A 230,686-nucleotide genomic window follows, 5' to 3' on the forward strand; every position below is an offset into this window, starting at 1 on the left:
TATGTGTTGCCATTACAGACTGTTTCCTGATCACTTTTTTCCATTTCATGCCTGTATAGTGCCATTTCAATATTGCTGCGCAGGTCATTGGCTTTGAAAGGCTTGACTATATACCCGTAAGGCTTTGTTTTCTTTGCTTTCTCAAGGATTTCATCATCCGAATATGCAGTGAGATAAACTATCGGGATGTCAAAGTCTTTGCGTATCTCTTCAGCCGTCCGGATTCCGTCCATTTCGCCTTTTAATCTGACATCCATAAGGATAAGATCCGGAAAAGTTATCTCCGCCATTTTGATGGCCTCTTCGCCTGTGGTAGCAAGAGCTGGTACGGTATATCCGAAGCTCTTCAGCTTCTTTTTTATGTTTAAGGCAATGATGCTTTCATCTTCAACGACAAGTATTTTTATATCTTTCGTGTCTTCCACAATATCACCTGTTCTGCTTTAGTTTAGTTTAATTTAGTTTAATTTAGTTTTATCCTGAATTTAGTACCTTCACTGGTATCAAGTTCAATGGTTCCGTTTATCTGGGCTGTTAATGTAGTTACAAGTTGGAGCCCAAGGGACTCTGTCCGGGTATAATCGAGATCTTCGGGGAAACCACGCCCGTTATCACCGATTGTCAGTGTCAGTTTTCCATCTGCAAGATCCAGTTTTACAAATATTTCTCCTTCCTGGTCCGGTTCAAATGCATGTTTAAGTGAATTTGAAATAATCTCGTTAACTATCATTCCCAGTGGTATGGCAGTATCCATTTCAACAAAGACAATATCAAGATCCAGTTTTATCTCGATATTTTTCTTTTCCACCATGTATGAATAGGATAGCTCATTTACAAGTTTCATGAGATAATCAGAAAAATCAATGCTTTCCATATCCTGTGACCTGTAAAGCTCTTCGTGCACAAGGGCCATGGATATTACACGGTTCTGACTTTCCCTGAATGCCTCGACAACTTCTTCGTTTTCGAATTTGTCAGACTCAAGGTCAAGCAGGCTTGAAATAACCTGAAGATTGTTCTTAATACGATGATGAATCTCCTTCTTGCGTATCTCTTCAACTTTTTTGCGCTCATCCATCATACTTGACAACGTTTCCCTCGTTTGTTCGATTCCTTCGGTAAGTATGAGGAAATCACCTTCACCGTATACCCGGACGTTTCTTGAGAAGTCGTTATTTTGTACCGCAGTAAGTACCTTATTTGAATCTTTTATGATAGTATCCAGCAGCTCCGCAAAAACATCCAGTGTGTCTGTGAGCTGTCTGAATTCCCCGTGGACATTCAAATGGGTTCTTTCATTGAGTTTTCCTGTTGCGAGCTCATTTGTAAGTCTTATGGCATCATGGATAGGGGTTATTACTGCATCCAGAATCTCATTGAGACCCATGGGTATCTCCCTGAAATCAATCTCCACGTTCGTTTCAGCTCTTGAGTCGAGTTTTCCCATTACCGCATCTTTCGATATATTCTTAAAATCAGTAACTATCTCCTTAATGGGTCTTGTAAAGGACAGGGCTATGAAGTATGAGATTGCGGCCATGAAAATTACGGCTGCAAAGGAAATATGGAGAAGTTTATTACTCAGGCTGTTCACACCTGCAAGCATCTCATCTTTTGGAATTACAAGAACAAATGAAAAGTTGCCGGTTTCTATAGGTTCATAGAACATTACAACTTCTTTACCAGTGGTAGGGTCGATGGTTTCAATATGACCGCTCCTGCCATTAATAATATCGTCTGCAGCTATTGAGGATTCTTCTATACCAAGGTCATAGAGTTTCCTTTCCCCAATCCAGTCCTTCTTTGCAGGATGGGACACAAGGATGCCGGTATTGCCAGTCAGGAAAGCATAGCCGGAATCAAATGCTTTTATTTCACTGGTTATTTCGTCCAGATAATTAAGTGAAACATCTACCCCACCGATTCCAATAAATTCATCATCTTTTACTATCGGGAAAACATAGCTTACAATGAAAACCCCTTCATAGTAATAGGGTTCGGTTATTACTTCGTTTCCTGTGCTTTTTGGCACCTGATAATAATCCAGTGTCTCATAATTCAGAAGAGGATCGAGTGTAATAGGCCCGGTTATCTTGTTCCAGTAGGGAATAAACCTTCCAGTGGAATCGTGTCCTGGAGTGTTAACATACAGACTGTCATCCCCGTCAAAGGCGTTGGGTTCATAGGCAACATACGTGCCGAGTAAGTGAGGATGTTCAGCAAGCAGGTTGTACAACATTCTGTTTGCTTCCTCCCTGCTCATAGAGTCATAGCTTCCCATGCTCACTGCTATGGTTTCAGCAATGGCCCGGTTTGTTTCCATATCTCCGTTGAACTCATTTGCGTATGTCTTGGCCATTTCGATGGATTGCTTATAGGCAAGTTCCTCTTCCTGATTTGTCACAGTGGAAATGGTCATTGCAGTGCTGGCTGCAAGCACAAGTAAAGTACCCACTACTATGTAAAGAATTAGTTTGAACTTAAGTGAGGTGCTTTTCCATTTCATTTTCAGAGCCTGCATTGACAGCGTTGTATAATTCTGAATGCCTTAGTTGCAATACTTACAGTATTAACTGTAATCTTTAACTTTATAATAGACTCTTATTAAGATTATAACAGCATTATAATCATAAAGTGCTATTATAATCATTGAAATAGGGCCAATGTTTTTTAAAACTTAATAAATTCAGAATCAGTAAGCATTTTTCTCTGATTTTATTCTTCACTGACAGGCAATTATGAAAATGAACTTCCTGAAGGCATTAAGGGACAGTTACAGAAGGTTTTTGGTGCAGGAGTAGGTCTGTTTGTATCAGGCTGTGGTATTGTCAGCAAGACGCCTATAGAGAACCTCCAGGCAATGGTAGAAATGGCAAAGAACCACAAATTATAAATATTGTTCTCTCCCGGTCAAATCCTTCTTTTGGGCAATCTGAATTTTTATTCCCGGCAATATTACTTTTTAATTTGTTCCTGGCTTTGCTTCTAAGGCTTTGCTTGTATATGCTTAAAAACAGGTTCAATAGAAGTTATTTTTTGAAATTATCCTAACATTATGGTAGTTCTTACCTAAAATTATATTATTGTATTTTTATGTCATTGTCTTATTTTCTCTCTTTTTTAAGGGAAATTTATAAATATTAGTGGCACGGTACAAGATTACCGTATTCTTATGGTTTGCCATAATGGCTGCAAATCATCATGAATGACATCGGAACAAGGCTCATCACAATGATTTGAGCTACAATTCACTTTCGAGGCAAAAATATGTCAAATCAGGAAATGTTAGATACACTCAGAGACACAGTCGTTACACAGAACATCAACGGTTGTGCAGAAGCTACCCAGGCAGCTCTTGATGCAGGGCTCAGTGCAGTTGAAATTATAAACGATGGTCTTTCCCCGGGAATGAAGATTGTCGGAGACAAGTTCGAAGCAGCAGAAATCTACCTCCCACAAATTATGATGTCTGCAAAGGCAATGAACGCAGCAATGGAACTTCTTTTACCAGTACTTGAAGAGGAGAAGGGAGACACCGAAGGAGTAGGAACAGCAATCACCTACGTGCAGGAAGGAGACATTCACGATATCGGTCACCGTCTTGTAACAACCATGCTTGAAGCAAATGGTTTCAAGATCGTTGACATGGGCGTAGATGTACCAAATGAAAAGGTTGCAGAAACAGTTGCACAAAACAAGGACAAGAAACTCTTACTCGTTGGTTCAGCACTTATGACAACCTCAATGCTCGGACAGAAGGACACTGTGGCTATGCTGGCAGAAGAAGGTCTTAGAGATTCTGTTAAGATTATGTTCGGTGGAGCACCAGTATCCGATGCATGGATTGCAGAAATCGGAGCAGACGCAACAGCAGAAAACGCAGCAGATGCAGCAAGAGTTGCACTCAGTCTTATGCAGTAAAAGAGGTATTAATAATGACATTCGCAAGATCACTTGATTGTTTTGAGTTCTACGAGAGGGCAAAGAAGGGCGAGAAGACCACCCAGGATGACTGGGATCTTATGACAATCCCAATGAAGGCAATGGAACTCAAGCAGAAATACAACCTTGACTTCAAGAACGAATTTGTACCAACTGACAAGGACATGATGGAAAACCTATTCAAAGCAGGTTTTGAGATGCTTCTTGAGTGCGGTATTTTCTGTACCGACACAAGCCGTGTAGTAAAATACACAGAAGATGAGATCTGGGATGCAATCAACAACGTCCAGAAGGAATTCGTGCTCGGTACCGGCAGGGATGCTGTAAGAGTACAGAAGAGAAGTGTTGGCGACAAGAGAAAGCCAATCGTCCAGGGTGGTCCTACCGGTTCCCCAATTTCCGAAGACATGTTCATGCCAGTTCACATGAGCTATGCTCTTGAGAAAGAAGTCGACACAATTGTTAACGGTGTGATGATGACAGTCCGTGGCAAGCCACCAATTCCAAAGAGTCCTTATGAGGTCCTTGCAGCAAAGACCGAAACCAGACTCATTAAGGCAGCAGCAGCAATGGCCGGAAGGCCAGGTATGGGCATATAGGGACCAGAGACTTCCCTGTCCGCTCAGGGAAATATATCTGCTGACTGTGCCGGTGGTATGGTTTGCAGTGACAGTCACGAAGTATCACAGCTCAACGAGCTTAAGATCGACCTTGACGCTATCAGTGTAATGGCTCACTATCAGGGTAACAGTGACATCATCATGGATGAACAGATGCCTATCTTTGGTGGATATGCCGGTGGCATAGAAGAAACCACAATAGTCAACATCGCAACACACATCAACGCTTTTGTAATGAGCAATGCAAGCTGGCACCTTGACGGTCCGGTTCACATCCGCTGGGGTTCAACCAACACAAGGGAAACTCTCATGATCGCTGGATGGGCATGTGCTACAATCTCCGAATTCACTGACATGCTTTCCGGTAACCAGTATTACCCATGTGCAGGTCCATGTACCGAGATGTGCCTTTTGGAAGCATCCGCTCAGTCTATCACTGACACAGCTTCAGGTCGTGAGATCCTCTCCGGTGTAGCATCTGCAAAGGGTGTCGTTCAGGATAAGACAACCGGTATGGAAGCAAGGATGATGGGAGAAGTTGCAAGGGCAACAGCAGGAATGGACATCGAAGATGTCAACAAGGTTCTTGATCTCCTTGTAAGCTCCTACGAGGGCAATTATGCAAATGCACCACAGGGTAAGACCTTCCAGGAATGTTACGATATCGCTACCGTAACACCAACTGACGAGTACATGAAGGTCTACGACGGTGCACGCAAGAAGCTCGAAGAGTTCGGACTAACATTCTAAGACCAATCGATAAAATCAAACCCTCCTTCAATTCCATTTAGATGGCTGGCTTCTTCCATTTACCAGTCATCTTTTTGGTTGATATGTTGAATTAACTTATTATTTTCTAATATACAGTGGCTACTGAAGTATAATTGGAATGCTTGGTTTTGTAGCGAATCTCACTTTTTTATGTTCCGGGCACACGCTCTTATTGAGAATCTCTTATTTACTATTGTGCCAGTACTAAAGAAAAGAGATTCTGTCACAAGTGATAATATGGATACTTCAAAGGATTATACCAGTGGGTTTTTTAACTTTATGAAAAAGGCGACAACACCTGTTCAGACTGTAGATACTATAATAGAACGTCTGGATGCTGAAGGCTTCTCAAAACTGGATCTGAATGAGCAGTGGAACTTTTCAGCATCAGGGAAATACTGGCTGTCACCTTATCCTTCTATGATTATCGCTTTTACCATTGGAAAAAGTGATTCTCTCACAAAAAGTATGAGAATCATTGCGGCTCACACAGATAACCCTGCATTCAGAATAAAACCGAATCCGGAAGTGAGCAGTGAAGGAATGCTGACACTTAATGTGGAACGCTATGGAGGTCCAATTCTTAACACATGGTTTGATCGTCCTTTATCCATTGCAGGGAGAATTGCTGTAAAGTCCGATGAAGTGCTGAAGCCAAAAGTAATTCATCTTGATTTTCAGAGACCAATACTTACTCTGCCAAACCTTGCCATTCATATGAATCCGGGACCCAACCAGAGTACAGAGATCAAAGTGCAAAAAGAAATGCAGCCTCTTTTGACCCGGTTGATGGAAGATGAGGTCAAAGATAATTATCTGCTTGACCTTGTTGCAAAGGAAATCGGTGTAAATGCTGAAGAAATTCTGGATATGGATCTGAACGTTTATTGTTGTGAGGAAGGGATGCTGGTTGGCTTAAAAGAAGAATTCGTATCCTGTCCAAGAATCGATGATCTTTCCATGGTTTATGCTGCAATGGAAGCACTTGTGGCTTCAGATAACAATTCCGGTATTAACATTGCTGCATTCATGGATAATGAAGAGGTTGGTTCCATGACAAAACAGGGTGCAGATTCTGTACTTTTAAGCAGCATCCTGGAAAAGATTCATGCAGGAATTGAGGGAATAGATCAGAGATCGGAATGTCAGGTAAAGGATTATTTTGTCATCTCTGCTGATGGTGCACATGGTTTGCATCCTAATTATGCTGAAAAGAACGATATTACTAACAAGCCCGTGATGAACAAAGGCATAACAATTAAGATAAGCGGTAGCCGTTCATATGCTTCAGAAGTTGAGACAATTGCAGCTTTTCAACAGCTTTGTAATAAAGCCGGTGTAAAGTACCAGAAATTTGTGAATCATTCTGATCAAAGGGGTGGAACAACTCTTGGTCCTCTTCTCAGCAAATATCTACCTGTTCATGTTGTTGATGTCGGAGTTCCAATGCTTGCGATGCATTCAACAAGAGAACTTATGGGCAAACAGGATTTCCTTGATTCCATAGAGGTTTTCAGGACATTTTTCCAGTTAGAGTGATAAATAAAAGCTACCAGCTCAAGCGCGCAAATAATTAGGAAAAATATTTGAAAAATTTGAAAAAAGATTTTGTCATTATGTGACTCTGGTCACACAATGAAACGCATATGGCGGAAACCTCGGGAATTTAACCCGACTGAACGGATTTAGAGTCCATTCGATCAACCTGATCTGATTTCCATGATGATTGGTTGAATCTATTTCTTCCTTGGAATTAATAGTATTTATATCTATCTAGATCTATCTCTTCTCCATATACTGTTGGTGTCTATGCATGCTGTTTTCTTATAGTATTATCTTTTTAGCCCACAATATTGATATAGGATGTGTTTCAGGCAGAACATTTCTTCTTCTCTGTTTGTTTGGATTTCACTTTGCTTCTCTTCTTTGCCTGCATGAACAGGGAATTTCTCATAATTTTATCATTATTTATCATGAACCATAAGAAGGTTTATAAACTTCTATTCAAATGTAGTATTAGTTCTTACTTGATGATTGTTCCTACATGATAATAATTATTATCTAAGATAAAACATCATCAATGAGTTGTCATCATTATGCAAGTAATTGCGAATTCCGGTTGTTCCCGGAATTGACAAAAGCAAACAAAATAAAAGTAATACAAAGGGGACTAAAGAATGTTAGATTTGCTATATTTAAGCCGTCTGCAGTTTGCAATAACTGTAGCATTCCACTTCCTGTTCGTTCCACTTACACTGGGACTTGCATTGTTAGTGGCTTATATGGAAACAGTCTATTACAAGACCAAGGATGAAACCTGGCGTAAAATGGCTGATTTCTGGGGAAGGATATTCAAAATAAACTTTGCAATAGGCCTTGTTACGGGTCTTGCAATGACATTCCAGTTCGGTACTAATTGGGGTCCATATTCAGAATTTATGGGTGACGTATTCGGATCACCACTGGCCGTAGAAGCACTAATGGCTTTCTTCCTTGAAGGAACTTTCTTTGGTGCATGGATCTTCCTTGACCGCAACAGACAGAAGCTCAAGGCTTTCTCCATGTGGATGGTTGCTCTTGGAACAAACATCTCTGCACTGTGGATCATCACAGCCAACGGTTTCATGCAGAACCCGGTAGGATACGAGCTGCTACCTGACGGAAGCAAGGTCATAATGACTGATTTTCTTGCGCTTGTAACTAATAGTTATGTATGGTACATGCTGGTTCACACACTTCTTTCAGCTTACCTGCTAACAGCTTTCGTAATTCTTGGAATATGTGCCTATCAGTTCCTTAAGAGAAATGACAGCGAAGTATTCAGAAAGTCATTCAGGATGGCAATTGTCATTGCACTCGCAACATCAATATTGCTTCCTGTTCTCGGACATGGTTATGCGCAATATGTTACAGAGATCCAGCCGGCAAAGGGCGCTGCAATGGATGCAATCTGGGAAACCGGTTCATCGGTTCCGATGTATCTCATACAGGTTCCGGATTCAAGTACAGGTTCTAACAGCGTAGAACTACTTGGAATCCCGGGTCTTGCCAGCTTCCTGTATACCGGAAGTTTCAGTGGTACGATCACCGGCCTGAACCAGATGCCAGCCGATGAGATTCCACCTGTTGGAATGGTATTCTGGAACTTCAAGCTCATGACAGTCTTAGGTTTCGTTTTCATAGCAGAGGCACTCGCAGGTCTATATCTTCAGAAGACCGGAAAGCTGTACAGGTCTGATCTGTATCTCAAGTTGATGCAGTGGTCCATTCCGCTTCCATTCATTGCCATAATAGCCGGATGGAATGTTGCAGAAATTGGAAGGCAGCCATGGATAGTTTACGGACTGCTTAAGACACCTGATGGAATCTCAATGGTTCCAACATCAGAAGTCATGTTGAGTGTTATACTTATAACCGGATTCTATGCGATCCTGTGGGTCTTTGAGTATTACCTGATCAAGAAGACTGTTGTCAATGCAATAGGAGCTGAGTAAAATGCTGGAATTCTTAACACATGATTTACTTGCTAATATCTGGTTCTTCCTCTGGTGCGTAATTTGGGGAATCTACTTCATAGTAGATTCATTCTCACTTGGAGCAGGTCTTATCACACCATTCATTGCATCAGATAAGACACAGAGAATTCAGATCCAGAAGTCAGTAGGTCCTTTCTGGGGTGGAAATGAAGTCTGGCTCATACTGGCTGCAGGTGGAACATTTGCCGCTTTTCCACTGGTATTCTCAAAGATGTTCACATTCCTCTATCTTCCAATGATGCTCCTTCTTATTGGACTTATAATGAGAGGAATCTCAGTTGAGTATCTCCACAAGGATGAAAGTCCCAAGATACAGAACATTCTCATGTGGGGATGGTTTACAGGAAGCCTTGTAATCTCACTTGTACTCGGAGTCGCATTTGCAAACTTCTTCAAGGGACTAGCAATCGCTGACGGATGGGTTTACCAGGGTACGCTTCTTGGACTTTTCAGTCCTTATGCATTGATTGGAGGAATACTCTTTGTGCTTATCAGTGCAACATCAGGTGCCCTGTGGATCAAGATTAAGACAGAAGGTCCAATTGCTACAAAGGCAGAAGATTTCGCAAATAAGAGCAGTATAGCAGTACTTGTACTCACCCTTGTGTACCTGGTATATTCCTTTGCAGGAATTGCAAATTTCACAGTTAATTACGCTGCAACACCTGTATTCTATGTGCTGCCGGCAATTGCAGTTCTGACTGCTATCCTTGCAGTTGTTTTTGCAATGAAGGGAAAGGCCTTCCTTGCTTTCTGCTGCAATCTTGGAGTAATACTCTTTATTGTACAAAGCGGTCTTGCAAGTATATATCCGTACATGCTCAAGTCATCCATTGCGCTTGAATATGGTATTGATATATATCAGGGAGCTTCAAGCCAGCTTACTCTGACAGTAATGCTTCTGGGAGCACTTGTGTTTGTGCCACTGGTTATCATTTACCAGCTATGGGCTTACACATTGTTCAAGGAAAAAATAAGAGAAACAGAAACGGTTGATTACTAACCGTTTCAACATTTTGTTTTTTGTATCATTTCAATTTATTTAAATTTTAAACATATACCTGACTTTCATTTCAGTTTTCTTTTTCAGGAATTCCGGTACCAAGGAAAATAAGTTTAGTTTCTATCGGAGTACCATCATCACCATCAGTCATTGTGATATCTTCTCTTTGGATGTCAATATTCACATTTTCAGGTTTCAGGTCAGATTCCTGCATGTATTCAAGTATCAGTTTTTTCCCGTGCTCGTTTGCATATTCCAGAGCATCTGAATAAGTTGGGAACTCCTTTCTTTCCACTGGAGAAAACACCAGAATGCTTCTTTCAGTCTTCTTGTAAAATGATTTTACAAGTATCTCAATGCTTTTTACTCCTTTACCCACAAGAGCCCCGACAGCATTTCCAACATCGGCATGTTCAGGAACTACAATATCGGCAATAATAAGCCTGTTAAGTTCTTCAACATAGCAACTGACAGGTCCACCAAGAAGCACCACCGGAACATTCACTTTAAACTGTGAGAGGAAATCCCCGCGTATCATTTTTTCTATCTCAGGCTTTGAAATTCCTTTATACATAAAGCTCATGAGATCAAGTGCCATATTGATTGCGACTTCCTTTTTAATATGCATACAAAGTTCGGTCTCATCCATTGGTGTGAGCCTTGCAAGGATCTTTGCTCCGGTATGTGAGGCTTCAGTGTCCCATTTTGTGTATTCTCCAAGCACATGTAGGGCATCTGTCGGAGTAAAACCGATTGCCTGGACAAGTCTTTTTTGTATCAGTGAATCAACACTATCCGGAGATATTGGTTTTCCGATCTTCCAGAATATATCGTTCAGTGAGACAGGTTCAAACTGAATTATTTCCATGAGTTCTTTTTCAAATGGACTAAGGTTTGTGGCGTCTTTTCCCGTCCTGACGAAAAACTTAGTTGGTTGCACATTTTCTGCAAGATGCACCCTTGAAGGTGTCCTGCCAGATTTTAACTGCTCCATGAAACCGGGATATTTAATAGCAGCAAGGCAGAGTGGAACAACCCTGCGTGGTCCGATATTGACATTGCGGTTTTTGATCCATACATGACTGTCACCGCCCATGGCAGATGTTTCCATACGTATGGCCTTCACTTTTGTATGCCATCCTCCGACCACGGCTCCTGTGTCCACAAGTTCCGGGAAACCACTGTAATTCAGTGAAACATCGGTACTTGTTCCTCCGACATCGATAACTGCACAAGTATCATTTCCTGAAAGGAAGGAAGCACCCATAAGACTTGCAGCAGGTCCTGAAAATATAGACTCGATAGGTTTTTCCATGGCCTCGTGTATGCCTATTACAGAGCCGTCACATTTCAGCATCATGAGTTTTGCATCTATGCCACGTTTTTTAATATCGGTTAGAATTGCGTGGATGAATTGGTCTGCAATCGGAAGTAGTTGTGCGTTAAGATAAGCTGTAACACCTCTTTCATATGCTCCAAGATCCTGTGACAGTTCGTGTCCACAAACAATTGGAAGTCCGGTTAGCTCTGAAAGCATATCCCTCACTTTTATTTCATGATCAGGATTACGGATACTGAAATATGAGGAGACAGCAAAAGCGGAAACCCTTTCTTTGACTTTAAGAGCATATTCCCTTATGGCTTCCATATCAAGAATATCGTCTTCAAGCCCGGCTACGTTGTGTCCACCTTTTACTACAATGAAATCGGCTATTGGTGTATTTGCAGGGAGTGTGTGTTTTCCTATGAGTATAAGAGCAACCGGGTAGCCGGTTTTTTCAAGTATGGTGTTGGTTGCAAGGGTTGTTGAAACTGAAACAAGTTTGACATCAGACAGATACTTGCCGTCAAGTCCATCGATTGCATTCTCTATTCCTGTTAAAAGGTCAGGATATGTCGTAAGGGCTTTATTGGAATCAATAACCTTTCTGTCAGAATCCCTTACAATTACTGCATCGGTGTACGTCCCACCGGCATCTATTCCAAGACTGTACTGCATTTATTCTACCTCCATTTTCCTTCCTTTTCCGGCTTCTCCAATACCTGAAAAGGCGAGTCGTGTTTCTACAGGAAGCCCTCCTTCGTGTGTAATAATATCACTTCGATGCATATCGATGCTAACATCAGCAGTGTTCAGGCCGGCATCACTCATGTAGTTCATTATGAGCTTGCTGCCAATTTCTTCACCGAATTCCAGAGCTTCGTGATATGATGCGAATTCCTCCCTGCCTCCCGGGAAGAATACAACAAAAGATGATGTTTTGAGATTGTATTTTGATTCCGTGTAGCTGGCTTTTATCAGAACCTCAAGTTTCTTTGCACCTTTTCCTGCAACTGCACCAACGGCGTTTCCGACGCTGCAGTATTCGGGAAGGATAATCTGTGCATCTATGAAATCTGCAAGTCCCTTCTCATAAGCTTTTACAGGTCCGCCAAGAAGAACCACGGGGAGATAGACTTTGAATCCGGCAAAGAACTTTCCCCTGAGCACTTTTTCTATCTCTTCCCTGCTTACACCTTCAAGCAGGAATGAAATAAGGTTCTGTGCCATGTTTATGGCAACATCTTCCTTTATTCGGAGACAAAACTCCTCTTCATCGGTTCCTGAAAGGGCAGCCAGAATACCGGCTCCCAGAACTGAAGCTTCCTTGTTCCACTGGGTGTATTCCCCAAGAACATGGAGAGCGTCTGTGGGTGTAAATCCAATTGTTTTTATGAGCCTTTTCTGTATGAGCAGGTCAAGTGTAGCTGGGCTCGGAAGCCTGTTCTCATTCCAGTAAATCTCACTGACAGTAAGTGGTTTGTCTCCTATTCTTGAAAGTAAGTCATCTTCTGCAGAACTGATGTCCGGTAATTCCAGTCCTGATCTGATAAAGAATTTTGTTGGTTGCAGGTTCTCACCTATTTGATTGCGGAGAATAACCTGATTTTGTTTGAGCTTTTCAATTATTTCGGGGTGTTCACTGGCAGCAAGACAAAGTGGAATTACCCTTCTTGGTCCAATATTTGTCACATGGTTTCTGACCCATACATGACTGTCTCCTCCCATTGCGGATGTTTCCATTCTTATGGCTTTGACCTTTGTCTGCCATCCACCTACCAGAGCACCGGAATCACTGAGTTCGGGAATACCGTTGTGTATAACTGAAACATCGGTACTGGTTCCTCCAACATCGATGACAACACAGTCCTCAGTTCCTGAAAGATATGATGCTCCAACTAAACTTGCAGCAGGTCCTGAGAATACAGATTCTATCGGTTTTTTCGGGGCTTCAGAGATACCTACAACTGAACCGTCACATTTGAGCATCATGAGTTTTGCGTCAATATTTCTTCTTTCTATTTCAGAACTGACAGCTTTCATAAAATGACTTGATATTGGTATGAGTCTGGCGTTCAGGTATGCAGTGATACCTCTTTCATATGCACCAAGATCCTGTGAAAGTTCATGTCCGCAAACAACCGGAAGTCCGCTGAGTTCAGTGATAAGTTCTTTTATTTTTAATTCGTGATCCGGGTTCCGTACACTGAAATAGGATGAAACTGCAAATGCAGAGACTTTATCTTTTACTCTGAGTACAAATTCCCTTACAGATTCCAGGTCAACAGGACAAACTTCGTTCCCTGCACTGTTATGTCCTCCTTTTACAAGGCTGAAATGTTCGATTTTTGATCTGTTGGGTACATCCGCATCATTTGCAAGAATAAGAGCTACAGGGTAGCCTGTTTTTTCAAGTACACTATTGGTTGCAAGGGTTGTAGAAACAGATACATAACCGACCTTTTCAAGGTGATGCTGATCAAGCCCGTCCAGAGTATTCCTGATGCCTTTTAAAAGGTCAGGATATGTAGTCAATGACTTGTTTGAATCTATTATGCTGCCATCAGAGTCCCTGATCAGGACAGCGTCAGTATAGGTGCCTCCGGCATCTATTCCTAGGCTGTAATCCATCAAAGTACCTCCTAGGTACTGTCAGAGCTCAATTTTTTTTTTTCAAAAAGAATATTCTGGTTTTGGAAAGGAAAGACAGATAAAATCAATCTTCCACTAATCATTCTTTTAAGCATATTTCTACCTCAAAAATAAAAATAATAGGAAATTCCTGCCCCTTTATAGTTTTAGTGGAGTTAAAACCCAGGAGCAAATGAAGGAGGTAGAATTTCCAAAGGATTTGTAGACCCAATTACTAATCAAGGTGACTTGTAAAATCCCAAACACTACTATGAACAATCTAGTATTTATATTTTATGATACCTCTCTCCTTAATTTCACTGTAAAATACAGTAATATCACGCTAATGCTAGTGTTTTTGGTATTTTTTCTTCAAAACCTATTTGAAATCCTTATGCACAAGATATTTATATTGATTCTTTTTCTCGTTTTTACGTTGGGAGAAATTACATATTATTAAAGTTTTACTTACCTCTCTAAACTCTCTTTCTTCGTCCAGAAAACGATAGTTTAAAACTATCTATATATATTTTGTGCAGGGTCATTTTTTTATTGTTGTTTGCTCATATTCTATTACTAGCATTTTAAAGAGCATGCAAGGGCATGCATATATATTGTTGCATAAAATTTATATATGATTACCGGAAGACTCCAATCGTTAATAATATATACTGAAATGCTACTTCCAGTGTCAAAGTAAAAAAACACATTTAAATTTGAGACTCATGTAAGTTTTGAGCTTCTATCCACCGTAGCAGCATGAAAATGAATGAATGCAATTTTGGGCGTGGTATACATATCAGATACAAAAATTTCCGAAAACAGTAGTGTTCAGAAAGGAAATGTTCCTGACACTGTTTTAGTCGACAAAAAACTCGAAGCAGTTTACAACAGCAGTCCAGTCATCTCTTTTATTTGGAAAGCTGAAGGTAACTGGCCTGTTGAATATGTTTCCGGGAATATTACTCAGCTTGGATACTCGCCAGATGAATTCCTTTCAGGAAAGCTGGCATATGGGGATATTGTTTTCCCTGATGATCTTGACAGGATTCTTCTTGAAGTCAAAAAACATTCTGAGAAAAAGAACACATCCTATTTCTCTCTGAATTATCGAATTCTGACCAGTTCTGACGAAGTACGTTGGGTTACTGAAAGATCTTTTATCAAAAGGGATGAAAATGGGAACATTACTCATTTTCAGGGGATTATTATAGATAATACTGAACTGGAAAAAACGGAAAGGGAGCTACTGGAAACCGGTAAAAAATACAAGATAATATTTGAGAGGTCTCCGGTAGGGATTCTTTATTTTGATGAAAATGGAATAATCACTCACTGTAACAAAAGTTGTTCCAGCATAATTGGTGCTCCGGTAAAGAAAATAGTCGGTTTCAGCGTTCTTTCCTCTCTTAAAGATGAAAGGCTTAAAAATGCAGTGGATGTTGTTTTCCTTGGGAATCCGGGTTTTTATGAAGGTACATTTGTCTCCAGTATAAGTGGAAAACAAATAGCATTAAAAGCCAGTTTTACTCCTGTAATGGATGATGATGGTTCTTTACTTGGTGGTATCGGAATACTTGAAGATATATCAGTCAGTAAAGATGCAAAAGAAAAACTGGCTCTCAACGAGATGCGACTTGAAGCCCTGCTGAAATTGTACCAGATGCAGGATTTTCCGATGAGTGAAATTGCAGAATACGCAATTCAGAAAGCTGCCGAACTAACCACCAGCACTACAGGTTATTTGGAATTCCTGAATGAAGATGAGAACGTTCTGGAAACATATCACTGGCCCGTGGATGTTGAACCAGGTCTGTCAGGTAGTGAAGAGCCCTTTGTGCATCCTCTCAAATTAACCGGTTTCTGGGGAGAGGCCATACGTGAAAGAAAACCCGTAATAGTCAATACTCCATATGCTTCGGATAATCTTGATGAGATCTACCCCGGCAAAAAAGAACGCATGCTAAATCATATAACAGTCCCCGTATTTGATAATGAGCAGATAGTAGCAGTTGCAAGCGTTGCTAATAAGTCAAAGAACTATGACGAGTCCGATGTACGCCAACTGACACTTCTTATGGAAGGTATGTGGAAACTTGTCCAGTACAAGAACACAAACGAAGTTTTGTATGAAGCTCTAAGGATGCGCAGGATGCTTGAATCTATCATGAGTTCAAGTCCTGCTATTGTTTTCCTATGGAAACCTGAACAGGACTGGCCTGTTGAATTTGTTTCTGAAAATATTAAGCAGTTTGGCTACAATGTGAATGATTTCATCTCAGGAAAAATAATTTATGGTGACATAATTCATCCATCTGATCTCCATAGGGTAAGGAGTGAAGTTGAAAGAGCATCAAGGGAAGGTTTCTCTGATTTTAGTCAGGAATACAGGATACTTACAAAATCCGGAGATGTAAGGTGGGTAGATGAAAGGACACTGCTACACTATAATGAAAGAGGTATGGTGGATTATCTTCAGGGTATAATTGTTGATATAACTGAACGCAAGCAGGCTAATAATTTCCTGCGTATTGAGTGTGATCTTGATAATGTGCTTGGTGAAACAGGAGGACTTGAAGAAACCTTTGAGAAATTGCTTGATTTTACCCTTGAAGCTAAGGCTATTGATTCCGGTATAATGTATGTTGTGGACGAGCTGACAGGAGGATTTGAAGCCATTTCCTATCGTGGCCTGTCCGAAAATTTTGTCTCTTCATTGGCTAATTTCGGTCCGAACACACTTATGGCACGTCTTTTTACAACAGGTTTCCCCGTGTATAAGTATTTCTCAGAGATCAATATGATGATGCCTGCTGTAAATCTTGATTTTGAAGGCTTACAGGCAATGGCCTTTATACCTGTAAAATTCAATGAAAAGCTGGTGGCTGCTATTGTGCTTGGTTCTCATACAGAGCTGGAGATTCCTGCAAACTCAAGGAACCTAGTAGAAACCATAGCCAATCAAGTTGGTATCATCATATCCAGGATGAAAAAAGATTCCGGTGTCCAGAAAAGTAAGAACAATATGAATTCTCTGCTTGATGCACTTGATGAGGTTGTTTTTATAATGGATATGGAAGGCAAGATTCTTCATATTAATAAAACTCTTATTGAAATTCTTAACTATTCATCAAGGGACCTTGAAATGAAGGATTTCCTGATGCTATATCCGCAAGACTGGGAAGACGATGTTCTGTCCACACTGGACGAGATTATGGCAGGAAAACTTTCTACTTGTGATATTCCACTTGTAAGCAAAGAAGGTATTCTTGTGCCTGTGAAGTCAAAATTTACAATTGGTGACTGGGGCGGACAGGATGTTCTTATATCCATATCTTCCCCGATAAAAGAGCCTGGAACTTAACAGTATTCCAGGCTGTCGTCTCTGTTTCCTACTCCAAGGACTACAAGTTTAGTTTCCATGGGAGTTTTCCAGCCCACAGGGATGACTTCTTCTTTTTTAATATCTATCTTTATGTGGCTAGGGTCAAGTCCTGCTTCTTTCATATAGCTGAGCACGGTGGTTTCACCAAGGTTTACAGCATAGTCCAGAGCTTCCTGATATTCATAGAAGTTGTTCTTTCCATGTTCTGAGAAAACAAGGAATTCCCAATCAGGAGCAGCCATGGATGCAGGTCTTATAAGTACTTCAAATCTGCGTATGCCTTTTGCAGCCAGCGCCCCGGCAGCATTTCCAACACTTGAATATTCAGGAAGGATTATTCTGGCATCCAGTATTTCCTGCATTTCTTTTACGAATGCGGATACAGGTCCTCCTATTAATACTATAGGTACCTCTATCTTAAACTTTGCAGGTGACTGGATATCGAACATTTTTCTTATCTCAGATTTTTCAACTCCGTCAAAGAAGAATGATACAAGGTCACATGCCATGTTCTTTGAAAATTCTTTTTTGATATGTTGGGCAAATTCATGCCTGTTCATTCCTACAAGGGAACCAAGCATGTCCGCACCCACATTTGCAGCTTCAACATTCCTTTCAGTGTATTCACCGAGTACGTGAAGGGCATCTGTAAGTGTGAAACCAATTGGTTGCAACAATCTTTTTTGTATGAGGCTGTCAAATACCTTGCTTGCAGGGAATTTTTTTATGCGGTTAAAGATTTCTGTTGTGGATGTTGGTTCCTTTTTAACAGCTTCAAGAACTTCCTGTTCCTCCTGACTTGCTTCCAATGCTTCATAATCTGTCCTTAGATAGAATTTAGTTGGCTGGTAATTCACTCCAATTTTCAGTTTTGATGGCATTGGATTTGCTCTGAGTTGTTCAAGGAAATCCGGGTAAAGTACAGCAGCCCTGCAGAGGGGAATAACTCTTCTTGGGCCTATATTGATATTTGCTCCTTTTACCCATACATGACTATCGCCTCCCATAGCTGATGTTTCCATTTTAATGGCTTTAACTCTCGTTTTCCATCCGCCTACAACTGCGCCTGCATCGCTCATTTCAGGAACACCTTTATAGATTACAGATATATCCGTGCTGGTTCCTCCTACATCTATTACGGCACATGTTTCTTCATTTGCGAGGAATGAGGCACCTACAAGACTCCCCGCAGGTCCTGAGAATATAGATTCTATAGGTTTTTTAAGAGCACTCTGTATTCCAATTACTGAACCATCACATTTGAGCATGAATACTTTTGCATCAATTCCTCTGGATTTAATTTCAGCTTCTACTGTCGTCATAAATCTTTCAGTTACAGGTATTAATTGTGCGTTCAAAAATGCTGTAACAGCTCTTTCAAATGCACCGAGATCCTGAGAAAGTTCATAACTGCAGACGACTGGAAGGCCGGTGTGTTCCATAATAATATCTTTTGCGCGGAGTTCATGTTCATGATTTCTTACACTAAAATAAGATGAGATTGCAAAGGCTGAAACTTTGTCTTTGACACTAAGGGCAAATTCCCTGATTGCTTCTTCCTCAAGAGTATCGGTTTCTATACCGTTGTGGTCGTGCCCTCCTTTTACTTTTATGAAATGTTTTGTAGGGAGTTCCTGCTTGATATCATAATTTCCTATGAGTATCAGGGCTACCGGTGAACCCGTTCCTTCAAGTATACTGTTTGTGGAAAGTGTTGTGGATACTGACACTACTTTTACATCTCTGAGACATTCGGGATCCAATCCATCTATGGCTTTTGTTATCCCTTCCAGAGGGTCTGGATAACTTGTCAGTGCTTTGTTTGACTGGATTATTGTGTTATCATCATCTTTCAAAAGAACCGCATCAGTATACGTCCCTCCTGCATCAATACCTAGGCTATAACTCATTTATGTGAACTCCATTATTTTTGTCTGTTTAATTGCCTGAATGTTCCAAAATTATGGTATATATATTTTTTGTAAAACCTTTCACACTGTTAACTCAAAAAACATACTCAACAGGCTTTTTTTCAAAAATTACTTTTTTGTCTTCTAATGGCAGGTAGAAACAATTATATGGTATAATTGTGGTAGATTTTTTAATATGTGAATTGGTAACTAAGAGTCGTGACAGTCTCTGCGGGTTTGAATATACTAATTTTCGACTAGAATATGATAAAATATCTTTTTAGACGATGTATTTATATATGAGTTTTTGGCACTCTATTTGAGTAAAGTATAAATATTAGTTCTTACTAAGAAATAATTAGTAATCTTGGGCTTCTTCCTATAAAAATAAGTAAATGCAATCTATGTCTGTGTTTTTGTTTTTTTGTCATCTTTTGTATTGCGTTATCTTTATATATGGCATTCAAAACCGCTCAAATAGGAAAATATATATAGTAGATTAGTAGGGAATCTTTATATACTTGAATATGATACCTATTTGTGAGGAATAACAATGCTCTAAGCATGTTTCACTCCTTCGGAATATTTTACATGTATTCCGATTAAAATTTAAATTGGAGGTTAAGAAATGGTAAAACAATATTACCCAGGTAGAAGTCCATTAGAAGGCGTAACTCTGGAACTTTTTTCTGAAGATGATCTCAGATCCCTTCACTATGCTACAATGGATGTCTTCATTAACACTGGTATTCAGGTATCAGATGCTGAAGCAAGAGCTATCTTTAAAGAAGGTGGCTGTTTAGTCGACGAAAAAACACATATCGTCAAGATTCCTGAGTTTGTAGTAAACAGAGCACTTCGTGACTGCCCATCCAAGTTCGTCCTTTGGGGACGTGACAAGCAGCACAACGTCAAGCAGGAGCACAAAGGAAAGGTACACTGGACCTGTTTCGGTACCGGTGTCAAGATGTGCAACTACCAGGCACCTGGTAAGTACGTGACTGTTGACTCAACAGACAAGGATCTTGCAGACACAGCAAAACTCTGTGACTGGGCAGAGAATATCAACTACTTCTCACTTTCAGTTTCCGCAAGGGACTGGGCAGGAAAGGGTGCACAGGATGTCCACGAGACACTGACACCATTGATGAACACAACAAAACACTTCCACCACATTGATCCTGTGGGCGAGAACGTTGAGTACTACCAGCAGCTTGCTACTGCATACTATGGCGGAGATGACGAGGAAGCACGCAAGAAGCCTATCTTCTCAACATTGCTCTGTCCAACAAGCCCACTGGAGCTTGGTGACAATGCATGTCAGGTTATCATAAAGGGTGCAAGATTCGGTACACCAGTTAACGTACTCAGTATGGCAATGGCTGGCGGTTCATCACCAGTACACCTTGCAGGTACACTCGTAACACACAACGCTGAGGTACTTTCCGGTATCGTACTCGCACAGCTTGTCAAGCCAGGTGCACCAGTATGGTATGGTAGTTCTACCACAACATTCGACCTGAAGAAGGGTACTGCTCCTGTGGGTTCCCCTGAACTTGGTCTTATCAGTGCAGCTGTAGCAAAACTCGGTCAGTACTATGGTCTTCCTACATTTGTAGCAGGATCGTAGGCAGATGCCAAGATACCTGATGGCCAGGCTGGCCATGAGAAAACAATGACTACTCTTTTCCCCGCATTGTCTGGTGCAAACACCCTTTACGGTGCAGGTATGCTTGAGCTCGGTATGACATTCTCACTTGAACAGCTTGTTCTTGACAATGACATGATCTCCATGACAAAGAAGGCAATGCAGGGAATCCCTGTAACAGAGGAGACCATGGCAGTTGAATCCATCGACCAGGTTGGTATTGGAAACAACTTCCTTGCACACAAGACAACAAGACAGAACATCAACCTCCCATCCAGCCCAATGCTCATTGACAGGCTTATGTTCGGAGACTGGGAAATGGCAGGTTCAAAGGACATCGCTACAGTGGCTCATGAAAAAGTCGTTGACATCATGAAGAACCACGAAGTTGAGCCAATAGACGCAGATCTGCTCAAGGATATGCAGGCAGTCGTTGAGAAGGCTGACAAGGCATTCAGGGACAGCAGATAAACAAGGAGGTTTAAAAAATGGCAACAAAAGAAGAGATTATTGCAAAAGCAAAAGCAGCAATTTTAGACTTTGATGAGGATGCAGCAGCAGAAGCAGCTCAGGAAGGTCTTGACGCAGATGTAGATCCTGTTGACCTTATTCAGGATGGATTCACTGCAGCTATGAATGAAGTTGGTGACCAGTTTGAAGCAGGTACAGTATTCCTTCCACACGTCATTGCAGCATCAGAAGCAATGAGCGCAGGAGTAGCAATACTTACACCAGCTCTTGAAGCAAAAGGTTCAGAAACAGCAAGTAAGGGTACAATAGTTATCGGTACAATTGAGGGAGATATTCACTCAATCGGTAAGGACATTGTAGCAACAATGCTCAAGATCGCTGGTTTCAAGGTTGTAGACCTTGGAAGAGATGTAGCTATCGGTAAGTATGTCGAGGCTGTAAAAGCAAACAAGGCTGATGTAGTAGCTTCATCTGCTCTTATGACCACCACAATGGTCAGCCAGATCCAGGTCGAAGAACAGCTCAAGGAAGCAGGAGTTCGCGATTCCGTTAAGACAATGGTCGGTGGAGCACCTGTAACCCAGGACTGGGCAACAAAGATCGGCGCAGACATCTACGGAGAAAACGCAACAGACGTTGTAACAAAACTGAATGCACTCTTCTGAGAGGGCAAATTAAGTTGAGAGGATGTTTAGGCATCCTCACAACCGGAAGACAATAATTTCGTATTTATTGTTTCCTGGTAATTGGTGCTAGGGGGAATAGGAGTATTCCTTCGTAGTGCCCTCAAGAAAAAATGATTGCTTTCAACTTGATCGGCGTTGTAGCTTTCTATTTTTTTGAGTATTCTTTTCCGGTACAACCGGAATCAAATGGTCAGAAATGGCCGCTATGTTCATGAAGGTTTGAAATTGGAGGTATTGACTATGGATTTAAAAGCTTTAAAAAAGCAAGAACACCAGAAGAGGGTCAAGTATGGTTACATGTGGGCTCTCTTCTGTGCAGTTCTCTGGGGTATGTGGTATATTCCCGGTACTACTGTATGGGTACTTAACCCATTCGATGAAATGTATGGTGAAATCGCTGCAGGAAGCGGCGATGGTATGGCACTTGTAATCGTGGCTGTATTGATCACAGCATTTAATGCATTAACAGTTATTCTGGCTCTTACCGTCTGGAATGGCGTTCTAGGTAAGTTCGGTGAAATGAAGAGGACAGTGAAGGAATTCCATCCTTGTTCAAAATGGTTCTTCCTGGCATCTATTTTTGGTGGTCCAATGGCCATTCTTGGTTCTTTTATCGCAATGGGATTTGTTGGCGGTGCTTTTGCAGCGGTTGCAGCTCTTATGTATCCTGTTGTAGGTTCTATCCTTGCTCAGAAGTGGTATGGTGAAAAGATCTCAAAGAGGGCTTATCTTGGTATTGCTTTCATTATTGCAGGTGGTATCACCATATTCGGTGGTGGACTACTTACTGAGCTTGGAAGCGGAAACGTTGCCTGGATTGGTTATCTCGGTGGCCTTATGGCAGCAGCCGGATGGGGTATTGAAGGTGCTATAGCAGGTAAAGGTCTTGATATCGCAGAACCTGATGTTGGTCTGACACTGAGATTCCTCGGTGAAAACATCATCTGGTGGATTATCATTGTCCCAATACTGGCTATTGTTGGTTTCCCAATGTTTAAGTATGCACTTATGGCATTTGAACCACTCACACTTCTGGTACTTGTCTTTGCAGGAATTACATTTGGTTTCTGTTACGTTACATGGTACAAGTCTTTCCCACTTATTGGTGTTGGAAGGGGTCAGGGTATCGGTAACCTGTACGGTCTGTTCGCTGTAATATTCATCTTCCTTTTCTTCGGAGATGTCCCTTCATGGACTATCCTTCTGGGAGGTGCACTCTGTCTTGGAGGTAGCTCAATCATGTTCTCTGAAGACACCGGTGAAATGGAATCTCTGAGAGGTGACTAAAATGGCAGGACGACGTCCTATTAAATTCAGGATACTTGAGCTTTGTAACGGCGGCAAATGGAACTATGAAATTGTCCAGCAAATACAGAAAGAGTATGGGTTGAAAGGCAATTTCCAGAGGGATTCCATAAACTTCGATATCATTGAACTCGCATCAGGCGGAATGCTGAAAGATGTAGAGGTTAAGGTTGACGAAGAAGGAATCTACAAGAAAGGTTTCCTCTTGCACAAGTACGAACTGACAGACTTTGGAAAAATAAGGGCTGCAGATGCCTGTTTAATGTATGTATAAGGAGTGATTCAAAATGGTACAGACACAAGCTGCAATGGAAGCTTATAATGCTTACTGGGTGAATTCACCCCTGCCCGCTGCTGATGTTCTGTGGATGGTTGCCATCCTCATAGTAGCATTAGTAGCACTCTGGCAAGCAAGAACATTTGTTTCCCAATTCTGAGGAGATGCTAAAAAAGAATCTTTAAGATTCGTTGAGTAGATGGACACAGTGAAGTTGCAGGATTCTTATCCCATGGTCATTCCTGTGACGAAACTGTGTCTATTCATATTTATTTAGTCAACTGCCTCGGAGGTTACGTAAGTCAATATAATAGAAAAATATAAATACAAGATACTATCAAAATGCATGAGTAATATTTATATAGTGTACTTAAAGGTAACATATATATCTATCGTATGACTATGCAGATTAACCTCCGGGTTATACCCCCAACTTCAAACCAGAACATAATAAGAATCGTCTAAAATTATTAAAAATCAATGAGGTGTACAAATGAGCAATGAAGAAATGTTCAAAGAACTCGCAGATGCTGTCGTCACATGCAAGAAAGATGTTGTCACAGCAGCTGTAGAGAAGGCAAAGGGCGAGGGCATTCCTGCACCCGAGATCATCGAGAAGGGTCTTGCGTCCGGAATGAACGAAGTCGGTGTCCTTTTCGAAAGAGGAAAGTTATTCCTTCCTCACGTAATGATGGCTGCAGGCGCGATGGAAGAAGGTGTCAAGCTTCTTGAAGCAGACATGCCAAAGGACGCTGTCAGCAAGAAACTCGGTGTAATTGTCAACGGTACTGTCGAAGGTGACGTTCACGACATAGGAAAGGCAATTGTATCCACTATGCTTCAGTCAGCTGGCTTTGAAGTTCACGACATTGGAAGAGATGTTCCACTCCAGAATTTCATCGACAAGATAAAAGAGACAAATGCAGACATGGTAGGTCTTTCAGCACTTATGACCACCACTCTCCAGGGACAGAAAGATGTCATCGAGATGCTCAAAGAAAATGGTATGAGGGATGGCGTAAAGGTCATGGTCGGCGGTGCTCCTGCAACCCAGGCATGGGCTGACAAGATCGGTGCAGACTGCTATGCAGAAAATGCAAGTGAAGCTGTTGTAAAAGCTAAGGAACTTCTACTTTAATTGAGGTTTTATCATGACAACAGAATATAAATTGAGAATGGGAGACGGAAAGCGTATTTTCATGACAAAGGAGCAGATCGTCGCTGACCTTAAAGAAGGTATGGCAGATGCTGCAGACCTTGGAAGCATTCCAGATCTCAGTGCAGATGAGATAGATAAGCTCGTAGACATTATCACCATGCCTTCAAGGATGGTTGGTGTTGAGCAGGGAATGGAAGTTCCAGTAACCCACGATATCGGAACCATAAGAATTGATGGTGACCAGGGTAACAGTGGTGTAGGAATCCCATCCAGCAGACTTGTCGGTGCAATGATGCACGAGCGTGCATTTGGTGCTGACACAATGGAACTCGGTCACATTGACTACAGTTACAAGCCAGCAAAGCCTGTAATTGCACAGGAAATGCAGACAATGGAAATCTGCCAGCAGAACATGATCGTTCCTCTTCTGTACGGTGCAATGCCAAACATGGGTCTTTATTACACACCAGACGGTCCATTTGAGAACCCTGGAGATCTTATGAAAGCATTCAAGATCGAAGAAGCAAGACAATCCATGGAACACTCTGCAGAACACCTCACAAGGGATATTGTTTGGATCATGCAGAGGATGATGGCATCTGGTTCTGACGGTGTCAACTTCGATACTATCGGTGCTGCAGGTGACGGTGATATGTATGCATCACTTCATGCAATCGAAGCACTCAGAAAGCAGTTCCCTGATATCTACATTGAAGCAGGTATGGCAGGAGAACTTATGCTTGGAATGCACGGCGAGCTTGAGTACGATGGTACAACTCTTGCAGGTCTCTGGCCACATGAGCAGGCTCCACTTGTTGCAAAGGCAGGAGCAAACGTATTCGGTCCAGTAGTTAACACAAACACCAGTAAGAGTGCAGCATGGAACCTTGGAAGAGCTGTTACATTCATTAAAGCAGCTGTTGAAGCTTCAACACTACCATGCCATGTGAACATGGGAATGGGTGTTGGTGGTATTCCAATGCTTGAAACCCCTACAATTGATGCTGTATCAAGAGCCAGCAAGGCGATGGTTGAAATTGCTGGCGTGGATGGTATATAGATAGGGGTCGGCGACCCGATGGGTATGCCGATCTCCCACATAATGACCTCCGGTATGAGCGGAATAAGAGCAGCTGGTGACCTTGTTGCAAGAATGGAATTTGCAAAGGGAATGAGAATTGGAGAAGCAAAGGATTACGTTGCAAAGAAACTTGACGTAACCACAGATGACCTCAGTGACGAATATGTAATGAGAGAACTGAGAGAAGAACTTGGTATAGGTGTCATCACTTCAGTAGCAGGTGCTCCAAAGGGAATTGCAGCTAAGATGAACATCGAGAAACTTCTCGATCTTAAGATCAACAGCTGTGAGAAATTCAGAGGCCAGTTGAAGTAAATATCTCAGGTAATCAGTTTTGAGTTTCACTGTTAGTGAAACTCATTTCCTTTTTGATTACCTTTTTTTCATAAATAAAAAACGGAAATAGATTTTGGAGGCTAATATATGTCAAATCAGGAAATGTTAGACAAACTTAGGGACACAATTGTCACTCAGAATATTAATGGCTGTGCCGAAGCTACCCAGGAAGCCCTGGACTCCGGTATGACAGCAGTTGAGATCATCAACGATGGTCTTTCAGTAGGTATGAAGATCATCGGAGACAAATTCGAGGCGGCAGAAGTCTATCTCCCACAGATCATGATGTCTGCAAAGGCAATGAATGCGGCAATGGAGATCCTTGTGCCTATCCTTGCAGAAGAAAAAGGTGCAGATGATGAAGGAGTCGGTCTTGCTGTTACTTACGTGCAGGAAGGCGATATTCACGATATCGGCCACCGCCTTGTAACCACCATGCTTGAAGCAAATGGTTTCAGAATAATTGACATGGGCGTAGATGTACCAAACGACAACATTGTTGAAGAAATTGCAAAACACAAGGGCAAGAAAGTACTGCTCGTGGGTTCCGCACTTATGACAACCTCAATGCTCGGACAGAAGGACACTGTATCCATGCTTGCAGAAGAGGGTCTTAGAGATTCTGTCAAGATAATGTTCGGTGGAGCACCAGTATCTGACGCATGGATCGCAGAGATCGGAGCAGATGCAACAGCAGAAAATGCAGCAGATGCAGCTCGTGTAGCACTTGAGATCATGCAGTAAGGGGGCATAAAATATGACATTTTCAAGATCAATGGATTGTTTTGAGTTCTATGAGAGAGCAAAGAAGGGAGAGAAGATGACCCAGGATGACTGGGACCTCATGACAATCCCAATGAAGGCAATGGAGCTCAAACAGAAATACAACCTTGATTTCAAGAACGAGTTCGTTCCAACTGACAAGGACATGATGGAGAATCTCTTCAAAGCAGGTTTCGATATGCTTCTTGAGTGCGGTATCTTCTGTACCGACACAAGCCGTGTGGTAAAATACACTGAAGCTGAAATCCTTGACGCTCTTAATAATGTCCAGAAGGAATTCACACTCGGTACTGGCAGAGACGCTGTAAGGGTTCAGAAGAGAAGTGTTGGCGACAAGAGAAAGCCAATCGTACAGGGTGGTCCTACCGGTTCCCCTATTTCCGAGGACATGTTCATGCCAGTTCACATGAGCTACGCTCTTGAGAAAGAAGTCGACACAATTGTCAACGGTGTCATGATGACAGTCCGTGGCAAGCCACCAATTCCAAAGAGTCCGTATGAGGTTCTTGCAGCAAAGACCGAGACAAGGCTCATTAAGAATGCAGCCGCAATGGCCGGAAGGCCAGGCATGGGCATATAGGGACCAGAGACTTCCCTGTCCGCTCAGGGAAATATCGCTTCAGACTGCGTCGGTGGCCAGGTCTGTAGTGACAGTCACGAAGTATCACAGCTCAATGAGCTTAAGATAGACCTTGATGCTATCAGTGTAATGGCACACTATCAGGGTAACAGTGACATTATAATGGACGAACAGATGCCTATCTTTGGTGGCTATGCCGGTGGCATAGAAGAAACTGCTATCGTTGATATCGCAACTCACATCAACGCTTTTGTAATGAGCAATGCAAGCTGGCACCTTGACGGTCCAGTCCACATCCGCTGGGGATCCACAAACACCCGTGAGACTCTCATGATTGCAGGATGGACATGTGCAACTATCTCCGAGTTCACAGACATTATCTCCGGTAACCAGTACTATCCATGTGCAGGTCCATGTACAGAAATGTGTCTCCTTGAAGCATCCGCTCAGTCTATAACTGACACAGCATCAGGCCGTGAGATCCTCTCCGGTGTTGCAGCTGCAAAGGGTGTTGTCCAGGACAAGACCACAGGTATGGAAGCAAGGATGATGGGAGAAGTTGCAAGGGCAACCTCCGGAATGGATATTTCTGAGGTTAACAAGATCCTTGACGCTCTTGTCAGCTCATACGAAGGCAACTATGCAACTGCACCAGAGGGTAAGACTTTCCAGGAATGTTACGATGTTGCAACCGTAACACCAACCGACGAATACGTCAAGGTCTACGAAGGTGCACGCAAGAAGCTCGAAGAGTTCGGACTTTCATTCTGAAATCAATGAATCCCTGTGATAACGTAGTTTATCACTTCCCTAACGAGCCAGCGATTTATCACCGCTGGCTCACCTTTGTTTTTTGACATTTGTATTTTTTTGTTTATCTTTGATAATTTGATATTCATTAAGATATTTCTTAAATAAAAAAGACAATTATTTTAATAATTAAAAGGAGTATAGTAACCCTGATGAATTTCAGATTTAAAGATACTCTCACCGAAATACCCTGGGAAGCCTCAATTCTTTTCATTGGATGGATATGGTTAGGGTGGTCGGTTTTTGGAATGACTTTAGTTAATATGATTTACCCTAGCTTGTATATTTATCATTTTTTTGTGGCAGGCATTTACCTTTTACCTGTGGTCATCATTGGCTTTAAAATTTTAAATTACAGAAATGTCAGTGGAATACCTTTATTTTCAGCTTCAGGATTTATAGGATTATGGACTATTCTAATTCATTTGAAGATGAATCTGGGACTTAATATTGGTGTTTATACAGTAAGAAATATTGAGTTTTTCACAACACTGGTATTAGTGGTAATTTTACCTGTGAGTTTCTATATTTACGCCCGATCAATCGGATGTAAGAAAAATATAAAATTGCAGTTTTTTCCTGGCTTTGCAGCAACTGCATTATTAATTTTACTGGTTAGCAAATTATTAGATTTTTATTATCAAGCAACATTCTCGTTTTTTGGATATTATGCGTTGCTTTCCTCATTACTTTTTTATTTCCTGTTTTTTATCGGGCCTGTATTAGGTGGCGTGTACATAAAGGAGATAATGTCAAAAGAAAGTTGATTTTAAGATTCAAACAGGTTCTCCAGGCATATCACCCATTATCTCATAAGAGATCTTCCTGTAGAGCGCCAGATATTCCTCGGTGGGCTCCATATCGTATTCTGAGCGGATGTTGTAACATTTTTCGAAAGGTTTACCTTCTGGTGGATTATTCAGGCGGTTAGCATATTTGGAATAAATTTTCGATACCAGATTATTTGCTTCAGTAAGATTCAACTGCGTAGCAAGCTGCGCCATTTCTCCCATGAACCTCGATTCAAGCCCTGAGGAGTGATCAGGAGCACTTCCACGTCTTCCGCTTGGACCAAGCAGCATATTTCTTCCGCAAACGGTATCTCCGATTGCTTGGGCAGCAGTCTCGTAGAACATCATATCGGTGCAAATGCCTGCAGTATTCCAGTAGTAACGTGCAGTATAGTAGTTCATATTTCTGGAAATACCAAGTGATGCCAAATTGGATGCCCACATAATCTCCTTTGCAGATGATGAACCCGTGTTAGCGTGTACAGCACCGCATGCATGTATACTTGAATGGGCCAGAACCTTTGATTGTAGTGTCTCTGCAACATCCATAATCGCCAGTCCTTCAGGTGAACCTATACAAGGTCCTCCGAAAACAGGTACCTGTCCTGTTATATAGTGGTTACCATGCTCCTGGTGGTAGATACATTTTGAAAGGGTTTCGTAGTCTACCTTAAGATCGTCCATGTAGACTTCCTGAGGGTCACAGGTTGAATAAAGCTCATCTGATGAGACTAGCAGAGATGATGTTGTAAGCGTAGAGGTGCTTGGGCCCATAAGTGCCAGTCCTTCTCTGCCACCTATTTTTGTAGCCAGTCTCTCATTCCTGGAAGCCTTGAGGACTGCAAGCATTTCCAGAGGACTTCGGGGTTGTATGTATTCTCCTCCAAACTGGTTCATTGCTCCACTGTATATGCCTTGTACAACATTTTCCTGCACAGAACTCAGGTTGATATAGAGAAAATTCTGTTCAGAAACACTTCCACCTGTAGGCCCACCGATAATTACCGGTGGGAATGATATCATAGGGTACCGATGTGGTACAACCACTTTTTCTTTGAGCCGACCTATTTCAAGGGGATTAGTGGTGTTAAGTGCTTTAAGTATGTCCTCTTCATCGATGTTGATAACTCTTTGAGTGCTTCTGCAGAAAATTCCTACTGAGTGCAGAAGTTCAATGCCTGCTTCAAAAACAGCATCTCCCATTTCAAGGTCATCGGGTACAAAAACTTTAGGGTCATACTCTATTCCATATTTCAGAGCAAGTTCTTCTGATTTCTTGAACACCATGATGTCATGCTCTCTTTCTGTGCGTTTTTCCCCTCCAATAGCATATTTGAGGTACTTGTAGATGTTTTGCATGACTAATCTCCTTAAAATATAAGTTTTCAGTATAGGTCGTATTAGGTTTTTGTATTTATATTACAAATAGAATTGCTCCAATTACTTATATTTTTCTATATTTTACTGTTTTATTAATATGTTAAATTTATATACTGTCAATTGATGTTGATTTTTAATCAATAATTACTTTCACAAAACAAATAATAGTAATTCTTATATGTAACTAATATTGCAGCAGACAATGTTCTTGTATAACATGCAGTTCTATAAGGGTTACTTTTATGTGTGTTTTTTTGTCTTCAACTTGCCCGCTCAAAATAACTTGTATTTATATTTTTTTGTATATGGCGAATTGTGATAATTGTGATTCCTATTATCAAGAGTGTGAATTTGATATCAATATTTTTCTACTTTTTTATGTTTGCAAATTGATCTTCTATATGTGTAAATCAATATCAATCGGCTTATTTTATGTCCTTGTTTTATGTTGTGTTATAATATTTCGATATCCTTCATTATCTTCTATTTATCTCTTTCCCATCCTTCCTTCTAATCCCTTGTATATAACTTTGTCCATATTGAATAGTAAAATATATATGCTAGCGAGGAGAATTTGAAGATAATCACAATAAGGAGATTGAATTTATGGCAGAATACACCCCTAAAGAAAGATTAGCACGCGCATTAACAGGCCAGCCTGTAGACAGGATGCCTGCAGTCTCAGTAACCCAGACCGGAACAGTTGGGCAGATGGAAGCCTGTGGAGCTTTCTGGCCAGAAGCAAACTATGATGCTGAAAAGATGGCAACACTTGCCGAAGCAGGGCACACTGTAATTGGCTTTGAAGCAGTACGTGTTCCTTTCGACATCACTGCTGAAGCTGAATTCTTTGGCTGTGAGATCAAGGATGGTACACAGGAACAGCAGCCATCCGTAATTGGTCATGTCGTATCCAGCATGGAAGATATCGAAAATCTTAAAGGCTACGATCTTAGCAACGGCAGGATCAATGTTGTATGTGACGCAATTAAGATCCTTGCAGACAAGTATGGAGACGAACTCCCTATCATGGGCAGTATGATTGGTCCTTTCTCCCTTGCTCAGCACATCAATGGTGACGAATGGTTCATGGCTATCATGACAAATGAGGAATTCGGTCTTGCACTAATGGAGTTCACAACAGAATTTAATGTTGCTTATGCAAAGAAGATGGTTGAGAACGGTGCCGACACAATGGTAATCATTGATCCAACAGCAAGTGCTCAACTTATCGGTAATGAATTCTACGAGAAATTTGTGGTACCTTACCATAAGAAGATCTGCGATGCAATGCATGAACTCAATGTACCAGTAGTACTTCACGTATGTGGTGACACAACTCTTGGTCTCTCACTCATGGAAACCTGTGGTGTAGACGGTATAAGTGTTGACCAGAATGTGGACGCTGCAACAGCTGTAGGAAATGTAAAGAATGCAGTCATCGTCGGTAACCTTGATCCTGTAAACATGCTCTGGAACCAGACAACTGAGGCAATAAAGGAACAGTCACAGAAGGTACTGGATGCAGGAATCGGTCTGCTGGCACCTGGATGTGGTATTGTGAGCAAGACTCCTACCGAGAACCTCCAGGCAATGGTAGAGATGGCTAAAAGCCACAAATACTAGATGTACTAGATGTGTAATTTTTGTTGAAATGAGTTAACACCTTGTTTCCCCTCCGTAGCACCGGTCTGCTTTTATATTCTTAGGCCGGTGTCTGCTACCCTTTCCTTTCAGGTAATTCCTGATAATATTCTTCTTTTCCACAGATTTATATATGCTGAACTTCTACTAGACCCAGAGATGCCTCGCAAAAGAAAAAATAAAAATAAGGATTCCATTGATGACGAATCAGGAATCACAGATTTTAAGAGCCTGTTAAGAAAACAGGGCTATAGCCTTGCAGGCAAACATAGCGCTGTCAAGACTTGCATGTGGCTTCGCAGGTCTATGAAAGATGAAGGCGAATGCTACAAGTCCGTATTCTATGGAATCACATCTCACCGATGCCTTCAGATGACCCCTACTCTTATGTGTAACCAGAAGTGCCTGCACTGCTGGAGACCTACCGAAGTAGATGTACCCATGCCCGTTGGATGGGACTCTCCAGTGGAAATAGTGGGGTCTTCAATTGAGTCACAGAGAAAGCTCATATCTGGTTTTGGAGGTTCTGCACCCCTTGAACGCTGGAAAGAAGGCAACGATCCAAAGCATGTTGCTATTTCTCTCTCAGGAGAGCCTACTCTCTTCCCTCATCTTGACAAACTTATCGATGAGTTTAAAGCGCAGGATTTTACCACTTTTGTTGTGAGCAACGGTACTGTTCCTGAAATGATGGCAAAGATAAATCCTGCTCAGTTATATATGAGTCTGGATGCTCCTGACAGGGAAACCTACGAAAAGGTTTGCCTTCCGAAATCTCCTGTACTCTGGGACAATATTCTCAAATCCCTGGAAATACTTAAGAGTAAGGAAACAAGAACAGTTATCCGCATTACACTTATAAAAGGCGTCAATATGTTTGATTCGGAAGGTTATGCTAAACTCATAAAAATAGCAGAACCTGATTACATCGAGGTCAAAGCCTATATGCATCTTGGTTTTTCACGTAAGAGACTTCCACGTGAAGCAATGCCTCAACATGATGAAGTAATTGATTTTTCAGAAAAACTGGCACAGCATCTTGGTTACAAAGTAGCCGATGACGTTGAGGTCAGCAGAGTAGTTTTATTGTCAAAAGACGGGTCAGTTACCCATCTTCTTTGACAAATTCTTTTTTTCAGAATGGAGTCCATGACCATGTTTAATACATTATATTACTCTGCATCTAATCATTTAGCCAACAATTTTGTTGTAGTTGTTGTCAAAATCTGTTACGATACCTGTCACAATCTATATTTATAGCAACGGCATAGATATGCAACCAAAATAATCGAAGATATAGATAATCACTTTATTTAATGGAGTATTCACACAATGTCAGAACAATCTGCTCATTCAAAATATGAATTTAAAAAATCACTGGAGGAGCTCCGTACCAAAAAAGGACGTGGTACCGAACTTATCTCTCTGTATATCCCCCCCACAAAGCAAATATCAGATGTCACATCCCAGCTCAGAACCGAGCACGGCCAGGCTGCTAATATTAAGTCCAAAGTTACACGTGATAATGTGCAAGGTGCGCTTGAATCCCTGCTTTCAAGGCTCAGGTATGTGGAAGTTCCTGAAAACGGTATTGTTTTCTTCACAGGTGCTGTTGACATCGGTGCTAATAAGACCAACATGGAAACGCGTATAATTGAGCCGCCACAGCCAATTGTAACATACAGGTATCATTGTGATTCCGCATTCTTCCTCGAACCGCTTGAGGAAATGCTCAAAGATGCAAAGACATACGGTCTTCTTGTACTTGACAGAAGGGAAGCAACAGTCGGTCTTCTTGTAGGAAAGCGTATAGAATCTCACAGAAATCTGACTTCAACTGTTCCGGGAAAACAGAGAAAAGGAGGTCAGAGTGCTCACAGGTTCCAGCAGCTCAGGCTTATTGCAATTCATGATTTCTACAAACGTATTGGAGACGCTGCAAGTGATGTTTTCCTTACAATTGACCACAAGGACTTCGAAGGTGTACTGATAGGTGGTCCTTCCCCTACAAAGGAAGAATTTGAGTCCGGAGAGTTCCTGCACCACGAAATACAGAAAAAAGTGCTTGGTCTCTTTGATGTAGCATACACCGATGAATCAGGTCTTTCTGAACTAGTGAACGCTGCCAGTGAAAGGCTTTCAGATCTGGACCTTATGGTTGAGAAAAAGCTCATGCAGCGTTTCTTTGCAGAACTGGTTTCCGACTCCGGCAAGGCAGCATATGGAGAGGCACAGGTACGTGAAAATCTGAATATCGGTGCAGTAGAGATCCTTATGATATCAGAGGGTCTCAGGGCCGAAAGACTCACTCTTAAATGTCCTAACGGGGATTACGAGGGTGGAATAACCCGTAACTTCAAACCCGGAGAGGAAGATACTTCTAATATTCCTTGTCCTGTGTGCGGTTCAAATGTAGAATTACTAGAAAGAGTGGATATTGTTGATGAACTTTCAGAACTTGCTGACCAGATGGCAACACAGGTGGAATTCATATCAACTGATTTCGATGAAGGTTCCCAGCTTCTGAATGCATTCGGTGGAATTGTAGCAATCCTAAGATTCAGTACTGGTGTCTGATCTAATAATAATGTAGGTGTTATTTTGTTTCTTGAATTTAAAAAACAGGTTGAAGAAGCTCTGAACCATGCCCTTGCTTCAATTGGATATGAAGCAGATGATCTAGGACTTGAGCCTTCACAGCATGCAGATATTGCTTCAAAGGTAGCTTTCAAGCTGGCTGCACAGGCAAAGTGCAATCCAAAAGAACTTGCTGATAAAATAGTCGCTGCAGTTGAATTACCTGAAGGTTCCCTGATAGGGGATATCAATCCTATTGGTCCTTATATCAACATAAACGCAAGCCGCAGTTACATTGACAATACTGTAAAATCTATCCTTGAAGAAAAGGAAGCTTTTGGTGGTAATTTCTGCGAAGGTAAGATTCTTCTTGAACACACTTCTGCTAATCCAAATGGTCCACTTCACGTTGGTCACATACGCAACTCAATTATTGGTGACACACTTGTCAGGATTCTCAAAAAAGCAGGCTATGAAGTTGAGACCCAGTACTATGTCAATGACATGGGTCGCCAGATTGCAATAGTTTCATGGGCATTCTCTCTTTTTGAGTTTGACACATCCAGAAAGCCTGACCATGCGATAGCAGATATTTACATCAAGGCTAATGCATTGCTAAATGAAGAACCTGACAAGGTTGCAGAAATTGACAAACGCATGCAGCTTGTGGAAAGCGGTGATGAGGAAACCATTAAGAGCTTTGATGAAGCTGTGGAATTTGCAGTAACAGGCATCAAGCAGACTCTCCTGAAAATGAACGTCAGTCATGACAGTTTCCCTCATGAGTCTAGTTTTATCCGTTCCGGTGCAGTTTCCAGAATCGTTGAGGAAATCAAGAACACAGGAAGAACCGCAGATGACAACGGTGCTCTTGTAGTTGACCTTGAAGATTATGGTTTTGAAAAGACTCTTGTTATCCAGCGTAGTGACGGAACTTCCCTTTACACAACACGTGACCTTGCCTATCATGAATGGAAAGGCGAGCGTGCAGACAGGATGATCGATGTTCTGGGTGCAGACCACAAACTCATATCAGGACAGCTTAAAGCAACCCTTAATGCAATAGGCAAGAAAGAGCCTGAAATTGTTATTTTTGAATTCGTTTCACTTCCGGAAGGTTCCATGAGCACCCGCCGTGGAAAATTCATCTCAGCAGATGACCTGCTTGAGCAGGTAGAACAGCAGGCTTATGCAGAAGTTGATAAACGCAGACCTGAAATGGAAGATGAGTTCAAAAAGGAAGTTGCCAGCATGGTTGGTATCGGTGCTGTAAGGTATGATATTGTGAAAGTCTCACCTGAGAAGTCCACTGTTTTCAACTGGGAAGAAGCACTTGACTTTGAGAAACAGGGAGCACCTTTCATTCAGTATTCACATGCAAGGGCATGTAATATCCTCAAAAAGGCAGAAGAGGAAGGCAAGTGGAATCCTGCAGAGGAAATTGACCCCTCACTTCTTACCGAGGATACCGAGATTGACCTTATCAAGAAGATGGCAGCTTTTGACAGCATAATTGATGTCTGTGCAAAAGATTTGAAACCACACACAATTGCAATCTATGCCAGAGAACTTGCAGATGCATTCAATCAGTTTTACAGGTTCGTACCTGTTGTAAGTGCTGAAGAGGATGACATCAGGGCAAGCAGGCTGGCTCTTGTGAACTGTGCAAGGATAGTCATTGCAAATGCTCTTGATACTCTTGGTATCGGGGCACCTGAATCAATGTGAGAAAGTGAGTCTTTCTCATATCATTTCTTTTTTTGAAAATAGAATCAAGTTTTTAACTCTCATTTTTTAAGGTCAAATACCCATCTGCTTATTCCAGGTGCTACATTTCCACATCTTCGGTAGAAAAGAACCTCAACTCCCATATCCTCATATTTCTCAATGAGTTCTGGAATCTCCTCTTTTGGTTTGAAGGTGTAGAAATGAATAAATCCTCCATCTTTTACTAGCGGAGAAATCGTTTCAAGAAAATGATCCATACCATAAGGTGTCGGGATTATTGCCCTGTCAAACTCGGTTTTTAGCAAATTTGGTATGCTGTTGGCATCAGCATTGATAATATGTATCTTATCTTCAAGTTTATTGAGTCTGCAGTTCTTTGTAAAAGATTTGCAGGCAGCCCCGTTCATTTCCACTGCAACAATACTGTCAGCAGACGCAGCAGCAGGTATGGCAAAAGGTCCGACTCCGCTGAAAGGGATAAGTACTCTTTCTCCAGGTTTCACCATTGAAGCTACTCGTTTTCTCTCGTAAGAGAGTCTCCCGTTAAAAAAAGATTGTCTCAGGTCTATTTTATAAGAGAACCCAAACTCTTTGTGGATGGTTTCTGTGCTTTTTCCTGCAATAATCTCAAAATGTGCAACTCTCCTGTTGCCTTCAAGTTTCGAGACCTTATTCAGTACATTTTTGATATTCTGCATTTTTCCCATGATAGTTCTGGCTATATCTTCTTTGTAATTAGCCAGTTCTTCCGGGATAGATACAACGGCAATATCACCTACAATATCAAAACGGTTGGGTAATTTTTCAAGCTCTTTTTCAGGGATAATCCCTTTCAAATCATCCTTAAGACTCATTTTTCTGTCATTTTGCCCTAACGCAATTAAGGATTAAAAGTATTGGCTTAATAACTGGTTTTATTCACCGGAATGACCGGGAGTTACTTTCTTTTCAAGCATTGTAAAAGATACATCTATCAGAATTGCAAGCATGATGGCAGGTATTGCGCCTGCCAGAAGAGTGCTTGTATTGTATCCTATTAGTCCCTGGAATATGATCTCCCCTAGACCACCACTGCCGATGAAAGCTGTGAGCACTGCAATACTATTGGCAAGGATTCCTGCAAACTTGATTCCTGCAAACATGGCAGGATATGCATTTGGGAGTCTTATGTGCCTGTGTATCTGCCACTGGCTCAGACCCACACCTTCTGCATAATCTATCAATGCGGGGTCTACGTTGCTCAGTCCAATGTAGGTATTTTTGATTATTGGAAGCAGGGCCCGCAACATTATTGCAACAAGCGCGGGGGTAAAACCGATTCCAAGGAACGGGACCATTATAGCAACAACAGCAAAACTTGGAACTGCCTGAACAAGGTTTGCAAATTTCATTATAACAAATTCCAGTTTCCTGCTGTAAAGTGCTCCAAAGGCAAGTGGTACTGAAACTACTATACTTACAAAAAGAGTGGTGTAGACAAGGACTATGTGTTCCCATGTAGCATCAAGCACAGTTTCAAGGACTACCATGTTCCGTACCTCTCATGGAGTTTTTTCTCGATTAAACCCGCAAAACCGTCCAGTAAAACGGCAAGTAGTCCAGTCCATAGTCCTGCAACAAGAATTGCATCTTTCTGGTAAAGCTGGATGCCATTCTGCAACACGGTTCCAAGTCCACCTGCTGCAACAAGCCCTCCAAGAGTCACAACACCCATGCAGAACACAAGTGCAATCCTGATCCCCCCTGCAATAAGTGGAAGTGACATGGGAATTCTCACTTTCAGCAATGCCTCCCTGGGAGAAAGTCCGATTGCCTGAGCAACATATGTGTATTGGTCATCTACATTTTTCAGTCCTGTGTAGGTATTTCTCGCAATTGGCAGTATGGAATAGAGTACACATGCAGCAATAGTAGGGCCCGCTCCAAGTTTTAGTATTGGGAGAAGAAGTACGATGAGTGCCAGGTCCGGAATTGTTTCAACAATGTTGAGGAAATTAATTACAGGATTTGCAGTTTTAGGTTTCATATAGATGAAAACACCAACTGAGACTCCAATTATTATTGAGAGGAGCAGGGCTATGCTGAACATATGCAGATGCTCAATTGTTCGCATAGTCATAAGATGCCTGTTCCAGACATCTGCTATAACCTGTATTGACAACATAGTCTGTTCTCCATTTTCACTTCATCAGATAAGTTTCAGCAAAACCTCATCGGATACAAGGATACCTACCGGATATTTTGAATTCATAACAATTGCAAGGTATTCTCCACTGTTTTTCATCTCAGATAGTGCAAAAGCGACAGAATCCATTGGTTTGAAAGTTTTGACAGGTTTTGCAAGTTCACTCAGTTTTTCTTCCCTGTCTCTGCATTTCATAAGTTCTACAATTTCCACCTGTCCCAGAAGTTCATTCCCGGCAAATACAAAAGCAGTTTCAAGCTCTCTTTTTGTCATTTCATCAACAGCGTTACAGGCTTCAGTTTTAGAATCAAGCACATATTTCTCCTCAAAAGGAGACATAAGATCTTTGACTTTGAGGGTATCCATATGCTTGAATTTACGCTGGTTGTCAACGATATCAGAAACAAGCTCGTTTGCAGGATTGAATATAAGTTCTTCAGGAGGACCTACCTGCACAAGTTCTCCCTGATCCATTATTGCAATCCTGTCTCCTAGCACCAGAGCCTCCTCGATATCATGGGTCACAAAAACGATTGTACGGTTAATCTCATTTTTTATTTTTAAAAACTCTTTCTGGAGCTGCTTTCTTAATATAGGATCCAGTGCACCAAAGGGTTCATCCATCAAAAAAAGAGGTGGATCCATTGCCATAGCTCTTGCAAGTCCTACTCGCTGCTGTTGTCCGCCACTAAGCTGCTTCGGATAGCGGTTCATGAACATATCAGGAGGGAGTGATACAAAGTCAAGCAGTGTCCTCACACGTTCTTCTATATCTTTTTTGCTTTGTTTTTCAAGTTTGGGAACAAGCCCAATGTTCTCTCCGATCGTCATATGGGGAAACAGGCCGATATTCTGTATCACATAGCCAATATTACGGCGAAGCCGTACAGGATCAACATCTTTTGTATCAATTCCGTTGATAGTAACCGAACCTTCATCCTGTTCTATCATGCGGTTTATCATACGCAGGGTTGTAGTTTTTCCTGAACCACTTGGTCCGATAAGTATCAGGAGTTCCCCGCCGATTATTTCCAGATCAAGGTCTTTTACCGCGAATCCTTCACCATATTTTTTGGTTATTCCTTTGAACTGGATAGACTCAATCCTGTCAAACAGTCTTTCTGTTTGCATGTCAATACCCGGAGATTAGATAATGATATCAAAAAAGTGAGGGATTTATTCTCCCTCAATAATTCCTTCATCGACAAGGAACTGGTATGCAATGTCCCTGGGTTCCTTTTGTTCAATGTCGAACTGATAGTTCAGCTGCCTCATTGTGTCGGTGTCAATTGCACCGTCAAGTTTCCTCATTGCAGTAATTGCATCAGGATTCTCATCTGCAAACTCCTCTGTAACAATAAGAATTGCATCATAAGGTGGCAGTGCATTCTTATCATCTTCAAGTACCCGAAGTTCAAACACCTCATTTCTGGTATCTGTAGTGTAAGCAGAGATTGCATTGACTTCGTCATTTTTGATGGCTTCATACATTACAGTAGCAACAGCCTGTTTATAGTCCATGAATTCAAAGCCGTATACCTCAGTGATACGTGGCAATCCGTCTTCACGTGTAGCAAACTCAGGATCCGTGCCGATAGTCATTTCAGCGGCATATGGTTCAAGGTCACTTATTTTTGTAACATTGTTTTCAGCAGCCCAGTCTTCTTTTACTGCAATGGCATATGCATCCTCAAAACCAAGGTTGCTTACTATCATTACTCCGTCCTGCTCCATGAGACCTTCTTCGGTCATGTTGTAAACGACCTGCTTGTCCCAGTCATCAAGTTGTTCAAGACTGAGTATCTGGCTGTAAGCAGTACCTGTGTATTCGGCATATGTGTGTATCTGGCCTGCCTTCAGAGCTTCATAGTTTACAAAAGTGCCACCAAGTCCCTGTTTTACATCAGTTTCATATCCTGCGTCTTCAAGCACAATAGCAGTCATATGAGCAAGAATATAGGATTCCTGGAAAAGTTTTGAGCCTATCACAATGGTGCCTTTTTCCATCTGGGAATCAGCTCCGTCATCCATGCCTGTGTCTTCCTGCATTTCTTCTGCCTCTTCAGCGCAGCCGGCTGCAAAGAGAGCCATAATTACAACTAAAAGTATTAAAATAGTCTTCTTCACGTTTAACACCCCGAAAATCGCTTGTTATCCATAACTGTAATTTGATAACGACTTCCCAATAAGAAAGATGAAGTGGATTTTTTATAAATGTATCTGATTTTCAGGGAGTTGACTTTAGGTGTCTTTAATTTTGAAACTTAAAGCTTAAAACTTAAAATTGAAAGTTTAAATCTCACAGAAATTGTTCTTTAATTTCTCCGTAAGCTTGATATTTTCTGAGTAATCCACAGGAACATCCAGCAGCCAGACACCACCTGCTTCCAGAGCCTCGGCAAGCTTTGGTTTTAACTCTTCAGCTTTTTCAAGTCTCACACCTTTTGCACCAAAACTCTCTGCCAGTTTAACAAAATCGGGATTTGTGAAATCAATTCCCATGGTTTCGTTGAAAGCCTTTCTCTCGTGCCATTCGATGAGTCCGTATTTTGAATCATCAAAAATTACAACAACAAAATTGCATCCAAGTCTTACAGCAGTTTCAAGGTCCTGCAAGTTCATAAGGAAACCACCGTCTCCTGCAATTGCAACAACCTTCTTTTCAGGTTTAATCATGCTGGCTGCAATAGCACCTGGAAGTGCAAATCCCATGGTTGCAAGTCCGTTGGAAATGAAAACAGTATTCGGTTCGTATGCAGGGAAGAGCCTTCCAATCCATAATTTATGGGCACCTACGTCACTGATGAGTATATCTCCACGGTCCATTGTTTCCCTAACATCTGAGAGTATCTTTTGTGGTTTCATTGGGAAAGACATGTCTTCAGCATAATCTTCAATTTCGGCTTTCATTCTGCTGCGGACTTTCTGGAACCTTTCATGCATTTCCTTTTCAAAATCACATTGTTGTCTGAGGTTGAAAAGTGTCTGCCTGATGCTTCCAACTAGTAGTATATCAGGAATATATGTTTCATCAATTTCTGGATGGTCTGTATGGATGTGAATTATCTTCTTTGATTTTTCAGGGTTCCAGAATTTAGGTGTGTATTCGACATAGTCAAAGCCAACACATATTACAAGGTCAGCCATTTCAAAACCACACATTATGTGGTCATGGTCCTTGATTCCCATTGAACCCAGATAATGGCAATCATCGGCAGGGATTGCACCTTTTCCCATGAAAGTGGTAGCAACAGGAAGTCCTGAGAATTGAACAAGTCTTCTAAGCTCAGCAGCTGCATCTTCTCTGAAAACTCCATTGCCTGCAAGGATTATTGGCATTGAGCTTTCCTTTATCATCTTTGCAGCTTTCTTAAGCTCACTTTCATCGAGAAGACTCACATGTGGATAGTTCTTTTTTAATATCGGTTCTTTAGATGTTTCTTCTTTGGCAACATCTTCCGGAAGCTCAATATGTGTGGCTCCCGGTCTGTCTGCTGCAATATCAAAAGCTTTGTGGACTATTTCGGGAATAAAATCAGGTCTTGTGATTTTTGAATTCCAGGTTGTGAATTGCTTGAAAGCTGTTACAATATCGATATACTGATGCGATTCCTTGTGAGTTTTTTCAAGGGCAGACTGTCCCGTGATTGCTACCAGTGGTGCCCTGTCAAGCTGGGCATCTGCAATTCCTGTTATAAGATTTGTGGCTCCCGGTCCAAGTGTTGCAAGACAAACACCTGGTTTGTGTGTGAGCCTTCCATACATGTCTGCCATAAAAGCAGCACTCTGCTCATGTCTTGTCGGGATGAATTTTATCTTTGATTTTCGGAGTGATTCGGTAAGGTCAATCGTTTCCTCTCCCGGAACTCCGAATATGTATTCTACTCCCTCGTTTTCAAGACATTTCACAAAAAGATCGCTTGCTTTCATTTTAGTACACCTTCATGGATTTCACGTTCATAAATTCCAGCATCCCATGGCGGTACATCTCCCTGCCTATTCCGCTTTTTTTCATTCCTCCAAAGGGAAGTCTGGGATCAGATGACACGATGTTATTGACAGTTATAACTCCGGCTTCGATGTGTTTTGTCATCCTCATGGCTCTGTTTTTATCCCTGCTCCAGATGCTGGCTCCAAGTCCAAATTCTGTATTATTTGCTATTTTAATAGCTTCTTCCTCATTATTGAAAGTTATTATAGGTGCAACAGGACCAAACGTTTCTTCCATAACAACAGGGGCATTTTCGTTGATATTGCTGAGGATAACCGGTTTGTAAAAATATCCTCTTTCATCTGTTCTGCCTCCTTCAAGAATTGTTTGTGCACCCGATTTCATACTTTGTTTAATCTGCTCTTCCAGACAATCGATTTGAATTCTACTCGCCATTGGTCCCATATCAGTAGCAGGGTCCATAGGATCTCCAATTTTGAGATTTTGCACATGCGTTGTGAATTTCTCCGTGAAAACGTCAGCAATTTTCTCATCAATCAGTAAACGTTTGGCTGCAATACAGCTTTGTCCGCAGTTCTGGAATCTGGCCATGACTGCTGCTTTAGCAACTTTATCGATATCTGCATCTTCTAGAACTATCAAAGGATCGCTTCCTCCAAGTTCAAGGATGAACTTCTTGATGTATTTTCCTGCGGCTTCTGCTACCTTTTCTCCAGCAGGACGACTTCCTGCAAAAGAAACAGCATTTATTTCCTCCCTTGAAATCAGTGAGGATGCAGTGTTGCCATCTATTAGAAGTGTCTGGAAAATTCCTTCTGAAAAACCAGCTTCAATGAAAATATTCTCAATTTCAAGGGCACACATGGGAACGTTACTGGCATGTTTCAGCAGTACAGTATTTCCGCCGGCAACAGACGGAATACCAAATCTCAGTGCCTGCCAGAATGGAAAATCCCATGGCATTATACTGAGTATAACACCTGCCGGTTCGTAAACATACCCGGAGGTTTCAGCATCTGTTTCCACAAACTCTGATGCCAGAAAGCTTTCAGCATTCTTGGCAAAGTAATCACATGTCCATGCACACTTTTCAATTTCTGACAGTGCCTCCCTTATAGGTTTGCCCATTTCTTTTGTGATAAGCTCTGCAAGCTCTTCTTTTCTGCTCCTCAGAACTTCACCCACACATTCTATGGAAAATGTTCTTTCACAGAGAGGTTCGTTTTTCCATTGAGCAAATGCTTTTCGGGAATCTCCTATCTTTTGATTAACAACCTGCTGGGAATTAAGATTGAATTCCCCGTTTAATTCTCCTGTTGCAGGATTAATAGACTTTATTTTCCCCAATTGGAACTCCTCTCTCTTATTATTGGAATAAAGGCTTTAAACAGCCAGATTCTTTCTTTTATATAATAGTTGGCATGATATATAATTGCTTAGAAAGCTACTCTTTAAATATGAAATCTAAATCTGAACTTTACAGGAATTGTTTTAAAAAATAAGTTTTATAGAATTATCATGGAAATCTCAGAAAATGCTTTTCTCATTGCACCATGTGGCATTAATTGCAGTGTTTGTATGGCATATCTGCGTGAAAAGAATAAATGCCCCGGATGCAGGGGGCCTGATGATAAAAAATCTATAAGCAGAATCAAATGCAAGATAAAGAGATGTGGGACTTTTCAGGACAGTGAATCTCATTTTTGTTTTGAATGTGACAGCTTTCCATGTGCGAGGTTAAAACGTCTGGATAAAAGATACCGGGACAAATATTATACCAGCCTTGTTGGAAACCTGAAAACTATCCAGGAATCAGGTATTGAGCTGTTTTTGCAGAATGAAAAGAGTAAATGGATATGTTCTAAATGTGGCGGTACAATTTGCATGCATGAAGGTTATTGTTATAGTTGCAAGGAACCATATGAAAAATAGGTGTTCTCATTATGAAAAGATAAAGACTATAGAACCTGATAAAGCAACCTATATTATTTGCCTGAACTCATAGATTTGTAGAAGCTATTTAAAATCAGAATACATACTAATTGTAGAATCGAAATTGATTTTTTATGAAATAGTTCTTTGACATTATGGGGAGTAAATCATGAAATTAACCAAACTGACACCGAATTTTGCTGTAAAGGATATAAGAAAGACAGTTTCATATTATCAGGACATTCTGGGATTTACGGTTTTGATGGCTGTTCCGGAAGACAAGAGTGGAATTGATAACGAGCTTGATGGAAATAATACTTATATCTATGCTATGATGGACAGGGATGGAGTTGATTTACAATTCCAGCGTTCAGATAGCATTGGAGAAGATATTCCACCCCTTAAGGATGTAGAACAGGGTGCATCTGTATCTTTTTATATGGGAGTTGAGGGCATTGATGAATTTTATCAAAATATAAGATCGAAAGTCGATGTTGTAGTAGATCTGAAAACAACATGGTACGGGATGAAGGAATTTTACATAAGAGACTGCAATGGATACATTTTAGCATTTGCAGAGAACAGCAATGAGTAAGTAAATTTCTCTTTGAACCAGAGAATTTAGTTTATCAGGAATCTAATGTCATCTATAGATATCATTGAGACAAGGACTTTAAAAGATTAGCACAATCCCAGAGGGTGTGAGTAAATCTTTGTTTCTTTCATTTTTCTTTTTTATTTTTCAATTACGAAAACATGAATATGATCTTTTGGAAAGATATATCACAACCTTGCCAAATGGTTCTAATGAGGTATTTTGGTAGGGCTAAGTAGAGATGGGAATATGAGTGATATTGAAGTTATAGACCTGAATCCGGATAATATTTCAGAATATGGTGTGTGCGGTTACAAAGACATAAAGAAGCATCTTGAACTCAGAAAAAAGATAGACTGGTTCAATGAATATTATCTGAAAGGTCTGAGGATTAAAGCTCTGCTCTCTGAAAATGGACTGTACCAGGGAATGCTTGAGTATATTCCAGGTGAGTATGCACACAGGCCTGTAGATACTGATGGCTACATGTTTATCCAGTGTATTTTTGTAGGATTCAGAAATGAGTTCAAGGGCAAAGGTTACGCTTCCCTGATGATAGATGAATGCATCTCAGAGGCAAAAAATGAGGGTATGAACGGAGTTTCTGTTGTAACCAGAAAAGGCTCATTCATGGCTAAAAAGGATATTTTCATCAAGAAAGGGTTTGTTGAAGTTGACAACGCCAAACCCGATTTTGAATTGCTGGTTCTGAAATTCAACGAGGATGCACCAAATCCTAAATTCAAGAACATGGAGCAACAACTGGAAAAATACAAAGAAGGACTTTATGTTTTACGTTCAGCCCAGTGTCCTTATACTGAAAAGAATGTGAATGCCATCATTGAGTCTGCAAAAGAGGAATTCCGGATTGATGTCACCCTAATTGATCTTGAAGGACACAAAGATGTTCAAAATTCTCCATGTGCTTTCGGGACTTTTTGTATAATCTATGATGGAGAAATCATCAGTCATCATCCGATTAGCAATAAGCGATTTATGAATATCATGAACAAGAAAATGAAAAAATGAGAGTTCTCAGTTGTTTTCGTTATACATTTCACGTAGGAAATAAATTCCATTTTCAGCATATCTATTACAAATCTTATTTGCTATCTCTTTTTCTTCTTTCTGGTATAATGTGCTGATAATAAAAAGGATATTCTCTTTTTCGTAGTCGTCTAAATATTCTCTATCTTTAATCAACACCCAGAACAATTCGCCACATTTTCTAGGCTCTTCATTCATAAATCTTGTTAAATTCTCAATAAATGAATATGAATCCCAATATGGCCCAACATAAGGAGCTCCTTCTTCCAGCCAGTGGAATAAATTATCGTCTAATTCGTCAAAAATTACTAACCAAGCTGTGAGTTTTCCTATAGTTTTCTTATTTGAGTCTTTATTAATTTCAAATAGAATTTGCCAGAGATTTTTAATTTTAGATTTATACTTTTCTTTAAAGTTTTTGGAATTATTCTCAAAGAAATGTATAATCATTTCATGTGTTTGCTTCTTTTTTAAGAGGATACTAATTAGACTATCATCTACTTCAACAGATTCCCATCCTTCTGCATATGCTAGACAAATGTGAATAATAATTTTGTCATTTATTCTCTTGGAATTTTCATCCCATTTTTGCAATATGTTAGAATAAATTTCTACATTCTTAAGTAGATGATATAGGTTATTGTACACTGTAGAACTTAAAAAGTATCCATCTAATGCTGCTAAAAAGTGTTTCGGTTTTTCTTGTGGAAAGATGAGTAAAATGTTATCTTTTATCCATTCCTCATCTAGATATAAACAATTTCCAATATATTGCCCCAATATTGTGTGCACTTCTAAAGATTGCTTATCTTTTAATTCATAACAAAAAACCGCCTTAATGTCATTGTCCCATTCCTTCTTATTCTCCACTCTTGCCACTCTTAGCGAATAGTTTATCATTGCTTCAAGTAGCTGGCCTTTGGTGCTATTAAGAACAAATGTAACGTAATCATCAACAGTAAATTCGTGAGAACCTACGTTCGTTTTCATCAAGAGAAGTATTTCTTTTGCTAAAGGCAAGAATTTTTCATCAAATGCATGTTTGTCTGATTTCGTCCCATCTTTAATAAGCCTGCATGCCTGCCCAATAAACCACTCATAGTAATTGAACTCTTCTTTGTTGTCTATTAGTTTTATATCGTTCTTTAGAGTATATTGAATATATTCCAAGACATTGTTCCAGTCAAATGATTTCCCGTCTTTCCATGCTTGAGAAAAGCCTTGTAGAAGAAAATAACGGTATATCATTGGAACTTCTTTATATACATCAAGTTCGTCACTAAATCGATGTGGATTTTCTATGACTATTTTTTTAAATGTATCGGCTAATCCCATTATAGTAGGAGCCCTAAAATTATTTTTTTGTTCTTCAAAGCTCTCCAAGTATTCAGATATTTCTTTACTTGTCATCTGGTTCATTTCTACTTCTTGCAATGGGCTCTCTTCACCCCAAAGAGCTTCTGTATAAGTAATAAAACCAGGATGTTCAATTGTTTTTGGACTCAATTCGTTGTATACCTTATATTTTTCGAGGACATTTTCATTTTCAGAGTCAAGTAAAGTCAAATACCACTCTTTCTTTAGACGAGCTTCATACACTTTGTCACTTTCGTCCAAGTATTCAACTTTTATTTCCTCTATCCATTCAACAACTTTGTTTATCTGTTCTTGATTGAATTCTGTTGCGTGATTACTTAATAAATCGTAAAGTTCATGCTTGCATGCAAGATTTTTAATTGGATTTTCTATACACCAAAACAAATCATTATAGTCAGTATATCTTTTGTTTATTACGAATAATGCCATTCTTTTTAGGATTGCTAAGTCATCATCTATCCATTCTTCTACAAATAATCTAAGTTTAGCAGAATCTAATTGAAAAATCGATTCTTTTAAAAAACGTATAATAATTGCTTCATATTGATGTTTTAATATATTCTGATCAGAGTCTTCAATTGTTTCAACAATAAATGAATGCTCATTAACTTTGCATAAATCCCTAATTTTGCCAAGAAGTAATCGGACAATGTCTATCCCTAATATGTTGGTAATTACTTCACAGTTTTTACTAACAAGGTCCTCAAGCCAATAATCTTCAATTTTAGAATTAACTATACAAACGAACTCTTTTTTATCAATATTGAATTCTGTTACTACTTCAAGAAGACTTAATAATATCTCTTTATTTTTATCAGCCACCAGCTTTGGTATAAGAATTTTATTAATATCTGAAGCAATAGGAGAGTTAAAAATGCCAGAAATTAAAATATCCTTTATAAATCCAATGTGCTCTTCTATTATTTTTTCAGAAGGTAAAGCACATATGATTTTAAATACTTGATAATCTGTTTTTGAATTAATAATTATATCTTTCTTCTCTTCACGATGGTCTATAATTTTTTTGATGATATCAATTATTAAATCGATATTTTCCTCTTCTGAAGCCAGCACTATCCTTTCTAGATAGTTTAATTCACTCCAAAATGGAAAGCTGTATCCATTTCCATCTGAACTGAGTATGGGTTCAGGATTATTTGTTGGGTCAAAAAATCCTGCTTCTCTTAATGGTTTAAGCCAGCTTTGATGATTTAATTTCGTAAAAAAATAATGTTCTCTTGCCCCGGTTTGCAATAAATTTGGCAAAGCATTTATTATATCCTTTGAAGGCTCCTCTTTTTCAAGCAAGTCATCAATTCGATCTAAAAATCGATAATAGCTCCCAATTAGTTTGAATAATATGTTCTCGTACCTAGACCAGATATCTTGGAACATTTCGAGTGGTCTTGGACTTTTATAGGCTCCATGTCTATGTGCAAATTTATGAAATTGGGAACTGCAAATAATCCACTCTCTCAAAAGATTAGAATTCGAATCTATACTTAAAGCATTGCAAACAGATATTACATGATTACTGATATTATCAATCTTGTCTATTCCTTTAGCTTCTAGTTCTGAATTTATTTCAGCTTTCAAAACTTTAATTTCATCCTTAGAGATAGTCTTATTTTTGTCAAGAATTTCTTTGCTTGCAAGTATATCTCTCAGACCACCATCAATCTCCCGTGCAATATGTGCCAATAAGTTTGATTTTGTCTGAATCTGTTCATCATTAAGAATTCTAATTCCATCCAAGTAAAAAGCGGCAATTTCATCTCCTATTTCTCTTAATCGCCTGTATATTTCTTCTTGTTTTGGATTAAGTGAATCCAGACTAATCTCTGCTTTTTCCGTAGTTTCCACCTTCAAAAAACTCAGTTATCTTTCACATCAGCTTCACAGCTTTAATGTTCATAAATTCAAGAAAACCATGTCTTGAAAGCTCTCGACCCATTCCGCTTTTCTTAACTCCACCAAATGGCAGGCATGCCTGCGGTGTGCAGAATGAGTTCACCCCGACCATTCCGGTTTCCAGTTCTGATGCAACTCTCATAGCCCTGTCACGTTCCTGGCTCCAGACACTGGCACCAAGTCCGAATTCGGAATCGTTTGCAAGTTCGATGGCTTCATCCTCTGTTTTTACAGTAATAATCGGTGCCACAGGTCCGAAAGTTTCCTCTGTCATGACTTTCATGTCTCTTGTAACTCCGCTGAGAACGGTTGGAGAATACATGAATCCCTGACTTGCCATTCTTCCACCCGGGATAAGAGGGTTTGCACCTTTTGATATTGCATCTTTAACCTGATCTTCAAGCACAAGCATTTGCTCATTCCTAACCATTGGTCCGATGTCTGTTTCAGGGTCCATTGGGTCGCCGATTTTCAGGTTGAGAGTTCCCTCTGCAAACTTTTCTGTGAACTTCTCGGCTACTTCTTCCATGACTATAAAACGCTTGGCTGCAATGCAAGTTTGTCCGGTATTGATGAAACGGCTTGGAACAGCAACTTTTGCAGCCATCTCGACATTTGCATCATCAAGGACTATGAACGGGTCACTTCCACCAAGTTCCAGCACGAATTTCTTCATGTTATGGGCAGCGAGTTCGGCAACCTTCTGTCCCGCATCGTGCCCTCCTGTGAATGATACGGCTTTCACTTCATCTCTTGAAATAAGTGAGGATGCAGTCTTTCCATCAACTATCATTGTCTGGAAGACACCTTCAGGAAATCCAGCTTCAAGGAAAATGTTCTCAATCTCAAGAGCACACAGGGGAACATAGCTTGAATGCTTGAGCAGCATTACATTTCCGCCAGCCAGCACATGTGCTGCTGCACTTAAAACCTGCCAGAACGGGAAATTCCAGGGTTTGATTGCAAGAACCGCTCCCATTGGTTCATAGTGGATCATCTGGTCGCATGCACCTTCTTCCGCAGGCTCAGGTTCAAGCATTTTCTCGGCATTATCAGCAAAATAATCAAACATGGAGGCACACTTTGCAACCTCAGGAACAGCCTGCTTCATGACTTTTCCCATCTCAGTGGTGATGAGTTTTCCATACTCTTCCTTATTTTTCCGCAAAAGCTCAGCAAAGTTCTTCAGAAGCTCATTACGCTCAGAAACATCAGTCCTTTTCCATTCCTCAAACGTTTGGGCAGATTTTTTGAGCATCCGGCTCACCTGTTCATTGGTGTGCATTTCAACTTCACTGATAACTGTACTCGTTGTAGGGTTGATGGATGAGATTGTGGTCATGATATTCCTCTGATGCTATAATGATTGGAATCTTACATATTTGCTATTGTTGAGTCTGTGATTAAAAAGTGAGAGCTACTTTTTATATTGTTCATTATGGAAAAAATCCTTTACATAATGTATCAATATCTATTCTTTTAGACAACTTTATCAGACACAATCCTCTGAATTTATTTGCAATATTTGTATGATGATTCCAGAGAATGTTAATTACATCTAAACGGTTAAAATGTCTGCGAAGATATTAAAAAAGTTGCCTTATGTGGAAAAAGTTGGTTGTTACAGGTATCGGAGGACAATACGTTTCTCCACCACAAGGCAGTAATAAACGATGGCAGCGATAAGTGAAATGCCTGATAGAGGGTGGTGTAGATCACAGATGGTTGGTTGGTATTATCCGTGTAATAATCCCTCTATCAAACTAAATTGAAGCATATTAATCATATGATCCCGTACCACCTGGTTTTGTTATATGATTAATATACGTTAAACCCATTCCCCATGCGTTTAATCCCATACTCCATTTCCTTCATATGTTTAGCAAGTTATATCAAGTAACTCCATTTTTATTCATAATGGCATATGAAATAATAAAGGCATAATTTTATTTAACGGCGTTAACATGTAATCTGAAAAACACTCTATAAATTCTCTTGTTAATCTTACATCATAGCTATCTGGACAACACTCAGATACTTCTTCATAATCGTATAAGCTATGGACTTTCCAATCCATAATTTCCCCTGCTGCATCCTTCTCATTTTACTCATTTCTCCTAAAATTTGTAAAGCTTCAAGAGCCACGGGGTCATTGATATAACAACTGTCAGGAACCCTATTATCTGAAAAAAAGATGATGGGTATCTTTAGTTTTCTATGCAGGTCAGTTGGTAGTTTACTTCCCAGTTCTTCCAGTATATCCTTATCAAAGACATGTTCCTCTCCTGATTTTGTTCTGGATACAGGTCTTTCTTCTGTTAGTAGTTGGGCAAGGCTTTTACGTTCAGAAACAAGTCCATCGTTTAGTTTTCCTACTTCAATTCTCATCCAACGCATAAGGATGGAGTCATCAGAAACTGGAATTCTGCCGGACATAATATTCAATTATTCTATGTGACTTTTAATTGAAATTGGTTTTGAGTATTTTTATTTGCATATGCAGTCGGGAAATAATTTAAAGCTGTAGTTTCTAAAGAATATAATAATCTTATTTACAAATTCATAATAGGAATCAAAATGCCTGAAAGATCACAAGTATTTGAAACATCAATACAAAAAGTCAAAGCGGCTGTCCTTCAGGCTTTTGAAAATGAAGATGTTAAAATATTCCTCTTTGGTTCAAGGGCAAAGGGAACTGCTCACAGCACATCCGATATTGATATTGGAATCCTGTCGTCGGGTTGTTTTGACAGAAAAAAGATAACTGCCTTGAGAGCAGAATTAGAAGAGATGAACATCCCCTATACTGTGGACCTTGTAGACCTTTCCACAGTTTCTGAGGATTTCAGGCAGCAGGTGCTTAATGAGGGAGAAGTATGGAAAGGGAAAGGCAGTGTAAACTCGGAATGAAAGCAAAGGTTGCAAAAAGAGCCCTTGAAACTCTTCAGGAAATAATTGATGAACCATACTCCGTTATAATCAGGGATGCAGCTATACAGCGTTTTGAATACACTTTTGAAGCTATCTGGAAACTTGTAAAAGAGTATCTGATTGAAAGAGAAGGTGTGATATGCAATTCCCCAAAATCATGTTTCCGTGAAGCTTTCAAAATGCATCTCATAAATGAGGATGAGAGCATGCAGGCTTTGTACATGACCGATGACAGGAACATGACAACTCACACATATCACGAGGATGTTGCAGAAGATATATACAAGGAACTTTCAGGATATTACGCCCTCATGAATAAGATTTACACAAGCATAGTTACAGAATGCCTATAATCGCCCCATCATTTTCTCTCTAATTGTCTGTTTAATCAGATAGCAATCATATTAGTTCGTCAAGATGGTCAAACCTGAGTTTATAGTAGGTTCCCCTTCCGGTTCTTCCAACCTGAACGAAAATCTTTTTCTGAACAAGATCCTGAAGATCACGTTTTGAGGTTGAAACACTCAGATTACATAATTTCTGGTGTTCTTTATTAGTTATCTTTCCCATCTCACGTGCAAACTTAATAGCTTCCAGCTGGCGATCTTTCAGTCCTGTCTGGATGTATTTTCCAATGGTTCCGTAATCACGACTGATGTTAAGCACTGCGTTTTCAACCCTTGATACTTTAAGAGCAAGTCCGTAGAGATAATATTCCAGCCATTCATTTATATCTGGCTTACTGTTTCCTCTTCCTTCAAGTTTTTCAAAATAGTCCCTCTTTCTCTGGTTAAAGAACTCTTCAACGGTAAACAGCTTTTTTGCTTCCCTGAAATTCTGGGAAAGCATATAGGATGAAATACTTGTGGCAATGGTGCAGCTTCCTTTTTCAAAAGGATGCATCCTGTAAAGCTCAAAAAGAACAATGCCTGCTTTCAGTGTTGGGAGTATATTTTCCGATTCCTCACCGTATGCCCATTCCAGCAGGTCCCGGATGCAATATCTCACTCTCTCCGGTTCCATAAAACCTTCTGCAATGGTAGTGCGGTATTTTCCTAACTCATCATCAGGAACAATATCTTTCATGGCTATTTTGTGGAGTGTGAATATCGTATCCTCAGTAATTTCATCATAATCCATATCCTGCAGGTATTGATTCATTTCCAGGAAGTTCAGTACCTGTTTCTTGTCGGTCTCATCCCCAAAAATATCCTGACCGTTCACGAGTTTTGTAACCTGCCTGATGGAAAGTCCGTTTTCTTCAAGACTTGTAGCATGGTATGTAAGTCTGAAAACATTGTTGATCTGCAATCTCCTTTCCCACGCTGGTGGTACATGTGTGTTGAGAATTATCTCTCTTGCTGCATGTATTCGTGCAAGTAGTCGCACTATTCTGTCGTTATACTGGAAATCAGGCTGGTACATGCTTAATGTCTCCGTTTTTGACCATTGATTGACTGGCCGAATATAGGCTAAATATAAATTCTTTGACTACGACTTATAAGTATGGATGCCATGGACGACCTGAATACTACAGCAGAGAAGATAAAGACGATGGAGATAAGAGGTGCCGGAAGAATTGCAGTTGCAGCTTCTGCAGCACTCAGGGACTATGCAATGACACTGAAATCATTGCCAATGAGCGAGTTCAATGTCAAACTGGAAGAAGCCGCTAAGATACTTGTGGACACAAGACCAACAGCAGTCTCACTTCCTAATGCAGTTGCTCTTACAAAAAGGCACAGCGCCACAAACGTCTATGACGCTATCGATGAGATAAAGGCAAATGCTGAAAAGTTCATAACAAATGCGGAGCAGGCACTTGGTAAGATGGGAAAGATAGGTGCTGAACGTATTCATGACGGTGATGTCATCATGACACACTGTAATTCCCACGCAGCACTTTCTATTATTAAAACTGCTTTTGATCAGGGCAAGGATATTTCAGTCATTGCCACAGAATCCAGACCCCGAAGACAGGGTTTTATCACAATCAGAGAACTGAATGATTATGGAATTCCTACAACTCTTATCGTAGATTCAGCTGTGAGACTGACCATGAAGGAGGTTGACCTCGTAGTAGTCGGTGCAGATTCAATTTCCATAAACGGAGCACTCATAAACAAAATAGGTACTTCCCAGCTTGCAATGGCAGCTCAGGAAGCCCGCAGGAATCTGATTGTTGCTGCAGAGACCTATAAATTCAGCCCTCGCACTCTCCTTGGTGAAATGGTGGAAATTGAGGACCGCTCCAGTGATGAAGTAATAGATGCTGAGATTCTCAAAGAGCTTCCAAACGTAAAAGTCAGGAATCCTGCTTTCGATGTAACTCCGGCAGAGTATATTGACCTGATTATCACAGAAGTAGGCGCTTTCCCGCCTGCAATGGCTTTCACAATTCTCAGGGATTATCTGGGTCTTGATATTGAAGTTTGAGTATCATAAATGGGCTATGTAGAAATCCTGTTTCAGGATTAACACAACTGTTGATTTATTTTATTTCCACATAAACAACTGGCAATCTAAATACAAAGTAACCACCCGCCGAAGGCGGCACATTCCAATCCCTGCACAGAGAAAATTGCATTCATGCCTGAGAATTCTACAGAAGGCACGCAAAGAAAGTATTCCACTGCAACATGTCAATTATTTGTACGACATGATGGGAAAACGCCGGCTTCGCCGGACCCTTCGGGTTAATTCTAATTTTCATAAAGGTTTTGCCTTTCAATTTTAATGTCAGGATTTATACAGAGTCCAAAAATAGAATTTATAGATTGTTTTCTGGAAAATCTCAGTCTTTCCAGTTCCACCATTTTAGAAGTTCAGGATCATGCTCATCATTAGATGCAAAATAAACTGCACATCTAAAAACATAAAGCATGCATCGATCTACATGCATCCCCTGAAAATCGCACAATTGCCGGTAGAGATTTTCAGGGTCTCTGTTTTTAAGTTCAGAAACACCGCGGATTCCAAGATTCCAGAGGTCATCAGCAATCTTTTTCCCAACACCGGGGATTATCATGAGTTCTTTAGTAACGGTTTTATAGTTCTCATTTTCAGTGTTGGAAGTTTCATTCTTTTTTGTATTCATCATGACTTCCTCAAATCTCACTTTTTTCCCACGGTTGCAACATAAATAACAAACTCGTTCTCACCATCAATTCCCATTGCAGGATTAATCTCTTCATCAAGGAATGCTGCAATTGCACAAACACCACAGCCCACGGATTCCGCACTGAGATAGAGGTTCTGGCATACGTGACCGGCATCAAGATGCAGGTATCTGTAACCTCTCTGGCTGTACCTCCATGTCATTCTATAGGGAATTGCTGTCCAGATGAAAGTTGCAGCACAGCTGGTTACAAAAGGCTGGTCCAGACACCCACGTTTGATATTTGTTCCGATGTCCTTTTCAGTGTTTATTTCCACAAGCTTGTGTTCAATTGGAAGAAACCTGTAGAGGCCATTTTCAAGTTCTTTGACATTGTTTGCGAGAATATATGTTTCCAGAGCATGTCTTGCTCCTGCTGACGGTACTGTCCTGAAAGTAGCTGCATTCCTGACAACTTCCTTCACTCCCTGAGTGCACCAGAGCAGGTAGGAGAGCTCTTCAAGAGAAAGTGGCTCAAAACTGTAATTCCTGACACTTGTTCTCTTTTCTATTGCTTTTCTGAGGTCGATGTTCTCAACTTTTATATTCTGTGGCAAAGGCAGGTCAATTATCCTGTCATTCTCTTCTGCACTAAGTTCCAGATCAGGATTAGGGTAGCCCATAGACTGGTCTGACATGTCCAGATATCGATACTGCGTCTTTTCCATGAATTCTTTGCCTGTCCCACTCATAAGTAAACATCAAAGGAAGAAAATATAAAGCATTTGATTGCCCAATTCCTAATATGAAAATACGTTGCCAATGGGCTGAAGCAAACGAACATGAAATTGAGTATCATGACACAGAGTGGGGAGTTCCTGAACATGATGACAGGAAGCTATTCGAGTTTCTGGTACTCGAAGGAGCACAGGCAGGACTTAGCTGGGACACTATCCTGAAAAGAAGGGAGAATTACAGGAAAGCCTTTGATGGTTTTGATTTCGAGAAAGTAGCTGCTTATGATGACAAAAAAATTGCCGAACTTTTGCAGGACTGCGGAATTATCAGGAACAAACTGAAAGTGCGTTCTGCTGTCAATAATGCAAAAGTGTACATAATAATCAGAAATGAGTTCGGCTCGTTTGATGCTTATCTCAAAACATTCCTGCCTGATGGGAAATCAATACAGAATTCATGGAAATCCATGCAGGATATTCCTGGAAAAACTGAGCTTTCTGAAAAGATAAGCAAGGACATGAAAAAAAGAGGATTCAATTTTGTGGGTCCAACGATAATCTATGCTTTCATGCAGGCAGTGGGAATGGTAAATGATCATGTAGTGGATTGCTTCAGGTATGAAGAATGCAGGAAAATGAAGTGAGCTTAATCCTCATTTTACATCATAGTTTAATCTGCCATCATTCCGTCCTTCAGAGTAATAACTCTGTCAACGTAATCCAGATGCCACTCTTCATGAGTGACCATGACGATGGTCTGCTCATTCTTTTTGTTGAAATCACTGAATAGTTCAAGCACCTGTCTGGAAGCCGTACTGTCAAGATTGGCACATGGTTCATCGGCAAAAATAATCTTTGGTTCGTGCACAAGCGCCCTTGCAATTGAAACTCTTTGCTGTTGCCCTCCGCTCATTTCTGATGGAAGGTGATGCATTCTCTCAGAAAGACCAACGGCTTCAAGTATATTTGTTGCCTTTTCCTCCAGCTCTTTTTGAGGATATCCCTGCATCATCAATGGAAGGTACACATTTTCATGTGCTGTTAAAGTGGGGATTAGTGCATAGTCCTGAAACACATATCCAAGGTTATTCAGCCTGAATCTGATCTTCTCCCTGTCACTAAGTTCCGATACATTTGTAGAGTCAATAATTATCTGTCCTGATGATGGTGTATCAAGAATTCCAAGCTGGTTGAGCATGGTGGTTTTTCCACTTCCACTTGAACCGACAATGGCAACAAATTCTCCCTTCTCAATGTTGAGACTGACACCTTTAAGAGCCTGCACCTCAACTTTTCCCATCAGGAAAGTCCTCTTGATATCTTTAGCCTCAATCATCAGTTAGAACCCCATATAAGGTCAAGAAGACTTCTTTTCGTCATCTTGTAGGATGGTATAAGTGACCCGAGCACCGCTGCCATGAATAGCATCATAGCACGGATTACAGCCTCTGAGTTGCTAAGATCCAGACTGACATTGCCTATTGGAGCGCTGATTGGATGTGCCTGGGTATACCCGGTTATGACGAACTGCATCAGGGAATAACCAATTACCATTGCAATGAAAGCATAGAACATCGCCTGCAGCACAAAAGATGCAATAATCACTTCCTCTTCAATTCCAATGGCTTTCTGGACACCGATTTGTCTTTTCTGACTTACGATGTTGACAAAGATTACCACAAAAATGATAACAAAAGCAACAATAAGTCCGACTGCCGTGAAGATGTTTCTTACCATTGACAGCGTGCCCTCTATTATCTGCAGGATGCCGGCAAATTCAGTCCATGAGCGAACTTCTTCCTGTATTCCGAGAGACAGGATTTCATTCATCACAACGTCTTCATCTGATCCATCCTGAAGTTTAATGGCAATTTCCTGAGCTTTATTATCGGCATTAAGAGCGTCTTCAAGGTCTGCAATGTTAACAAAGGCGGAAGAATCAGACATGAAGAACAAGGTGCTGTAAATTCCCTTGACCCTGAAATCCATTTCCTGCCCGTTTATCAGGACAGTTACGATATCGCCTACTTCCACATCTTCAAGGGATCTTGTCTGCATTACCGCTCCGTATCCTCCTGAAATCTCCCTGCCGAGCACTATTTCTCCCCTGTCAAGTTTGCTTATGAATTCCCCTTCAACCATAGCAGATGAGAAATCAGTCACAAGCTCTTCTTCCTGCGGGTCGATGCCATAAATTGTGGCACCAACTTCCTTTTCTTTGTAAGATACACTTGTTTTCAGCCGCAACCGGGGAGAAACGCCCGTAACTTCAGGTATGTGCTCTATTTTTTTGCTCAGGGCATCAACGTTTGTTATGTAGGCTTCATCCTGTGCTGGTTCAATAACGATGTTTCCTGTCTGGTAGTCAACAAGAACGTCGTTGAACTTCATTGTCACTCCACCTATCATGCTGGAGAAGAAAACAAGCTGAAGATACACCAGTGTCAGGACAATAATCGTAAAAAAAGCAATTCCTTTATTTCCTCTAAGTATCGATTTTGATGCAAGGAAAAACGAGACTTTTGCTTTTTCAAACATGTTCTCTTCATCCTGTCTCTTATTTTTTGTTTTTACTTATCAGGCGGTCTTTGTGAGTATAAGCTGTATATCCAAGAACCAGCAGCACTATGATTACCAGCAATATAAGATATGGAGAGGTTCCTGTAACATTCATTGTGAGTTTCTGTTCTACGGAATGATTTCCAAAGTCGTCCTCATATTCGATAAGTGCAGTGTACTCCTGATCCCCGCTTTTTTGAGGGATGAATGAAAAAGTAGCAGGAGCATCATCATCTGCATCAAGTTTTCCGATGAAAGCTTCTTTAGTTCCTGACATGTCAAGGTCAACAAGGCTGACCTTAACAGACCTTGCTTCTCCCTCACCTACGTTCTCTATTCTGATTATCTGGGTGAGCTCTGTTCCTTTTTCAGGCATCGTGGGACTATTCTTGACATTTGCAATGTCTATCTTCGCTTTGCCTTTAGCCTCAAAACCGATAGTTTCCACTGAGCTTATATTCAAACTTTCAGTATCATCTACAGCTCTTATGGATATCGGGATATTATATGATGTTATATCAGCATCTTTTCCAAGACTTAGCTTGAAAGCTATCTCTTTTTCTTCTCCTGCATCGAGTGTGTGAATGAAGGCACTGTTGTCATTTACAGCTACAAGCCCCGGGACATCATCAATTTGCAGGCTAATCTTTATGTTCTTGGCATTTCCACTACCAACACTTTCAACGGTAGTGTACAGGACAAAATCATCACCAGGAGATATTCCTGTTTTTGAGAAAGAGGAATTCATGAGGGCAATTTCAGGTGTACCTTCAACTTCTATGGAGATTGTTCTTGTAACAAAAACACTGTTTCCATCTGAGAGTTTGAATGTCACATGGTATGTGCCGGTTCTTGCTTCAGGATCAATGAGGAAATTGTAGTTGATCTCAACATTTCCGTTTGAGCTGATTCTCTCTATCCTGAAACTGCTATTGGAAATACTCTTTACACCATACTCTTTTTCAGAGAATCTGAGAATGAGAGGGAACTGGTTCTCTACATCAAGAATAATATTGTTCACGGTGGTGTCATCGTAATTTGCAACACTAACTTTTACAAGCAGTTCTTCTCCTGGTCTTACAGGCTGAGGTGAGACCTCTGCTGCAAGTATGTCGAGTTTATCAGTCCTGACCTGTTCCAGACCAAAAGCAGGAAAGGAAGTGCATAAAATACAAATTATTGATAAAAATAGAATTGATTTGAGATATTTGCTCATAACCATTGAAAATCCCCCTCGTGAAATAACTTCGATTTTTTATAGTAAGTCTGGTTCAAATTGACTTATACTTTTTGTAAGGGGGTTTTGAATGGATTATTGTCCTCTCTTCCCGTACCTGTAAATAAATATTACAATTGCAGGCAGGAATGAAAATACACAGAATTCGTATATTGTCAGGGGACCAATTGTCCATAGAAATGGATTATTTGTTGCCGGCCAGAGTGGAGTAATGTCCGTGTACAGAGGTGAATCAAGAATCACATGGCTCCATGTTCCGATAATTGATCCAATTACGATTGAATTGAGGGAATAACTCTGTTCTATTCTCAGTTTATCGGTAATTTTCTGCAACCATGCTCTTTGAGAATAAATGAACCATGCAATTAATAGTCCTATAACCGTTGCAGCCAGAAAAGTATGAAGTGGTCCGTGCAAGGGTCGACAACCTGTAAACAGGCAGTAGGTTGCACGAACATCAATAATAATACTACCGATTAAAATAGAAAAAAGATTGACCTTTTTCTCGAAAACTTCTCCGAGAAGAAAGGCCGGTCCTAGATGAAAAGGTGTGAAGGGCATTCACATCAGGTTAGATATCCGAATGGGCTGTCTTCATAGTAATAAACCAGTTCGGCAGTTTCAGCTGCGTCAGCCTCTGAGCCAAAAAGCAGGCTTGAAAGTGTTGGCTTGTTCATGTAGACTATAGTCGGTTCATCTATTCCTGCAAGGTCTGCTGCCATGTCAAGTGCATCATAGAAATTACCCAGTTCATCCACAAGTCCGAGCTCCTTTGCTTCTCGTCCGGTGTAGATTCTACCATCTGCAAGACTTTTGACTTCACTGACACTCATGTCCCTGCCTTCAGCCACATCGCTCACAAAGTTGCTGTAAACTTCTGCTACAACCTTGTTAGCGTATTCCTTCTCATCATCAGAAAGTCCTCTGGCAGCATTACCCATGTCCTTGAATTCACCGGACTTTACGATGTAGTACTCGACTCCTTCTTTGTCATAATATTCTGACAGGTTCTGGAATTGCCATATAGTACCTATGCTTCCGGTCATTGTTGACGGGTTAGCAACTATCAGGTCGGCAGGTGCTGAAAGGTGGTAGGCAGCACTTGCTGCTGTGCTTCCCATTGAAACTACAACAGGTACGCCGCTTTCACTTGCTTTTTTGACTTCTTCGTATGCCTCTTCGCCAGCTGTTGAAGACCCTCCGCCACTGTTAACTCTCAATACTATGGCTTTCACATCTTCATCATTCAGTGCTTTTCTGATGTTGTCAGATATTACTTCGGAGCTTGCATAGCCAAGTCCACCAGGTACACTGCTTGTAACCATAGTTCCTTCTATGTAAATTACAGCAATTTTATCGTTGGAAGAGTAAAGATCACCGTTAAATGACTGGTAGATAGCTGCAAAACTGACACCAATGACAAACAGTAGAGCCAGGACAATGGCAGCATATTGCCATTTACGGCTTTTCTTTTTAACTACAGGAGTTTCATGGGATGGTTCATAATAACCTGATCCTGCTCTTGTTGAAGGCTCTGTTCTTGTTTCCTTTACAGGAGTTTCTTTTTCAGGAGCAGAATTAACAGGTTCACCATTCTCAATATCGTCTGAAGTGTTTTTTGAAATATCCTCATCCTCTGAAGTTTCAACTTTTTCCAGGACAGGTTCAGATGTTTCAACTATAATCGGTGAATCGTTTTCGGCAATTTTATCACTTGCTTCGATTTCAGCATTTTCGGATACGACACTTGTCTGAATCTCGTCAATATCTTCTTGAGTGTTATCACTCTCGTTTTTATCATAACTATACGGGTAAAGATGATATTCGGTATCATCCTCTATGTTTTTTTCTGAATTATCTCCGTTCATCTATTCGTTCCATCCCGCGTATAAAATGTATTTGCACATTCAAAAAGCTTCCCTTATGCTCAGCGAGCGAAATATATTTTATAATTGCACGCAATGCAACACCATATATATTGATCATATTTTTAGTGGAGATAATAAATGTCAAACATTCCTTCTGATAAAGCCGTGCTTGTGACATGCGGTCTTCCATATGCAAACGGAAAGGCGCATGTTGGGCATCTTAGAACATACATTCCCGCAGATATTTTTGTGAGGTCACTCCAGAAGAACTCACAGGAAACAACATTTGTCTGTGGTTCTGATACCCATGGAACTCCTATTGTGGTAAATGCCGAGGAGCTGGGTATCACACCTAAAGAACTGGTCCAGCAGTATCACACTCATTTTGATGAAGTATTCAAGAAGATGGGTGTGGAGTTTGATGCATTCGGAACAACCGATGATGACACAAATCACAACCGTACCACTGAGATAGTTGACAAGCTTATCGAAAAAGGTTATGTCTATCCAAAGATAATCGAGATAGCATATTGTCCTCAGTGTGACCGTTTCCTTCCTGACAGGTATGTTGCGGGTACATGTCCACACTGTGGCGAAAAAGCACGTGGAGACGAGTGTGATCAGGGTTGTGGAAAACATCTGGAACCTGGAGAGCTTAATGAGCCAACCTGTACAATATGCAGGGGTCCTGCTGAATATAAGGAACAGGAACACTTTTTCTTCAAACTTTCTGAGTTTAAGGACTTCCTCATGGAGCACCTTGAAAACCTTGGCGGCACACTGAATGCACGCAACTATGCAATGGGCTGGATAAAACAGGAACTTACAGACTGGTGTATCACAAGGAACCTTGAATGGGGTGTAAGATTCCCGGGACACGATGACCTTGTAGTTTATGTATGGGTTGACGCTCCGATTGGCTACATGGCTTTCACAGAACAGTGGGCAGAGAAAACCGGCGGAGACTGGGAGAAATTCTGGAAAGGTGACTGTCCGATAGTCCATTTCATTGGTGGAGACATCATCTACCACCACTGTATTTTCTGGCCTGCAATGCTCAAGGGAGCAGACTACAGTCAGGCATCTGCAGTTGTTGCATCAGGTATGCTGAAAATCGAGGATAAGACATTCTCCAAGAGCCGTGGATATGTTGTATGGGTTGAGGAAGATTACCTTGACCATGGTTTCCATCCTGACCTTCTGAGGTATTATCTTGTAAGTTATACCTCACACACAAAAGAGGTCAACTTCTCATGGAAGATCTTCCAGGACAAGATAAACACCGAACTTGTTGGTGTATTAGGTAATTTCCTGTACAGGAACCTGCTCTTTGCTTTCAAGAACTTTGGTGAGATTCCTGATGGAGATATCGACCCTGAGGTCATAGAGAAGATCAATTCAACCATTGAAGAAGTAGTAAGAGCAAACTCAGAATACGAGTTCAAGAAAGCTGCTGACACTGCAATGGCTCTTGCATCATACGGAAATTCATACTTCCAGTCAAATGAACCCTGGAAGCTCATTAAAGAAGATAAAGATGCCTGCGGAAAGGTTGTAAAGAACTGTATCCAGCTTGCCAAGGCACTTATCCTTCTGTTCGAACCAATGACACCAGGCAGCATGGAAGTTGCATGGAAGCAGATTGGAATGGACTCAGATGTCCATGAAGTTACATATGAAGAAGCAACCGTTCCTGTTGTAAGCGGAACAAAACTCGAAAAGCCTGGAATTCTTTTCACCAAGTTAGAAGATGATAAGATCAATGAGATGGAAGCAATATCATCAAAGCGCATAAAGGCAGCAATGGCAAAGGAAGCAGGTATTGAGGAAGTAGAAATTATGGAATACAAAGATGAAATAGAATATGATGATTTTGCAAAGCTTGATATCAGAGTTGGTAAGATTGTTACCGCTGAGAAGATCAAGAAATCAAAGAAACTCCTCCGTCTTGAGGTTGATATCGGAGATGAAGAACCAAGACAGGTTGTTGCAGGTCTTGCAGAATACTATGACCCTGAAGAAATGGTTGGCAAGATTGTTAATGTACTTGTGAATCTCAAGCCTGTAAAGCTCTGTGGCGTTGAATCACAGGGAATGCTTCTTGCAGCAGATGCCGGTGAGAGAGTTTCTTTATTGTCAACCGATAAGGAAATGGGACCAGGTTCCTGTATCAGATAATTTTGTTTTATTTGAAGGGTGCATTCTGCACCCATCTGAGTTTATTTTCTTTTTTTGTTTTCCTTTGAGTCGACTTCATATTGTTTTTCAATATGATATTTTTATTTATGAACAATTTATATATTATCTTAGTTATTATGGAACAATTACAAAGTTGCTTTTTTGCTTCTTTTTTAGTTCCATATTGATTAACTGAGGCCATTACAATGGAAATAGAAAAAAAAGATATCTACCTACATTCTTCTCTCTTCATAATAGGGATAATACTGGTAGTAATTTTCAGCTATTTCCTCATCTCATCCAATTTCTATGATCTGGAAAAGGGATACTCACTCCATAATACTCACATGTTTGTTCATGGTATCGAAGAAGATGAGGTGAAAACTCTCAGTTCCAGCGTTTCAAATATCGTGATATGTGCACGACATGGAGTAAGAGGTACAGATCTTGGTAATTTTGATGACAAACTATCAGATGATGAATTTCTTATAAACCATGATATTGAATCTATAATTATCTATAATCCCCATAACGAATCTCCTCTTTTTGAACATACGATAAATGGTGTAGCTCCGTCTAATGATCTTAAAGCTTATTTGTCATCAAACCCCAAGGCATTTTCTGAGTGCATGAATAACTTTACTCTTTCAGGTCTTGTATTCCTCCCTGAAAGGACTCTGTTAGTTGCCATGGAATATTTTGTTCCGGCTGAAGGAACGGTTGAAGATGGTCTGGTAGTTGTCGTCTCACGTACAATTGACATTAATGAATTAGAAATAGCACAAGACAGGTCCATATATTTTGTTTTAGAGGATGTAGGTTCTTTTTCAGAGGCAGATAAAAAGGCACCTGGTTATAAGACAAATGATATTTCGCTTAGTAATTTTGAAAATGGAGATCCTGCAGGTGCAGTTCTGCTGTATGATATAATGGGTCATCCTGAGAAAATGTTAAAGGTCGGTACAACAAGCCACACATCTTCAATAGGGCTAAAAATGGCAATGTCTATCGGAATTGCACTTTTGGTAGTAACTTCTATTGAACTATTTTTCCATATTTACCTTGCAAAGAATATGAGTTTCATAGAGTTCAACCTTCTGGTAAAGGAACTTGAAAACATTAGAGATAGAGGAGATCTTTCATCCAGAATTGAAGTAGAAGGCGATGAACAGGTTAACTGGCTGGCTGATGATATCAATAACATGTTAAATTCACTTGAGGAAAAGGAAGGAAAATACCATGCTCTTTTTGAGCAGTCAAATGATGCCATTATGATTTTTGGTTCCGGTGCTTCATTGGTTGATATGAACAGCAAGACCTCTGAATTACTTGGATATGAAAAACCTGATCTTTTTGAAATAAATATCGACTCTCTCTCTCCTGAGGAATGCCCTACCAGTCTGGTTGATATCTATGAGCAGACCATCAGAGAAAGTTCTGTCAGATCAGAGATTAAACTGTCACTTTCCAATAACAATGTGATTGATGCTGATATCAGTTCTTCAATCATTGATAAAGAGGAAGGAACTGTTCAGGTAATTATCCGTGATATCACTGAGAAGAAGATTTATGAAGAAGCTCTTTTACAAGCAAAGCTTGAAGCCGATGCAGCAAATCGTTCAAAAAGCCAGTTCCTTGCCAATATGAGTCATGAATTGCGTACTCCTTTGAACTCAATTATCGGTTTCTCAGATATGTTGCTCCTGAAGTCATTCGGTGATATCAATGAAAAACAGGAAAGATACCTGAATAATGTATCAGGAAGTGGAAAACACCTTTTGAATCTTATCAATGATATTCTTGACCTGTCCAAGATAGAGGCAGGTATGATGAGTTTAAACACTGAAGATGTTATTGTTTCTGAATTGATGGATGAGGTTATGGGAACCATTTCCTCAATTGCAGTTAAAAAGAACATTTCTCTGGAATCAATTATTGATGAGAAACTGACAACCATGAAAGCTGATAGGGTTAAGATTCGACAAACTCTTTTGAATCTCCTGAGCAATTCAGTGAAGTTCACTCCTGAAAAAGGGAGTGTTACCCTTGAAGTTAAAAAAATCGGTAACTATGTCCAGTTTGCAGTAAAGGATACAGGTATAGGTATATCTGAAAATGACCAGAAATACCTTTTCTATGAATTTACTCAGGTAGATTCTGATCACAATCGTAAATATGAAGGAACCGGACTCGGGCTTGCTCTTGTAAAGAAGTTTGTGGAAATGCACGGAGGAAAGGTTTGGGTAAAAAGTGAACTTGGCAAAGGATCTTGTTTCTATTTCGAGATTCCTGTTGATGGGAAATAAAAAAGTAAATTTTATTTTTCCAGGTGTATCCGCTTAGAACTGACAATTATATGGATGTAGAGGTTATTTAGCACACAGAGCAAATTGGTTTACTTCAACTATTAATTTTTCTATTTATCGATAATAATTGAGATGTCTTTCATTACGGAGAGAAAAGAATAACTATCATGTGAGAATATATATTAATAGGATTGCAACCCTTCGTCTAATATTTAGTGGGAATGTTACCAGAGGAATTTGATACTAAATGCTTTCCTGATTGTTGGATTATTTTTTCTTCATTGTTCTCAATCGTATTGTTTTAGAAAATGGTTGAGTTTTGATGTTGAAAACACAGCCTGTGACATGGGATTCTCTGAATATCTAAAGAAAGACGCGCTAGGTGTAACAAACACGATGAATAAAGAAGAAAAAAAATCTGAAGTGCAAAATGTAGTTGGGGAAGGAACTGACAGCTTTGCAATTGTGGGTATCGGTGCCTCGGCTGGAGGGTTAGCGGCTTTTGAGGCATTTTTTTCAGGAATGCCTGCAGATACAGATCCAAACATGGCTATTGTCTTGGTGCAACATCTTGACCCCGACCACAAAAGCCTCCTGGCCGACCTGATCAGGCGCCGCACTCGCATGCAGGTCTTTGAAGTAGAAGATGGAATGATGGTTCGTCCAAATTGTGCTTACATTATCCCTCCAAATCGTGACATGGCTTTTCTTAATGGAACACTCCAATTGTTGGAACCTTCATCTCCACGTGGTCAACGAATGCCCATTGATTTCTTTTTCCGATCCTTAGCTCATGATCAACAAGAACGAGCTATATGTGTTGTTCTTTCTGGTACGGGCAGCGATGGCACACTTGGAGTGCGTGATATTAAAGAAGAGGGGGGCATTGTCATAGTACAGACTCCTGAATCTGCTGAGTTTGATGGCATGCCGCGTAGTGTCATATCCACTGGTATGGCGGACTATGTGCTGGATCCGGATAAAATGCCTTCACAGATAATAGGCTATACATCTCATGCTTTTGACAAGCTTTCACGATCATTCACTGCAGCTGCGCTTAGTGACGAGGCCTCATTGAAGAAAATATTCATCCTGTTGCGTTCACAGGTAGGCCATGACTTTTCCCAGTACAAAGAAAAAACCATTATGCGTCGTATTCAAAGACGCATGGCTGTCAACCAGATTGATACACTGGAAAGATACACTAAATATTTACAACAGATGCCTATGGAAGTGAATGCTCTCTTTGATGACTTGTTGATTGGTGTGACCTATTTTTTCCGTGATCCTGAAGCTTTCAAGAGTCTTGAGGAGCAGGTCATACCCTTGTTATTTGTCAATAAAAATACAGGCGATGATATTCGTGTCTGGTCAGCAGGATGCTCCACAGGGGAAGAGGCCTATTCTCTTGCAATTCTACTTGCTGAACATCAGGAGAAACTGAAAAAAAGTTTTAAAATTCAGGTGTTTGCCACAGATATTGATAGCAACGCAATCGCTACTGCTCGGACTGGTATTTATCCTTCCAGTATAGAGGCTGATATCTCTCAGGAAAGGCTAAGCAGATTCTTTGTAAATGAACAAGAAAGTAACAAGTATCGTATTTGTAAAAGTATTCGTGATACGATTGTCTTTTCCGAGCAAGACCTGATAAAAGACCCTCCATTTTCAAAGATGGACCTGATATGTTGTCGCAATCTTCTCATTTACATGAATAGAGATTTGCAGAAGAAAATCATTCCTCTATTCCATTATTCTCTAAATCCGGGAGGCTTTCTCTTCCTGGGTGCATCTGGGTCGATAAGCTATTTAAATGCTTATTTTTCTGTGCTGGATCGTAAATCCAAGATTTACCAACGTAAAGAAGATTTTCACAGCTCACAGAATGTGAATCCGTCTCCATTTTTACTCTTAAAGACGGATATAACAACCATGCAACCTGCCAAAAAGAACTCAATTCCTGAAAAACCATCGTTGCGTGAACTGACCGAAACTATGCTTTTGCAGTATGTAACTCCAGCTGCGGTACTTGTCAATAGCCAGGGCGATATTCTTTATATTCATGGCCGCACTGGTATGTATCTGGAGCCCACTCCCGGTGAGGCAGGTGTAAATAACATCATCAAGATGGCTCGTGAAGGATTACAACGTGACTTGACAGTATCCCTGCATAAAGCCGTTGGCGGCAAAGAGCTTGTACAATGTCCGGGTCTGTCTATCAAAACAAATGATCATACTTATACTATCAACCTTACTGTGCGTCCTGTAATGTCCGAATTAAACGGGAAATCAGAAAACTCTCTTTATTTGATTACTTTAGAGGAGGCTCCTAATCTGGAACTCAGATCGCAGCAGATAACAGCTGCATTGAATTCCATTGTGGGAGAGGATGAGTTTAATTTAAAAGACGCTGAAGCACAAATCTTGACTCTAAAGCAGGAGTTGCGTGCTAAAGATGAATACCTCTATACAACTAAAGAAGAACTGGAAACCTCAAATGAAGAGCTCAAATCTTCGAATGAGGAGTTACAGTCGGTCAATGAAGAATTGCAATCCACGAATGAAGAGCTGGAAACTTCTAAGGAAGAATTACAGTCGGTCAATGAGGAATTAGCTACTGTCAATGCTGAACTGCAAACCAAAGTTGTAGATCTTGGACAGGCCAACAATGATATGAATAATTTGCTGGCAGGCACTGGTATTGGTACTGTCTTTGTAGACGTAGATCTACATATCCTTCGCTTTACTCCATCTGTAACTCAAATTATTAATTTAATCCAAAGTGATGTTGGAAGACCAGTGGGTCATATAGTCTCTAATTTGGTAGAATACAACAATTTAGTGGAAGATACACAGGCAGTTCTGGACACGTTAGTTCCTAAAGAAATGGAAGTGCAGACGAATTCAGGAACCTGGTACGCGATGCGTATCCAGCCCTATAGGACTCTGGACAACGTGATTGAAGGCGCAGTAGTTACTTTTGCTGATATTACTAGCTCAATTAACTTACAAAAAGCGCTCCGATTAAACGAAGAGCGTCTGCGTGTTGCGTTGAAAGTATCTCCTGTAATGGTCTTTAATCAGGATGAAAAGTTGTGTTACACATGGGTATATAATCCTAATGCAGCGTTTTCTTCTTACTCGATTATCGGTAAGACAGACCATGATATATTGACTGCAGAAGAGGCATCCAGACTTTCGGTCATTAAAAAGCAAGTTCTGGAAAGTGGGGTTGGATTCCGTAGTGAAGTGTTTATTAGTACAAATGGGAAACAGTTATCCTATAATTTGACAGTGGATCCATTGTATGATATCTCCGATGGGATCATAGGGATTACTGGTGTTTTGATGGCCAGTACCAACTAAATAATTCAGGTTACAAGTGATAGCAGGGAGATCGTTACCGTAAATATGGGTGTTGGGTGTAAAGAATGAAAAGCAAACCATCTCAAAATACAGAATCTTCTGAACTGCGTAGAGAGGCCGAAGAAAGGCTCATTGGAAAAACTGACAAGTTACCCGATAACTTTGAGAGTGAGCTGTCTGAAGATGCCCAAAAGCTTATCCATGAGCTGCGTGTGTATCAGATTGAGCTGGAGATGCAGAATGATGAATTGTATCGGACACAACTGGAACTTGAAACTACGCAGGCACGTTATTTTGATCTCTATAATCTGGCACCAGTGGGTTATTTTACAGTCAGTGAAAAAGATATGATACTGGAAGCAAACCTGACTGCTGAGACTCTGCTGGGAGTGTCACGAGGTTCGTTGGTCAAGCAACCATTAACACGTTTTATTTTCAAAAATGATCAGGATACCTACTACCTGTGTCGCAAACAACTTTTTAAGACAGGTGAGCCGCAGACATGCGGGTTGAGGCTCGTGAAACCCGATAAAACAACACTTTGGGCTTTATTGGAAGCAACTGTTACTCAAGAAGTCAATGGTGCCCACACTTCCCGTGTAGTGATGAGTAACATCAATGAGCTTAAGATATTGGAGACAAACCTCATAATTGAAAAAGAAAAAGCTCAGGAAGCCACCAAAGCCAAGGGTGAATTTCTGGCAAATATGTCTCATGAGATACGCACTCCAATGAACGGTGTGATCGGTATGGCCGGTTTGCTTCTGGACACTAAACTTGATGATGAGCAACGATATTATGCAGAAACGATTCTGGCTAGTGGAGATGTGTTACTTGATATTATCAATGATATACTTGACTTCTCTAAAATGGAAGCTAATAAACTCGAAATGAAGTTGCTTGATTTTAATCTACACAATGTCCTGAGTAAGCTAACAATTATATTGTCCATAAGGGCTCATGAAAAAGGAGTGGAATTGCTCTGCACGGTAGAACCAGAGGTGCCAGCTAATATTATGGGTGATCCTGGGCGCCTGCAGCAGGTACTGACAAATCTTGTTGGGAATGCTATTAAATTCACACAGAAGGGTGAAGTGTCTGTACGTGTGAGTCTGGAATCAGAAACCTTCTCATCAACAGTGTTACATTTTTCAGTAACAGATACCGGGATTGGTATTCCCCTGAATAAAATAGACCTTCTCTTTGACAAATTCTATCAGGTCGACAGTTCCACAACACGTCTATATGGCGGTACTGGACTTGGCCTTGCTATCTCTAAACAAATTATAGAAACGATGGGGGGAGAAATAGGTGTGAAAAGTACTGAAGGCAAAGGTTCAGAGTTTTGGTTCACAGTCCCTTTTTCCAAGCAGCAAGAACCTGAGATTTCTTCAATTCAGTCTGTTTCTCTTCAAGGTATACGTATACTTGTAATGGATGCTAACACAAAAAATCTTGAAGTGCTTTTAGATCAATTATCCTCTTGGGGCGCAAGAGCAAAGGGGGCTTTAGATGAAGCTATGGCAATAAAAGTCCTTTGTAAAGCATATGAAAACCATGAGCCATTTCAGGTTGTAATTCTGGATTTTCATATTTCTGGAATGGATATCGGAAATCTTGCAAAAACCATTAAGGTTGACGACAAATTTAAAGATATTTTTGTTATATTGCTGCTCTCAATAGATGAGTGGCTAAACATCAGACAGCTTGATGAGAACTATTTTGATGCATACCTTGGCAAGCCTTTGAAGCAGTCAGAGCTATTTGATAAATTATCTACTATTTTGGACATGAACGAAGATGGTGAAAATGCGCAGTCTTCTGTAATTAAGCATATTGTTCATGGTATATATGCCAAAAATGGAAAAATTCTTCTGGCTGAGGATAGTATGATCAACCAGAAGGTTGCCCACAATATGTTAAAGAAAGTTGGATTTGATGTAGATGCTGTAGTTAATGGGGCAGAAGCAGTGAAAGCTCTTGAAATTAAGCCATATGACCTGGTGCTTATGGATGTTCAAATGCCTGGTATCGATGGTTTAGAAGCTACAAGGCTCATCAGGAGTCCGGATTCAACGGTTCTCAATAGGTCTATACCAATAATCGCAATGACAGCTCATGCTATGAAAGGGGACAGAGAACATTTTATAGAAGCTGGTATGAATGATTATATTTCAAAACCTTTTTCATTTAAAGCCCTTATGGAATTGCTAAGTAAATGGGTTACACCGGTTCCAAGGGAAAATACGGAAGATAGTTTATCCGCAGGAAAGATGATTAAAGCTGCAGAATCTTTGGTGTTGGATAGGGAGGTGCTTTTTGAAAGTGCAATGGGAGATAAAGAATTTGCCATGGGTTTGATATCAACTTTCATGGAAGAATTGCCCCGACATATGATCTTGCTTAAGAACAGTATTGAGCAAAATGATACCTCTAATGTCACATTTTATGCGCATAAGATAAAAGGGACTTCGTCAAGTCTTGGATGTATAGCTCTGTCTGGTACTGCTGCCTTAATGGAGAAAGCAGGTAAAAATAGCAAAATTGATGAAATCGTTACGATCATGCCTGAACTGCAAAAGCAAACCAAGTTGCTTATGAATGAAATAAAGAGAATATGAAATCAACATTTTGATGAACACTTTGTGTCTATAAAAAAGCGATTTAATTTAGATTATATCTATCTTTATTTTAGGTCTCATACTAATTCCTAGGAGGATCTTTCTTATTATTTATATTAGGGTATAGTAAGGGCACTAGCTGTTAAATTTCCACTATTGAACACAGTAACTACTAAATGCTGCAATAACGGAAAGTATTTCGGGATGCAGCTACTATATAATAATGGGAGATGGAAATAATGTATACTGTTTATATAAAAACATTGAGTAACGCACGTATCAATGTGGATCATATAAATAAAATATGGGGTGAACTTAACCAAATAATGGTTGTGACTTCTGATTCCTCAGTAGAAACCATCTACTGTGGAAATACTGATCATGTAGATAGAAAGATAGAAACAATACTTTCTCTAATAGACGAAGCAAAAAGAAAATCTGAAAACATTGGAGATCTTTTAATACTAGATTTTTCCAAATTTATCAATTAAATATAATCTTCTTTTTTTCCAAGTCTGTCAATCAAAGGAAAAACTTCAGGAGTATTCTAGTTAGATTTCAGAATTGAAAAGAAAAAATATTTTGACTTGTAGTTCAGAGAAAAACCACATAACATCATTTTTTAAAGTTACTTCCAAAAACTACTTATCTATATTTCCTCAAGCCCCATCTCAAGATAAGATGTCCTGATGGAATCTTCTTCTCCAATTTCAAAATTGGCCAAAAATGAGAATATCTGTTCCCTGTGACCCTCAATATCGGATTCTGCCCCTATCTCAACTTCCATGAATTCGCCCAGTCCTTCGACTCTGTCAAGACAGATGGTCATATTCTCGAATCTATAGACCTCTCTTGTTTTTTTAACGATGCCGGACTCATAAAATCCAAGTGCAAGCAGGATGTTTCGGGTTATTCCACCATCAACCGGAGTTTCGAATTCTTCTCTTGTTTTGGAAAGAGTATCAAGTTTTTTGCCTTTATAGGTCATGACAGACCTTCCATCAACGGAGCGTATCCTGAGTGCTTCATCCGTTTTGGCAAAATCCCTGTCCGGGGCATTAAAATAGGTGTCGCAGTGGTGCTGGACACCTACAAAAACAGCACCCATAACCGACAACTGCTCTTTTACAGGCAGGTGGTCGGCACGGGCCTTTACTTCAATTTCTAACATTTATCTGCAACTTCTAGCTCTGGTACAAACTTTGTACCGTAGTAGATCATTCCACGTTCTCCAGCCTGTCCAAGCTTCCTGAACACAGGTTTGACCTTCATACCTATCTTTACATCCTTAGCATCACAAATTATCTGGCTTGTGAGACTTGGTCCTTCTTCCAGTTTGATAATTCCAAGAACATAAGGTGTCTGGTTCTCAAAACCTTCTGCTGCAGTGTGGATCACAGTGAACGTCACAACTTCTCCTTTCCCTGAGAATTTGTAATCTTCAATCTCACCTTCACGTCTGCAGGCAGGACACATGTTACGTGGTGGGTAGAAGTAGTCATCACATTTCTTGCAGTGTGTTCCCACAAGGTTGTATCTTGCTATCTGTTTTCTCCAAAATCGTGGTACTGACATGATGATCACCTGTTCCTCGAGAATATGTGCACAACGGCAGTCGCACCGGAACCTCCCACGTTGTGGGTCATTCCAACTTCCGCTCCGTCAACCTGACGCTTTCCAGCCTCTCCACGAAGCTGCTCAACTATCTCAACAGCCTGCTTTACGCCGGTAGCTCCTACAGGGTGTCCGCATGACTTCAGTCCACCTGATGTGTTTACAGGTATCCTTCCACCAATTGCAGTCTCGCCATTCTGGGTTACGATTCCACCTTCACCTTTCTTAGCAAAGCCAAGGTCTTCGATTGCGCAAATTTCAGCAATAGTGAAACAGTCATGGACTTCTACAAGGTTAATGTCCTTTGGCTGCATCTTTGCCATCTCGTATGCTCTTTTGCCTGCTGCTACACTTGCGTCAAGAGTTGTAATGTCCCTGCGGTCGTGCAGTGCAATAGTATCTGATGCCTGTGCAGTTGCCTTCACATAGATTGGAGTGTCAGTGTATTCGTGTGCCACATCTGCAGGTGCAAGCACAACCGCAGATGCACCATCTGTAATTGGCGAACAGTCGAATATGTGAAGTGGGTCTGCCACCATAATGGATTTGAGTACCGACTCAACGGTAATCGGGGATTTGTACTGGGCAATCGGGTTGTGCTGACCATTCTGGTGGTTCTTCACAGCAACCTGGGCAAGCTGTTCACTTGTGGTTCCGTACTTGTGCATATGCATCCTTGCGATCATTGCATAAAGGCCCGGGAATGTTGCACCCATGATACCTTCCCATTCCCTGTCAGCTGCTGCTGCAAGGGCGGATGATGCTTTTGGTGAAGGTACATCTGTCATTTTCTCGGCTCCGGCTGCGATTACAATGTCATCCATTCCTGAAGCAACAGAATATATTCCCTGTCTGAGTGCAAGTCCACCTGAAGCACAGGCAGCTTCAACACGGGTTGAAGGAACATGAATGTCTTTTGCAAGACCTGAATAATCAGCAATTAAAGCACCGATGTGTTCCTGCTCTACAAACTGTCCGCCGCTCATGTTACCGACAAACATTGCATCGATCTTCTCACCTACAACACCTGCATCACTTACAGCACCTACACCGGCTTCAACTACAACGTCTCTGAAAGAGCGGTCCCAAAGTTCACCGAATTTTGTGTTTTTAACACCTATGATTGCTACATCTCTCATTTTCCACACCTCATGCTATCTTTATCTTACCCTTATGCCTGGCGTACGTTGCGTAGTCTACATAAATCGGGTCTGCAAGAAGTTCTTCAACTTTCGGTGCATTGTCGCGTATCTCGTCTATCTTGTCGGTAACTGTTATGCTGAAAGCATCTCCACCGGCACCTGAACCGAATGCGGTTGCAAAGATACGGTCTCCTGGTTTTGCCTGGTCAAGTGTCGCTGCAATTCCCATCATACATGAGCCGGAGTACGTGTTTCCAAGCCTTGGAACTACAAGCCCTGGTTTTATCTGTTCCTTGCTGAATCCCAGCATCTTGGCTGCACGGCTTGGGAACTTTCCGTTTGGCTGATGGAATACTGCATAATCATAATCTTCAGGTTTTGTGTCCAGCTTGTTCAGAAGTCCCTTTGCAGCGTTTGTTACGTGCTTGAAGTATCCTGGCTCTCCTGTGAATCTTCCGCCGTGTTCAGGGTATGGCATTCCTTCACGCCTCCAGAAGTCAGGAGTATCAGTTGTAAAAGAGTATGTGTCCTCGATAATTGCCACAAGTTCAGATTCCTTGTTACCGATAACGTATGCTACTCCACCGGCTGCTGCTGTGTATTCAAGAGCATCTCCAGGTGCGCCCTGTGCTACATCAGCACCGATTGCAAGTCCAAGGTCAATCATACCGGAGCTTACCAGACCCATACATGCCTGGACTGCTGCGGTTCCTGCCTTACAGGCAAATTCAAAATCAGCTGCAGTCAATACCGGAGTTGCTCCGGTTGCTTCTGCTACAATAGTGCTGGTAGGTTTTACAGCATAAGGGTGGCTTTCAGAACCGGTGTATACTGCACCTATTCTCTGCGCATCTATGCATGACCTGTTTACTGCAGCCCTCGCAGCCTCCACTGCAATAGTTGCTGCATCTTCGTCAACATCAGGAACTGCCTTTTCATTGACCATCAGTCCTGATTTGAGAATCTCTGCATCGTCTCCCCATACGCGGGCGATGTCTTCTATTTTAATTCTGTATTTTGGTACATAGGCACCATATGAGACTATCCCTACACTCATCTTAACACCGTTTAAATGTGTATTTAGTGGTATTTACTCGATTACATGGTATTCGCTGTACTTTTTCAGTGCTTCTACCATTTCGTCAATATCCATTGTCGTTGCGAGAAGGGGAATCCTGTCAATCTCAGCCATTTTCTTAGCCATCAGATGCACTTCATTTCCTCGCAGGCCATGCATTACAACAGCCCCGGGTTTAAGGTTTGTAACCCTTATGGCGACCATTGGTGATTTTCCAGTCGTGACCTTGGTGAATATCATTGCACGTTCAGTACTCCATCCGTAGAGTTTCTGGAACTCATGGGATGAAAGTTCAAGAATAGCCTTTTTACTGTCAACAACAGTAAAACCGTAAAGTGGTTTCTCTATTCCTTTGTTAACGATGTCTGCCTCAATGATATTGGCAAGTTTTGCAACCTGCATGGGAAATGTGTATTCGTAGGTGGCGTAAATGGCCTTAGACTTCTTATCTGCGAAAAGTATCCCCTCATAGGCATGAATTTTCTGTCCTCCTCTCTGTGCGTCAATTTCAAGGAGTGCATCGACTATTCTGCTAACAATTAGCGTGCCCGGAGATTTTCTCCTGCCGCTTTCATAGTCGCTGATGACCGAAGGAGAAACACTCAGATAACCCGAAAGGTCAGTCTGTGCGATCTCGAAGTTCAATCGCCATTTTTTCAGGGCTTCGCCAGGCTTCTCAGATAGCGTAATCTCGCCTGCCATCTTTTCTGCAAGACGCTGGCGAACCATATCATGCGATTCGTCTTCACTCATGCTTTATATTCCTAAGGGTTGATTACCATATATATTTAACGAATACAAGTTCGTTTATTGTCGATGGGTTTCGATTCAAACCATTTGCTTATTTATAGTATGTTATATATCCACTATAAAAATATGTTTCTTAAAAACGAAAAAATAAAAATAACTGTGTCCGAGTTATCCATGTATTTTTCCTGCGCAAGGAAATTATATTATTCATGCCGCGGCCACGAGCAGTTCCATTCTTCCTCTCTTAGCTATATGGAACACCTCGTATTAAAAGAAGTAGCTATGAAGTATTCTGATGTGTTGAAGAGCTCTTCGTCAAAAGACGATGTGTTATCCACAGACTTTGATTCACTTCTTTTGCAGACCATGGGTGACCTGACTATTATCTATCCCGATGAAGTCTCAGGCTTTACTCAGGAAGAAATGAGTGAACTTGCAGAAACAGTTGGTTCCTATATGGCAGGAATACAGCAGAGTCTTTCAGAGCAGGTTGAAGACCCGGAAATCTCCAGAATTGCAAACCTGATATCCTCTTCAGATAATGAACCATATCTTCACTCTGAAAAACTGAATGTAACAGGTGTTCCTTACAGGCTTCTCAGCATTGATGGTTCATTCGTTCCTGTGATAATAAAAACATCCAAAGCTCCTGAAAATGGTGTCTGGAACAACGACAGACTACATGTTACCTCATTTGCAATGCTAGCAGAAGAAACCCATGGTGTTCCTATAAAATCCGCTGTTGTTATCTATGCAAAGTCAGGCAATTTCAGGAAGCTGAATATTCATTCCAATGACCGAAGGCAGGTCTTGAAAGCCATTGGACGTGCAAGAAAGATAAAAGATGGTAAAATGCCGGATAAAACCGAGAGTGCACTGTGCGCCAGTTGTGAATTCACAGAGATGTGCAACGTGAAAGCTTCGCTTGCTTCAAAGTTATTATGAGTGTTTGAATCAAAGAATCAGATGACTGGAATTTTTGATTTAGAGTTTGTGGTTATGTAGATTTATGATCGATCGTAGATTATGAATAACTTGAATGATCCCGAAGGGTCCGGCGAAGCCGGCGTTTTCCCGTAAGAATAAACAAAATCATCTGAGTATCATTCCGAATATGTTCTTTTTAGAACACCTGTCTTCTTAATGGCATAAATGCAATTATCTTCTGTATGGAATCATTGGAATGTGCCGCCTTCGGCGGTTGGTTATTTTGTATCTAGTTAACAGGTTGTTTTTGTGGAAAAAAAGATCAAAGTTTGTATCACTTACATTTATATGATTTCTGCAGAGCTGAATTACCCGCTTTATCCGAAAAACCATGCACGCATCCGAATAAAATATTAGAAAAGACCAGCATATACCACTTGTTTTAGGGTGTTTTCTTCATGTAGCCTTATATTTGATGTGTCATTGATAACAATATACGCAAAGAGAGCATTATAATTAAGATGGCAAAACCGATTTTGGTAAGAGTCTTGATGATATCACATCCTTCACAGCTATCTTCCAAGTTGCATTGTCTATAAATAAATTTGATGGTATTCTCGTTTTATTTTGGATTCAATAAGAATGAAAAATAAATTTATCCGAATGTTCACGATTTTGACTGGAAAATGGTGTCATTGACCGAAAATGCTCTATTTTTCAGAAAAGAGCACATTGCCAAAAAGCATTTATGACTTAAATATCTAGGTTGACAGAATGTCCAAACCTCTTTATCTCGGCGAATTGCTCCTTTACTGGTGCCCTTCATGTAACGTTCCTGTACTCGGAAAAGAATGCTCCTGCGGGACAAAGACCAAACAGGTAACTATCACTCCTCCGGGAGATATAAGACCTGCTTTTCCATATGAAATTGAGCTTATCAATAAGATTTCTGTTGAACAATTCAGTGCACCGCTTATCACAGATCAGCGTACAGTAGTACTTAACAAATCTCCCTATGACGACCGTATGGAAGAGGTAATTGTAGACGGTGAGGTCATAGGCAGCATACGCTTTGAGCTTGAAAAACTCAAATGGACTCTTCTTCTGAGGATCAATGGTGCAAGGCGCATATTTGACAATGTGGATTACAAAACCCTGAAAAATTGGGTTGTCATTGATGCAGGTGCCGAAAAGTTCATTCTGGGCGGTGCCAGTGTGCTTGCTCCGGGTATAAAAGATGCTGATCCATCTATTTTAGAAGCTGAAGAGGTAGTTGTTCTCACGCATGAAGGAAAAGTTCTTGGTGTCGGTCGCAGTCGTATGACCGGGGAAAAAATGCTCGAAAGAGGAAAGGGTGTTGGTGTAAAAGTGAGGTTCAAGGAAGAACCTGCTGAGATCACGGTTCCAGAGGGTGGACAAACCTGGGACGATGTTGTAAAAGCCAATGAGAACTACATGAACGATTTCATAGAGCGTTCCCACAAGTTCATTAATAATGTATCTTCATCTGTAGATCGTCCGGTCACAGTATCCTATTCTGGAGGAAAGGATAGCCTTGCGGTTCTGCATCTTGTAAGCGAATGCCTTGATGACTATGACCTTCTGTTTGCAGACACAGGTATTGAGTTCCCTGAGACTGTAAAGAATGTCCATGATGTCGCAGAAACTTATGGCAAAACCCTGAATATGCTGAACTCTGGAAATGCTTTCTGGGATTCAGTTGACAGCTTCGGTCCTCCAAGTGTTGAGGTTCGCTGGTGCTGCAAGGTATGCAAACTTGGGCCAATTACCCAGATAATCAATGATAATTACGATAACGGTTGTCTCACTTTCATCGGTCAGAGGAAATATGAATCCGACACAAGGGCAAAGAGTGAGCGTGTCTGGAAGAACCCATGGGTAGGCAATCAGGTAGCAGCAGCTCCTATACAGAACTGGACTGCAATGCATGTCTGGCTTTACATTTTCAAGAATGACCTGCTTTACAATCCTCTTTACGCTGAGGGGTTTGACAGAATCGGTTGCTGGCTATGTCCTTCATGTTCTGTTGCAGACCTTTACAGACTCAGGGAAACCCATTCTGAAATGGAGAAACAGCTCAATGACTACTTGCTTTCCTATGCAGAACGCATGGGTCTTTCAGAGGAATGGGTGAAGCACGGTTTCTGGAGATGGAAAGACCTGCCTGCTCCGTTGAAAGAGATTGCAAAGAAAAAAGGAATCAACCTTGTTCCACAAAGTAAGAATGAGTATAGTCTCAATTTCACTGTAACCACAGGTTATCGTCCATGTAAGCAGGGTGGAATCTCTGCAGAAGGTGGTTTTGACGGGCCTGTTGATATCAACCGACTGGAACTCACCAGAATGCTTGAAGCGGTTGGAAACAGCTCGTATATGGAAGGTGTTGCAATGGTAACTGAAGACGAAGACCGTGCTCAGGTGTTTGCTTCAGGTAGCGTGACTGCCAGAAGTGACTCTGACAAGTCTGCGCGCAGGCTCATGAGAAAGGTTGAACTTTCTGTCAGGAGAGCTCTTCTTTGTAGTGGCTGTGGAGTCTGTGTTGGCAAGTGCTCAGCCGGTGCCATAAACATAAAGAAGGGACTTGCTATCATTAATGACAGGTGTACACACTGTGGTCAGTGTATAAGTGTTTGTCCTGTTGTCAAATTCAATTCCTGATCCAACCAGAAACCTTTTAGTATATATTCGCCAATCTTATACGGTGATTTTTTGGTAAAAAGAGCACTGCTCAGCGTTTCTGATAAAACCGGAATTGTAGATTTTGCTCGTGGACTCGAAAAATTGGATATACAGATCATCTCTACCGGCGGAACTGCCCGCATGCTTCGTGACTCAGGTATTGAGGTCATGGACGTGTCAGATGTTACGGGCTTCCCGGAAATGATGGGCGGCAGGGTAAAAACTCTCCACCCCCGGATTCATGGTGGGATCCTTAGTATAAGGGACGACCATGATCATATGGGAGAGGCCCAGAAAGCAGAAGTAGAAATGATAGACCTTGTAGTGGTCAACCTTTATCCTTTTGAGGTCACGGTTTCAAAAGAAGGCGTATTGCTTGATGAAGCTATTGAAAACATTGACATTGGCGGACCTGCGATGCTCAGGTCAGCAGCTAAGAATTATCGTTATGTAAGCGTTGTATGTGACCCTGATGATTACGGGCACATCTTAAAAGAGATCCGTTCAACAGGAGTCGTATCCCAGAAGACAAGAGAAGTGCTTGCTGTGAAGGCTTTCAGACACACAGCAGATTATGATGCTACTATAGACACATACCTGAGTAAGGAGCTTCTTGGAGAAGAAGTGTTGCGTCTAAGTTACAAGGATGGCGTAACCCTAAGATATGGGGAGAACTGGCACCAGGCTGCTAAGTTCTACAAAGAGGACGGTGTAACCGGACCTTCACTTGCCAATGCAAAACAGCTTCATGGGAAAGAACTTTCCTATAACAACTACATTGATGCTGATAATGCACTCCAGACCGTTAAGGAATTATCCTGTTCCAATGCGGCAGTGGCAATTGTAAAGCACAATAATCCATGCGGTCTTGCAACCGGCAACACTCTTTTGCAGGCACTCGGTGCAGCATGGGATGGCGATCCTATCTCAGCTTATGGAAGTATAATATGTACTAACACTGTTTTTGATCTAAAGGCAGCAGAGTTCCTCAATGGTAAATTCGTTGAAATTATTCTTGCTCCGGGATTTGAGCCGGATGCTCTTGAATATCTCAAGAACAAGAGTGCAAATCTCCGTCTGCTTGAATTGCCTGAACTTAACGAGCCATTCGAGGTTGAAAATACCTACAAGTTTGTTATCGGTGGTATACTTGAACAGTCCCGCAATGTAGGTATCTACGATAAATGGGATTGTGTGACAGAAACTCCGTATCCTGAAGATCTTCGTGCAGTTTCCGAGTTTGCCATGCATGCATGCAAATGTGTGAAATCAAACGCAGTTACCCTTGCATTTGAATATGTTGACGGATGTTACATGATGATTTCAATGGGTGCAGGACAGCCAAACAGGGTGGATTCAATCAGGAAACTTGCTGCTACAAAGGCACGTGAGAACCTGAAGGTCATGTACGACCGTGAGAGTCCTGAAATGTCATATGAGGACTATTGCAATGATGTGTTCGCTAAATGCGTAATGGCATCAGATGCATTCTTCCCGTTCGATGACAGTGTTGTGCATGCAGAAGAAAATGGTATAATGTATATTCTTTCACCCGGAGGATCCATCAGGGATCAGGAAGTCATTGATACAGCTAACAGATTGGGTGTATCACTGGTTTTCACAGGAATGAGACACTTCTTACATTGAAGTGTTTCTTTACTTTTTATTCTCCATTCCAATTATCTGGTAATTAATTTTTTTCAGTTTCTTTCCATTAAAATTGTATATAAATCAATTAAAATTTACTTGTGATATTTAAAAATTGTCTTCTGCTACTTTTTAAGCAAAAACACTTATTACCCATTAAACAACTTTTATATAATTAACTTGGTAGTTGTTGGTTGGATAGAGTATTCAACGTAAAATGAGGTGGAAACTTGAAGTCAAAGGGACTTTTAAGTATATTGACATTTTCCGAAAAAAGAAAGGATATATTGTTCTTACTTGAAGAAAAGTCATGTACATTGTCCGATATAAAAGACTATTTTAATGTATCCTCTCCAGAAATTTCCCCGCGAATTAAGGAAATGCTGGAGCATAACCTGATAGAAAAAACAGATAAGGATTATCAGATTACTCCCATTGGAAAAGCTATAATCCACCATTTCAGACCTTTTCTGGATATTATTGAAACAATAGAGAAAAACGAGTCTTTCTGGGAAGAGCATTACCTGGAAGACATACCCCAGCATTTACTTAATGATCTCATAGCTTTGAAAGAATGCGATGTAGTATCAGGAAGCATAGAGAATATTTATGAGTCCCATAAAATATTTGTGGAAAATCTCCTCAGATCTACAACTATCAAAGGAGTCTCCTCTATATTTATCCCAACTTATCCTGATTTTGTAGTGGAGCTTGCTAATAAAGATGTGCCGACTTCCCTGATACTTACTGAAAATGTATTTCAAAAGGTAAGGGACGAGCACCGTGAAAAACTGGAGTTCTATTTGAATGCTTCAAAAACGGAGCTTTATGTCATAGACGATGTTAAACTTGCTTTTGTAGTTAGCGATATGTTTTTCTCCATGTCATTGTTCTTTAATCCTGATACTTATGATCCAAGGGATGATCTGGTAGGTTATGATAAGTCTGCAATAAAATGGGGAAGTGACCTTTTCGATTATTATCGTAACAAATCCCGCAAGGTCACATCTATCTGAATTTCAGGCTATAAGCCCGCTTGCAATTGTCCTGAGTCCAACTATGGTGGTTGATTCACCATCTATTAAGAACAGTCTTCTGGCAAGTCTGTTCTTTGTTTCAACTTCCACCGGTTCTGCAAAGCTCTTAATGTACAGCAGTCCGATGATGAAACTGTAGGCAAGTATTATAGGTTCAAAAGCCAGTGTTCCTGCAATAATGGACATTAACAGTATAATGTGGGATAGGATATGCAGGCTGAACAACATTATTTTTGCTTTTTTTTGCCCGAGAACGACTGGTAGTGTTTTTATTCCTGCAAGTGTGTCACCCTTTATGTCCTTGAAATCATATATGGCAGAATTGACAAAGAGCTTGAGACCAAAGTAAACGAAGACTATAAAAGGTGCAATCATGTTGGCTGCGTAGATTCCTGCGATGCCTGCTATGAAAGCTCCCCATGTTGTGCCAACAACGATATTCTTCATCCCAAGTCCGCCTTTAAGCTTGAGATTGAATTTGCCTATTTTTGCACCTTTGCTGTAAAGATAACCTGTTATTAGAGGGAGAAATGCAAAGAGTATAAGGCCATTTACCGTAAGAATAGCAGCTCCAATTAAAAAACATATAAGCGAAATTATCAGGGCAGTTTTCTTTGAAGCTCCCTTTAATTCAGGTCTGTTGGCCAGATCTTCTTCAGAATCCAATGCTCTGTCTAAAGTGTAGACTGCGTAAATTATCAATCCTCCTGCAAGACAGTTCAAAAAGACTGATTGTATGTGGAGCAACAGGAATGCAATATGTATTCTCAATGCTCCGGAAAATGAAACCAGTATGGAACTTTTAAGAAGATTGATAGTGGGAGTTGGATCAATGCGTGGCTGGTTGTAGTTTTGTTCGTATTTCTTTACTGGAAAACCCGGAAGACTTATTGTACAGTTCGAGCTCATATGAATAAAAGGGCTCTCGCTATCTAATATTATTTTTTGAGTATAATATTATACTAATAAACTACTAAAGCCAAAGCTACAATTGTTCAGACCGGATTAAAAACCAGCTATAAATGGCCTGCACCAGTTGTTTGTACCTGCAATACAGATGCCAGTGATGGCATCATCTTTGTAAACTTCCGTAATTATTCAGTTATTAATATTTATCTATATATAATTTTTGTAAGAGCTTGTTATACGGGTCATAAAAAAAGAGTTATTAAACTATTGTTAGTGGAAATTTAATATATATGTGAATAGTTTCATTCAAAAAAGTGCTTGCAAAGTTGGCGGATACATGAGTAACACTATTAAAATCTGCCATTTAATTCATGGGGTATGGTTACATGGTGGCATGCGGAAACAGAGATAGCACTTCTGGTTTGCATATAGTTCCAATATGTAATTTCCCGCTTAATAGAAAGTGTGTTCCTCCACACTACAGTTCTGATCATTCGGGTATTTCCCTTCATTTTTGTCTGATGGGATCAGAAAATGAGAATACACTCATTTCTCTCTGTAACTATATAGTTGATGTCCTGCAATCCGTATATCCTTTTGAAAGACATTTTTTATCCTCTTTTTCTTCCAGATTGCTTGACGAAGTAAAAAAGCATCCCTTTTACGTAAAAGGACCAAGGACAATGGTAGTTATTCTGATTGAATGGATCTCTTTTGCCACATTGATAGTATCCTTCAGAAACACGACTTCTGCGTATATAAATGTGAAGATCAACTCAATCGAGTGCCTCATCCCCTGTATCCTGCAATAATATGTATCCAAATGCTCCGAAAAACAGGGGAGCAATTGGCAGGGTCTTGAAACTGCTGTTCCATACTGCAAGAGAACTTATCAGTGAGAGGATACCGCATACTATTAGCATGTAAGCTGCTGTTTTTGTGTTGATTTCATTCTCAATTCTGTCTTTGAAAAGTTCATAAGCAGCCAGTCCTATGCATATTAAGGATGCAAGAATCCATCCAATAGTTCTTATGGATGGCAGGAAACCTCCCATGGAAAGCAGGGTCATCTGCTTGATTATACTAACAAAGATCGTCCCGTAATTGATATCAAAATTAGCGTAGAATACAGAGAACTTAATTCCCCAACCTTCGGAATATGCAGAATAAAAATAAATTTCCCAGGGAATAGCCAGACATATGAATGGCATTATTTTTCTCAATTGTTTCATATCATCCGGTTTGATTCTCAAAAATCGCATAGTTCCTTATTGTATAATACAAGATATATATTTTTGTACAAAGGGAAGTGCCTATATATTACATTGTGTTCTATATATTCAAGTAATCTATAAACATAAATGAGGGATTTCAATAGAAACCAGAAAAGTTCAGCAAACAGGTGGTTCCACTTATATTATTTCTCTTCCAAAAACCTGGGCCGATAAAGTCGGCATAAAAACAGGCAGCAGGGTCACTTTACAGCCTCAGCCTGATGGGAAACTGGTAATAGACCCTATACATGATGCTCCTCCGGTAAGAAAAATACAGATAGATGTGACCGGAAGTATGGGAGATGCGCTGATCAGGGACATGATAGCGGCTTATCTTGCAGGTTCTGACATCATTGAGGTAAAAGCAGACAGAATACTGGCGGAACAAAAGAATATTGTTCGTAGTATGTGTTACAAGCTTATTGGCCCTGAAATAATTGAAGAAACTGCTAAAAAAGTGGTCATTCAGGATCTTCTAAATCCTGATGAAATATCCATTAAAAAGAGTGTAAGGAGAATGTACCTGATTTCCAATTCCATGCATATTGATGCAATAAAAGCTATCAAGACGCTGGATGCAGATCTTGCACTTGATGTGGACCAGAGGGATGATGACGTTGACAGATTGTTCTTACTGATTGCAAAACAATTCCGTTCAATATTGCGTGGTGCAAGGCTACCTGATGCAGCAGAAACTTCAATTGATGAATATCATGACCTCAGGATGGCAGCAGGCCCTATTGAGCGTATAGCAGACCACGCACGTAAGATTGCAAAGGTCACAAGTACACTTAGTGAACCAATTCCTGATGATATCATGGAGATGATAGAGTCAACATCTGAGCTCTCAAGGAAAGTAGTTGAAGATTCAATTGATGCCCTTTATAATTCTGATGTTGATCTTGCAAATCAGGTCATTGACAGGGTTGCCCGCATGTCTCCAATGATCAACAAGCTGAATGCTTCCATTCTCAAGATCAAATCCTATGGAACGGTAGTTGCCCTTGGCACAGTCGTTGACAGTATAGACCGAACAGGTGATTATGGCTCAAATATAGCTGAAATTGCTATTAACTCTGCAATGTCTAAGAACATATAATGCAAAAACATGGCTTAAATGTAGTAAAAACGGACTATTTGCAGATTCAGATAATAAAAATTATATGTCAATGAGTGTTTATACTACTAAAATTATCCATTATATAATATAATGCTACTTCACGGAGGGAATGAATGGGCGTAATCACATCGTTCAAGAGGAATTTTTCAGACCTATTTAAAAAACTGTTCAAAAAACAGAATGCCCGTATTGGAATATACGGTCCGCCAAATGCAGGAAAGACAACTCTTGCTAACAGGATCCTAAGAGACTGGACCGGTGACGCAATGGGTTCAGTATCACATGTTGCTCACGAAACAAGAAGGGCGAGGCGCAGGGAAGGCGTAACTATCAAAACCAATGGCAGTTCCATCACACTTGATATTATTGATACTCCCGGACTTGCCACAAAGATTGATTTCCATGAGTTCATGGAGCAGGGTATGGATGAAGCTGAGTCCAAAAGACGTGCAAAGGAAGCTACAGAAGGTGTCATTGAAGCTGTAAAGTGGCTTGAGAACCTTGATGGTGTAATTCTTGTTATGGACGCTACCGAGGATCCGTTTACACAGGTCAATGTGACAGTTATCGGTAATATGGAAGCAAGGAACCTTCCACTTTTAATAGTTGCTAACAAGGTAGATCTTCCGGAAGCTTCACCTTCAACTATCAGGGATGCTTTCCCACAGCACCCAATGGTTTCAATATCAGCTCTGGAAGGAAAGAACATAGAGACTTTCTATGAAGAACTTGCAAAGAGGTTCGGGTGATCGCAATGCAGGGCTTCCAGATGGATCTTGTATCAGAGCACAGATTATCACAAATGTCACCTGTGGAAAAGGTCAGGTTTATTATTGATGAGGTAAAAAGCGGAAAGATACTGGTCCTTGAAAAAGGCCTGAGCCCTGAAGAGGAGGCAAGCCTTATTGAGATGACAATGACTCTTATTGAGCCAGACGGTTTTTCCGGTATTGAGATGGAAAGTTACCCGTCAGAAGTGGATACCTCTTTCATAGGAAAGATCCTCAAAAAGAATGCTCTTAAGACGCGTCTGACTGTTATCGGACCTGCTGATCAGTTAAAGACCCTGAAAAAGGATCGCAATATGATCAGCGCACTCATTTCCACAAACAAGTAATTTGCGTGAAGCAATAAATGGGTCAGAAATCAAGTAAAGAATACGAAATATCACCATATCTCTCCCTTTCCTCTTTTGAGATGGGGAGAGATGATGTGAACGTAGTTTGTACCTACGGTAAAATTTCCATATGGTTTGGAAGGCAGGCGCCGGATATAGTCATAGGAAAGATACTTCTTGGTATTTCCAGGATTGATCATTCGGCTGTCCATGAACTTGAACTCATATGTGACTTTGATGAAATAATGGAGTTTGAAAGCCATGGATACGTTCTCGTGTCTTATGCAAAGTCAAAAAAGGGCTACAGAACTACTTTCAATATTCCTTTTTCCAGCAAAAAAGCTCTTTACAAACTTGCAGCTTCTATAACCGAAGAACTTAAAGATAAGGACACGCTCTTAGACTGCTACTGGACCGGAGATGACTCTGACATCATGCGTTTGTATGAAGAGTTGAGTAATATCGAAGGCTGGAAACTTAAAAGCATCAATTATAAGGACGATGCAAAAGAAAAACAAAGTGATATTACAATTTCTGATTGATTTATTGAGGACCTCTGATGAAAGAAATCCACTTAACTGAATGCAAATACTTAACTTCTTCTATTTTATTGATGGCTGAACACCTTGAAACCGTAGCAAACAAACTTGACAAGGATTCTGTCAGGCAGATGCTTGAGGATATAATGGGTGCCAAACGTATTTTTGTAATGGGTGCAGGGCGCTCTGGTCTTGTAGGAAGGGCTTTTGCCATGAGACTTATGCACCTTGGACTGACCTCACATGTAGTAGGTGAATCTACAACTCCTGCTGTCAGTAAGGATGATGTTGTAATAGCAATATCAGGTTCAGGTCAGACCCGCTCCATTGCAAACCTTGGAAGAGTTGCCAAAGAGATTGGCGCAAAACTTGTCACAATTACATCCAACAAGGAATCTGTTCTTGGGGAAATATCCGACACAACAATAGTCCTTCCAGGAAGATCAAAGGATGACGCAGGTGGCTATGTTGAACGTCACATGCGTGGTGAATATACTTATCTTACTCCACTTGGCACTTCTTTTGAAACCTCTTCAAGTGTATTCCTTGATGCTGTTATTGCAGAACTCATCTTCATAACAGGTGCTTCTGAGGAAGATCTCAAGTCAAGACACACAAATATTGAATAAAGCTAAGTGATAACATGCCTGATTCGAAGTTCGCACAGAGGGTCCTGGGTATTGATATTTCCGGGATAAGAAAGATGTTTGAAGGTGCTGGCCCAAACTCTATTAATCTTGGTCTTGGACAGCCGGATTTTGATACACCGCAGCACATTAAGCAGGCTGCAATTGATGCCATCAATGAAGGATTTACAGGTTATACGCCTGGTCCGGGAATTCCTGAACTTCTACAGGCTTTGAGTTCAAAATTCAAAGAACAGAACAATTTTGAAGTCTCACCATATGAGATAATTGTCACATCAGGTGCTTCAGAAGCTTTAGAGCTTGCCATGGCATCCCTGGTAAATCCCGGAGATGATGTGCTGATAGCCAATCCGGGTTTTGTGTCCTATAATTCTCTGGTAAACATCATGGGTGGAAAAGTTACACCTCTTCCTCTTGCAGATGACCTTACGATAAGTCCGGAAGTTGTAATGGAGAATATCGGTCCGAAAACCAAGGCTATAATCATTAATTCTCCTGCAAACCCAACCGGTGCTGTGCAGAGCAAAGGCGACATGAAAGCATTTGCCGAGATTGCAGATGATCACAATATAACAATAATCTCCGATGAAGTGTATGAGCATTTCACCTATGAAGGTGAGCATGTCAGTCCTGCTCAGTTCTCAGACAACGTGATTACTATTAATGCAGTATCCAAGACATTCTCAATGACTGGATGGAGAATTGGGTACGTTGCTGCAAGAAAAGAATATACCGAGCAGATGATCAAGGTTCACCAGTATGTGCAGGCATGTGCTAATTCAATTGCCCAGAAGGCCGCATACGCAGCAATCTCAGGCTCAATGGATTCTGTTTATGCAATGCGTGATGAGTTCAAGGGTAGAAGGGATATGCTTGTTGAAGGTCTGAATTCAATTGGCCTTAAATGTGAATCTCCAAAAGGTGCATTCTATGCTTTCCCTGAAATTCCAGAAGGAACTACATCAGCAGAGATTGCATCAAAATTAATTTCAAACGGAGTGATAGTTGTCCCGGGTACTGCCTTTGGTGACCGGGGAGAAGGGCACATCCGCCTTTCCTACGCTTCATCAATGGACAATTTAAAACAAGCTCTTGATATTATGGAAAAAGTATTGTGATGACTTTAATAGTCATCCATAATCTCATTTTCTTCAACTACTTCTTTTTCTGCGATAGCCTTTTTGACCATCTCTATAAGTGTTGAAGTGACTTCTTCAATGCCTTCCTCGGTTGCAGTTGACATTTTCATGTCCACGAAGTCAAGATCTCTGAATTGTGGTAAGTCTGCCTTGTTAGCGACAACAAGTACAGGCAACTTGAATTCCTTGCGAACTTCTTCAAGCATGCGTTTCTGATCTTCAATTTCATATCCGCATGTTTCCGTTGCATCGATAATGAAAAGAACTACTGCATCGAGGTTCTTCAATGCTGTGATTGCCTGGAGCTCAATTTCATTGCGCTCTGACATTGGTCTGTCAAGAAGACCTGGTGTGTCCATTACCTGATACCTGTCATTACCAACAAAGAAATGTCCGATAGAAACTCCTTTTGTGGTAAATGGGTATGATGCTATCTCAGGAGTTGCCCCGGTTACCTTAGTAACGAAACTGGATTTTCCAATGTTCGGGTATCCTGCAACAACAATTGTTGGCTCATCATTAACTGAAGGCAGTTTTCTGAGCTTATTACGTGACTCGTTAAGGAAAATAAGGTCTTTGTCAATTGAGCGCATAATGGATGAAAGTCTTCCAAAACACTGTTTTCTGACAGGTAAAGGGTCTCTTGCTCTTCTAATCTTGCCTACGTGGTCTCTTGTAACTTCATGTATCTTTGCGCTGGCCCAGTCAAGCCTGCTCAGGGATTTTCTCATGTCGTCAACGCCCACAACAACGTCTGCCAGTTCGTAATAGAAAGGTGGCAGATTTTCAAAAGTAGGGAATCTTCTAACGATATTTTTCAGGTTATCCGTGAGTATATTACCAGCTGTCAGCATCATTGATTCGTTAGCCTCAATTGCTGTTTTTCTTCCAGTGATATTCTTCCCGGACATGGCTCTTGTTGCCCTTCTGAATGCCTTGTCCAGTAATTCCTCGGATGTCTGGACTGTATTAATTTTCTCGAAAATCATGTTTCTTCCTGTCGTGGCTTCAAATCACTTCAACATATAAATCCCTATTCCTATAAATATAACCTTTATGGAAACAGAATCTTTCAAAAATGTCATATTTAGGTCATCTGGCAGAGATACTATACTATATTTTATATATCTCTTTAGAGTATCTATAAACTATATTTGAGTTTATGGACCCGGTGATTTTGTGGAACTGACTCCTATACAGAAAGATATTCTTATTGCATTGATCAATCTCCAGAGAGAAAAAGATCGAGCTGTTAAAGGCGAAGAAATTGCAGAGCTCATTAGCAGGAACCCCGGTACAGTCCGGAATCAGATGCAATCTCTGAAGGTCCTCGGGCTCGTTGAAGGTGTCCCTGGTCCAAAGGGCGGATATAAAGCTACAGGCGAGGCCTATGAAGCTTTAAGTATCACAGCAATGGATCATGAAGCAAGTGTTCCTATTTTCAGGAACGATCAGCTTGTGGACGGAGCAACAGTAGCTGAGATTAGTTTTACCACTGTCAGGCACCCTGATCTTTGCCATGGTATGATAAAAGTACTTGGTAACATAAAGGGATTTGAACAGGGTGATCTTGTCCAGGCAGGCCCGACACCTGTGAACAAATTGGTCGTACGCGGGGAAATAGTGGGAAGGGATGATACCCAAAACACTCTTGTTTTCTGTATCAATGAAATGATTTCCCTGCCAAAGAAGCCTGTCAAGAACTATGCCCGCACAAACATGATCTCAATAAGCGAAAATGCTTCCATTCAGGAAACAGCACGCATACTTGTTGATAATGGTATTCACGGAGCTCCTGTAATGAATGGAGAGATAATTCTTGGTGTTGTTACATTCACCGATATAGGTGATGCCGTAGCAAGCGGTAAAATGACTGCAAAGGTCAAGGATATCATGACCCGTGATCTTATTACTGTTGATGCAGAAACATCCCTCTACGATGCTGTGAAAATGTTTGACAATCACAATATCGGTTTCTTATTGGTGTCCTATGATGGTATGCCAAAAGGAGTTCTTTCTAAGAAGGATGTATTCCATGAGCTAGTGTATTAAATATAGTTGACTAAATAGTTCAAAAGAACTATTTTCTTCTTTTCTTTAGCTCAGTAGCAATTTCATCAAGAGTTATTCCTTTAGCCACAAACATAACCATAAGATGGAACAAAAGGTCTGATGATTCGTAGATAATTTCTTCCTTGTTCTCACTCTTTACAGCAAGAATTGTTTCTATTGATTCCTCACCTACTTTTTCAAGTATCTTGTCAATACCTTTTCTGTGACTGAGTAAGGAACATACATACGAGTTTTCAGAAGGATTCTCCTTTCTGTCTTTTATTATGTCGTAAAGCTCGTTAAATATTGAGAGATCAGTTTCAGGCATGATTTATCCTTTCCTGATAGATGGTAATCATATTACATCTTTATGGTGTATTTTAGCGCACAGTTCAAACGGGCAACCTATACGGTAAGTTTAGAAGGTATTATCCAAAAAAACAGTTATAGTGACGTTGGTTGTAATCCACACACAATATGACGGGACCGTGTTGGTTATACCAACGTCTGGAACTATCATTAAATTTGTTTAATATATCTTTTGTGGTCTCACAGTTAAAAAAAAGAAAGAAATAGTAGAGATCAGATCTTTCTAGGATCTGTGATTTCTCCTGTGAGTGCTGATGCTGCAGCGGTTGCTGGTGAGCTCAGGTATACGAAGGACTGTGGACTACCTTCACGTCCCTTGAAGTTACGGTTGGATGTTGCAAGTCCTACTTCACCGTCTCCGAGAAGTCCGAAAGACCCTCCCATACATGGTCCACAGCATGGCGATTCTACCATTGCACCTGCTTCCATGAACTGTTCAATGTAACCTGCCCTGAGGACCTTCATGTATTCAGTTCTTGATGCAGGTATTATGAGAAGTCTTACACCTTTTGCAACAGGTTCGTCACCCATCATCTTTGCAACAACTTCGATATCCTCAAATCTTCCGTTTGTACAGGAACCTACAAAGATCTGGTCAACCTTTGTACCTTCAACTTCTGTCACAGGCTTGACGTTGTCGACATTGTGTGGACATGCTACCTGTGGCTCAAGGTTGCTGATATCATATTTGTGAAGCTCACATTCTGCACCCTCGTCAGATTTCCAGTATGGATCGAACTCATAGTCTGGTATTCTTTCCTTGAGATATGCTTCTGTAGTTGCATCAGCTTCAATTATACCTGCTTTTCCGCCCATTTCAATAGCCATGTTGGAGATGGTCATACGCTCGGACATTGGCAGTGAGCTGATAGCTGAACCTGCGTATTCTGCTGCCTTGTATCTTGCACCTTCTGCACCTACGTCCCCAATGAGGTGGAGAATAATGTCCTTTGAGTAGACGTGCTTTGGAAGCTTTCCTTCAACTTCAAACCTGATTGTATCAGGTACTTTGAACCAGAGCTTTCCTGATGCAAAAACTGCTGCCATGTCAGTTGAGCCGATACCTGTTGAGAATGCACCGAGTGAACCGTATGCACAGGTGTGTGAGTCTGAACCTACTACAAGGTCTCCTGGCTTGACATGTCCCTTTTCAGGCATGACCTGGTGGCAGACACCTTCATAAACGTCATAGTTGATGATGCCCTGCTCCTTTGCGAACTTCCTGAGCATTATGTGGTTCTGTGCAGCGTTAAGTGAGTCTGCAGGAACCTGGTGGTCGAAGAGTATCACTATTTTACTAGGGTCCCATACCTTCTTCTCTTCCTTATCCCTCATAATCTCGTAGAATCCATCTACTGCAAGAGGTCCGGTGATGTCGTGGGTCATTGCCCTGTCTATATTAGCCAGTACGAATTCTCCGGCTTTTACCGTCTTCCCGGCAGCCTTCGAAAAGATCTTCTCAGAGATCGTCATAGGTTCATTATTAGTGGACATGTTTATTCCTGCATAATGTTTATTCATTATAAATCAATCGATAAATTGGAATTAAGTGAAATTTTAAGTCAAATTTAGGGTAAACTTAGATATTTTTTACTATCCTGTAACTTCCCTCACTATAATGGACGATGTAATTTAAGTATCCTTGCTTCAGGTAAGATTCTGCAATAATTCTGCCATTTTCCCCGGTTCTGAAACCATTGTACTTCTTATAAGTAAGAATTGTGTCTTCTAATTCCAGAATATATCTTTTCACAAGTAACTCTGCAAGTTCATAACTTTGCTGGGTTCCAATTTCTTTTCCAAGGCCTTCACATTCTGAAGTATTGAGTTTAAGCCCCTCCATGTAGAAGGGGTAAGTGCTGCACAAAAGAGGTCTTAATTTGTAGATATCACAACGGTGATCTGTGCTGTCATCAGGGATAAAAGAGCAATCCTTGTTCTCCTTTCGACGAAGCATCCATCCGAATGTGTGTATATTACCGTCTTCATCGATGAGTCCGTCGGCTTCATTAATCTCACACTCTTCTTCGGGGGTTTCGACTTCTGCGACAAATGGTTCCGCAATCTCTTCCAATCTAAGGTCGCTCTGATTCTCAATATCATGTATCTCTGAAGTGTTTATTGCAACCCTGTTATCCCCGAAATCCCTGCGGCAGCATTTCCCACAGATCATGCATTGAAATCCTATATTTTGAATCTCATTTGCAATTTGCTGCACATTGATCTTTTTAGCTGCACCAAGTTCAGATTCAAGCTCATCAATCAGGATTTCCTTCAAATTCTCATTCATCTGCTTATCTGAATGTTTTGATCATTTATCACTCATAGGGTATGACTTTTTCAGAGCTATGTGTTCAAAAACTGATTGTGTTGTGTATGTTCTTGAATTTATTTGTGATGAGTGCAGTATGAATAAGGTAATATCCAATTTTTGTCAGTATGTTTTTGTAAACACACGCACTTTATGCAGATTAATACGTAATCTTTGTATTCGCACGTATGGTCACACATATTATTGTCCGTATGTTTGCGAAAAGAAGTCAATTTGATTAAAATAGCTGTTATTGATTCAATAATCTACAACCATTTATTGATATTATATCATCTATTTAATGTTATATACCTCTGATTAGGTATAATACACTACTATCTTTGCAAACGAGTATTTCCAAAAAAGCAGAATAGAAGAGATTATTCGTCGTTCTCTTCCACACCGACAGCTGCCAGGAATCTCTTGACGACAGCTTCATTAACAAGTCTTAACAGTGTCTGGCGGTCTTTGGACGCACTGAATACTCCCAGTGGAATTTGTGCAGCTGCAGCAGTTGCATGTCCGCCACCTGCATCTTCACCGAAAGCTCTTTTCATGACGTCTCCAAGGTTAACTCTGATATCGTTACTGCGACCAGAGATGTATATCTTTTCTTCAGTCACTCCGAATACGATTGATGTTGAAATACCTTCAAGGTTAAGCAGGTAATCTGCTGCCTGTGGCAATGTATCCCTGTTACGGATACTTCCCACATTAGAGAGCAGATAACTTCCGATTACCTGTCTGCTGTTAATAGCTTCCCCAAGTACGTCCAGAGTTTCAATTGACATTGAAGGACGTTCCAGTTGTTCCAGTATATCGTGGTCAGATAACGGATAGAGATATGAAGCTGCAGAAAGGTCTGAAGAATCAGTATTTCTCTTAAAATCAAGGGTGTCGGTTCTTATACCATAGAGCAGTGCAGTAGCAAGCTCACTGTCAATATCTATATTGAGTTCCTGCAGGTATTTTGTGAGAATTGTAGCAGAAGCTCCTACATGTGGTCTGATATCGATGAAGTCTGCATCTATGTCAGCATCAGGAAGTGGGTGATGGTCGATTATAATATTCACATGAGTATCAAGTGGTAGCGAGTTGTTTGCGCCAGGCATTGAACAATCCACAAGTGCAAGGTTCTCGTAATTTGTAAATCCAACATCTTCGGACCTGAAAAGATCAATTCCAAGAAGGTTCACAAACGCCTTATTTTCCTGATGCCCGATTTCTCCGTGATAAATAATATCTGCAAGTACATTGAAAGATGATGCAATAGTTTTCAGTGCAAGGGCACTGGAAATAGCATCAGGATCCGGATTATCGTGGACAACAATACCGAGTTTTTTCCCCTTATTTGTCTCAAACCACTGAGTGAGCTTGTTACCTCTGCGCATAGCTTCTGCACGTTCAAGTGATCTTGAAAGGGATTTTGCCACCATTCTTGGAGGCATTATTACAAGGTCTGCTCCAATTGTCTCCATTTCCTGCATGTTAATTACATCAGGAGCTCTAACCACACAGTAGATATCAGGTGATACCTTTTCCCTGACATTTTTGAGGGCTATTTTGTTTGCCTTTGGATCAGAACTCAGGATTAGGATTCCTGCAAGGTTCTTGGTGTTGATCATTTCAAAAAGATTAGGATCACTTACATCACCAACCAGAGCTTCATATGCTTCCTCACGTAGTGTTTCAACCTTCTGTGAGTCCTTATCAACGATAATAAGCTCTTTGTCAAGTTCCCTGAGTTCCTTGGCTAATGCAAATCCAAAACTACCACTACCAAGAATCAGGTATGTGGGTTTGATTTTAGTTTTGTCAGTTGCGTTAATCTCCTTTGCAACGTTGTTAATAGAATAACCTCCATCTGGTTAAGGGTCATATTTGCATAAAACAATTTTGAATAAAATAACAGAAATAATACATTAACTGATAAATAGAATGCAAACTAAGGAATAAATAGGTAACTATGTTCTCTATCACTTCTTCTAAAATGCGTTCAATTGATGCTAATTGCGCATATCTTGGCTTAAGCCCTGTGCAGCTTATGGAAAATGCCGGTGCTGCAATTGCCCGGGAAATTATGTCTAAAATAAGGTATGGTAAAGTTCTTTTTGTAGCCGGCAGGGGAAATAATGGAGGAGATACCTTTGTTGCTGCACGTCATCTGGCAATGAACAGGAACTATGAAGTAAAACTGATACTTCTTGGTCACTCATCTCGTATAAGGACGGAAGAATCAAAACAGAACTTTTCTCTTCTCAGGTACAGCGGTCTTACAGAACTGATAGAAATTGCAGATTCAAAAGAACTTGAAAAATACCCTGGCTGGAAAAACAATGATATTATTGTTGACGGAATCCTGGGTTCCGGAATAAAAGGTGCTCCCAGAGAGCCAGAATCAACTGCAATTGACCTGATAAATTCTTCTAATTCATACATTATTTCTGTAGATTCTCCTTCGGGATATGGTATGGATGGTGCAGAAGTTGTCAAAAGCGTGATTGCAGATTTGACAATCACCTTCCACAGGATGAAAACAGGTCTTGAACTTCCAGATTCTGAAAAATACACCGGCCTGGTAAAAGTTGTTCCAATAGGTGTATGCAAAGATGCTGAAGAATATGTCGGCATGGGTGATCTTATATCCCTATCACGCAGAAACAGCGAAGCTCATAAAGGTAATTCAGGCCGAGTTCTTGTTATCGGCGGAGGTGCATATTATGGTGCTCCGGCCCTTGCAGCCATGGCAGCGCTTCGAACCGGTGCTGATATCGTAACAGTTGCTGTGCCGGAAAATGTTGCCGATACAGTTGCTTCGTTTTCACCAAATCTTATTGTAATACCACTTGAAGGTGACAGGTTAAATCCTTCAAATATTCCGGTTCTTGAAACTCTCCTTGAAACTCATGATGTTGCTGTAATTGGTCCTGGTCTTGGCAGAGACTCTGCAACTCTGGAAACGGTGGAGCAACTTCTTCCTATTTGCAGGAAAGCTGTTGTTGATGCGGATGCGCTTTTTGGATTGAAATTACCCGTAAAAAGTGAGGGTAAATTCATTCTGACACCGCATTCTGCTGAATTCTCATGTCTGTCAGGGTCCTCTGTTCCAAAAGAACTTGATTCTAAAAAGGCTGTTGTAGGCAGCTTTGCTTCTGATAAAGCCGTCACAGTTATTCTGAAAGGAAAAATTGATGTCATTTCCGATGGTTCAGTCACCCGGCTTAACAGGACAGGTAATGCCGGAATGGCGGTTGGTGGCACGGGAGATGTTCTTACCGGAATCATCGGTGCCCTCTTTGCAGTCAATGATGCGATAGATGCGGCTTTATGTGCGGTTTTCATCAGCGGCGCAGCCGGAGACCTTGCATTTCAGGAAAAAGGAAACGGTTTGCTTGCGACAGATATAATTGATCGGATTACCGATGTTATATCAGGTGTATTATAATGGGGCAGGAAAGCAGAAGAATTAGTGTGGATATTGAAAGAAAGTGGATACGCATCATTGTCAGTCATGGCAGGGATGAGGAAATACTTAAACTTTCAATTGATGAGGCTCGCAGTCTGAAAGAACAACTAAATACTACTATTGAGGATTACCTGCAGAGACAAAATATTAGAATTGATTAAAAACGGTGATTAATTGGAAGCTACATTCACACATATCGAGAACGACCGCGCGGTCATGGTAGACATCAGTAAAAAGGATATCATTGTGAGAAAGGCAATAGCTTCCGGGGAAATAGTTCTTAATGATGCAACCATTGAGAAGATTCGCTCGGGTAGCGTTGAAAAAGGAAATGTATTCTCCACCGCGCGCGTGGCTTCAATTCTTGCAGTAAAAAAGACACCGGAACTTATTCCTATGTGTCACCAGATTCCAATTACCAAGGTGGATGTGGACTTTTCAATTCATGGGAATATTGTCCGTGCAACTGTAGAGGTGCGTTCCGTTGGAAAAACAGGTGTTGAGATGGAGGCGCTTACAGGTGTCTCAGTTGCCCTGCTGACTGTGTGGGATATGGTCAAGTCTGCAGAAAAAGACGAGACTGGTAATTATCCTGCTACCGGAATTCAAAATATCAAGGTTCTTGAGAAAGTCAAAATGAACCAAAACTAATGTATTTGAGGGGTGCATTAGGAAGCATTCAAATTACACTGATCAATTATCATATTTAAAAAACAACTAAATCTTAAAGAGGTAATTTATTTGAAAATTATTGGAGGACCAGCATCCCAGGCTCTTTCATCAAGGGTTGCGAGAGAACTTAACATTGAGCCTACTGTTTGTGACTTCACAAGGTTCCCTGACGGTGAACTGTATTCACGCATACTTGATGAGGACGTGGATGAAGTTACTATTATCCAGAGTACAACAACGGATTCTGATCTTGTTGCATTATTACAGCTTATTGACGCCTGCGAGGATTCACCTGTCATCAATGTGGTTATCCCATACATGGGATATGCCAGACAGGATAAAAAGTTCAAAACCGGTGAACCAATAACTGCAAGGGCTATTGCAAGGACAATTAATGCAGACAGGATTTTTACAGTAAATATACATGAGGCAAGTGTTCTGAATTATTTTAATGCTGATGCATTTGACCTTGATGCTTCACGCCTGCTGGGTTATCATATAAGATCACTGAACCTGTGCAATCCTCTCATTGTCTCACCTGATAAGGGCGCAATTAATCTTGCAGAGAACACAGCAGCCGATGTAGGACTGGAATATGATTATCTTGAAAAGACAAGGCATTCCGGTGATTCAGTTACTATCAAAGCAAAAAATGTCGATGTGATGGACAGGGATATCATAATTATTGATGACATGATCGCAACCGGTGGAACCATGGCAGAATCTATCAAACTGCTGAAATCCCAGGGAGCAAAAGATGTCTATCTTGCATGTGTACACCCGGTTCTTGCAAGAAATGCGGTGCTTCGCCTGTACAATGCAGGGGTAAAAGATATTATAGCTACCGACACAATAGAAAAGGTACAGAGTTGTGTCAGTGTGGCACCCCTTATAGCCAATGCTTTAAGAAGTATCTGAACATTAATATATTGAGGTATTATAATGACGTTGCCCGATGTTTGTCCCAAAGACGGAGTTTCCCAGTGTAAGAAAAAAGCCTGCCATCTTTACGTAGTAGAGTGGCGTACAGGGGACGAGCAGTGCGTTATCGGGTACAGTTCAACTCACAAAGAGTTTTCAAGATCAACTCCAATGGAAGATACTTATGCCGAAAGTACGCGCATGAGGCTCCAAAAGAAAGCTCCGGAAGAAAGAAAAGCCTGGCCTGAATCGGGACAAAGTGCTGAAAAGCGTCAACATCTTCAGCGCCAGTCAGTTCCTGAAGAAGCTCTTACAGAGATTGCCGGGCTTCCACCAAAAGAACCGATGTCTCCTGTGGGCCGCGAGGAAGTTGTGGTAAATAATAAGGACACAACGGTCTTTGAGGCTCGCAAAGAAAGACCAGAGGAAGAAAACAAAAGCAAAAAATCTCTGGATAAATTAATGGACGATCTTCCGGAAGATTACGAAGAAAAGTTCTGGGACTAACTCTTCTTAAATGTCATGACGTCTGGAATACTCTGCAGGGTATATGGCCTGCTTCTGGATGAACTGGGACCTCAATACTGGTGGCCTGCTGATACGGCTTTTGAAGTTGTTATTGGGGCTATGCTTACGCAGCAGACAAAATGGACTAATGTGGAAAAAGCCATAGAAGGCCTGAAGGAACATAGTCTTCTGGAAATAGTGCCTCTTGCTGAAGCTGATACCGGGCTTATTGAGGAACTTGTCAGATGTTGCGGTTTCTACCGGCAAAAAGCTTCCCGTTTAAAGGGAATTGCAGTTTTTTTTGCAGAAAATGGTATGGAAAATGTATTTTCCCTGCCTGTGGTGGAACTCAGGAAAACCATGCTGTCTTTGAAAGGAGTTGGCAATGAAACTGCTGACAGCATCGTGCTCTATGCTGCCAACAAGCCCAAGTTTGTAATAGATGCATACACCACACGCATGATGAAATGTATTGGAATTGAAGGTAACTACATGCAGCTGCAGCAAAGGTTTGAAGAAGAACTTCCAAAAGACGTAGATACCTATAAGGAATACCACGCTCTCATAGTTGAATATTCAAAAGCCTATTGTGGCAGAAAAAGATGTAATGAATGTATTCTGAAGGATTTGAATGAGAATGGATATTGAGACTTATAACAAGATATACGAAAACCTGGAAAGCGTAGATGATGTGAAGAAATTATCGCAGCAGTTCTCACAGCCTATAGGTACTATCCATTCCATATTGAATCAGAAAACCGTCACAAAGGTAAAGAGAAATTTTTCCCGGGTAAAAAGTAAGTCTCCAAGGCACCTGAGGCAATGGAAAAAAGGAAAAAGCATCATTGAGATTGCAAAAAAGAATGATATTCCTGCAACTCTTATTGTTTCCATGCTGCTCAAGGAAATGGGTATTCCTAAGAAAGGTTTTATCAGAAATCTTGATGAACAGCCCGAAGGACGTCTTAAAAGAGAAGTAATTGCAGCTATGGAATCAGATTTTTTCTTCTCCCCGAAAGCTCATGAGTTACATGCTGAAAAAGGTGACATGGGGGAATCCATTCTTGCTGAGTGGCTTGCTGAGCACGAAATAACATACAGGTCAGAGAATGACCTGAGGGATGAAGGTTTTTCAAAAACTCCTGACTTTTTGCTGGATTCGGAGATTGTAATCGATGGTATCGACATTTTCTGGATAGAAAGCAAAGCTCTTTTCGGTGATGAGAAAGAGCATGAATATTACATTAAAAAACAGTTCAGGGAGTATGAAGAGAATTACGGTACCGGTATGATCGTTTACTGGTACGGTTATATAGATACTCTCAGTTACAATGGAAACCTGATAAAAGATTACAGGTTCTTCGATAAGGATCGTGATACGATAGAAGAACTCCTGAACTTCAAGACTTACTGGTAACGCACTGGTGCCAGTTCCAGATTATTTATTATCTTGTAGTTTTTCCAGTTCTGACATGACTTTTTTTGTATATACCTGATACACACCTTCATCATCATATACGACAACTTCCTTGTTGATGGTGGCATGATTTGCATGGACTACCAGAAATGGCCAGAGTTCGTTGCTCTCCGGGTCCCGCTGGTTTTTCATATTGAAAATATCCTCAGAGGTGCTTAATGAAATCCTGTGCATATTTTCGGTTATACGGGTCATATTAAACTGAACAGTAAATTTTTATTAATACCTTTCGTGTTGCAATTATATGAGGTGGGAATCTGTCCGCAAACGGACAAAAAACTCTTATAAGATCCCTTTCAGGAATTTTGTCTTAAGCAAAGATTATAATAGTAACAATCATCTAAGGTTACTGACTCCGGAGCATCCGGACATTACTATATTCTCATCATAAATCGGTGAAATCATGGCAGATATTACACATTGGGCAGATGTCATCGCAGACGAGGTGCTGGCAAAAGGCAAGAAGCACCTTGTTGCAACAGGTATCACACCCTCAGGTCACATTCATATTGGTAACATGCGCGAGGTCGTAACTGCAGATGTAGCATTCAGGGCTCTTGAAGATAAAGATGCTGATGTCGAGTTCATCTACATTGCAGACACATACGACCCATTAAGAAAGGTCTATCCTTTCCTGGACGAAAGTTATGCGCCCCACGTTGGCAAACCACTTTCTGAAATTCCATGCCCATGCGGCAAACACAAGAATTATTCCGAACACTTCCTTGAGCCTTTCCTCACAGCCCTTGAACACCTGGGAATACACCCAAAGGTCTACAGGGCAGATGAGCTCTACAAAGAAGGTGTCTACGTAGAAGCTATCAAGCAGGCTCTTGTGAAAAAGGATGAGATCGCAGAAATCCTGCAGAAGAAATCTGGCAAGACTCCGGTAGATACATGGAACCCGTTCAATCCTATATGCAATGACTGTGGAAAGGTAAACACCACCACTGTAAAAGGCTTTGATATCGATGCTGAGACTGTGGACTATGAATGCTCATGTGGAAGCAAGGGTACAGTCCCGATGAAAGGCGGTGGAAAACTTACCTGGCGTGTTGACTGGCCTGCAAGGTGGAAGGCACTTGGAGTTACAGTTGAGCCATTCGGTAAGGACCATGCTTCAAGAGGTGGTTCATATGATACCGGTGTTGCTATTGCCAAAGAGATATTTGGTTATGAGGCACCACATCCGATAGTCTATGAATGGATTATGCTGGGTAAGAAAGGTGCAATGTCATCGTCTACAGGTGTTGTAGTTTCAATTGCAGATATGCTCAAGGTGGTGCCACCTGAAGTATTGCGTTACCTTATCATCCGTACAAAACCTGAAAAGCATATCAGGTTCGATCCTGCATTACCCCTGCTCACACTTGTGGATGAGTTTGAACGCCTGCACTCAAGCGAGAAGGCAACAGATTATGACAGGAGAATGATTGAGCTTTCACACGCAGCAGGACTTTGCCACACAGATATTCCATTCAAGCACATGACAACAATCTACCAGGTTGCTGCAGGTGACTTTGATAAGATAATGAATATCGTAAAGAGAGCAGGATACGACACCAGCAACGAGAAATGCATACGCGAACTTACTGACAATGTCGGCAACTGGCTTGAGATGTACGCTCCTGATAATGCAAAGTTCAGTGTCCAGGAAGAGCTTCCTGTAAGTACTGCACAGCTTAACGATCTCCAGAGAGCTTTCCTCAGTTCATTGTCATCCATTCTTGACAAAAGCGATGAGCTTAACGGTGAGGACTACCACAATCTTGTATACTCTGCAAAGGAAGCAGGTTCTGAACTGAATACAATGATGGCTGAGTCACTAAATGTTGATGCAGAATCACTTGAAGTAAATCCAAAGGAACTATTTAAGGCGATATATGTTTCAGTGCTGGGGCAGCCTTCAGGTCCAAAGGCAGGCTGGTTCCTTTCATCACTTGAAAAGGATTTCCTCGCAATGCGCTTTAAGGAAGCAGCAGAGTATAAGCCCTCATCCTGATTATGCCAAACAATTCTTTCCCGGGCAAAGACCTTCAGGGCAAGTCTCATTTTCTTGCCTGGGATGAAGAATACAAACATGTGACCTGGGGTGGTCCCCGGTCGATATCAATGCTGGAGGGATTAATTTCTTCCAGTTCATTAATTCTTGATCTTGGTTGCGGGAACGGCAGATTCCTTTTACCACTTTCCCGTAAATACAATGCTATCGGTACTGATGTCTCACCAACTGCGGTTAAGAGAGCCAGGGAATATCTCATAAAAAGCAATGTTGAAATTGACAAAAGAGCTGAATGCCTTGCTTCAAGTATCACTTCAATTCCATTTTCTGGGAATTCATTTGATGCAATTCTTTGTCTTGGAGTTTTGCAGCACCTGCTTGAAGGTGAAAGAAAACAGGCTATTTTTGAGATCAAAAGGGTGATGAGAAGCGGCGCTGTTTTTGTGCTGGAAGTCTTTGGAACTGAAGATATGAGGTATGGAGGCGAGTCCGTAGAAAAAGATACTTTCATCAGAAAAAACGGTATAATATATCATTATTTCACACGTGATGAACTGGTATCACTGCTCGAAGGATTTGAAATAATAGAAATGAAAGACATTGTATCAGAAAAAAAGTTTCATGGCGAACCTCAAAGGCGCCATCAAATAAGAGTAATTGCGCGTCTTTAGAATGCGATTCCCAGATAGTTCAGCGCAATAATAAGAAGTGCTCCTACTACTCCACCAATTGCACACACAAGAACAACTATCCATGTGTAAGCTATATTGAGGCCAAGTACAAGATTTGCAACAACCAGTATTACAAGACCCAAAACTGTGTTGATAACCATGCTCTTTATTGTCTTCAATACCTTCCAGAGGATAACAGCGACTATTATAGCCACTATAAGAGTTATTATTTCAACTGCCATAATCACCACTTTTATATTGTTATGATAAGTATTTAATCGTTGCTAAAAAATTAGAGTTTGTTTGCATCACTCAGAAAATTAGTCATCTCTCTTTTCAATTCATCAATTGTTTGATACTCTTTGCAGATTATCCTCTTATCACCAAGAAGCATTGCAGAAACGTTAGCTTCAGGAACATGCATGCAAAGCACTGGAATTTCTCTCTGAAGCGCGCTGCAGATCTCATAACCAACACCAATTGAAGGTGTACTTACTTCTGCTATCAGGCACTCACTTTTTTCAAGAAAATCCATGTCCCTTATGTATATTTCTTCTTCTGAAAGTAAGGACTCTGTTTTTTCAAGTTCAGGGTCAGCAACATGCCAGCTAAGAACTTCATGTCTGCTATCCTGAAGGAAACTGCACATCTCCATGTAAGTGGAAAGCATCTGCCTGCCACCCCTGATAGATGCTGAAAGGAACACTCTCATTGCACACCTCTGTGATAATGTCCTCTGGTGTGGAACTCGCTGACATCACTTCCCTGCCAGATGTGTTTTGTGTCACCTGAGTAGTAAGCATCAATATTAGCCCGGTATGCCCTTGTGACCATGCCAACGTTATAATCATCCATATTCCTTGCATCGATCCTGAGTCTGGAAAGACCTGCTTTGATAAGCTGGGGAATATCATCCAGAAGGCAGAGCTCCCTCGAATTGAAGATGTGCGTTCTGCACTGGGAATCTGTTTTGACAGGAAACTCAAATCCTTTTTCATCGATTATTTCAAAACTACCACTCTTACACTGGGAAGCACAGTTGAAACCATTCTCATCCTTTTCCCCAAGCACACCGCCTATAAGACAGTGTTCAGACTCCATTATCTGAATCTGTCCATGAGTAATGTATTCGCAATTACCATATTTTGCGATATCAGTAATCTGTCCAAGATTCATTTCAGTTGAGAGTGTGACAGTGTCTGCTCCTTTTTCTTCAAGTACATGAAGGCTGTGTTTGTTGAATACATTCAGGGGACTGTCGGTTAGTATTTTCATACCGGAACTGCGAGCAATTTTGAGGACACCGAGGTTTGCTGCAATAATTCCTTCAAATCCCAGTTCCTTTGCAAGTTTAATAGTTTCTTTCACATTCTGGAATTCTGAATCTTTTGTAATGATTGGAGTGTGCAAATAAGCAGGAATGTTCTTTTCAACAGCAAGCTCTGTCATCACTTTCCATTCCATATTTTGAAGCTCTTTAAGTGAAACATCAATGTAAACAATATCTGCACCGCTTTTTAGTGCTGAATTAAGATTTTCAGAATTATTTACACTAACTGAAAGCAGTATTTTATTCTCTTCTATCTCAATAGCTGCTTCATTTTCTGGTTCATCTTCCTGGATTTCAGGACTTCTGTCATGTGCCGGTCTTCTGAACTTTTCAATTCTGGTTTTTTCCAGTTCAGTGGTTGCTTCGGTTCTTGCGTTGTTCAGTTCTTTTATAGGGATAAATGCATCATCCGGCATGTCAACTTCAATTTCCTGAGCTTCAAAAACAGTATTTCCTGTTTTGGCAAGCTGCTTTCTGACGTTCTCTTCTGTAGTGGGCCTTTTCTGCGACTTCTCTACAATGTAGTCTGAAACAGCAGTTAATGTGTTATTTTCATTATCAGAAATTGAGAGTTCGAGTCTCTCTCCAATATGAGCTTTGAATTTTATGGAAACAGGAACCTTGCGTATTGGCGAAGGTGAACTGTATGATGCCTGCGATTCTTTCATAAGGGACTCATCAAGTGTCCTGTAAACAGGCGTTCCATTTTTTGGAGGCTGGTCAAAATTGATTGTTATGATATCTCCGTTAGCTGCCTTCTTCTCAAGTCTGTCTCCAATGAAGATTCCTCTTACTATTGTTCCAGCATCTCTTTTTCCTTCAAAGCCGATGCCATCTCCTACCTCAAGTTCTCCGGCTAGTGTGATCTCCATTCTTTTGAGCTTATTGTTAAATCCACTGACCTTTCCAACCATGATTCCCTGGTTGTGTGGCCTCTCACGGCTCATCAGGTCTCCAGCAGGATCGCCTTTGAAGTATCCGGTCGTGAACTCACGGTTGAACAACTGTTCCAGATTCTCTTTTTCTTCATCGGTAACAAAATAGTTGTCCGGGTCTTCTGTAAACCTGTCAATTAGATTGCGATAAATCCTTACAACACCTGCAACATATTCAGGCCTCTTCATCCTGCCTTCTATCTTGAAAGAATCTATTCCTGCTTTTATGAGTTCAGGTATAATCTCAGATGTATTCAGGTCTTTAGGACTCAGAAGGTAGCTACCTTCTGTTTTGATTTCTTTTCCATTCCTTCGTAATCTGTATTGTTTGCGGCATGGCTGGGCACAATATCCACGATTGCCGCTTCTGCCACCTATCATGCTGCTCATGAGGCACTGGCCTGAGTAGCAGATGCAGAGTGCACCGTGAACAAAAGCCTCGATTTCCACTCCCGTCTCGTTTTTAATCCTTGCAATCTCTTCAAGTGAGAGTTCCCTTGCAAGCACAATTCTCTTAACTCCCATTTCTTTCAGAGCCAGCACAGCTTCTGTGTTGTGAATCGTCATCTGTGTGCTTGCATGGATTGGAAGTGTCGGAACTTTTTCCCTTGCAAGTTCCAGAAGTCCCATGTCCTGCACAATGATGGCATCAGTTCCCAGTTCATCAAGGGTGTACATGAGTTCAAGTGCTTCTTCTATTTCACTGTCCTTGATAAGAGTATTCATGGTGACGTAGACTTTGACGCCTCTAAGGTGAGCAAAGTCAAGAGCTTCGCTGAATTCTTCTATTGTAAAATTGCCTGCATATGCCCTGGCACTGAAATCCTTTATTCCAAGATATACTGCATCTGCACCGTTTTCTACGGCAGCTATCAGGGATTCCATATTTCCGGCAGGAGCTAAAAGTTCGGGAGTTTTAAGCATGATAATCGCTCAGATGAGGTGAGAGTATATAAATGCCCCTCTCACCGTAAGCACAGAAAAATCTTATTGTTTTATGCAAAGGTAGCTTGCCATGAAACCATTCTTATGGTCATGTTCCTGAATCTGGAAACCTGCCTGTTCGATGAGTCCTTTCATAGTCCAGTCAAAGGTTGAGTACTCTTCCTTGATGTGAAGTTTCATTTCTTCAACAACCTTATCATCTGCTTCATCTGGGATATTGCGGAATAGCTGTGGAAAAAATGTATCAAAATCAGGAGTATCTGATGAAAAAACCACATCTTTCAGGAAGAACTTTCCACCGCTTTTGAGCATTGAATTGATGTTTTTCAGGGCTATGAATTTCCAGAAATCAGGCAGATGATGCAATACCAGTTGCGTGACAACAGCATCGTATTTTGTTTCCTCTGAATCAAATGTCAGAAATCCTGCCTTGATAAATCTGATATTATCTCTCTGTCTTGACCTTGCTTTCTTCTCCGCAAAATCAAGCATCTTCTGTGATATATCCAGTGCAGTTACCTGTTTGCAATGCTTTGAAAGCTCAATGGAAAACTCTCCCGTTCCGCACCCGACTTCCAGAATCTCATTATCCGGCTGGATACTGATGAGTTTACACATAGTTTCAGCTTCCTTTGGTATGTTGCGGATGCTTCCCATTTTTCTGTCATATTGCATGACTTCTTCTTCACTTTCGTAATCTGTTCCAATCTGGATCAGTTCATCGTAATACCATTCAGGCAATTCTTTCATATGCATTCCTTCTGTATCCTCTTATATTTTTTAAATAAATAAGGGATTGTTGGTAGACTGAAATGATTGGTGGCTTTGAGTAAAAAGTAGCAGGAAAGTAAGAAGAATCAAAAGTTCAAATCAAAATAAAAATTTAATCCGTACAGATGCACGGATTTTGTTTGCATGTAGGACAATGATCAGGATATTTTTCCATAAATGCAGCTTCAAGGTCGATATCATAAAGGTTTGCCAGAGCTCCTATCCATGCAAAACAATCTGCAAGCTCCTCCCTGATATTCTCCATGTCTTCTCTGCGGATAGCTTCTGCAAGTTCGCCTATCTCTTCCACAAGCCAGAGTGTTGTTGCAGCTGCACCTCTTCTCCTGTCGTTGTGTGCATAGAGGTCGTACATGCGTTTCTGAAACTCGGAGATTTCCATTTCTTAGCCTCCTGAAAATTTAGCTGGATTTTAGAGTCTTACAGGAATATTCTTTTCCTTAAGATGTTCCTTGACATCGTTGACAGTGTATTTCCCAAAGTGGAAAATACTTGCAGCGAGTGCTGCATCGGCTTTTCCTTTTGTGAATCCTTCGTACATGTGCTCAGGATTGCCAACTCCGCCGGATGCGATAATTGGAATTTCCAGTTCCTCGGAAAGCTTCTTTGTGATTGGAATGTCAAAACCGTCATAGGTTCCATCCCTGTCCATGCTGGTAAGGAGAATCTCTCCGGAACCAAGTTCCTCGACTTTCTTTGCCCACTGGACAGCATCTATTCCGGTTGGCTGCCTGCCGCCATAGATAACAACCTCATACCATGCAGGTGTGCCGTCTTCAAGTTCAATTATTGTCTTGTCAGGATTATTTTCGACATCAAGGTTGCGTTTGCAGTCGATGGCTGTGACGATACATTGTGCACCGAATATCTCAGATGATTCCTTAATGAGTTCCGGATTCTTCACTGCTGCTGTGTTGATGGAAACTTTGTCAGCACCTGCCCTGAGAATCTGGCGTATGTCCTCGATGGAGTTTATTCCGCCACCTACTGTAAGTGGAATGAAAACCTCATCAGCGGTCCTTTCGATGACTTTAACCATTGTTCCTCTTCCCTCATGGGATGCGGTAATATCAAGGAATACAAGTTCATCAGCTCCTTGTTCGTTGTATCTCTTGGCGAGTTCAACAGGATCTCCTGCTTTTCTCAGGTCTACGAATTCTATTCCTTTAACAACTGTTCCGCCTTCCTCATCAAGCGTAACATCAAGACATGGTATGATCCTTTTTGTAAGCATTATGACTTTGTCCCTTTCACTGCATTTGATTATTTGTTTCTGCCAGAAGATGGCAGAGGCTGTATTTAATAAGAAGATATCGAGTTTTTATTTAATACTTCTTGTTGTGTATTTATACCCTATAACTTAGATGGACATGAATAAATAGCATTTTCTCCTTTTATTCACGGGGCAGGTAAATTACTATAAAATGTCATACATGCTTTCAGATGCGTGATGACATAGGAACAAGGTGTATGAAATGTATTTTCCCTTTACAAAAGAACAATTCATGGATATGTTTGGAAGCTACAATACGGATGTTTTTCCCTTCCAAATACTCTTCTATCTGCTTGCAGGGGTAGTGTTGTATCTGGTTTTCAGTAAAAAAGAATACTCTGATAAGGTTATATCCGGTATACTTGCTTTCTTCTGGGTCTGGATGGGAGCTGTTTTTCATCTCCTCTATTTTGCCCCAATAAACAAGTCATCTTACCTGTTTGGTATCCTGTTCATCATTCAGGGTGTCATGTTCCTGAAATTTGGAGTTCTTGACAAAAAACTCTCCTTCAGTTTCAGTAAGGATATATGCGGATTGGTAGGACTGATAATGGTCATGTATGGATTGGTTCTCTATCCGGTGTTCGGATATTTCATCGGGCATATTTATCCGTACCAGCCAACTTTCGGTGTCCCATGCCCTACCACAATATTCACTTTTGGTCTTCTGTTGTGGACTTCTCCAAAAATACCAAAAATCATTCTTGTAGTTCCTCTGCTCTGGTCGTTCATGGGTTCCACGGCTGCCCTTGGATTTGGAATACTGGAAGATGTACTGTTACTGGTATCAGGTATAGTTGGGGTTGTTTTAATCTGGTACAAGAATAAGTGAATGCAAAATAACCAGTGTGCAGGACATAAGCGGGAATATCAGTTGTTTGAAAATAAAAAGAATTGAAGAGAAATCAATCATCGCAGTTTTCTGCCTGTTTCTCTTCAATATAATTTCTCATGTCTTCAACTTCGGAGTCATAGGTTTCCTGATCCATAATACTATATTCTGAATTATATTCAGTAAATGTTTCTGCAATCAGGTCCAGCTTCTCAAGTAGCAGGTCATTGCAGTAGATTCCGTTTGCTATTTCCTCATAACGCTCTTTATAAAGTGCGCTGAAGTTCTCGTTTGCAAAGAACCTGTCTTTCAAGGCATTTTCAGCACTGTTTTGGCTGTTCATTTCCCCTCTTTCAACTCCTTCCCCGAGGTTACCATAACCCTGCATTTCTCCGGGGAAGTTTCCACCAGCCATATCGCCCATATCGGGCATGTCTCCTATTTCACTCATTCTTTCAGGTCTGGTCAGATTCCCAAAATCTCCGTCTGGGGGAGTGAATTTGCTCTTGTTGTCCTGTTGCATCATGGATGCATTCATGTTCATACCTTCAGTTGGTGTGAAATTGATCATGTTCTCCATGTTCATTTCCTGCATGTCTCCCGGAGGAATACCTGTATTGTTTCCTCTGTCATCCATATTACCAAATGCACCGCCTCTTTGCATGTCACCCTGTCCCATCATGGCACCAAAAGCAAGGTTCATATCCCACGCAAGGATCAGGAATTTTTCAGTACGCTGATCGTAATACAGGTAGTAATTACTGTTCATTCCAGAGAAAGAATCTGAGTTCTCAACAAGGTCATTCACTGCCATCATGGTAATAAGCGCATCAATGTCAACCCAGTCACCCAGTTGTTCCTCAAATTCATCATCACTTGATTCATCAATGAATTTCAGGAATGCAATAAAAGGTGCAAAGTCTTCTTCGTTCTTTTTTGTCTTTTGTTCGAAGTCTTCCATGTATTCTGTCTGGTCCTCACCTTTATATGCAAATGTAACAGAATTGCCTGCTTTGTAAAGCACTCCTTCATAGTCATCGAAGTAATTTATAAGATAACTTTCATCTATATTTTCACAGATAACATAATAGGCAGGATCAAGTTCTGAGATTTTTACACTTGCATAAGCCCATTCTGGCACTACTGCTCCGCTGATACTGTGTGTATAAAGTGCAAGCGGCTCTTCCAGGAGTGCATAACTGCTTCCTATACGAATGCACAGTTCCGTGATTCCCTGATAGCATTGACCATCAACGTACTCGTCAAATTTCACAAGGAAAGGGAGCTGCATACTATCCATCTGGTTGCTGCCTTGAAATGTGGTTTGAAGTGTTAATTGTCCTTTAAGGCGAATTCCTACATCTTCTACAGTGACACCGTCGATGGTAATGTCGGTTTTGAAATAGTCTTTCTCTCCTGTTTCTTCATAAGTTTTAAGCAGCGACTCATAGTCATCCCAGTCCATATCTACATCGATCTCGTGTATCATATTTTCACTGAAAAGATCCACATTATTTTCGATGTTGAATCTGGTCATTTTTGTCACATAACCTGAGTCTGTGGTGTAGGGGATTATCATTTCATCCCCGAAAAAATAGAGTGTGGAGGAGATAGATACGATTATCAGTATGATTATCCAGTAATTCCTCCGGAGTCTAATGTCCATCTTCTCACCTCTTTGTGATTAGAGGTCAGTGGTGTTGTATCCTGTAATCAGGAACACCTTCTGGTTTCCGTTCAGACTTTTGATGGATTCAATGAACTCGTGCTTGTTTATGTTTTTCTTGAGTATAACACTGTAGACAAGTTCAGTCACTGTTCCTGAGCGGACTGAATCTATTCCTATGAGATCCGCTGACTGTGTATATTTGACAAATATCTTGTCAAACAATTCCTCGAAATCAACGTTCTTGTCAAGCTGAATTTTCAGGACCTGGCTCATGGCCGGTCTTGCAAACCAATCAAATTCATACATGATAAAGATCATGGCGCCTATAACGCCGGTTGCGATGATTCCAAGCGTGTAGAATCTGGTACCCATTGCCATGCCGATTGCCATTGCAAAAAATATGAAACCGACATCACGGGTTTCTTTTACTGCATTCCTGAAACGTATGATTGACAGTGCACCTACAAGTGAGAATGCGCGTGCAATGTTTGAGCCCACAATTAGCATGATAACGTCTACTATCAGTCCCATCATGATGAGGGTGTGGACGTAACTCTGGGTGTAAGATGTTCCTTTGTGTGTGCGTTTGTACAGCCATCCTATAGCTGCCAACAATATGAAACCTAAAACAAGACCCACAACAACGTCTGTGATTGTGAAGGTCCCGCTCAGGTCTTCAAAATTGAATAGACTTTCAATATCTATTGCCATTTAATAAACCTCAATTTTTCGGGGGAACTTATTCTCCACATCCAGCCTGTACAGTATTTGCGAACTCTAAGCTTTTTCCGGAATTTTACCCCATCAACCTTTTCCCAATATCATTGAAGATCCGGACTGTGACTGTCATAGTACAGACTTGAGATAACGTGGTCTCCTGTATCCTATCCTTACTTATCAGGAAGCATATAATGCTCAAGTTGCTGTTTTAATTCGCATGCCTGCTCTATTGTGAGCAGATATTTCAATTTGAACCAATTGAACTTTCGGATTGGTTCCATTCCTGTTTGGAATAGATAAATAGTAATATATATTTTGTGCTGAGGTATTTATTCTATATATCTGGTAAAATGAGCTGGATGTATTCTTTTAGTAAGAATTTAAATGAAGTTTTTCAAAAGCACCTTCCAACTCATCAATAGTGTGTTCTACCCATCTCTATTTCATACTCTCCACTTTCATTTTTCAGTTCAAAGAAAAAACAAGTTGAAATTGCAGGCTGAACAGATATATAGACTTTTTTTCCTTCAGATGAGATATAATATTCGTAGTCGGATGATGAGTAAAAAATGTCTGTTTCTCTGAAAGGATTGATCCATCTTATTACAAGGCTGAGAGGTTTTCTAACTTCTATTGTTTCTCCCGGTGAAAGATCGTAATATCTCTGCCATGAATACTCTCCATTTTCACTGGAAATGCTTGTGCTAAATTCATGTGCGTATTGGTCAGTATTGGTAATGGTGTAAAATGGTTCGATTGTTGGGAAAAAGGACAAAGTTATCACCAATAGGAAACAGAGTACTATGATCACCTTAGTTATTTTGTCTTGTTTCACTTTTTCACCTTAACGCAGGATATACATTTCATTGACCCATAACATATAAAATATTAATTGTTATTGTGTATATTTAATTGTAATGTGTGTTTTGTCTCTGACGATATTATTAGATTAATACAAGAATTAGTAATCAGAAATAAACCAGGCATGATTGAAAACATAACAAACGATACTTTGTATAGAGATTAGGTGCCAGTGTCGGTGTAAACCTCATCCCTAATCAAGAATTGTTTTAACCAGGGTTAAGGTTCCTTCTAGGTTTCAGGAGAATAAAACAGTTTAATCCGTTGGAGTAGTCAGCAGAAGGCTTTAGGAACTTTTTTCGAGCTAGGATTGTATCATATGACTACTCGTATTGCTTTCAAGACTACACAGGGAATTTTGACAGGTTCCGAAATTAAATCCCACAAGGAAACTTCCTATGTGATCCTTACTCTTGATGCCCAGTTTTGATTTAATGTATTCATCAGTCAATTTAGATGGTGATGCTATCATAGCTTCAGAAACAAATGCCAGTTTTTCAACTTCAGGGCATGGTTTTGCATCGATTACTATTTCCGGGGCCCTAAATGAATACTTAATATCTTTGAATTTTTTACGATCAATAACTATGTTTCCAAATACCCGATATTTGCCGGACTTTTTCAGCCTTTCAATTTCAGCGGCATCAGTGATGTCTTCTCCTATAACTTCTCCCCGATGGACAATTTTCAAGTTATTTTCAGGCCATTCGTAATCCCGGTTTGTTATGAAAGATATCAAAAAGTCTGATCCAAGAGCCTGTTTCATGCCTACGTTGTTCTTTATACCAAAACAACATGAACTATTCTGCTCATCTTTTTCCTCAAGTCCAATGATCTCTTTTCTATCATATTCAGTAATCAAAAGCGCTTTTTCGATACCTTTTTTGTTGTAGATGGCAGAAATGGCTTTTTCGACAACATCTTGCTTTGAAAATTGTATCCCACTGTCAAATATATTCATTTTCCCACCAAGTCAAGTAAAGTTGTTTTGATGATGAATGTTTAGTATTGGATATAAATATATTGGATATGCATAATGTGTCTATGTAAATTGGGTAATGACACAGGTGTTTACAAGTTTACTTGTTCAGTGGTTGGATAAACTCACGTAAGCCTGTAGGGGGAAAGTGATTCTTTGAGTATATTTTTTGAAAATACAGTCGTCTTTCTTTTTCTTACGTATATGATTACGGCAAACATTCCTTTCATTTCAGATTTATGGGCGCTGGGCTGAAAATGTCAACACTGGAGATTACGTTTCTTCAGAGAACAAAGAACTCTTGAAATCTCTATTAATTAATAGAAACGTTGAAAGAAGCTGTGAATAATTATATCATATATACTCTTTTATTTATGGTGATGTCTACTAATTAAATTTTCATTTATGAAGTACTTCATAAATTACTCTTATTAATACTCTCAGCCTTTCTTTTAATTAAAATAGTACAGGTCCCTTATGAGGGACACTGTTACTAATGCCAGTTATCAAACATTTTTCATCAATTTCTGAGCAACAGCTTCACCTGCTTCTTTTGGTTTATCCAATAATTGCTCAAAATGTCTTTTTTCGTATGACTTCGGGAAATAATTTCTTTCAATTTCTGATAATGTCCTATAGTTTCTTTTATTCTTTGCCATTTTCTTTCCCTCCATTGTATTTATTGATGAAGTATTTTGGATTTAATTCTGATTTAAAGTAATGTTTCCTCTTTATCCAGATGAAACCATCACCTTTCGAAATAACAACAACATCTATGGGTCCACCCACAGTTTCTGCATCGAATGAAATTTTTCTTTTAAATGAAGTCAGGTTCACAAGAGACTCTGCCATTGAAGCAAGTTCATCTTTAGGTAACACAGAAACAACATTTGTTATAGGACTCACATAATGTTCCTGTTGTATTCCATTTAAACTGGAGACAAATCCCCCTATTATTTTTTCAACATGATTATTTAGTTCTTCCCGGTATTTATCTGTTTCAGAAGTATGCTGCTTTTTCTCTATAATAGTTTCTGTGAAATCTTTTAGAGAATTATCGGATCTCCTCAAGATTGAGTGGGTAATTTAATATTCTGTTCATCCAATCCATATTGGATGGACGATAAACTCTTGATTCAAATGGCTCTGGGAATAACCCCTCCATGGTATGTGAAAGACATTGATCTTAATGTTTCTAAGAAAAGAATGGATATTTATCTAGATTTTACCAAGGGAACGAAGTTCCCTTGCCCAGTTTGCAACAAACTGTGTGATCTCCATGATACCAAAGAAAAAGTATGGAGACACCTTGATTTCTTCCATCATGAAACATACATTCATGCACGAGTTCCCCGAACAAAGTGTGATGGAGATGATGTAAAACTTGTTGAAGTTCCATGGACAAGACAAAATACTGGATTTACATTATTTTTCGAAGCACTAATCGTTGCAATGTCCAAAGAAATGAGTGTTTCTTCAATTGCTGAATTGATCAATATTCATGAAAATTCTGTATGGATAATTCTAGCTCATTATGTTGAAGAAGCCAGAGCAAAGATGGATCTCTCTGAGTTAGATACTATTGGAGTAGATGAAATATCTGTCAAAAAAGGTCACAGCTATGTGACCTTGTTCTATGATCTACATCAATCAAGAGTAATTCATATTGAAAATGGAAAGAAAAGAAGTGTTTTCAAGAACTTCAGGGAAGTTCTTTCCAGAAAAATAGACCCTGATAATATCAAGTATATTTCAATGGACATGTATCCTGCTTTTAGGGGTGGAGCAAGGGAATATTTCCCAAATGCTAAGATCGTTTACGATAAGTTCCATATTGTCAAAATGATGAATGATGCAATTGATAAGGTTCGAAGAAAGGAGTATCAAACAAATAAAGATCTGGGTAAAACGAGATTCATGTGGTTGAAAAATCCTGAAAATCTATCGGATAGGGAAATAGCTAAGATTCGATCAATCAAAGATTTGGATACTAAAACAGCAAAAGCTTACAGATTTAAGCTTGGACTTCAACGTCTGTGGGATATAAAAAATATAGAGGTAGCGAGGGAATATCTTGACAAATGGCATTATTGGGGAACACATAGCAACATCAAGGAAATTATCACATTGGCCAAGATGATTAAAAGAAATTCTCATGGGATATTGGAATCAATCAAACAAGGTATCAGCAACGGTGTTGTTGAAGGATTGAACAACAAAATTAAAACTGCTTTTAAGAGATCATATGGATTGAAGACTGAGAAGTGTAGGAATACAATGATATTCTTGATGGCGGGTAAACTTCGTTTACCCACACGATGTTAAAGAGAACCGAATTATCTAAAAAAGACACACTAAATTCAAACATTGAAGGATCAATTCCTCTCATGAAAATATCTACCATTTCTCTTTGTGCAAATGGTGCAACAACACTATTATTTTCAAGAGAAATCTTTTCTTGACGTTCAACTTCATACTTTAGTTTGTTGCATATTATGCACTCAATAAAAAAGGATTTGAAAGAAGGAAATATCTCTTCTTCTCCAAAACCTGCTACAACTATACCAGAATATGAGTTATTTTTAATCTCAGGAAACTTTGAAAATACCCACGGAACAATTTCTTCCATTATTCCTATAGTTTCTTCATCAAGAGGAAACTCTTCAAAAACATCAGATATTATTTCTTTAATACTTGCTTCATATCTTTCAAGTATCATTTCTTCCAGATTGTCTGGAAATCCCGGACATTTTTTAGCCACTTCCCATAATTCATATTGAGAGTCCACAATTTCTGTCATAAGATCCATAAGCACATCTTCATCAACAACTTCTTCTTCATTGATTTTTTTCTGAATCTCAGCGAAGAGTTCTCCTTTGATTGAATTGAAATAGGCGTAAAGTTGAGCTTTAAACATTTGTTCCTGGATTTCTTGTGTAAACAGCATTTCATTTTCATCCAAAAAATCAATGAAGTCATCTGCATACTCTTCCAGTGTATTGTATGTTTTATTTCCATTCTTTGCCCTGTATATTTTGATTATAGTCTCCCAGGGAATCCCCATAAAACTCGCATTTCCATAAATCATTATTCCAACAGGACATTTATCCGACAATGAGAACAGCTTGTTAGCTGATGCAAATATTTTGTCACGAGAAAAGCCAGAAATAGTGACAGCACTATCAGCAGCTAGTGCAATCGCATCTTTATTCATTATTACTATTTCAGAAGTCATTTTTACTCTACAGTTATCTTAAATTAAACAACTATAAATGTTTTTTTAATTAACTTCATCAAAAGAAATATAAGTCTTACCTTGATTTCTCATCATCAAACCAACAACACCGCAATAACCCCGGCCAGAAACACACCATCAAAAGTTCCCGCGCCACCAATACTAACCACAGGCGCTCCCAGTTTTGTAATAGCACGCATGTTCAGCAGGTCCGCCCCTATCAGAGTACCTAAAGTGCCGCTGATGTAGGCTACTGCGAAGATGAGGTCATGCTGAATGCCGGTGGTGTAGACCACAATAATGGAGCTCAAAGCAGCCGCAACTGGTGGCAGGAGTGCGGGAGAAACGATTCCCACACCTTTAACAGGTCTTGCAACTGATTTTGTGATAATGGCAACCATCAGGGTTGCGTAGAGAACGTAAACTGCAGAATCCGGGAAAAGTCCAAGCAGGTATACCGAAACAATAGTTGGTATCAGGGCACCGCCTACGTTGATAGCTACTGTTGTTCTGGTTTTGTGAGTTTCCTTGAAAGGCACCCGATATGAAACTCCAAAAATCTTCACATATTTGTTATTCTCAATCGGGACTTCAGTTTCAAGAGTTCTGAGAGGGATATTGATACTGCTTCCAATAAGGGATGCGAGAAGCAGGATAAGAGCATCGTTCCATGAGAATCCGATTTTGCTGAAAGCGCTGCTAACCAGCCCGTAAAAGAGCACGGAAATACTAAACGCCAGCACAAAGGCTAATATGATGGTGAAAACCAATTTTAAAGGATTATAGAATATCCGATGCCTCATAGCATAGTGTCCTAATTATCAGTATATACTTTTTGTGGGTCTTGATTACAAAAGCAAAAGATATTCAAAGGCAAATAAAAGATCAGGTAAATCCTGTGATCGCCTTAGAACCAGTGAAATTCTCCTTACTGATAGCATCCTCATTAAACACATCTTCACTAATCAGGATAGGAGCATCATTTCGGAGTGCAATTGCGATACAATCACTTGGTCTTGCATCGAATTCCATCCTGTTTCCTTCTTTAATCAAGGTCATTCTGGCATAATAGATATTGTCCTTTTTCTCATCTATCAGTATTCTCTCAACCTCGGCCTCTAGTCTTGAAAGCACAGAAACAATAAGATCATGTGTCATGGGTCTTGGCATCGTCTCATTCTTCAAAACCGAATTGATAGACAGGGCTTCAGACTGCCCGATATGAATCGGCATAATCATTCCATCATCATCCTCAAGCATCACAGCAGGCACAGCTCGCCCAAAGATGTTGATCATGTAAACTCCCTTTACGGTAACTTCCTTAATATTGGTTGCAGTGTCCATGTTATTTACAACAGCCTTCCCTTTTAGCAATATATCCCTAATTCCACAGATGTTTAATAAGTATCCTTACTTAACTCTTTCTTTTTGTTTGTACTCCAAAACCACCTGCGCCGGGAGTTTCAATAACAAAAACATCATCTTCTTTCATCTCCGTGATATCCCTGTCATCAAGTTCTTCAATCTGCAAATTCCCGCTTCTGACAACATAATTCCTTCCAACCTTCCCATCCTCACCACCACACAGGCCACGAGGTGCAAACTTCCTGTGACTGGAAATAATAGCAGCTCTCATAGATTTCAGGAACCTTATCTTCCTGAGAACACCATCTCCTCCATGATATTCTCCATCACCACCGCTGCCATTACGGATAGAGAATTCCTCAAGCCTCACCGGGAATCTCCATTCCAGAACCTCCGGGTCAGTGATTCTGGAATTCGTCATATGGGTCTGCACAGCACTGGTTCCATCAAATCCTTCTCCTGCACCGGAACCACCACATATTGTTTCATAATATTGGAACTCTTCATCTCCAAAAGTAAAATTATTCATGGTTCCCTGCGAGCCTGCCATAACTCCCAGCGCACCGAAAAGAGTATCGACAATATACTGCGAAGTCTCAACATTTCCAGCCACCACAGCCGCAGGATATTCAGGATTCAGGATGCTGCCTTCAGGAATAGTTATCCTGAGCGGTCTCATGCAGCCTTCATTGAGTGGAATATCCCTGTCAACAAGTGACCTGAAAACATAAAGCACAGCAGCCTTGCAAACTGCAACAGGAGCATTCAGGTTTCCGGGATGCTGTCCTGAAGTACCAGTAAAGTCAATATGAACTTCCCTGTTCTCATGGTCAATACTAACTTTAACTGATACAATAGTCCCGTCATCAAAGGCAAGTGAGTATTCCCCGTCTTTTAATATCTCAATTACTCTCTTGACAGATTCCTCGGCATTATTCATCACATGCTGCATGTATGCTTGTACAGTCTCCATTGAAAAATGCTCGACAAGCTTTAAAAGTTCCCTTACGCCTTTTTCATTTGCAGCAACCTGTGCCTTCAGGTCAGCGATATTCTGGAACGGGTTTCGTGCCGGATATTTTCCCGAATTCAGCCACTCTGCAACCTCATCTTCAAGGAATTTCCCATCAGCAACAATACGCTGCCCTCCGGTAATCACACCTTCCTCTTCAATGTGCCTGCTCTCAGGAGGTATCGACCCCGGCGTCACTCCGCCAATATCGGCGTGATGTCCCCTTGAAGCAACATAGAACTCAACATCTCCATCATGGAATACAGGAGTTATAACCGTAATATCCGGCAGATGCGTTCCTCCCTCAAACGGGGAGTTCAGCATGAAAACATCGCCTTCTTCCATATCAGGAAACTTCCGGATTATCGCCTTAACACTCTCTCCCATGGAGCCAAGATGCACAGGTATGTGAGGTGCATTGGCAATCAGGTCTCCGTTCCTGTTAAAAACAGCACACGAAAAATCAAGTCTCTCTTTGATGTTAACAGAATAAGCAGTGTTCTGAAGAGTATACCCCATCTGTTGTGCAATGGACATGAACCTGTTATTGAATATCTCAAGCATCACAGGGTCAGCCTCAGTCCCTATTGATTCTCTTTTTGGCAATGGATCAACTCTTTCAAGTATCAATTCCTGACCTTTTCTTAGTTCTGCTTTCCATCCGGGTTCAATAACTACAGTTGTATTAGTTTCAACAATCACAGCCGGCCCAATAACTCCTTCTTCACCTTTCTTCAGTTCCTCTCGCCTGTAAACCGGTGTTTCATGGATTTTTCCGCATGTGTACATTGTAGTTTCAGGCAACCTTGTATTTTCTTTCTCTCCTGAAGGCGAACTGTCAGAAAGAGAACCTCCATGCATTTTCTCCCCTGAACCGATTATTTCCGTAGAGACTGCTTCTATGAAAAGTTCTTTGTTTTCCATCACAAAACCAAAACGTTTTTTATGCTCCTCTTCAAATGTGCTTTTAATCTCACTTTCAGCGCCAAAATCAACAATAATAGAAGTTCCTGCATCCTTATACTTAACATGAACCTTGTGCAGTGCGCTTATATATTCATCTGCAACGCCCTGAATTCTCATTTCTTCCCTGCCGATTGTTTCAAGTTCAGCAACAAAACCTTGCAGCTCTTCAATCAGGCTGCTTTCAAGTTTTTTCTCAATAGCCTGTTCCTTCATAATTCTCTGGTCCGCAAGTCCCATTCCGTAAGCTGAAAGCACGCCTGCCAGAGGATGTATCAATATCCTGCTGATTCCCAGTGCATCTGCAACACCGCAGGCATGTTGTGCCCCTGCTCCTCCAAAACAGCAAAGCGCGTATTCTTTTGTATCATAGCCACGCTGGATTGATATTTTCTTGATGGCGTTTGCCATGTTCTCAATAGCGATTTTCAGGAAACCTTCGGCAACCTGCTCAGCACTTGTTTTCTCTCCGGTAAATTCACTAACCTCTTCCGCAAGAGCTGCAAACTTCTCTCTAACAACATCCGCATCAAGTGGCATGTCTGCGTTATGTCCGAAAACATGAGGAAAATGCTTCGGGTCTATTTTTCCAAGCATCAGGTTACAGTCTGTAATTGTGAGAGGTCCACCTTTTCTGTAACATGCAGGTCCGGGTTCAGAACCTGCAGAATCCGGTCCAACTCTGAATCTTCCTGCATCAAAATGTAGTATCGAACCTCCACCTGCTGCAACAGTATGAATGTAAAGCATGGGAGAACGCAGGTGAACACCGGCAATCTCTGTCTCAAAACTCCTCTCGTATTCTCCGTTGTAGTGAGCTACATCTGTTGAAGTCCCACCCATATCAAAAGTGACAATTTTATCAAAACCTGCTTTTCTGGAAGTTTCCACAGCTCCTACAATACCACCTGCTGGTCCTGAAAGGATACAGTCCTTGCCCCTAAAATGGCTTGCTTCCACAAGTCCACCGCTTGACTGCATGAACATGAGTTTTGTATTGTTGCCACCCGCTTCAAGAGTTGAAGATATCATGCTGATGTATCTTTTGAGCACCGGGGAAAGATATGCATCGACAACCGTGGTTTCACCACTGCTGATAAATTTCATTAGCGGGCTGACTTCGTGTGAAAGTGATATCTGGGCAAATCCAATTTCCTCTGCAATTTCACGAAGCTGAATTTCATGTTTCGGATATCGGTACGCGTGCATCAGTACAATAGCAACAGAGCGTATCCCCGATTGGTATATTCTTTCAAGTTCCACTCGTGAATTTTCGATATCAAGGGCTTCTAATTCTTCACCGGATGCACTGTATCGCTCATTTATCTCGATGACTTCATCATGAAGCAAATCAGGAAGCTCAATTTTCAGGGCAAATATATCAGGACGGTTCTGGTATCCTATTCGCAGCGCATCTCTGAAACCTCTGGTAATTACAAGTGCTGTAGGCTCACCTTTGCGTTCAAGGAGTGCATTTGTTCCTACAGTGGTTCCCATTTTGATGGAAGCTATATTCTCAGTTGGAAGTACATCTTCAGAACCCAGGCCAAGAATAGTTCTGATTCCATGTATTGCAGCATCTGTATAATGTTCCGGGTCAACTGAAAGTAGTTTGTGGGCAATCAATTGTCCGTCAGGTTTTCGGGCAACAATATCAGTGAACGTGCCTCCTCTGTCTATCCAGAATTGCCATTTATTGTTGATAGGATCCATAATGTATCCACCAGTGAGCGATTTGTATTATTATAAAATATGCTACGCTAAATGAACCCGCAAATAAAAGTATTTTTGCCATGCTTGATGCATTGTATTATCTGTCACCACAAAGCATGTTGAAACCATGGTCTCCTACAAGAGGTACGAATATCACACCACCATGATCTTCTTTTGTGATATTTCCATCCATGTCCTTATTGATACGATAGAGACGCTGGTACCTTTTACCTTCAGGAATTGCCATAATTCCTCCGGGTTTAAGCTGCTCTATCAAAGGTAGTGGAGTGCACGGTGCAGAGGCAGTCACACAAATACGGTCATAAGGCGCATGTTCGGGAAGACCCAGAGAACCGTCTGTGCATATGATTTCAACATTAGTGTAACCTGCTTTTTTCAGATTTCCCCGTGCAAAAACAGAAAGCTTTTCAAGCCTTTCAATAGAATAGATCTCTCCCTTTGAACCGATTATCTCCGCCATTACCGCAGCATTGTAACCGGAGCCGGCACCAATCTCAAGTATTTTTAATCCTTCCTGAAGGTCAAGAAGGTCACACATCATAGCTACCATATGTGGCGCTGATATTGTCTGTGCGTAGCCTATGGGTAAAGGGTGGTCAACATAGGCATTCGCTATTTGAATAGAAGGTACGAAAAGGTGTCTGGGCACCTTTTTCATTGCTTTAAGTGTTTTTTCAGATATATTGTATTCTCGTAGAGAATTTACCAGCTTCTTCCTTTCCCTTTCATACTCCATTGGGTTTTTCCATCTCCCCAGCTTTTTCTGACAATTTCTTCTGCAAATATCCTTTTAATGAATTTTGCGGGAATTGCAATGCCAGTTTTAGATTCAAGGGTTCCGTCCCGTATCTTTATCTTTTTGATACGGATCTTTGTTTTATCCACAGTTTCTTCCTGGCCAATAACAAACTCATATCCGCCTGGCACTCTTTTATGAAGTGGTTCGGTTTTTTTTCCTCTGTGAACTGCGATTTTCACTACCACTTCATCAATGGCTCTGCCCCATATAGTAGATATCTCAGAAGCATTGGCTTTTTTGAGTCTTTTTTCACCGGATTCGATTGCGGTTATAAGTATAGGATAAACCTCGTCAGATTCTCCATCATCTACAATAATCTCATCTTCTACCATCAAGTCTTCTTCAGATGTCAGGAGGGTTGTCTGAGTGAAAGACTCATCACCTTTACTGATTATCACTTTGACATTGAAGGTTTTGACCTTCTCTATTTTAGCAGGATGGACATTTTCACATTCCTGGCACTGGACGACAGGATTCTGTCCTCCTTTTAAAACATCATGTGGCACTGCTATTTTTGGTGAACATGCCGGACATACAACTTCAACTTCGTCGTTCATACTCTCTAGTTATGTCATAGTCAGGGGTATGTAAATAATTATCTGTGTCTGTATCTGTAAAATAGGTTAAGTGTTAAAAATATGATAAATTTTATCACTACCACAGAAAATAATATATTGAGTATCTCTTATTATGAATGAGTATCAATTGCATTTTTATAGGTGTATGGTGCATAAATATATTATCTCTGTGTATAGATGGCATGGAAGTATGATCATTGAACTCAGTTATATTCATAGCCAGTAATGGCTCCTGCGAAAATAGTCAATTTAAAAGTATGATCGAAAATGATTTCGATATAATAGAGGTCAATCCATGCAAATCTCTTTTAACAAAGCTTGAAACTTTGATTCCGGATGCTATTGTTATTCAGGAATCCATCGATGATCCGGATACATATCAGGCATGCCAGCAGATAAATTTCTCAGATAAATATCACTTTATTCCAGTTATCTTTACAGGTTCACCTCTGCCCGGTGATAAAAAAGTGAGACTATTAGAATCCGGTGCAGATGATTATTTAGAAGAACCTTATGACTCGGATATTACAGTTGCCTATTTGAGAGCCCTTATTAATAAAAGGCAGAATTTTTCCTGTCTTGCTGAAAAGTATGATGCACTCAAAAAAGAAGTTTCCGGGGCAAAAGTCATATCTGCGGGATGTCTTGATCCGGATGATGAGGAATTATTCAAGGCAACTCTCCAGCAATCGGCAGTAGGTATTGCCCAGATGTCCATAGAGGGCAGGTTCCTGAAGGTTAATGATCGTTTTTGCGATATTGTGGGTTACACCCGGGAAGAACTACTTTCTTTAAATTACATGGATATCACCTATCCTGACAAGGACGGAACTGAACTTAAAATGGTGAAAATGATTCTTGATGGGAATGCTGATTCATTTGAAATTGAAAAGAGATACATTCACAAAAAAGGACATCCTGTATGGGTTAAGTTATACACCAATGTAAGCCGCGATGAATCCGGAAATATTAGAAATGCGTTTTCCATTGTGGCAGACATTTCTGCACAAAAAGAAGCAGAAGCAAGGCTTCATGAAAGTGAGGCATTTTTCAGGACAATGTACGAATCCAGTAGTATCGGTATTGTAAGAATGTCTGTTCATGATAAAAGAATTGAGCAGGCAAATGCTGCTTTTTGTGATATGCTGGGTTATGAAGAGCACGAACTTAAAGGCAAACATCTGCGTGACATAAGTTTTCTTGAAGACATGGCTGAGAATGTTGTGCAACATAACAAACTGGAATCTGGTGAAATTCCCGCTATTAAAATGGAAAAAAGGTATATTCATAAGTCCGGCTATCTTGTACATGCCCTTCTTCATGCAAATCTAATTTTTGACGAAAATGGGAATCCACTTTACTATATGGGCAATGTTCTTGATATAACAGATATCAGGACATCCCAGCAACGCCTGAAGGAAAGTGAGGAAAAGTATCGCGCTTATGTTGATAACTCTCCTCATCCTATTTTTGTAACAGATGTATTTGGTATGCTTCTTGATGTAAATCCTGCCGGATGCAGTCTTACAGGCTATGCCCTTGAAGAACTAATGGACATGAATATCATAGACCTGTGCAGTCCAAAATCTGTAGATGCTGCAACTGAACACTTCCTGAGTGTTAAGAAGAATGCTAAGGTTTCTGCTGAGCTTTTGTTCCTGAAAAAAGATGGGACTGAATTCTATATGCAGGTAGAAGCTGTCATGATTGACAAGAAGACGCTTCTGGCACTCTGTGTAGATACAACAGAACGCAAGCTTACAGAGAAACTGCTCATTGAAGCAAAAATGCTTGCAGAAACTGCTTCTAACTCTAAAAGTGAGTTCCTTGCTAATATTAGTCACGAGCTGCGAACGCCATTAAATATTGTGATAGGTTATTCTGATGTTCTTTTAAGTGAAGTATCGGGTGAATTAAATGAGAAGCAGATGAAGTATTCTTCCAGTATCAAGGATGCGGGTTCGAACCTTCTTGAGATTGTTAATTCCCTTATTTATATTGCAGAGATAGAAGGTGGAAGCCGCGAACTCAACATTATGAAATTCGATCTTAAACCAATGGTGGCTGATCTTGAAAAAATATTCAGGTCTATGGCTTCTAAATATAATTTGATTATGGAATTTGATGTTGATATTAATATCAAGTATGTACTTGCAGACGAATCTAAATTTAAGACCATCCTTCATCATTTGATTGGAAACGCTATAAAATTCAACAAAGAGGGAGGTACAGTACATGTTGTTTTTGGCAGGGATGACGATGATATCAAGGTGCAGGTAATTGATACCGGAATAGGTATTCCGGAAGATAAGCAGGATGAACTTTTTGATCCTTTTGTCCAGCTTGACTGGTCACACGCACGCAGGTACAGTGGCGTAGGCATCGGTCTTTCTCTTGTAAAAGGCCTTGTTGAAATGCATGGTGGCAAAATTTCCCTTGTAAGTAAGGTTGGAGAAGGGACAACTGTTACTTTTACTATTCCCCAAAAGATCTAATTTTTTTAAATAATGTCATATAATATCAGCTTTCAATTGCATTTTTATATATGTTCTATACATAAAACATACTTGTTCTTTATTATAATTTTATATGGACTGATATTTCTTTGAAACATGTAATATTTAATATCAGGAATGGGTCTGATAAAAGAAGCTCATTCACTAATATTATTAAAAAATATTTCGATGTGGTTGAAGTAAATCCATGTAATTCCATTATGGCAGAACTTGATACATTAATACCAGACCTTATTGCAATTGATGTATCTTCCTGTAAACAGGATGCTTATCAGATATCTCAGCAGGTAAAGTTCTCCGGCAAATATTACTTTATACCATTGGTATTTGTTGATTCTGATTTCTCTATTGAAGATAAAGCGAGACTCATTGAGTCAGGAGCAGATGGTTATTTAGAAGAGCCATTTTATATGGATACTACAATTTCCTATCTGGAAGCTCTTATCAGCAAGGGACAGAGCCAAAAAAAATTGTTTTCAAGTCAGGCAAAAAATCAGGTACAAAAATCCAATTTTGCTATTCATGAACCTGAATCCTTTTATTGTGATGATGATTCTCTTTTCAAAGATACTTCTCAACAATCGGCAGTAGGTATTTTCTATACGACCATGGAAGGAGATCTCCTGAAAGTAAACGCCCGTTTTTGTGAGATCGTAGGTTATACACAGGAAGAACTTCTCTCAATAAAATCTATGGATATCACATACCCTGATGAGAGTGAAACCGAAGCTAAAATGCTAAAAAAAATGCTTGACGGGGATATTGATTCATTTGAGATCGAAAAAAGATACATTCACAAGTCCGGATACTTTGTGCATGCTTTGGTTCACGTAGATATCGTCTACAATAGTAAAGATGTTCCATATTACATTAGCAGTGTGCTTGATATAACCGATATACGAACATCTCAGCAACGTCTTAAGAGAAGTGAGGAAAAATACCGTACATATGTTGACAATTCACCACATCCTATTTTTGTAACTGATATATTTGGTATGGTTCTTGATGTGAATCCAGCTGCATGTTCTCATACAGAATATTCTGCTGAAGAACTCATGGGTATGAACATCCTTGATCTATGTAATCAAGAATCTATGTCTGAAACTACAGATTATTTTTTGAGGGTGGAGACAGAAGGTGAAGCTTCTGGTGAGTTTTTATTCACAAAAAAGGATGGTACTGATTTCTATATGCAGATAGAAGCGGTAATGCTGAATGGCAATAAACTTCTGGCACTTTGTGTGGATACAACTGTGCGCAATCTTTCTGAGAAAATGTTAATGGATGCAAAAGTACTTGCAGAATACGCTTCAAATTCAAAAAGTGAATTTTTGGCTAATATCAGCCATGAGCTGCGCACTCCTCTTGATATAATAATTGGTTATACTGATGTATTGTTAAATGAGCTCTCTGATAAATTAAACGAAGAACAACTAAAATATTTTTGCCGGATTAATGAAGCAGGTTCTAACCTTCTTGAAACAGTAAACTCTTTGATATATGTTGCAGAGATTGAAGCTGGAAACTGCGAACTCGATATTATAAATTTTGATTTGAAGCCAATGGTCGCTGAACTTGAAAATATATTTCGTCCAATGGCTTCCAAAAAGAACGTTATGATTGAATTTGAGATCGGGACGGGTCTTGAATGTATCTTTGCAGATGACTCTAAATTCAATGCTATTCTTCATAATTTGATTGAAAATGCCATTAAATTCAATAGGGAAGGAGGATCTGTAAAAATCATTTTTGAAGATGCCGGCAATGATATTCGTGTTCAGGTAATTGATACCGGCATCGGTATTTTGGAAGATAAGCAGGAAATATTTTTTGAACCATTTGTCCAGCTTGACTGGTCACACGCACGCAGATACAGTGGCGTAGGCATCGGTCTTTCTCTTGTAAAAGGACTTGTTGAAATGCATGGTGGTAAGATTTCTCTTGTAAGTAAGGTTGGAGAAGGAACCACAGTTACTTTTACAATTCCACAAAAATTGTAATTTTACTTTTAATTTTGAAATTCATATTTGTTTTCTCATGACGATTGCATCTGACTTTTCATCGTCATCAAAAAAGCATTTTATTATCTGAATTTCGTGGAATCCACTTTTTTCATAGATTCTTTTTGCAGCATGCCAGTTTTCTGATACAATAAGGACAATGCTTGATATTTCATATTTGCTGCAAATTCTGCTTACAAGTTCTGAGAAAAGAGTATTTCCATAACCTCTTCCACGATATTTTTCCAGAACTCCGATGGAAGATATGTAAAGTTCTTTCCCGTCATTTTTGTGAGTTTCAGTAATGCTGTGTCCAAGTTTAAATTTTTCAATGTTGATGTTTTCAGAATAATCCCAGAGTTCTGAGGAAATATATCCCGCAATTTCTTCGTTTATCTCCATAACCAGAAATCCATTAGGTAATGTTTCTATTCTTTCAAGGAAAGTATCAGCGTTTTCAGCGATATTAGAATGGAATGAGTCATGCTCAACACACATTATTCCTTCAATATCCTCTTTTTCAGCATTCCTTATTGAAATCTTCACTGGACCACCGGAATTGATAGTAAAAATGAGTTCAAAGGCATGAATTCATGCCATGTCTTATGCAGGATTTATTTCTCACTTGCAGCGTGAGCAGCAATGAATTCCCTGAGAAGTTTCGTTCCCAGAAGTGCGCTTATCCCGTTATCATATTCCGGAGCAATTTCCATAACATCAAAACCAATAGAAATTGGTGCAAGTGCACGTATAACTTCGCGAACATCGATATCTGTCAGTCCGAAAGGTTCAGGTGTGCCAAGACCGGGTGCATACGCGGGGTCAATTGCATCCATATCAAGTGAAAGGTAGATTTTCTTACAACCGAGGTATTCCTTGACTTCTGAAATGACCTGTTTAATTCCAGTTTCACGGACATCGTCTGCAGTGTAGTATTTGATGCCATTTTCTTTGGCATAGACCCATTCTTCCTTTGGTCCGCTGCGAACACCTATTGTCACGTAGGTGTCTGTGATATCATCGCGAACGTGCCTTGAAACACATGCATGGTTATTCCTGATACCTCCGTACTCTTCCCGGAGGTCAAAATGTGCGTCCAGTACCACAAAGCCAATTTCTTCTCCTGCTTCCTCTGCACATGCTTTAACACAGGGATAGGTAAGTGAGTGTTCTCCTCCCATCATAATAGGAATCTTACCGTCTTTTACAATTGGCCTGACTGCATGGTAAAGATCCTCAAGTGTTTCGTCAACTGAAGAATAAGGCTCAAGGTTTCCGATATCGTGTATTAGCAGGTCTTCAAAATCAATGTCAAAATGCTGGTTATAGGTTTCAAAATTCACTGAGGCTTTTCTCATTGCATCAGGAGCCCAGCGACTTCCAGGCCTGAATGAGGATGTAGCATCAAAAGGGACACCGAATATAACATACTTTGCAGAATCATAGTCTGCAAACGCATCCATCATATCAGGTTTGTAGAACATAAATTCAGAAATTAAAAAAAGATAAGAAAAGTTAGGGTTCGATCATCTGAGATCGAACTTCATCTTGCCCATTGCGGTGAGGTAGGAAACCTCTTCTCCCTCAACGATTCTCTCCTTGTATTCCTCAGGAACAGTCATTTCGAATGTTGAGAAGTCGCCCATGTCCATGAGCTGTGCAATATTACCTGAAAGTGATAGTACCTGTGCGTTCTTTCTTTCGACAACAGGGACGTATGTCTTGTCAGATACCGGACCGATAATTGACCTCTTCTGTCCGTCAAAAAGTCCGATTACATCGATTCTTGCCTTTGCTGAACCGTGTTTTCCTGGTTTTGATTTGGATATGCTTTTAATGACACAGGGTTCGTCATCTACAATGACGTACTTACCCTCTTTGAGTTCTTTAATTTCAACTTGTATTTTCACTTAAAATCCTCCATAATCGTAACAATTAGTTATGAGCTTAAAAGGTATAAGGGTATAATTCTTAATGCTATATATGAACTTAACCTTTGATTCCGCATTAATCGGAGGTAATAATAAGAGGAATCTAATATATATGTATTTATATCCTCTTCATTCTGCAGAACTATCTTTTCTATCTTTTTCTTCACAAATGTCGAGTTCTTTTAGTTTCTCTTCTTCCGGTATACCCTCAACATTCCATCCTCTGAAATGGTAATAGTCCAGAATAGTCTTTTCAAACTCGTTTTTCTCAATGTCACCATCATCAAAGAAAATATCGGGAAGTGTATCGTCTTTTGATTTAATTCCTGCTTTCAGGTTGAACATCCTTTCCATGTTGAATATTCTTTCACCTGCCTTGAGCAGTTCTTCAGCAGAATAGTTCTCACCGGTAAGATTATTCAGCAGAGCGGCAAAATCAACCTCTCCTACCGCAAGCATTGTAAACGGACACAGAACCAGTGAATCAATAACAGCCGTAAGGTCCTGGAAATATAGTACAAGAGCAGCTTTTCCATCAAATTTGTCTCTCTCAAGAAGCATGGGTTTGCCCATTATCTCCGGGCCAACCATAAATGCGCTTAGATGAGAGCCACCTGTGTTTGATGTCGCATAAGCAATTGCCATTCCTTTTATTTCCCTGGGGTCATATCCCGGAATCTCAAGACCTTTCACTGCAGTGTCACACTCTTCTTTTCCAATGGACTGCAGGTAATCATGGGTACCTTTGCAAACGTAATGTGTTCCTTCTCCAATTTCTGTGGCAATTTCTTTGACTTCATCCATTGTGATCCATGGCTTAATTTCCATGTAGGCTGCGATTGCAGATCCTACTGAAATGGGGTCCAGTCCATAATCTAGACAGAGGCTGTCAAGTTCCCTGACAAGTATAATGTCATCATTTCCGATGTTCGGTCCGAATGCCCATATTGAATCATAATCCGGCACAGGCTTTCCATCCGGGTCTGTTCGTTTGCAGCCAATGGGGCAGGCGTAGCATGGTGCCTCTTTTAAATGGAATGTATTGTTTAGCTCTTCTCCTGAAAGCTTCTCTGAATTCTGGAACTTCTTTTCACGGAAGTTCATGGCTGGCAAAGTTCCCATATAGTCCAGAAGGTCAATAATCACGGAACTGCCGTACTTTTTAAGTCCCTTGGAAGCAGGAGGGCTTGCAGTCAGAAGTTTCTTTGCTTTTTCTATACCTTTTTCAAACTCATCAGGCTTTGCAACTTCTATCTTATTAGTGCCTTTGACAACGATAGCTTTGAGATTCTTTGAACCTGCAATGGCACCATGCCCGCCACGGCCGCTTGAATATATGTGATCATTAACGATGTTTGCCATGCTGACTAACGTTTCACCGGCTTTGCCTATACAGGCAACCTTTCCTTTTTCCTCAAGAAGATTAGTTGTTTCAGCAGTATTTTTTCCCCAGAGATGTTCCGCAGGCAATATTTCCACTTCTTCGTCAAAGATTTTGATATACACCGGTTTTTCAGCTTTGCCTGTTATCACAAGGGCATCAATGCCTGCAAATTTGAGCTCGGCTCCAAAATAGCCACCCACATTTGTGCTGAATAATGTTGACGTAAGCGAAGACTTACATGTGATAGAAAAATGTCCGGACATCGGGACAGAGGTTCCTGTGAGTGGTCCGGTTGTGATTATAAGGGGGTTTTCAGGGCTCAGCGGGTCAAGTTCAGGGTCGGCAAAATCCTGCATAAACCTGCATGCAAGACCACGTCCACCTATAAATTGCTCAACATAATTTTTTTCAGTTTTAGTTTCTGTTACTGAGTTGTTGCCCAGATCTACGATAACTGTTCTTCCAGTCCATCCGTACATATTTTACCCCATATGTTTCTCTTTTTCCCCACCATCAATACATATTATCTTTTTCATCATTTATTTTCTTTTGCAGTTCGCTTCCATTTCAAGCATTTGTCTTTTAAGCTCGACCTTTTCTCCACAGGTCTCACCACAAAACCCTCCAATGCCGGAAGACGAAACTACACGGTGGCAGGGAATGATTATTGGATAAGGATTTTTGGCAACAGCAGAGCCAACAGCTCTGGCCGCCCTTTCTCTTCCAACTCTGCAAGCCAGTTCCCTGTAAGTTACTGTTTCACCATAGGGTATTTTTCTGACTTCTTCAAGGACTTCACGCTGGAATTGTGTGAGTTCCGAAAGGTCAACTTCATAATCTGAAAAATCAATTATCTCTCCGCCAAAATATCTCAGTATGGCTTGAAAGATGGTCATGTCACTCATTTTTCTCTTCCCCGCCAGTATCTTTGAATACATCATCTTCAAGCTTTTTTCTCTGTTTCTTATATCGAAGCCATCCTGTTCCGTGATATGAAACTAAAATCGCTGCTCCGATCAACAGAGCCAGAAGCAGATAACGAGTAGAATTGAAGAGCAGTGGATTAAGATTTTCACTGCGGTCATATTTTGGGTACATAATGTCATTTCTGTCGTCACTGTGCCCAAGTCCAAGTGCGTGTCCAAGTTCATGTGCGGCTATATCTTCCATGGAACTGTCGCCGTATTGTCTCCATGCATAACCTTCATAGTTTCCGGTTTCAAGGACAATATCCACTCTTTCATATTGACCGTTTGCGATGTATGGCCTTGTAAATCCTGCGATTCCATTTGCTGAACCTGCATCCTTTTCGAGATTATCTACCCACATAATCAATATGTCAGCATTATCTACTTCAACAACCTGGAATTCGGGCTGGAAATCAAGCTGTCCGTTTCCTCCATTTTCCCAGTATGCAAGGGCATTCAGTACGTCTTCCCTGTAACTGGGGCTGTAATGCTCCGGTAAATCGGTGTCGTCAATGTAAACTGTAATGGGGCTGTGGTCCCACGGTTGTGACGCTATAACAGGTTCGTTATAATCTGTATGTCGCATACCCTCAAAAGCAAGAGCCAGCAAAACAGTAACTATGAGTATTTTTATGATCAGGTTCGTTCTGCTCATTGGTATTCTGAAATTGTTTCTGTTTGCTTATTAGTTATTTGGCAGTCAGTATTGCTGTGAATTTGCAGCAAAGGAGTAAACGTATATTTGATAAGTCCTATCACAATTTATGAAAAAACGTGTTGCTGTTGTCTTTGACAGTGCCGGGACACTGTTGCATATGTATCGTGTTGCAAAGGACATGAGCGATGGCTCTGTGCTGGAAGACATACAGACAACTCTTCTTGTTGCTGAAAAAGCTAACAGGGCACTTGTGGTTATGCGCACCCGCTTTGATGATTTGTGGCAATGTTCACCCGACCTTGAGCTCAGGGAATTCATTGAGATGTATGATGTTTCTCTGGGAATAAGCTGTTCAAGCAGTCCTTTTGAGCTTGAAGATGTTTACAGTATAATTCGTGACAATACTGTGAAAATCAAAGACATCTATGACGTAGTTTCTCACGTAAAAGGGCGTTGTCCTGAGATTTCATATCTGGCAGCAGGTCTTGTTGTGGATTCTCAGGAGAGTCTGATTCCTTATGTTCTTAGCACCGGTGGAAAAATGTATTCCAGTACCCTGGAAACCATTCGGACTGTAAGAGAACTTGGTGTTGATATTTTCATAGCTTCAGGAGACGACTCCCAAAATCTTCAGGTACTTGCGTCTTCACTCTCAATCCCCATGAAAGATGTTTTTGCAGTTGCCACAACACATGATAAAGAACGTATTGTGAAAAACCTGAAAAATAACCACGATATTGTTGTCATGGTGGGCGACGGAATGAACGATATACTTGCATTGAGGGCTGCTGATATTGGAATCCTTACGTCGCAGCAGGGAGATGAACGCCCCCAGGTGTTGAAGGATTCTGCAGACATTATCATAGGCAATATCATTGATGTAGTGAACATTATAAAGAATGTGGATGGTTACGTCACTTCATAAAATCAACATGTGCATCCCTTTTTTAGAAGTTAACACCGCGAAGCAGATGCGTTATGTTTATGTATTGAGTTCAATAATCCAACAGTAATTCTTTAAAAAAGACGCTAAAAACTTGTTATCAGGTCTGCATGGGTTCCAGCAGAACTAGTTTTGTATGTAGTCTGCAAAACCGTTAAGTAATTTGAGTAGATATGCATATCATTATTAGTGAAACAGGACTCCTATGCACCCCTGGGCGGAGGAAATCAAATGGCATTATTCATTGAAGTCAAAAACCTGACACTTGAATTTGATGGTGTCAAAGTTCTCAAAGATATAAATCTAACCATAAACGAGGGAGAAGTTCTCGGAATCCTCGGTAGAAGTGGTTCTGGTAAAACAGTATTGATGCACGTCCTGCGTGGTGTTGAAGAGTACGAAGGCATTAGTGGAGAAGTAATATACCATCTTGCAAGATGCGAGAAGTGCGGACACATGGAGCCGCCAAGCAAAGCGGGACAGCAGTGTCCTGAATGTGGTGAAACTCTCAAACCTTTCGAAGCTGATTTCATTAAACTTTCCTTACACGATGGTGACAGACGTGAGATCACCAAAAGGATTGCTATCATGCTCCAGCGTACTTTCGCGCTTTATGGTGATGACAGGGTTATTACCAATGTGGTAAACTCACTTACAGAGGTCGGTGTTAACAGTGAAACTGCTGTTTCCCGCGCGGTGGAGTTACTGGAAAAGGTTCAGCTCTCACACCGTATGATGCACGTGGCACGTGATCTTAGTGGTGGAGAAAAGCAGAGAGTAGTACTCGCCCGTCAGCTTGTAAGAGACCCAATGCTTCTCATTGCAGACGAGCCAACCGGTACACTTGACCCAAGGACTGCTGATGTGGTCCATGATGTTATTGCAAAGGCAGTAAAAGACTACAACATGACAATGGTCATTACTTCCCACTGGTCAGAAGTAGTTGAAGACCTTGCAGACAAGGCTATCATTCTTGAAGATGGTGCAATTGTAAAGGAAGGTGAACCTTCCGAAGTTGCTAAAGACTTCATGCAGATGATCTGCACTATTGAAAAGAAATGTGATGTTCCTGTAGGTGACCCGCTTATTAAAGTGGACAACCTTGTCAAGAAATATATTTCCGTAAGCAGGGGTGTTGTTTACGCCGTTAATGATATCTCCTTTGATGTAAAAGAAGGAGAAATATTCGGTCTTGCAGGTACAAGTGGTGCCGGAAAGACAACAACATCTGAAGTACTAATGGGCATTGTGTCCCCAACCAGCGGTGATGTACAGGTACGCGTTGGTGAGGAATGGGTCGACATGAGAAAACCGGGTCCTGAATGCAGGGGTCGTGCTGTCAAGTACATGGGAATACTGCACCAGGAATATGGTCTTTACATTCACAGGACTATCATCGACAACCTTACTGAATCCATAGGTATTGACCTTCCATACGAGCTTGCTGTCAGAAAGGCCATCAACACACTGATTGCAACCGGATTTACTGAGGAGAAGGCAAAATCTATATTATCAAAGATGTCAGATGAGATTAGTGAAGGTGAAAGGCACAGGGTTGCACTTGCCCAGATCCTGATGAAGGAACCTAATATCATTATAATGGATGAACCAACGGGAACAATGGACCCGTTCACAAAGAAAGAGGTTACAAAATCTATTCTGGAAGCACGTGAGAAAATGGGTGATACATTCGTTATCGTATCTCACGATATGGACTTCCTAGAAGAGATATGTGACCGCGTAGCTCTTATGAGGCATGGCAAGATAGTCAGTGTCGGTGATCCAAAGACCGTTCTGGCAGAGCTTACCGAAGAAGAGCGTATGGAAGCAGCAGAAACATGATATTTTAGATATACACGGAGGAGTTTGGCACGAGTGGCGAAATAACGGTAGAGATTAACGGACAGGAACTTAAATTACCCGAAAGTTCAACTCTTGAGGACGCCATCAAGGTGTCAAACGCCCCCTATAAAAAGGGTACAGCAATTGGTATACTTATTGAGAAGGAAGACCAGAAGTCACAGGCTTCAAAAGAATATCTTGTGAAGACTTCTAAAGGTGAGTTCAAAATAGAGCTCATCGATGAATCTTCTCCTTCTTCCAAACGCTGGATTTCCATTTTTAAAGAGCTTACAGAACTTCCTGTGCGCTGGACAAACAAAGACGTACTTGCATTTGGTCCTTTCAGCACTGAAATGGAACCGTCACGTGAAAAATCCGATATGGAACGGTTCACACTGCTTTTTGGTGCAGGTGGTGGCGATGCTGCAAACACTCACATTATTGTAAGCAAAACACGTCACTCAGCAGAATATGGCGCACCAGAGGAAGGTGTGTTTGCAAGACTAATAAGCGGAAAACATGTAATTTCTGATCTTGATAGAGGAGACAGAATATTATCTGTCGAACCGGTTGTTGAATGGGAAAAAGTTGGAGAACACATCTCTACTACAGATCTTTCAACAAAACTTGAAGACGGTTATCGCATTTTTACTTATATTAAGATTGAGATAGACCCTCTGGCTCCCGAAGGTGCAGAGTTCTTCTTCTCAGTAACAAGGGATGGAACTTTCCATATTGATTATCTTTCAACTTCATTTATATCCGATCATCGTTTCCAGGGTGAACTTGTAACCTATGAGAATTTCGAGGCAAGATCCACTGGTTCAGTATTTGTAAGGACCGTGGGATACGGTGCCGGAAAACTTTTCATTTCAACCGACGCCCGCACTTCATCTATCATGCATTCTGTGATAGGTCATGTTGTGCAGGGAATCGAACTTGCAAGGATTGCAGAAAAAGGCCAGAAAGTCATGCTTGAATCAGTTCCGGACCAGGTTATGCTTCTTGGAATGACTAATGCGGAAGCAGAAGCTGAAATGTCAGAGCAGGGAATTGAACTTACAAGGGAAGGCTATACCGGTGATGATGGGTTTATTGTAAAACAGTCTCCATCAACCACAATTGAGATTCTGGATGAAAAGAAAGTAACAGTACAGGGTGTTGATCCTGAGATGCTTGTAGAGATCGAACTTTATGATGATCTTGCTCCAAAGACTCTTGATTTCTTCAGGCATGCAGTGGGTCTGCAGTATAATCCGGTTGGTGAGCTTCCGGTAATGATGACTTATGAAAATACCTATATTTTCAAGGCTGAAAAGCCTGCAGAATCTTATAAGGAGATTTTCCCGGAAAACACTCCGTCCAAGACAATTGCAGGTGAGATAGGTGTTACAAACCAGGCTGCAAAGAGAGCCGGAATGATAGGTGTAAAATTAGCTGATGATGACCTTTTCGGTCCGACAGGTGAGAGATTTGGAAATACCAATATTATCGGTAAGATACTGAATCCTGAAAAACTCAAACATTTCAAGGATAACGATCTAATGTATGTCTTAGAGAGCAGCAAGGAGGAATGAAAATGGCCGAAGATAATATTGATGTCATAACAAAGCTTGTTGTTACAAGTTCTGACAGTGTGCTGCCTATCGATGCCGCCATGAAGATATACGAATCCAGCACAGATATTGTGATTAAGGAGACATGTTTTGGGACAATGGTCACCGGGCCGAGAGAGGCCGTCAACAAAGTAGTAAAAGAGATTGTTGATCTTGATAAAAATCATATTTTCGTAAAAGAGAGAGGTTTCCCTCCAGGTGATGACAGGCGATGCCGTGCTTCCCGTGGAGGAGGTTCCAGACCTGGTTTCTATTTCCTCAAGGAAGAGGCAATGATGCTCCCGGTGATAGGAAATGCGCTTGACAAATACGATGAACATGTTCCGCTTAAAGAGAAAGAACACAAGAAAAAACTTGGAGTGAAAGATCTTCAGGATATACTTGAATCCAGCTTATGAGGCAATACCATGGCTAAAGTTATCATATACCCTACAAACAGTCTGATCCTTTCTGACCTGGTGCAGAGGTTCGGTCACACACCACTGGCAATGATGGAAAAGATAAAGGAAAAGGTCACGACCGTTGGTGTTGATTCACCACCTATGAATATTACAGCAGAGGAACCAAAGCATGGTCTGAAGTACGCTGCTGTTGAAGTTCCTGCAGGTGTCAGGGGCAGGATGGCCATCGTAGGCCCCATGATAGAGGAGGCAGAAGCTGGCATCATTGTAGGAGAATCCCCAATGGCTTTTGGTTGCATGGGATGTGCCCGTACCAACGAACTCACCAAGTATCTCATAAGAAGCCGCGAAATGCCAATTCTTGAACTGGAGTTCCCAAAAGACGATGATGAAGGGCAGGAATTTGTCTACAAGATTGCAGAGTTTTTGAAATCACTGGATGAAGTCAAATCAGAGGAGGCAACAGAATGAATGATGAAGCTGTTGTAAAAGTGGCACTCGTATCATGCGGTTCCGAATATGCAGGTGTTCACGGAGAATTGGAGTCTGTGGCTTCAAGTGTTAATGCTAAACTTGTCTATCCTGAAATTGAGATCGATATCCTTGATGATATCGGTAAGGATTTTGGAATAGAGGCAGCAAGTCCTGATCTTCGTCTTATGATGGCAAGGGCAAAAGCTGTTGTAGAAGGCATCACGGACGTAGATGGTGTTTTTATCACATCATGTTTCAGATGTGCAGAAGCAGCAATCGTCAGAAATGAAATCCGCCGTTACATCAACAAACATTCAGAACTTCCTGTTATCAGTTATTCATTTACAGAGCGTACGACTGCAGCAACATTGCTGACACGTATGGAAGCTCTCACAACTATCGCAAGACGCAGACATCTGCTTGCAAGGGAAAAGCAGAGTGGTCTAACAGCAGGACTTGACTCAGGTTCAACAACTACCAAGGCTGTTATCATGAAGGACAATAAGATAATTGGTTCCGGGTGGGTGCCTACTATCAAAGTTATTGACAGTGCAAGGGAAGCTTTTGATCAGGCTCTTGAAGAAGCCGGAGTTAAAGAAGAGGATATCCAGGCGATCGGCACTACAGGTTACGGACGTTTCCTTATCGGTGAACACTTTGGTGCCAAACTGGTACAGGAAGAGATCACTGTCAACTCAAAGGGTGCAGTTTACCTTGCAGATTCCCAAAAAGGTCATGCAACTGTAATTGATATTGGTGGGATGGACAACAAAGCCATATCGGTCGACGACGGAATCCCAGGAATGTTTACCATGGGAGGTATCTGTGCAGGTGCATCAGGTCGTTTCCTTGATATGACTGCAAAAAGGCTTGGTGTCGATATTACAGAACTGGGTGCACTTGCGGTTAAGGGTATGGAACAGAATGTTGACATGAACAGTTACTGTATCGTTTTCGGTATTCAGTCACTTGTCAACTCCCTTGCGAAGGGTTCAACACCTGAGGATGTTGCAGCGGCAGCATGTCACAGTGTTGTAGAGCAAATTTTTGAACAGCAGCTTCAGGAAGTCGATGTTAAGGAACCGCTTATCCTTGTAGGAGGTTCATCTCTTATCGAAGGAGTTCCAAAAGCTCTTGGTGAGCTGCTCAAGATCAATGTTCTCGTACCACCGAACTCCCACCTTATTGGTGCTGTAGGAAGTGCTTTACTGGCTTCAGGATACGTGGAGGAGTAATTCTATGGAACCTCTTGAGACTTTCGTTGTAGAGTCCACGATACCGGAGGAGGGAGATGCCTACAAAAGCATAGTTGCGGATATAATCACTGAACTGGTTCTTGGCGGTGCAATCGGAAGAATAAAAGTGAGAGTAAGACCTGAGGATTCCCTTTTTATGATGGCTATAATCCTCAGAGGCACACAGCCAACAGTAAAAGTATCTGATATGGGCAGCGTGGATGTTACTAACCATCTTACTAAAGAAGTCACAATTTCAATTGAGCAGGAAAAATATCTTCCTCAATTACTTGAACAACTCTGGGCAAAATACGGACGTGCAGGTGTACGCCAGCCTGAAAGGAAGACCCTTATCCTTACAGCAGAGAATCTTGATGAAGAAGTAGAATTCCTTAGGAATCTCGTTGTTGCAGATCCTCAGAAGACTCTCCAGTCCAGACTTGTAGAAATGGCTATCCGTGCAACTCCCGAAGGTTTCAGGGTGCGCTACCATTCAATGGATAAGCATGTTTTTGTTTTTGCTGCAACAGAGGATATTCTCAAGAAAGAGTGGATACAGGAAGCACAGGATATTGCAACAGAACTCCAGGAGGATGAATAATGGCAGCAGTTCTTGAACCTTACATTTACGAAGGTGGAATTCACCAGCATACTCTCATCACCGAACTTCTGGAAGATCTAGGAGGCTATCTGATCCAGAAAGTTCCGGCAGCTACAGAAGTTACTCTTGTGATGCTTATCCCAAGAGACGATGTTCATCTCATTGAAGAACTTGGAAAGAAACTTCTCGGCAAGCTGGAACGTGCACCTCTCACAGGAACTGAGATCGCTGTAGTTTCTCCTACTCTTGCATCCCATCACCTACCACATTCTGCCTGTGATGTTGCAGAATTTATGCGCAGAGGTGGTGCAAACACCAATATGCTCGGTCTTGCAAGAGGCATGGGCAGAAGGGTCTCACTTTCTGATAACTACGAGAGGAAACTCATTAATGAGCACGACCTTGCTGTATTCTCATTTGGTACTTTTGCAGATTGTATCAAGAACAAAAAACCAAAGCTTCTTGAAGGTGTAACAGTTCCAAAGATCGTTGCCGGAGGTCCTCTCAACGTAAAGACCGAGGAGGTAGCTGGTGCTGATCTCTATGTTGGCGGTATCGGCAGGGTTGCCCATCGTCTGAGAAAACCGGGAGAACTTGGTTCACTTGACAACCTGCTTGAGAAGGTTGTGGAAGTCGTTGAAAAGATGCGTGAGGATCTTGCAAAGGATCCGCTTGCAGTGCTCCCCCCAAGGGTTATGAAAGAAATACATGAACAGATACCTGAGATATTTGATGTATTCTCTCCTGCACCGGTGACACTTCAGCTTGATGGATTGCGTGTGAAACTTCCATATGATGAGTTCCATGAAAGAGTGGAGAATCTTGAATTTGATGAAGGTGTGAGACTTTCTGATATGGCAAGTATCACAAAATCCCGTATGAAAAATTATATATTGGTCAAGATCAAACGTGAATCTGAGGTCGGATTCACGGCTTAAATTTTGATTAAAAACGTTTGTGATGTTTGAAACTTATCCGGGGTTATTATGGAACTTGAAAAAATCAAAGAGCTTCTTGACAAAGAGCCAGAAGATGCTGTAGATGAAATTCTGGCTGATGTTGAGAAAAGGTATGGAGAAATTCCCTATATTACTAATTTTATGAAGGATATGCCGGAAATTTTCATATCAAGAATGATCTACGAGAACAGTGTTATGCGTGAATTCAAACGTATGGACCCTAAGACCGTGGAACTTATCAGCATTGCAGTGGCATCGGCACTTCGTTGTGAGCACTGCCTGAAGACCCATGTAAGAGTTGCAAAAAGACTTGGCGTTTCTAAAGAGGAAATATTTGATTCTGTCCTCATAGCCAGTAGTGTTTCAACAGCAGCTGTCCTTGCAGAAGGAACTCGTTCTGTAGACAATGCTTTTGCTGACGAGGAACAAGGTGTGCCCTCATCTGCAAACTGTTCAATATGTAATATTAATTCAGAACTTCCTGAGGAAGACTGAGTTATTTTTTTCTCTAAATAAATCTAAAAATAAGATTAGTAGAGCGGTGCTCCGCTGAGCAGCACTCCAGCTAAATATCCCAGTATGACTCCACTGTTAAGGAATGGAAGACCAGCCTGTGGTTTTCCTTTCATGACCAGTATTGTCAGAGCCATGAATCCTATGATTGTTCCTATCATTGCACCAAGGGCAGGATAGGATATGAATCCAATTGATGCAATGGTAGCTTTCTGCACAAGGAACACATTTGCAGAAACAACCAGGATTGTTGGCATTATAGCATCCCCAAGTCCCATGAAGAATGCTTCTTTTTCCTTTCCTTCTTCCTTGTTGAGTGAATCCTCAATGAATGAGTACTTCAAGTGTTTTGGAATCACAAAAAGGATTGGAAGGTGAAGGTCCATTACTCCTTCTGCAAGGTCTATCATATGCTTTGTCTTGTAAACGGAAATTGCGTCATAGACCGCAAGCAGCGTCAGAAGTACAATAACCGGCAGGATTGACAGTGATATTCCAAATATAGCACTTGCTCCGGCTCCGATGATAAGTCCTACTATGTCAATGACATACCATTCCGGGAATTTGTAGAGTAGTATCGTGAGTATGGCAGCCACAAGACCTGATACAATGTTGTTTGTCATGACTGATATATCAACAAGTGACAGCAGTGCATAGAAGACATAGTACATAGTGGCTCCTACAGCCAGCAGAATTACTAACTGTATCACCCATTCCATATTCTTTTTGATAGCCAGTAGCAAAAAGCCAGTGAATACAAGAATTAATCCTATGTAATAAATGGCATTTGAAGTCGAGTCTGGGTCTTCAAAAGCCTGCATGTCATTTGCATTCATTGGCGCAGCCAGAAGCAGCGCCGTAATCTGTACTACCAGTATAATCCCCGCCATTACAAGCATTGGAACGTAATCTTTGATTACCGTCTTTTCAGAACTCAACTCAGCAACTCCAAATATATAAATCATTGAATATTATATAATTATGTATAGTAAATACTCTGTTCAGTATTTAAGTAATTCTCTTTAAAAAAGTAAAGTTAAATAATATAAATAGCAAAACAGCCCATATTAAGAATGAGGGAACAGAATGGAAACCAGAGATCTAATATTCTCAGTTGTAATGGTTGTGTCTTCGTTTGTACTTACTTACGAATGGCTTGGCAGATTTAAATACAGTCCTGCAAATGCTTTGATTATACTTTCTGCAATGGTAATGGTTGGTGCGCTGGCGGGCATGATCCTTTTAGTAGATATGCGTCTGCGTAAGATCGATAATATGCTTGAAGCAAAAGAGCGCTCTTTAAGGATCAATGTTCAGAGTGTTGAAAATAACCTTGACGCACGTATGAATGAAGTTCTTATCAAGATGGATGATGTAATGGATTCAATGGACAGGAGAAGGTACAGGTAATTTACTATCATTATGATGATACTATTTTAAGTTCCGAAAACCATATTAACTAGGTTGTAGTAGATTGATGAGAAATATTTTCTATCTATAAGAGGTGCGTATATGCGCATTAATTTAGAACCTATTGGTATTATCAAAAAAGCCGGGAAATGTTCTGAGATTCTTATCTACTCTGACTTTGAGCAGCTTGTGAAGAACATGATGTCAAAGTTAAGCAAGGATGAGACTGATCAGCACAGTCTTGTGGTGGTACACAAAAACAGAGATACAAACGATATCCACCAGGTACAGATTACTAAAACACATCTAATTGACAGGGTAGGAAATATCCTTAAAGTCGGAAAGATCGATGCAAATGATGATTCTGTTATCGATGTAAGACTTGAATGCAATGGATTTATAACAACTGAAGCCTGAAAGGTTTCAATTTCAAAATTATACGATTCTTCATGGGTGTTGATATAGGAGATCTCCTTCAGAGGAGAACGATCGAAGTATCTGACCTTTCATTAAATACAGTGGCTATAGACGCCTTTAACACACTTTATCAATTCTTAAGTATCATCCGGCAGAGGGATGGAACTCCCCTGAAAGATTCTCAGGGCAATGTTACATCGCACCTGTCTGGTATTCTTTACAGGATGACCAACATAGTTGAAGCTGGAGTGAAACCTGTTTTTGTTTTCGATGGAAAGCCACCTGAGTTCAAATCTTCAACTATTCAGAAGCGTACTGAAGTCCGTGAGAATGCTAAGGCAAAATGGGCTGAAGCAAAGGAAAAAGGACTCGCTGAAGAAGCATACAAATATGCCCAGGCATCTGCCAAAGTTGATGCGACAATTGTTGAGGACTCAAAGAAACTACTGGCTGCAATGGGTATTCCTTATGTTGATGCTCCTTCAGAAGGTGAAGCACAGGCAGCTTACATGGTTAAAAAAGGAGATGCAGACAGGATAGCGTCTCAGGATTATGATTCACTGCTTTTTGGTTCCCCTAAAGTTGTCAGGAACCTTACAGTTTCAGGTAAGCGAAAACTCCCAAAGAAGAACATCTACGTGGATGTTAAACCTGAACTCATTGACCTTCAGGAAAATCTGGATGAACTGGGAATTGACCAGTCACAACTTATTGATATTGCTCTTTGTGTAGGTACCGATTATAATGATGGTATCGAGGGAGTTGGTCCGAAGACTGCTCTTAAGCTTGTAAAAGAACACGGAAATATAGAGAGAATTCTTCAGGAAAAAGGTCTGGAAATCGAGAATCTTGATGGGATAAAAGAGTTTTTCAAATCCCCTCCGGTGACCAATGATTATTCCCTCAAATGGAACAAACCGAATTCTTCAGAGGTAATTAATTTTCTCTGCACAGAACACGATTTCTCAGAGGATAGGGTTACAAAGGCTCTGGAACGCCTCGAAGCTTCATCAGGAAGCGGCCAGAGCACCCTTGATAAATGGTTCTAGATTTTTATTTAGAATCCAGAGCACAATTTTAGCCTGGTTTTTAGATTCAGTTGCTTTTAGAGATAAGTGAAACTCCTGTCATCTCGGCAGGCTGTTCTATTTTCATAATCTCAAGCATTGTTGGTGCAAGGTCGGAAAGCTTTCCATCCTTAAGTTTTGCTCCTTCCGGACCATTTACAAGAAGACATCTTACAGGATTTGATGTGTGTGCAGTGTGTGGCTTGCCGGTATTGTAATCTATCATCTTCTCAGCATTACCGTGGTCTGCTGTTATAAGTGCAGCTCCATTTTGTTCGATAATTGCATTGATGATCTTGCCAACACATTCATCCACAGCTTCAATTGCTTTAATGGCTGCATCCACAATTCCGGTGTGACCAACCATATCCATGTTGGCAAAGTTGAGAATTATGGCATCATACTTGCCGGACTGTATCTTTTCCACAAGTTTCTCTGTAACTTCGTGTGCACTCATTTCAGGTTTGAGATCGTATGTTGCAACATCGGGTGAAGATACAAGACATCTGTCCTCTCCTTCATTCTCCTTTTCCACACCGCCGTTGAAGAAGAATGTAACGTGAGCATACTTTTCAGTTTCAGCTATACGGAGCTGTTTTTTATTATTCTTGCTGAGGACTTCACCAAGTGTGTTAGTAATGGTCTCTGGTGGGTATGCTATTGGAATATCCAGATTCTCATCATATTCAGCCATGCAGACGTAGTGAACTTCAGGCTTTACTTTTCTCTCAAAACCATCAAAATCATCGTTCACAAATGCATATGTCATCTGTCTTGCCCTGTCCGGACGGAAATTGAAAAAGATAACTGAATCTCCATCCTTAACAGTTGCAACAGGCTTACCATCTTCATCGGTAACAACAGTGGGCTTTACAAACTCGTCATTTTCGCCCCTTTCGTAAGCCATACTTACTGCTGAAACAGCGTCATCTGCAAGGATTCCTTCCCCAAGTGTTAGTGCATCGTATGCCAGTTGTATACGGTCCCAGCGTTTGTCACGGTCCATTGCATAATATCTGCCGCTTACAGTTGCAGTCTTTGCAATGCCTGTGCTCTTGCAGAATTCCTCATGAGCTTTCATGTCTTCAAGTGCAGTCTGAGGTGGCACGTCTCTGCCATCAAGGAATGTGTGAATGTAAACTCTTTCAACACCTTCTTTCTTTGCCATTTCCACAAGTGCTCTCATGTGGTCCATGTGACTGTGAACGCCTCCGTATGAGAAAAGTCCCATAAGGTGCAGTGCAGAGTTGTTTTTCTTCACGTTTCCCATAGATTCAAGCAAAACCTGATTTTTGAAAAAAGAACCTTCTTTTATGTCTTTGTTAATGCGTGTAAGATCCTGGTAGATTATTCTTCCAGCTCCAATGTTCAGGTGTCCAACTTCTGAGTTTCCCATCTGTCCTTCAGGAAGTCCAACGCCCTCTCCTGAAACCTGTAGTAAGCATGAAGGATATTTTTCCACAAGAGAATCAAGCACCGGGGTATTTGCAGTCATTACTGCATTTCCTTTCTCTTCGGTAGTGTAGCCCCAGCCATCAAGTATCATAAGTAAAAGCGGTCCATTCTCATATGACATGAATTCTGAATTGTTCCGATTACTTTTAAATGCATTGTATCGGCTAATCAGGAGCCATTTTCAAGCCTTGTAAGGATCTTAAATTCTCTCAACACCAGCATGAATGTGAGCAAAAATGAAAGGCTGTCTGATAGTGGAAATGCCAGCCATACACCTGTAAGCTGAAAGAAGTGTGGAAGAATAATCACCAGTGGAATAAGGAACAACAACTGTCTGCTCATGGCAAGGAAGAAGGATGGTAATGCTTTTCCTATGGCCTGGTAGAGTGAAGCTCCTACAACCTGAAAACCCACCAGTGGAAGTGCAAGTATCATTATTCTGGTGGCAGATGCTCCTGATGATATCAGTTGCTGATCTGAAGTAAATATGCCAAAAAGCTGTCCCGGAAAAACAAGGAGTACAATGAAACCAGCCACAGCAATTGTGGTAGTTACCATCATGGAGAGTTTTACTGATTCCATTACCCTGGAAAAGTTTCTGGCTCCATAGTTGAAACCAACGATTGGTTGCAGTCCCTGAACTATACCGTACATCGGCATGAATGTGAACATGAAAAGACGGTTTACAACACCAAAAATTGCAATTGCAACATCTCCTCCACCATATATCAGTAGTATATTATTCAGCACAATAACCACAAGACTGCTTGATGCGTTTCTTGCAAGAGGTCCCATTCCTATGGAAATACTTTCAAAGGCAATATCAAATCTCGGTATGAGATTCTTCAAACGGAAACGAAGACTGGAGTTTCCCGAAGCAAAATACCATATAAGGAATAAGGCTCCTGTAGCCTGTGCAAGAATTGTTGCAATAGCTGCACCTTTTACTCCAAGTCCGAAACCATGCAGGTATAATGGCTGGACTGTGGTTCCCAGTTTATCTGCAAGGAAATTAAATTCAATGTATCCTGACTTGAAAATAAACAACGGATCAAGTATGACATTTACAAGGGCCGAGATAAGCATTGTGTACATTGCAACTTTGGCATTTCCCTCGGAACGCACAACATTGTTCATGGCGAGTGCAAACATGAAAAACCCTGATCCATGCAATATCACTGTCATGTATTCGGTGGCATAAGGTAAAATAGTGTCAGTTGCTCCGAATAATTTCAGAAGCGGCGTAAGATAAATACTACCTGCAATTATGATAAATAAACTCATAATAAGGACAAGTGAGAGTACGTTTCCCATTACGTTCTCTGCTCTTTCCTGATTTCCTTCACCAAGACTTCGGGATATCATAGAAGCTCCGCCAATTCCAATGGCAAGTGCAATAGCCATGATGACCATCATTATCGGGAAAGCTATGGATATTCCGGCAATTCCCTGAACACTGTTCTCTCCAAGGGCCTGACCTACAAAAACAGTATCCACAATGTTGTAAAGGGCCTGTACCAGCATTCCCACTGTGGCAGGTGCGGATAATTTGAAAAGGAGTTTACCTATGCTTTCATCAGCTAAGAGTTTACTTCGTTCGTGCAATGAGCATGCCTTCTTCCCGAAAAGGGATGCAACTAATAGGTGAAATAGGTGTATTTATCCCTTTTCTTACGCTTTTTCTGATGATTTTATTTCAGATTTATTGGGAAGATCATCCTTAAAATGGCTTATGCAGTCCTTATGTGTTTGAGCATCAGATTAAACATAAGCAAGAGGTTGCTTTCAAAGAAAATGATTTCACCGTTTCTTCTATCCCTGTTATTTGCCCTGAGAACAGTAAATTCAAGATCCTTTTCTGCTTCCATACGAATTCTTGAAAAGGGATCCAGATTTTCTTTTCTCTCCTCAGAGATTGCTCTTGCAACTGAAAAAGGATCGAGGTATTTGTTTACCCAGCAGTTGAGTTCACGGCTGTAACCAGTGGAAAGAGCCATGTTATTTATTCTCATTAATGCTGTCTGCTTGTTGTCTTCATAGTAGTTAATCCAATCCGACATGTAATTTCCCCTGTGAGTTTACCCAAATATTGAACTCTAATTTGTGATCTTGTTCAACAGTATTTATTTTCTCAAAAATAATATTTATATTTATCTGCGAAATCTACACTTTCTCTTCTTATTGCCTTCTTCACCACGATATCTTTTTATCTGATATCTACTCCATTTAAATGGGAGTTTAAATATGGCAGATAAGACGGCAGATGTGTCAGATACTATTGAAAAATCGGACGAGCAATGGAAAGAAATACTGACAAAAGATCAGTTCATAGTATTAAGACAAAAAGGCACAGAAGTAGCTTTTACTGGAAAATATTATGCGAATAAGGAAAAGGGTACCTATTTGTGTGCAGCCTGCGGTCAGGAACTGTTCAGTTCAGATGCAAAATACGATTCAGGTACCGGCTGGCCAAGTTATTTCAAACCGATTTCAGAGGATAAAGTCTCACTGAAAGAAGATAACAGTCATTTCATGAAAAGAACAGAAGTTGTCTGCAGCCGTTGTGGAAGTCACCTTGGTCATGTTTTTGATGACGGACCCGCACCCACCGGAAAAAGATACTGCATGAATTCCATTTCACTGGATTTTAAAAAAGAGGAGTAAAGTAATGTTCAGAGGTTTGCACCTCTGATTAGTTTACTGTTACTGTAAGAGTCATATCAGGAACATCAACAACACTGAATGTGTAAGTGCCGGTGTTCATGAAAGTGTAATCATATGTGTCGTGGACATACATTTCCTGGTCTTCAAAGAGCCCATCATCGCTTACAAGCACAAAAGTATTCTGTGGTTTGTAATTTGTCCATACAAGTGTGTCCCCTCTGTTTATTTCTATTTCAGAAGGTTTCATCATCCCATAGTATTCCATTCTGATACCATGGTCTACACCGTCCCCAACCACAGCAACTTCTTCAACATCATCTGCTGTTGTTTCCTCAGCATTTTCTTCTTCCATTGCAGTATCATCATCTGCAGTGTCGGCACATCCGCTGACAAGCACACCTGCAAGCATAAGTATTGTAATTAATATCAGCCACTTTTTTGTCATATTATACCACCCAGTTTCTGAGTTTTAGTTTAATTAAAAAAGCCGCCTTTTATCTCAGGCAGCGATTTTATATCCTGTTCCCGGAAAATTTATACGGCTTATAGTGAAATAAAGGCTATGGAAACATCCTTTATAATCCTTATGTATTTGCTGCTGGTAAATCTAATAGGATTTTACCTTATGTGGGCTGATAAAAGAAAAGCAAAAAAAGATGCTTTCAGGATTCCTGAAAAAACCCTGTTTACAATTGCGGTAATCGGTGGCAGTATAGGTTCTATTGCAGGGATGTATCGTTTTCGTCATAAGACAAAGCATAGCTCCTTTACAATAGGAATGCCTCTTATACTGCTAATTCAAATCTATGTTTTGATACGCTTTCTGCTTCCATTATACGCCTTAAATTGAGACGAAAGCTCAGAATTCCAGTCTCTCCATTTCTTTAAGGACTTCGGGGCTTAAATTAGTGAAATTCTGAATACCGCTGGTCCAGGCTGCTATCATCATGACGTCCTTTATTTCCTGTGCGGTTACTCCATATTTCTTCAGTCTCTGGAGGATCTTCACAGCACTTTTTGTTTTCTGATTTGAGCATGCAATTGCAAATACCAGAAGATGTTTCTGTTTCTTGGAGAGTCCACCTTCTTTTTCTTCCCAGACAGAACTATATAATCCGGCTACAGCTTCTGAGAAATCGTCATCCATCTTTTTTGCATAGGTCACAGCCCTTGGCTGGAAACCTTTCACATCTTTTGCTTCCTTTATTTCATCTGGCATTTATTCTTCCCTTCTTTTGATTTTGAATCTATGTTTTTTATAACCTCTAGATTTATCAATGAAGGTTTGGCAGGAAACAATTTAATGCTTTCTTTGCTCTTTCTTTAATATGCAGGATAAAAGGAATTTTCCGGATATTTCTGAAAAAGGTGTTTATTGTCTCATATTCAGAACTAGAAACTGCATTCTGGATGCAGGTAGCCTTAAAAAGATTGGATTTTCAAAAGGTTACTATATATATGTTGGTTCTGCACTTGGAAGTGGAGGTCTTAAAAGACTGAAACGACATGTGCTGCTATCATTAGATAAAAACAAAAAACCACGCTGGCATGTGGATTATCTTTCGGTTTCACAGGAATTTGAACTAATATCTGTGGTATATGCAATTACTGACAAACCGATTGAATGTGAACTTGCAGGAAAACTAAAATCCGTTTTTAACAATTCTATCCAGGGTTTTGGAGCAGGCGATTGCAGCTGTTCTTCTCATCTTTTTTACAGTAAAAAACGTCCTTTGTCTTTAATCAAAGATTCATTTAATAAACCTGGATTGAAATTCAAAGTTGCACATTTTGTCTAGTGGTTCTGCAATCAGGAAATATTATGCGGAAAACTTTTAAATCAGTTGCAGAATAAGTTCCATTATGTCTCTTGAAAATTATGGGATATTGAAAGCTAAGCCAAAAGACTGCAAACGAGGAAAAGGAAAAAGTGCTCATTACCAGATTCTTGTTGATGATGGAAAAAATGAACACCGCATAGCTGTGAATATTAATTCGAAAGTTGCACCTTCTGAATTGCTTTATTTTGCAGATGATAACTTCAGTCATCCTATAATTGAAAAGCTTGGTTCTCTTGAAATGGGTTACAAAAGCCTTGACCGTTCATCAAGGGACCTGCGTTTAGATTATGTCCGTGGAGGACTTTTTGATACATCAAAAATGGTGCCGCTGGAATGTGATGTTCCTGGTCCGTCCAATGACCTAAATGAACTTATCCAGAAATATGTTGAGAAAGCTGCTGCTATGGATAACGGTATGCTCTATGCATTTGGAGAAAGATGGGGTCCGGAATCCTTTTTACCAGACAGTTTCTTTGGTTTCAGGCCAGGCAGTGGAATTCATGATATTCATATGAACCAGGGTAATTCTGAAAAGTGGCAGGATGATGATGCACCGTGCCAGGACGGAGGTCTGCTCATTCACTTACCGGAAGAAAACCGTTGGGTTGCTATTTTCCTGGCTTTCCAGTCACAGTGTTTCAATACGGATGACACGACCGGGCACTGTTTGCCTGATGTTCCTCAAAAAGTACCTGAAACCTCATCACAAACATGTGAGGTTGAAGAACCCGAGTCTACAGAGGCAGGTTCTGTACTGATAGTAGGGGCTCTTGTTAATCCGGAGGGAGTTGATTCCGGTAAAGAATCCGTGACACTTTTCAATGCTTCTCCAAAAACAATTGATCTTGCAGGATGGTCACTTAAAGATGCATCAGGTCGTAAGTCAAACATTAAAGGCAAGATACGAGCAGGTTCGGGGACAAGAATATTGTTCTCCGGGAAGGGAGTTATTCTCTCAAACGGCGGTGGAACCATCAGCCTTTATGATAATCAGGGAACGCTCATGCATGAAGTGAAGTACAGCAGTAGAGAAGTCAGGTCCGGCTGGACTATTGTGTTCTGACCATTGCTATTCATTTTTCCGTTCCTCTTTTCTTATTTTATTTTTCTATTGTTCTTCTGGTTTATCTCCAATTTATATTTTTATGTCCAATTAAAAATATCCAACACTGTTTTATATTAAGCAACATATATTCAGAAAGTACAATCAAATTTACTTTCCTTGCTTTGATAAAATGAGAGTACATTTGTTTGAATGGAATTCCGATGCAGCTGGTAAAAGGTTCAAACAGGAGAGATACAAAAATGACAGGACAATTAGAAAATACAGAACTTGCCGGAACAATGACTGCTGTACATAATGATATTATGGCACATATTGGTATTACTGATGCCCAGTTAGAGAAACTGATGAAGCTGTCCCAGGAAGAAGTGATTCTTGGAGCAAGTAAAGATATCACTTTCAAGCTTAATGTCAAAAATGGAAAAGGCCATCAGTCAGTTTCCCAGACAACAGCATGGGTTACAATTTCCGGTAGTTTTGAGATCACATCTCCTGACGAAGGCACCTGGGATATTGTTGTTAAAGACGGCAGTCATACTATCCTGAATAAAAAAGGTGTAAAGAAAGGTGACAAAATAAGTTTCAAGCACAAGACCGGTTTTAAAGCAAATATCTCACTCGATGTAACGTGGAGTGAAGCCAAAGACACAACTCTTGAAGCTAAGATCCACGCATCTTACTGAAGATGTTATTTTGGATATGTGGTATTTCCACATATCATTTTACTTCCTCTCTGTTTTTTGATGAAAAGATAATTTTTCAGTGTTTTATCCATAAGTTAACCTCTTATGGCAGATACGTTTCATTTTTTTATTCACATATATTTCAGGGTTTTTATTAAATCTGTTCAAAAAATTGTAGATTCCAGAAAAACTTTATATTAATAGTTCTTTATTTTCTCTATCTTCAATAATGGTGGTACAGTGGTTAATTTTAAAATAATATTTATAGATTTAATGCTAATTTTAGCATTCCTGAGCACTGGTGTTGCAAATGCGACTGACGATGGGATCGATGATTATAGTGAAATTAGAAGTCCTGTAATTTCAGGCTCATCTAATATAGTTATAACACCGGAGAATTTTTCGGGATTCTGGTATGATATTGATGATAATATAGTTTCTGAATCCCTTACAATATACAATATTTATGGAAGAACAATTGAAGAAGATTTCCTTGCTTATAGGTCATCAATTGTACAGGTAGAATATGAGGCTGACTTTGCAAGTGAAGTTTCATCATCCACAGCTGATACCTACCCTGTAATCAGTCTTTTTGGAGACAAATATATTCCTACATCTGATGATGATGCAGGAGAACTTGTAAATCTTCTTCTTGACACAGATGACAAGTACACACTCCGTGTTAGTTCCCCTCTCGAGCTTTCAAATGGATATGAATTGACTGCAGTGGATATTGATGTAGAAGGCGACAAAGTATTGTTGGAGTTAACCAAGAATGGTAAGTTTATTGATGATGAATTTATTGATATCACATCTGGCGAAGCAACCTGGGATTATGATATAGATGTTGGAAATCAGGATGATGTAATTGTCTTTAGAGCACTTATTACTGATATCTTCCAGGGTCAGGTCGATAATCTTGTAGTTATTGAAGGTCTCTGGCTTATGGATTATGAGACCATCATGGAAGTAGGGACATCTGATGAATTTGGTAAACTTGAAGTTGACAGTGTTTCCGATAGTATCGTAATGCTGAACCACAAACCTTTAGCTTTGAGTAAAGGCGAGACGGTTGATCTGGCAGAGAGTCTGAAATTCAAAGTGGCAGACGATGATGACCTACGTTTCTATCTTATGAAAGAATGTACAGAATCAGGAACTTATGAGTTAAGAGGAAATGTTGTTACTGGTCCGTCTTCTTGGACGGCCCAGAACTTTGCAGGATTTATGTATAATCTTGATGATAATGTTGGTTCTGAAACTCTTACAATATCCAATATTTATGAAAGAACAATTGATGAAGGTTTCCTCATTTACAATACTTCAATTGTACAGGTGGACTACGAAGCTAATTTTGAAAGTGAAAATTCCTCTCTTTATACTGACACTTACCCTGTTCTGAGTTTTTTCGGTGAAATATACGTATCCCTCTCAGATGCAACTCCAAGTGAGCTTGTGAGGCTGCTTGTTGATAGCAGTGACGTTCATATTCTCAGGACCAGTTCCTCCCTTGATCTTTCAAATGGGTATAAATTGACTGTAAAACAAATTGATTTGGCAGCTGACAAGGTCTATATGGAACTTTCTAGGGACGGTGCCTTCATTGAAAATGAAGTAGTCAATGTCACCGCCGGTGAAGCAACTTGGGACTATGGTACAGATGTTGGAAACCAGGATGGTGTCATTGTTTCCAGAGTACACGTCACTGGAGTTTCAGAAGATGATGAAGGTGGTTTTGTTATTGTGGATGGTCTCTATCTTATCGACTATCAGGATATATTTTCAATAGGACCAAGTGATGAATTTGGAGAACTTATAGTTGACACAATGTGGGATGCTGGTATTCAGATGTATAACTCAGGTCCAATTGTTCTCAATGAGAGAGATATAATTGAACTTGCTCCTACTATCAATTTATGGGTAGCAGATAACTCTGATTTGAGATACTATCCATTTGTTGAAGTGGACATGGGGCAGAATCGGTTGGAGATCGAATCCTTCAGTCCGTCAACTAGTATCACAGGTTACGAAAGTGAATCTAAGCTTTTAGAAATAAGTCTGAATCAAATAGCAAATATTAACTGGTTCATTGATGGTATCTACTCGCAGTCTAATTTATCTTCAATATGTGCTTCATACTGCACTTTACCACCTTCATACGGAGAACACACTGTAAAGATGGTTGCTTCAAATGAGAACAATAGTGTTGTTCAGGAATGGGAATGGATCGTTCAAAAGGATCCTGTGGTTGCTGGTGGTCTGGACTTCCGAAGTCCTGTTATCTCAGGCTTATCTGGTATAGTGATAGCACCTGAGAATTTCTCAGCGTTCTGGTATGATTTTGATGATAATTTTGGTTCTGAAGTTCTTACAATTTCCAGCATAGAAGGAAGAACCATTCCAGAAGGTGAACTTAGGTATGAACCTGTAATTGTGCAGGTAGAATATGAAGCTGATTTTGTAAGCGAAGATTCATCTCCCACAGGGGATACTTACCCTATCATCGGTTTTTTTGGAGATAAATATGTTCCAATATCTGATGATGACGCAGGAGAATTCACATGTCTTCTTGTTGACACAGATGACAAATACACCCTTAGAGCAGGCTCTATTCTTGAGCTTCCAAATGGATATGAATTGACTGTGACTCAGATTGATATTGACTGTGACAAAGTTTATTTGGAGTTATCCAGGAATGGTGAGCTTATTGGGGATGAAATTATTGATATCACATCTGGGGAAGCAACCTGGGATTATAAAGTGGATGTTGGAAGTCAGGATGGTGTAATAGTCTTCAGAGTGCTCGTCACTGATGTTTTCCAGGGACAGATCGAAAGTCTTGTAATTGTTGAAGGTCTTTGGCTTCTGAATTACGAGGATATTTTTGAAGTTGAAACAGGTGATGAATTTGGTAAACTTGAAATTGACAGCGTTTCTGATACACTTGTGATGAAAAATTCCGAATCTTTAACTCTTACTAAGGATGAAACCGTTGATCTGGCGGAGGGTATGAAATTCAAAGTAGCAGACGATGATGACCTACGTTTCTATCTTATGAAAGAATGTACAGAATCAGGAACTTATGAGTTAAGAGGAAATGTTGCTACCGATCCGTCTTCCTGGACAACTCAGAACTTTGCAGGATTCCTGTATGATCTTGATGATGATATAGGCTCCGAAGCTCTTACAATATTCGATATTTGCGGAAGAACTATTGAAGAAGACTACCTTGTTTACAACACTTCAATTGTACAGGTGGATTATGAAGCCGACTTTGCAAGTGAAGATTCACCTATCTATAATGATACATACCCTGCTCTGGGTCTTTTCGGTGAGAAATATGTTTCTCTCTCTGATACGGATTCTGGTGAGATTGTGAAATTACTTGTTGACAGCAATGGCAATCACGTTCTCAGAGCAGGTTCCGTATTTGAGCTTTCAAATGGGTATGAACTGACTGCAAAGCAAATTGATGTAGAAGGCGACAAGGTATGGATGAAGTTATCTAAAGATGGTGTGTTCATTGAGGATGAAGTAATTGATGTCACAGCCGGTGAAGAAACATGGGATTATGACACAGATGTTGGAAGTCAGGATGATGTTATAGTATCCAGAGTGCGTGTCTCAGAAGTTTCAGAGGATTTACAAGGCAGTTTTGTTGTCATTGATGGTCTCTATCTAATTGACTATCAGGACATACTCTCAATTGAAGCAGGTGATGAATTCGGTGAATTAGAAGTTGATAGTGTTTCAGATACTATTGTTATGTATAACTCTGGTATAATCCTTCTAGGTGCCGATGATGTAATTGAAATTGCCCCTGGTCTGTATCTGCAGGTAGCAGATGATTCTGAATTGAGGTACTATCCATTTATTGAATACGAAATAATGAAAATAGTACCCAATGAGAAGCCCATAGCTGTAATCTCATCAATCTCACCAAACCCTTCTAAAGAAGGAGAATCAGTATCATTTGCAGGGAGTGGCATTGACAATGACGGTACGGTGATAGACTATTGGTGGACATCAAGTATTGATGGCTGGTTAAGTGATTCATCAAGTTTTAACACCAGTGATCTTTCAGTTGGTACTCATACAATCTACTTCCAGGTTCAGGATGATGATCGTGCTTGGTCCGATAAAGTTTCAGCAAGTGTAACTGTAGTTGATCAAATATTGCCGTTATTCATGTTAACCACTTCCCAGCATAACAACACCCACCGGAAAGTTTCTGTAACGGCTTCAGAACCAATCATTGGTTCTCCTGTGGTTGAAGTAAACTCTATGCTGATTAATGTGACATTGGAAAGTGATAAGTGGATTGGTTATTTCCCAATCGGGGCTGATAATCTCTTTACTGTAAATGTAACTGGAACTGACCTTGCAGGAAATATAGGTGGCAGCAGTTCAGTGATTCGTATTGAAACAATATCTTATGAAGATGGTCAGTGCAAGTTCAACAGTAGTGAATCCGGTATGTCAATTACTTTCAATGGAACAAATGGTACTACCGGTACCATGATTCTGACAGAGAGTGAAGATCCAATGGTGAATCTGACAAATAGGTCAATTGGTCTTTATTTCCTTGATGTAGAATTGGATGATATTCTTGCCGGAAACATGTCAGATGCTATGATAGCAATACCTGTAGATTCATTTGTTCTGCCAGAAGGAATAGCTAAAAAAGATGTTTTAATCTGCTATTATAATGAATCAACAGATAACTGGGATGCATGTCCAACTTCGATAGAAATAATTGATGGGAAAGAATGTTGGACCACATATGTGACCCACTTTTCAATGTATGGGGTTATTGTAAGTTCCGGCCTGAAACTATACGACGGTTCAATTACAACCGGTGATGGATACCAGATTAATAACTTTGTCATTGATGTGACAGATGCTTTCCCAAGCGCAGATTCAGCTTCATTCTATGTGTATAGGAATGGAGTCGAAGTAGATAATTTCCTTATCAACGAAGGTGATTCTTATGAATTCAATTTTGAGGATGGCTCCACGATAGAGGTATATCTTGAATCTGTCAGCAATGGTACTCTTCCAGTTGTCCATATAGCCATTATAATTTATGACTATTCCCTCAGTGATGTTTATAAAAGCGGCGTGGTTGCCGGTGGTCATGAGTATGCTGTATATACGATACCCTCGGATTCCGTAACATCTTCAGGTAGTAGCAGCGGCTCCTCAGGTGGTGGAGGCGGAGGTGGCACTACCGGTGAGAAGTACGAGAATGTTTTCGTTAAAGAAGTAGAGAGTATCTTTGTCAATAAAGACTCACATATCAGTTATGAGTTCAATGAAGAAGGCAATGCAATCTCATCTGTAGAGTTTGATTCCCTTAAGAACTCTGGTACTATCTCTACTATCATAGAAGTACTGAAGAACAGGTCATCCTTTGCCTATATTGATGCCCCGGGAACAATCTACCAGCAGATGAACATCTGGGTTGGCAAGTCTGGTTTTGTAAACTCTGACAATGTTGAGAACCTGATGGTAACTTTCAGGGTTGAAAAATCATGGCTTGAAGAGAACAATATCGAAGCAAGTACAGTTAGACTCTACAGATATTCAGATGGTTCATGGAATGCACTTCCAACATCTATTACTGAAGAAGATGCTGACTTTGTTTACTTTAAGAGCCAGACTCCTGGTTTTTCTCCATTTGCAATCGGGTCGGAAGCAGAAGTAACTGAGACAGTGGAAGATATTCAGAAATCAGTGTCTGATGTAATATTAGATGATATATCCACTGAGGATACAGAAACTGAACCAGAATCTGACAGCTTTACTGGAATATTAATGATGATTGGAGGAATTTCAGTTCTGCTTGTAGGTGTATTTATTGCGTACAAAAAACGGAGCTAAATCTCCGTTTATTTTCTTTTTTGGATAAACCAGATTAATAATTATGTTGTCAGCCTCTTATACAAAAGCGGCAGCATTTCAGGCAGCATCAATACATCATCAATAATAGTATATCCAACATCGGAAAAGATGTTATTGAGATATTGTCCCGGGTTTTTATCCACCGTTATGCAGAAGAAATATATTCCACGAATTTGTCCTTCAGAGATTGCCATTCGGGTATCTTCCTGCGCAATGTCACCCTGATATGAATCTTCACCTCTGGCTCTGTCATATGGTTCGCCGTCAGACAGCAATACCAGCATTTTAGTCCTTGCACCGGCCTTTTCCAGTTTCTTTATGGAATGGCGGATAGCTGGTCCAAGACGTGTGTTAGACTCAGAAGCCAGTATGCTCATTCTCTTTGCAACATTATCTGAGAATCTCTCATCGAATTCCTTGATCTTGAAATATTCTACATTATCCTTGCTTTTTCCGGAAAATGCATAGATTGCATACTTGTCACCAATACTCTCAAGCGCCTGGCTCATTATTATCAAAGCTTCTTTTTCAACATCAAGTATGCTTCTGCCATCCATTCCAAGTATCTTGCGTGTGGAGGCGCTCACATCCATAAGGAAAAGGGTTGCGACATCTCTTTCCTGTTTATCCCACCTGATGTACATTCCTTCGTCAGGATTTGCTCCGCATCTTTTGGTAATCAGGGACTCAGTGTAAGCATCAATATCAATCTCAGTACCGTCGTTTTGTCCTTTCATCCGATGGAATGATTCCGGTTTCATAAGTCCAAATGTATGTTTGAGAAGTGCAATTTCATTCCCGTAACGTTCTAACGTTTTTTTGTAGTGAGCAGTGTTTCCTCCGTGGGGTTCCATTTCATTAACAGTGCTCCACTCAGAGCGATAATCATTGATTGTGCTGTCCCACTCATCATACTTGTAACTGCCAAGCACCCGCCAGTTATTTTCAAGGGGTTGTGACGGCTTATCTGTTGCCTGTTCTTTTGGCCTGTCCTCCTCAGCAGTAAGATCTGATTCTGTCTCAGGAATAAAGTTCTTGATGATATCCTCTGATGGATTAGTCATCATAGGGTCAGTCTGCCCGCTTGCACTCACATCCATCCCACGATATTCGATATTTTTGATCATCCTGTAGTTGATATCATCAAGTGATCCGAGTTTATCTTCCAGAGTGCAGTATATTTCAAAAACCAGTTCAAAGGTTGAAAAGGTGCTGGATTTAGTAGTGAATATCCTGTTTTCAAGCTCATCCTGAAGTCTATTCAGGATTTGATTCATAGTCTTGTCCAGTTCAAGTTTGGCTTTAGGAGTATGTCCTGTAGAGATCCATAACAACCCCTCCATGAATTTCTCAAGTTCATCTTCCGGTATTTCTCTCATTAAAAGCATCTGGTAGCGTACTTCTTCAAGGTCAGTACGCACTCCCCTGTAATGCTCCATTATCATATACTCAACACGTGCATCTTCCAGTATTCCAAATATGGTTGCTGCAAGTATCTGGTTTGGAAAAAGAGAGAGCAGGTCCACAAGATCGATAATTTCTTCATCTTGCTTTTTTTCAGTAACTGCTGATGGATATCTATTTCTGATGCGTTTTTCAAGTTCGGTTAGCTTTTGCGGGTCAGCATCCAGTGAACTGTAGCGTGCATGTCCAACTTCGTGCATCACACTGAGTTTATAGATCTTGAAATTATCGTCTATATTCTCGTAAACTCTCATCTTCGGTGCGAGATAGATTGTGTTCCCTGCGATGATAGGATTCATTCCCTGAACTTCGACTTGTAAAGGTAAAGCTGCCATGGAACGTATTATGAAATTACTACCAGAAAGCCCAAGGGCATAATATCTCAGGACGTTGGCAACTTTCTTAAGAGCAACAGCACCTGTGAGTTCCTCAACAAGCTCTCTGGAACTTTTTGATTCAAGTGAAAAATAGGCTTTTCCTGCAGGTTCTTTTTCACTTGCTGCTTCAAGTCCTTTTAGAGTCCAGTCTTCCAGTTCTTCAATATCCAGCTTTTCAAGAAGAGTGGGAGAGTTCGCAAAAAAATCCAGTGCAAGGTTCCTGTCTTTTTCGTAAACCCTGGTTGCTATATTTGCCCATTTTTCAGCATTTTCAATTTTGTTTTTGTCTGCAAAGTTTCCAAGATTAGCAAAGAATGTGCTTGTAAGGGCTCCTTCTCTTTGAAGAAGTCTGTCAGCGATATTGAACGTTTCTTCGTGTAGTTGAGGTGGTACTTTTGATAAAGATATAACCGATTTTTCGTAGTATTCTCTGCCTCCATCCGGGTCTTGCAATGCGATTCCTTCACCAATCTCTGTCCAGATAATGAACATGTCCTTGCCAAGAATATTTGAGGCTTCAGATGCATTCTCAAAATAGCTTTCAAGGCATCCGGTCTGGATGTCTGCAAGTTTGATACCTGCATCTACAATTGCTGATCTCTTCTCAGCAGTTGTGTTTTCATATTTTCCAAGTGTGAAGACAGTTGATACAAAATTCCGAAGAACATCTTTGTTGTTGCTTAATTCCCTTGTTCCTCTGTCTATCCATTCCAATGCTTCGGAAAGTTCCAATGCACCAATATGCTGCGGATATGTTTTTAGAAAGTAACCGGCGCTTTTTTTGTCTTTGTCTGCAAGGCTACAGGTGGCATCAATTAGTCTTGTCAGCTTTGTGTCATCTGCTTTTTCCACAATTGTTACGGCATTTCTGAACAGTGCCATTGTGACGAGTTCTCCGCATTCCAATGTTTCTTTCATTGAAACAAGAATTGTTTTTCTTTTTTGAGCTGGAATATCGGTTAATATATTTTCTGTGATGTCAATTAGTTCAATTCCTGTAAGCCAGTGTATGCTGCTGATTTTCTCTACAATTTCGCAGTATGTTGAAAAGTCATCTTCATTTATTAGTAAATTCAGTTGTTCCAGATGTTCAAAATAAGCTTCTGCGACTTTTGTATTAATGTTCCCTAGCTCACTTCCATAAGAAACCAGTTTTTGGAACCATTCAGGTTCTGTGATGACAACAACTTTACCAGTATGTTTGAAATAGGCTATTGCAATCCATTTGTTCTGGGATGATAGTTCTATTCCTTTCAGGGTCCACTTTTCAAGAAGTTCAAATTTGCCTTTATTAATTATGTCAAGTGAAGAATCAAAGAATCCTTCGCAGCATGACACACTAAGAAGGGATACCTTCTTTGCGAGCCCAAGCCAGTTAGCGAACTCTCTTTTTCCAAGAACTTTGAATACTCCGGGTGCTGCTCCAAGATAGGCAATAAGGACTCTCTGCCCTCTTTTTTTTGCTCCTTTTCCTGCATGGAGTATGGTTTCCAGTGCATTGTCATCAAGATTGGAAAATCCTGTTTCAATTTCAGAAACCAGTGAACTTCCAAGTGATGGAAAATAGGATGATATAAGTCCTGTAATCTTTTCAGTACTCATTTATCCCCGCTATTCGATCCTTATAACTCATCCCATAATTGCTGCAATAATTTCATCAATGCTTTTCTGCAGGTCCTGGTTGTCAGTTATTGGCTGTGACATGGCAATACGGCAGGCTTCTTTTGCCTCGATTCCTTCCTGAATAAGTTTGCCAGCATAGATGAGCAGACGTGTACTGACTCCTTCTTCGAGTCCGTGGTGCTTGAAGTTCCTTATGCTTTGGCCTATCTCAACAAGCCTGGCTGCAGTTTGCTCGTCAACATGTGTCTCATGAGCCACAATCTGTTTTTCCAGATCAGCAGGTGGATAGTCAAATTCAACGGCAACAAATCTTTGTCTTGTACTCTGCTTCATGTCTTTGACAATGCTCTGGTAGCCGGGATTATATGAAACAGAAAGCATGAATTCATCCGGTGCTTTGACAATTACTCCGAGTTTGTCAATTGGGATTATGCGCCTGTCATCGGTTAGCGGGTGAATGACTACTATAGTATCTTTTCTGGCTTCTACAACTTCATCAAGGTAGCAGATAGCACCGCTTTTCACTGCTTTTGTGAGAGGTCCGTCACTCCATTCAACGTTGTCACCTTTGATTAGGAATCTTCCCACAAGGTCAGTTGCTGTGAGGTCTTCATGGCAGGCAATTGTTATCAGAGGACGCTGTAATTTCCATGCCATGTACTCCATGAATCGTGTTTTTCCACAACCTGTCGGTCCTTTGAGGTTAACCGGAAGTTTGTTCCTGTAAGCAGCTATAAAAATTTCCACTTCGTTGCCTACTGGTACGTAATAAGGTTCTTCAGTTATCAGGTATTCATCAACCGGCAGTTCCTCGGATAAAGCGCATTTCATTGCCATAGCAATCCTCCTCTTATGGTAGTAACTATCCTTTTCTGGTTTAAATGTGCTGTGCAGGGAATTTGAATTGCTAATTTTATAGCCCTTCTACAATGCTAATATTTTTATCCAATCAGTTACTTTTTAAATATTAGTCAATTTTCGTCATTTATTTTTAAATAACAAGGGATGGGCTTCATGTCAAAAGTAAATTTGCACCCTTATTCTATAACAATTCGAGAAAAAAGATCAAAAGAAGATCAAAATATCAATAATTTGTTTGGAACAAACAAATCTCTTTTTGATTTAATTTCTAATGCAATATCAACATATAATCGCAAACCATTCTTAGAAAAATCAAGCAAAAAGGCATTAAAATTTGAGAAATCTCCATTGATAACTAAAGATGAGGAGATGGACATTCTTCAATCTCTAGTTTACTATGGAGAATATGGTATTATTAGAAAAATAATGGATACCAATACTGGTGAAATTGATGAGAAATCTATAGATCGTGAGAAAACTCCAGTGTTTGATTTAACTTTTTCTTATTTCCAAGATAAGTTGATAGAAAATAAAGCTTATCTAATTGCCCAAACTTATTCTAGAAACGGATATAAAACTATTTTAACTGAAATGTTGAAAAAAGAATTAAATGAAATGTTAATTCAGGAATTGGATAGTGAATCTGGCGTTGACGCAACCATATCTATCAATCCTTTGGTTAGTAGAGAACTTGTTGATATTATGACTCATGGTGACAGAATAACAGAAATAGAACTTATTTCACATGACATATCAAAAGATAATGCAAGCAAGATATTATCGACAACAGGCAATGATACAACTAATAACCATGAACTTATTAAAATAGACGACTTGAATAGTGTTAATTTGTCTATCACTTCTTCTAAAAATGGAAGTTTGGTTCCATATTCAAAAGTAAAAGAACTAACCACATCACTAAAACAGATGATTCTAAACTCAAAAGATACTGTGTTTTATGAAGTAACAAACTCTGAAATGAAAGGTGTGAAAGTTACGGTAACGACACCTCTAAGAGAGTTCATAGTTAAGATTGATTCTGATGATCTCAAGTTTAGAGAATCTTACCCTCTTAAAGATGATGATGTTATTAAAAAAGATGGCTCGATAGCACACAATTATGTTATGAGTGAAGCACGTGAATATGCTGCCAGTGTAGCAAGGAAATACAGACAGATATGACTAATAAAGAAAGTCCAATAATTTTTGACGTATCACATATTGTAAGGGATAATTACGCTAAATTAGAGAAGGATGCTCATCTTTCCCACATTGTTTTTTGGATAATATTTGTTCCTTACATTATTGCAGTAGTTTTTTCTTTATTTCCTTTATTTGTGTCCTCCTGCAAACTAGAGCAATCAAACTATGTAATTTCTTTTTCTTCAATCATAATTGGTTTTTTGATTAATTCTGCTGTTATGTTAAAAGCAGTAGACACAAGTTCTTCATTAGGTTGTGCATTGAAAGAAAGGACATTTGCAAATATTTTTTACACGATTTTAGTAGGTATTTTATTAGTTATTGTAGTAATAGGTGGAACTTGGATTAATCCAAATCTTGTTTATTCCATTAATTTTTCGTTCATTGTAACTGTTCTATTCTTATTTTATATCATTATAATGTACTTTTTATTTTTCCACTTTATATTCATGATTCTAATTGTTATGAAAGCTTTCTATGCAGTTTGTAGATGAATTTTAATTTAGTTTTAGCTTTGGCCAAAACATTTTTTAAAGTAGAGTTTCAACCTTCAAGGTACAGAACTATTTAGTCGGGATATGTGGTCATTATGGATATTAAAAAAAGCTCTGTGAGAGCTGTGGTTTTATTGCTGTTATCTTTAGCATGTGTATCGCTGATTGTGCCTTCGATGGCTCAATCGAACATTGAATCAGATTACATGAACATAGATGTCATGATTCACGATGGTTATGCCATAACCACAGTTGAAGAAAAACTTGAGAATGTAAACAATGCTTCTGTAACAGACAAGTTTCAGTTCCTTATTCCGGAGGGTGCTTTCATGTCAGCTTTCTCCATAACAATAGATGGAGAAGAATATCAGGCTGACATACTTGAAAATGAGGAGGCACAGCAAAAGTTTTCAGAGGCAGTATCAAGCGGTAGAACAGCAGGTCTGCTGGAAACCAGAGATTCAGAGCTGTTCTCATACTCCCTTAACTTTGAGGCAAACCAGAGCATCATAGTGAAACTCACCTATGAACAGGCTCTTACAAGGACAATGGACGAGTACGAATACTTGCAGTATCTCAGAAGTAACCATTATGTGAGCAACCTAAATGTGAATGTTGATATAAGTTCATCAACTGATGTCCTGAGTGTTGACACACCGGGATTTGATGCAGATATTAGTTATCCTTCTACAGATAGTGCAAAAATAGAGTACAGTTCAGAAGGCATACCTGATTCAGATATGAATGTTGTATTCAAGACAGAGAACACTGGTGCTGATGGTCAGATGTTATTCTATGAGGTCAATGGTACAGGATATTTCATGCATATCTTCTCACCAACTGCGGATGAATTAGATACCTCTCCACTTAACAAAGACATTATTTTTGTTATCGATAAGTCTGGATCGATGAGCGGTCTGAAGATGGAACAGGTAAAAGTTGCTTTCTCATCAATTATAGATGAGCTTCCTGAGGATGATAATTTCAATGTTATGTTCTTTGATACTAATGTTGATTCATACAGTGAATTTATTCTTTCTGCAACAGATGAGAACAAGAATGATTCAATAGCTCTTGTTATCAGTAAACATGCATCAGGAGGAACTAATATTAATGAAGCACTGGTTGCAGCAGTAAAAATGTTTGGAAATTCAACTGACAATGTTCCAATAGTTGTCTTTCTGACAGATGGAGAGCCAACTGAAGGTATTACTTCAACTGCAATGATCAGGCGAAATGTGCTAAAAGCAAACGAGTTTGATGCTGCTCTCTTTACAATTGCATTTGGTCAGGAAGGCAGTTATGATTTCAATTTCCTGCAGGCACTGAGTCTTGAAAATCAGGGAATTGCAGTCTATTTTGAGGAGAACTCAGAAGCTGCAGAAGGAATTAGTAATTTCTATGATACAATATCAACGCCACTTGTGACTGATCTTATGTTCGTTTATGATGAAGGCAGTGATCTGGTTGTTACAGGTAAAGAGCACCTTTTCGTAGGTTCCGATAAGATAATTCTTGGTAAGTATGAAGAAAACACAGCAACAATAAATGCAGAGGTACGAGGTTTCACCAGAGATGGATCGTATGATTCTGAGCATGATTTCTCTGTTCAAACCTCGGATGAAAATAGCTTCATTCCACGTCTGTGGGCTTACAATACTATCAGGAACAAACTTGACGAGATGAAAGTAGAAGGGGAAACTGATGAACTGGTATCTGAAGTGACTGCTCTCGCACTTGAATATAGTTTTATCACTCCGTATACTTCGTTCTTTGTAGAGATCCCACAGGCTGAAGAACCAGTGTATGATTCTGATTCAGGAGAATCTGTAGCTGAAGATGCGATGACAGTCCCGACAGAATCCTATGACAGTGCAATGGTCATGGATGACGAAACTGAATCCGAAGAGGCAATGGTAGACTCAATGCCTGTTGAGGAACCTTCAGATGACTCTTCAGAAGAGGCGTCTCCTGGATTTGGTCTGGTGGTAACCTTGTCAATGTTCGGACTTGCAATGCTTGTTTTTAGGAATAGGGGAGAATAGTTCAGGTTTTAATAATGGAAGCCTGCAGCTTCCATTTGATTATTTTCTTTTTTGACTTAGGATTAATAAAAAGGACATTTTCGAGATTTTGTCTAACTAAGGTACGGAGGATTGAGAGCTAATTAGATATTCTCTTCATCACTCTTCCTGCTGTCGTTGAAAATAAAAATGAATTCCTTTCCTGCTTTTATCTTTTTCAGATATCCAAGTTTTTCAAGATAAAACAGGTCATTTCTTGCTGTTGCATAGGCCACTCCGTAAGTACTCATGATGGTTTTGATGTTTATGGTCTTTTGCGGATGCTTCACAAACTCTTGGATGATTTGCAATTGGCGTGTATTGAGATTATCAGATTCTTCCAGTTTCTTCAGTGCAAGGTATTGTTCTTTCTGTTTTTCTTTAAGATATTTTTGGATATGTTCAAGTGATTCCATTATGGTGTTCAGGTTGAATCTGATAAAGTAGGTAAGGTCTCCCAGTCCGTTATCCGAATCGAACATAAGGTCCGATTCTGCATACTGGTATACCATTTTGTATTGTCTGCGTTTCTGGTAGATTAGACGTGAAACTGACATGTATTCAAAGAGCCAGTAATCTTTCCTGAGAACATACCAGTAAAAGAGGCTCCTTCCGGTTCGTCCGTTTCCATCATTAAACGGGTGTATGTAGTTAAGCAGGTAATGCAGGAGTATTCCTTTGATTATCGGGTGCACGAAACTGTTATTTCTGTCGTTTGCAAAATCACAGAGAGCGTCTACGAGTTCCGGTATTTCACTGTGTTCCGGGGGAACATGAAGCACTTCTCCGTCGTTATCAAAAACACGGATTTCGTTGTTGTCCCTGAATGTACCTTCGTCTTCTTTGTCATCCAGAGTTCCGTATGTCATTCTTTTCTGTATCTCTAACAGAAGTTCAGGTGTAAGTTCCTCATTTTTGATCTTAAGGATGTATTTCATAGTGTTGTAATTATTGATGATCATCCTCTCGTCTTTATTCCGGGGACGCCTGTTCTCTCTTAGCATTTCCTTTGCAACCCTGCGTGATGGTGTTGCTCCTTCAATCTGGCTTGAAGCGATGGCTTCTTCCATTAGTGAGTTTAGTATGTATTTTTCCCTTGTATCGGATATTGCATCGATAGTGCTGGCGAGATTTCCTGCTGCACCCTTATCCAGAATGTGAAGCTTTTCCTGAAAGTCATCAAGTATGTTGTAGTGGAGGCTGTATCTGCCAAAAACAATACTTCTGGATTTCATTATTCTGAAAAATTTCATCAGGTGCCAGATATATTCCGGTTTCACAGGAAGTTTGTCTTTTCTTCTGTTGACTTCTTCCCAGTGAAGATATCTTTCATTGTAGTCATTAACTATTTCCACGACTTCTTTATTATCGAGACTAAGAACAGCTTTTTGTTCTTCGCTTTCCGATAACTTCGGTGTTCTGGCTAACCTTTTCATATTATCAATATCTATCAATTTAATACATATTGATAGGTTTTGATATTAAATAATGGTATCTATCAATTTGATGGGAATTGATAGATTCTGATCGTTATTATCAATTAGCTGTATTAAGTCAGGCATACAAAAATTGTGTGGTAAAGCAGAAAGTATGTACTCTCCCGATAATCAAATTGCCTATGATTAATTCCAGTTCCAAACGCTGCTGTTATCTCAAATTAATATAACCTGCAGCTAACCCCATGACAAATATCATTGCGATATATAGGAGAATTACAAGCATAATTCCCATGGTGCTTGACTTGCCATTGTCATTCATGTGTACCATATAAATGGTATATAAATTAGTATATAAAGGTTGTTAATTTTTAATTAAGCCGAAAAATATGAATCTTTTCACATTACATATAATCGCTGTTGTGCAAACATGCACATTTATTATTTTATTTCATATTAATCGTTTTATATTTTACACATGTCTTTAGGATTTATTTTATATACTATCGGTCTCCCAATTTAACAAGGGAGATTAAAAGGGGTTGTTCTATTTGGAAAATTCTTTTTTTCTTCAGGGGAGGTATATAGTAAATGGGGTCTGACAGCAGTCTGCAGGAGGATGACGATCCGTCATCTCAAAATGAGCATAAGACAAATAATATAAAAGATGAACTTGCCGGAGATAAATTTCTGGAAGGTGACGATGCGGTAAAATACTGGTTCATAGGGTCATTATTATGGTTTCCTATATTTGCCACATTGGGATTTATACTTGCAATAAAATTCTTCCAGCCTTATTTCCTAGGTGATGCAGCTTTCCTTACATTTGGCAGGATAAGGCCTGCGCATGTTAACGGTGTACTTTTCGGATTCGTATCCTCGGGTCTGATAGGCAGTATGTTCTGGGCTATCCCGCGACTTGTGAATACTAAACTATATAGTTCCAGACTCGCTAAAATATCTGCTGTACTCTGGAACTTCGCTCTTCTGGTAGGAATAATGATGATTCTTTTCCTTGGTGATACTCAGGGAAGAGAATATGCAGAACTTCCATGGTCCATCGATGTTCTCATTATGTTTACATTGCTGCTGATTCTTTATAATATTCTATCCACTTTCGGACGCCGGACCGAGAAAAAACTCTATGTTTCCACGTGGTACTACACAGGTACATTCATCTGGTTTCCAATTGTTTATTTTGTAGGAAATGTCATGTGGAATCCACCATCCGGTGCACTTCAGGGGATTACAGATTCGATATTCAACTGGTACTATGGTCACAATGTTCTGGGACTCTGGTTCACCACCCTTGGAATAGCCACCTGGTATTATGCAGTTCCACGTATCATAAACAGACCACTTTACAGCCACCTTCTTTCGGTTATAAGTTTCTTCACTATCGCTTTCTTTTATACAGGTGTTGGAGGCCATCATCTGCTTCAGACAGCAATACCTGAATGGGTGAAGACTATCGCAGTTGTCATGAGCATTCTGATGCTTGTGCCTGTCATCACGTTCGCAGTGAACCTGGGCATGACTCTCCGGGGTTCCTGGGATACATTCACAAAGGATATTCCTTTCAGGTTTATTGTAACAGGTTTCTTCTTCTATGTTCTCACTTCCATTCAGGGAAGTTATCAAGGTCTGAGAAGCACAAATTCCTTCCTGCATTTCTCACAGTGGACAGTGGGGCATGCTCATCTGGCAATACTTGGAGGTTTTGGCTTCCTTGCAGTAGGAATGATGTACTGGCTAATTCCTAAGATAACAAGGACTAAGATATACAGTGACAGGCTCATGAGTATAAGCTGGTGGCTTGCACTCATAGGATTTACCGCTTTTTTCCTGTCCATGACAATAGCAGGACTGGTAGCCAATTCAGCATGGTTCCAGAACATCACAGTAGCTCCTGTACTAAAACTCCTGCAGTTCTGGTATGTTACCAGAGCTATGGGCGGTGGAATGGTTGTAGTGGCAGGATATGTTTTTGCATATAACACCCTGCTTACATTTACGCATTCTAAGGAGCCTCATGTTGAGGAGCATATCTTCAGTATATCTTCCGAACAAAGCTCCAGACCACATTCGGAATTACAACGAAAATCCCAGCATTCCATAAGTATGCCAATTATAGTATTCGGAGGCCTGGGTCTTTTCCTTCTGATGACCTGGATGGTGGTTGCAATGCCAGCACTTAATCTTGATACCGTAAATGCCACGGATATGGCACATCCTTATACTGTAGAAGAAGCACAGGGAAGAGAACTCTATAAAGAAATGGGTTGTTTCTATTGTCATTCACAATTTGTAAGACCACAGGACTGGGCAATCGGAAGAATATCCGAACAGGGTGATTACTACTACGATTCACCTCATCTGCTGGGTACGGAGCGTACAGGGCCGGATCTTTCCCAGATAGGAGGAATGAGACCTACCGGATGGCATTACCTGCATGACAGGGATGCAAGGACTACAAGTCCGAGTTCTATTATGCCACCATTCGAATTCCTCACAGACACCGAACTTGATCAACTGGTGGCATACATCCAGAACCTTGGAACGTACAACCTTGATGAGATGAGTTTCCATCCGGATGTTCCATATGAGTATCAGGATAAAGATCAACCTTATGCAAATTACATGTCTGCTGCCATGATGAATTACAATTCAAGTAACCAGACATATACAGGAGATAAGGCAACAGGTGAGGAATTTGCCACTGTATTTGAAGAAGGAAAGAAAACATATACAGAACGTTGTCTGGCATGTCACGGATGTTCCGGAAATGCCCAGGGTCCATATGCAAGACATGTTGTGACGCAGCCCGCAAATCTCCATGAAAGAATACTTAGCTATATGCCCGAACCTGGGGATCCTTATCACTTCTGGCGTGTAAGTGAAGGTGTTCCGGGTACAGCAATGCCAAGCTGGAAACTGAGCATGAACGAGACTGAAATCTGGAAGACGAATTTCTATGAGATGAGTTTTGCAACAGGTTCCATCAGGACAGTTAGCGGCGATGTTTCCGATGCTGAAGCAATTACTTTCTCGAATGAGACTCATATCACACCACCTATTGAGGGAACACAGGAAGAGTTTGCCACAGGACAGAAGCTCTTTAATCTGTACTGTTCCCAGTGTCACGGTGTTGGAGGACAGGGAGACGGTGTAGCCTCTATTTTGAGTTCAGGTGGATATGTCAACCCGGAACCTGCAAATTTCACAGAATCTGGTGGTGATTTCCAGTATTATGGCCAGTATGTCTGGAAGGTAAAAGAGGGTGTGGAGACCACAAACATGCCTCCATGGAAGTATGCTCTCAGCGACGATGAAATATACATGACAATATTCTATATTCAGGATTTCGCCACAACAGACGACTACAATGCAAAATGGGGACCTTTGTATGAAGGCGAATATGCAAGAAATATGAGGAGCTGATGTTGTATGGATGAATATAATCTGGCAATGCTTGTGGTAGCATTTTCATTATTCCTCATTTTCCTTGGTTTTTTTATATGGGGAATTAAGACCGGTCAGTTCAGGGATATAGAAGAAGCAAAATACAGGATGCTTGAGATTGACAGGCCGGACAGAACAGTTACTGATGAACTGAATGAAGCAAGGGGGGAGAATACATGAGTTTTACCATGGAGTACGGAGCCTATCTGAATTCTCTGGTATGGCTAACTGTTCTCATAGTGCTTTCCAGCCTGATATTAATCTGGCTGAGCGCAAAGAACAAAGACCACTACAGTCTGGAAGATGCAAATTCCCATGCAGAGGAATTTGGAGGTGTAATTGCCGAATCACATGGGCCGATTACTATTTTCCTTTATGTGGTTTATTTTATACTGTTCATATGGACAGTTGCCTATTTTATGGCACATTGGGCAGAGTTTGGAAGCATTTCAATGTGAGTGGTGAGATAGTATGAAGGAAACGGCAACCAAAGGTATAACCAACGCAAAAGATCTGAGTGTGGATGAATTATTCTCAAGGTTGAGTTCGAGTGTAAAAGGCATAAAAGATGATGAAGCACAAAAAAGGCTTCAGCAATATGGCTATAACGAACTGCTAGAAAAGAAGATAAGTCTTTTCACAAAGTTTATTGGTTATTTCTGGGGTCCGATTCCCTGGATGATAGAGATAGCAGCTTTGCTTTCGGCATTCATTCAACGCTGGGAGGATTTTGCCATAATCTCGATTTTGCTGATCCTGAATGGTGTGGTGGGTTTCTGGCAGGAGAATAAAGCAGACAATGCCATTGAGTTACTTAAAAGCAAAATGGCTCTTCAGGCAAGAGTTCTGAGAGATGGGAAATGGAAGCTCCTTCCTGCACGGGAACTTGTACCGGGGGATGTTATTCGTCTTCGCTCAGGTGATATTGTACCGGCAGATGTCAAACTCTTTGATGGTGAATATCTGCAGATAGATGAATCTGCACTGACGGGAGAATCCCTGCCTGCAGACAAAGGCACCAATGATATTGGTTTTTCAGGTTCTGTTATTCAGAAAGGGGAAATGAATGGAGTTGTATTTGCCACCGGGATGAATACCTATTTTGGAAAAACTACAAAATTACTGACAGATGTCAAAACACAGAGTCATTTCCAGAAAGCTATCATTAAGATCGGTGATTATCTCATATTCCTTGCTGCTATTCTGGTTGCTGTCGTTTTTATCGTTGCCGTTTTCCGACATGAGAGTCTTGTAGAAACGCTTCAGTTTGCTCTGGTACTTGTTGTTGCTGCCATTCCTGCAGCTTTGCCTGCGGTACTTTCAGTATCCATGGCCGTTGGTGCCACCAACCTTGCGGGGAAGGGTGCTATCGTAAGTAAGCTGGTCTCTATCGAAGAAATGGCAGGAATGGATGTTCTCTGTTCCGATAAGACCGGTACAATAACAAAGAATGAACTGACGTTATCTGAACTGACTCCATTCGGTGATTATACAACAGATGAACTTTTAATTTACAGTGCCCTTGCTTCCAGAGAGGAAGACAATGACCCAATCGACAATGCTGTCCTGAAAAAGATAGAAACTATGGATGGTCTGCACAAAGCTACAAATGATTATAATGTACTGGATTTTAAGCCGTTTGATCCTGTTATCAAACATACGGAAGCCAGTATTGAGAGTCCTGATGGCAGAAAGTTCAAGGTTGCCAAAGGAGCACCACAGGTAATTTTTGATATGGCGGTCAACAGTGACAGTATCAGGGATGATGTGGAAGGGAAGGTAAATTCCCTCGCATCCAAAGGTTATCGTCCTCTTGCTGTTGGTATTTGTGAAGAGGATAAATGTCACTTTGCAGGACTTATTGGGTTATACGATCCACCCCATGAGGATTCTGCGCAGACCATTGATACTGCTGTATCCATGGGCGTAGACGTTAAAATGATCACAGGTGACCATGCTGCCATTGCAAAGGAAATTGCACAGCAGATTGGTATGGGTACTAATATCACTACGGCTTCGGAACTGGAAGATAAGACTGACCTTCAGGCACAGGAGGTTGTTGACAGGGCGGATGGTTTTGCGCAGGTGTTCCCGGAGCATAAGTACAGGATAGTTGAGCTCCTTCAGGATGATGGACATATAGTAGGTATGACCGGTGATGGTGTGAATGATGCTCCTGCTCTTAAAAAAGCAGATGCAGGTATTGCCGTTGCCGGAGCCACGGATGCAGCAAGGTCTGCTGCTGATATTGTGTTTACGGCTCCTGGTCTTTCAACTATTATCGATGCGATAAAAGAGAGCCGTAAGATATTCCAGCGTATGAAGAGTTATTCCATATACAGGATAGCTGAGACTGTACGTGTTTTGTTCTTCATTGCGATTTCTATTATTGCTTTTAATTTCTACCCTGTGACAGCTATCATGATTGTGTTGCTTGCACTGTTCAATGATGCACCTATTATGGCTATTGCTTATGATAATGTAAAGTATTCCAATTTCCCGGAAAAGTGGAATATCAGGGAAGTACTTAGCATGGCAACATTCCTTGGAATTATAGGTGTCATCTCGTCATTTGCTATTTTCTACATAGGAATGAGTGTGCTTAATCTTAATCAGGATGTATTGCAGTCGTTTATTTTCCTGAAGCTTGCGGTTGCAGGGCATCTTACAATATTCCTTGCACGTACAAGAGGTCCTTTCTGGTCTATCAGGCCAAGCGGAATACTCTTCTGGTCAACAATCGGCACCAAATTCCTTGCAACCCTGGTTGTTGTTTATGGTTTCTACATATCACCGATAGGATGGAAACTTGCAGGCATTGTATGGTTGTATTCACTGGTGGCTTTTGTGATTACAGATGTTATAAAAGTGAGGTTGTATAGCCTGCTGGATCATAGCGGATTGATTTTTCACAGATGATAAGATAATTTCAAAAAATAGTTATATGTGACAGTAATTTGAAACACTTACTCGCTTTACAAGTATAAGTCTTTAAATGTAAAATACAGTGTAAAAAGTGCAGTGTGAATCACTGCGCCTCTACTATTGCCCAGTTTCTGGGAATAACTGCCTTTGCTTCAAATGCCCCGTCAGCCTGAAACTCCCCAAGTAGTGTGGCATCTGCTGTTATTTTAATGTCCTTTGCAGTAAGGGTTGTAATATGCTTTCCATCTTCTGTGTAAATCTCAAATTTAGTTACCATTCCCTTTCACTCCCATTGTTTGGTATTTAGTTATATATTGGCGTAGAGATTTTAAATTTGTGTTTGAACTTTTGTTTTTATGCTACTAATTACAATTTTGTATGTAGAATCGATGTTTGATAGACAAAAAAGGAGTATGGTTATGATTCCCATAACTACAAAAGGAAGATATATGGAAAAATCAATCTGAATTGACAGGGATATTACAGGTAGTAATGAGAGTGAGAAAGTAAGAACGAGGTTAAATATAATTCGTAAAGAATAACTAAAAAAGTAGTTGGTGCTGTTTCATGCAACAACAGCCAATGACCCTGAACCTTCTGGCAAGTGCATGGAATTGAGAGCAGTTGCTGCCACCACATGTGGTATTGGCCTATTTCTTTTCAAAATACCAAATGTAATCTCTACTTCAATGACATTTTCTGAAATATCAACGGTCATTTCCAGTGACTTGTAGTTCTTCATGTCGAACTTGGAGACGCCAAGCCTGTTGGAAACATCGAGAATTTCCACACCCATAATGGAATTGTCTTCAGCAACGTCTAAGATGATTCCATTTATATCTATGGATGACTTGTACTTCATTTTACTGGAATATGCAAAAAAACTATCATTTTCCATATCATAGTCGGAAGTATCACCCTTTCTGCTTATGACCTTCTGAACCATGTTATCTTATCCTCTCTTTGGAATATTCTTTGAAGCATGTAACCAATATGAGTTTTAATGGATTTCTTTGTTTCACACTAAAGACTATACTAAGATCGTACTCTTTACTATACTCATACATTACTTTAAACTTTCCTGTAGACTGCTTTAAAATTGCAACAGGAGTATTTCTATTTATGAACACATATAGGTTCTCAATACCCATGCGGAGACGAACTCTGTCTCTGTCAATAAAATGATCAGATTCCTCAATATCATCTATTTTGATTTCCGACAGGATTTTTCCGAAAGTATAGATATCCATGTCTTTCATGTTTGAAGGGGGAGTTTATCATCACTCTTTTGTTTCGTTTTCACTATGATCTAGTTCCTCATTCTCACTGATACGGTTTGTAAGAATTAACTTTGTTCAACAGGATATCCACCAACATTGTTTGCAACGTTCATTACTCTCACTGTTCCAACTTATTGCATTTTAAGCTTGTCATTTGTCATTCTGAAAAGGGTTCTTGGGGTGAAACATGACTGGGCAAAGGAATGTCTCGTCAATTGAAACAATACTCGAAAAATTGGGATATTATAAGTAAAAGATAGTCCCGCCCGAATTCGAATCGGAGTCTTCGGCTCCAAAGGCCGAAAGGATTGACCGCTACCCTACGGGACTACAATGTTCAGCACAATAAATGCATAATAATACTTATTTGTTATGCAGGCAAAGGATTTAAGTTTATTATTTGGCAATGATAAGTGTAAGCAAATCCTTGTCCTCAAGCACATGGTCAAGACCGGCTCGCTGTCCTGGGTGCTTTGCGGAAGTTCCCCATACCTGTGAATATCTGAACTTTCTTCTGAAATCACGGTGCAGGTGGTCACATATATCTCCTACAGTAACTCCTTTCCTGACAATAAGCGGTTCTTCCATGTCAGCAGGTCCGCCCTGAGGTTTCAGGTAGATGCGTATGAAATCAAGAGCACCATAAATCAGTTCTTTCACAGCTTCAAGGTTCTGGCCTTCATTAGCAGAAATGTATGTAGCATCAGGATAATCTTCCTTGCATTTCTTTAGCACATACTCATCAGCCATATCTACTTTATTCACAACGGTAACCGCAGGGATGTACACCCTGTTACCCATGACCGCATCAATAAGCTGGTCAACATTAATATTGTCCCTTATAAGCACATGAGCGTTGTGAATCTTATAATCATTCAGTACAGCCTTAATCAAATCTTCAGAAATATCAAGATCCATGGTACTGCTAACAGTAATTCCACCACGGTCCTGTCTTTTAATAACAACATCAGGTGACTTCTGGTTAAGACGAATACCTGCATCATACAATTCCTGTGTAAGGACATCATGGTGATAGTTCTGGAAAACATCAAGAATAAAGACAACAAGGTCACAGTTCCTCACAACTGAGATAACTTCTCTTCCACGACCTCTTCCACTTGCTGCACCCTTAACAAGTCCTGGTACATCAAGAATCTGGATGGTTGCATTGTTATATTCAAGCACACCGGGAATAACATCAAGGGTAGTAAACTCATAAGCACCGACTTCAGATTCAGCTCCGGTAAGCTGGTTGAGCAAAGTGGATTTTCCCACAGAAGGAAAACCTACAAGTGTCACTGTGGCGTCTCCAGATTTCCTGACGGAATATCCTTCACTACCACCCTTACTTGAAGCTTTTTTGACAACTTCATCACGCAGACGTGCAAGTTTAGACTTCAATCTCCCAATGTGATGTGATGTCGCTTTGTTGTAGGGAGTTTTCCTGATCTCCTCTTCAACTTCCTGTATATCCTCGTGTAATCCCATTTGCAACCTACCATAACGTCAAAATAAAAAAGATTTTCCTGATTTTTGAATTTTGAATATGACTTAACGTCAGAAGGAGGATATTATACTACCGGTCATTTCATAAGTACTGATTCCCGGAGGCAGTCTCTTTGAAAAGTCCTCTGAACGCAATACTGCAAGGAACTTCTGTATTTCCTCTATTTCCAGAAGGTCTTTTCTTATCACAAAATCAAACTCTTCCTCAGCCAGTGGAATAAACTCAAGACCAGCTTCTTCTGCAGCAGCCTTTATGCCAAATCCAACATCGACTCTGCCGTTTTTTACGGCATCACATACTGATCTGTGGCTTTTGGATCCTGAATTATATCCTTTCAGGCTCTTTATCATCTCAGTTTTTGAGATTCCCTTTCCTTCGGCCAGCAGACCAATTTCCCTGTCAAGAAGCGCTCTTGTGCCGGAGCCTCTGTTTCTGTTAATAATATGGAGATTGATTGTATCTTCAAGACCATAGACGTGAGTATCCGGTGAGAATATAAGCCCCTGCTCGCGTCTGTATCCTTTTACAAGCACCACGTCCTCAAGATTCATTCTCTTCAGGACAGATGAGTTGTAATTGCCATCTGCATCAACCATGTTGACACATGCGATATCTGCAACACCGCCTGACATTGCTGTAAAACCTGCACTTGACCCCATATTCAGTGTTCTGAAATTAAGTCCTGTCATCTCTTCAAGCAGGTCAACTCCAGGACACTGGCCGCCAACAAGCATCAAGTCCGGACTTGTGACGTTACCGAACATTGTAACTTCAACTTCTGAACCGGGTTCAATATATTCGGTGTGTGCTCTAATCTCTATTATCCCGTCTGCATCTGACAGTGTAGTAATTGCTCCTGATGTTTTATCCGCAGGATAAACTTTGCCACGGACAACACCCACAGGGAAAAGTTCCTCCCTGCCGCCGGAACGTATTCCAGTTCCCATAATAGCAGTTACTTTTGTTTTAAAAGATGGCTTAACACCAAGTGAATTGTAAATTATCGGTGCAACAAATTCATTAAATATACTAAGAGCCGAGGTTGGGTTGCCCGGAAGTCCGATTGTAGGGACATTATTTATCATGCCGATAACCACAGGTTTTCCCGGTTTGATAGCAATTCCGTGTGTAAGAGTCTCTCCCTTTTCCTCAATGATCATGTACATGATGTCGCCTGCACCGGCGGAAGTACTTCCTGATGTAAGTACAATATCACATTCTGCTATTGCTCTGTCAAGGGCTTCTTCCATGAGTTTCTCATCATCACGTACGATTCCATATATTCGTGGAGTTGCGCCGCATTCTTCAATTCCGGCAGAAATTGCGTATGAATTAGCATCGTAGATTTTACTGGTTCCCAACTCTTCCCCGGGTCTTATAAGTTCGCTACCGGTTGAAATTATTCCAACAACCAGTTCTTTAACCGGAACTTTATCCATGCCGATTGATGCCAGAACACCAATTTCACGGGAACCAATGCGTGTATTTTTCCTCAGGATCCTCTCGCCTTTCATTATGTCAGTTCCTGCACGCATTATATTCTCGTTAATGTGCACCGGCTGGTAGATAAGGAGTGAGTCTCCGGTTTGTTTTGTGCTTTCAACCATTACAACAGCATCAGCACCATCGGGGATTGGAGCACCTGTGGATATTTCGACTGCCTCGCCGTCATCAACAAAAAAGCTGTCTTCACATCCCGCAGGTATTGAGCCTGTAACTTTAAGTTCAATCGGCTCTGGTTCACTTGCCTGATATGTGTCTTTTGCCCTGACAGCATAGCCGTCTTTTACAGAGCGGTTGAATGCAGGCACATCAAGTCCTGAAAGCATATCTTCTGCAATTATGCGTCCTGCAGCTTCCTCAATAGGTAAAACAGTAATTTGTGGTTGAACTTTAATGCTTTCAACCAAATCTCTTGCATCCTCTACGGATGTCAGTTCTCTGAATTCTTTCCTTTCCATTCTGGTCGGTCTACTCTTCGTCTATATACTCAATAAGCTTTTTGTTAAGCCTGAATACTCTTGAAGCTACATACCATAGTCCCATCAGGTACACTATCCATGTTGCAATGGAAATCCATTTGAGACTTCCTGTATCATCAAGCGCTTCAAAAGTGATGACAAGGGTAACAGGCATCAAAAGTAATATGGCCAACACTGAATCGTTCAGATATTTCAGGTTTTCCAGAACAATTTTATCTCTTTTTCCCTCTTCTACCATTTAATGACCTCTCTGCTGGACTAAAATCCCTCAATATTTGTTAATTTCTCAATAAGAGCTCAATTATTATTGTAATTATATATTACAGGACTTATGCCTAATTAATGTTTTTGAGACATTTACTTTTATTCTGGATTTACAGAGCATAAGCTGGCAGAAAATAAAAGTGCTAAAAGAAAAAAAAGAATGAAGAACTATGTCTTCATTTTAGAGTCTATTTGTGCCTGATATTCAGGGATTAATCGGTGTGCCGGTGGTCGTTGTTACCTTTTCAAAGGCTGCAACTATCTTCTTTGTGATTGGGCCTGGCTTTCCATCACCTATAGGACGACCATCTACCTTCACAAGAGGTGCTGCTTCCGCTGCGGTTCCTGTAACGAAAATCTCGTCTGCGGTGTAGAGGTCAAACATTCCAAGGTTCTCAACGTGGGTATCAATTCCCATGTCGGAAAGAAGCTCAATGGCTGTTGCCCTAGTGATTCCTTTCAGGTTGTTGATTGTCGGTGGTGTGTAAACCTTGCCGTTCTTGATGATGAATATATTGTCTCCTGAACCCTCTGAGAGGTAACCATTCTGATCGAAAAAGATTGCTTCATCTCCGCCTTTCTCGTTTGCCTCTATCTTCGCAAGGATGTTGTTCAGGTAGTTGAGTGACTTGATGTTTGGTGACAGTGCATCACAGGAATTCCTTCTGACTGATACGGTAACACCGGTAAGACCAACTTCATAGAGGTCGCCATACATTGCTCCCCATTCCTGTGAGATGATGTAGATGTTTGGTTTTGGACATTTCCTTGGGTCAAGTCCAAGGTCACCAACACCTCTTGAAACAATAGGTCTGATATATGCGTCTGTCAGGTTGTTTTTCCTGAGTGTCTCCAGAATAGCCTCTTCCATCTCTTCCCTGGAAAGTGGTATTTCAAGGGCAATTGCCTTTGCGGAATCATAGAGTCTGTCAACATGTTCGCGTAATTTGAAAACACGTCCATTGTACGCTCTGATTCCCTCAAATACGCCATCTCCATACAAAAATCCATGGTCATAGACGGAGGTTGTGGCCTGTGATTTAGGGACAAAGTCACCGTTGTAATAAATCAATAATTCACTCATTGTAAAGCCTCAGTATAATAATAGTTGCTAGTGTTCAGGTTAAACTATTATTTATTTTTATTCACCTGAACCTGCGTTACTAATTCTCAAAGTGGCCATGGTCTGACAAAAGTGTTTTATACTAAAAAACCTATTTGCAATCCCAGTCAATGCTTAGCGGTCCCGTGGCTTAGCCAGGATATAGCATCGGGCTTCTAACCCGAGGGTCAGGGGTTCAAATCCCTTCGGGATCGCTTTTCTTCTTTTTCATATCTTTAACTTTATGTTGATTAGTTTCTGCTTCCTCCCAGATGAACTATTTAGAAATATATAGTAATCATAGCTCTGCAATTATTATTGTGCAACTATTATATAATAGTCGTATTATTATTGTCATTTGTTATTATCATGTAATTCTTGGTGAGACAATGAGCATTTTGATGGAAACAAACGACTACAGGAAAAGTGAACCTTCCCGTATTATGGATGACGATGAAGATTACAGGCCTATTCTGCAAGGAGTAATTAATACCCGCTGCAATTATGATGGCGGCAAAATTGAAGGAATTCTTGACTAAGCAAAATCAGCTTTTCTCCTTTTTCAGATGACTGTCTTTTGGAAAAAAGACATTAAAGAAAAGTATGGGCGCCGGTGAACCAATTAGACGCCCCGTTCGTACACCAATACGTTTTTCAGAAATGTTTTAGGAAGGCACTACTTGAGTAACATGTTACTCGGAGCATACTAGTTCAGTCTCATATTTAGTTCTAGGCAAAAGAATCTATATAGGTACATGTGCTGGTAAATATGTCTCCGAAAAAGAATTAACACAATAAATAAAAAAGAGATTCAGTCATTAAGACCGAGGATGTTTCTTTTATCCTTCTTTTTCTCGTCTTTTTTCTCTTTTTTGCTGGTCTTTACAAACTCATTGACTTCCTTGCGTCTGTGCATATTTGTTTCATCTTTTCCCATGTTTACTTTCCTTTTTTTAGCACTTGATTTAGTATATTGTTATGTATGTATACATGTTTACATGCAAAAACCCTTTTCCTTTCACTTTTTGATATTAATCAACTAGTTTCGAACCATTCTCTATTTATAATATTTATTTTTATATTATAAGTTTCACATTACTTTTCAGAAATAAAGAGGGTACAAAATGAGAAAAAACATGAGATATTATAAATTCCTATTCAAGATCAGTCTTATTATTTTACTTACAGTTTCTTTTCTAAGTTCTGCAGGTGCAGAGTCAGGTGAGGATGAACTCAATATCACATCAGAAGGATCTGAACTTGGAATGGCGCCTGTCAATCCTGCTTTCATTGAGTATCAGGAGGAATTGGAGCAGAAGAGCATAGATTCTGATAATAATACAAATGGAACCCTCTCTATTCTGGATTTTTCCAGTGAATTATCAGGTTCACTATCTGCTGAGAATCTCAGTTCCCTGTTATCTTTCAATGACACCGGATTTAACGAAGAAATGCTTCGTCCAACCGGACTTATACCCTCTCCTGTCGATCTTTCTCATTTGTCCCCTGTGAGCATTGAAGACCTGCTCATGGATGATTCAATATCAATTTCAGAAATGGAAATCATGGGCTCAGAAGTATATCCATCCAGATATGATCTCCGTGATGAAAATGGTGTTACAGCTGTAAGGGACCAGGCCCAGGCCGGAAGCTGCTGGACGCATTCCGCAACAGCATCCCTTGAATCCTTCCTTCTTCACAACAGATCAGAAACCTGGGATTTTTCAGAGAATAACATAAAGAATACTTTAGTGTACAGCAATATTGATGGATATGACCGTACACATGATGATGGTGGTTTTGATCTTTACGATGCTGCTTATTATTCTAGATGGAGTGGTCCTGTAATGGAATCAGATGATCCTTACAATGATCTCTCAGGTTTATCTCCGGACAATCTTCCTGTAGCAAAACATGTCCAGGAAATTATGATCCTTCCTGGCTTTGAAGGCACTGACCCTCTTTACAAATGGATGCTTACACACTATGGAGCCATATCAGTAGGCATAATGCAAAGCAGTACTTATTTTGATTCCAATAATAACAGCTACTATTATAATGGTTCAATAGAATACGCAAACCACGCCGTGACTCTGGTTGGCTGGGATGACAATTATTCCGCTCAGAATTTCACTCCCACAGCTCCTGGAAACGGAGCGTTCATCATCAAGAATTCCTGGGGCACAAATTGGGGAGAGGATGGATACTACTATGTATCATATTATGATTCAGTAATGGGAAATAATGAAGGAATATGGGGGACCGGTACCAAACCCTATGTTGGGAATTTCCTTTACACTGCGGAGAATGTGAGTAATTACGACAGTATTTACCAGTATGACGAGCTTGGATGGGTTAGTTGTGTAGGTTACTATGATAGCACTGCCTTAGGTGCTAATGTTTTCACAGCAAGTTCAAATGAAACTCTTGAAGCTGTGAGTTTCTACACTGTAGATTCCAATTCCTTCTACAATATATCCATATACCTGGATCTGGATTCCGGTCCTGTTAACAGTTCTGGCCCGGTCTCAGTACAGAATGGAACAATTGCAATTGCAGGATACCATACTATCAACCTCGATACGAATGTTTCACTTAATACAGGGCAGAATTTCTCAGTTGTTGTAGAATTCACGACGCCAAATTATGATTATCCAATAGCTATTGAACAAGTATTATCCGGTTATAGTGACAATGCTCATGCAGAATCCGGACAGAGCTTTGTAAGTTCCAATGGCAGTCAGTGGACTGACATATCCGAACAGAATGCAAATGTATGTATCAAAGCATTCACTACAGAAAAAAAAGTTCCTGAGGCTTTATTTGTTGCCGGCACAAGATACGTTCACGTTAACGAGACTGTAGATTTCCATGATGCAAGTATTTTCTCACCGGACAGCTGGGAATGGGACTTTGGGGATAATTCTACATCGTCATTCCAGAACCCACTGCATTCTTATTCTGATGCGGGTGTTTATAATGTCTCGCTAAATGCATCTAACTCTTTTGGAAATAACATTTCCACAAGAACTTCTTTCATCCATGTTCTCAACTCAACAATTGTTGTCAATAGCAGTGGAAGCGCCGATTTTACAACAATTAATGCTGCACTAGTTGCTGCATCTGATGGTGATACTATTGTTTTAGAACCAGGGACATACTCTGAAAACCTTTTTTTCAAAAATGATAATATAAGCCTGATTTCATCTACAGGTAATCCTGAAGATGTCACAATCGTTTCACCAGATTCAACTGATATTGCAATTTATATCAGAGCAGATGGAATCACAATTTCCGATGTAACCGTTATGAATTCTTACATTGGAATTGGCACTGATTTATCAAGCGGATGTAATATAGATAATTGCTATACATCCGAAAATATATATGGAATATATATCTCAGAGTCTCAGGTAAATAATATTTCAAGTTGTACATCTAATGAGAACACATACGGATTACGTTTATCTGAGTCAGTGAACAATGTTCTTTACAATAATTCTATGAATAACAACACCTACAATTCATTTTTTGATTCACATGTTAATGTTGTAGAAACGAACAATCTGGTTGATGGAAAAGCAATATATTATCTTGTGAACAGCTCTGATCAGGTGATAGATGCCAGTTCCAATGCCGGTCTTGTTCACCTGCTTAATTGTTCTAACATAACCATAGAAAATATTGAAACAGGGAATGCATATTGTGGATTTTATCTTTATGATAGCAACAATGTGAGTCTCGATAATTGTACGGCCGTTGACAATCAATGTGGTGTTTATCTTGCTTCTTCAGATGACAACACAATATATAGTTTCAATTCAACAGGGGCTACTATCTATGGATTATACTTGTACGATAGCAGCAATGTGATTATTGAAAAATCCACAACCACTGATAACCAATATGGTATTTATCATTCTTGTTCAGATAACAACACAATATCCAGTTGCAACACAACAGGGACCACTTATCATGGATTATACCTATACGACAGCAGCAATGTAGTTGTTGAAGATTGTACAAGCACTGATAATCGATATGGATTCTATTTGTCTTCTTCTGACAACAATACAATTAATAACTGCAATATAACCACTAATTCCAATGGTGGTATTTTCTTATTGGGATGCAGTAATAACTTGATCTATAACAACTATTTCAATAACAGCAACAATGCCTATGTTTTAGGAGGAAGTTCCAACGATTGGAACATCACAAGAACATCAGGGACTAATATCATCAACGGAAGCTACCTTGGTGGAAACTTCTGGGCAACACCTGCAGGAACAGGTTGGAGCCAGACAGAGTACTCCGTTGGAAATGGTTTCTGTGCTGCATATGAGATCACAGATGATGGAAATAATATTGATTATCTTCCATTGACCTTGAATGCTGTTCAACCAACTGATTCAGATGACGAATCCGTTCAAAACAGTAATGATGGAATTCACTTAAAAATAGCTACAAGCAGTTCATCTTTGTCAAATATCGTTGCAACAGATTCAAGCGTACGTTTTGTTGGAAGAGATTCCGAGATAAAGTATGTGTTCACAGAAGGCTCCACTCCGGTAAATGAAATAAGTTTTGAGTCTGAGATTAATGAAGGTTATGTAATGGCAAGTGTCAGTCTTCTTGATGGGTTACCGGAAAGTTCTCCTGCACCGGCATCGGTAACAGTTTATCAGGGAATGGAAATAATTCTTGGCAATGAGGAGTTTTCATCTGGTATAGCTGATGCAAAGATATCCTTCTCAGTATCAAAAGAGTGGCTTGAATCTAATGGATTTGATGAATGGGATATCCATATGGAACATTTCTCAGATGATGTCTGGAACAAACTTCCAACCGTTATAACAGGGGAAAATGAAAATAATTTCTACTTTGAAGCAAAGACAACAGGATTTTCACCATTTATGATATGTGCCGAAGTTTCAGGAGAAAGTCCTGTGAATGCGGGTTCTTCGATGGGAAATGTTGCCTCAGACAGTGTGGATCCAGGGACTACCATAACGAATAAGCCACAAGACATGGAATCTTCCGGTGAGAGTCCGCTCAGTTCATTGATGGCTTTGTCCGGTTTGGTAATTGTCACAATTCTGGCATCAGTTCACAGGTTGAAGAAATCAAAATGACATCTTGATTTCTTCTTTTTTATAATCAGTATAATCGAAACTGTTTAGTACTTCAGGTAACAACTCCTTTCTGTATATTGCATACCTGTGATTCAATTCATAATTATTTTTAAAATTTATCTGTTGAGGAAGTGACTGATAATGCTCAAATGTATGGATTCCGATAACCTTCATAGGAGAATCAAAAAGATAATGGGACAGCTGAAAGCAATTGACAAAATGGTTGATGAGGATGTCCCATGTGAAGATATTCTTATTCAGATCAATGCTGCAAAAAATGCTTTACATAAGGTAGGTCAGGTTGTACTGGAAGGCCATCTCAATCATTGTGTAAGAGAAGGAATAGAACATGGGGAAGCCGACAAAACAATTGCTGAATTTGCAAAGGCAGTAGAGCACTTTTCCCGAATGTCCTGAATTATAGTTTCTGACTTTCTTTTTCCCTTTTATTGTTACTAGTTGATTATTTTTTGTTACGTTAAATCTATATACCTATACCCCCATGGGTATTATAAATACTAGATTTATGCCAGAGGTATATATGATGCTGAAAAAAAATATAATTCCAGATTCAGAAGAACTTGAACTTCTCTGTGTTTTGCTATCAGGTGTGGCATTACTTGCCAGTTTTTTTGGAAAAAGTTTTTTCCCTATAGATCCTGCCTGGTTAGCTGTGATATTATGCGGAATCCCAATCCTGAAAGAGTCTTCCATCGAATTTTTTACTAATTTTGATATCAAGGCAGATGTCCTTGTTTCTCTTGCTCTTATTGCGTCTGTGTGGATAGGTGAGGTTTTTGCAGCAGGGGAGATTGCTGTAATTATGACAATTGGTGCAATGCTGGAAGAAAGAACAGTTTCTAAGGCAAGAGCAGGAATCGAGAAATTAGTGAATCTCACTCCACAGACAGCACGTCTTGTTGCAAACGGAAAAGAGGAAATAATTCCGGCAGACGATGTTCAGGTTGATGATACCCTTCGTGTCCTTGCAGGTGAGACAATTCCTGTTGATGGAGTTATAGTAAGTGGTCAGACTTCTATTGACCAGTCGGTAATGACTGGTGAATCCCTTCCTGTAGATAAGATAGCAGAAGATGAGGTTTTTAGTGGTACTGTAAATCAGTTCGGTACATTTGAGATGAGGGCGACCAAAGTAGGTAAGAACAGTTCTCTTCAAAAAATGATACGTCTTGTGAAGTCTACAGATGCTGGTAAAGCAAAGATTGTAAGACTTGCGGATCGTTGGGCTACATGGATAGTTATTGCTGCACTTGTATCTGCCGCAGGGACATGGTTTGTGACAGGAGAAATTATCCGTGCGGTCACAATTCTGGTGGTGTTCTGTCCATGTGCTCTTGTTCTTGCAACACCCACTGCAATTGTTGCAGGAATTGGAAATGCAACAAAATACGGTATTCTTGTTCGTGAAGGTGATGCTCTTGAACGTCTCGCCACGGTTCACAGGATAGTTTTTGACAAAACAGGGACCGTCACATGTGGTGAACCAGCAGTTGTTGCAGTCGAATCATTTGATACGGATATATCAGCAGATGAATTGTTGTCAATCACAGCCTCTGCAGAACTCCGCTCAGGACATCCTCTTGCAAGATCGATTGTCAGGTATTTCAATTTGTCCGGGAAAGGTTCCCTTTCAGAACCCACCAATTTTGAAATGGTATCTGGCAGTGGTATTTCTTCAGTAGTGGACGGCAGGACTATTCTTGCAGGAAATGAACAGCTTCTGAATTTGAGGTCAATACATATTCCTCAGGAAATGACAATTTCTGTTGAGTCTTATAAAAATGAGGGTTGCACCCTTATCTGTGTCGCAATGGATAATCGTGCTGTTGGCCTGATAGCTCTCTCTGACCCATTAAGAGAAGATTCCTGTACATCAATTAGCAATATACATGGAATGGGTGTAGCAAGCAGTCTCTTTACCGGTGATAATTCCCATGCAGCCAATCATATTGCAGGGGTTGCGGGAATTGACGATGTACGTTCTTCCTGCTTACCGGAAGATAAAATGAAGCTTATAGGTGAATACCAGGAAAAAGGAGAACATGTCTGCATGTTGGGTGACGGTGTAAATGACGCCCCTGCATTAAAAGTAGCAAATGTTGGTATTGCAATGGGGGGTATTGGTAGTGATATTGCCATTGAGGCCGCGGATATTGCACTTGTAGGTGATGACATTCGTCATATTCCTCATCTTCTGGGCTTATCCCGCAAAACCATGAGGACAATAAAACAGAACCTGACATTTTCTATGGGATTGAACTTTGTTGCCGTAATACTGGCAATGGCAGGAATTCTAAATCCTGTGGCAGGTGCCCTGGTTCACAACGCAGGTTCAGTCCTTGTTATTATCAATTCTTCACTTTTGCTGAACTGGAGATCAGCAACCTAACTGCTGGAAAAACAATTGTTAAAAATAGGTGATGTAAGCTGAGTTAAGTTCATTCATTGTACTTAATCTCAGTTTCTTCCCCGAATATCTCTCTTATATTTGACAGAAGATCTGATTTTTTAATTTCAATTTCTTCTTTAAGGTTAAATACATGCTTGCTCTCAGAATCGATATCGTCATTCACATCTTTTATAGTCTGGTTGTATTTCTCCATCACCTTCTCGATATCTTCTTTTTCCTGGTAGATGCTAAGACTGTTCAGCTCCTCAAGAAGTTCATCTTTCTCTTCAAGATGCTCTTTCCTGTGTTCAACGAGTGATGATATTACTGACCTGTCACTTAGAACTTCTATCTGTTTGAGGGCTTTCTCACACATCTGTTCTTTCAGTCCGAGTTCGCCACTCTCTATTCTGTTTGTAAGTTCGGAAAGGAAAGGATCGATATTCTTTTCAATTGCATTAGCAGGCTCTTCTTTTATTGACTTTAGCATTGCCCTGTTGTCAGGTGAAAGCACACATTTTTCATTATTGTCCTGTTTCTCCATTCTTGAAAGTGCTTTGGAAAGAGGTGTAAATAATCTCTTTGCTTCTGCTTCAATATCAGTGATTTCTAATTCAACTGTTTTTATCTCACTTTTCAGTTGTTTTGCTTTTTCAAATTCTTCACTGTTCACAAGTTCAGCAAGCCTTGACTCTGCTTTTACAACTTTTTCTTTTGAAGCATCATATCTGGAATGCATTTCCTGAATCTTTTTGGCGCTGTTGTCCATTTCCTCTTCTATTTTTTTTATATTTTCAATCTCTGATGCAATTTGTTCCAGGCTTTCAACTCTTTTAATTCCCTGCGTAATTGCGGAGTAGAGTTCATCAAGAGAATCCTCAAGTTCAGCAAGACCCTGATTAATTTTCTGGTGTTCCCGGGGGTAAAGAGCTTTGATATACATCAGGCTGCGACTTGTATTATCAAGGACAGTTTTAAGTAGTGATTTTGATTCTTTGAAAAATTCCGAGGCTGTAATAGGGGATGTATCTTCAGGAACCTTCAGTTTGTCGTGAATGAGATTCAGGTTGTTGACAACATTATCCCTGTTAGAATCTCCCAGTTTTTCTCCACGTTTGCTGACATTTTCAATAGGTTCAGCAGACAGTAAATCTTCCTTTAATTTTTCAAGTTCACTTAGTGAAGCTCTGATTGACCTGTACCTTTCTCCTACAACAGGTTTGAGTTCCTCTGTCTGTTTTTCAGATTCCTCTGTCACAATTGCGGCAAGTTCCCTGAACTCAAAAACAGCTGAATGAGATTCTTCTTTTTCCTGCTTTTTTCCAAAAAGCCTTTCAATGAATTTCATCTCTTCATACAGAAAAGGTAATGCAACTTTAAAAGTTTATTGGACATTTTGGCTGACAGGTTTTTCCTTTTTCTCGTAATATGTATATAGTAATTACATAGTATTCTACTAACATTCCTTTACACTTTTAAATAATAGTATATGTATGTCTGATGGTAGAAATGTTCAAAAAAAGAAAACAGGCAACAAAGACAGTCTCCTCCCGGGATAATATACGGAGGGTCAGGCTAATTTTTTCCATTATTTTCAGGACATTACTGATAGTTGCAGGTGTAAGTGCTTTACTCAGGAACGACCTGCTTAATCTGTCACTATCGCTATTTGCACTGGTTCTTACATTTTTGCCAACCTTGATCCAGAAAAAATGGGAGATACATTTCCCTTCGTTGTTCGAAATTCTGATATTGATATTCATTTATCTGTCAGTTTTCCCGGAAATCATGGGTCCGGTTATAAAGGATCTGTGGTGGGGTGACTTTGTACTGAATGCCATATCAACAGTAGTTATAGGAGCCATAGCATTTTCAATAGTATATCTGCTCTTCTGGGAGAAAAAATCGCACACTACTATGACTCCGGCCATTATTGCATTGTTCTCTTTCTGTCTCTCATTTACAATTGCAACAGTAATGGAAATATCAATTGTAGCACTTGTGAACCTTTTCGGTTTTGATGCTCCCAGATATGATATGGGAATCACAGCACCGAACATGACATCAAATCTTTTCATAGACCTTCTGGTTTCTTTACTGGTATCGCTTGCAGGGTATGTTTATATTCATCACCAAAAGGGGAACCTGCTTGACAAAATGGTTACAAGCTTCATTGAAAAGAATCCATGTTTCTTCAACCTGGCAGATGAAAACCAAGACCCATCAAATGCTCTTCTGGAATTGATATCCAAGGGTGAGGGCAATAACCTGGAATTCAAATCCACAATGAGGATTAATCTTCATACCTCAAAACCCGATAAGCGTATTGAACACGCAGTTGCAAAAACGATGGTGGCCTATCTGAACTCAGATGGCGGATGTCTGCTTGTCGGAGTTTCGGATGATGGCAGTATTCTTGGAATCGAAGCTGATAATTTCCAGAATAATGATAAGTTCAACCAGCATTTTTCCAATATCATAGCTCATAATATTGGCAATGAGCATCTCCCTTTTATTAACTCTGAACTGATCAAAGTCGATGATAAATTCGTGCTTAAAGTCAATTGTATTCCCAGTGATAAGCCGGTATTCCTGAAAGATGACGGTAAGGAAGAATTCTATATACGTTCTTCAGCAGCAAGTCTGGAAATTTCTGGAAGCAAGCTCATAGAATATATAGACAGCAGGTTTAAAAATAATAACCAATGATTTCAATCAACTAGTTTTTCTTGATTAGTATGATTAGAACAGAACAATCCTATCTCTTTCAATACGTACAAGACACCTGTCATTTTCTTTCAGGTTAAGACTTTCAAAGAACTGGTCGGATATCTCAGCTATCATCAGGTTATTATGTTCTTTTATCTCAAGGGCAAGAGTTTTAGTTGAACCTTTGTTCACCATGTTTTTTACACATGCATGGAAGGTATTTTCATTGCTGATAGCTTCATCAGTTTCAGGCAGTATGCGCAGGTTCTCAGGTCTGATTCCCCAGGATATTCTTTCTTTGACCTGACATTCAGGTCTTTTTGCAGTTACTTTCAGGTTTTCACAGCCGATAGTAAGTGTTCCTGCCATTTCATCATCTTTGATAACCGAAGAATCCGTGAATATGTTTGTGATACCAACAAGCTCGGCAACGTGGCTGTTCTTTGGATGGTAGAACACCTCTTCGGGAGTTCCAATCTGCTGAACTCTTCCATCATGGAATATCACAATCTTGTCTGCGATGGTAAAAGCTTCAACATGGTTGTGAGTAATGAAAAGAACAGGAATCTTCAGTTCCCTCTGGATTTCCTTAATTTTCTCCCTAAGCTTCATGCGCACGACCCTGTCAAGAGCGGAAAAAGGTTCGTCCAGTAGTAGTATGTCGGGTTTTGGTGCCAGTGCCCTAGCCAGTGCAACTCTTTGTTTCTGGCCGCCTGAAAGCTGGGAAGGATAATTATCTTCCAGTCCCTTGATCTCAAGCATTTGGAGCATTTCATTAACTCTTTCTTCCCTGTCTTTCTCATCCCATCCTTTCAGTCCGTAGGCAATGTTCTTTTTCACATCCATGTGAGGAAAAAGTGCATAGCTCTGAAAAACGTAACCAAGGCTGCGCTGCTGTACTGGCAGGTTAATTCTCTTGTGACAATCAAAGTACACATTGCCGTTTACAACTATTTTGCCGCCATTTGGTTCCAGCAGCCCTGAGATACACTGAAGAGCTGTTGTTTTTCCTGAACCGGAACGACCGAAAAATACTGCAAGCTCATCGCCTACCTCAAACTGGGCATCGAGTGTGAAAAGGGCTTCAATACCTTTTTTCTTGTCACTTTTTTTCCGGTAATATCTTCTTCTGAAATCCGCTTTAATGCCCATGACTTTACCTCATATCTTCCAGTTGTTGATAATCTTTGCAGTTATGGCCATTGAAAGCAGGGACATTACTATCAGTATGATGACCAGCATGTTGGCAAGACTGTTGTTTCCTGCCTGGAATGCGCTGTAAATTGAAATCGACATTGTGTTAGTTCTTCCCGGAATGTTTCCGGCAAACATAAGTGTTGCACCGAATTCACCGACAGCCCTTGCAAAACTGAGGACTATTCCTGCAAGTATTCCTTTCTTTGCAAGCGGAAGCGTGATAAAAAGTGCGGTGTCAAGTTCTTTTCTTCCAAGGGTGAAAGCGGCATATTCGTATTCCCTGTCAACTGCTTCTATGGCGGCTGTAGTGGTTTTAACCATTAGAGGCAGGGATACGACAAAAGCTGCAATTACTGCTGCCTGCCAGGTGAATACTATGCTCCATCCTGTCAGGTTGTAGAGAATACTCCCAAGTACTCCTTTTTTCCCAAGCAACACTACCAGAAGGTATCCTGTAACTGTAGGCGGGAGTACAAGGGGTAAGGTTACGAGAATGTCGGCCAGCCATTTGCCCCTGAAATCACGTCTTGCAAGTATGTATGATATCACCATTCCTGTCATTGCCACAATTAATGTGGACAGGCCGGCGATTTTGAGTGTGATTAACAGGGGAAATCCAATCTGGTCGAACATTTATTTTTTCCTTTTATGCTGTGAATCCGTAAGACTGCAGGATTGTCATTCCTTCTTCAGATGTGACAAAGTCAACAAATGTCTGGGCTTGCGTTTCGTGTTCTGATCCTGCAACTACTGCAATCGGATAGCTGATTGGTGTTACAGTTGGAATGGTCGCTTTTACTTCGATGGTTCCTGAATCTGCTGTTGCTGCATCTGTACTGTAGACAAATCCTGCACCAACTTCTCCTCTTTCAACGTATACGAGTACCTGCTTTACATCATCTGCAAGGAGTGTTTTGGACTGAAGTTCATCCCAGAGACCTGCCTGTTCCAGTGCTTCTACGGTGTATTTTCCAACTGGTGCGGTTTCAGGATTTCCAATGCTGATTGTTTCAACATCATCTGAAAGAAGGTCTTCTGCTCCTGTTATCTCCAGTTCACTGTCAACCGGTGTTATCAGTACGACTGAGTTTGCTGCGAAGTCTTTTCTTGATTCTTCAACAATAAGGGACTCATTACTTAATATATCCATATGGCTCTGTGATGCTGATGCGAACACGTCAATAGGTGCTCCGCCTTCTATCTGCATCCTGAGTGTTCCTGAGCCTGCAAAATTGTAGTTCACATCAATGTCAGGATTCTCTTCTTCAAAAGCGGTCTCAAGTTCTGTGAATGCTTCTGTAAGACTTGCTGCTGCAGATACTGTAATGGTGGTGACTTCACCTGAACCACTATCTGTGTTTACGTCAGTCTCTACATCTTCACCTGCATTGGTGTCGGCACAGCCACTTACAAATACTACAAGTGCAAGTATGGCTGCAATAGCCAGAATTAGTTTTTTGTTAAATGTCATAATTACTACCTTCCTGAATGCAGTCAGCAGAACTAAACTTAAAATATCCATTAATTATGCGTTATGTTCTTGACAGCATAACGCTAAGTTCCTCTTTCTGATATAAGTAATTTTCCTGATAGCGATACTGTTAAGTTAAGGAGTATTTTCTTTTTCTAAATGGATGGGTTTTATGGATAAAAATATTTGCTCTAAAACATGATTTAATGTTAGTAAAATAAACCACTTCAACTGCGTTTGTTTATTCGTATGTTATAAAAACGCAATCAACAACCAGAAATTGCATTTCAAATTATACTTTCACATCGGTAGTACACACGTTTATATTGCATTGTGTGTAATTTACTATTATGCCTCCTCTCATAAAAATGACAATGGATTTTCCAAGTGGACAACAAACATATATGTTGTCTGAAGAAAAAGCATTTGAAATTTTAAGAATTGTTTTAATGAATGAACAATGCAAAACAGCAATTGTTCAAAATCCAAATGAGCCTCTTGATATCCCAGATGCAGAAGAGTTAACTGACTATATAAAATCACTACCTAGTTATACTTTTACAGTTGAAGATGTAACAACTCATTATGTAGCTAATTCTGACGAGATTGATAAAGATGAAATGACGCGTTGGACAAACGCAGTTCGTTCTAAACTTAGTAGAATAAGAGACAAAATCGCAGATGAAGAAAGTGGTAATTGGGATGTTAAAAAGAACGGACTTGTTAGAACATACACGTTTGTGAAAGACAATACTGACAAAAACACTGAATCAGAAATGGATAAGTGGATATAATAATGGCGAAGCGGGCGTGACACAGCGGTCAACTGTGCCTGACTTATGATCAGGAATTCCCTGCCTGGAATACGTGGGTTCAAATCCCACCGCCCGCGCCATTTACTTCACATGCCCATGTAGTCTAGTCCGGATAAGATTGCCCTCTTACTAAGGGACAGACACGAGTTCAAATCTCGTCGTGGGCATATTTCCAAAGTTACCTCTGGCTGTGGATATATATGTGTTTATGAAATAAATAGTTACTCTGTTTGATAGTATTTTTTCTATAACTGCAAAGATTAAAATGCGCTTTAATAAGAAAAAACCGAAAAAATAGAGAGTAGCAGCACAAAAGCTGCCAAAACAAAATAATTATTCTTCTACAACAGTGACTTTGTTCATCTTGTCTCTTGCCTTGATCTTGTTGACGACATCCTGGCCTTCGATTACCTGACCGAAGACGGTGTGCACGCCATCAAGGTGTGGCTGTGGAGAGTGTGTGATGAAGAACTGGCTTCCACCGGTGTTCTTTCCTGCGTGTGCCATTGAAAGTGAACCTGTTCCGTGTTTGCGTGGGTTGTTCTTTGTTTCACATTTGATGGTATATCCTGGTCCACCGGTTCCGTCTCCTCTTGGGCATCCGCCCTGGATTACGAAGTTTGGAATAACTCTGTGGAAAGTAAGTCCGTCATAGAATCCTTCCTTAATGAGCTTCTCAAAGTTCTCAACAGTCTTTGGTGCGTCCTTCTCGAACAATTCAAGGACAATATTTCCTTTACCGGTCTCGATGATTGCTTTCTTCATTAAATTCACCTTATAGGATTTCTAAAGGCTAATGGCTAATTTAAGGTTTTCTGTGAGCTAAATGTGAATAAACCATATTCTCTATATTTAACTGACAGTGGCATGCAGCTCATTACTCGTAATGTGCAGATACGTAATAATACCGCCACCGGAATCATAGATAAGAGTATAATCAGACAGATCTTCCTGAATCTTATTATTATTCTTTTGTTCCCATGAGCATGCAATAATACCATCCTGAGCAAGCAGTTTCATGTAATGGTTAGTAACATTGTACAAACTCTGAACATCACCATTTGATATCGTAACATTCGGAAGCATAGTAGTTGAGCTTTTTTCATCCCATGAATATTCAGTAATATCTGAATCACTATATTCCAGCATATAGGTATCACTCAGAAGGTCAAAAGTACTGTTTGCAAGCTTCACATTTGCAGGGTCTTCATACACGGGAAACTCACTGCTGCCGTATGTATCCCATATTTCTTTGTCAGTACTCACGGATGTATCTGTATACTCAATAGTATCTATGACATTTTTCTTGATTTCATAGTAAAGGGTCTTCGTTCCAGATGTTGCAGTAACATAAGTTTCAATCGAATTGAAATTAGAAGCCTCTCCATCCTCATCCTGGAAATAGAATGAAAAATTGTACATCGGATCAGGATTTGATGCATTCAGTTTTATGATCTTGAATGAATTTGATAGTGCAAAAGTTCCCATAGGCGGTAAAGTCTCAAGTTCTATTACTGCAGTCTGGTTTTCATGATCCAGGGCTACTGAAGTAGATGTAAGTGACTCTGCATACTCGCCCCATCCTTCATAGAATTCACTCTGTATGTAAATTATAATATCGTCAGCTTTTATAGGATTTGTAAAATTGTTATTCAGGCTGACATTAGGGAAAAGAATCACCGGCTTATTGGAAGAAGCAACAGTAATGCTTGTATCACTGATTCCGGATACAGACGTATTTCCACTGATTCTCATAACAGGAAGTGTAAGTGTTTCAATATTGTAGTGGAATTCAGGAGGTGATATCATTATGGTGCCACCGTTGCCATACTTTGACCAAACACCACCGCCTTCGTAAGCAATTGTTCTGTCACCCGATGTGTACTTTATTTTTCCCATAGGTATAGGTGAACTGTATCCTGCAAAATCAGATTCGTTCTTGTATTTCTCCCATGAGTTCCAATGAGTACGGTTATCATAAAATTCCTGATACCATGATGAGTTACTGTTCAGAGCCAACACCATTATCTGACTGTCATTGTAATCCCGGGTATCACCCATGACTTCAAGTTTTCCTCCCATCTGGTTGACTCTTGTTATCTGGACAGGAGATTCACCCAATGAAGCCTTGCTTGCCCTGGAGTCAAATACAGTGAAAGCCTGCTCTACTTTTTGAGCTTCAGCAATATCTTCAAGGTTGTTCAGAGTAGGTGATGTGTAAAGAATAATTATTGCTATGGATAAAATTGTAATTGCAAGGATGAGTACAATACCAATAACAGATGAGACTGCCTTTTCATTTGACCATTGCTTTAATTTCATTACTTCACCTCATCCTTTCAATTAATTGTGATATGCATAGGGGCTTCAACAATAAACACGTCAATATTTGATGGATAATCTCTGCTGGTACTGACTGTGCTATTTGTCCTATCTACATTTTCGACTGGCATCTCCATACTTTCATTCAGGTATTTTTCCCATGCTTCAAAATAATCACTTTTGATTGAGATATTGACCTGAGATACATTGTAGTATCTCTCTATTGTTCTTCTGCCACCGTTTGCAGTTACACTCACAAGTCCTGTCCCGGACAGGCTGGAACTGCCGGACAAACTTGAACATGGTATCAAAAGTACATTATCTGAAAAACTAAACAAAGGTTCCAGTTTCATTAATGAATGCCCGTTCTGGTACTTCGACCAGATCCCGGTGTTTTCATAACAAACATAAGTGTCCTTGTAGTTGTTTTCTATCGTTCCAATATGTTTTGCGAATGTTTCAGTATCATAAGAGCCATTTGATGCGTTCCAGACCTTCATGTTAATTTCCATATAACTTACACTTGTTACTGAAAGCGACCCACCGTACATTTTCAGTTCAATAGATTGGGAAGGTGCACTACCTTTGACAACCTTGTTGATATTTGGAGCAAGAACCTGGAAACTCTGTACTATATTCTCTGAATGCTGGTTTTCCTGCAGGTGCTGAATGAGTGGATATCCGGCAACCACAATAATCGCTGTTGCCAGCAGGATAATACTTAATATTATGCTGAAATCTACTAATTCAGACACCGCATCGTCAGATTCCAGATTCCTTCTTTTCATTCCAACACTTCTTTTTGCTCTCATCTGATTCCTATTAAATTTGAATTTGCATCATAATACAGCTCAAAATAATCCTGTCCGCTGTATATTTTATTAGAGGCAACACCTGTAGTTGATGTAACGTATGTTACCTTCACTTCAGTTCCGGGCCCGCTCTGTGATCTGAATATAATTTCCCTGGTGCTGTTTGAGAGTTCAATAGAATACTGATGTCTTGCAATTGTGGGTGGCAATGAAAACTGATAACTGATATTTTCAGCCTTTCCGCCATAGTTATTAGTTATTTGAACTGCTGTATCTATATTCGATATTTGCAGTGCCATATCATTTCCATGAATCTCAAACTGGTCACGTGTGACAGCATGTTCGTGCCTGTCCATCATCGTGTAGAAAGAACCAATCACAACAACCAGTGTAATCACTGTTATTGAAAGCATAAGGACAGTTCCAACTGAAATGGATACTGCATTTTCATCATCTGTTATTCTTTTTTTCATGCTTGCCCTTTTGGTAATGTGATTGGTATCAATGCGTCCATCTTGAGATTGCCATTTTTATTCATCTCTATCCTTGCTTTGATGACATCAATTCTCTCTATCTCAAATTTGTTTCCGCTTACTGTATCACCTGCAATCAGGAAAGTGCCTGTTGTGACATTTCCGTTAATAATGCGTAAGCTGTATGTTTTTCCAGCAGTTTTATTGTTAAAATAATAATTAAAATAAGAACTTCCGTCTACAAGGTCTGAACTGATATTCAGTTCCCCGCTGCTGCTACTGTAAGTGTCAAGCACAGTTAATCCGTCTGTGACACTAATATTCACACCTGTTCCGGATTTTTCAAACTCTGCAGACCAGATTGTTCCGGATTGGTTAAAAGCTTCCACAGAAAATTGCGTACTATTACTAAATGCTGAAGAATTAATTGCCATCAAAAAAGTATCAGTGTAATTTACTCTTTCAATCACTGTCCAGTTAACATTCCCATCAATAAGTCCATTCTGTGTAAAGTAAGGCTTATGGAAGTTTCCGTGCTCTAAAGTATAAATAACTCCGGAAAATGCACTACTTTCGGTCATTTTTCTGGAAAAAGCATCAATGTAATCGTTGAACTCTGTATTATTTACAGATCCGTTATATGAGTAAGAATAAGCTTTCTCATAGGCATCAACAGTAATCTGAACCGCATTTGAATAATCATAAACATTAGTTTCTACATTTGATTCCGAAGCAGTATTGCTGGCAAAGATAATGCTGTTTAACATAAGTGTCAATACGACTACAGCCATACCAATGGCAAAGCTGGCAATCAATATCATCTGCGCAGAGTCGTCTTTTTTTCTCATGCTAACACCTCACATCCTCCACAACGTTAACCTGACATCTATCAGACTGTAAAAGTCAGTATTTGTGTCCATATCTCCTATTCCTGTTGTCGTTGCAAACTGTGAAGGCGTTTGCATATCAGAATCAGAAAGTAACACTTTTTTTGAAACAACGACTGCATTGTTTGATGGTTCCCCGTTGTATATGTAAGGTAAAACAATTGTATTGCCGTTGTTGTCTATCCAGGTGATTTCGACATTATGTGCAATTCCTCTTGGAACAATTATTGTTTCAAGCATGTCTGCTGTTGAGCTGTTGACCAGTGTTTTATTAGTGCGTACATAGGTCACACTGTTCCAGCTGTAAGAATCTCCATCCCAGTTGAGTATGTCTTTTTTGAGATCAGAGTCTTCATCATTCTGTGAGTAGTCCAGTGAATTAAGAATGTCCTGTCCTATAGTATAAAGATGAGTTTCCACGTGAGCATTAGCAGTTGAGGATGTAAGAGGTGTAAGTGAAGTAGCCTGGATTGAGAATATGAGTACGCCAACAATTATAGTGGCAGCAATCAGGGCTTCAAGGGTATAAATCTGAGCCACATAGTTTTTCCCAATGGAAAATGATCTTCTCTTCATGTTACCACACTCTCACAGAGAGAACGGCCACAGATGAGTTTTCCGTGGTTTCATCCTTTAACATTATTACTCTTTTAGTCTGTGCAATATTGCTGTACTGCGGAAGCTGTTTCCCACCGGAATATAATATGCTGGTCTCATTCTCTATTGTGACATTCATGTCATAGCGCAGGTACGTACCGTTTAATCCGTAAAAATTGAGAATTCCACCGTAATTACTATTTATTTCTGAGAAAAAGGTAGAGACCTTTTTTCCGTCAAGAATGGTTATATGTCCGGGTTCCCGGGCACTGAGTTCCTGTTCTACGATGTTGGTAGATATTCTGTCTGCAATCAGGGTAATTTCGTCGGAGTTTGACTGAAAGGGCAGGAATAAACCTGAAGTATATGAAAATAGGAAAATAATACTGGTCAGGAATATTGATATTCCTATTATGTAGTCTATTTGCATCTGTCCGCGATTATCCAAAAAATCCCCATTTTTATAATTGTATTTGTATTATATAACGATATCTTCACAGATTTCATCTAAAGAAGACCAAGATCTTGAGATTCTTTATATATGGGGATATGTGCAAAATAACACAGGTATTCAATATACAAAAAGTCTTATATTATTACTGCCATAAAAAGACGATATAATGGATTTATTTGAAAAACTAAAATCTATTTTTTGTGGTGACAAAAAAACAATGATGTGGTGGCTTAATGGTATTCTTAAAAAAAGTAACATACTTTCTCTTGATATTTATCATCTTTTCAATCTCTGCTTTAGCGCTGGATGTCGAATTTCTCACAACTGATGTACAGGGTAATGCCGCAGAAGCGGTCAACATAAGTGTATTAATATCAGACAATGGAACTCCTGTGAATAATGCACTGGTAAACTTCACAACGGATCTTGGTGTACTTAGTTTCCCTTCAGTTTATTCAAATTCATCCGGTATGGCTGAAGTAAGTATAAATTCGACAGTATCAGGCACAGCCCATGTTAATGCAAGTGCCGGTAATGTCTCTAACCAGACAACTGTAACCTTTTCTCCATTATCCGTATTATCTATAACAGTCCATGCTGATCAATCTCAGAACACGGCAGGTAATATTACAAACATTACATTTTCACCAACCGACACGCTGGGGAATATCAACTACAGCACACCGGTAAATCTGAATATAATAGTGAAAGATATCTTTGGCGTTCCTTTACACGACCTGGAGATGTATGTTGATGCTTCAACAGTATCCCACCTGAATGCAAGTTCTACCGAAAGAAACGTTACTTACGTTGCATCACCATCCGACGATTTCCTTCTCTCCTTTAACTGCACGGTTGCCGGTAACATCACCATCTACTCAACAGTTGGTTCAGTTACAAACACCACATACCTTGATATTATCCCTGGTTCACCAGGACTTATGAAAGTCATATATGACAAAGAATACACGGTAAACACCAGTTCCAACATATCTGCTATTGTTTACGATTCTTTTTCCAATCCGATAGAAAATGTCAACATTAGTTTTTCAGTAACATCACCCGAAGATACTGTTTATAACAGTCCCAACGTCTATAATTCAGCTCACCTGTCATCTTATAATGGTACTACAGACTCAAGCGGTATAGTTCCAAACACATTTACAACCGACAAAAGGGCAGGCGGAAATATTGTCACCATCAATGTCCTGAACACATCACTTGAGCATAATGTCACTATAACAGGAACAGCAGATCTAATCGATTACTTCTTTTTGAGCTACACTCCTGAGTACGCTCTTTCAAACAATGAGGATCGTTACACCCTTTCGGCCAGGCCAGTGGATCAATTTATGAATCCAATATTGCCACTTTCAACTCCTATCAAAGAGCAGGTTCAGTTCAGAACTGATGGTGGAAGTATTGTGCTGGTGCCATTGAATAGCCAGGGAAGTGCAAACACTGTTGTCGGCCCAACACCTTACATCGAATCACTTTCGGTAACTGCAACCTATAGGAATGAATCAGGTTATACTAATTTCACAAACAGTACTTCTCTTTATTTTACAGCAGGAGCTCTTGATTCAATGGACTTCTATGCAAATCCAGGTGCAGTTCTTTCCCAGGACTTGAATGGAAATCATGATGCTAACATAACATTGGTGGCCCTGGATGAATGGGGTCATACTCTTCCGAATATCCATGTTCTGTTCAACAATACAAATACAACAGTAGGAACACTAACAATAAATGGTTACAATGATACTAATTTAATAAACGCCACAACCGATTCAGAAGGCCGCATATCCGGACTGTTTTCCGGAAACGTGTCCGGTAACACAAGTATTCAGGCAATTAGCGGGAATGTGACAATGCTGACCAATATCAGTGTCAAAGCTGAACCTTTCCTTAGTGTTAAACTGGCTGTAAGTCCTACATCAGTAAACTCAGGTTCTATTGTGAATATTACAACTGAAATCTCTATAGAAGGTGAACTGCCAATTGTAAGACCGGCAGCAAGTGCAATGCTTGTGCTTGACCGTTCTGGCAGTATGGATCCGGACTATTATGCAGGAAGTCCCCTTGACGTTGTTCTTGTCATTGACCGTTCCGGAAGTATGTCAGGAACCCCTATTCAGGATGCAAGGGATGCGGCAAAAGAGTTCACTGATAACCTTGTCTCAAACTCAGAGGTTGGTATTGTTTCATTTGCAAGTTCAAGCGGTGTGAACAAGGACATGACACTGCTCAATGATTATAACAATAAAGTATCCGTGAAAAGTGCCATAGATTCAATATCTGACGGGGGATATACTGCCATGGGAGAAGGTATGGCAGATGCAAATGACCTTCTTATTAATCATGGCCGTTTAAGTGCCAGAAAAGTAATGATCGTCCTGACTGACGGAGAAACAAATTCAGGTACAGACCAGGATGGTGAAAATGCCATAGCCTATGCAAATGCCAATGGTGTGACTATCCATACAATAGGACTTGGAAGCAGTCTTGATGAAGCCCTGCTGCGTCACATCGCATCAGAAACCGGAGGCACTTACTATAACGCTCCCGATAGTTCCGATCTCAGTGAAATCTATGCTACGATATCCCAGGAATTAAGCGATTACGATGTGTCTGAGATAGAGTATGGTGTTGAAGGTTTCACACCTTATGATTATACTTTTGAGGATTCACTTTCAACTCCCTCCTCTGTAGACAATGTTACATTAAAATTTAAAGGATATGATCTTGATTATACATTTAATGCAGGTTCAAACTATGGAGGTTCAAATGCAGGTGAATGTCTTGTTAAAGTAAACGGGAACAATTTGGTGTTGATTCCTTCTTCTGACACTCCCGACAATAATGATGACCTTTCCATTCATGAGTATGATATATCCAGCTATGTCCAACCAGGAAGTAATACAGTTTCTTTTTATGATTATTATTCGGTTATCACTGGTGGTAGCTATACAAATGCCGTACAGGATTTCGAAATTCTCTGGAATGGGGTCACAGTCCAATCTTATTCGGACAGAGTATATCTGGATGGAAGTGGATACGACTGTTCATTCGACCTGATGGAGCCTTATGAGACTACGATCCTTATCAACGAAACAATTAATGATCTGAAAGTTCAGCTAGATTGGGATAACAGTAGTAATGACCTAAATCTTAAACTGACAAGTCCATCTGGAACTATTTACGGATATGATGATAACACAACAGGTTACTATCCGGATGACACGTCCGAATATATATGGATTCATCCCTTGTCATATGTTTACCCTGATGACGATGGGGATACAGTAGAGAAAGGCGACTGGACGATTACTGTATCTGGAACTTCTTCAGAAGATTTCACAATTACAACTTACATCGACAAAAAGAGTGCAACACAGTTGTCTTCACATGCCTTTATGTCAAGCTTTGACGAAACAAGAGGCGACAGTGCGGGACTTGCTCTTTATAGTTACGAGGATGTAGTTTCAAGTGACAGCCAGACAAGTTATGTGCTGGCTAACAGTACGTGGGTTGGTTACTTCACTCCTGATACAGATGGATATTACATATTCAACGTATCATGGGATGATTCTACCACAGTGAACGTAACTCTCTATGATGGAATCGATGCTCTTTCATCAGCAACAGGTACAAGTTACTGTGAAGTTTCAGCATTGCTTTCCGCAGGAGATACCTACAATATTGATGTTTCCAAAGGTGCCGGAGCTCAGACAGACACAAAGTTTACTGTAAATGTTTCCACAACTGAGATTGACACTGTAATGACAGCTTATTATGACAGTGGAGGAGGTGGCGGTACTCCAAAGGTAAGAACATGGGACGGTAGCGACTGGTCTTCAGAGACTTCTGCTAATTATGTAGGTGCCAGTCCGGTTTATGTGGCCCTGGAATCAAGTCCAACAGAATCAGAAATAATTATGGCAACATCTGATGACAGTTATGATGTCAATGTCCAGATATGGGATGGTTCTTCCTGGGGTGCAGTCGATCAGTTCTCAAGTAATCTTGAGTCTTATGGTCAGAGAGGTTTTGACCTGAAATACGAACAGGTATCCGGGGATGCAATAATAACTTATATGGATATGGGAGAAGACGATGGTGTCCCACTTTATCGTGTATGGGACGGTTCTTCATGGAGTTCAGAGTCTCTTGTATACAGTAACAACGAAGGCAAAGGTAATGTAAGATGGGTTCGGCTTGAAGCAAATCCGAATTCAGATGAAATGATACTTGTGACAATGGATGACAAGTATGATCTCTGTGCCCAGGTATGGGATGGTTCTTCCTGGGGTAATCAGATAGAATTGACCGATGATGTCGTAATTGAAAGCTACCAGTGCTTCGATGTCATGTATGAACAGAACTCAGGAAGAGCAATAGTTGCCTGGGCTGACTATGATGGCCACATGAAATATCGCATATGGAGTGGCAGCTCATGGAATTCAGAAACAACAATGTACTCTTATTCAGACTATGTTTACTGGGTAAAGATGGCAGCAGATCCAAACTCAGACCGGATTCTTCTTGCTACAGAAGACAGGTCATACGATGTTTATGTAACAGATTGGGATGGTTCTTCCTGGGAATCGCCTTTCAGAGTAGAGAGGGATGTTTATGAATACAGTAGAAGGTCTGTGGATGTTGCATTTGAAGAGAACAGTGGTACAGGTATCATTGTATGGGGTGAAGATAGCCCGGTTCCTAAATACAGAACATGGGATGGCAGCACCTGGAGTTCAGAATCATCAACATATGCCATAGGAAGTAGTGGTTATACACGCTGGGTTCAGTTGACTCCTGATCCTTCATCTGATGCCATCTTCCTTATGACTTCGGATGGTAGTAATGATCTTAATATCCAGAGATGGGACGGTTCATCATGGGATATAGTTACAGAGGTTGAAACATCATCTACCAGGTATTATGAGTGCTTTGATATTGTTTTCAGTGATACTGACCAGACGCCTGTAGCAACTCCTGTTTCATGGAATGAGTGGACAGGTAGTGTAACTTCCACATTTGAAAACGATTCCCTGTCACATCTGGAAAATGCAATCGATACTATTACTGCTGATGGGCTTACAGCAATTGATGAAGGTCTTTATCTTGCTAATAATGAATTGTCATCTGCAGATGGAAATTCCACCATAGTCATTATGACAGACGGACTTGACAATGCAGGTTATCATTCATTGCTGGAAGAAGCATACAGGGCCCGGGATAACAATACGGTAATCTACACTGTTGGGTTCGGTAATAGTGAATCAGAAGTAGATCCAATTCTTGAAGAAATTGCAACCATCACGGGCGGTGAATACTACTTTGCACCTAACTCCAGTGTCCTGAAAGAAATTTTCCAGGGAATTGCCATGCAGATTACAAATTTCTCTGCAGGCGGTCCTGTGCTGGATCTACGTGTTCCATACAACTATGTGACTCCCCTGGCAGTTGCAAAAGCAACATATCAATCAGGAAGCAGTAATTCCACTACAGGGAACCTGACACACTTTGATATACCCACAGCACCTGCAACAGGAAATGCAGAACCTACTGTTACAACATCAGGTACTACCTCCACAATGGAATGGCAGCTGCCTAACATGGGTCCAGGAGACAAGTGGGGTATATGGTACCAAATGAGAGTAGATGGTGCAGGTTATGTACCAATTATCATGCCAACTTCAACTGTAACATACACTGACCTTAGTGGTGAGAATATCACTGTCGTAGTAGGTGGTGGTGGAGCAGCCAATGTTGGTGGTGGGGCAGCCAGTGTTAGTTCCTATTCACTGGGAAACCTGAAAATGGTGTCCGATGATTCCATAATGAAAATAGACAACAGTACAACTCTTACACTCACCCTTGAAGATACATTGGGCAATTCAAGTTATGCGTTTGTATATCTTTACAGTAATATCGGATATTTCGGCAGCAATGAGAACCCAATAAATGTTACAGTTGTAGGTTCAGATACAGTGGAATTTAGCAGTGCCATTGCCGGAAGAGCTTACATTACTGCATATGCCTATAATATCAACAACATGAGTGATGTCCTTGTTGCAAGGGATGTTCTGTCTATAAGGCCAAAAGGAACAATCAGCATAAGTTGATTTGAAGCTGAGAATCAGATATCCGGGTAAGAATATCCGGATATTCTGATATTTGTAATCCATACTGAAGCTACTGGTATGTCAGTGCTTCTTTTCTTTTTTGTTTTAGTCTAATTATTTAGTGATGCTTTTTAGTATTTGATATACCCTGCGATTATGTTTTTCCATAAAAGATACTTCAGTTTTAATCGGGATTTGCTGTGTTCAGCCAACCATAAAAAGAAGACAATAGTAATTCCATTTTAAACCCTAAACACCAAATTAAAAAAAAGTAAAGCATCCGGTTTGCATTGCAGACCGGATTTCCTGTATTCCTGGTTTTAAGATCTAATTCAGGATATGTCCACATCTACAACGTGATTGCTCATGATAAGCATGGTATTGTTGATATGTGCATTAACACTTGATTCAGTTACATTGTCAACAGTAAATCCCATTTCACCGAGGTATTCCTCCCATTTGAACGCGTGGGTGCTGTTGATAAGCACACTGACATTGGTGGTTGAATTGCTCATACTCATGTTGCTTGAATTGTGTCTGAGGTTAATTGTAGCAATTCCTTTTCCGCCCATCTGTGAGTTTCCATTCAATGACACAATACCTATATTTGTCACATTGGTATTATCAAGTGAAGTGACATATATGGGCGGTTCTGAAACCATCACTGAGGCTTCACTGGGATACTTTTTGAAGACACTTCCTATTTCATAGGCTATTGTCTTTTCATCTTTTGAAAACACAATTTCGCCAGTGGGATATGGCTCCATGTGATTCCCGTCATAGGCCACAGATATGGAAGACTCGTTGGTGACAGCTATAGAAGAAGCCTGGAGTTTCAATTTAAGCACTTTAACAGGTGTCTGGTCAAAGGCAACTCTCTCCATATTACTTTGCAGCACAATGAAATTCTGTTCTGCGCTTTCAAATACGTTTGCGTCCATATTGCTTTGCAGTGCCGGGTATCCTATGGCATAGATAACTCCCATGGACAGGGTGACAATTGCAAATAACAGGATATATCCAAGTGTTTCGGAAACTGCTGCGTTTGTTCTATCTTCTCGAGTCATAGCTGATCATATGATTTGTTGAACTACTTGTTACAGTTCCTTCGATTGCCATTTCCTTGGCAATTCCAGCAATTGTAACTCTTACTCTCTTTCCGGAATCTGATGATACCAGTTCAATTATCTGGCCACTTGCAGAATTTACGTCTGCTTCAATGATGTATGTTTCAGTGCCAACTTTTGGCGGGATGTTATATTGCGTTTCAATTCTCCCGTTTGCCGGAAGAATGATGTACATATCCGTAATCATTGTGCTCATCATGTTTCCGATGTCGCTCATCTCGTTCTGCATCACAACCTCGTTTGGTGTCTGCATGAATATCTCATCTGAATTGACGCTCACTATCATAAAAAATCCAATACATATAAGGGAAAAAAGAATGTATTCAAACAGAAGTGACACTCCTTTCTCATCAGCAAAGAACCGCTTCATTTCTTCACCTCTATAATCTCCGGTTCAGCCACATAATGAGTGGTTCCATCATAGTAATTGATGTTTACATGTACCAGGTCAATGTCATTCATAGTATAATTCCCGCTTGTGGAATTAACTGACACAAAAGTGACATCTACGACTTCTCCGTGAACTGCATATAGCTTTTTCATTTGAATGCTGTAATTGTCAAACAATTGCTCAAAGGCAACAGGAATTGTTTCATTGGTCGTACTGTTCATGTAAAATGCCATATCCCTGATTGTCTGGGCATTGTCATGGGTGTGCAGGTTTAGTTCCCTTATATTCTCTTTGGGAAATTCCAGGGCCGCATTAGATGAATGATAACCTGCAAGGATTGCCTGGTTTGCCAGAACAGCAAGCCCTATGAGTATAAGCGATATGACAAGACCTGAAAGTGCTATCCACTGTCCTTTTGTATCTTTTCTCAGACTTTCCATGTTGTCAACCTCACTTCTACAACTCTCAGTTCAGTATCTCCAAGATTCCAGTTTCCTCCCATCTCGGACACAGTCTCATTTGTGAGCGTTACAAAATGTCTGGCAACCACTGCATTTTTGCCGGCAGGACCTTTAATGATAGCATTTCTAACCTTCAATTCATCTCCTTCGATGTATGCCAGATCCACATTGTACAATGTATCCGGTAAAAGATACTGAAGTCCACCGTCCAGTTCATCCAGATTCCCGACCATATTATTGGGGTAACTTGCTTCACTCATATCCCAGCTTGCAATGCATTCTGTCAGGTTCCACTGGTCAGATCCCACAGGGTTGATATCCATTACAGTAAGAGCATCAGAACTTATCTGTTCAAGATGCACATCAATTGCAAGCTCGTTCTGCGGTGTGACAATCATTGTACTTTGTGTGATAGTAAGTATTGTAAGTGTCATCAGGACGGCTGCACCCAAACCCTCAAGGGTATGTAGTTGTGCTTTATTGTTCATTCCCACACCTCCACAACAAGGTAGGCAGGCTCGTAATGTGTGCTATTTTCATCGTTGTAATTTGTAAAAGGAGGCCCGGGTGTAGGAAGTGTTACATTCCTAAACTCAAGGTCAAGTCTGTATTCTGAGGATGAACTGAAAAGTTCCTTATCAAAATTAAAAGACAGGACATCGTCAGAAGATAATGTTCCGTTGAAGGATGCTTTTTCCCATCCATTCATTTTACACACGGTATAATTTGATGGCTGTTTTAATATTGTGCCATCCAGGCTTGCATTAAGGAATGTAGATGAACCTGTAAGATTCAGGTCACTTATCTGAATTGTGATATTCTCTGTAAAAGGACCTGTTATATTGATGGTAGCTGTGTTTGCCGTCTCACTTGTCAGATCGTCACCATGAAAGCTTGCAATGCTGCTTTTTTCCATTAGGACTATACGTGTTATCTTTGTGCTTTCCTGATATTCCGGGATTATCTGTCCTCTGATTATACTGGTATTGTTTAGTATCAGGATATTTCCATCCTGTATAAATGAAATATTATAACCATAGTGAAAAGGAGTGTCATCGACGTTGTTGTAGAGTCCCATCATTTCAATGAAAGTGGTGTCATCAACATTCATCATTTGTAATGTTTTATTCCTTGAAATGATGTTTGGGCTGTTTGTGAGCTTTGAACTGGGATCATCGTCAACAGCAAGTCCTATTCTCATAATATTAGCAGGATGCTCTTCCCAGTCAGTTCCACTACTTGTACTGTTTGCCCACCATCCCGTATCTTCCACAAGGACGGTGGCCGTGCGGTATGCGGTATAATCCAGACTACTTTCGCCTGCTGAGCCTGACATGAACATACCCGGTATGAATTGCACTGTAAAGGTCAGGGCAATAAGGAATAACGATATTCCAAGAAGGAAGTCAACCGCAATTTGACCCTTGTTATCCATCATCCTTCCAATGTATGGACTCTATAATATAAAAGCAATTTGTTAAAAATAAATCATATGCTGTTTAGTATGTGCAACAATGCACTCTTTTGAGTATTTGTGATATTTTTAATCCAGGTTTACTGAAAGATCATTTCTGCTCACGTGGAGGTATGTTATGCTTCCGGGCATTCCGTCATAGTATAATGTAAGAGTTGATGCGTCATAATCCACCGGGTCAGAATGCCCTGGCTGCTGGAGATTAAAAACTACAGAACCATCCATTGTTATCAGTTTCATATAATGCTGCGTCAGATTATAGAGTGGCATAATATCGCCTTTAGAATAATCTACGTTTGGTCCAAGGCTGGTAGTCGAATCATTGTCCCACGAGAAATCGCTGTTTTCATCATATTCCAATGTGTAGGTTTTTGAAAGCAAGTCAACAATTGATGATTGATCTTCATTTGAACCGCTCACTACGAAAATACCATTGTTCTCCCACGTTTCAACCATGCCCACTGCGGTGTCCTCATATTCAACATCGACAAGCAGCTGATTAGCACCACCCTTTTTTGCAACAATGTATGTGAGAGTCTTTGTGCCGGATGTAGCGGTTATCTGGTAATTACTCGGATTAAGGCCCTGGGATGCCCTGGCTTCAAGGTCAAAGGAGAAATTGTAGATTGGTTCTGGGTTAGTAGGATTAACAGAACCAACTTTAAACGCAGTCTTCAATGTATCTTTTCCCATTGCAGGGATGACTTCCAGTTCGACAATAGCAGTCTTGTTAGCCTCATCCGTTTCAGCAGTGGCATATGCAAGGGTGTTCGCATATTCTGCCCATGCATGATAGAAATCACTCTTGATGTAGATTATAACTTTATCAGATGTAAGTGGATTTGTTCTTCTGGAGTCCGACCCCGGGTCCGGATAAAGTACAACAGGCATGTTATTAGAACTGACAGTTATATCAACATCCTGATTTCCGGTGTGCAATGCGTTTCCTTCAACTTTCATAATAGGGAGTGTGAGTGTCTCACCGTTATAGTGGAATTCCGGAGGTGAGATCATAACGGATTTTCCGGAAGGATACATTGACCAAACTCCTCCTCCTTCATAACCGATAATTCTGTCATTATCCCTGTAAACGATGTTTCCCATGGAAGCATTGAATTCGTTCATTCCCGGATTTGCAGTGTAGTCTTTCCACCCCTGCCATCTGTATCTGTTTTGTTTGAAACTGTTATACCATGCAGCATCAATATCCACCGAGATTACAACTATCTGGCTTTCATTGTAAGATTCGTTGTTCCCGTTTACTTCGAGTTTTCCACTCATCATGGAAAGGGATGTAGTCTGGCTTGGGGACTCACCAAGGGCTACCTTACTTGTTCTGGAGTCAAGTACTGTGAATGCCTGCTCAGCTTTCTGGGCGTTTGCCATATCTTCCATTTCATAGATTGTAGGAACTCCATACAGGAAGATCACACTCACCGATGTGATGGTAAGTGCCAGTATCATTATCATTCCAACTACCGATGATACTGCGATATCCGATCTGATGAAATCTTTCATTTTTATCTCCCTGTATCGTTTTTATTATTCTACTGTCACACTCATTGGTGACACCATTATGAACACATCTATGTTCGGATTGTAGCTTTTTTCTGCGTAAATTGTCCGTGTTGTGGTATTTACGGATGTATTTGCCATTTCCAGAGATTCCTGGAAATATGTGTTCCAGCCTTCGTAGTATTCACTGGACATCGTTATCTCTACTTTAGACACATTATTGTAAGTTTCAACTGCAAGCTGACCACCATCAGATATCACGCGGATAAGTCCTGAACCGGAGGTTCCTTTTGAACCTGTGATGGTTACCATTGGTATGATAAGGGAATTATTGTCATATGCAAAAACAGGTTTTGATATCATTAGTGCTCGTCCCTGAGGGTATTTTACCCATGCACCGGTATTTTCGTAAGCAACTGAAGTATCTATATACTGGTTTTCTATCATACGCAATTGTCTTTCGTATGATACTGTTTCAAGAGATGAGGTAGATTCATTCCACTGTTCCATGCTGATATTCATGTAACTGCTGCCGGTTACGTAAATCGTACCACCATATAATTTCAGTTCAACTGACTGTGATGGCGCTTTTCCGAATACTATTTTGTTTACGTTGGGTGTGAGTACTGAAAAGCTCTGCTTTATATTCTCCATATGTCCGTTTTCTTTCATGTGCTGGACCATGGGGTATCCTGCAAGTGCTATCACTGCAATTGCAAGGAGCATAACTCCGAGTGTGATGCTGAAATCAACAACTTCAGAAACAGCATCTTCATTCCGGTTCAGGCTTTTCTTATCTCTCATCTGCAATTCCCATTTTTAAGTAGACTGTTATGTTTTCAGTAGATAATTATGATATTTGTTTCAGGGTCGTAGGCAATCACAAAATTGCCTTTTATGCTTTCCACTGTGGATGCGGATACTACAGTATTTTCAGCGAAATACGGTACTTTCACCTGTGTTCGCTCTCTTTTATCAGAAATGAATACAATGTCTCCGGAAGAATTGTCCAGTTCTACAGAATACGGTTTGCCTGCAATTCTTGAAGGCATGTTAAATTCGTATTGTATTTCTTCAACGGATGCTCCTGAATCGGTCATGGATCCCACCATGGTGTCAATGGTTGCTATCCGAACTGCGATATCATTCCCGTGTATTTCAAATTCGTCATGCATGACCGTCTGTTCAGCATCGTTCATCAGGGAATAGAATGAACTAAGCACCATTACTATCATCAGGACACTGATTGTAAATGTCAGTATGAATCCAACTGAAATGGATACCGCATTCTCATCTTCAATGAAGTCCCGTATCATGAGATATTCCTCCCTGGCAGCGATACTGGCATTCTGCGGATTATTCTCATTTCACTGGAAGTCATTTCGATTGTAGGGTTGGCAATCCAGTACCTTGCAAACACATAAGGATCACCTGATGTCTGGTTTCCTGCAAAGCGACAATAGCCGACTGCACTGCTTCCATTGCGGATATTGATGGAATAATCTCCTCCATCTGTCAGGCTGTTGAAATTAAAACTTGCAGGTGTTGCAAAGTCTATTTTGTCCCCGGTGACATTAATATGACTTGAGGCTGTGTAAGTGCCAATTACTGAAGAATGGTCTGACACTGTAATATTTATGGTCCCGCTTGAATTGTACATCTCAAGTGACCACAAAAGTCCTGAACTGTTAGTTACTGATATTACAAGGATATCAGAACTGTTTCCCAGAAGTGATAAATCAGGAATTTCCACTACTAGGTTATCAGTTGTGTTGATGTTCTTTATAATGGTCCAGTCATCTCTTCCGTCAGGCAGTCCGTTCTGGGTAAAGTAAGCATCATTTAATGAATTATTTTCAAATTTGAATGTGAATCCTGACATGGCGAAGTTCTTTGAAGCCAGAGCAGCGTAGGATTCAAGATAATTTTCAAAATCGGCATTATTGAAACTTCCGTTTATAGTCGCATACTTGTATGCGTCTTCGTAAGTTTCGGTTGTCATCTGGGCTGCATTTGCAATATCATATCGTGATGTATCAATACTTGCTTCTGACGCAATGTTGCTGGCATATATAACATTGTTCAGCATGATAGTCAGCACGACTATGCCTACACCTACAGCGAATCCTGCAACCAGGAGCAGTTGTGCATTGTCATCCGATGTTATTTTTCTATTGCATCTCAATGCTATCACATTCTCCATAGTGTCATTTTCACATTGACTATATTGTAAAATGCAGTGCTGTTATCAATGTCAGGGATACCTGTGTTAGCTGCAAATGAGGATACATTTCCGACTTCGTAATCTGAAAGTACAACCTTTTTTGAGACAATTACAGCATTGTCCGACGGGTCGCCATTGTATATGTAAGGTCTTGCAATAGATACTCCTTCTTCATTTATCCATGTGAAGTGGATATTGTGTGCAATTCCACGTGGAATTGTTATGAAAGCAAACATATCAGCAAGATTACTGTTTGTCAGGGTTATGTTAGTCGATGCCCGGGACTCGTATGCTGTTCCGTTCCATACAAATTCTGTTCCGTCCCAGTTCATGACATCACTTTTCAAAGCCGAGTCATGTCCGTAAGGAGCATAGGAAAGGGCATTCAGCATATCCTGTCCCATTGTCTGCATCTGGGCTTCAATATGTGCGTTTGCTGTTGATGATGTAAGTGGTGTGAGTGAAGTTGCCTCCACGGCAAATACGATTACTCCTACCATAATGAGTGCTGCCATAACTGCTTCCAGTGTATGCATCTGGGCTTTTGCATCAGGTATGAGAATATGTTTTTTTCTGATCGTTTTACCACACCCTGAAAGATATTATAGCCAGCTCGGTTCCACCGGTGGCATCATTTTTTATGAGGACTATCCGTCTGGTTTGGCCTACATTGACACCAGAAGGAATTACTTTACCTGCTGTATTCATTACTGATGTCTGGTTTTCCATCGTGACATTGAAATCATATCTTAGGTATGAACCTGTCAGACCCAGATAATCGACAGTAGATTCGTAATTGGTATCAAGTTCTCCAAAAAAGGTGTCAACCTTTGCTTTGTTAACAAGGTTCGGGACTGTTTCATCACCTTCGCTGAGAATCTTTTCAACAAGGGCAGTGGATGTCCGGTCAGCTATCAATGTAATTTCGTCAGAATTTGAGTGAAATGGAGTAAATATTCCGGAAGTGTAATTGAATATAAAGAGGACAGCGAAAAGGAATATGGTAATTCCTATCAGGTAATCGATGGTTATCTGTCCTTTACTATCCATAAAAGCCCCATACTGCACTTGAGCAGATGTTACACATTATATGAATAATATAATATTAATGTATTGGTATTGCCGATTACTCATCCCAAACAATTAATATTCTATTCGACATATCATAATCCCTGATGGATGAAATAAGAATAATCCACACAGGGGATACACATCTTGGATACCGGCAATATCACAGTGATGTACGCCGGAAGGATTTTCTTAATGCTTTTTCTGCTGTGGTGGATGATGCCGTAGCTATGGGTGTGGATGCTGTAATACATGCAGGTGACCTTTTTGACTCACGCAATCCCACACTGGATGATATTCTTGATGCAATGGGACTTTTTTCGAGGCTTAAAAATGCCGGAATTCCATTGCTTGCGATAGTCGGAAACCACGAGAGTAAACAGAATACCCAATGGCTGGACCTTTACAGTAGTCTGGGACTTGTGACAAGACTCAGCAATGAGGCATACAGGCTGGGAAATGTGGCCATATACGGTATCGACAGTGTAGCCAAGACAAAAATACCTCTTTTTGATTATTCTATATTTGATGGTAAGGATACTGATGCACTTTATAATCTGCTTGTTATGCATCAGCTTGTAAAGCCATTCTCATTTGGTGAGTGGGACATAAATGAAGTAATTGATAAGATTCCTTTTGATATTCATGCGGTACTTCTTGGTGACAATCACAAGTATGAGATAACTAAGGTCGATGACACCTGGGTTACATATCCGGGAAGCACTGAAAGGAACAGCACATCCGAACGCGAACCCCGATCATATAATATCGTCACAATAAAGGACAGTGGCATTGAGATAAGTAAAAGGATTATTCCGACCCGTGAGTTCCTGTTCATTCCTGTAAATGTGAATGAAGGGCCAAATGCCATTGAAGATGTTTTTAATGCTATTATGGAACACGATATTCATGACAAGGTCGTGTTCGTTGAACTTTCAGGTGATGTGAAGGCCCGGCTTGATTTCAGCGAAATAGAGAAGTTCCTCCTGTCAAGAGGTGCTCTTGTTCCAGGTATAAAGGATCTGAGGGCAGGAGTTGACACTCTGAACGACCCAACATTAAAAGTTGTGTTCTCAGACCCCGATGATGTTATCAAGGAAGAAATCAGGAAAATGAATCTCACTTCAGGTGGTCTGCTTCTTGATGATATGATAAGGGATTCCCAGATAGCCAAGACCCGAATGGGAGATGAGGCGGAACAAAAACTTGGAGAGCTTCTGGAAAAAATCGATTTTACAAATCCTGTTCCGGTTTCGGTTCCAGTTGATGAGATGTTTTCTGAAAACACAGGTGAACAGGAACCACAATCAATTGATGAATCTTTAGTTTCCGATTCCGCAAAAGAAAAAGTTTCCAATAATATTTCTCAGCATGCGGAAAGGAAACCAGAACCTGAAGTTTCAGGTTCAAATTCTGATTCATTACCGGAAGAGAATGTGGGACAGAATGGAAATGAACCTGTAAATAATTATGGAAATGTGTTGCAGCCGGAAAAAGAGGATTCCATTTTGTCAAAAGATAAAACAGAATTATCAGAGCCTGAAAAGCAGTCTTCTTCTGAGAAAAAGAAAGACGATGACACTCCAAAACCACGACAGTATAATCTGGGTGATTACCTGTGATGCTAAAACGCCTGAAAGTTGAAAACATCAGGAGCTACAAGGAGCTTGACCTTTCTTTCAAGGATGGGGTAACTGTAGTTTCAGGTGTAAACGGAAGTGGGAAATCCAGTCTTCTTGAGGCATGTTTCACGGGACTTTTCGGGAGCAAAACACTGGATAAGGAATTCGTTCTCTCCGATATCATCACAAAAGGTGCTTCAAAGGCATCAATACTGCTTGAATTCAAACAGAATGGTCATAACTATTCTATTGAACAGTCTTTCAGAAACGATCCTGAAAAGGGGCGTGCTTCCAATACAAAATCTGTCTTTAAAAGAGACGGAGAAATAATATTTGATCAGGCAACCCGGACCTATGAAGCTGTTACCTCACTTCTGAATATGGACGAAGAGGCGTACAGGAACTGTGTTTATATTCGGCAGGGTGAGATTGATGTGCTGATCAACTCCAAACCGAAAGACCGCCAGAAAATGATTGATGACCTGCTGCAACTTGGAAAGCTGGAAGAGTACAGGGAGAGAGCTTCAAGTGCAAGGGTTGGTGTAGGAAGGCACCAGAGGGACAATGAAAGGCGAATTAAGGAAATGCATGCGGAGATACAGCTAATTGAAGATTCAGATCCAAGCGGAAGGCTGGCAACCCTTAGAACAAGGTCTTTGCAGATTGATGAGGAAATCACATCCCTGAATGAGAAAAGGGATCAGGCGCGTAGCCTTATTGACGAAGTTGCAAAAAAGTTGTCCGAATTGAGTGAGCTTTCATCCAAAAAAGAAGCTGTTAAGCAGCAGATAAAGGAACTTACAGATCGTAAATCACTTTCTTTTGTTTCTATTGATAATCTATCAAAGGATATTCGTTCTCAAAAAGATGCTCTGGAGATTAAAAAAGCACGGATTTCTGAAATAGAATCAAAACTTTCTGTTGATTCTAAGGAGACGGATTCCCTTGTAGCTAAAATGGATGAGGAAGAGCGTTCTGTTCGTGACAGGCTGGCTGAAGTTAAGAGTAAGAAAGCGGTTGCCGAAAAAGATATTCTCAACATGGGTCAATCGATAAAAGATGCTGATAAACAGTTAAAGGCTCTTGAAGATGGGATGAAGGACGTACAGTCCAGAATAGAATCTGTTCACTCTGAAACTAAAAATCATAAACTTAATATCGCTGAACTTGAGAACACGCGTAAGGAAATAGTGTCTACAGTTTCTTCCCTGGGATTCAGCCTTGAGAAACTTGAAAATATTGATGATGTTCTTGATCTTGTAAATGATCAGCAGAAAAGGTTCCATGGTCAGGAATCTGAACTGAAGGTAAAGATTTCAGAATTGAAATCCCGTCTCGAAAAATCAAAAAAGCTTCTGGAAGCCGGGAAATGTCCAACTTGTGGTCAGGAGCTGAAAGGTTCCTGTGTGGAGCAGTCCACAGTTGAGGATGATGAGGCGCTGGCAAAGCTGGAATCTGAATTTTCGGAGTTGCAGGTCAGGCAGACTGAAACTGAAGCCCGGCTTGAGAAAATAAAGTCTGCAAGAAGCTGTAAGTCAGATATTGATGCTGTTCTGCGGGATATTAGTGCTGAGAAGGAAGCAATTGAACGTGACGGGAAACGAGTTGAGGAATACGTTCTTCGTATAAAGGAAGATGAGACCAGGATTAAGGAACTGATGGCAGGTCAGCAGTCTCTTGAGAAAGCCCTTGAAGGAACCCAGGCCTTAATTCAGCAGATAAAACAGGATGAGGATTCTGTGCAGAAAGAGCATTCTTCTGTGCTTGAAAAACTTGCTTTACTCAGGGAAATGCAGAAAGCACTTGCTGAATCTGAGAAGATAAACTCTGAGATTGTGCAGATGAATGACAGGATAAAAGGCATTCAGGAAATGATCTCTTTATTTGAAGCCCAGATTGGCGAAAAGAAAGAATCACTTGAGGAGATCGATAAGGGTATTGGTGAATTCAATAAGAATGAACTGGAAATCCTGAGTAAGAAATACAATACTGCATTTGAGAATATCAATTCCATGATAGGCAAGCTGAAGCTTGAAAAAGATGAGGTTATGAAGAAAGCCGGTATGGCTGAAAATGAACGTAAGAGACTTTCTGATATGAAAAAGAGTCTCACTGTGTTTAAGAATAAGGGTGATTTCCTGCGGGCTGTGTACTCAGATGCGGAAAACCTTGAGAGTATGTATATGCGTATCCGGGCTCAGCTGCGTTCAAGTAATATACAGACCCTTGATACTCTTATTAATGAGATTTTCACGTTCATGTATTCCAATAATGCGTATTCTCACGTTACGCTGGATGCTGATTACAACCTGACTGTTTTTGAGAAGGACGGAACCGCGCTTGAACCTAAACTTCTCAGTGGTGGCGAGAGAGCACTCTTTAATCTGGTGCTTCGTTGTGCTATCTATCGTTTACTGTCTCTTGGAAATTCAACGCAGGTAGGAGAGGGACTTCCTCCACTGATAATGGATGAACCGACGGTTTTCCTTGACCGTGGGCATGTACACCAGTTGATTAAGCTTGTTGATATGATGAGGGATATTGGAGTTGCCCAGATACTCATTGTCTCCCATGATGAATCGCTGATTGATTCTGCAGACCATGTATTTGCAGTTGAAAAAGACCCCATTACAAATAATTCTGCTATATTTGCCCGGTAAGCGGTGGTTAAAGTGCCCGTTGAATGGGAGAAATGCAGATCAAATTAAATAATTATTTATTGCTTGAATAAAATACAAGAGACAACCATAAGGTATATTATACTTTTATTCATATATTAACGTGGTATTTTCGCGTAACAGCGATGAGGGACTGAATGGATTTGCGAGGCTTTTCATGAACACTGAAAACAGGGACTTTGTCATTGAACGCCTTGAGCGGCAGCTCAAGGAAAAAGAAGCAGAATTAGACGATATTAAAACCAATCTCCGGGAGTCTATACTCCGTGAGATCAGAAGTGATCTTAAGAACGACCTTGATTTTAACAATCGCATTGCTCAGCTTGAACGTAAGGTCCAGTCCATAAACAGTAATCTTAACGGGATAATGGATGAACTTCTTGACCAGAAATCAATGATTAGAGCATTGAAAGAGCTCCCTGTTTCAAAAGAAAGAAAAGCTGAGCCAAAAGCCACACTAAATCTAACACCTGATCCAGCACCAGCACCTAAAGTTGAAAAGCCAGTTTCAGAAGCTGCGCCTGTTGAATACTCAAGTCCCAGGGTTTACAGGCCGGAACCAAAACCTGTTTCAGCTTCAAACAATGCTTCGCAGCCAAAAAGTGTATCACCTTCATCGATGGTTCCTCCATCAAATCCCTCAGTTCCTAAAGACCCCGCATCTTATGCAAGCAAGTCAAATCCAAAAGTTTCCATCAGATCTGCAGAGCCTGAACAGGTTTCCAGACAAGCTCCTGCTTCACAATCATCAAATATGAGTTTTAATGTGAGGGAAGTTCCTTCTGTGAAGCGCCCTGAGATTCCTGAACCTGAACCAAGGTCAGAATATATTATTGCAGAAACGGATGATGAGCGCCAGATGAGACTCAACAGGACGTCACGGCAGGAAAGAGATTCCTGCAATTATATCGTTGCTGAAGAGGATAAACCGGATTCATGCAATGATAAGAACAATAAAGATTCTGATTACGAGTCCATAGAGGCACGTGAGGATGAAGATGCGGTAATAATGACTACCACACGAAAAAAATAATCTTTTCATAAAAACAGAGGATTTACGTGCACATCAAGGAACTTGAGTTTATAAACTTCAAATCCTTCGGAAAAAAGGTAAAAATACCTTTTTTTGATGGTTTCACTACCATATCCGGTCCAAATGGTAGTGGGAAATCTAACATAATAGACGGTATTCTCTTTGTGCTGGGTCTTTCAAGTTCCAGAACCCTGAGAGCTGAAAAACTAACTGACCTTATATACAACGGCGAAGGTTCCAAAAAACCAGATTTTGCCCAGGTTACCATTCGGTTTGACAATACTGACCGTGAGATGCCATTTGATGCAGATGAGATTTCCATCACAAGAAAGATCAGGGAAACTGATTCCGGATATTACAGTTATTTCTATTTTAACGGCAAGGCAGTAAGCCTCGGAGATGTTCATAATTACCTTGCCAAAGCCCGTGTAACTCCTGAAGGATACAATGTTGTGATGCAGGGAGACGTTACCCGTATCATCAATATGACTCCCGGTGAAAGACGTAAGATAATTGATGAGATTGCCGGAGTTGCTGAATTTGACAGTAAGAGGGACAGGGCACTCAGCGAACTTGAGATTGTTCGTGAAAGGGTTGAAAGAGTCGATATTATTATTGAAGAGGTTGGTCAGCAGCTTGAAAAGCTAAAGACTGAACGTGATCAGGCTCTTAAATACCAGTCTCTCAAAGAAGAGAAAATGAAATTTGAGGGTTTTGTCCTGCTGGCAAAACTGAAAGATGCCAAAGTAGAACTCACAAGTGTCGCAGATGATATTCTTGCAAAAGAGGAAGTTCTTGCCAAACTGGAAGTTGATTTAGAGGCAAAGAGAGTTGCTGTGGATAAACTTGAGCAGGAACTTGAGGAAATGACCCTGAACATCCAGAGAATGGGTGAGGATGAACAGATCCAGATCAAGAAGGATATTGAAGGAATCCGCGGTGAAGTTTCAAGGTGTATGGACACCATTGAGATTTCTGAAAAAGAGATGGAAGATGTTGAATCCAGAAGAAGAAAAGCCTTTGTGGATATCGATGATATAAAAGGTAAGCTTGAAGAACTGGATTCAAAAATATCAGAAGAGGCAATGCGTAAGGAAAGTATTCTTGCTGAGATGTCCGAGCGCAAAACAGAGCGCATGCTCCTGCAAAGCAAGATTGCTGATGTGGATGCTAAGTTTGCGCAGACCCGTGATGAGTTAAGCAAACTCAAATCCCGGCTTGAAGAAGTGAAAAATGAGAAAAACGAGCTCATGCGTCAGGAAGATCGTCTGCTTGATTCCCAGAGAAGAAAGTCTGTTGAGGCAAGGGATATTGAAAGTGAAATCGCAGATGCGAAGTCTAAAGCGGAATCTTCAGGCAGTGACACAAAATCCGTAGAATATGATATTGATAAACTCAATGAGAAGATCGATGCCCTGACAAAGGACATGGATGATCTTGAGTTCACACGTTCCCAGTTAAAGGTTATTGTTAAGGAATTTGAGGACGAGCTTCGAAAGCATGAGAATGATTATGCAAGAATCGAGGTTCGTGTCAGAGCTGCAGAGGACCACAGCAGGTATTCCAAAGCCGTAGACATGGTGATGAATGAGAAGAAACACCACGGTCTGCCGGGAATCTATGGTACTATTGCAGAACTTGGTAGTGTTGACCAGAAGTATTCCAATGCTCTGGGAATTGCAGCCGGCGGTCGTATGCAGGCAGTTGTGGTTGAAAATGATGAGGACGCATCAAGAGCTATCTCTTTCCTGAAACAAAGGCGTGGCGGCAGGGCAACTTTCCTTCCTTTGAACAAGATGGAAGGCCGCAGGCCTTACAAGGATCTTTCTGACAGGGAAGGTGTGATTGGCTATGCAATTGACCTGATTGATTTTGATAATAAATTCGAGGCAGCATTCTGGTACGTTTTCAGGGATACTCTGATTGTTGATACTCTTACCAACGCGCGCCGCCTGATGGGAGGACTCAGGATGGTCACTCTTGAAGGTGAAGTTATTGAAAAGAGTGGTGCGATGGTTGGAGGTTCCCAGCAGCAGAAATCCGGTCTTTCTTTTGCAGCATCTGAAAAAGATAAGCTTGTAAAGATAGCTGAAAAGATAACCGAACTTGATTCCAAGCGCAGTAATGCAATCAAGAAATTGGATCAGGTTGAAGGTCATGTGGCACAGATCAACCGTGAGATACATGAACATGATAAGGAAATCTCCAAGAAGCAGATGCAGCTTGAAGAGATCTCAGGCAGGGGCGAGCGTCTTGAACAGCTTATTGAGGCAAAGAGTCAGGAACTTGCAGAAATCGAGGAAGCCCGCAAACAGCTCAGGGAAGAAATGGATTCCACACTCACAAAGAAGCAGGAGCAGGAAGAACTTGTCGTTTCACTTGAAAAGGACATTGAGGTTCTGGAAGAGAAACTGGAAGGTTCCGAGGTTCCTGAACTTAACAGGCAGGCTGAGCAGCTTGATGAGGAAATCAGGCGTCTGGACGGTCGCGTAAGGGATATTGACTCCACTCTTAATGCTCTGAATCTTGATCGTGATTATGCATCTAATAAGATCGAAGAGAACAGGGAACTCATCAAATCCATGGATGAGAAGAAGAGCACTCACAAGCAGCGTGTTTCCGAACTAAAGAATAAGATAGCCGAACTTGAAGAGTTACTCAAAGAGAAACAGCAGCGTGAAATGGAACTTGCGGATGAGCTTAAGGAATTACAGCAGGAACGTACCCGCTTGCATGATGAACATCTTGCATTGAAGAAAGAATTTGATAAATTCAAGGCAAGGTTCGATGAAGGCAACAGACAGATGATGGCTCTTAACGCAACAAAGGAAGCCCTTGATGAGCAGGTAAACGATCTTACTGAGGAGATTCAGAGGCGTGGTATCGAGGAAACAGAAGAAGTTCCTAATTATGAGACCGTACGCACAAGGATAGCATCTATTGAAAGGGCAATGGAGCGCCTTGAACCTGTGAATATGCGTGCAATTGATGAATATGATGAAGTTGAATCAAGACTTGATGAGCTTGTTAGCAGGCGTGACACTCTCTCATCTGAAAGAGAGCAGATTCTTGAGCGTATAAAACAGTATGAACAGCTCAAAAAGGATACTTTCATGGAAACCTACAATGGTATTAATGAACCATTCAAGGAAATATTCCATGAGCTTTCCGATGGAATTGGAGAGCTTGTTCTTGATAATTATGAAGACCCATTTGCCGGTGGTCTTACACTTAAGGCACAGCCAAAGGAAAAGACACTGCAGCGTCTTGAAGCGATGTCAGGAGGAGAGAAGAGTCTGACTGCGCTTTCATTTGTTTTCGCTATTCAGCAGTACAGGCCGGCACCTTTCTATGCATTCGATGAAATTGACATGTTTCTTGACGGAGCAAATGCCGGAAGGGTTGCACAGCGCGTGAAAAAGGCAGTTAAAAATGCTCAGTTTATCGTTGTGTCCCTGAGAAAGCCAATGATTGAAGCCGCAGAGCGCACAATCGGTGTTGCAATGCAGGAAAATAACATTACAAGTATAACGGGAGTGAAATTACGTTGAACGAAATAGCAGAAGATGTGGAAATGGTTCAGGCAGTCGACATTGCCCAGATAACTGATGTTTCGTTACCTTGTACCATTGACCCTGAATTCGTTGAGACTTTAAGAGGTCTTGGTGTTGATGAAGCCCTTCTGGAATTCCCGGAAGATGTCCTCAGTGAACCTGTTGAGATCCTCATGAATCTTGCAAAAGATGGTGCAATTAATCCATGGGATATTGATATTGTCAATGTTACTGATATGTTCCTTGAGCGAGTAGAGGTTATGCAGATGCTTGATCTGCGCATCTCCGGACGTACACTCCTTTATGCAGCAATCCTTTTACGTATGAAATCAACTGGAATTGTCCAGGAAGAAGAGGAAGAAGACTGCTTTGACATGTTTGCAGATGAGCTGGATTTCTATGAGGTTGATGAATATCCGGTTCCAAAATTACCAATCAGGCGCAGGGCTACCCGTCCTGTAACGCTTCAGGAACTTATTGTTGAACTTCGTAAGGCTGAGAAGGTAGAAACTCGCAGGAAAGACCGCAGTGTTCACCGCAGGCTTGAAGAAAAGGCCGCAGTAACCACAGATGATGTCCTTGGAATTGCACACGAAGAGGATATTCTGGGACGTGTAAAGGACATGGGTGAAATGCTTGAAAAATCGTTTGAAGATTGTGATTTTGTGGTCCTTTCAGATCTTATGACAGACGACAGGTCGGAGAATATAATGACTTATGTTTCATTGCTGTTCCTTGCTACCGAAAAGAAAGTATGGCTTGCCCAGAAGGAACTTTTCGGTGAATTGTATGTGTATCCATGTGATGAAGCATGTGATATTGTAACTGCAACAGAGGCTGTGTGAGGTGTATTCACAGTTATGAGTGATAAGGAAGTAATCGAAGCAGCTCTTTTTGCTGCCGGGGGAGCACTTGATGCTACAACTCTTGGCAGGCTGATAGGCAAAAATAAAACAAAAGCCATTCCTGTTGCCCTGGAGCTTGTAAAGGAATATGCTGAAAGGGAATCAGGCCTTGAGGTTCTGGACCTTGGCGAACGTTATGTCATGCAGGTCAAGCCCAAATATACCGATGATGTAAGACCTCTGGCTCCAAAAGAACTGAGTGCACCGATGCTTCGCACACTTTCCATGATAGCCTATCATCAGCCGCTTGTCCAGTCTGATCTTGTTGATATGCGGGGTAATTCCGCTTATGATCATATCAGAGAACTAAAGGAAAGGGGATTTGTTGAAGCGCTTCCGCACGGCAGGACAAAGATTCTCCAAACTACTTCTCTGTTTGCTGATTATTTTGGTCTTGAATCCAATGATCCTGAACTTGTCAAAAAGAAGATCATTGAACTTTCCCGTGTACAGAGCGGACAGAGTGGTCTTAATAAATGGCTTGGAAGGCGGTTTATTGGTGTTACTCCGATGTATGAGTCACTTATGCAGCTTTGCGGTATAAGGGAATATAAAGTTATCAATGCTTATGACCCTACCGAAGAGGAACTTGATGAGCTTGATGATGTTTACAAGCTGGTAATCTCCAAAGGTTATACTGAGAAAGTAAGTAAATACTATGATGGGGAGATTATTGAGGCTAGCTCCACGACATTTGATGACCTCATAGATTCTATAAATCTGCTTGAAAACGTGTCAGATACCGACACTGCAAAATCAAGTATAGAATCCATAGGTGAGCTCAAGGAACGCTATGTTTCAAAAGCTCTTGTGATTAGCAAGAAAGTCCAGCCTGCAACAGAAATGGTTGCGCGCATTGTCAGTGATCTGCGTCTTGGTGTTTCATCAACCGGGATTGTAATCGCTCCTGACTACGGACAATCCAGTGACGGCGTTGACATTTCAGAGGGTGCTGATATTTTGATACCTACACACAAAGGCATGAATGGTGACCTTATAGAAAGGGTATGCAGCAAATATGATGCCGTTATTGATGGTCTCAAAAAGCTTGAAGATGAATGAGATGGGGAATTTGTATTAAATTTTACTCAAAAAGTATTAAAACTTTTACTATTTTATCAGTTCCTTAAAAACCTATATAAACAAGAGGGTATAAGCTTATATACTGAATTGTTGAATATTAGCCCGCTTTAAATATGAGGATTATACTATGTCAGATTACAACATCAAAATTGAAAATGTGGTCGCATCTACCAAGCTTGCTGAGGAGTTCGATCTTACAAAAATAGAAGCTGAATTTGAGGGCGCGGAATATAACAAACAGAAATTCCCCGGTCTTGTCTACCGTGTTTCTGACCCAAAAGCCGCATTTTTGGTCTTCACTTCCGGTAAAGTTGTATGTACCGGTGCAAAGAATGTGGATGATGTTCACACTGTCATAGGCAATATGGCCCAGAAACTTAATGACATTGGCATCAAGACAATCGAGAATCCTGAAATTACAGTTCAGAATATTGTTGCGTCAGCAGACCTTCAGGCAGTCCTGAACCTTAATGCAATTGCAATCGGTCTTGGTCTTGAAAACATTGAATACGAGCCAGAGCAGTTCCCTGGTCTTGTTTACCGCATTGACGATCCTAAGGTCGTTGTACTTATTTTCAGTTCTGGAAAGCTTGTGGTCACCGGCGGCAAATCACCTGAAAATTGTGAGCAGGGTGTTGAGGTCGTAAGACAGCAGCTTGACAGCATGGGTCTGCTTTAAGACCTTTCATTTCTATTTATATAGAGATGTCAAACGAAAATGTTTGTATTTTGTTGCCCACTCTGAATGAAGAGGCTACCATTGGTCAGGTCATCAGGGATTTTCGCTCTGAAGGCTTTGACAATATTCTTGTAATTGATGGTAACAGTAAGGATAAGACTCGTGAAATAGCTGAAGCTGAAGGTGCCAGGGTAGTTGTCCAGACCGGTAAAGGAAAAGGTCAGGCAATTAAACAGTCCTTTGAGTTAATAGAAGAGGACTACGTTGTCATGGCAGATGGTGATGGCACAAACCTTGCAAAGGATGTTCATGCTGTTCTTGGTCCGGTTCTTGAAGGCAAAGCCGATCATGTTATGGGAAACAGGCTTGTGGATTACGAAGAAGGTGCTTTTACCAGACTCAACCTTTTCGGGAACAAGGTAATAAACAAGATGTTTGGCATGGCTTATGGTGTGTGGCTTGAGGATATTCTTACAGGTTACAGGGCTTTTAATAAGAAAGCCATCAAGTCCTTTGAGCTTACAAAAATGGGATTTGAGGTAGAATCTGAGATCACAATAGAAAGTGTGAAAAAAGATCTGCGCATAGAAGAAGTCCCGACAACTTACCTGGCAAGACATTCAGAAGGTGCTACAAAATTGAATCCGCTAAAAGATGGCTGGAGAATTGGATCTACCATCTATAAAATGGCAAAACTTCATAATCCGATGTTCTATTTTGGAATAATCGGCGGTGCGTTTATCCTCGCAGGTATTCTTGTTGGCAGTTTTGTTGTTGTCCAGTGGTTCCAGGGTGTTACACGCATTCCTATGACTATACTTACTACGTTGCTGGTAGTAGCAGGTTTCCAGATGTTCATTTTTGGAATGCTCAGCGATCTCATGGTTACCCTTCACAGGGAAAACATGCGTATGCTCCGTAAAATCACTGAAATTGCCGAAAAGGACGATGACTGATCTTTCATGGTAACTTGTCCTGAATTCAAAGTTTCAATGATTTTAATGACATTTCATTTTCCCTGTAAACAAAACAATTTTAGTTGAATAGTGGGTTTTGCATTATTGTCAAAGCTCTATTCCAAGTCGAATCATTATTGCTTATGGGTGTGATTTTGAATATCTTTTTTAGCTTTTATTTATTCACCGCTTAATAAAAAATCGGCATCTATAAAGTTAACTTGACTTTATCTAAAGTTTATTTTTTGACAAACATTATATACGATTTAGTTATTGTAGGTTACATCTAAATCTTGAGGTATAAACAATGACAATAGTTACAGATGCAAAAAATGGTAAGATCACAGAAGAGATGAAGATCGTTGCCGAGGTTGAAGGCAAGGATCCTGAATTCATCAGACGTGGTATCGCAGCAGGAAGAATCGTAATCCCAATGACACCATACAGGGATATCAAAATCTGTGGTATGGGCGAAGGTCTTACAACCAAGGTAAACGCATCTATTGGTGCATCATCAGACATCGTTGACCTTGACATGGAAGTTAAGAAGGCAAAGGCAGCAGAGGCAGCAGGTGCTGACACACTTATGGAGCTCGGTACCGGTGGAGACTTCCTTGGTATCAGGAAAGCTGTTTGTGACGCAATCTCCCTTCCAGTAGGATCAGTACCACTCTACCAGGCATTCATCTCAGCAGCAAGAAGAGATGGTTCCATTGTTCACATGACAGAGGACGACCTCTGGAGTGCAACCGAAGAACAGGCAAAACTCGGTACAAACTTCATGGCTATCCACACTGGTGTCAACAACATTGTCCTTGACAGATTGAAGGCACACGGCAGATACGGTGGTCTCTGTTCCCGTGGCGGTGCATTCATGAGCACATGGATGCTGCACAACGAGAAGGAAAACCCACTTTATGAAGACTTCGATTACCTTTGTGAGATCCTCAAGGAACACGAAGTTACCCTTTCAACCGGTAACGGAATGCGTGCAGGTGCAGTAGCAGATGCAACTGACAGGGCACAGGTCCAGGAACTTATCATCAACTCCGAATGCGCACAGAAAGCACATGACAAATACGACCTTCAGGTAATCGTAGAAGGACCAGGCCACGTACCACTTGACCAGGTAGAGACAAACGTCAAGCTCATGAAGGCAATGAGCAATGGAAAGCCATTCTACATGCTTGGTCCACTGGTATCAGACATTGGTGCAGGCCGTGACCACATCGTAACAGCAATCGGTGCATCAGCTTCCGCAGCAGCAGGCTGTGACTTCCTCTGTTACGTAACACCAGCAGAACACCTTGCACTTCCAAACCTTGAAGATGTAGTTGAGGGTGTCAAGACATCAAAGATCGCAGCTCACGTTGGTGACATGATCAAATATCCGGAAACAGCTCGTGAAGTTGACCTTGCAATGGGCAGAGCACGCGCAAGACTTGACTGGGAGGAACAGTTCAAGCTCGCACTCGATCCGGAACTTGCAAGAAAGATCAGAACAGAGAGAGCTTCAGCAGATGAAGACGCATGTACAATGTGCGGTGACTTCTGCGCTCTTAAGATTGTCAATTCAAACTACGACCTTTGCAAATAATGCCTGTGGGCATTATTTACTTTCTCTTTTCTTTTTGAAATCTACACAAAATCATTTTCTTTTTTTTCCTTAATATTTTTAAAATCACTATCAACAATAGTTTTTCATCACAAAAAAATGCAAATATTTTTATAATTACGTATCCTCAATATTATTGTGGGACACGTAGCAAATATGGCTAAATGGGTTTTTTGTGCCCGACAACATAGTATGTTGTATCTATGGGGGTTTAACCTGTGAATCCTTCTGATGAAGATAGAAGGCAGGCTGATCTTCGAAACAAGATTATCGGGTTGAGTGAAACTTCTCATAGGAAGAATTATTATCCTCAGTTAAAGGAGCAGATTAAAGAACTTAAGCAGGCAATGCGCGCCCTGAAGGAAAGTGAGGAAAAGTACAGGACATATGTAACCATATCGCCTTATCCTATTTTTGTAATTGATCTCGATGGTAAATTCCTTGATGTAAATCCTGAGGCCTGCAGGGTTGCAGGTTACTCAAGTGAAGATATACTGAAAAAGCGTATTTCTGATTTTATTCTTCCGTCTCGTGTGGATAATTACGAGGTAACTTTTCACAAACTGCAAACTGAGGGGAAACTATCAGGTGAGTTCCCTTTCATTAACAAGACCCAGGATCTTTTTTATCTGGAACTCCATGCGGTGCAGATTCCCGGTAACAAGTTCCTTGCAATATGCATGGATATAACTGAAAGGAAAAAAGCTGAAGATGAGATGTTAAGGGCAAAAATTATTGCAGAAAATGCTAACCGTACCAAGAATGAATTTCTGGCAAATATGAGTCATGAATTGCGTACACCTTTAAATTCTGTTATCGGATTTTCAGATATGTTACTGGGTGGTGCAGGCGGTGAACTCAGTGAAAAACAGCTTCGTTACCTTACTAATATATCCAACAGTGGAAAACATCTCCTTAGTATTATTAATGAGATCCTTGATATTTCCAGAATAGAGTCAGGGGAAATGACAATCAATAAACAAAAAATTCTCCTTGGTGAAGTATATGAAGAAATCCATTCAATCCTGAAACAACTTGCAGACAACAAGAGTATTGATTTCCAGATGCCTCTTGAATCTGAAGAAACCTATGTGTATGCTGACAAAGTCAAACTAAAGCAGATATTTTATAATCTTGTTACCAATGCCATCAAATTCACAGAAAAAGGTGGCTCTGTTTTAATTGATTCGACTATCGATGATAAATTTGTACATATCTCTGTAATTGATAATGGAATTGGTATTGACAGTGAAGGAATGAAAAGACTATTTAACCCCTTTGTGCAACTGGATTCTTCTGAATCCCGCAAATATGAGGGTACCGGCCTTGGACTTGCACTATCTAAAGAGCTTGTTAATCTCCATGGCGGCGATATATGGGCTGAAAGTGAACCTGGTAAAGGAAGCACTTTTACTTTCACTATTCCTGTATGTCAGTAACAGTTAATCTTGCATTTTTTTATACATCATTGAAAATCAGGGTATGTATTTTCAGCTTTTTATGCCGATTCTTTCTGTTTTTAGTTATGATATATTATGAGCCAAAGACTTTTATAAAAAAACAACTTGATATTTTATGTGGGAAAATCTGACCTTTACATAGCGTAATTGTATAAGATTCATAGAAATATTTAGTGTATATCAAAATACGAACCTGTTTTCAGGGGTGGTATGTAGTATGAGTGGGAAATGTAGTAAAAATACGATTAATATGTCTCATGGAATTCTTCCAACCCGCAAATTCTCCGCGCCGGAAATTATTCTGGGTGATGGCTCCAGAAATCTAATTGGCCAGTATGTCAACAGTCTCTCCGGCAGAAATATCCTGCTGGTAACAGATCCGGGTGTCATCAAAGCGGGCTGGGCCGGGGAAGTTGAAGATAGTATCAATTCAGAAGGAATAGACATTGTAGTCTATAA

195 protein-coding genes, 4 tRNA genes and 4 pseudogenes (2 of these 203 only partly in view) are annotated in these 230,686 nt (G+C 40.4%); 102 read left to right on the plus strand and 101 right to left on the minus strand.

All coding sequences use genetic code 11. The features are described from left to right. On the minus strand, positions 1-425 hold the 5' portion of the coding sequence (locus tag METTI_RS07590) for a response regulator (protein ID WP_023845235.1). The gene continues 1 nt to the left of window position 1, outside the view; the window shows 425 of its 426 coding nt (coding positions 1-425); the start codon lies at positions 423-425; its stop codon straddles the left edge of the window (only 2 of its three bases are visible, at positions 1-2). Between the two features lie 38 nt (positions 426-463). Next, positions 464-2,506, minus strand: coding sequence for a histidine kinase dimerization/phosphoacceptor domain -containing protein (locus tag METTI_RS07595; RefSeq protein ID WP_023845236.1), 2,043 nt, complete (start codon positions 2,504-2,506; stop codon positions 464-466). Between the two features lie 761 nt (positions 2,507-3,267). Between METTI_RS07595 and METTI_RS07600 the strand changes: the two genes are divergently transcribed. The 5 genes and pseudogenes from METTI_RS07600 to cydB all read left to right on the plus strand — a co-directional run bounded on the left by METTI_RS07600 (position 3,268) and on the right by cydB (position 9,872). Then, positions 3,268-3,921 (plus strand): methyltransferase cognate corrinoid protein, encoded by a 654-nt coding sequence (locus tag METTI_RS07600; RefSeq protein WP_023845237.1) that lies wholly within the window; start codon positions 3,268-3,270, stop codon positions 3,919-3,921. A 14-nt stretch (positions 3,922-3,935) separates the two neighbouring features. Continuing rightward, positions 3,936-5,312 (plus strand): annotated as a pseudogene (locus tag METTI_RS15765) (monomethylamine:corrinoid methyltransferase). A gap of 258 nt (positions 5,313-5,570) precedes the next feature. Continuing rightward, positions 5,571-6,872: a M18 family aminopeptidase gene (locus tag METTI_RS07615; RefSeq protein WP_048135936.1), complete on the plus strand. Its 1,302-nt coding sequence runs from the start codon at positions 5,571-5,573 to the stop codon at positions 6,870-6,872. A gap of 638 nt (positions 6,873-7,510) precedes the next feature. Then, entirely contained in the window at positions 7,511-8,827 is a 1,317-nt protein-coding gene (locus tag METTI_RS07620) for a cytochrome ubiquinol oxidase subunit I (protein WP_023845240.1), read from the plus strand. 1 nt (position 8,828) lies between these two features. Next, on the plus strand, positions 8,829-9,872 hold the full coding sequence (gene cydB, locus METTI_RS07625; RefSeq protein WP_023845241.1) for a cytochrome d ubiquinol oxidase subunit II: 1,044 nt from the start codon (positions 8,829-8,831) through the stop codon (positions 9,870-9,872). A 70-nt stretch (positions 9,873-9,942) separates the two neighbouring features. Here the strand turns inward: cydB and METTI_RS07630 are convergent, their stop codons facing one another. Together METTI_RS07630 and METTI_RS07635 are read right to left on the minus strand one after the other, a co-directional pair. Then, positions 9,943-11,871 (minus strand): hydantoinase/oxoprolinase family protein, encoded by a 1,929-nt coding sequence (locus METTI_RS07630; protein ID WP_023845242.1) that lies wholly within the window; start codon positions 11,869-11,871, stop codon positions 9,943-9,945. Next, positions 11,872-13,824: a hydantoinase/oxoprolinase N-terminal domain-containing protein gene (locus tag METTI_RS07635; RefSeq protein ID WP_023845243.1), complete on the minus strand. Its 1,953-nt coding sequence runs from the start codon at positions 13,822-13,824 to the stop codon at positions 11,872-11,874. It abuts the gene before it with no gap. Between the two features lie 769 nt (positions 13,825-14,593). Here METTI_RS07635 and METTI_RS07645 point away from each other — a divergent pair. Continuing rightward, the gene (locus METTI_RS07645) at positions 14,594-17,188 is read left to right on the plus strand and encodes a PAS domain-containing protein (RefSeq protein WP_023845244.1); all 2,595 of its coding nucleotides are present in this window, start codon (positions 14,594-14,596) and stop codon (positions 17,186-17,188) included. Here METTI_RS07645 and METTI_RS07650 read toward each other — a convergent pair. Then, a complete protein-coding gene (locus METTI_RS07650; RefSeq protein ID WP_023845245.1) occupies positions 17,185-19,119 on the minus strand; it encodes a hydantoinase/oxoprolinase N-terminal domain-containing protein in 1,935 nt (644 codons plus the stop codon). The genes METTI_RS07645 and METTI_RS07650 overlap by 4 nt on opposite strands. Before the next feature lie 628 nt (positions 19,120-19,747). Between METTI_RS07650 and mttB the strand changes: the two are divergent. The 10 genes and pseudogenes from mttB (at position 19,748) to METTI_RS07710 (ending at position 29,022) form a co-directional block, all read left to right on the plus strand. After that, positions 19,748-21,238: pseudogene (gene mttB, locus METTI_RS07655) on the plus strand ([trimethylamine--corrinoid protein] Co-methyltransferase). Between the two features lie 17 nt (positions 21,239-21,255). After that, complete coding sequence (locus METTI_RS07665; RefSeq protein WP_023845247.1) at positions 21,256-21,903, plus strand: cobalamin B12-binding domain-containing protein; 648 nt, start codon at positions 21,256-21,258, stop codon at positions 21,901-21,903. A gap of 261 nt (positions 21,904-22,164) precedes the next feature. Beyond that, positions 22,165-23,211 carry a DMT family transporter gene (locus METTI_RS07670; protein ID WP_023845248.1) on the plus strand — a complete coding sequence of 349 codons (1,047 nt, stop codon included), beginning with the start codon at positions 22,165-22,167 and terminating at the stop codon, positions 23,209-23,211. Between the two features lies 1 nt (position 23,212). After that, on the plus strand, positions 23,213-23,503 hold the full coding sequence (locus tag METTI_RS07675) for a hypothetical protein (RefSeq protein ID WP_023845249.1): 291 nt from the start codon (positions 23,213-23,215) through the stop codon (positions 23,501-23,503). 13 nt (positions 23,504-23,516) lie between these two features. Continuing rightward, complete coding sequence (locus tag METTI_RS15950) at positions 23,517-23,666, plus strand: hypothetical protein (RefSeq protein ID WP_023845250.1); 150 nt, start codon at positions 23,517-23,519, stop codon at positions 23,664-23,666. Between the two features lie 333 nt (positions 23,667-23,999). Then, a complete protein-coding gene (gene mtbC / locus METTI_RS07680; protein ID WP_023845251.1) occupies positions 24,000-24,644 on the plus strand; it encodes a dimethylamine corrinoid protein MtbC in 645 nt (214 codons plus the stop codon). A gap of 13 nt (positions 24,645-24,657) precedes the next feature. Further along, positions 24,658-26,061, plus strand: a pseudogene (gene mtbB / locus METTI_RS07685) ([dimethylamine--corrinoid protein] Co-methyltransferase). A gap of 108 nt (positions 26,062-26,169) precedes the next feature. Then, on the plus strand, positions 26,170-26,826 hold the full coding sequence (locus METTI_RS07695) for a methyltransferase cognate corrinoid protein (protein WP_023845253.1): 657 nt from the start codon (positions 26,170-26,172) through the stop codon (positions 26,824-26,826). Between the two features lie 13 nt (positions 26,827-26,839). Beyond that, positions 26,840-28,216, plus strand: a pseudogene (locus tag METTI_RS15770) (monomethylamine:corrinoid methyltransferase). 191 nt (positions 28,217-28,407) lie between these two features. After that, positions 28,408-29,022: a hypothetical protein gene (locus METTI_RS07710; RefSeq protein WP_023845255.1), complete on the plus strand. Its 615-nt coding sequence runs from the start codon at positions 28,408-28,410 to the stop codon at positions 29,020-29,022. A 9-nt stretch (positions 29,023-29,031) separates the two neighbouring features. Here the strand turns inward: METTI_RS07710 and METTI_RS07715 are convergent, their stop codons facing one another. Next, on the minus strand, positions 29,032-30,405 hold the full coding sequence (locus METTI_RS07715; protein ID WP_023845256.1) for a monomethylamine:corrinoid methyltransferase: 1,374 nt from the start codon (positions 30,403-30,405) through the stop codon (positions 29,032-29,034). Positions 30,406-31,032: 627 nt separating this feature from the next. Between METTI_RS07715 and mtbA the strand changes: the two genes are divergently transcribed. The 4 genes from mtbA (at position 31,033) to argS (ending at position 36,375) form a co-directional block, all read left to right on the plus strand. Beyond that, entirely contained in the window at positions 31,033-32,052 is a 1,020-nt protein-coding gene (gene mtbA / locus METTI_RS07720) for a methylcobamide:CoM methyltransferase MtbA (protein WP_023845257.1), read from the plus strand. A gap of 177 nt (positions 32,053-32,229) precedes the next feature. Continuing rightward, positions 32,230-33,192, plus strand: a complete 963-nt coding sequence (gene twy1, locus METTI_RS07725) for a 4-demethylwyosine synthase TYW1 (RefSeq protein WP_023845258.1) — start codon at positions 32,230-32,232, stop codon at positions 33,190-33,192. Between the two features lie 210 nt (positions 33,193-33,402). Beyond that, positions 33,403-34,647 carry a peptide chain release factor aRF-1 gene (prf1, locus tag METTI_RS07730; RefSeq protein ID WP_023845259.1) on the plus strand — a complete coding sequence of 415 codons (1,245 nt, stop codon included), beginning with the start codon at positions 33,403-33,405 and terminating at the stop codon, positions 34,645-34,647. 24 nt (positions 34,648-34,671) lie between these two features. Next, the gene (gene argS, locus METTI_RS07735; protein WP_023845260.1) at positions 34,672-36,375 is read left to right on the plus strand and encodes an arginine--tRNA ligase; all 1,704 of its coding nucleotides are present in this window, start codon (positions 34,672-34,674) and stop codon (positions 36,373-36,375) included. 59 nt (positions 36,376-36,434) lie between these two features. Here the strand turns inward: argS and METTI_RS07740 are convergent, their stop codons facing one another. The 7 genes from METTI_RS07740 to METTI_RS07770 all read right to left on the minus strand — a co-directional run bounded on the left by METTI_RS07740 (position 36,435) and on the right by METTI_RS07770 (position 43,859). Beyond that, entirely contained in the window at positions 36,435-37,229 is a 795-nt protein-coding gene (locus METTI_RS07740; protein WP_023845261.1) for a class I SAM-dependent methyltransferase, read from the minus strand. A 60-nt stretch (positions 37,230-37,289) separates the two neighbouring features. Then, positions 37,290-37,904 carry an ABC transporter permease gene (locus METTI_RS07745; RefSeq protein WP_023845262.1) on the minus strand — a complete coding sequence of 205 codons (615 nt, stop codon included), beginning with the start codon at positions 37,902-37,904 and terminating at the stop codon, positions 37,290-37,292. Further along, complete coding sequence (locus tag METTI_RS07750; protein ID WP_023845263.1) at positions 37,898-38,539, minus strand: ABC transporter permease; 642 nt, start codon at positions 38,537-38,539, stop codon at positions 37,898-37,900. The genes METTI_RS07745 and METTI_RS07750 overlap by 7 nt, the downstream gene beginning before the upstream one ends. Before the next feature lie 24 nt (positions 38,540-38,563). Continuing rightward, positions 38,564-39,691, minus strand: coding sequence for an ABC transporter ATP-binding protein (locus METTI_RS07755; RefSeq protein ID WP_023845264.1), 1,128 nt, complete (start codon positions 39,689-39,691; stop codon positions 38,564-38,566). Between the two features lie 45 nt (positions 39,692-39,736). After that, positions 39,737-40,687: a glycine betaine ABC transporter substrate-binding protein gene (locus tag METTI_RS07760; RefSeq protein ID WP_245596098.1), complete on the minus strand. Its 951-nt coding sequence runs from the start codon at positions 40,685-40,687 to the stop codon at positions 39,737-39,739. A gap of 165 nt (positions 40,688-40,852) precedes the next feature. After that, positions 40,853-42,490, minus strand: a complete 1,638-nt coding sequence (locus METTI_RS07765; RefSeq protein WP_023845266.1) for an acetolactate synthase large subunit — start codon at positions 42,488-42,490, stop codon at positions 40,853-40,855. 1 nt (position 42,491) lies between these two features. Further along, positions 42,492-43,859 carry an NAD-dependent succinate-semialdehyde dehydrogenase gene (locus tag METTI_RS07770; RefSeq protein ID WP_023845267.1) on the minus strand — a complete coding sequence of 456 codons (1,368 nt, stop codon included), beginning with the start codon at positions 43,857-43,859 and terminating at the stop codon, positions 42,492-42,494. 171 nt (positions 43,860-44,030) lie between these two features. Between METTI_RS07770 and METTI_RS07775 the strand changes: the two genes are divergently transcribed. From METTI_RS07775 to METTI_RS07785, 3 genes are all read left to right on the plus strand, one after another. Beyond that, positions 44,031-44,444, plus strand: a complete 414-nt coding sequence (locus METTI_RS07775) for a DUF3795 domain-containing protein (RefSeq protein WP_023845268.1) — start codon at positions 44,031-44,033, stop codon at positions 44,442-44,444. A gap of 169 nt (positions 44,445-44,613) precedes the next feature. Beyond that, complete coding sequence (locus METTI_RS07780; RefSeq protein ID WP_023845269.1) at positions 44,614-45,039, plus strand: VOC family protein; 426 nt, start codon at positions 44,614-44,616, stop codon at positions 45,037-45,039. Between the two features lie 249 nt (positions 45,040-45,288). Then, positions 45,289-46,068: a YoaP domain-containing protein gene (locus tag METTI_RS07785; protein ID WP_023845270.1), complete on the plus strand. Its 780-nt coding sequence runs from the start codon at positions 45,289-45,291 to the stop codon at positions 46,066-46,068. Positions 46,069-46,074: 6 nt separating this feature from the next. Here the strand turns inward: METTI_RS07785 and METTI_RS07790 are convergent, their stop codons facing one another. From METTI_RS07790 to METTI_RS07800, 3 genes are all read right to left on the minus strand, one after another. After that, complete coding sequence (locus tag METTI_RS07790; RefSeq protein WP_023845271.1) at positions 46,075-49,326, minus strand: hypothetical protein; 3,252 nt, start codon at positions 49,324-49,326, stop codon at positions 46,075-46,077. Between the two features lie 22 nt (positions 49,327-49,348). Continuing rightward, complete coding sequence (locus METTI_RS07795) at positions 49,349-50,716, minus strand: NAD-dependent succinate-semialdehyde dehydrogenase (RefSeq protein ID WP_023845272.1); 1,368 nt, start codon at positions 50,714-50,716, stop codon at positions 49,349-49,351. 662 nt (positions 50,717-51,378) lie between these two features. After that, positions 51,379-51,810, minus strand: a complete 432-nt coding sequence (locus METTI_RS07800; protein ID WP_023845273.1) for a DUF61 family protein — start codon at positions 51,808-51,810, stop codon at positions 51,379-51,381. Positions 51,811-51,951: 141 nt separating this feature from the next. On the opposite strand from METTI_RS07800, the gene mntA reads away from it, so the two are divergent. Continuing rightward, positions 51,952-52,284 (plus strand): type VII toxin-antitoxin system MntA family adenylyltransferase antitoxin, encoded by a 333-nt coding sequence (gene mntA, locus METTI_RS07805; protein WP_023845274.1) that lies wholly within the window; start codon positions 51,952-51,954, stop codon positions 52,282-52,284. Then, positions 52,251-52,658: an HI0074 family nucleotidyltransferase substrate-binding subunit gene (locus METTI_RS07810; protein WP_023845275.1), complete on the plus strand. Its 408-nt coding sequence runs from the start codon at positions 52,251-52,253 to the stop codon at positions 52,656-52,658. Before mntA ends, METTI_RS07810 begins: the two co-directional genes overlap by 34 nt. A gap of 46 nt (positions 52,659-52,704) precedes the next feature. Here METTI_RS07810 and METTI_RS07815 read toward each other — a convergent pair whose 3' ends face one another. Beyond that, positions 52,705-53,730, minus strand: a complete 1,026-nt coding sequence (locus METTI_RS07815; RefSeq protein WP_023845276.1) for a Fic family protein — start codon at positions 53,728-53,730, stop codon at positions 52,705-52,707. Between the two features lie 90 nt (positions 53,731-53,820). Here METTI_RS07815 and METTI_RS07820 point away from each other — a divergent pair, with 90 nt between their 5' ends. Next, positions 53,821-54,741 carry a ribose 1,5-bisphosphate isomerase gene (locus METTI_RS07820; RefSeq protein WP_048135941.1) on the plus strand — a complete coding sequence of 307 codons (921 nt, stop codon included), beginning with the start codon at positions 53,821-53,823 and terminating at the stop codon, positions 54,739-54,741. Positions 54,742-55,099: 358 nt separating this feature from the next. Here the strand turns inward: METTI_RS07820 and METTI_RS07825 are convergent, their stop codons facing one another. Together METTI_RS07825 and METTI_RS07830 are read right to left on the minus strand one after the other, a co-directional pair. After that, positions 55,100-55,405, minus strand: coding sequence for a helix-hairpin-helix domain-containing protein (locus tag METTI_RS07825; RefSeq protein WP_023845278.1), 306 nt, complete (start codon positions 55,403-55,405; stop codon positions 55,100-55,102). A 14-nt stretch (positions 55,406-55,419) separates the two neighbouring features. Next, on the minus strand, positions 55,420-56,154 hold the full coding sequence (locus tag METTI_RS07830) for a SagB/ThcOx family dehydrogenase (RefSeq protein ID WP_023845279.1): 735 nt from the start codon (positions 56,152-56,154) through the stop codon (positions 55,420-55,422). A gap of 53 nt (positions 56,155-56,207) precedes the next feature. Here METTI_RS07830 and METTI_RS07835 point away from each other — a divergent pair, with 53 nt between their 5' ends. After that, positions 56,208-56,783, plus strand: a complete 576-nt coding sequence (locus METTI_RS07835; RefSeq protein WP_023845280.1) for a DNA-3-methyladenine glycosylase I — start codon at positions 56,208-56,210, stop codon at positions 56,781-56,783. 26 nt (positions 56,784-56,809) lie between these two features. Here METTI_RS07835 and METTI_RS07840 read toward each other — a convergent pair whose 3' ends face one another. The 5 genes from METTI_RS07840 to sppA all read right to left on the minus strand — a co-directional run bounded on the left by METTI_RS07840 (position 56,810) and on the right by sppA (position 61,803). Continuing rightward, on the minus strand, positions 56,810-57,475 hold the full coding sequence (locus METTI_RS07840) for an ABC transporter ATP-binding protein (RefSeq protein WP_023845281.1): 666 nt from the start codon (positions 57,473-57,475) through the stop codon (positions 56,810-56,812). Next, on the minus strand, positions 57,475-58,677 hold the full coding sequence (locus METTI_RS07845) for an ABC transporter permease (RefSeq protein ID WP_023845282.1): 1,203 nt from the start codon (positions 58,675-58,677) through the stop codon (positions 57,475-57,477). Before METTI_RS07845 ends, METTI_RS07840 begins: the two co-directional genes overlap by 1 nt. A 19-nt stretch (positions 58,678-58,696) precedes the next feature. After that, positions 58,697-59,920, minus strand: a complete 1,224-nt coding sequence (locus METTI_RS07850; RefSeq protein ID WP_023845283.1) for a COG1361 S-layer family protein — start codon at positions 59,918-59,920, stop codon at positions 58,697-58,699. A gap of 90 nt (positions 59,921-60,010) precedes the next feature. After that, positions 60,011-60,352 carry a metal-dependent hydrolase gene (locus METTI_RS07855; protein ID WP_052324320.1) on the minus strand — a complete coding sequence of 114 codons (342 nt, stop codon included), beginning with the start codon at positions 60,350-60,352 and terminating at the stop codon, positions 60,011-60,013. Between the two features lie 149 nt (positions 60,353-60,501). Continuing rightward, entirely contained in the window at positions 60,502-61,803 is a 1,302-nt protein-coding gene (gene sppA, locus METTI_RS07860) for a signal peptide peptidase SppA (protein WP_023845285.1), read from the minus strand. Positions 61,804-61,941: 138 nt separating this feature from the next. Between sppA and metG the strand changes: the two genes are divergently transcribed. The 5 genes from metG (at position 61,942) to METTI_RS07890 (ending at position 72,765) form a co-directional block, all read left to right on the plus strand. Then, positions 61,942-63,981, plus strand: a complete 2,040-nt coding sequence (metG, locus tag METTI_RS07865) for a methionine--tRNA ligase (protein ID WP_023845286.1) — start codon at positions 61,942-61,944, stop codon at positions 63,979-63,981. Between the two features lie 206 nt (positions 63,982-64,187). Next, positions 64,188-66,287, plus strand: a complete 2,100-nt coding sequence (locus tag METTI_RS15115; RefSeq protein ID WP_023845287.1) for a sensor histidine kinase — start codon at positions 64,188-64,190, stop codon at positions 66,285-66,287. Positions 66,288-66,683: 396 nt separating this feature from the next. Beyond that, the gene (locus METTI_RS07880) at positions 66,684-69,653 is read left to right on the plus strand and encodes a chemotaxis protein CheB (protein WP_084324053.1); all 2,970 of its coding nucleotides are present in this window, start codon (positions 66,684-66,686) and stop codon (positions 69,651-69,653) included. Between the two features lie 65 nt (positions 69,654-69,718). Beyond that, positions 69,719-72,274, plus strand: coding sequence for a response regulator (locus tag METTI_RS07885; RefSeq protein WP_023845289.1), 2,556 nt, complete (start codon positions 69,719-69,721; stop codon positions 72,272-72,274). A gap of 239 nt (positions 72,275-72,513) precedes the next feature. Then, entirely contained in the window at positions 72,514-72,765 is a 252-nt protein-coding gene (locus METTI_RS07890; protein WP_023845290.1) for a hypothetical protein, read from the plus strand. Between the two features lie 158 nt (positions 72,766-72,923). Here the strand turns inward: METTI_RS07890 and cyaB are convergent, their stop codons facing one another. From cyaB to METTI_RS07915, 5 genes are read right to left on the minus strand one after another with little or no spacing between them, the layout of a single operon-like run. Continuing rightward, entirely contained in the window at positions 72,924-73,445 is a 522-nt protein-coding gene (cyaB, locus tag METTI_RS07895; protein ID WP_023845291.1) for a class IV adenylate cyclase, read from the minus strand. Beyond that, on the minus strand, positions 73,439-73,849 hold the full coding sequence (locus METTI_RS07900; protein ID WP_211232187.1) for a Zn-ribbon domain-containing OB-fold protein: 411 nt from the start codon (positions 73,847-73,849) through the stop codon (positions 73,439-73,441). Before METTI_RS07900 ends, cyaB begins: the two co-directional genes overlap by 7 nt. Positions 73,850-73,854: 5 nt before the next feature. Next, entirely contained in the window at positions 73,855-75,027 is a 1,173-nt protein-coding gene (locus METTI_RS07905) for a thiolase domain-containing protein (protein WP_023845293.1), read from the minus strand. 10 nt (positions 75,028-75,037) lie between these two features. After that, positions 75,038-76,087 (minus strand): hydroxymethylglutaryl-CoA synthase, encoded by a 1,050-nt coding sequence (locus METTI_RS07910; RefSeq protein ID WP_023845294.1) that lies wholly within the window; start codon positions 76,085-76,087, stop codon positions 75,038-75,040. Between the two features lie 33 nt (positions 76,088-76,120). Beyond that, positions 76,121-76,861, minus strand: a complete 741-nt coding sequence (locus METTI_RS07915; RefSeq protein WP_023845295.1) for a helix-turn-helix domain-containing protein — start codon at positions 76,859-76,861, stop codon at positions 76,121-76,123. Between the two features lie 171 nt (positions 76,862-77,032). On the opposite strand from METTI_RS07915, the gene METTI_RS15120 reads away from it, so the two are divergent. The 4 genes from METTI_RS15120 to METTI_RS07935 all read left to right on the plus strand — a co-directional run bounded on the left by METTI_RS15120 (position 77,033) and on the right by METTI_RS07935 (position 83,148). Then, positions 77,033-77,803, plus strand: a complete 771-nt coding sequence (locus tag METTI_RS15120; protein WP_169729104.1) for a CRISPR-associated protein Cas4 — start codon at positions 77,033-77,035, stop codon at positions 77,801-77,803. Positions 77,804-78,559: 756 nt separating this feature from the next. After that, positions 78,560-80,464, plus strand: a complete 1,905-nt coding sequence (locus tag METTI_RS07925; protein WP_023845297.1) for a phosphoadenosine phosphosulfate reductase domain-containing protein — start codon at positions 78,560-78,562, stop codon at positions 80,462-80,464. Between the two features lie 51 nt (positions 80,465-80,515). After that, positions 80,516-82,132 carry a bifunctional phosphoribosylaminoimidazolecarboxamide formyltransferase/IMP cyclohydrolase gene (gene purH, locus METTI_RS07930; protein ID WP_023845298.1) on the plus strand — a complete coding sequence of 539 codons (1,617 nt, stop codon included), beginning with the start codon at positions 80,516-80,518 and terminating at the stop codon, positions 82,130-82,132. A 230-nt stretch (positions 82,133-82,362) separates the two neighbouring features. After that, positions 82,363-83,148 (plus strand): helix-turn-helix transcriptional regulator, encoded by a 786-nt coding sequence (locus METTI_RS07935; RefSeq protein WP_023845299.1) that lies wholly within the window; start codon positions 82,363-82,365, stop codon positions 83,146-83,148. A 3-nt stretch (positions 83,149-83,151) separates the two neighbouring features. Here the strand turns inward: METTI_RS07935 and METTI_RS07940 are convergent, their stop codons facing one another. Then, positions 83,152-84,078: a UbiA family prenyltransferase gene (locus tag METTI_RS07940; protein WP_023845300.1), complete on the minus strand. Its 927-nt coding sequence runs from the start codon at positions 84,076-84,078 to the stop codon at positions 83,152-83,154. Between the two features lie 776 nt (positions 84,079-84,854). Beyond that, positions 84,855-85,340, minus strand: coding sequence for a hypothetical protein (locus METTI_RS07945; protein ID WP_156916262.1), 486 nt, complete (start codon positions 85,338-85,340; stop codon positions 84,855-84,857). 112 nt (positions 85,341-85,452) lie between these two features. On the opposite strand from METTI_RS07945, the gene METTI_RS07950 reads away from it, so the two are divergent. From METTI_RS07950 to METTI_RS07975, 6 genes are all read left to right on the plus strand, one after another. After that, positions 85,453-86,451 carry a phosphate uptake regulator PhoU gene (locus tag METTI_RS07950; protein WP_084323993.1) on the plus strand — a complete coding sequence of 333 codons (999 nt, stop codon included), beginning with the start codon at positions 85,453-85,455 and terminating at the stop codon, positions 86,449-86,451. Positions 86,452-86,585: 134 nt separating this feature from the next. Next, positions 86,586-87,221, plus strand: coding sequence for an Era-like GTP-binding protein (locus tag METTI_RS07955; RefSeq protein WP_023845304.1), 636 nt, complete (start codon positions 86,586-86,588; stop codon positions 87,219-87,221). 5 nt (positions 87,222-87,226) lie between these two features. Next, positions 87,227-87,589: a DUF2073 domain-containing protein gene (locus METTI_RS07960; protein ID WP_048135959.1), complete on the plus strand. Its 363-nt coding sequence runs from the start codon at positions 87,227-87,229 to the stop codon at positions 87,587-87,589. Positions 87,590-87,606: 17 nt separating this feature from the next. Beyond that, complete coding sequence (locus METTI_RS07965; RefSeq protein ID WP_023845306.1) at positions 87,607-88,131, plus strand: hypothetical protein; 525 nt, start codon at positions 87,607-87,609, stop codon at positions 88,129-88,131. 17 nt (positions 88,132-88,148) lie between these two features. After that, positions 88,149-88,757: a 6-phospho-3-hexuloisomerase gene (gene hxlB, locus METTI_RS07970; protein WP_023845307.1), complete on the plus strand. Its 609-nt coding sequence runs from the start codon at positions 88,149-88,151 to the stop codon at positions 88,755-88,757. Positions 88,758-88,771: 14 nt separating this feature from the next. Continuing rightward, positions 88,772-89,893, plus strand: a complete 1,122-nt coding sequence (locus METTI_RS07975; protein ID WP_023845308.1) for a pyridoxal phosphate-dependent aminotransferase — start codon at positions 88,772-88,774, stop codon at positions 89,891-89,893. A gap of 5 nt (positions 89,894-89,898) precedes the next feature. Here METTI_RS07975 and METTI_RS07980 read toward each other — a convergent pair whose 3' ends face one another. Then, complete coding sequence (locus METTI_RS07980; protein ID WP_023845309.1) at positions 89,899-90,903, minus strand: NOG1 family protein; 1,005 nt, start codon at positions 90,901-90,903, stop codon at positions 89,899-89,901. A gap of 190 nt (positions 90,904-91,093) precedes the next feature. Between METTI_RS07980 and METTI_RS07985 the strand changes: the two genes are divergently transcribed. After that, positions 91,094-91,966, plus strand: coding sequence for a CBS domain-containing protein (locus METTI_RS07985; RefSeq protein ID WP_023845310.1), 873 nt, complete (start codon positions 91,094-91,096; stop codon positions 91,964-91,966). A gap of 28 nt (positions 91,967-91,994) precedes the next feature. Here the strand turns inward: METTI_RS07985 and hisE are convergent, their stop codons facing one another. The 4 genes from hisE to METTI_RS08005 form a co-directional block, all read right to left on the minus strand. Next, positions 91,995-92,294, minus strand: a complete 300-nt coding sequence (gene hisE / locus METTI_RS07990; protein ID WP_023845311.1) for a phosphoribosyl-ATP diphosphatase — start codon at positions 92,292-92,294, stop codon at positions 91,995-91,997. 254 nt (positions 92,295-92,548) lie between these two features. Next, positions 92,549-93,829 carry a 3-isopropylmalate dehydratase large subunit gene (locus METTI_RS07995; protein WP_023845312.1) on the minus strand — a complete coding sequence of 427 codons (1,281 nt, stop codon included), beginning with the start codon at positions 93,827-93,829 and terminating at the stop codon, positions 92,549-92,551. Positions 93,830-93,914: 85 nt separating this feature from the next. Next, the gene (locus METTI_RS08000; protein ID WP_023845313.1) at positions 93,915-94,625 is read right to left on the minus strand and encodes a YkgJ family cysteine cluster protein; all 711 of its coding nucleotides are present in this window, start codon (positions 94,623-94,625) and stop codon (positions 93,915-93,917) included. Between the two features lie 401 nt (positions 94,626-95,026). Then, entirely contained in the window at positions 95,027-96,496 is a 1,470-nt protein-coding gene (locus METTI_RS08005; RefSeq protein WP_023845314.1) for a DHH family phosphoesterase, read from the minus strand. A gap of 116 nt (positions 96,497-96,612) precedes the next feature. Here METTI_RS08005 and METTI_RS08010 point away from each other — a divergent pair, with 116 nt between their 5' ends. From METTI_RS08010 to METTI_RS08040, 7 genes are all read left to right on the plus strand, one after another. Beyond that, positions 96,613-98,091: a bifunctional ADP-dependent NAD(P)H-hydrate dehydratase/NAD(P)H-hydrate epimerase gene (locus METTI_RS08010; protein ID WP_023845315.1), complete on the plus strand. Its 1,479-nt coding sequence runs from the start codon at positions 96,613-96,615 to the stop codon at positions 98,089-98,091. Beyond that, positions 98,091-98,273, plus strand: a complete 183-nt coding sequence (locus METTI_RS08015) for a hypothetical protein (protein WP_023845316.1) — start codon at positions 98,091-98,093, stop codon at positions 98,271-98,273. Before METTI_RS08010 ends, METTI_RS08015 begins: the two co-directional genes overlap by 1 nt. Positions 98,274-98,286: 13 nt before the next feature. Then, positions 98,287-98,763: a cyclic pyranopterin monophosphate synthase MoaC gene (moaC, locus tag METTI_RS08020; RefSeq protein WP_023845317.1), complete on the plus strand. Its 477-nt coding sequence runs from the start codon at positions 98,287-98,289 to the stop codon at positions 98,761-98,763. Between the two features lie 90 nt (positions 98,764-98,853). Continuing rightward, on the plus strand, positions 98,854-99,702 hold the full coding sequence (locus METTI_RS08025) for a ribose-phosphate diphosphokinase (protein ID WP_023845318.1): 849 nt from the start codon (positions 98,854-98,856) through the stop codon (positions 99,700-99,702). 24 nt (positions 99,703-99,726) lie between these two features. After that, on the plus strand, positions 99,727-100,212 hold the full coding sequence (locus METTI_RS08030) for a hypothetical protein (protein ID WP_023845319.1): 486 nt from the start codon (positions 99,727-99,729) through the stop codon (positions 100,210-100,212). A 15-nt stretch (positions 100,213-100,227) separates the two neighbouring features. Further along, positions 100,228-100,860, plus strand: a complete 633-nt coding sequence (locus tag METTI_RS08035) for an endonuclease III domain-containing protein (RefSeq protein WP_023845320.1) — start codon at positions 100,228-100,230, stop codon at positions 100,858-100,860. Continuing rightward, on the plus strand, positions 100,844-101,629 hold the full coding sequence (locus METTI_RS08040) for a C15orf41 family protein (RefSeq protein WP_023845321.1): 786 nt from the start codon (positions 100,844-100,846) through the stop codon (positions 101,627-101,629). The genes METTI_RS08035 and METTI_RS08040 overlap by 17 nt, the downstream gene beginning before the upstream one ends. A gap of 21 nt (positions 101,630-101,650) precedes the next feature. On the opposite strand, the gene METTI_RS08045 is transcribed toward METTI_RS08040, so the two are convergent. Further along, positions 101,651-101,884, minus strand: coding sequence for a hypothetical protein (locus tag METTI_RS08045; RefSeq protein WP_023845322.1), 234 nt, complete (start codon positions 101,882-101,884; stop codon positions 101,651-101,653). A 208-nt stretch (positions 101,885-102,092) separates the two neighbouring features. Here METTI_RS08045 and lysS point away from each other — a divergent pair, with 208 nt between their 5' ends. Together lysS and METTI_RS08055 are read left to right on the plus strand one after the other, a co-directional pair. Next, complete coding sequence (lysS, locus tag METTI_RS08050) at positions 102,093-103,691, plus strand: lysine--tRNA ligase (protein ID WP_023845323.1); 1,599 nt, start codon at positions 102,093-102,095, stop codon at positions 103,689-103,691. Positions 103,692-103,693: 2 nt separating this feature from the next. Beyond that, entirely contained in the window at positions 103,694-104,362 is a 669-nt protein-coding gene (locus METTI_RS08055; protein ID WP_023845324.1) for a class I SAM-dependent methyltransferase, read from the plus strand. Here the strand turns inward: METTI_RS08055 and METTI_RS08060 are convergent. The 6 genes from METTI_RS08060 to hisF form a co-directional block, all read right to left on the minus strand. Further along, positions 104,359-104,604 (minus strand): pro-sigmaK processing inhibitor BofA family protein, encoded by a 246-nt coding sequence (locus METTI_RS08060; RefSeq protein ID WP_023845325.1) that lies wholly within the window; start codon positions 104,602-104,604, stop codon positions 104,359-104,361. The genes METTI_RS08055 and METTI_RS08060 overlap by 4 nt on opposite strands. Before the next feature lie 50 nt (positions 104,605-104,654). Continuing rightward, entirely contained in the window at positions 104,655-105,074 is a 420-nt protein-coding gene (locus tag METTI_RS08065; RefSeq protein ID WP_023845326.1) for a TIR domain-containing protein, read from the minus strand. Further along, the gene (locus tag METTI_RS08070) at positions 105,071-107,551 is read right to left on the minus strand and encodes a DUF3656 domain-containing U32 family peptidase (RefSeq protein WP_023845327.1); all 2,481 of its coding nucleotides are present in this window, start codon (positions 107,549-107,551) and stop codon (positions 105,071-105,073) included. Before METTI_RS08070 ends, METTI_RS08065 begins: the two co-directional genes overlap by 4 nt. 63 nt (positions 107,552-107,614) lie before the next feature. Further along, entirely contained in the window at positions 107,615-108,322 is a 708-nt protein-coding gene (locus METTI_RS08075; RefSeq protein WP_023845328.1) for a class I SAM-dependent methyltransferase, read from the minus strand. Between the two features lie 133 nt (positions 108,323-108,455). Next, a complete protein-coding gene (locus METTI_RS08080) occupies positions 108,456-108,743 on the minus strand; it encodes a MazG nucleotide pyrophosphohydrolase domain-containing protein (protein WP_023845329.1) in 288 nt (95 codons plus the stop codon). Positions 108,744-108,773: 30 nt separating this feature from the next. Continuing rightward, the gene (gene hisF, locus METTI_RS08085) at positions 108,774-109,595 is read right to left on the minus strand and encodes an imidazole glycerol phosphate synthase subunit HisF (protein WP_023845330.1); all 822 of its coding nucleotides are present in this window, start codon (positions 109,593-109,595) and stop codon (positions 108,774-108,776) included. A gap of 241 nt (positions 109,596-109,836) precedes the next feature. On the opposite strand from hisF, the gene METTI_RS08090 reads away from it, so the two are divergent. Next, positions 109,837-110,466, plus strand: coding sequence for a DUF6064 family protein (locus METTI_RS08090; RefSeq protein WP_023845331.1), 630 nt, complete (start codon positions 109,837-109,839; stop codon positions 110,464-110,466). Positions 110,467-110,539: 73 nt separating this feature from the next. Here the strand turns inward: METTI_RS08090 and METTI_RS08095 are convergent, their stop codons facing one another. From METTI_RS08095 to METTI_RS15780, 6 genes are all read right to left on the minus strand, one after another. Then, positions 110,540-112,132, minus strand: a complete 1,593-nt coding sequence (locus tag METTI_RS08095; protein WP_023845332.1) for a CotH kinase family protein — start codon at positions 112,130-112,132, stop codon at positions 110,540-110,542. Positions 112,133-112,150: 18 nt separating this feature from the next. Then, positions 112,151-112,846: a DUF4956 domain-containing protein gene (locus METTI_RS08100; protein ID WP_023845333.1), complete on the minus strand. Its 696-nt coding sequence runs from the start codon at positions 112,844-112,846 to the stop codon at positions 112,151-112,153. Between the two features lie 424 nt (positions 112,847-113,270). After that, the gene (locus tag METTI_RS08105; protein ID WP_023845334.1) at positions 113,271-113,690 is read right to left on the minus strand and encodes a hypothetical protein; all 420 of its coding nucleotides are present in this window, start codon (positions 113,688-113,690) and stop codon (positions 113,271-113,273) included. 330 nt (positions 113,691-114,020) lie between these two features. Beyond that, the gene (locus tag METTI_RS08110) at positions 114,021-114,677 is read right to left on the minus strand and encodes a hypothetical protein (RefSeq protein ID WP_023845335.1); all 657 of its coding nucleotides are present in this window, start codon (positions 114,675-114,677) and stop codon (positions 114,021-114,023) included. A 524-nt stretch (positions 114,678-115,201) separates the two neighbouring features. Beyond that, the gene (locus METTI_RS15775; RefSeq protein WP_023845336.1) at positions 115,202-115,354 is read right to left on the minus strand and encodes a hypothetical protein; all 153 of its coding nucleotides are present in this window, start codon (positions 115,352-115,354) and stop codon (positions 115,202-115,204) included. Next, entirely contained in the window at positions 115,341-115,766 is a 426-nt protein-coding gene (locus METTI_RS15780) for a hypothetical protein (protein WP_048135314.1), read from the minus strand. The genes METTI_RS15775 and METTI_RS15780 overlap by 14 nt, the downstream gene beginning before the upstream one ends. A 45-nt stretch (positions 115,767-115,811) precedes the next feature. Between METTI_RS15780 and METTI_RS15550 the strand changes: the two genes are divergently transcribed. Then, positions 115,812-117,020 (plus strand): ISL3 family transposase, encoded by a 1,209-nt coding sequence (locus METTI_RS15550; protein ID WP_023844015.1) that lies wholly within the window; start codon positions 115,812-115,814, stop codon positions 117,018-117,020. Here METTI_RS15550 and METTI_RS15785 read toward each other — a convergent pair. The 6 genes from METTI_RS15785 to METTI_RS08145 all read right to left on the minus strand — a co-directional run bounded on the left by METTI_RS15785 (position 116,929) and on the right by METTI_RS08145 (position 124,360). Beyond that, a complete protein-coding gene (locus tag METTI_RS15785; protein WP_048135316.1) occupies positions 116,929-117,930 on the minus strand; it encodes a hypothetical protein in 1,002 nt (333 codons plus the stop codon). The genes METTI_RS15550 and METTI_RS15785 overlap by 92 nt on opposite strands. Positions 117,931-118,025: 95 nt before the next feature. Further along, positions 118,026-118,733, minus strand: coding sequence for a DUF1614 domain-containing protein (locus METTI_RS08125; RefSeq protein WP_023845337.1), 708 nt, complete (start codon positions 118,731-118,733; stop codon positions 118,026-118,028). A gap of 82 nt (positions 118,734-118,815) precedes the next feature. After that, complete coding sequence (locus tag METTI_RS08130; protein ID WP_023845338.1) at positions 118,816-119,304, minus strand: bifunctional nuclease family protein; 489 nt, start codon at positions 119,302-119,304, stop codon at positions 118,816-118,818. 40 nt (positions 119,305-119,344) lie between these two features. Beyond that, on the minus strand, positions 119,345-122,983 hold the full coding sequence (locus METTI_RS08135; protein WP_023845339.1) for a hydantoinase B/oxoprolinase family protein: 3,639 nt from the start codon (positions 122,981-122,983) through the stop codon (positions 119,345-119,347). A gap of 97 nt (positions 122,984-123,080) precedes the next feature. After that, positions 123,081-123,740, minus strand: a complete 660-nt coding sequence (locus tag METTI_RS08140) for a protein-L-isoaspartate O-methyltransferase (protein WP_023845340.1) — start codon at positions 123,738-123,740, stop codon at positions 123,081-123,083. Next, positions 123,707-124,360: an HVO_0476 family zinc finger protein gene (locus METTI_RS08145; protein WP_023845341.1), complete on the minus strand. Its 654-nt coding sequence runs from the start codon at positions 124,358-124,360 to the stop codon at positions 123,707-123,709. The genes METTI_RS08140 and METTI_RS08145 overlap by 34 nt, the downstream gene beginning before the upstream one ends. A gap of 278 nt (positions 124,361-124,638) precedes the next feature. Between METTI_RS08145 and METTI_RS08150 the strand changes: the two genes are divergently transcribed. Then, the gene (locus METTI_RS08150; protein WP_048135318.1) at positions 124,639-126,876 is read left to right on the plus strand and encodes a PAS domain S-box protein; all 2,238 of its coding nucleotides are present in this window, start codon (positions 124,639-124,641) and stop codon (positions 126,874-126,876) included. A gap of 191 nt (positions 126,877-127,067) precedes the next feature. Then, the gene (locus METTI_RS08155) at positions 127,068-128,897 is read left to right on the plus strand and encodes a PAS domain S-box protein (protein ID WP_156916263.1); all 1,830 of its coding nucleotides are present in this window, start codon (positions 127,068-127,070) and stop codon (positions 128,895-128,897) included. Positions 128,898-128,918: 21 nt separating this feature from the next. Here METTI_RS08155 and METTI_RS08160 read toward each other — a convergent pair whose 3' ends face one another. From METTI_RS08160 to METTI_RS08185, 6 genes are all read right to left on the minus strand, one after another. Continuing rightward, positions 128,919-129,443, minus strand: a complete 525-nt coding sequence (locus METTI_RS08160) for a GNAT family N-acetyltransferase (protein ID WP_023845344.1) — start codon at positions 129,441-129,443, stop codon at positions 128,919-128,921. A gap of 68 nt (positions 129,444-129,511) precedes the next feature. Then, positions 129,512-130,381: an agmatinase gene (gene speB, locus METTI_RS08165; protein ID WP_023845345.1), complete on the minus strand. Its 870-nt coding sequence runs from the start codon at positions 130,379-130,381 to the stop codon at positions 129,512-129,514. Between the two features lie 42 nt (positions 130,382-130,423). Further along, on the minus strand, positions 130,424-130,807 hold the full coding sequence (locus tag METTI_RS08170; RefSeq protein WP_023845346.1) for a translation initiation factor IF-5A: 384 nt from the start codon (positions 130,805-130,807) through the stop codon (positions 130,424-130,426). Between the two features lie 150 nt (positions 130,808-130,957). Beyond that, positions 130,958-132,691: an aldehyde ferredoxin oxidoreductase family protein gene (locus METTI_RS08175; protein ID WP_023845347.1), complete on the minus strand. Its 1,734-nt coding sequence runs from the start codon at positions 132,689-132,691 to the stop codon at positions 130,958-130,960. 60 nt (positions 132,692-132,751) lie between these two features. Then, a complete protein-coding gene (locus METTI_RS08180; protein ID WP_023845348.1) occupies positions 132,752-133,117 on the minus strand; it encodes a methylated-DNA--[protein]-cysteine S-methyltransferase in 366 nt (121 codons plus the stop codon). Beyond that, positions 133,110-133,835, minus strand: a complete 726-nt coding sequence (locus METTI_RS08185; protein WP_023845349.1) for a matrixin family metalloprotease — start codon at positions 133,833-133,835, stop codon at positions 133,110-133,112. Before METTI_RS08185 ends, METTI_RS08180 begins: the two co-directional genes overlap by 8 nt. 109 nt (positions 133,836-133,944) lie before the next feature. Here METTI_RS08185 and METTI_RS08190 point away from each other — a divergent pair, with 109 nt between their 5' ends. The 9 genes from METTI_RS08190 to METTI_RS08230 all read left to right on the plus strand — a co-directional run bounded on the left by METTI_RS08190 (position 133,945) and on the right by METTI_RS08230 (position 142,404). Further along, complete coding sequence (locus tag METTI_RS08190) at positions 133,945-134,763, plus strand: HAD family hydrolase (protein ID WP_023845350.1); 819 nt, start codon at positions 133,945-133,947, stop codon at positions 134,761-134,763. A 249-nt stretch (positions 134,764-135,012) separates the two neighbouring features. After that, positions 135,013-136,623, plus strand: a complete 1,611-nt coding sequence (gene atwA, locus METTI_RS08195; RefSeq protein ID WP_023845351.1) for a methyl coenzyme M reductase system, component A2 — start codon at positions 135,013-135,015, stop codon at positions 136,621-136,623. A 53-nt stretch (positions 136,624-136,676) separates the two neighbouring features. Next, a complete protein-coding gene (gene mmp3, locus METTI_RS08200) occupies positions 136,677-138,200 on the plus strand; it encodes a methyl-coenzyme M reductase-associated protein Mmp3 (RefSeq protein ID WP_342665138.1) in 1,524 nt (507 codons plus the stop codon). 2 nt (positions 138,201-138,202) lie between these two features. Beyond that, positions 138,203-138,637: a methanogenesis marker 6 protein gene (locus METTI_RS08205; protein ID WP_023845353.1), complete on the plus strand. Its 435-nt coding sequence runs from the start codon at positions 138,203-138,205 to the stop codon at positions 138,635-138,637. 9 nt (positions 138,638-138,646) lie between these two features. Beyond that, positions 138,647-139,111 carry a methanogenesis marker 5 protein gene (locus METTI_RS08210; RefSeq protein ID WP_023845354.1) on the plus strand — a complete coding sequence of 155 codons (465 nt, stop codon included), beginning with the start codon at positions 138,647-138,649 and terminating at the stop codon, positions 139,109-139,111. Continuing rightward, positions 139,108-140,349, plus strand: a complete 1,242-nt coding sequence (locus tag METTI_RS08215) for a methanogenesis marker 15 protein (RefSeq protein ID WP_023845355.1) — start codon at positions 139,108-139,110, stop codon at positions 140,347-140,349. Before METTI_RS08210 ends, METTI_RS08215 begins: the two co-directional genes overlap by 4 nt. 4 nt (positions 140,350-140,353) lie before the next feature. Beyond that, entirely contained in the window at positions 140,354-140,950 is a 597-nt protein-coding gene (locus METTI_RS08220) for a methanogenesis marker 17 protein (RefSeq protein ID WP_023845356.1), read from the plus strand. Further along, positions 140,950-141,888 carry a methanogenesis marker 7 protein gene (locus METTI_RS08225; RefSeq protein WP_023845357.1) on the plus strand — a complete coding sequence of 313 codons (939 nt, stop codon included), beginning with the start codon at positions 140,950-140,952 and terminating at the stop codon, positions 141,886-141,888. Before METTI_RS08220 ends, METTI_RS08225 begins: the two co-directional genes overlap by 1 nt. Before the next feature lie 48 nt (positions 141,889-141,936). Beyond that, positions 141,937-142,404, plus strand: a complete 468-nt coding sequence (locus METTI_RS08230; protein ID WP_023845358.1) for a carboxymuconolactone decarboxylase family protein — start codon at positions 141,937-141,939, stop codon at positions 142,402-142,404. Between the two features lie 35 nt (positions 142,405-142,439). Here the strand turns inward: METTI_RS08230 and METTI_RS08235 are convergent, their stop codons facing one another. Continuing rightward, positions 142,440-143,387: a presenilin family intramembrane aspartyl protease PSH gene (locus METTI_RS08235; protein ID WP_023845359.1), complete on the minus strand. Its 948-nt coding sequence runs from the start codon at positions 143,385-143,387 to the stop codon at positions 142,440-142,442. A gap of 121 nt (positions 143,388-143,508) precedes the next feature. On the opposite strand from METTI_RS08235, the gene METTI_RS08240 reads away from it, so the two are divergent. The 3 genes from METTI_RS08240 to fen all read left to right on the plus strand — a co-directional run bounded on the left by METTI_RS08240 (position 143,509) and on the right by fen (position 145,298). Further along, positions 143,509-143,832, plus strand: a complete 324-nt coding sequence (locus tag METTI_RS08240) for a hypothetical protein (RefSeq protein WP_023845360.1) — start codon at positions 143,509-143,511, stop codon at positions 143,830-143,832. A gap of 102 nt (positions 143,833-143,934) precedes the next feature. Beyond that, entirely contained in the window at positions 143,935-144,249 is a 315-nt protein-coding gene (locus tag METTI_RS08245) for a hypothetical protein (protein ID WP_023845361.1), read from the plus strand. Positions 144,250-144,281: 32 nt separating this feature from the next. Continuing rightward, positions 144,282-145,298, plus strand: coding sequence for a flap endonuclease-1 (gene fen, locus METTI_RS08250; protein WP_023845362.1), 1,017 nt, complete (start codon positions 144,282-144,284; stop codon positions 145,296-145,298). A 46-nt stretch (positions 145,299-145,344) separates the two neighbouring features. On the opposite strand, the gene gpmI is transcribed toward fen, so the two are convergent. The 3 genes from gpmI to METTI_RS08265 form a co-directional block, all read right to left on the minus strand. Next, positions 145,345-146,892, minus strand: coding sequence for a 2,3-bisphosphoglycerate-independent phosphoglycerate mutase (gene gpmI / locus METTI_RS08255; protein WP_023845363.1), 1,548 nt, complete (start codon positions 146,890-146,892; stop codon positions 145,345-145,347). A 47-nt stretch (positions 146,893-146,939) separates the two neighbouring features. Beyond that, positions 146,940-148,376, minus strand: coding sequence for an MATE family efflux transporter (locus tag METTI_RS08260; RefSeq protein ID WP_023845364.1), 1,437 nt, complete (start codon positions 148,374-148,376; stop codon positions 146,940-146,942). A 125-nt stretch (positions 148,377-148,501) separates the two neighbouring features. Next, complete coding sequence (locus tag METTI_RS08265; protein WP_023845365.1) at positions 148,502-148,831, minus strand: hypothetical protein; 330 nt, start codon at positions 148,829-148,831, stop codon at positions 148,502-148,504. A 184-nt stretch (positions 148,832-149,015) separates the two neighbouring features. Between METTI_RS08265 and msrB the strand changes: the two genes are divergently transcribed. Then, positions 149,016-149,435, plus strand: coding sequence for a peptide-methionine (R)-S-oxide reductase MsrB (gene msrB / locus METTI_RS08270; RefSeq protein WP_023845366.1), 420 nt, complete (start codon positions 149,016-149,018; stop codon positions 149,433-149,435). 28 nt (positions 149,436-149,463) lie between these two features. On the opposite strand, the gene METTI_RS08275 is transcribed toward msrB, so the two are convergent. After that, positions 149,464-149,880 carry a cupredoxin domain-containing protein gene (locus tag METTI_RS08275; RefSeq protein ID WP_023845367.1) on the minus strand — a complete coding sequence of 139 codons (417 nt, stop codon included), beginning with the start codon at positions 149,878-149,880 and terminating at the stop codon, positions 149,464-149,466. Positions 149,881-149,997: 117 nt separating this feature from the next. Here METTI_RS08275 and METTI_RS08280 point away from each other — a divergent pair, with 117 nt between their 5' ends. Then, positions 149,998-150,285, plus strand: coding sequence for a DUF1294 domain-containing protein (locus METTI_RS08280; protein WP_023845368.1), 288 nt, complete (start codon positions 149,998-150,000; stop codon positions 150,283-150,285). 9 nt (positions 150,286-150,294) lie between these two features. On the opposite strand, the gene METTI_RS08285 is transcribed toward METTI_RS08280, so the two are convergent. Next, on the minus strand, positions 150,295-150,654 hold the full coding sequence (locus tag METTI_RS08285) for a carboxymuconolactone decarboxylase family protein (protein WP_023845369.1): 360 nt from the start codon (positions 150,652-150,654) through the stop codon (positions 150,295-150,297). A gap of 109 nt (positions 150,655-150,763) precedes the next feature. Between METTI_RS08285 and METTI_RS08290 the strand changes: the two genes are divergently transcribed. The 4 genes from METTI_RS08290 (at position 150,764) to METTI_RS08305 (ending at position 158,905) form a co-directional block, all read left to right on the plus strand. Further along, positions 150,764-151,234, plus strand: coding sequence for a GIY-YIG nuclease family protein (locus METTI_RS08290; RefSeq protein ID WP_023845370.1), 471 nt, complete (start codon positions 150,764-150,766; stop codon positions 151,232-151,234). A 64-nt stretch (positions 151,235-151,298) separates the two neighbouring features. Next, a complete protein-coding gene (locus tag METTI_RS08295) occupies positions 151,299-152,339 on the plus strand; it encodes a DUF2278 family protein (protein WP_023845371.1) in 1,041 nt (346 codons plus the stop codon). A gap of 242 nt (positions 152,340-152,581) precedes the next feature. Next, on the plus strand, positions 152,582-153,022 hold the full coding sequence (locus METTI_RS08300) for a hypothetical protein (protein ID WP_023845372.1): 441 nt from the start codon (positions 152,582-152,584) through the stop codon (positions 153,020-153,022). A gap of 273 nt (positions 153,023-153,295) precedes the next feature. Further along, a complete protein-coding gene (locus METTI_RS08305) occupies positions 153,296-158,905 on the plus strand; it encodes an S-layer protein domain-containing protein (RefSeq protein WP_156916264.1) in 5,610 nt (1,869 codons plus the stop codon). A 41-nt stretch (positions 158,906-158,946) separates the two neighbouring features. Here the strand turns inward: METTI_RS08305 and METTI_RS16100 are convergent, their stop codons facing one another. Together METTI_RS16100 and METTI_RS08315 are read right to left on the minus strand one after the other, a co-directional pair. After that, positions 158,947-162,369 carry a nitric oxide reductase activation protein NorD gene (locus METTI_RS16100; RefSeq protein WP_023845374.1) on the minus strand — a complete coding sequence of 1,141 codons (3,423 nt, stop codon included), beginning with the start codon at positions 162,367-162,369 and terminating at the stop codon, positions 158,947-158,949. 27 nt (positions 162,370-162,396) lie between these two features. Then, positions 162,397-163,227: a CbbQ/NirQ/NorQ/GpvN family protein gene (locus METTI_RS08315; RefSeq protein WP_023845375.1), complete on the minus strand. Its 831-nt coding sequence runs from the start codon at positions 163,225-163,227 to the stop codon at positions 162,397-162,399. Between the two features lie 177 nt (positions 163,228-163,404). Here METTI_RS08315 and METTI_RS08320 point away from each other — a divergent pair, with 177 nt between their 5' ends. The 3 genes from METTI_RS08320 (at position 163,405) to METTI_RS08330 (ending at position 166,993) form a co-directional block, all read left to right on the plus strand. Continuing rightward, positions 163,405-164,433: a hypothetical protein gene (locus tag METTI_RS08320; RefSeq protein WP_023845376.1), complete on the plus strand. Its 1,029-nt coding sequence runs from the start codon at positions 163,405-163,407 to the stop codon at positions 164,431-164,433. After that, positions 164,430-164,948: a hypothetical protein gene (locus METTI_RS08325; protein ID WP_023845377.1), complete on the plus strand. Its 519-nt coding sequence runs from the start codon at positions 164,430-164,432 to the stop codon at positions 164,946-164,948. Before METTI_RS08320 ends, METTI_RS08325 begins: the two co-directional genes overlap by 4 nt. 95 nt (positions 164,949-165,043) lie before the next feature. Further along, positions 165,044-166,993, plus strand: coding sequence for a VIT and vWA domain-containing protein (locus tag METTI_RS08330; RefSeq protein WP_023845378.1), 1,950 nt, complete (start codon positions 165,044-165,046; stop codon positions 166,991-166,993). A 122-nt stretch (positions 166,994-167,115) separates the two neighbouring features. Here the strand turns inward: METTI_RS08330 and METTI_RS08335 are convergent, their stop codons facing one another. Beyond that, positions 167,116-168,447 (minus strand): Fic family protein, encoded by a 1,332-nt coding sequence (locus METTI_RS08335; RefSeq protein WP_023845379.1) that lies wholly within the window; start codon positions 168,445-168,447, stop codon positions 167,116-167,118. A gap of 591 nt (positions 168,448-169,038) precedes the next feature. Between METTI_RS08335 and METTI_RS08340 the strand changes: the two genes are divergently transcribed. From METTI_RS08340 to METTI_RS08355, 4 genes are read left to right on the plus strand one after another with little or no spacing between them, the layout of a single operon-like run. Further along, positions 169,039-171,888: a cbb3-type cytochrome c oxidase subunit I gene (locus METTI_RS08340; protein WP_023845380.1), complete on the plus strand. Its 2,850-nt coding sequence runs from the start codon at positions 169,039-169,041 to the stop codon at positions 171,886-171,888. Positions 171,889-171,894: 6 nt separating this feature from the next. Next, positions 171,895-172,089 (plus strand): cbb3-type cytochrome oxidase assembly protein CcoS, encoded by a 195-nt coding sequence (ccoS, locus tag METTI_RS08345; protein WP_023845381.1) that lies wholly within the window; start codon positions 171,895-171,897, stop codon positions 172,087-172,089. Beyond that, positions 172,086-172,367: a hypothetical protein gene (locus METTI_RS08350; protein WP_023845382.1), complete on the plus strand. Its 282-nt coding sequence runs from the start codon at positions 172,086-172,088 to the stop codon at positions 172,365-172,367. Before ccoS ends, METTI_RS08350 begins: the two co-directional genes overlap by 4 nt. 13 nt (positions 172,368-172,380) lie before the next feature. Continuing rightward, a complete protein-coding gene (locus METTI_RS08355; RefSeq protein ID WP_023845383.1) occupies positions 172,381-174,828 on the plus strand; it encodes a plasma-membrane proton-efflux P-type ATPase in 2,448 nt (815 codons plus the stop codon). Between the two features lie 109 nt (positions 174,829-174,937). On the opposite strand, the gene METTI_RS15790 is transcribed toward METTI_RS08355, so the two are convergent. The 8 genes from METTI_RS15790 to ilvE all read right to left on the minus strand — a co-directional run bounded on the left by METTI_RS15790 (position 174,938) and on the right by ilvE (position 180,951). Next, the gene (locus METTI_RS15790; RefSeq protein ID WP_023845384.1) at positions 174,938-175,111 is read right to left on the minus strand and encodes a hypothetical protein; all 174 of its coding nucleotides are present in this window, start codon (positions 175,109-175,111) and stop codon (positions 174,938-174,940) included. Between the two features lie 288 nt (positions 175,112-175,399). Further along, positions 175,400-175,780 (minus strand): DUF2283 domain-containing protein, encoded by a 381-nt coding sequence (locus tag METTI_RS08360; RefSeq protein WP_023845385.1) that lies wholly within the window; start codon positions 175,778-175,780, stop codon positions 175,400-175,402. Position 175,781: 1 nt separating this feature from the next. After that, positions 175,782-176,093 (minus strand): hypothetical protein, encoded by a 312-nt coding sequence (locus tag METTI_RS08365; RefSeq protein WP_023845386.1) that lies wholly within the window; start codon positions 176,091-176,093, stop codon positions 175,782-175,784. A gap of 278 nt (positions 176,094-176,371) precedes the next feature. Continuing rightward, a tRNA-Gln gene (locus METTI_RS08370) sits at positions 176,372-176,444 on the minus strand. A gap of 66 nt (positions 176,445-176,510) precedes the next feature. After that, entirely contained in the window at positions 176,511-177,602 is a 1,092-nt protein-coding gene (locus tag METTI_RS08375) for an OBG GTPase family GTP-binding protein (protein ID WP_023845387.1), read from the minus strand. 69 nt (positions 177,603-177,671) lie between these two features. Further along, positions 177,672-179,582, minus strand: a complete 1,911-nt coding sequence (locus METTI_RS08380; RefSeq protein ID WP_023845388.1) for a molybdopterin biosynthesis protein — start codon at positions 179,580-179,582, stop codon at positions 177,672-177,674. 10 nt (positions 179,583-179,592) lie between these two features. After that, positions 179,593-179,841, minus strand: coding sequence for a hypothetical protein (locus tag METTI_RS08385; RefSeq protein WP_023845389.1), 249 nt, complete (start codon positions 179,839-179,841; stop codon positions 179,593-179,595). A gap of 231 nt (positions 179,842-180,072) precedes the next feature. After that, on the minus strand, positions 180,073-180,951 hold the full coding sequence (gene ilvE / locus METTI_RS08390; RefSeq protein WP_023845390.1) for a branched-chain-amino-acid transaminase: 879 nt from the start codon (positions 180,949-180,951) through the stop codon (positions 180,073-180,075). Between the two features lie 158 nt (positions 180,952-181,109). Between ilvE and METTI_RS08395 the strand changes: the two genes are divergently transcribed. Together METTI_RS08395 and METTI_RS15955 are read left to right on the plus strand one after the other, a co-directional pair. After that, positions 181,110-181,184, plus strand: a tRNA-Arg gene (locus METTI_RS08395). Between the two features lie 174 nt (positions 181,185-181,358). Next, positions 181,359-181,508, plus strand: a complete 150-nt coding sequence (locus METTI_RS15955) for a hypothetical protein (protein WP_169729105.1) — start codon at positions 181,359-181,361, stop codon at positions 181,506-181,508. A 272-nt stretch (positions 181,509-181,780) separates the two neighbouring features. Here METTI_RS15955 and METTI_RS16185 read toward each other — a convergent pair whose 3' ends face one another. After that, on the minus strand, positions 181,781-181,906 hold the full coding sequence (locus METTI_RS16185) for a hypothetical protein (protein ID WP_023845392.1): 126 nt from the start codon (positions 181,904-181,906) through the stop codon (positions 181,781-181,783). A 187-nt stretch (positions 181,907-182,093) separates the two neighbouring features. Between METTI_RS16185 and METTI_RS15130 the strand changes: the two genes are divergently transcribed. The 3 genes from METTI_RS15130 (at position 182,094) to METTI_RS08410 (ending at position 188,514) form a co-directional block, all read left to right on the plus strand. Next, a complete protein-coding gene (locus METTI_RS15130) occupies positions 182,094-186,104 on the plus strand; it encodes a lectin like domain-containing protein (protein ID WP_023845393.1) in 4,011 nt (1,336 codons plus the stop codon). Between the two features lie 153 nt (positions 186,105-186,257). Beyond that, positions 186,258-186,521, plus strand: a complete 264-nt coding sequence (locus METTI_RS08405) for a metal-sensing transcriptional repressor (protein ID WP_281170057.1) — start codon at positions 186,258-186,260, stop codon at positions 186,519-186,521. A gap of 124 nt (positions 186,522-186,645) precedes the next feature. After that, complete coding sequence (locus tag METTI_RS08410) at positions 186,646-188,514, plus strand: heavy metal translocating P-type ATPase (protein ID WP_023845395.1); 1,869 nt, start codon at positions 186,646-186,648, stop codon at positions 188,512-188,514. A gap of 49 nt (positions 188,515-188,563) precedes the next feature. Here METTI_RS08410 and METTI_RS08415 read toward each other — a convergent pair whose 3' ends face one another. Next, positions 188,564-189,862 carry a hypothetical protein gene (locus tag METTI_RS08415; RefSeq protein ID WP_023845396.1) on the minus strand — a complete coding sequence of 433 codons (1,299 nt, stop codon included), beginning with the start codon at positions 189,860-189,862 and terminating at the stop codon, positions 188,564-188,566. 161 nt (positions 189,863-190,023) lie between these two features. On the opposite strand from METTI_RS08415, the gene METTI_RS15135 reads away from it, so the two are divergent. Next, on the plus strand, positions 190,024-191,223 hold the full coding sequence (locus METTI_RS15135) for an AlbA family DNA-binding domain-containing protein (protein WP_052324324.1): 1,200 nt from the start codon (positions 190,024-190,026) through the stop codon (positions 191,221-191,223). Positions 191,224-191,256: 33 nt separating this feature from the next. On the opposite strand, the gene METTI_RS08425 is transcribed toward METTI_RS15135, so the two are convergent. The 3 genes from METTI_RS08425 to modA are packed head-to-tail and all read right to left on the minus strand — an operon-like array spanning position 191,257 to position 193,891. Then, positions 191,257-192,375 (minus strand): ABC transporter ATP-binding protein, encoded by a 1,119-nt coding sequence (locus METTI_RS08425; protein WP_023845398.1) that lies wholly within the window; start codon positions 192,373-192,375, stop codon positions 191,257-191,259. Positions 192,376-192,384: 9 nt separating this feature from the next. After that, complete coding sequence (gene modB / locus METTI_RS08430) at positions 192,385-193,053, minus strand: molybdate ABC transporter permease subunit (RefSeq protein ID WP_023845399.1); 669 nt, start codon at positions 193,051-193,053, stop codon at positions 192,385-192,387. 13 nt (positions 193,054-193,066) lie between these two features. Next, the gene (modA, locus tag METTI_RS08435; RefSeq protein WP_048135325.1) at positions 193,067-193,891 is read right to left on the minus strand and encodes a molybdate ABC transporter substrate-binding protein; all 825 of its coding nucleotides are present in this window, start codon (positions 193,889-193,891) and stop codon (positions 193,067-193,069) included. A 350-nt stretch (positions 193,892-194,241) separates the two neighbouring features. Here modA and METTI_RS08440 point away from each other — a divergent pair, with 350 nt between their 5' ends. The 3 genes from METTI_RS08440 to METTI_RS08450 all read left to right on the plus strand — a co-directional run bounded on the left by METTI_RS08440 (position 194,242) and on the right by METTI_RS08450 (position 194,873). Beyond that, the gene (locus METTI_RS08440) at positions 194,242-194,685 is read left to right on the plus strand and encodes a hypothetical protein (protein WP_023845401.1); all 444 of its coding nucleotides are present in this window, start codon (positions 194,242-194,244) and stop codon (positions 194,683-194,685) included. Between the two features lie 10 nt (positions 194,686-194,695). Then, a tRNA-Ile gene (locus METTI_RS08445) sits at positions 194,696-194,786 on the plus strand. 12 nt (positions 194,787-194,798) lie between these two features. Beyond that, positions 194,799-194,873 (plus strand) — tRNA-Lys (locus METTI_RS08450). A 166-nt stretch (positions 194,874-195,039) separates the two neighbouring features. Here the strand turns inward: METTI_RS08450 and METTI_RS08455 are convergent. The 7 genes from METTI_RS08455 to METTI_RS08485 all read right to left on the minus strand — a co-directional run bounded on the left by METTI_RS08455 (position 195,040) and on the right by METTI_RS08485 (position 200,245). Next, positions 195,040-195,471 (minus strand): peptidylprolyl isomerase, encoded by a 432-nt coding sequence (locus METTI_RS08455; RefSeq protein ID WP_023845402.1) that lies wholly within the window; start codon positions 195,469-195,471, stop codon positions 195,040-195,042. An 87-nt stretch (positions 195,472-195,558) separates the two neighbouring features. Then, entirely contained in the window at positions 195,559-197,028 is a 1,470-nt protein-coding gene (locus tag METTI_RS08460) for a DUF7289 family protein (protein WP_023845403.1), read from the minus strand. Positions 197,029-197,045: 17 nt separating this feature from the next. After that, positions 197,046-197,816: a DUF7289 family protein gene (locus METTI_RS08465; protein ID WP_048135983.1), complete on the minus strand. Its 771-nt coding sequence runs from the start codon at positions 197,814-197,816 to the stop codon at positions 197,046-197,048. Between the two features lie 20 nt (positions 197,817-197,836). Next, the gene (locus METTI_RS08470) at positions 197,837-198,313 is read right to left on the minus strand and encodes a DUF7266 family protein (RefSeq protein WP_023845405.1); all 477 of its coding nucleotides are present in this window, start codon (positions 198,311-198,313) and stop codon (positions 197,837-197,839) included. Further along, positions 198,310-199,161 (minus strand): DUF7261 family protein, encoded by an 852-nt coding sequence (locus METTI_RS08475; RefSeq protein ID WP_023845406.1) that lies wholly within the window; start codon positions 199,159-199,161, stop codon positions 198,310-198,312. The genes METTI_RS08470 and METTI_RS08475 overlap by 4 nt, the downstream gene beginning before the upstream one ends. Positions 199,162-199,170: 9 nt before the next feature. Further along, positions 199,171-199,776, minus strand: coding sequence for a DUF7288 family protein (locus METTI_RS08480; protein WP_023845407.1), 606 nt, complete (start codon positions 199,774-199,776; stop codon positions 199,171-199,173). Between the two features lies 1 nt (position 199,777). Next, the gene (locus tag METTI_RS08485) at positions 199,778-200,245 is read right to left on the minus strand and encodes a DUF7287 family protein (RefSeq protein WP_048135327.1); all 468 of its coding nucleotides are present in this window, start codon (positions 200,243-200,245) and stop codon (positions 199,778-199,780) included. 239 nt (positions 200,246-200,484) lie between these two features. Between METTI_RS08485 and METTI_RS08490 the strand changes: the two genes are divergently transcribed. Further along, positions 200,485-206,382 carry a VWA domain-containing protein gene (locus METTI_RS08490; RefSeq protein ID WP_023845409.1) on the plus strand — a complete coding sequence of 1,966 codons (5,898 nt, stop codon included), beginning with the start codon at positions 200,485-200,487 and terminating at the stop codon, positions 206,380-206,382. 332 nt (positions 206,383-206,714) lie between these two features. On the opposite strand, the gene METTI_RS08495 is transcribed toward METTI_RS08490, so the two are convergent. The 11 genes from METTI_RS08495 to METTI_RS08545 form a co-directional block, all read right to left on the minus strand. Then, entirely contained in the window at positions 206,715-207,449 is a 735-nt protein-coding gene (locus tag METTI_RS08495; protein ID WP_023845410.1) for a DUF7289 family protein, read from the minus strand. Then, positions 207,433-207,879, minus strand: coding sequence for a hypothetical protein (locus tag METTI_RS08500; RefSeq protein ID WP_023845411.1), 447 nt, complete (start codon positions 207,877-207,879; stop codon positions 207,433-207,435). The genes METTI_RS08495 and METTI_RS08500 overlap by 17 nt, the downstream gene beginning before the upstream one ends. Next, positions 207,876-208,340, minus strand: coding sequence for a hypothetical protein (locus tag METTI_RS08505; protein WP_023845412.1), 465 nt, complete (start codon positions 208,338-208,340; stop codon positions 207,876-207,878). The genes METTI_RS08500 and METTI_RS08505 overlap by 4 nt, the downstream gene beginning before the upstream one ends. Then, positions 208,328-208,849: a DUF7288 family protein gene (locus METTI_RS08510; RefSeq protein ID WP_023845413.1), complete on the minus strand. Its 522-nt coding sequence runs from the start codon at positions 208,847-208,849 to the stop codon at positions 208,328-208,330. The genes METTI_RS08505 and METTI_RS08510 overlap by 13 nt, the downstream gene beginning before the upstream one ends. Continuing rightward, positions 208,846-209,799 (minus strand): DUF7287 family protein, encoded by a 954-nt coding sequence (locus METTI_RS08515; RefSeq protein ID WP_156916265.1) that lies wholly within the window; start codon positions 209,797-209,799, stop codon positions 208,846-208,848. The genes METTI_RS08510 and METTI_RS08515 overlap by 4 nt, the downstream gene beginning before the upstream one ends. 105 nt (positions 209,800-209,904) lie before the next feature. After that, positions 209,905-211,353, minus strand: a complete 1,449-nt coding sequence (locus METTI_RS08520) for a DUF7289 family protein (protein WP_023845415.1) — start codon at positions 211,351-211,353, stop codon at positions 209,905-209,907. A 24-nt stretch (positions 211,354-211,377) separates the two neighbouring features. Beyond that, entirely contained in the window at positions 211,378-212,154 is a 777-nt protein-coding gene (locus tag METTI_RS08525; protein WP_023845416.1) for a DUF7289 family protein, read from the minus strand. A gap of 35 nt (positions 212,155-212,189) precedes the next feature. After that, positions 212,190-212,666, minus strand: coding sequence for a DUF7266 family protein (locus METTI_RS08530; RefSeq protein ID WP_023845417.1), 477 nt, complete (start codon positions 212,664-212,666; stop codon positions 212,190-212,192). After that, entirely contained in the window at positions 212,663-213,535 is an 873-nt protein-coding gene (locus tag METTI_RS08535) for a hypothetical protein (protein ID WP_156916266.1), read from the minus strand. Before METTI_RS08535 ends, METTI_RS08530 begins: the two co-directional genes overlap by 4 nt. A gap of 5 nt (positions 213,536-213,540) precedes the next feature. Then, entirely contained in the window at positions 213,541-214,110 is a 570-nt protein-coding gene (locus METTI_RS08540) for a DUF7288 family protein (RefSeq protein ID WP_023845419.1), read from the minus strand. Positions 214,111-214,156: 46 nt separating this feature from the next. Next, entirely contained in the window at positions 214,157-214,624 is a 468-nt protein-coding gene (locus METTI_RS08545; RefSeq protein WP_023845420.1) for a DUF7287 family protein, read from the minus strand. A 125-nt stretch (positions 214,625-214,749) separates the two neighbouring features. Here METTI_RS08545 and METTI_RS08550 point away from each other — a divergent pair, with 125 nt between their 5' ends. The 11 genes from METTI_RS08550 to ercA form a co-directional block, all read left to right on the plus strand. Beyond that, entirely contained in the window at positions 214,750-216,264 is a 1,515-nt protein-coding gene (locus METTI_RS08550; protein WP_023845421.1) for a metallophosphoesterase family protein, read from the plus strand. After that, positions 216,264-218,924, plus strand: a complete 2,661-nt coding sequence (locus METTI_RS08555) for an AAA family ATPase (RefSeq protein ID WP_023845422.1) — start codon at positions 216,264-216,266, stop codon at positions 218,922-218,924. The genes METTI_RS08550 and METTI_RS08555 overlap by 1 nt, the downstream gene beginning before the upstream one ends. Before the next feature lie 121 nt (positions 218,925-219,045). Then, positions 219,046-219,975 (plus strand): hypothetical protein, encoded by a 930-nt coding sequence (locus METTI_RS08560; protein WP_169729106.1) that lies wholly within the window; start codon positions 219,046-219,048, stop codon positions 219,973-219,975. 26 nt (positions 219,976-220,001) lie between these two features. Beyond that, positions 220,002-223,526, plus strand: coding sequence for a chromosome segregation protein SMC (smc, locus tag METTI_RS08565; protein WP_023845424.1), 3,525 nt, complete (start codon positions 220,002-220,004; stop codon positions 223,524-223,526). Continuing rightward, positions 223,523-224,374 carry a segregation/condensation protein A gene (locus METTI_RS08570; RefSeq protein WP_023845425.1) on the plus strand — a complete coding sequence of 284 codons (852 nt, stop codon included), beginning with the start codon at positions 223,523-223,525 and terminating at the stop codon, positions 224,372-224,374. Before smc ends, METTI_RS08570 begins: the two co-directional genes overlap by 4 nt. Positions 224,375-224,389: 15 nt before the next feature. Then, on the plus strand, positions 224,390-225,496 hold the full coding sequence (gene scpB, locus METTI_RS08575; protein WP_023845426.1) for an SMC-Scp complex subunit ScpB: 1,107 nt from the start codon (positions 224,390-224,392) through the stop codon (positions 225,494-225,496). A 148-nt stretch (positions 225,497-225,644) separates the two neighbouring features. After that, positions 225,645-226,196: a TATA-box-binding protein gene (locus tag METTI_RS08580; RefSeq protein WP_023845427.1), complete on the plus strand. Its 552-nt coding sequence runs from the start codon at positions 225,645-225,647 to the stop codon at positions 226,194-226,196. A gap of 26 nt (positions 226,197-226,222) precedes the next feature. Beyond that, entirely contained in the window at positions 226,223-227,152 is a 930-nt protein-coding gene (gene aglJ / locus METTI_RS08585) for an S-layer glycoprotein N-glycosyltransferase AglJ (protein ID WP_023845428.1), read from the plus strand. 307 nt (positions 227,153-227,459) lie between these two features. After that, positions 227,460-228,749: a phosphomethylpyrimidine synthase ThiC gene (thiC, locus tag METTI_RS08590; RefSeq protein ID WP_023845429.1), complete on the plus strand. Its 1,290-nt coding sequence runs from the start codon at positions 227,460-227,462 to the stop codon at positions 228,747-228,749. A gap of 236 nt (positions 228,750-228,985) precedes the next feature. Then, positions 228,986-230,206 (plus strand): PAS domain-containing sensor histidine kinase, encoded by a 1,221-nt coding sequence (locus tag METTI_RS08595; RefSeq protein WP_023845430.1) that lies wholly within the window; start codon positions 228,986-228,988, stop codon positions 230,204-230,206. A 238-nt stretch (positions 230,207-230,444) separates the two neighbouring features. Beyond that, positions 230,445-230,686 carry the 5' end (the start) of an alcohol dehydrogenase-like regulatory protein ErcA gene (gene ercA, locus METTI_RS08600; protein WP_023845431.1) on the plus strand. 949 nt of this gene lie beyond the right edge of the window, so only the first 242 of its 1,191 coding nucleotides appear in the window; the start codon lies at positions 230,445-230,447; its stop codon lies beyond the right edge, outside the window.

This window comes from Methanolobus tindarius DSM 2278 (assembly GCF_000504205.1).
Lineage (GTDB): Archaea > Halobacteriota > Methanosarcinia > Methanosarcinales > Methanosarcinaceae > Methanolobus > Methanolobus tindarius.

Coding starts and splice junctions, on each gene's coding strand:
- METTI_RS15550 (WP_023844015.1), top strand. CDS start 115,812: ATGGACGATAAACTCTTGATTCAAATGGCTCTGGGAATAACCCCTCCA.
- mtbC (WP_023845251.1), top strand. CDS start 24,000: ATGAGCAATGAAGAAATGTTCAAAGAACTCGCAGATGCTGTCGTCACA.
- METTI_RS08505 (WP_023845412.1), bottom strand. CDS start 208,340: ATGGAAAGTCTGAGAAAAGATACAAAAGGACAGTGGATAGCACTTTCA.
- METTI_RS07780 (WP_023845269.1), top strand. CDS start 44,614: ATGAAATTAACCAAACTGACACCGAATTTTGCTGTAAAGGATATAAGA.
- METTI_RS16100 (WP_023845374.1), bottom strand. CDS start 162,369: ATGAGTACTGAAAAGATTACAGGACTTATATCATCCTATTTTCCATCA.
- METTI_RS08275 (WP_023845367.1), bottom strand. CDS start 149,880: ATGACAAAAAAGTGGCTGATATTAATTACAATACTTATGCTTGCAGGT.
- METTI_RS08490 (WP_023845409.1), top strand. CDS start 200,485: ATGGTATTCTTAAAAAAAGTAACATACTTTCTCTTGATATTTATCATC.
- METTI_RS08015 (WP_023845316.1), top strand. CDS start 98,091: ATGGGGCAGGAAAGCAGAAGAATTAGTGTGGATATTGAAAGAAAGTGG.
- METTI_RS08340 (WP_023845380.1), top strand. CDS start 169,039: ATGGGGTCTGACAGCAGTCTGCAGGAGGATGACGATCCGTCATCTCAA.
- METTI_RS08410 (WP_023845395.1), top strand. CDS start 186,646: ATGATGCTGAAAAAAAATATAATTCCAGATTCAGAAGAACTTGAACTT.
- METTI_RS08095 (WP_023845332.1), bottom strand. CDS start 112,132: ATGGACATTAGACTCCGGAGGAATTACTGGATAATCATACTGATAATC.
- cydB (WP_023845241.1), top strand. CDS start 8,829: ATGCTGGAATTCTTAACACATGATTTACTTGCTAATATCTGGTTCTTC.
- METTI_RS07795 (WP_023845272.1), bottom strand. CDS start 50,716: ATGACCACAATCTCATCCATCAACCCTACAACGAGTACAGTTATCAGT.
- METTI_RS08190 (WP_023845350.1), top strand. CDS start 133,945: ATGAAAAAACGTGTTGCTGTTGTCTTTGACAGTGCCGGGACACTGTTG.
- mntA (WP_023845274.1), top strand. CDS start 51,952: ATGCCTGAAAGATCACAAGTATTTGAAACATCAATACAAAAAGTCAAA.
- METTI_RS08355 (WP_023845383.1), top strand. CDS start 172,381: ATGAAGGAAACGGCAACCAAAGGTATAACCAACGCAAAAGATCTGAGT.
- METTI_RS08325 (WP_023845377.1), top strand. CDS start 164,430: ATGACTAATAAAGAAAGTCCAATAATTTTTGACGTATCACATATTGTA.
- METTI_RS15955 (WP_169729105.1), top strand. CDS start 181,359: ATGAGCATTTTGATGGAAACAAACGACTACAGGAAAAGTGAACCTTCC.
- METTI_RS08145 (WP_023845341.1), bottom strand. CDS start 124,360: ATGAACGACGAAGTTGAAGTTGTATGTCCGGCATGTTCACCAAAAATA.
- atwA (WP_023845351.1), top strand. CDS start 135,013: ATGGCATTATTCATTGAAGTCAAAAACCTGACACTTGAATTTGATGGT.
- METTI_RS08460 (WP_023845403.1), bottom strand. CDS start 197,028: ATGAAATTAAAGCAATGGTCAAATGAAAAGGCAGTCTCATCTGTTATT.
- METTI_RS07715 (WP_023845256.1), bottom strand. CDS start 30,405: ATGCAAAACATCTACAAGTACCTCAAATATGCTATTGGAGGGGAAAAA.
- cyaB (WP_023845291.1), bottom strand. CDS start 73,445: ATGTTAGAAATTGAAGTAAAGGCCCGTGCCGACCACCTGCCTGTAAAA.
- METTI_RS08035 (WP_023845320.1), top strand. CDS start 100,228: ATGACGTCTGGAATACTCTGCAGGGTATATGGCCTGCTTCTGGATGAA.
- METTI_RS07910 (WP_023845294.1), bottom strand. CDS start 76,087: ATGAGTGTAGGGATAGTCTCATATGGTGCCTATGTACCAAAATACAGA.
- METTI_RS08550 (WP_023845421.1), top strand. CDS start 214,750: ATGGATGAAATAAGAATAATCCACACAGGGGATACACATCTTGGATAC.
- METTI_RS08285 (WP_023845369.1), bottom strand. CDS start 150,654: ATGCCAGATGAAATAAAGGAAGCAAAAGATGTGAAAGGTTTCCAGCCA.
- METTI_RS07650 (WP_023845245.1), bottom strand. CDS start 19,119: ATGAGTTATAGCCTAGGTATTGATGCAGGAGGGACGTATACTGATGCG.
- METTI_RS08000 (WP_023845313.1), bottom strand. CDS start 94,625: ATGAATGAGAATTTGAAGGAAATCCTGATTGATGAGCTTGAATCTGAA.
- METTI_RS08510 (WP_023845413.1), bottom strand. CDS start 208,849: ATGAACAATAAAGCACAACTACATACCCTTGAGGGTTTGGGTGCAGCC.
- speB (WP_023845345.1), bottom strand. CDS start 130,381: ATGTTCTACAAACCTGATATGATGGATGCGTTTGCAGACTATGATTCT.
- METTI_RS08335 (WP_023845379.1), bottom strand. CDS start 168,447: ATGAAAAGGTTAGCCAGAACACCGAAGTTATCGGAAAGCGAAGAACAA.
- METTI_RS07810 (WP_023845275.1), top strand. CDS start 52,251: ATGGAAAGGGAAAGGCAGTGTAAACTCGGAATGAAAGCAAAGGTTGCA.
- METTI_RS07755 (WP_023845264.1), bottom strand. CDS start 39,691: ATGCAAACAGAAAGACTGTTTGACAGGATTGAGTCTATCCAGTTCAAA.
- METTI_RS07620 (WP_023845240.1), top strand. CDS start 7,511: ATGTTAGATTTGCTATATTTAAGCCGTCTGCAGTTTGCAATAACTGTA.
- METTI_RS08540 (WP_023845419.1), bottom strand. CDS start 214,110: ATGCATACACTGGAAGCAGTTATGGCAGCACTCATTATGGTAGGAGTA.
- METTI_RS07960 (WP_048135959.1), top strand. CDS start 87,227: ATGCAGGGCTTCCAGATGGATCTTGTATCAGAGCACAGATTATCACAA.
- METTI_RS08525 (WP_023845416.1), bottom strand. CDS start 212,154: ATGAGAGATAAGAAAAGCCTGAACCGGAATGAAGATGCTGTTTCTGAA.
- METTI_RS08380 (WP_023845388.1), bottom strand. CDS start 179,582: ATGGAAAGGAAAGAATTCAGAGAACTGACATCCGTAGAGGATGCAAGA.
- scpB (WP_023845426.1), top strand. CDS start 224,390: ATGAGTGATAAGGAAGTAATCGAAGCAGCTCTTTTTGCTGCCGGGGGA.
- METTI_RS08530 (WP_023845417.1), bottom strand. CDS start 212,666: ATGATACGGGACTTCATTGAAGATGAGAATGCGGTATCCATTTCAGTT.
- METTI_RS15115 (WP_023845287.1), top strand. CDS start 64,188: ATGGAAATAGAAAAAAAAGATATCTACCTACATTCTTCTCTCTTCATA.
- aglJ (WP_023845428.1), top strand. CDS start 226,223: ATGTCAAACGAAAATGTTTGTATTTTGTTGCCCACTCTGAATGAAGAG.
- METTI_RS07835 (WP_023845280.1), top strand. CDS start 56,208: ATGAAAATACGTTGCCAATGGGCTGAAGCAAACGAACATGAAATTGAG.
- METTI_RS08415 (WP_023845396.1), bottom strand. CDS start 189,862: ATGAAATTCATTGAAAGGCTTTTTGGAAAAAAGCAGGAAAAAGAAGAA.
- METTI_RS07775 (WP_023845268.1), top strand. CDS start 44,031: ATGGAAATCTCAGAAAATGCTTTTCTCATTGCACCATGTGGCATTAAT.
- METTI_RS15130 (WP_023845393.1), top strand. CDS start 182,094: ATGAGAAAAAACATGAGATATTATAAATTCCTATTCAAGATCAGTCTT.
- METTI_RS08360 (WP_023845385.1), bottom strand. CDS start 175,780: ATGGTTCAGAAGGTCATAAGCAGAAAGGGTGATACTTCCGACTATGAT.
- METTI_RS07695 (WP_023845253.1), top strand. CDS start 26,170: ATGTCAAATCAGGAAATGTTAGACAAACTTAGGGACACAATTGTCACT.
- METTI_RS07885 (WP_023845289.1), top strand. CDS start 69,719: ATGAAAAGCAAACCATCTCAAAATACAGAATCTTCTGAACTGCGTAGA.
- METTI_RS08440 (WP_023845401.1), top strand. CDS start 194,242: ATGCCTCCTCTCATAAAAATGACAATGGATTTTCCAAGTGGACAACAA.
- METTI_RS08220 (WP_023845356.1), top strand. CDS start 140,354: ATGGAACCTCTTGAGACTTTCGTTGTAGAGTCCACGATACCGGAGGAG.
- METTI_RS07995 (WP_023845312.1), bottom strand. CDS start 93,829: ATGTCCACTAATAATGAACCTATGACGATCTCTGAGAAGATCTTTTCG.
- METTI_RS07600 (WP_023845237.1), top strand. CDS start 3,268: ATGTCAAATCAGGAAATGTTAGATACACTCAGAGACACAGTCGTTACA.
- modA (WP_048135325.1), bottom strand. CDS start 193,891: ATGACATTTAACAAAAAACTAATTCTGGCTATTGCAGCCATACTTGCA.
- METTI_RS07815 (WP_023845276.1), bottom strand. CDS start 53,730: ATGTACCAGCCTGATTTCCAGTATAACGACAGAATAGTGCGACTACTT.
- METTI_RS07825 (WP_023845278.1), bottom strand. CDS start 55,405: ATGATGAATACAAAAAAGAATGAAACTTCCAACACTGAAAATGAGAAC.
- METTI_RS07820 (WP_048135941.1), top strand. CDS start 53,821: ATGGACGACCTGAATACTACAGCAGAGAAGATAAAGACGATGGAGATA.
- METTI_RS08235 (WP_023845359.1), bottom strand. CDS start 143,387: ATGATTTATATATTTGGAGTTGCTGAGTTGAGTTCTGAAAAGACGGTA.
- METTI_RS08520 (WP_023845415.1), bottom strand. CDS start 211,353: ATGAAAGATTTCATCAGATCGGATATCGCAGTATCATCGGTAGTTGGA.
- METTI_RS08545 (WP_023845420.1), bottom strand. CDS start 214,624: ATGGATAGTAAAGGACAGATAACCATCGATTACCTGATAGGAATTACC.
- METTI_RS07965 (WP_023845306.1), top strand. CDS start 87,607: ATGGGTCAGAAATCAAGTAAAGAATACGAAATATCACCATATCTCTCC.
- METTI_RS07915 (WP_023845295.1), bottom strand. CDS start 76,861: ATGAGTGAAGACGAATCGCATGATATGGTTCGCCAGCGTCTTGCAGAA.
- fen (WP_023845362.1), top strand. CDS start 144,282: ATGGGTGTTGATATAGGAGATCTCCTTCAGAGGAGAACGATCGAAGTA.
- METTI_RS07940 (WP_023845300.1), bottom strand. CDS start 84,078: ATGAGCTCGAACTGTACAATAAGTCTTCCGGGTTTTCCAGTAAAGAAA.
- METTI_RS08210 (WP_023845354.1), top strand. CDS start 138,647: ATGGCTAAAGTTATCATATACCCTACAAACAGTCTGATCCTTTCTGAC.
- METTI_RS08090 (WP_023845331.1), top strand. CDS start 109,837: ATGTATTTTCCCTTTACAAAAGAACAATTCATGGATATGTTTGGAAGC.
- METTI_RS07750 (WP_023845263.1), bottom strand. CDS start 38,539: ATGTTGTCAATACAGGTTATAGCAGATGTCTGGAACAGGCATCTTATG.
- METTI_RS08280 (WP_023845368.1), top strand. CDS start 149,998: ATGGAAACATCCTTTATAATCCTTATGTATTTGCTGCTGGTAAATCTA.
- mtbA (WP_023845257.1), top strand. CDS start 31,033: ATGGCAGAATACACCCCTAAAGAAAGATTAGCACGCGCATTAACAGGC.
- METTI_RS08245 (WP_023845361.1), top strand. CDS start 143,935: ATGCGCATTAATTTAGAACCTATTGGTATTATCAAAAAAGCCGGGAAA.
- METTI_RS07740 (WP_023845261.1), bottom strand. CDS start 37,229: ATGAGTCTTAAGGATGATTTGAAAGGGATTATCCCTGAAAAAGAGCTT.
- METTI_RS08405 (WP_281170057.1), top strand. CDS start 186,258: ATGGATTCCGATAACCTTCATAGGAGAATCAAAAAGATAATGGGACAG.
- METTI_RS08030 (WP_023845319.1), top strand. CDS start 99,727: ATGACGTTGCCCGATGTTTGTCCCAAAGACGGAGTTTCCCAGTGTAAG.
- METTI_RS07880 (WP_084324053.1), top strand. CDS start 66,684: ATGAATAAAGAAGAAAAAAAATCTGAAGTGCAAAATGTAGTTGGGGAA.
- METTI_RS08470 (WP_023845405.1), bottom strand. CDS start 198,313: ATGAAAAAAAGAATAACAGATGATGAAAATGCAGTATCCATTTCAGTT.
- METTI_RS08045 (WP_023845322.1), bottom strand. CDS start 101,884: ATGACCCGTATAACCGAAAATATGCACAGGATTTCATTAAGCACCTCT.
- METTI_RS07615 (WP_048135936.1), top strand. CDS start 5,571: ATGGATACTTCAAAGGATTATACCAGTGGGTTTTTTAACTTTATGAAA.
- METTI_RS08040 (WP_023845321.1), top strand. CDS start 100,844: ATGAGAATGGATATTGAGACTTATAACAAGATATACGAAAACCTGGAA.
- METTI_RS08140 (WP_023845340.1), bottom strand. CDS start 123,740: ATGGAGTATGAAAGGGAAAGGAAGAAGCTGGTAAATTCTCTACGAGAA.
- METTI_RS07845 (WP_023845282.1), bottom strand. CDS start 58,677: ATGTTTGAAAAAGCAAAAGTCTCGTTTTTCCTTGCATCAAAATCGATA.
- METTI_RS08060 (WP_023845325.1), bottom strand. CDS start 104,604: ATGGCAGTTGAAATAATAACTCTTATAGTGGCTATAATAGTCGCTGTT.
- METTI_RS07710 (WP_023845255.1), top strand. CDS start 28,408: ATGAATTTCAGATTTAAAGATACTCTCACCGAAATACCCTGGGAAGCC.
- METTI_RS08375 (WP_023845387.1), bottom strand. CDS start 177,602: ATGGGATTACACGAGGATATACAGGAAGTTGAAGAGGAGATCAGGAAA.
- METTI_RS08230 (WP_023845358.1), top strand. CDS start 141,937: ATGGAACTTGAAAAAATCAAAGAGCTTCTTGACAAAGAGCCAGAAGAT.
- METTI_RS08455 (WP_023845402.1), bottom strand. CDS start 195,471: ATGAAGAAAGCAATCATCGAGACCGGTAAAGGAAATATTGTCCTTGAA.
- METTI_RS08475 (WP_023845406.1), bottom strand. CDS start 199,161: ATGAGAAAAAAAGACGACTCTGCGCAGATGATATTGATTGCCAGCTTT.
- METTI_RS08580 (WP_023845427.1), top strand. CDS start 225,645: ATGTCAGATTACAACATCAAAATTGAAAATGTGGTCGCATCTACCAAG.
- METTI_RS07745 (WP_023845262.1), bottom strand. CDS start 37,904: ATGGTAGTCCTTGAAACTGTGCTTGATGCTACATGGGAACACATAGTC.
- prf1 (WP_023845259.1), top strand. CDS start 33,403: ATGTCAGAACAATCTGCTCATTCAAAATATGAATTTAAAAAATCACTG.
- METTI_RS08305 (WP_156916264.1), top strand. CDS start 153,296: ATGCTAATTTTAGCATTCCTGAGCACTGGTGTTGCAAATGCGACTGAC.
- METTI_RS08215 (WP_023845355.1), top strand. CDS start 139,108: ATGAATGATGAAGCTGTTGTAAAAGTGGCACTCGTATCATGCGGTTCC.
- METTI_RS07975 (WP_023845308.1), top strand. CDS start 88,772: ATGCCTGATTCGAAGTTCGCACAGAGGGTCCTGGGTATTGATATTTCC.
- METTI_RS08125 (WP_023845337.1), bottom strand. CDS start 118,733: ATGAGGCATCGGATATTCTATAATCCTTTAAAATTGGTTTTCACCATC.
- METTI_RS15950 (WP_023845250.1), top strand. CDS start 23,517: ATGGTACAGACACAAGCTGCAATGGAAGCTTATAATGCTTACTGGGTG.
- gpmI (WP_023845363.1), bottom strand. CDS start 146,892: ATGTCATATGAGAATGGACCGCTTTTACTTATGATACTTGATGGCTGG.
- METTI_RS07595 (WP_023845236.1), bottom strand. CDS start 2,506: ATGAAATGGAAAAGCACCTCACTTAAGTTCAAACTAATTCTTTACATA.
- METTI_RS08205 (WP_023845353.1), top strand. CDS start 138,203: ATGGCCGAAGATAATATTGATGTCATAACAAAGCTTGTTGTTACAAGT.
- METTI_RS16185 (WP_023845392.1), bottom strand. CDS start 181,906: ATGGGAAAAGATGAAACAAATATGCACAGACGCAAGGAAGTCAATGAG.
- thiC (WP_023845429.1), top strand. CDS start 227,460: ATGACAATAGTTACAGATGCAAAAAATGGTAAGATCACAGAAGAGATG.
- METTI_RS08555 (WP_023845422.1), top strand. CDS start 216,264: ATGCTAAAACGCCTGAAAGTTGAAAACATCAGGAGCTACAAGGAGCTT.
- METTI_RS07665 (WP_023845247.1), top strand. CDS start 21,256: ATGGCAACAAAAGAAGAGATTATTGCAAAAGCAAAAGCAGCAATTTTA.
- METTI_RS08075 (WP_023845328.1), bottom strand. CDS start 108,322: ATGAAAGAATTGCCTGAATGGTATTACGATGAACTGATCCAGATTGGA.
- metG (WP_023845286.1), top strand. CDS start 61,942: ATGTCAAACATTCCTTCTGATAAAGCCGTGCTTGTGACATGCGGTCTT.
- METTI_RS08300 (WP_023845372.1), top strand. CDS start 152,582: ATGACAGGACAATTAGAAAATACAGAACTTGCCGGAACAATGACTGCT.
- METTI_RS08185 (WP_023845349.1), bottom strand. CDS start 133,835: ATGAGCAGAACGAACCTGATCATAAAAATACTCATAGTTACTGTTTTG.
- METTI_RS08465 (WP_048135983.1), bottom strand. CDS start 197,816: ATGAAAAGAAGGAATCTGGAATCTGACGATGCGGTGTCTGAATTAGTA.
- METTI_RS08385 (WP_023845389.1), bottom strand. CDS start 179,841: ATGGTAGAAGAGGGAAAAAGAGATAAAATTGTTCTGGAAAACCTGAAA.
- METTI_RS08480 (WP_023845407.1), bottom strand. CDS start 199,776: ATGAAGAGAAGATCATTTTCCATTGGGAAAAACTATGTGGCTCAGATT.
- METTI_RS07890 (WP_023845290.1), top strand. CDS start 72,514: ATGTATACTGTTTATATAAAAACATTGAGTAACGCACGTATCAATGTG.
- ilvE (WP_023845390.1), bottom strand. CDS start 180,951: ATGAGTGAATTATTGATTTATTACAACGGTGACTTTGTCCCTAAATCA.
- METTI_RS07955 (WP_023845304.1), top strand. CDS start 86,586: ATGGGCGTAATCACATCGTTCAAGAGGAATTTTTCAGACCTATTTAAA.
- METTI_RS15135 (WP_052324324.1), top strand. CDS start 190,024: ATGTTCAAAAAAAGAAAACAGGCAACAAAGACAGTCTCCTCCCGGGAT.
- METTI_RS07635 (WP_023845243.1), bottom strand. CDS start 13,824: ATGGATTACAGCCTAGGAATAGATGCCGGAGGCACCTATACTGACGCT.
- METTI_RS07900 (WP_211232187.1), bottom strand. CDS start 73,849: ATGTCAGTACCACGATTTTGGAGAAAACAGATAGCAAGATACAACCTT.
- ccoS (WP_023845381.1), top strand. CDS start 171,895: ATGGATGAATATAATCTGGCAATGCTTGTGGTAGCATTTTCATTATTC.
- METTI_RS08330 (WP_023845378.1), top strand. CDS start 165,044: ATGGATATTAAAAAAAGCTCTGTGAGAGCTGTGGTTTTATTGCTGTTA.
- METTI_RS15790 (WP_023845384.1), bottom strand. CDS start 175,111: ATGGTAACTAAATTTGAGATTTACACAGAAGATGGAAAGCATATTACA.
- METTI_RS08500 (WP_023845411.1), bottom strand. CDS start 207,879: ATGAAGCGGTTCTTTGCTGATGAGAAAGGAGTGTCACTTCTGTTTGAA.
- twy1 (WP_023845258.1), top strand. CDS start 32,230: ATGCCTCGCAAAAGAAAAAATAAAAATAAGGATTCCATTGATGACGAA.
- METTI_RS08010 (WP_023845315.1), top strand. CDS start 96,613: ATGTTCTCTATCACTTCTTCTAAAATGCGTTCAATTGATGCTAATTGC.
- hisF (WP_023845330.1), bottom strand. CDS start 109,595: ATGCTTACAAAAAGGATCATACCATGTCTTGATGTTACGCTTGATGAG.
- METTI_RS07980 (WP_023845309.1), bottom strand. CDS start 90,903: ATGATTTTCGAGAAAATTAATACAGTCCAGACATCCGAGGAATTACTG.
- hxlB (WP_023845307.1), top strand. CDS start 88,149: ATGAAAGAAATCCACTTAACTGAATGCAAATACTTAACTTCTTCTATT.
- METTI_RS07645 (WP_023845244.1), top strand. CDS start 14,594: ATGAATGCAATTTTGGGCGTGGTATACATATCAGATACAAAAATTTCC.
- METTI_RS08495 (WP_023845410.1), bottom strand. CDS start 207,449: ATGACTCGAGAAGATAGAACAAACGCAGCAGTTTCCGAAACACTTGGA.
- modB (WP_023845399.1), bottom strand. CDS start 193,053: ATGTTCGACCAGATTGGATTTCCCCTGTTAATCACACTCAAAATCGCC.
- METTI_RS07945 (WP_156916262.1), bottom strand. CDS start 85,340: ATGCGATTTTTGAGAATCAAACCGGATGATATGAAACAATTGAGAAAA.
- METTI_RS15120 (WP_169729104.1), top strand. CDS start 77,033: ATGTATTTTTCCTGCGCAAGGAAATTATATTATTCATGCCGCGGCCAC.
- METTI_RS07905 (WP_023845293.1), bottom strand. CDS start 75,027: ATGAGAGATGTAGCAATCATAGGTGTTAAAAACACAAAATTCGGTGAA.
- METTI_RS07765 (WP_023845266.1), bottom strand. CDS start 42,490: ATGAAAGCAAGCGATCTTTTTGTGAAATGTCTTGAAAACGAGGGAGTA.
- METTI_RS07675 (WP_023845249.1), top strand. CDS start 23,213: ATGGCAGGACGACGTCCTATTAAATTCAGGATACTTGAGCTTTGTAAC.
- METTI_RS08240 (WP_023845360.1), top strand. CDS start 143,509: ATGGAAACCAGAGATCTAATATTCTCAGTTGTAATGGTTGTGTCTTCG.
- METTI_RS08295 (WP_023845371.1), top strand. CDS start 151,299: ATGTCTCTTGAAAATTATGGGATATTGAAAGCTAAGCCAAAAGACTGC.
- METTI_RS08070 (WP_023845327.1), bottom strand. CDS start 107,551: ATGCTTAAAACTCCCGAACTTTTAGCTCCTGCCGGAAATATGGAATCC.
- sppA (WP_023845285.1), bottom strand. CDS start 61,803: ATGAACGGAGATAATTCAGAAAAAAACATAGAGGATGATACCGAATAT.
- METTI_RS15785 (WP_048135316.1), bottom strand. CDS start 117,930: ATGACTTCTGAAATAGTAATAATGAATAAAGATGCGATTGCACTAGCT.
- METTI_RS08100 (WP_023845333.1), bottom strand. CDS start 112,846: ATGGCAATAGATATTGAAAGTCTATTCAATTTTGAAGACCTGAGCGGG.
- METTI_RS07670 (WP_023845248.1), top strand. CDS start 22,165: ATGGATTTAAAAGCTTTAAAAAAGCAAGAACACCAGAAGAGGGTCAAG.
- METTI_RS08175 (WP_023845347.1), bottom strand. CDS start 132,691: ATGTACGGATGGACTGGAAGAACAGTTATCGTAGATCTGGGCAACAAC.
- METTI_RS08180 (WP_023845348.1), bottom strand. CDS start 133,117: ATGAGTGACATGACCATCTTTCAAGCCATACTGAGATATTTTGGCGGA.
- METTI_RS08065 (WP_023845326.1), bottom strand. CDS start 105,074: ATGAGAGTGTTCCTTTCAGCATCTATCAGGGGTGGCAGGCAGATGCTT.
- METTI_RS08320 (WP_023845376.1), top strand. CDS start 163,405: ATGTCAAAAGTAAATTTGCACCCTTATTCTATAACAATTCGAGAAAAA.
- METTI_RS07800 (WP_023845273.1), bottom strand. CDS start 51,810: ATGTCCGGCAGAATTCCAGTTTCTGATGACTCCATCCTTATGCGTTGG.
- hisE (WP_023845311.1), bottom strand. CDS start 92,294: ATGCCTGAAACTGATCTCTCAATATTTAACGAGCTTTACGACATAATA.
- msrB (WP_023845366.1), top strand. CDS start 149,016: ATGGCAGATAAGACGGCAGATGTGTCAGATACTATTGAAAAATCGGAC.
- METTI_RS08425 (WP_023845398.1), bottom strand. CDS start 192,375: ATGGGCATTAAAGCGGATTTCAGAAGAAGATATTACCGGAAAAAAAGT.
- METTI_RS08365 (WP_023845386.1), bottom strand. CDS start 176,093: ATGAAAGACATGGATATCTATACTTTCGGAAAAATCCTGTCGGAAATC.
- lysS (WP_023845323.1), top strand. CDS start 102,093: ATGGCAGATATTACACATTGGGCAGATGTCATCGCAGACGAGGTGCTG.
- METTI_RS07785 (WP_023845270.1), top strand. CDS start 45,289: ATGAGTGATATTGAAGTTATAGACCTGAATCCGGATAATATTTCAGAA.
- METTI_RS07830 (WP_023845279.1), bottom strand. CDS start 56,154: ATGAGTGGGACAGGCAAAGAATTCATGGAAAAGACGCAGTATCGATAT.
- METTI_RS08225 (WP_023845357.1), top strand. CDS start 140,950: ATGGCAGCAGTTCTTGAACCTTACATTTACGAAGGTGGAATTCACCAG.
- METTI_RS08290 (WP_023845370.1), top strand. CDS start 150,764: ATGCAGGATAAAAGGAATTTTCCGGATATTTCTGAAAAAGGTGTTTAT.
- METTI_RS07850 (WP_023845283.1), bottom strand. CDS start 59,920: ATGGTTATGAGCAAATATCTCAAATCAATTCTATTTTTATCAATAATT.
- METTI_RS08515 (WP_156916265.1), bottom strand. CDS start 209,799: ATGATGGATAACAAGGGTCAAATTGCGGTTGACTTCCTTCTTGGAATA.
- METTI_RS08265 (WP_023845365.1), bottom strand. CDS start 148,831: ATGTCGGATTGGATTAACTACTATGAAGACAACAAGCAGACAGCATTA.
- METTI_RS08080 (WP_023845329.1), bottom strand. CDS start 108,743: ATGGAAATCTCCGAGTTTCAGAAACGCATGTACGACCTCTATGCACAC.
- METTI_RS08135 (WP_023845339.1), bottom strand. CDS start 122,983: ATGGATCCTATCAACAATAAATGGCAATTCTGGATAGACAGAGGAGGC.
- METTI_RS08150 (WP_048135318.1), top strand. CDS start 124,639: ATGATCGAAAATGATTTCGATATAATAGAGGTCAATCCATGCAAATCT.
- METTI_RS07840 (WP_023845281.1), bottom strand. CDS start 57,475: ATGATTGAGGCTAAAGATATCAAGAGGACTTTCCTGATGGGAAAAGTT.
- METTI_RS08350 (WP_023845382.1), top strand. CDS start 172,086: ATGAGTTTTACCATGGAGTACGGAGCCTATCTGAATTCTCTGGTATGG.
- METTI_RS07630 (WP_023845242.1), bottom strand. CDS start 11,871: ATGCAGTACAGTCTTGGAATAGATGCCGGTGGGACGTACACCGATGCA.
- METTI_RS08055 (WP_023845324.1), top strand. CDS start 103,694: ATGCCAAACAATTCTTTCCCGGGCAAAGACCTTCAGGGCAAGTCTCAT.
- METTI_RS08110 (WP_023845335.1), bottom strand. CDS start 114,677: ATGAATATATTTGACAGTGGGATACAATTTTCAAAGCAAGATGTTGTC.
- METTI_RS15775 (WP_023845336.1), bottom strand. CDS start 115,354: ATGGCAAAGAATAAAAGAAACTATAGGACATTATCAGAAATTGAAAGA.
- METTI_RS08315 (WP_023845375.1), bottom strand. CDS start 163,227: ATGGCAATGAAATGCGCTTTATCCGAGGAACTGCCGGTTGATGAATAC.
- METTI_RS07925 (WP_023845297.1), top strand. CDS start 78,560: ATGTCCAAACCTCTTTATCTCGGCGAATTGCTCCTTTACTGGTGCCCT.